196 protein-coding genes, 4 tRNA genes and 6 pseudogenes (2 of these 206 running past the window's edge) are annotated in these 230,686 nt (G+C 45.7%); 126 read left to right on the top strand and 80 right to left on the bottom strand.

Going from position 1 to position 230,686, the window contains the following annotated elements:
- From RCO84_RS06085 to rsmG, 12 genes and pseudogenes are all read right to left on the bottom strand, one after another.
- Positions 1 to 639 carry the beginning of a KUP/HAK/KT family potassium transporter gene (locus RCO84_RS06085; RefSeq protein WP_144150791.1) on the bottom strand. Its footprint begins 1,344 nt before the window's first position, so the window shows 639 of its 1,983 coding nt (coding positions 1-639); its start codon is at positions 637 to 639; its stop codon lies off the left edge, out of view.
- A 165-nt stretch (positions 640 to 804) separates the two neighbouring features.
- On the bottom strand, positions 805 to 1,320 hold the full coding sequence (locus RCO84_RS06080; protein WP_317584349.1) for a pyridoxamine 5'-phosphate oxidase family protein: 516 nt from the start codon (positions 1,318 to 1,320) through the stop codon (positions 805 to 807).
- Positions 1,321 to 1,340: 20 nt separating this feature from the next.
- Complete coding sequence (locus RCO84_RS17010; protein ID WP_445081697.1) at positions 1,341 to 1,493, bottom strand: AlkZ-related protein; 153 nt, start codon at positions 1,491 to 1,493, stop codon at positions 1,341 to 1,343.
- A gap of 176 nt (positions 1,494 to 1,669) precedes the next feature.
- The gene (locus tag RCO84_RS06070; RefSeq protein WP_317585502.1) at positions 1,670 to 1,903 is read right to left on the bottom strand and encodes a hypothetical protein; all 234 of its coding nucleotides are present in this window, start codon (positions 1,901 to 1,903) and stop codon (positions 1,670 to 1,672) included.
- 40 nt (positions 1,904 to 1,943) lie between these two features.
- Positions 1,944 to 2,084: pseudogene (locus RCO84_RS06065) on the bottom strand (YqiA/YcfP family alpha/beta fold hydrolase); the annotation flags it as partial.
- A 408-nt stretch (positions 2,085 to 2,492) separates the two neighbouring features.
- Entirely contained in the window at positions 2,493 to 2,588 is a 96-nt protein-coding gene (locus RCO84_RS06060) for a smalltalk protein (RefSeq protein ID WP_153072405.1), read from the bottom strand.
- A 97-nt stretch (positions 2,589 to 2,685) separates the two neighbouring features.
- Complete coding sequence (locus RCO84_RS06055; RefSeq protein ID WP_373690119.1) at positions 2,686 to 3,360, bottom strand: HU family DNA-binding protein; 675 nt, start codon at positions 3,358 to 3,360, stop codon at positions 2,686 to 2,688.
- A 979-nt stretch (positions 3,361 to 4,339) separates the two neighbouring features.
- Complete coding sequence (locus RCO84_RS06050) at positions 4,340 to 4,849, bottom strand: hypothetical protein (RefSeq protein ID WP_144154294.1); 510 nt, start codon at positions 4,847 to 4,849, stop codon at positions 4,340 to 4,342.
- Positions 4,850 to 4,879: 30 nt separating this feature from the next.
- Positions 4,880 to 6,370, bottom strand: a complete 1,491-nt coding sequence (locus RCO84_RS06045) for an ATP-binding cassette domain-containing protein (RefSeq protein WP_317576691.1) — start codon at positions 6,368 to 6,370, stop codon at positions 4,880 to 4,882.
- Between the two features lie 5 nt (positions 6,371 to 6,375).
- Entirely contained in the window at positions 6,376 to 6,951 is a 576-nt protein-coding gene (gene ruvC, locus RCO84_RS06040; RefSeq protein ID WP_006846693.1) for a crossover junction endodeoxyribonuclease RuvC, read from the bottom strand.
- A 35-nt stretch (positions 6,952 to 6,986) separates the two neighbouring features.
- Positions 6,987 to 7,631: an MBL fold metallo-hydrolase gene (locus tag RCO84_RS06035; RefSeq protein WP_040552607.1), complete on the bottom strand. Its 645-nt coding sequence runs from the start codon at positions 7,629 to 7,631 to the stop codon at positions 6,987 to 6,989.
- Between the two features lie 37 nt (positions 7,632 to 7,668).
- Positions 7,669 to 8,295, bottom strand: coding sequence for a 16S rRNA (guanine(527)-N(7))-methyltransferase RsmG (gene rsmG / locus RCO84_RS06030; protein ID WP_317584346.1), 627 nt, complete (start codon positions 8,293 to 8,295; stop codon positions 7,669 to 7,671).
- Between the two features lie 185 nt (positions 8,296 to 8,480).
- On the opposite strand from rsmG, the gene RCO84_RS06025 reads away from it, so the two are divergent.
- The 14 genes from RCO84_RS06025 (at position 8,481) to RCO84_RS05960 (ending at position 26,489) form a co-directional block, all read left to right on the top strand.
- Positions 8,481 to 9,164, top strand: a complete 684-nt coding sequence (locus RCO84_RS06025; RefSeq protein ID WP_317584344.1) for an HAD family hydrolase — start codon at positions 8,481 to 8,483, stop codon at positions 9,162 to 9,164.
- A gap of 36 nt (positions 9,165 to 9,200) precedes the next feature.
- Complete coding sequence (panB, locus tag RCO84_RS06020; protein ID WP_006846689.1) at positions 9,201 to 10,019, top strand: 3-methyl-2-oxobutanoate hydroxymethyltransferase; 819 nt, start codon at positions 9,201 to 9,203, stop codon at positions 10,017 to 10,019.
- A 69-nt stretch (positions 10,020 to 10,088) separates the two neighbouring features.
- Entirely contained in the window at positions 10,089 to 11,309 is a 1,221-nt protein-coding gene (locus tag RCO84_RS06015; RefSeq protein ID WP_317584342.1) for an MFS transporter, read from the top strand.
- A gap of 188 nt (positions 11,310 to 11,497) precedes the next feature.
- The gene (locus RCO84_RS06010) at positions 11,498 to 12,493 is read left to right on the top strand and encodes an AAA family ATPase (RefSeq protein ID WP_317584340.1); all 996 of its coding nucleotides are present in this window, start codon (positions 11,498 to 11,500) and stop codon (positions 12,491 to 12,493) included.
- 97 nt (positions 12,494 to 12,590) lie between these two features.
- Positions 12,591 to 13,460, top strand: a complete 870-nt coding sequence (locus tag RCO84_RS06005) for a DUF58 domain-containing protein (protein ID WP_317576696.1) — start codon at positions 12,591 to 12,593, stop codon at positions 13,458 to 13,460.
- Positions 13,461 to 13,534: 74 nt separating this feature from the next.
- Positions 13,535 to 14,611 carry a hypothetical protein gene (locus RCO84_RS06000; RefSeq protein WP_317584339.1) on the top strand — a complete coding sequence of 359 codons (1,077 nt, stop codon included), beginning with the start codon at positions 13,535 to 13,537 and terminating at the stop codon, positions 14,609 to 14,611.
- Between the two features lie 86 nt (positions 14,612 to 14,697).
- Entirely contained in the window at positions 14,698 to 15,696 is a 999-nt protein-coding gene (locus tag RCO84_RS05995; protein WP_006846684.1) for a vWA domain-containing protein, read from the top strand.
- Positions 15,697 to 15,885: 189 nt separating this feature from the next.
- The gene (locus tag RCO84_RS05990; RefSeq protein WP_317584338.1) at positions 15,886 to 16,923 is read left to right on the top strand and encodes a vWA domain-containing protein; all 1,038 of its coding nucleotides are present in this window, start codon (positions 15,886 to 15,888) and stop codon (positions 16,921 to 16,923) included.
- 30 nt (positions 16,924 to 16,953) lie between these two features.
- Complete coding sequence (locus RCO84_RS05985; RefSeq protein WP_287870403.1) at positions 16,954 to 17,691, top strand: tetratricopeptide repeat protein; 738 nt, start codon at positions 16,954 to 16,956, stop codon at positions 17,689 to 17,691.
- A gap of 38 nt (positions 17,692 to 17,729) precedes the next feature.
- A complete protein-coding gene (locus RCO84_RS05980) occupies positions 17,730 to 20,330 on the top strand; it encodes a BatD family protein (protein ID WP_317584336.1) in 2,601 nt (866 codons plus the stop codon).
- Between the two features lie 30 nt (positions 20,331 to 20,360).
- The gene (locus RCO84_RS05975) at positions 20,361 to 21,065 is read left to right on the top strand and encodes a phosphatase PAP2 family protein (RefSeq protein WP_144154277.1); all 705 of its coding nucleotides are present in this window, start codon (positions 20,361 to 20,363) and stop codon (positions 21,063 to 21,065) included.
- Between the two features lie 47 nt (positions 21,066 to 21,112).
- Entirely contained in the window at positions 21,113 to 22,387 is a 1,275-nt protein-coding gene (locus RCO84_RS05970; RefSeq protein ID WP_317584335.1) for an S-adenosylmethionine:tRNA ribosyltransferase-isomerase, read from the top strand.
- A 53-nt stretch (positions 22,388 to 22,440) separates the two neighbouring features.
- Complete coding sequence (locus RCO84_RS05965) at positions 22,441 to 24,423, top strand: ABC-F family ATP-binding cassette domain-containing protein (protein WP_317584333.1); 1,983 nt, start codon at positions 22,441 to 22,443, stop codon at positions 24,421 to 24,423.
- A gap of 32 nt (positions 24,424 to 24,455) precedes the next feature.
- Entirely contained in the window at positions 24,456 to 26,489 is a 2,034-nt protein-coding gene (locus tag RCO84_RS05960) for a M13 family metallopeptidase (RefSeq protein WP_287860302.1), read from the top strand.
- A gap of 156 nt (positions 26,490 to 26,645) precedes the next feature.
- Here the strand turns inward: RCO84_RS05960 and RCO84_RS16930 are convergent.
- The 4 genes and pseudogenes from RCO84_RS16930 to RCO84_RS05945 form a co-directional block, all read right to left on the bottom strand.
- Positions 26,646 to 26,888, bottom strand: a pseudogene (locus RCO84_RS16930) (ABC transporter ATP-binding protein); the annotation flags it as partial.
- Positions 26,875 to 26,973 carry an ATP-binding cassette domain-containing protein gene (locus RCO84_RS17005; RefSeq protein WP_445081696.1) on the bottom strand — a complete coding sequence of 33 codons (99 nt, stop codon included), beginning with the start codon at positions 26,971 to 26,973 and terminating at the stop codon, positions 26,875 to 26,877. The gene RCO84_RS17005 and the pseudogene RCO84_RS16930, both read right to left, overlap by 14 nt.
- A gap of 1,325 nt (positions 26,974 to 28,298) precedes the next feature.
- Positions 28,299 to 31,877 (bottom strand): pyruvate:ferredoxin (flavodoxin) oxidoreductase, encoded by a 3,579-nt coding sequence (nifJ, locus tag RCO84_RS05950; protein ID WP_317584330.1) that lies wholly within the window; start codon positions 31,875 to 31,877, stop codon positions 28,299 to 28,301.
- A 282-nt stretch (positions 31,878 to 32,159) separates the two neighbouring features.
- Positions 32,160 to 33,350: an ATP-binding protein gene (locus RCO84_RS05945; RefSeq protein WP_144154268.1), complete on the bottom strand. Its 1,191-nt coding sequence runs from the start codon at positions 33,348 to 33,350 to the stop codon at positions 32,160 to 32,162.
- Positions 33,351 to 33,518: 168 nt separating this feature from the next.
- Between RCO84_RS05945 and RCO84_RS05940 the strand changes: the two genes are divergently transcribed.
- Positions 33,519 to 34,679, top strand: coding sequence for a hypothetical protein (locus tag RCO84_RS05940; RefSeq protein ID WP_317584329.1), 1,161 nt, complete (start codon positions 33,519 to 33,521; stop codon positions 34,677 to 34,679).
- Between the two features lie 201 nt (positions 34,680 to 34,880).
- Positions 34,881 to 36,173: a serpin family protein gene (locus RCO84_RS05935; RefSeq protein ID WP_317584327.1), complete on the top strand. Its 1,293-nt coding sequence runs from the start codon at positions 34,881 to 34,883 to the stop codon at positions 36,171 to 36,173.
- Positions 36,174 to 36,271: 98 nt separating this feature from the next.
- On the opposite strand, the gene ligA is transcribed toward RCO84_RS05935, so the two are convergent.
- The 3 genes from ligA to RCO84_RS05920 form a co-directional block, all read right to left on the bottom strand.
- Complete coding sequence (gene ligA / locus RCO84_RS05930) at positions 36,272 to 38,242, bottom strand: NAD-dependent DNA ligase LigA (protein WP_317584324.1); 1,971 nt, start codon at positions 38,240 to 38,242, stop codon at positions 36,272 to 36,274.
- Between the two features lie 52 nt (positions 38,243 to 38,294).
- Entirely contained in the window at positions 38,295 to 38,825 is a 531-nt protein-coding gene (locus RCO84_RS05925) for a GNAT family N-acetyltransferase (protein WP_006846667.1), read from the bottom strand.
- A gap of 173 nt (positions 38,826 to 38,998) precedes the next feature.
- Positions 38,999 to 40,279: a CobW family GTP-binding protein gene (locus RCO84_RS05920; protein WP_317585500.1), complete on the bottom strand. Its 1,281-nt coding sequence runs from the start codon at positions 40,277 to 40,279 to the stop codon at positions 38,999 to 39,001.
- Positions 40,280 to 40,592: 313 nt separating this feature from the next.
- Here RCO84_RS05920 and RCO84_RS05915 point away from each other — a divergent pair, with 313 nt between their 5' ends.
- The 4 genes from RCO84_RS05915 (at position 40,593) to RCO84_RS05900 (ending at position 44,245) form a co-directional block, all read left to right on the top strand.
- Positions 40,593 to 41,489: a M48 family metallopeptidase gene (locus RCO84_RS05915; protein WP_317584321.1), complete on the top strand. Its 897-nt coding sequence runs from the start codon at positions 40,593 to 40,595 to the stop codon at positions 41,487 to 41,489.
- Between the two features lie 92 nt (positions 41,490 to 41,581).
- Entirely contained in the window at positions 41,582 to 42,031 is a 450-nt protein-coding gene (locus tag RCO84_RS05910) for an NfeD family protein (protein ID WP_317584319.1), read from the top strand.
- A gap of 47 nt (positions 42,032 to 42,078) precedes the next feature.
- A complete protein-coding gene (locus tag RCO84_RS05905) occupies positions 42,079 to 43,029 on the top strand; it encodes an SPFH domain-containing protein (protein WP_218435070.1) in 951 nt (316 codons plus the stop codon).
- 106 nt (positions 43,030 to 43,135) lie between these two features.
- Positions 43,136 to 44,245, top strand: a complete 1,110-nt coding sequence (locus RCO84_RS05900) for a UDP-N-acetyl glucosamine 2-epimerase (RefSeq protein WP_317585499.1) — start codon at positions 43,136 to 43,138, stop codon at positions 44,243 to 44,245.
- Positions 44,246 to 44,365: 120 nt separating this feature from the next.
- Here the strand turns inward: RCO84_RS05900 and RCO84_RS05895 are convergent, their stop codons facing one another.
- Positions 44,366 to 45,274, bottom strand: a complete 909-nt coding sequence (locus RCO84_RS05895; RefSeq protein WP_287839298.1) for a hypothetical protein — start codon at positions 45,272 to 45,274, stop codon at positions 44,366 to 44,368.
- A 148-nt stretch (positions 45,275 to 45,422) separates the two neighbouring features.
- On the opposite strand from RCO84_RS05895, the gene RCO84_RS05890 reads away from it, so the two are divergent.
- The 4 genes from RCO84_RS05890 to RCO84_RS05875 all read left to right on the top strand — a co-directional run bounded on the left by RCO84_RS05890 (position 45,423) and on the right by RCO84_RS05875 (position 50,430).
- The gene (locus RCO84_RS05890) at positions 45,423 to 46,199 is read left to right on the top strand and encodes a peptidylprolyl isomerase (RefSeq protein WP_317584317.1); all 777 of its coding nucleotides are present in this window, start codon (positions 45,423 to 45,425) and stop codon (positions 46,197 to 46,199) included.
- A gap of 86 nt (positions 46,200 to 46,285) precedes the next feature.
- Positions 46,286 to 47,500, top strand: a complete 1,215-nt coding sequence (locus RCO84_RS05885) for an L-serine ammonia-lyase (RefSeq protein WP_144154411.1) — start codon at positions 46,286 to 46,288, stop codon at positions 47,498 to 47,500.
- Positions 47,501 to 47,642: 142 nt separating this feature from the next.
- A complete protein-coding gene (gene htpG, locus RCO84_RS05880; protein ID WP_119227169.1) occupies positions 47,643 to 49,700 on the top strand; it encodes a molecular chaperone HtpG in 2,058 nt (685 codons plus the stop codon).
- A 184-nt stretch (positions 49,701 to 49,884) separates the two neighbouring features.
- Positions 49,885 to 50,430 (top strand): RNA polymerase sigma factor, encoded by a 546-nt coding sequence (locus RCO84_RS05875; protein ID WP_228112593.1) that lies wholly within the window; start codon positions 49,885 to 49,887, stop codon positions 50,428 to 50,430.
- A gap of 65 nt (positions 50,431 to 50,495) precedes the next feature.
- Here the strand turns inward: RCO84_RS05875 and RCO84_RS05870 are convergent, their stop codons facing one another.
- Entirely contained in the window at positions 50,496 to 50,882 is a 387-nt protein-coding gene (locus tag RCO84_RS05870; RefSeq protein ID WP_317584315.1) for a hypothetical protein, read from the bottom strand.
- A gap of 67 nt (positions 50,883 to 50,949) precedes the next feature.
- Positions 50,950 to 52,410, bottom strand: coding sequence for an aminoacyl-histidine dipeptidase (locus tag RCO84_RS05865; RefSeq protein ID WP_317584314.1), 1,461 nt, complete (start codon positions 52,408 to 52,410; stop codon positions 50,950 to 50,952).
- A 120-nt stretch (positions 52,411 to 52,530) separates the two neighbouring features.
- Here RCO84_RS05865 and RCO84_RS05860 point away from each other — a divergent pair, with 120 nt between their 5' ends.
- The 3 genes from RCO84_RS05860 to nth are packed head-to-tail and all read left to right on the top strand — an operon-like array spanning position 52,531 to position 54,021.
- Positions 52,531 to 52,725 (top strand): hypothetical protein, encoded by a 195-nt coding sequence (locus RCO84_RS05860; RefSeq protein ID WP_006846653.1) that lies wholly within the window; start codon positions 52,531 to 52,533, stop codon positions 52,723 to 52,725.
- 31 nt (positions 52,726 to 52,756) lie between these two features.
- A complete protein-coding gene (locus RCO84_RS05855) occupies positions 52,757 to 53,368 on the top strand; it encodes an OmpH family outer membrane protein (RefSeq protein WP_144154402.1) in 612 nt (203 codons plus the stop codon).
- A gap of 5 nt (positions 53,369 to 53,373) precedes the next feature.
- On the top strand, positions 53,374 to 54,021 hold the full coding sequence (nth, locus tag RCO84_RS05850) for an endonuclease III (protein WP_317584313.1): 648 nt from the start codon (positions 53,374 to 53,376) through the stop codon (positions 54,019 to 54,021).
- 82 nt (positions 54,022 to 54,103) lie between these two features.
- On the opposite strand, the gene aroC is transcribed toward nth, so the two are convergent.
- From aroC to RCO84_RS05835, 3 genes are read right to left on the bottom strand one after another with little or no spacing between them, the layout of a single operon-like run.
- A complete protein-coding gene (gene aroC / locus RCO84_RS05845; protein ID WP_217744462.1) occupies positions 54,104 to 55,228 on the bottom strand; it encodes a chorismate synthase in 1,125 nt (374 codons plus the stop codon).
- 26 nt (positions 55,229 to 55,254) lie between these two features.
- Positions 55,255 to 55,857 carry an FKBP-type peptidyl-prolyl cis-trans isomerase gene (locus RCO84_RS05840; protein WP_218482749.1) on the bottom strand — a complete coding sequence of 201 codons (603 nt, stop codon included), beginning with the start codon at positions 55,855 to 55,857 and terminating at the stop codon, positions 55,255 to 55,257.
- Positions 55,858 to 55,865: 8 nt separating this feature from the next.
- Positions 55,866 to 56,150, bottom strand: a complete 285-nt coding sequence (locus RCO84_RS05835; RefSeq protein ID WP_317584312.1) for a hypothetical protein — start codon at positions 56,148 to 56,150, stop codon at positions 55,866 to 55,868.
- A 328-nt stretch (positions 56,151 to 56,478) separates the two neighbouring features.
- On the opposite strand from RCO84_RS05835, the gene RCO84_RS05830 reads away from it, so the two are divergent.
- On the top strand, positions 56,479 to 56,832 hold the full coding sequence (locus RCO84_RS05830) for a hypothetical protein (RefSeq protein ID WP_144154394.1): 354 nt from the start codon (positions 56,479 to 56,481) through the stop codon (positions 56,830 to 56,832).
- A gap of 198 nt (positions 56,833 to 57,030) precedes the next feature.
- Here RCO84_RS05830 and RCO84_RS05825 read toward each other — a convergent pair whose 3' ends face one another.
- Positions 57,031 to 57,420 (bottom strand): rhodanese-like domain-containing protein, encoded by a 390-nt coding sequence (locus RCO84_RS05825; RefSeq protein ID WP_317576709.1) that lies wholly within the window; start codon positions 57,418 to 57,420, stop codon positions 57,031 to 57,033.
- Between the two features lie 388 nt (positions 57,421 to 57,808).
- On the opposite strand from RCO84_RS05825, the gene RCO84_RS05820 reads away from it, so the two are divergent.
- From RCO84_RS05820 to RCO84_RS05810, 3 genes are read left to right on the top strand one after another with little or no spacing between them, the layout of a single operon-like run.
- Positions 57,809 to 58,780, top strand: coding sequence for a hypothetical protein (locus RCO84_RS05820; protein WP_287875180.1), 972 nt, complete (start codon positions 57,809 to 57,811; stop codon positions 58,778 to 58,780).
- Positions 58,774 to 59,550: a hypothetical protein gene (locus RCO84_RS05815; RefSeq protein WP_287875179.1), complete on the top strand. Its 777-nt coding sequence runs from the start codon at positions 58,774 to 58,776 to the stop codon at positions 59,548 to 59,550. The genes RCO84_RS05820 and RCO84_RS05815 overlap by 7 nt, the downstream gene beginning before the upstream one ends.
- 2 nt (positions 59,551 to 59,552) lie before the next feature.
- The gene (locus RCO84_RS05810; RefSeq protein WP_287875178.1) at positions 59,553 to 60,326 is read left to right on the top strand and encodes a metallophosphoesterase; all 774 of its coding nucleotides are present in this window, start codon (positions 59,553 to 59,555) and stop codon (positions 60,324 to 60,326) included.
- 334 nt (positions 60,327 to 60,660) lie between these two features.
- On the opposite strand, the gene RCO84_RS05805 is transcribed toward RCO84_RS05810, so the two are convergent.
- Positions 60,661 to 60,756, bottom strand: coding sequence for a smalltalk protein (locus tag RCO84_RS05805; RefSeq protein ID WP_153072405.1), 96 nt, complete (start codon positions 60,754 to 60,756; stop codon positions 60,661 to 60,663).
- 95 nt (positions 60,757 to 60,851) lie between these two features.
- A complete protein-coding gene (locus tag RCO84_RS05800) occupies positions 60,852 to 61,526 on the bottom strand; it encodes an HU family DNA-binding protein (RefSeq protein ID WP_373690118.1) in 675 nt (224 codons plus the stop codon).
- A 1,139-nt stretch (positions 61,527 to 62,665) separates the two neighbouring features.
- On the opposite strand from RCO84_RS05800, the gene RCO84_RS05795 reads away from it, so the two are divergent.
- Positions 62,666 to 62,806: an N-acetylmuramoyl-L-alanine amidase gene (locus RCO84_RS05795; protein ID WP_117695817.1), complete on the top strand. Its 141-nt coding sequence runs from the start codon at positions 62,666 to 62,668 to the stop codon at positions 62,804 to 62,806.
- Between the two features lie 272 nt (positions 62,807 to 63,078).
- Positions 63,079 to 63,879 (top strand): KilA-N domain-containing protein, encoded by an 801-nt coding sequence (locus RCO84_RS05790; RefSeq protein WP_006846641.1) that lies wholly within the window; start codon positions 63,079 to 63,081, stop codon positions 63,877 to 63,879.
- 197 nt (positions 63,880 to 64,076) lie between these two features.
- On the opposite strand, the gene RCO84_RS05785 is transcribed toward RCO84_RS05790, so the two are convergent.
- Positions 64,077 to 65,369, bottom strand: coding sequence for a transglycosylase SLT domain-containing protein (locus RCO84_RS05785; protein WP_317584309.1), 1,293 nt, complete (start codon positions 65,367 to 65,369; stop codon positions 64,077 to 64,079).
- Positions 65,370 to 65,442: 73 nt separating this feature from the next.
- On the opposite strand from RCO84_RS05785, the gene hisG reads away from it, so the two are divergent.
- From hisG to hisC, 3 genes are all read left to right on the top strand, one after another.
- Positions 65,443 to 66,294, top strand: a complete 852-nt coding sequence (hisG, locus tag RCO84_RS05780; RefSeq protein WP_144153142.1) for an ATP phosphoribosyltransferase — start codon at positions 65,443 to 65,445, stop codon at positions 66,292 to 66,294.
- Between the two features lie 94 nt (positions 66,295 to 66,388).
- A complete protein-coding gene (hisD, locus tag RCO84_RS05775; protein ID WP_317584308.1) occupies positions 66,389 to 67,675 on the top strand; it encodes a histidinol dehydrogenase in 1,287 nt (428 codons plus the stop codon).
- A 50-nt stretch (positions 67,676 to 67,725) separates the two neighbouring features.
- The gene (hisC, locus tag RCO84_RS05770; protein ID WP_317584305.1) at positions 67,726 to 68,760 is read left to right on the top strand and encodes a histidinol-phosphate transaminase; all 1,035 of its coding nucleotides are present in this window, start codon (positions 67,726 to 67,728) and stop codon (positions 68,758 to 68,760) included.
- A 492-nt stretch (positions 68,761 to 69,252) separates the two neighbouring features.
- Here the strand turns inward: hisC and RCO84_RS05765 are convergent.
- The 5 genes and pseudogenes from RCO84_RS05765 to RCO84_RS05745 form a co-directional block, all read right to left on the bottom strand.
- Positions 69,253 to 71,139 (bottom strand): annotated as a pseudogene (locus tag RCO84_RS05765) (YgiQ family radical SAM protein); the annotation flags it as partial.
- A 10-nt stretch (positions 71,140 to 71,149) separates the two neighbouring features.
- A complete protein-coding gene (locus tag RCO84_RS05760) occupies positions 71,150 to 71,491 on the bottom strand; it encodes a hypothetical protein (RefSeq protein WP_287839480.1) in 342 nt (113 codons plus the stop codon).
- Positions 71,492 to 71,525: 34 nt separating this feature from the next.
- Positions 71,526 to 74,174 carry a golvesin C-terminal-like domain-containing protein gene (locus RCO84_RS05755; RefSeq protein ID WP_317584301.1) on the bottom strand — a complete coding sequence of 883 codons (2,649 nt, stop codon included), beginning with the start codon at positions 74,172 to 74,174 and terminating at the stop codon, positions 71,526 to 71,528.
- Between the two features lie 90 nt (positions 74,175 to 74,264).
- On the bottom strand, positions 74,265 to 74,822 hold the full coding sequence (locus RCO84_RS05750) for a 1-acyl-sn-glycerol-3-phosphate acyltransferase (RefSeq protein ID WP_022121200.1): 558 nt from the start codon (positions 74,820 to 74,822) through the stop codon (positions 74,265 to 74,267).
- Between the two features lie 42 nt (positions 74,823 to 74,864).
- Positions 74,865 to 75,137, bottom strand: a complete 273-nt coding sequence (locus RCO84_RS05745; protein WP_117586172.1) for a hypothetical protein — start codon at positions 75,135 to 75,137, stop codon at positions 74,865 to 74,867.
- A gap of 194 nt (positions 75,138 to 75,331) precedes the next feature.
- Between RCO84_RS05745 and RCO84_RS05740 the strand changes: the two genes are divergently transcribed.
- Positions 75,332 to 76,981 (top strand): diphosphate--fructose-6-phosphate 1-phosphotransferase, encoded by a 1,650-nt coding sequence (locus RCO84_RS05740; protein WP_117586173.1) that lies wholly within the window; start codon positions 75,332 to 75,334, stop codon positions 76,979 to 76,981.
- Between the two features lie 66 nt (positions 76,982 to 77,047).
- On the top strand, positions 77,048 to 77,899 hold the full coding sequence (locus RCO84_RS05735; RefSeq protein WP_144153356.1) for a glycoside hydrolase family 25 protein: 852 nt from the start codon (positions 77,048 to 77,050) through the stop codon (positions 77,897 to 77,899).
- A 111-nt stretch (positions 77,900 to 78,010) separates the two neighbouring features.
- Here the strand turns inward: RCO84_RS05735 and prmA are convergent, their stop codons facing one another.
- The gene (gene prmA, locus RCO84_RS05730; protein ID WP_144153156.1) at positions 78,011 to 78,883 is read right to left on the bottom strand and encodes a 50S ribosomal protein L11 methyltransferase; all 873 of its coding nucleotides are present in this window, start codon (positions 78,881 to 78,883) and stop codon (positions 78,011 to 78,013) included.
- Between the two features lie 40 nt (positions 78,884 to 78,923).
- Here prmA and RCO84_RS05725 point away from each other — a divergent pair, with 40 nt between their 5' ends.
- The 3 genes from RCO84_RS05725 to RCO84_RS05715 all read left to right on the top strand — a co-directional run bounded on the left by RCO84_RS05725 (position 78,924) and on the right by RCO84_RS05715 (position 81,890).
- A complete protein-coding gene (locus tag RCO84_RS05725) occupies positions 78,924 to 79,142 on the top strand; it encodes a hypothetical protein (protein ID WP_317584299.1) in 219 nt (72 codons plus the stop codon).
- 11 nt (positions 79,143 to 79,153) lie between these two features.
- Positions 79,154 to 80,146 carry a hypothetical protein gene (locus RCO84_RS05720; RefSeq protein ID WP_317584296.1) on the top strand — a complete coding sequence of 331 codons (993 nt, stop codon included), beginning with the start codon at positions 79,154 to 79,156 and terminating at the stop codon, positions 80,144 to 80,146.
- Positions 80,147 to 80,294: 148 nt separating this feature from the next.
- Positions 80,295 to 81,890 (top strand): OmpP1/FadL family transporter, encoded by a 1,596-nt coding sequence (locus tag RCO84_RS05715; RefSeq protein WP_317584295.1) that lies wholly within the window; start codon positions 80,295 to 80,297, stop codon positions 81,888 to 81,890.
- Positions 81,891 to 82,337: 447 nt separating this feature from the next.
- Here RCO84_RS05715 and RCO84_RS05710 read toward each other — a convergent pair whose 3' ends face one another.
- Positions 82,338 to 84,431, bottom strand: a complete 2,094-nt coding sequence (locus tag RCO84_RS05710; RefSeq protein WP_317584293.1) for a protein-disulfide reductase DsbD family protein — start codon at positions 84,429 to 84,431, stop codon at positions 82,338 to 82,340.
- Positions 84,432 to 84,626: 195 nt separating this feature from the next.
- Here RCO84_RS05710 and RCO84_RS05705 point away from each other — a divergent pair, with 195 nt between their 5' ends.
- The 13 genes from RCO84_RS05705 (at position 84,627) to RCO84_RS05645 (ending at position 98,232) form a co-directional block, all read left to right on the top strand.
- A complete protein-coding gene (locus RCO84_RS05705) occupies positions 84,627 to 85,031 on the top strand; it encodes a hypothetical protein (protein WP_317584292.1) in 405 nt (134 codons plus the stop codon).
- Positions 85,032 to 85,164: 133 nt separating this feature from the next.
- Positions 85,165 to 86,385: an efflux RND transporter periplasmic adaptor subunit gene (locus RCO84_RS05700; protein ID WP_264899763.1), complete on the top strand. Its 1,221-nt coding sequence runs from the start codon at positions 85,165 to 85,167 to the stop codon at positions 86,383 to 86,385.
- 55 nt (positions 86,386 to 86,440) lie between these two features.
- A complete protein-coding gene (locus RCO84_RS05695) occupies positions 86,441 to 89,599 on the top strand; it encodes an efflux RND transporter permease subunit (protein WP_317584290.1) in 3,159 nt (1,052 codons plus the stop codon).
- A gap of 20 nt (positions 89,600 to 89,619) precedes the next feature.
- On the top strand, positions 89,620 to 90,900 hold the full coding sequence (locus RCO84_RS05690; protein WP_317584289.1) for a TolC family protein: 1,281 nt from the start codon (positions 89,620 to 89,622) through the stop codon (positions 90,898 to 90,900).
- A 333-nt stretch (positions 90,901 to 91,233) separates the two neighbouring features.
- The gene (locus RCO84_RS05685) at positions 91,234 to 91,389 is read left to right on the top strand and encodes a hypothetical protein (RefSeq protein WP_317584288.1); all 156 of its coding nucleotides are present in this window, start codon (positions 91,234 to 91,236) and stop codon (positions 91,387 to 91,389) included.
- Between the two features lie 126 nt (positions 91,390 to 91,515).
- The gene (locus RCO84_RS05680) at positions 91,516 to 92,907 is read left to right on the top strand and encodes a hypothetical protein (protein WP_317584286.1); all 1,392 of its coding nucleotides are present in this window, start codon (positions 91,516 to 91,518) and stop codon (positions 92,905 to 92,907) included.
- 41 nt (positions 92,908 to 92,948) lie between these two features.
- The gene (locus RCO84_RS05675; protein ID WP_287838036.1) at positions 92,949 to 93,413 is read left to right on the top strand and encodes a hypothetical protein; all 465 of its coding nucleotides are present in this window, start codon (positions 92,949 to 92,951) and stop codon (positions 93,411 to 93,413) included.
- A gap of 371 nt (positions 93,414 to 93,784) precedes the next feature.
- On the top strand, positions 93,785 to 94,180 hold the full coding sequence (locus tag RCO84_RS05670) for a hypothetical protein (RefSeq protein WP_317584282.1): 396 nt from the start codon (positions 93,785 to 93,787) through the stop codon (positions 94,178 to 94,180).
- A 292-nt stretch (positions 94,181 to 94,472) separates the two neighbouring features.
- Entirely contained in the window at positions 94,473 to 95,804 is a 1,332-nt protein-coding gene (locus tag RCO84_RS05665; protein WP_317584280.1) for a hypothetical protein, read from the top strand.
- Positions 95,801 to 96,943 carry a CHC2 zinc finger domain-containing protein gene (locus RCO84_RS05660; RefSeq protein ID WP_317572164.1) on the top strand — a complete coding sequence of 381 codons (1,143 nt, stop codon included), beginning with the start codon at positions 95,801 to 95,803 and terminating at the stop codon, positions 96,941 to 96,943. Before RCO84_RS05665 ends, RCO84_RS05660 begins: the two co-directional genes overlap by 4 nt.
- A gap of 16 nt (positions 96,944 to 96,959) precedes the next feature.
- A complete protein-coding gene (locus RCO84_RS05655; RefSeq protein WP_317572163.1) occupies positions 96,960 to 97,181 on the top strand; it encodes a DUF4248 domain-containing protein in 222 nt (73 codons plus the stop codon).
- A 258-nt stretch (positions 97,182 to 97,439) separates the two neighbouring features.
- Positions 97,440 to 97,628, top strand: coding sequence for a hypothetical protein (locus RCO84_RS05650; protein WP_040552569.1), 189 nt, complete (start codon positions 97,440 to 97,442; stop codon positions 97,626 to 97,628).
- A 49-nt stretch (positions 97,629 to 97,677) separates the two neighbouring features.
- On the top strand, positions 97,678 to 98,232 hold the full coding sequence (locus tag RCO84_RS05645) for an HU family DNA-binding protein (RefSeq protein ID WP_144153184.1): 555 nt from the start codon (positions 97,678 to 97,680) through the stop codon (positions 98,230 to 98,232).
- A 96-nt stretch (positions 98,233 to 98,328) separates the two neighbouring features.
- Here RCO84_RS05645 and RCO84_RS05640 read toward each other — a convergent pair whose 3' ends face one another.
- The 5 genes from RCO84_RS05640 to RCO84_RS05620 all read right to left on the bottom strand — a co-directional run bounded on the left by RCO84_RS05640 (position 98,329) and on the right by RCO84_RS05620 (position 104,886).
- Positions 98,329 to 98,916, bottom strand: coding sequence for an AbgT family transporter (locus RCO84_RS05640; RefSeq protein ID WP_317584278.1), 588 nt, complete (start codon positions 98,914 to 98,916; stop codon positions 98,329 to 98,331).
- Between the two features lie 27 nt (positions 98,917 to 98,943).
- Complete coding sequence (locus tag RCO84_RS05635; RefSeq protein WP_317584276.1) at positions 98,944 to 99,669, bottom strand: DUF5932 domain-containing protein; 726 nt, start codon at positions 99,667 to 99,669, stop codon at positions 98,944 to 98,946.
- 20 nt (positions 99,670 to 99,689) lie between these two features.
- Positions 99,690 to 103,037 carry a sensor histidine kinase gene (locus RCO84_RS05630; RefSeq protein WP_317584275.1) on the bottom strand — a complete coding sequence of 1,116 codons (3,348 nt, stop codon included), beginning with the start codon at positions 103,035 to 103,037 and terminating at the stop codon, positions 99,690 to 99,692.
- 48 nt (positions 103,038 to 103,085) lie between these two features.
- Entirely contained in the window at positions 103,086 to 103,757 is a 672-nt protein-coding gene (locus RCO84_RS05625; RefSeq protein ID WP_006846600.1) for a bifunctional 4-hydroxy-2-oxoglutarate aldolase/2-dehydro-3-deoxy-phosphogluconate aldolase, read from the bottom strand.
- 106 nt (positions 103,758 to 103,863) lie between these two features.
- Positions 103,864 to 104,886 (bottom strand): sugar kinase, encoded by a 1,023-nt coding sequence (locus RCO84_RS05620; protein WP_022121227.1) that lies wholly within the window; start codon positions 104,884 to 104,886, stop codon positions 103,864 to 103,866.
- 395 nt (positions 104,887 to 105,281) lie between these two features.
- Between RCO84_RS05620 and RCO84_RS05615 the strand changes: the two genes are divergently transcribed.
- The 6 genes from RCO84_RS05615 (at position 105,282) to RCO84_RS05590 (ending at position 112,291) form a co-directional block, all read left to right on the top strand.
- Entirely contained in the window at positions 105,282 to 106,346 is a 1,065-nt protein-coding gene (locus RCO84_RS05615; protein ID WP_264899736.1) for a LacI family DNA-binding transcriptional regulator, read from the top strand.
- Positions 106,347 to 106,436: 90 nt separating this feature from the next.
- Positions 106,437 to 107,933, top strand: coding sequence for a UxaA family hydrolase (locus RCO84_RS05610; RefSeq protein WP_317584273.1), 1,497 nt, complete (start codon positions 106,437 to 106,439; stop codon positions 107,931 to 107,933).
- Positions 107,934 to 107,952: 19 nt separating this feature from the next.
- A complete protein-coding gene (locus RCO84_RS05605) occupies positions 107,953 to 109,263 on the top strand; it encodes a Na+/H+ antiporter NhaC family protein (protein WP_144153197.1) in 1,311 nt (436 codons plus the stop codon).
- 99 nt (positions 109,264 to 109,362) lie between these two features.
- Positions 109,363 to 110,058, top strand: a complete 696-nt coding sequence (locus RCO84_RS05600; protein ID WP_118190628.1) for a hypothetical protein — start codon at positions 109,363 to 109,365, stop codon at positions 110,056 to 110,058.
- A gap of 116 nt (positions 110,059 to 110,174) precedes the next feature.
- Complete coding sequence (locus RCO84_RS05595) at positions 110,175 to 110,861, top strand: glycoside hydrolase family 25 protein (protein WP_144153199.1); 687 nt, start codon at positions 110,175 to 110,177, stop codon at positions 110,859 to 110,861.
- Between the two features lie 116 nt (positions 110,862 to 110,977).
- The gene (locus RCO84_RS05590) at positions 110,978 to 112,291 is read left to right on the top strand and encodes a double zinc ribbon domain-containing protein (protein ID WP_317584270.1); all 1,314 of its coding nucleotides are present in this window, start codon (positions 110,978 to 110,980) and stop codon (positions 112,289 to 112,291) included.
- Positions 112,292 to 112,447: 156 nt separating this feature from the next.
- Here RCO84_RS05590 and RCO84_RS05585 read toward each other — a convergent pair whose 3' ends face one another.
- Positions 112,448 to 113,263, bottom strand: a complete 816-nt coding sequence (locus tag RCO84_RS05585; protein ID WP_117694184.1) for a J domain-containing protein — start codon at positions 113,261 to 113,263, stop codon at positions 112,448 to 112,450.
- A gap of 148 nt (positions 113,264 to 113,411) precedes the next feature.
- On the opposite strand from RCO84_RS05585, the gene RCO84_RS05580 reads away from it, so the two are divergent.
- From RCO84_RS05580 to RCO84_RS05570, 3 genes are all read left to right on the top strand, one after another.
- Positions 113,412 to 115,175 (top strand): bifunctional metallophosphatase/5'-nucleotidase, encoded by a 1,764-nt coding sequence (locus tag RCO84_RS05580; protein WP_317572153.1) that lies wholly within the window; start codon positions 113,412 to 113,414, stop codon positions 115,173 to 115,175.
- A gap of 72 nt (positions 115,176 to 115,247) precedes the next feature.
- Complete coding sequence (gene nudC, locus RCO84_RS05575; RefSeq protein WP_264899724.1) at positions 115,248 to 116,021, top strand: NAD(+) diphosphatase; 774 nt, start codon at positions 115,248 to 115,250, stop codon at positions 116,019 to 116,021.
- A gap of 63 nt (positions 116,022 to 116,084) precedes the next feature.
- Positions 116,085 to 117,260 carry an MFS transporter gene (locus RCO84_RS05570; RefSeq protein WP_317584269.1) on the top strand — a complete coding sequence of 392 codons (1,176 nt, stop codon included), beginning with the start codon at positions 116,085 to 116,087 and terminating at the stop codon, positions 117,258 to 117,260.
- Positions 117,261 to 117,372: 112 nt separating this feature from the next.
- On the opposite strand, the gene RCO84_RS05565 is transcribed toward RCO84_RS05570, so the two are convergent.
- Positions 117,373 to 117,819, bottom strand: coding sequence for a DUF3127 domain-containing protein (locus RCO84_RS05565; protein WP_317584267.1), 447 nt, complete (start codon positions 117,817 to 117,819; stop codon positions 117,373 to 117,375).
- Positions 117,820 to 118,029: 210 nt separating this feature from the next.
- On the opposite strand from RCO84_RS05565, the gene dnaN reads away from it, so the two are divergent.
- From dnaN to RCO84_RS05535, 6 genes are all read left to right on the top strand, one after another.
- Positions 118,030 to 119,157, top strand: coding sequence for a DNA polymerase III subunit beta (gene dnaN, locus RCO84_RS05560; RefSeq protein WP_203068587.1), 1,128 nt, complete (start codon positions 118,030 to 118,032; stop codon positions 119,155 to 119,157).
- A gap of 51 nt (positions 119,158 to 119,208) precedes the next feature.
- Positions 119,209 to 120,072, top strand: coding sequence for a 3'-5' exonuclease (locus tag RCO84_RS05555; protein ID WP_022120655.1), 864 nt, complete (start codon positions 119,209 to 119,211; stop codon positions 120,070 to 120,072).
- Positions 120,073 to 120,151: 79 nt separating this feature from the next.
- A complete protein-coding gene (locus RCO84_RS05550) occupies positions 120,152 to 121,408 on the top strand; it encodes a bifunctional phosphopantothenoylcysteine decarboxylase/phosphopantothenate synthase (protein ID WP_317584265.1) in 1,257 nt (418 codons plus the stop codon).
- Positions 121,344 to 122,273: a type IX secretion system protein PorD gene (gene porD / locus RCO84_RS05545; protein WP_228113213.1), complete on the top strand. Its 930-nt coding sequence runs from the start codon at positions 121,344 to 121,346 to the stop codon at positions 122,271 to 122,273. Before RCO84_RS05550 ends, porD begins: the two co-directional genes overlap by 65 nt.
- Before the next feature lie 98 nt (positions 122,274 to 122,371).
- Positions 122,372 to 124,045, top strand: a complete 1,674-nt coding sequence (recN, locus tag RCO84_RS05540; protein WP_317584263.1) for a DNA repair protein RecN — start codon at positions 122,372 to 122,374, stop codon at positions 124,043 to 124,045.
- A 4-nt stretch (positions 124,046 to 124,049) separates the two neighbouring features.
- On the top strand, positions 124,050 to 125,696 hold the full coding sequence (locus RCO84_RS05535; protein ID WP_317584262.1) for a tetratricopeptide repeat protein: 1,647 nt from the start codon (positions 124,050 to 124,052) through the stop codon (positions 125,694 to 125,696).
- A gap of 62 nt (positions 125,697 to 125,758) precedes the next feature.
- Here the strand turns inward: RCO84_RS05535 and RCO84_RS05530 are convergent, their stop codons facing one another.
- The 6 genes from RCO84_RS05530 to RCO84_RS05505 all read right to left on the bottom strand — a co-directional run bounded on the left by RCO84_RS05530 (position 125,759) and on the right by RCO84_RS05505 (position 131,960).
- Positions 125,759 to 126,295: a hypothetical protein gene (locus tag RCO84_RS05530; protein WP_022120659.1), complete on the bottom strand. Its 537-nt coding sequence runs from the start codon at positions 126,293 to 126,295 to the stop codon at positions 125,759 to 125,761.
- A gap of 25 nt (positions 126,296 to 126,320) precedes the next feature.
- On the bottom strand, positions 126,321 to 127,181 hold the full coding sequence (locus RCO84_RS05525; protein ID WP_317584260.1) for an N-acetylmuramoyl-L-alanine amidase-like domain-containing protein: 861 nt from the start codon (positions 127,179 to 127,181) through the stop codon (positions 126,321 to 126,323).
- Positions 127,182 to 127,199: 18 nt separating this feature from the next.
- Positions 127,200 to 128,273, bottom strand: coding sequence for a DUF4421 domain-containing protein (locus RCO84_RS05520; RefSeq protein WP_144153360.1), 1,074 nt, complete (start codon positions 128,271 to 128,273; stop codon positions 127,200 to 127,202).
- Between the two features lie 155 nt (positions 128,274 to 128,428).
- Positions 128,429 to 129,412: a Gfo/Idh/MocA family protein gene (locus RCO84_RS05515; RefSeq protein WP_144153223.1), complete on the bottom strand. Its 984-nt coding sequence runs from the start codon at positions 129,410 to 129,412 to the stop codon at positions 128,429 to 128,431.
- 29 nt (positions 129,413 to 129,441) lie between these two features.
- Positions 129,442 to 130,047 (bottom strand): ribosome biogenesis GTP-binding protein YihA/YsxC, encoded by a 606-nt coding sequence (gene yihA / locus RCO84_RS05510; RefSeq protein ID WP_022120663.1) that lies wholly within the window; start codon positions 130,045 to 130,047, stop codon positions 129,442 to 129,444.
- Between the two features lie 89 nt (positions 130,048 to 130,136).
- Positions 130,137 to 131,960 carry an ABC-F family ATP-binding cassette domain-containing protein gene (locus tag RCO84_RS05505; RefSeq protein WP_218482685.1) on the bottom strand — a complete coding sequence of 608 codons (1,824 nt, stop codon included), beginning with the start codon at positions 131,958 to 131,960 and terminating at the stop codon, positions 130,137 to 130,139.
- 151 nt (positions 131,961 to 132,111) lie between these two features.
- On the opposite strand from RCO84_RS05505, the gene rho reads away from it, so the two are divergent.
- The 4 genes from rho to RCO84_RS05485 all read left to right on the top strand — a co-directional run bounded on the left by rho (position 132,112) and on the right by RCO84_RS05485 (position 137,530).
- Positions 132,112 to 134,331: a transcription termination factor Rho gene (rho, locus tag RCO84_RS05500; protein ID WP_317584258.1), complete on the top strand. Its 2,220-nt coding sequence runs from the start codon at positions 132,112 to 132,114 to the stop codon at positions 134,329 to 134,331.
- A gap of 260 nt (positions 134,332 to 134,591) precedes the next feature.
- Positions 134,592 to 135,464, top strand: a complete 873-nt coding sequence (locus RCO84_RS05495) for a nucleoside phosphorylase (RefSeq protein ID WP_287611418.1) — start codon at positions 134,592 to 134,594, stop codon at positions 135,462 to 135,464.
- Positions 135,465 to 135,474: 10 nt separating this feature from the next.
- Complete coding sequence (gene mnmE, locus RCO84_RS05490; RefSeq protein ID WP_317584256.1) at positions 135,475 to 136,890, top strand: tRNA uridine-5-carboxymethylaminomethyl(34) synthesis GTPase MnmE; 1,416 nt, start codon at positions 135,475 to 135,477, stop codon at positions 136,888 to 136,890.
- Between the two features lie 328 nt (positions 136,891 to 137,218).
- Positions 137,219 to 137,530, top strand: a complete 312-nt coding sequence (locus RCO84_RS05485) for a hypothetical protein (protein ID WP_144154324.1) — start codon at positions 137,219 to 137,221, stop codon at positions 137,528 to 137,530.
- Positions 137,531 to 137,711: 181 nt separating this feature from the next.
- Here the strand turns inward: RCO84_RS05485 and RCO84_RS05480 are convergent, their stop codons facing one another.
- The 13 genes and pseudogenes from RCO84_RS05480 to RCO84_RS05420 all read right to left on the bottom strand — a co-directional run bounded on the left by RCO84_RS05480 (position 137,712) and on the right by RCO84_RS05420 (position 149,206).
- Positions 137,712 to 139,898, bottom strand: coding sequence for a TonB-dependent receptor (locus RCO84_RS05480; RefSeq protein ID WP_317584253.1), 2,187 nt, complete (start codon positions 139,896 to 139,898; stop codon positions 137,712 to 137,714).
- A gap of 12 nt (positions 139,899 to 139,910) precedes the next feature.
- On the bottom strand, positions 139,911 to 140,033 hold the full coding sequence (locus RCO84_RS05475) for a hypothetical protein (protein WP_264957755.1): 123 nt from the start codon (positions 140,031 to 140,033) through the stop codon (positions 139,911 to 139,913).
- A gap of 206 nt (positions 140,034 to 140,239) precedes the next feature.
- Complete coding sequence (locus tag RCO84_RS05470) at positions 140,240 to 140,569, bottom strand: ArsR/SmtB family transcription factor (RefSeq protein WP_004364815.1); 330 nt, start codon at positions 140,567 to 140,569, stop codon at positions 140,240 to 140,242.
- A gap of 571 nt (positions 140,570 to 141,140) precedes the next feature.
- A pseudogene (locus tag RCO84_RS05465) lies at positions 141,141 to 141,778 on the bottom strand (recombinase family protein).
- A 93-nt stretch (positions 141,779 to 141,871) separates the two neighbouring features.
- On the bottom strand, positions 141,872 to 142,261 hold the full coding sequence (locus RCO84_RS05460) for a site-specific integrase (RefSeq protein ID WP_317584250.1): 390 nt from the start codon (positions 142,259 to 142,261) through the stop codon (positions 141,872 to 141,874).
- Positions 142,262 to 142,317: 56 nt separating this feature from the next.
- The gene (locus tag RCO84_RS05455; protein ID WP_317573921.1) at positions 142,318 to 142,719 is read right to left on the bottom strand and encodes an N-acetylmuramoyl-L-alanine amidase; all 402 of its coding nucleotides are present in this window, start codon (positions 142,717 to 142,719) and stop codon (positions 142,318 to 142,320) included.
- Positions 142,707 to 143,201, bottom strand: coding sequence for a hypothetical protein (locus tag RCO84_RS05450; RefSeq protein ID WP_144154312.1), 495 nt, complete (start codon positions 143,199 to 143,201; stop codon positions 142,707 to 142,709). The genes RCO84_RS05455 and RCO84_RS05450 overlap by 13 nt, the downstream gene beginning before the upstream one ends.
- 132 nt (positions 143,202 to 143,333) lie before the next feature.
- On the bottom strand, positions 143,334 to 145,868 hold the full coding sequence (locus tag RCO84_RS05445) for a DUF3987 domain-containing protein (RefSeq protein WP_317584247.1): 2,535 nt from the start codon (positions 145,866 to 145,868) through the stop codon (positions 143,334 to 143,336).
- A 12-nt stretch (positions 145,869 to 145,880) separates the two neighbouring features.
- Entirely contained in the window at positions 145,881 to 146,279 is a 399-nt protein-coding gene (locus tag RCO84_RS05440) for a hypothetical protein (RefSeq protein ID WP_317584246.1), read from the bottom strand.
- A 141-nt stretch (positions 146,280 to 146,420) separates the two neighbouring features.
- Positions 146,421 to 146,702: a DUF3127 domain-containing protein gene (locus RCO84_RS05435; RefSeq protein WP_264948447.1), complete on the bottom strand. Its 282-nt coding sequence runs from the start codon at positions 146,700 to 146,702 to the stop codon at positions 146,421 to 146,423.
- 143 nt (positions 146,703 to 146,845) lie between these two features.
- Positions 146,846 to 147,136: a hypothetical protein gene (locus tag RCO84_RS05430; RefSeq protein WP_118066981.1), complete on the bottom strand. Its 291-nt coding sequence runs from the start codon at positions 147,134 to 147,136 to the stop codon at positions 146,846 to 146,848.
- A gap of 224 nt (positions 147,137 to 147,360) precedes the next feature.
- A complete protein-coding gene (locus RCO84_RS05425; protein ID WP_317584244.1) occupies positions 147,361 to 148,254 on the bottom strand; it encodes a hypothetical protein in 894 nt (297 codons plus the stop codon).
- Positions 148,193 to 149,206, bottom strand: a complete 1,014-nt coding sequence (locus tag RCO84_RS05420; protein WP_317584243.1) for a hypothetical protein — start codon at positions 149,204 to 149,206, stop codon at positions 148,193 to 148,195. The genes RCO84_RS05425 and RCO84_RS05420 overlap by 62 nt, the downstream gene beginning before the upstream one ends.
- Positions 149,207 to 149,922: 716 nt before the next feature.
- On the opposite strand from RCO84_RS05420, the gene RCO84_RS05415 reads away from it, so the two are divergent.
- The 8 genes from RCO84_RS05415 (at position 149,923) to RCO84_RS05380 (ending at position 154,860) form a co-directional block, all read left to right on the top strand.
- On the top strand, positions 149,923 to 150,597 hold the full coding sequence (locus RCO84_RS05415) for an HU family DNA-binding protein (protein ID WP_317584241.1): 675 nt from the start codon (positions 149,923 to 149,925) through the stop codon (positions 150,595 to 150,597).
- Positions 150,598 to 150,687: 90 nt separating this feature from the next.
- A complete protein-coding gene (locus tag RCO84_RS05410; protein WP_153072405.1) occupies positions 150,688 to 150,783 on the top strand; it encodes a smalltalk protein in 96 nt (31 codons plus the stop codon).
- A gap of 389 nt (positions 150,784 to 151,172) precedes the next feature.
- The gene (locus RCO84_RS05405; protein WP_317584239.1) at positions 151,173 to 151,973 is read left to right on the top strand and encodes a YqiA/YcfP family alpha/beta fold hydrolase; all 801 of its coding nucleotides are present in this window, start codon (positions 151,173 to 151,175) and stop codon (positions 151,971 to 151,973) included.
- A 2-nt stretch (positions 151,974 to 151,975) separates the two neighbouring features.
- The gene (trxA, locus tag RCO84_RS05400; RefSeq protein WP_022121765.1) at positions 151,976 to 152,275 is read left to right on the top strand and encodes a thioredoxin; all 300 of its coding nucleotides are present in this window, start codon (positions 151,976 to 151,978) and stop codon (positions 152,273 to 152,275) included.
- A gap of 20 nt (positions 152,276 to 152,295) precedes the next feature.
- A complete protein-coding gene (locus RCO84_RS05395) occupies positions 152,296 to 152,673 on the top strand; it encodes a YccF domain-containing protein (RefSeq protein WP_287854487.1) in 378 nt (125 codons plus the stop codon).
- A gap of 64 nt (positions 152,674 to 152,737) precedes the next feature.
- A complete protein-coding gene (locus tag RCO84_RS05390) occupies positions 152,738 to 153,301 on the top strand; it encodes a flavin reductase family protein (protein ID WP_317584236.1) in 564 nt (187 codons plus the stop codon).
- A 207-nt stretch (positions 153,302 to 153,508) separates the two neighbouring features.
- Positions 153,509 to 154,177: an AlkZ-related protein gene (locus RCO84_RS05385; protein ID WP_317584235.1), complete on the top strand. Its 669-nt coding sequence runs from the start codon at positions 153,509 to 153,511 to the stop codon at positions 154,175 to 154,177.
- Between the two features lie 2 nt (positions 154,178 to 154,179).
- The gene (locus RCO84_RS05380; protein ID WP_317584234.1) at positions 154,180 to 154,860 is read left to right on the top strand and encodes a DNA alkylation repair protein; all 681 of its coding nucleotides are present in this window, start codon (positions 154,180 to 154,182) and stop codon (positions 154,858 to 154,860) included.
- A gap of 211 nt (positions 154,861 to 155,071) precedes the next feature.
- Here the strand turns inward: RCO84_RS05380 and RCO84_RS05375 are convergent, their stop codons facing one another.
- Entirely contained in the window at positions 155,072 to 156,172 is a 1,101-nt protein-coding gene (locus RCO84_RS05375) for an AAA family ATPase (protein WP_006846703.1), read from the bottom strand.
- A gap of 226 nt (positions 156,173 to 156,398) precedes the next feature.
- Between RCO84_RS05375 and trxB the strand changes: the two genes are divergently transcribed.
- From trxB to RCO84_RS05320, 11 genes are all read left to right on the top strand, one after another.
- Positions 156,399 to 157,331 carry a thioredoxin-disulfide reductase gene (gene trxB, locus RCO84_RS05370; RefSeq protein ID WP_264899802.1) on the top strand — a complete coding sequence of 311 codons (933 nt, stop codon included), beginning with the start codon at positions 156,399 to 156,401 and terminating at the stop codon, positions 157,329 to 157,331.
- Between the two features lie 109 nt (positions 157,332 to 157,440).
- Positions 157,441 to 157,529: transfer RNA gene (locus RCO84_RS05365), tRNA-Ser, on the top strand.
- A 54-nt stretch (positions 157,530 to 157,583) separates the two neighbouring features.
- The gene (locus RCO84_RS05360) at positions 157,584 to 158,477 is read left to right on the top strand and encodes a DUF4468 domain-containing protein (protein ID WP_317584232.1); all 894 of its coding nucleotides are present in this window, start codon (positions 157,584 to 157,586) and stop codon (positions 158,475 to 158,477) included.
- A gap of 11 nt (positions 158,478 to 158,488) precedes the next feature.
- Positions 158,489 to 158,839, top strand: coding sequence for a mechanosensitive ion channel protein MscS (locus RCO84_RS05355; protein WP_317584230.1), 351 nt, complete (start codon positions 158,489 to 158,491; stop codon positions 158,837 to 158,839).
- Positions 158,839 to 161,190, top strand: a complete 2,352-nt coding sequence (locus RCO84_RS05350; RefSeq protein ID WP_317584228.1) for a putative porin — start codon at positions 158,839 to 158,841, stop codon at positions 161,188 to 161,190. Before RCO84_RS05355 ends, RCO84_RS05350 begins: the two co-directional genes overlap by 1 nt.
- A gap of 55 nt (positions 161,191 to 161,245) precedes the next feature.
- Complete coding sequence (menA, locus tag RCO84_RS05345; RefSeq protein ID WP_317584226.1) at positions 161,246 to 162,163, top strand: 1,4-dihydroxy-2-naphthoate octaprenyltransferase; 918 nt, start codon at positions 161,246 to 161,248, stop codon at positions 162,161 to 162,163.
- A 65-nt stretch (positions 162,164 to 162,228) separates the two neighbouring features.
- Positions 162,229 to 162,858 carry an HD domain-containing protein gene (locus tag RCO84_RS05340; RefSeq protein WP_144153128.1) on the top strand — a complete coding sequence of 210 codons (630 nt, stop codon included), beginning with the start codon at positions 162,229 to 162,231 and terminating at the stop codon, positions 162,856 to 162,858.
- A gap of 524 nt (positions 162,859 to 163,382) precedes the next feature.
- A tRNA-Ser gene (locus RCO84_RS05335) sits at positions 163,383 to 163,469 on the top strand.
- Between the two features lie 28 nt (positions 163,470 to 163,497).
- Positions 163,498 to 163,569 (top strand) — tRNA-Glu (locus tag RCO84_RS05330).
- Positions 163,570 to 163,638: 69 nt separating this feature from the next.
- Positions 163,639 to 163,710: transfer RNA gene (locus tag RCO84_RS05325), tRNA-Glu, on the top strand.
- Between the two features lie 104 nt (positions 163,711 to 163,814).
- Positions 163,815 to 165,059: a type IX secretion system plug protein gene (locus tag RCO84_RS05320; RefSeq protein ID WP_317573904.1), complete on the top strand. Its 1,245-nt coding sequence runs from the start codon at positions 163,815 to 163,817 to the stop codon at positions 165,057 to 165,059.
- 77 nt (positions 165,060 to 165,136) lie between these two features.
- Here the strand turns inward: RCO84_RS05320 and RCO84_RS05315 are convergent, their stop codons facing one another.
- The 4 genes from RCO84_RS05315 to metA are packed head-to-tail and all read right to left on the bottom strand — an operon-like array spanning position 165,137 to position 171,507.
- On the bottom strand, positions 165,137 to 167,518 hold the full coding sequence (locus tag RCO84_RS05315) for a TonB-dependent receptor (RefSeq protein WP_317584223.1): 2,382 nt from the start codon (positions 167,516 to 167,518) through the stop codon (positions 165,137 to 165,139).
- 42 nt (positions 167,519 to 167,560) lie between these two features.
- Complete coding sequence (locus tag RCO84_RS05310; RefSeq protein ID WP_144153122.1) at positions 167,561 to 168,487, bottom strand: zinc ribbon domain-containing protein; 927 nt, start codon at positions 168,485 to 168,487, stop codon at positions 167,561 to 167,563.
- A complete protein-coding gene (locus RCO84_RS05305) occupies positions 168,488 to 170,551 on the bottom strand; it encodes a peptidase U32 family protein (protein WP_317584222.1) in 2,064 nt (687 codons plus the stop codon).
- A gap of 38 nt (positions 170,552 to 170,589) precedes the next feature.
- Positions 170,590 to 171,507 carry a homoserine O-acetyltransferase MetA gene (gene metA / locus RCO84_RS05300; protein ID WP_317584220.1) on the bottom strand — a complete coding sequence of 306 codons (918 nt, stop codon included), beginning with the start codon at positions 171,505 to 171,507 and terminating at the stop codon, positions 170,590 to 170,592.
- Between the two features lie 350 nt (positions 171,508 to 171,857).
- Between metA and RCO84_RS05295 the strand changes: the two genes are divergently transcribed.
- From RCO84_RS05295 to RCO84_RS05240, 12 genes are all read left to right on the top strand, one after another.
- Entirely contained in the window at positions 171,858 to 173,192 is a 1,335-nt protein-coding gene (locus RCO84_RS05295; RefSeq protein ID WP_317584218.1) for a TolC family protein, read from the top strand.
- Between the two features lie 63 nt (positions 173,193 to 173,255).
- Positions 173,256 to 174,437, top strand: coding sequence for an efflux RND transporter periplasmic adaptor subunit (locus RCO84_RS05290; protein WP_317584214.1), 1,182 nt, complete (start codon positions 173,256 to 173,258; stop codon positions 174,435 to 174,437).
- An 11-nt stretch (positions 174,438 to 174,448) separates the two neighbouring features.
- On the top strand, positions 174,449 to 175,225 hold the full coding sequence (locus RCO84_RS05285; RefSeq protein ID WP_117586656.1) for an ABC transporter ATP-binding protein: 777 nt from the start codon (positions 174,449 to 174,451) through the stop codon (positions 175,223 to 175,225).
- A gap of 111 nt (positions 175,226 to 175,336) precedes the next feature.
- A complete protein-coding gene (locus RCO84_RS05280) occupies positions 175,337 to 176,575 on the top strand; it encodes an ABC transporter permease (protein WP_317584213.1) in 1,239 nt (412 codons plus the stop codon).
- 174 nt (positions 176,576 to 176,749) lie between these two features.
- A complete protein-coding gene (kdsB, locus tag RCO84_RS05275) occupies positions 176,750 to 177,493 on the top strand; it encodes a 3-deoxy-manno-octulosonate cytidylyltransferase (RefSeq protein ID WP_317584211.1) in 744 nt (247 codons plus the stop codon).
- Positions 177,494 to 177,527: 34 nt separating this feature from the next.
- On the top strand, positions 177,528 to 178,877 hold the full coding sequence (gene tilS, locus RCO84_RS05270) for a tRNA lysidine(34) synthetase TilS (protein ID WP_317584209.1): 1,350 nt from the start codon (positions 177,528 to 177,530) through the stop codon (positions 178,875 to 178,877).
- Positions 178,874 to 180,544 (top strand): GH25 family lysozyme, encoded by a 1,671-nt coding sequence (locus tag RCO84_RS05265; protein ID WP_317584207.1) that lies wholly within the window; start codon positions 178,874 to 178,876, stop codon positions 180,542 to 180,544. The genes tilS and RCO84_RS05265 overlap by 4 nt, the downstream gene beginning before the upstream one ends.
- Before the next feature lie 117 nt (positions 180,545 to 180,661).
- Positions 180,662 to 181,534, top strand: coding sequence for a sigma-70 family RNA polymerase sigma factor (locus RCO84_RS05260; protein ID WP_006846722.1), 873 nt, complete (start codon positions 180,662 to 180,664; stop codon positions 181,532 to 181,534).
- Positions 181,535 to 181,598: 64 nt separating this feature from the next.
- The gene (locus RCO84_RS05255) at positions 181,599 to 183,725 is read left to right on the top strand and encodes a DUF5686 family protein (RefSeq protein ID WP_144153106.1); all 2,127 of its coding nucleotides are present in this window, start codon (positions 181,599 to 181,601) and stop codon (positions 183,723 to 183,725) included.
- 71 nt (positions 183,726 to 183,796) lie between these two features.
- On the top strand, positions 183,797 to 187,009 hold the full coding sequence (locus tag RCO84_RS05250; RefSeq protein ID WP_317584205.1) for a UvrD-helicase domain-containing protein: 3,213 nt from the start codon (positions 183,797 to 183,799) through the stop codon (positions 187,007 to 187,009).
- A gap of 76 nt (positions 187,010 to 187,085) precedes the next feature.
- On the top strand, positions 187,086 to 190,073 hold the full coding sequence (locus tag RCO84_RS05245) for a PD-(D/E)XK nuclease family protein (protein WP_317584204.1): 2,988 nt from the start codon (positions 187,086 to 187,088) through the stop codon (positions 190,071 to 190,073).
- Positions 190,074 to 190,175: 102 nt separating this feature from the next.
- The gene (locus tag RCO84_RS05240) at positions 190,176 to 190,793 is read left to right on the top strand and encodes a sigma-70 family RNA polymerase sigma factor (protein WP_006846726.1); all 618 of its coding nucleotides are present in this window, start codon (positions 190,176 to 190,178) and stop codon (positions 190,791 to 190,793) included.
- A 95-nt stretch (positions 190,794 to 190,888) separates the two neighbouring features.
- Here the strand turns inward: RCO84_RS05240 and RCO84_RS05235 are convergent, their stop codons facing one another.
- The gene (locus RCO84_RS05235) at positions 190,889 to 191,257 is read right to left on the bottom strand and encodes a helix-turn-helix domain-containing protein (RefSeq protein WP_228023599.1); all 369 of its coding nucleotides are present in this window, start codon (positions 191,255 to 191,257) and stop codon (positions 190,889 to 190,891) included.
- Between the two features lie 237 nt (positions 191,258 to 191,494).
- Here RCO84_RS05235 and RCO84_RS05230 point away from each other — a divergent pair, with 237 nt between their 5' ends.
- The 5 genes from RCO84_RS05230 to RCO84_RS05210 all read left to right on the top strand — a co-directional run bounded on the left by RCO84_RS05230 (position 191,495) and on the right by RCO84_RS05210 (position 197,350).
- Positions 191,495 to 193,405: an LTA synthase family protein gene (locus RCO84_RS05230; RefSeq protein WP_317584203.1), complete on the top strand. Its 1,911-nt coding sequence runs from the start codon at positions 191,495 to 191,497 to the stop codon at positions 193,403 to 193,405.
- Positions 193,406 to 193,476: 71 nt separating this feature from the next.
- The gene (locus tag RCO84_RS05225) at positions 193,477 to 194,175 is read left to right on the top strand and encodes a phosphatase PAP2 family protein (protein WP_118153391.1); all 699 of its coding nucleotides are present in this window, start codon (positions 193,477 to 193,479) and stop codon (positions 194,173 to 194,175) included.
- Between the two features lie 76 nt (positions 194,176 to 194,251).
- Positions 194,252 to 194,632, top strand: coding sequence for a hypothetical protein (locus RCO84_RS05220; protein WP_144153095.1), 381 nt, complete (start codon positions 194,252 to 194,254; stop codon positions 194,630 to 194,632).
- A 299-nt stretch (positions 194,633 to 194,931) separates the two neighbouring features.
- Positions 194,932 to 196,647, top strand: coding sequence for a glutamine--tRNA ligase/YqeY domain fusion protein (locus tag RCO84_RS05215; protein WP_317584201.1), 1,716 nt, complete (start codon positions 194,932 to 194,934; stop codon positions 196,645 to 196,647).
- Positions 196,648 to 196,708: 61 nt separating this feature from the next.
- Positions 196,709 to 197,350 carry a DedA family protein gene (locus tag RCO84_RS05210; RefSeq protein WP_317584199.1) on the top strand — a complete coding sequence of 214 codons (642 nt, stop codon included), beginning with the start codon at positions 196,709 to 196,711 and terminating at the stop codon, positions 197,348 to 197,350.
- Positions 197,351 to 197,483: 133 nt separating this feature from the next.
- Here RCO84_RS05210 and RCO84_RS05205 read toward each other — a convergent pair whose 3' ends face one another.
- From RCO84_RS05205 to RCO84_RS05195, 3 genes are all read right to left on the bottom strand, one after another.
- Positions 197,484 to 199,058 carry an ATP-binding protein gene (locus RCO84_RS05205; protein ID WP_317584198.1) on the bottom strand — a complete coding sequence of 525 codons (1,575 nt, stop codon included), beginning with the start codon at positions 199,056 to 199,058 and terminating at the stop codon, positions 197,484 to 197,486.
- A 402-nt stretch (positions 199,059 to 199,460) separates the two neighbouring features.
- Complete coding sequence (locus tag RCO84_RS05200; protein ID WP_117726893.1) at positions 199,461 to 200,012, bottom strand: GNAT family N-acetyltransferase; 552 nt, start codon at positions 200,010 to 200,012, stop codon at positions 199,461 to 199,463.
- Between the two features lie 2 nt (positions 200,013 to 200,014).
- Entirely contained in the window at positions 200,015 to 200,167 is a 153-nt protein-coding gene (locus RCO84_RS05195) for a hypothetical protein (RefSeq protein WP_181975234.1), read from the bottom strand.
- Between the two features lie 295 nt (positions 200,168 to 200,462).
- Here RCO84_RS05195 and RCO84_RS05190 point away from each other — a divergent pair, with 295 nt between their 5' ends.
- Complete coding sequence (locus RCO84_RS05190) at positions 200,463 to 202,019, top strand: IS1182 family transposase (RefSeq protein ID WP_317584196.1); 1,557 nt, start codon at positions 200,463 to 200,465, stop codon at positions 202,017 to 202,019.
- A gap of 447 nt (positions 202,020 to 202,466) precedes the next feature.
- Here the strand turns inward: RCO84_RS05190 and RCO84_RS05185 are convergent, their stop codons facing one another.
- Together RCO84_RS05185 and RCO84_RS05180 are read right to left on the bottom strand one after the other, a co-directional pair.
- A complete protein-coding gene (locus RCO84_RS05185; protein ID WP_118200648.1) occupies positions 202,467 to 202,832 on the bottom strand; it encodes a hypothetical protein in 366 nt (121 codons plus the stop codon).
- Positions 202,833 to 202,989: 157 nt separating this feature from the next.
- Complete coding sequence (locus RCO84_RS05180) at positions 202,990 to 203,745, bottom strand: hypothetical protein (RefSeq protein WP_144153087.1); 756 nt, start codon at positions 203,743 to 203,745, stop codon at positions 202,990 to 202,992.
- 228 nt (positions 203,746 to 203,973) lie between these two features.
- Between RCO84_RS05180 and RCO84_RS05175 the strand changes: the two are divergent.
- From RCO84_RS05175 to RCO84_RS05160, 4 genes and pseudogenes are all read left to right on the top strand, one after another.
- Positions 203,974 to 204,858, top strand: a pseudogene (locus tag RCO84_RS05175) (DNA-methyltransferase).
- Positions 204,859 to 205,741: 883 nt separating this feature from the next.
- On the top strand, positions 205,742 to 206,200 hold the full coding sequence (locus RCO84_RS05170; RefSeq protein WP_287854578.1) for a hypothetical protein: 459 nt from the start codon (positions 205,742 to 205,744) through the stop codon (positions 206,198 to 206,200).
- 13 nt (positions 206,201 to 206,213) lie between these two features.
- Positions 206,214 to 208,529, top strand: coding sequence for a BT4734/BF3469 family protein (locus RCO84_RS05165; RefSeq protein ID WP_317584193.1), 2,316 nt, complete (start codon positions 206,214 to 206,216; stop codon positions 208,527 to 208,529).
- Positions 208,530 to 208,673: 144 nt separating this feature from the next.
- Positions 208,674 to 208,886, top strand: a complete 213-nt coding sequence (locus RCO84_RS05160) for a DUF4248 domain-containing protein (RefSeq protein WP_006846744.1) — start codon at positions 208,674 to 208,676, stop codon at positions 208,884 to 208,886.
- A gap of 85 nt (positions 208,887 to 208,971) precedes the next feature.
- Here RCO84_RS05160 and RCO84_RS05155 read toward each other — a convergent pair whose 3' ends face one another.
- Positions 208,972 to 210,573, bottom strand: coding sequence for an ATP-binding protein (locus RCO84_RS05155; RefSeq protein WP_317584192.1), 1,602 nt, complete (start codon positions 210,571 to 210,573; stop codon positions 208,972 to 208,974).
- Positions 210,574 to 210,900: 327 nt separating this feature from the next.
- Between RCO84_RS05155 and RCO84_RS05150 the strand changes: the two genes are divergently transcribed.
- The 11 genes and pseudogenes from RCO84_RS05150 (at position 210,901) to RCO84_RS05100 (ending at position 224,474) form a co-directional block, all read left to right on the top strand.
- Positions 210,901 to 211,437 carry an HU family DNA-binding protein gene (locus RCO84_RS05150; protein WP_317584191.1) on the top strand — a complete coding sequence of 179 codons (537 nt, stop codon included), beginning with the start codon at positions 210,901 to 210,903 and terminating at the stop codon, positions 211,435 to 211,437.
- 288 nt (positions 211,438 to 211,725) lie between these two features.
- Positions 211,726 to 211,815 (top strand): smalltalk protein, encoded by a 90-nt coding sequence (locus tag RCO84_RS05145; RefSeq protein ID WP_317584189.1) that lies wholly within the window; start codon positions 211,726 to 211,728, stop codon positions 211,813 to 211,815.
- Between the two features lie 15 nt (positions 211,816 to 211,830).
- Positions 211,831 to 212,268 (top strand): N-acetylmuramoyl-L-alanine amidase, encoded by a 438-nt coding sequence (locus RCO84_RS05140; protein ID WP_006846748.1) that lies wholly within the window; start codon positions 211,831 to 211,833, stop codon positions 212,266 to 212,268.
- Positions 212,269 to 212,692: 424 nt separating this feature from the next.
- Positions 212,693 to 215,704, top strand: coding sequence for a SusC/RagA family TonB-linked outer membrane protein (locus RCO84_RS05135; RefSeq protein ID WP_317584188.1), 3,012 nt, complete (start codon positions 212,693 to 212,695; stop codon positions 215,702 to 215,704).
- A gap of 10 nt (positions 215,705 to 215,714) precedes the next feature.
- Entirely contained in the window at positions 215,715 to 217,163 is a 1,449-nt protein-coding gene (locus tag RCO84_RS05130; protein WP_287819498.1) for a RagB/SusD family nutrient uptake outer membrane protein, read from the top strand.
- 41 nt (positions 217,164 to 217,204) lie between these two features.
- Positions 217,205 to 217,969: a DUF4843 domain-containing protein gene (locus RCO84_RS05125; RefSeq protein WP_317584186.1), complete on the top strand. Its 765-nt coding sequence runs from the start codon at positions 217,205 to 217,207 to the stop codon at positions 217,967 to 217,969.
- 17 nt (positions 217,970 to 217,986) lie between these two features.
- Complete coding sequence (locus RCO84_RS05120) at positions 217,987 to 219,543, top strand: PKD-like family lipoprotein (protein ID WP_317584185.1); 1,557 nt, start codon at positions 217,987 to 217,989, stop codon at positions 219,541 to 219,543.
- 27 nt (positions 219,544 to 219,570) lie between these two features.
- Positions 219,571 to 220,920: a TlpA family protein disulfide reductase gene (locus RCO84_RS05115; protein WP_317584184.1), complete on the top strand. Its 1,350-nt coding sequence runs from the start codon at positions 219,571 to 219,573 to the stop codon at positions 220,918 to 220,920.
- Between the two features lie 46 nt (positions 220,921 to 220,966).
- Positions 220,967 to 222,292 carry an IPT/TIG domain-containing protein gene (locus RCO84_RS05110; protein ID WP_317584183.1) on the top strand — a complete coding sequence of 442 codons (1,326 nt, stop codon included), beginning with the start codon at positions 220,967 to 220,969 and terminating at the stop codon, positions 222,290 to 222,292.
- Between the two features lie 182 nt (positions 222,293 to 222,474).
- Positions 222,475 to 223,177: pseudogene (locus RCO84_RS05105) on the top strand (Rpn family recombination-promoting nuclease/putative transposase); the annotation flags it as partial.
- Positions 223,178 to 223,613: 436 nt separating this feature from the next.
- On the top strand, positions 223,614 to 224,474 hold the full coding sequence (locus tag RCO84_RS05100; RefSeq protein ID WP_264904473.1) for a tRNA threonylcarbamoyladenosine dehydratase: 861 nt from the start codon (positions 223,614 to 223,616) through the stop codon (positions 224,472 to 224,474).
- A gap of 190 nt (positions 224,475 to 224,664) precedes the next feature.
- On the opposite strand, the gene RCO84_RS05095 is transcribed toward RCO84_RS05100, so the two are convergent.
- Positions 224,665 to 226,146, bottom strand: a complete 1,482-nt coding sequence (locus tag RCO84_RS05095) for a tagaturonate reductase (protein WP_317584182.1) — start codon at positions 226,144 to 226,146, stop codon at positions 224,665 to 224,667.
- A 316-nt stretch (positions 226,147 to 226,462) separates the two neighbouring features.
- On the opposite strand from RCO84_RS05095, the gene RCO84_RS05090 reads away from it, so the two are divergent.
- Complete coding sequence (locus RCO84_RS05090) at positions 226,463 to 227,410, top strand: hypothetical protein (protein WP_317584179.1); 948 nt, start codon at positions 226,463 to 226,465, stop codon at positions 227,408 to 227,410.
- Positions 227,411 to 227,606: 196 nt separating this feature from the next.
- Here the strand turns inward: RCO84_RS05090 and rsxA are convergent, their stop codons facing one another.
- The 5 genes in view from rsxA to rsxC are tightly spaced (at most 50 nt apart) and all read right to left on the bottom strand, a layout consistent with a single transcriptional unit that may run on beyond the window.
- Complete coding sequence (gene rsxA, locus RCO84_RS05085) at positions 227,607 to 228,209, bottom strand: electron transport complex subunit RsxA (protein ID WP_006848658.1); 603 nt, start codon at positions 228,207 to 228,209, stop codon at positions 227,607 to 227,609.
- A 41-nt stretch (positions 228,210 to 228,250) separates the two neighbouring features.
- Entirely contained in the window at positions 228,251 to 228,835 is a 585-nt protein-coding gene (gene rsxE, locus RCO84_RS05080; RefSeq protein ID WP_022121864.1) for an electron transport complex subunit RsxE, read from the bottom strand.
- 6 nt (positions 228,836 to 228,841) lie between these two features.
- Positions 228,842 to 229,516: an RnfABCDGE type electron transport complex subunit G gene (locus RCO84_RS05075; protein ID WP_317584177.1), complete on the bottom strand. Its 675-nt coding sequence runs from the start codon at positions 229,514 to 229,516 to the stop codon at positions 228,842 to 228,844.
- A gap of 13 nt (positions 229,517 to 229,529) precedes the next feature.
- A complete protein-coding gene (locus RCO84_RS05070; protein ID WP_317584174.1) occupies positions 229,530 to 230,531 on the bottom strand; it encodes an RnfABCDGE type electron transport complex subunit D in 1,002 nt (333 codons plus the stop codon).
- Between the two features lie 50 nt (positions 230,532 to 230,581).
- Positions 230,582 to 230,686, bottom strand: the 3' end of a protein-coding gene (gene rsxC, locus RCO84_RS05065) for an electron transport complex subunit RsxC (RefSeq protein ID WP_317584172.1). The gene runs 1,248 nt beyond the window's last position; only the last 105 of its 1,353 coding nucleotides appear in the window; its start codon lies beyond the right edge, outside the window — the gene reads right to left on this strand; it ends in the stop codon at positions 230,582 to 230,584.

Genomic DNA, 230,686 nt, shown 5'->3' with positions numbered 1-230,686 from the left:
GAACCATTCTGGTGATTTTGCCAAAAGGATGATGGCATAATAAGGATTGAAAGCCTTCAGTATCAGCGGAGAAGAAGCGATATTGAAAGCTCCCACCACACCCAGCAGCAGGAACCAAAGCAGCATGAAAACTCCAAACGACTTGCCTATGCTTTCTGTGCCAAACTGCTGCACGAAGAAGATGACGCTGATGATGGCAAGTGTGATGGGAATGACAGGCAGATGCGGACTGATGGTTTCGAGTCCTTCGATGGCTGTGGTAACCGTGATTGCAGGGGTGATGATTCCGTCTGCCAGCAGCGTACTGGCACCAATGATGGCCAGAATGTAAATCCATCTTCTCTTATGCTTGCGCAACAGAGCGTAGAGGGCGAGTATGCCTCCTTCGCCATTGTTGTCAGCACGTAGCGCCACACATACATATTTAAAGGTGGTTTGAAGGGTGAGTGTCCAGATGATGCAGGACAGTGCGCCCAGAATAGTACTTTCGTTGATAGCTTCTCCTGTGTGGAGAATTGCCTTCATCACATAGAGTGGTGAAGTACCGATGTCCCCGAACACGATGCCCAAAGTGATGAGCAATCCCCAAAAGCCTACTTGATGTGTGCAGATTGCTGCACTTTTTATATTTTCTCTCATATTTTATGAGTTATCCTTATTAAAAATTGCGTGCAAAGGTATAAACATACGAGTTAATAGCCGATTTTTTTAACAAGATTTACTGGATTTAACATACATTGCGACTACTCAGCCCCCCTATAGAAAACTTCTCGTTAATGCAACATAGAAGGAGCAATTGCCTCTTTATTCCATTCTTCCATATTTCATTTCCACGCCTTCTTTATCATACTGCTTGCGCTTGCCGGTTGGTGGCTCAGTAAGTGTGATGTGAACTACAGCCGTGCGTGAAAGGGAACGGGCGATGCTCTGGTCGAAAGCATCCATGTGTTGAGGAAGGAAACGTTCACAGATTAGTCGGAGACCATGAATCTTCTCTGCATCTTCGGTCACGATTTCTGCCTTGCCGAATGCAATGGCTGATTTGAATTGCAGGGTGAAACTGCCGTCCTTCGGACCAACTGTAGGCGCACAACGGGTTACGGCTGAAAGGCAGACCTCGGGATGAGCCTTGATTGCCTCCAACTTTTTGCCTTCCAAGGCACCATGAAAATACCAGTTCACATCATCATCTGATGCGAGTGACAGGGGTAAACCATAAGGCTTGCCTTCTTCGTCAATAAAACTGACCGTTATATACGGAGCCTTGTGCATTACTTCCAATGCCCACTCACTATCCATTGCTCTTGATTTCTTTCTCATTTTTATTCTAATTAATTTGATTATTTTTCTCCTATTAATTTAATGATTTGTTTATCCGAGGCATCAGGCAGGATTTCTTTCAGATGCTCGAAATTCCTCTGATAAGACTCTTCGGGAGTTCGGTTGCATTGGCAAGTCTCCCTGCCATAGAGCTCTTCGGGAGTATTGACCAGCGGCCAGTCCCAACCGCCTTCAGGGAAAGTTGCATATCGGCATCCTCTGCCACGATGTCTTCGGCAGAGAATCCTTCAATGCCACTATCAAGAAGAGGGAGAAAGCCGATTTTCAGAATTAGCTCCATCATGCCTGTTGCTGAATATATTTCAGGAAAATTCATACGCTTTGTTCTTTATGTTTTTATCAATTCATTCAGTTTATCCTCTCTGATAATCTTCGGCTGAGCCTTGTCAGCGAGAATGAGAATCTTCTTGCCATTACGATAAATATGAAGCTGTCGGGAGCGAACCACGGCAGTCAACTCCTCATCATTCTGCATGGCTTGCCAAATAGGATAATATACTCCCTCAGGTTCAAACAGCTTCTTTTGAAGATGCGAACAGAGGTTTGTTGTATCAATTGTCATTGCCATAATTTTCTTCAAACTATTTGTTTCCAAAGATTCTCTCCTTCAGTGCCTCCTTTGGGTACAAAGGGAGGTCGGGAGTCAGCCCCACCGCCGTCCCCTCAAACGCCTCTTTCAAGGCTCTCGCCATCGGACAGCTGCCCGTGGCGAAGAATCCGTGTAGGAATAATATCTTCTTCATGCTAATCATTTGATAATTATGCGCCTGTAATCTAGGAGGATAAGCCATGCTCAACTCCCATATTAGCGCAATATATCTGCAAAAATACAAAAAATATTCAGAAAGTTGATTATATGGATGGATTTTGTTTGCAGGGCGAACACGATTTAACCTTATTTTATAAGATAGAGGGATGTTGAGGGATATTTTTAAACCCGAAATCCTTAATGACCTTAATGACCGTGACCTTAATGACCGGAATCTTTGGGATTTGAAAATGAAAATGACCCTTAATGACTTTGACCCTTCATGACCGGATTTTGGGTAGAAACAAAAAAGACCGCTCTCCTCATGAATCTTTTCTGAGGTGAGCGGTCGATTTATTTATGGATGAGTCTGCTTATTATAATAAGGTGGACTCCATGTTCTTTATCCCATGCAACTCGTTACTCCGAGCGTAGTAGCGATAGCGGTCAAAATGCTGATGGCTATCTGAAGAATTGTTTTCCAGGTGTTCGCTTTCATTTTTTTGAATGTTGAATGTTGAGTGTTGAATGTTGAATTTTTTGTGGGGCGGATAGGCTGGGCTAGGGGCTAGCACCCTAGCCAGTCTATCCTTGGGCTATTCAAGGCCGTCGCCAGTATCGTCCTTGCCGGTAGTACCGCCGCCTGATTCAGAGCCTTGGCCTTCGCTGCCGGTCTGACCGGTGCTTGAACCGCCTGGGGTAGAACCGCCTGGCGTATTATCCGGAGTAGTTGGCGCGTTGAGGTCAACGCTGGTCTTACCCTCCTTAATCGCCTTGATAACGGCTGCCTGAGCACTGCGGCTGGCTACGAGGTTGAACTCGGCGTCATCGCGAAGGTTCTTAAACTCCTGACCAGGCTCCCACTGAACCTTCACGCCGGTAATGTTCTGCGAGGTGAACTTGTCTGCATCCTCAGCACCCTTCGAGGTGAGAAGGAGAGAGAAATCACCAAGATCACCCAGACGAATCTTCTTGCCCTCAAGCAACATCTCACGCATGCAGTCTACGGCGATGTAGAGGATGGCGCTGATGTCGGCTCTTGAATAGACACTGCCATGTGAAGTGATGTGCTTGGCAAACTTCTCGATGGTCATGATGTCGGTGTACTGTGAGATGGCGAAGGCATTCTGCTTCTCAGTCTTCACGAGTTCCAGGTCCTTCTGGTCAGGATTCTTACCCTCCTTCTTTGCCTGGTTGATGCGTGACTTAGCCTGGTTGATTTCCAGAAGATTTGCGTTCACGCTACGCATTACGATGCTGTAATTAATCATAGTCGTTTGTAGTATGTTTAGAGTCCTTTGTTTTGCAACTCCCCAGAACGCCCCGTTCCTGCCGTTTTCGGGGTCTTCATTGATGACCGGCGCCTGCCATCATTTATGACCCGTGTTGGTCTTAATAGAAGACCCGAGCAAGGCACAAAAGGCTGTTCTTTCGATTGCCGGTGCAAAGATACAACATTTTCGGGCAGAATGCAAGCTTTTACCCTGACTTTCTTTTCCGGAAATGGTGTAAGTAGCTGATAGATAATACTTTCTATCGTTTTCTATCAGAACTTTATTTCAGAAACATAGCAAAAAGGAAAATACGCATTGAAGGTAGCCGAAGAAACGTGAAAAGCGGTCATTAAGGTCAAGGTCATTAAGGTCATTAAGCACTTTTCGCTCGCTCTCTTTTCTTATAATATAATATTAAATAATTTAATATTATATTATATATATATATTCCGTTCCCCCGAAACCCTTAATGACCTTAATGACCATGACCTTAATGACCGGGGAACACCAGTTTTTGAATGTTTGTTTGTGGTATAAATACTTTACATTTGCAAAATGAGTATTGGGAGGATGCTTATAGACGTTGAGTTGATAATATGTCATTTTTGGTCATTAAGGTCAAGGTCATTAAGGTCATTAAGCTTTTTGCATGAAGTCTAGAATCCGCTTTTTTAAAAAACGTCCTGTGTTTGTATACGTTTATAACTGTCTGAATGATAGTGTAAAAGCTTTGTTAATAGCCTGGAATTCTAAAGTTTCTGCCCTTTACCTTTGCTTTACCCTTCGGCCAGCGATTTTCAATTCCCTTCGGCCGGTGACCGTTGGTTCAGGACGAGTGGAGCCTACATGCGAACTTCAGTAAATCATGTGTTTTTAAAAGAAAACCTCTCCCTCAGCAAATCAACAGCTAAGGAAGAGGTTTGTACAGTTGGTCTTTTTGAAGACCGATTATAACTTAAAAAATATTTGAATTTTTTTAAAGCTTTGACCAGTCGATGCTGCGGATGAAAGCCAAGGTTGAAACCCAATCGCAGTCGAGGCAGAATGGGATTGGAGCATCCGGAGTGTTGTAATAACTCAGGGTAAACTCTGTATCTGCATCCTTAAATGCCTTGTGGTCGATGGTTGCCTGCTTGAAAAACTGGGTTACGAGCGGCTTGTTCTTGTTTGAAGCCTCCTTCAGTCGCTTCTGGTAGAGCGTAATATAAACGCTCATGGCGTAGGCCTGCTCGTTGAGATAGCGAACCTTTACGTTCAAGGTGTCCTTGCTCAGATTCTTGTCGAGCATTACATACGGTGGCAGAATCTTGCTGCGCATGTAGGTCATTGCGTCAAACTTGAAGAGGGCTGTACGGCGCTCGTCCATGCTCTTCGTGGTATCGTTGATGATTGCATCAGAAGTGCGGAGCACCTCGTTTAATACATCCTGGGCGCTTGCCTTAGCTATGCTGAGGGTGAGCGCAAATAATAATATTATATATCTCATCTTTCTGAAATTATTGATTATCAATTCTTTTTAATCGTTGGTGTGGCGCAAGAGGAAGATGCTGTGGTCGATGCACGTTGGCAATTCTTCCTTATAATGCGTTACCATGATCATGGTTTTGTTCTGGCGGCGACAGAAGGCTTCGATGACGTCTTTTACAAGACGGCGGTTGCGGTTGTCGAGTCCGTGGAGCGGCTCATCGAGAATCAGCAGTTCCGGATCCTTGACAAAGGCTCGTGCCAGGAGAACGAGGCGCTGTTCGCCGCTGGAGAGCTTCAGAAAACCACGCTCTTCAAGACCTTCCAGTCCGAAGACTTTCATCCAGAATCGGCACTTGTCCATGTCTTCTTCCTTCGGCTTTACATAGAGACCTACGGAATCCATCAGGCCGCTTGCTACGATGCGGATGGCTGGCAGGTCGCGCTGGTAAGAGCGGTGAAGCTCTGGCGATACGTAGCCGATGTGTTTCTTGATGTCCCAGATGCTTTCGCCGCTGCCTCGAGGATTGTCGAAGAGGGTAATGTCGCAGGCGTAGCTCTGCGGATTGTCGGCACAGACCAGACTGAGAAGCGTACTCTTTCCGGCTCCGTTCTGTCCGCTCAAAGCCCATCGCTCACCGTTCATCACGGTCCAGTCGAGGTCATTGAGGATGATTCGCTCGCCATACTGTATGCGCACCTTGTTCATCTTCACCACTTCCTGGGTGTGATATTCGCGGTCGCTGTAAGGCTGGTCTACGATGGCCTGTTCCATCTCCGGGCTCAGCACATGGGCAGGCACGGATTCTCTGCCGGCAAGATATTCGGCGAGGGTTACCTTAGGCAGAACCTTCATATCTTTCACTTCTACCACGTGGGTAATGAAGTCAGGAATATCATCGCTCTTGCTCAGTACGAGGATAATCTGCAGGGCTCGCTCAGAAGAGAGGGTCTTGAGCAGTTCCTTGAGCTGGTCGCGGGTTTCAGCATCGAGTCCGATAAACGGATTGTCCATGATGAGCACGCGAGGCTCAGAGAAGAGGGTAGAGGCAAGTTTGAACTTGCGGAGCTCGCCACTTGAGAGCAGGATGGTGTATTTGTCCATCAGGTGCTGCATGTGGAAGAGTTCGTAGATGTGCTGCTGCAGGGCTCTGCGCTCCGGAGTATCTTCACCGGCCATCTGGTAGGCTTCTTCCAGCTTGTCCTTTACGACAGGCGTGTTCTCGTCTATTTCGAGCTGGTTCCATCGCTGCTGCAGGAAATAAGTGCGGTCGTTATCGCCTCCGTAGGTGTCGCGGAAGGTAATATACTTGATGTTGTCGCTCACCATTGTTTTCTGACTAGGTGAGAAATCGTAATCAGGGTCGTGCATCAGGAGTGGGTGGCGACCTACAATGATGTCGACAAACATTGATTTTCCTCCACCGTTCGGACCTACGATAGCGATGTGTTCACCATCGCACGCCTCGAAGTTTACGGGTTCTGCCATACGCCATTCAGGCATGCGGGTAACACCATTTTTAATGCTAATAATCTTTTGCATCTCTCTTATTTTTTTATTCTACTCTGATTCTTTGTTGCAAAGTCTTTCCAGCTGCTGTAGTGCTTGGCGTCGGTCTCCGGGCGGTTCATCTGCAGAAAGTGGCAGTAGGCTGCCCCCAGCGCATCGGTAGCATCCATGAACTTCGGCATTTCGTCTTGTTGAATATGGAGCAGTCTCTGCAGCATTCCCGCCACCTGTTCCTTCGATGCCTGTCCCTGTCCTGTAATGGCCATCTTGATTTTGAGCGGCGCATATTCGTGGATAGGAACGCTGTGATGAATGGCGGCTGCGATGGCTACTCCCTGCGCTCTGCCCAGCTTGAGCATCGACTGCACGTTCTTGCCGAAGAAGGGTGCTTCGATGGCCATCTCATCGGGCAGATAGCTGTCGATGATGCCGGTTACGCGGTCGAAGATCTTGCCCAGCCGGAGATAGGGATCGCTCTCTTTGCGCATGTCGATGACGCCCATCACCACCAGTTCGGCCTTGTTGCCGATGATGCGGATTACGCCATAGCCCATCACGTTGGTTCCGGGGTCAATGCCGAGAATGATCTTCTCTGTATTCGATTTCTTGATCATCGCTGATAAATCTCCTGACTTTTAAAAATGCTGTTTTAACGGTCCATATATGGATTGTGAGCAAGCTCTTCGCCTATGCTGGTGTATTCGCCATGACCCGGGAGAACCTGGGTTTCGTCAGGCAACTGACCGAGATGGCGCAGACTGTTGATAATGCGGAACATGCTGCCTCCAGGGAAATCGGTTCTGCCGATAGAGTTGTGGAAGAGGGTGTCACCGGTGAAGGCTACGTGCTCTGCTTCGCAATAGAAGGTGACGGAACCGCTGCTGTGGCCCGGAGTGGCGATGACCTGGAACTCGTGGTTGCCGAACTTGATGACCTCTTCATCTTCGAAGAATCTGCCAATCGGCGGAAACTGGTAATCGAGTTGCATCTGATAGAAGGTTTCTGCCTGCTTGGCGAGTCCCTTCATCAGGTTTTCATCAGCTGCCGATACTTCCGGTTTCAGTCCGAACTCCTGGTAGATGGTGTTGTTGCCGAAGTTATGGTCAAGATGGCCATGGGTTACGAGCAGGTGAACGGGCTTGAGCTGGTTCTCCTTAATATATTGTGTAATGGCCGTGCGCTCTTCCGGATAGAAGGCGCCGCAATCGATGATGACACATTCCTTGGTCTCATCGCTCACCACGTAGCAGTTTTCCTGCAACATGTTTACTTGAAATCTTTCTATATGTAACATTTCTTACTTTGAACTTTATGATTACTTTTCACTTCTACTACGCCGAAACGTAAACCAGTTGCTTGTCCTGACTGAACCATTCTTCATCGAAGAAAGTGCTGAGCGGAGTGATTTCTGAAATCTTGAAGTATTGCTTCAGTTCTTCTTTCAGATTGCCGCCCTTCAGACACAGAAGTCCGTTAGGCAGAGCGTTTTGCCCCTTCTGCTTAAAGTTTTTCTTGATAATCTTCATCAGGTCAGGAAGCTGCATTACCGCACGGCTTACCACGAAATCGTACTTGCCTTTTTCGTCCTCTCCGCGCAGGTGTTCAGCCTTGAGATTCTGCAGATTGATGGCTGTAGCCACCTCGTTGCAGACTCTGATTTTCTTGCCCGTTCCATCTATCAGCTTGAACTTGCATTCAGGGAAGAGGATGGCGAGCGGAATGCCCGGGAAACCTCCGCCGCAGCCGAAATCGAGAATCTCCGTGCCCGGACGGAAATGGATTGCCTTGGCTATTGCCAGAGAATGGAGTACGTGGTGCTCGTACAGATTATCGATGTCCTTGCGGCTGATGACATTGATTTTGCTGTTCCAGTCGCGGTATAATGCATCGAGTGCCTCGAACTGCTTTTTCTGCTCTTCCGTGAGGTTCGGAAAGTATTTCTCTATTATTTCTATCATATAATTATATGTATTCTTCTTTATTTCTACTGATTTTTCTGCAAAGGTAGTGTAAAAAATCGGAAAACACGTAATAAAAACATCAAAATCTGTAAGATTATGCTCGTATATTAAGTTTTTTGCGTAACTTTGCACCCGTTTTCAATATAATTTAAGCAAAAATTGATAAAAACAGACAAGGAAATATGATAAAAGCAGCACTCTTCGATCTGGATGGTGTGGTATTCGACACAGAATCGCAGTACTCCATCTTCTGGGGAATGATAGGCAGGGAGTATCATCCGGAAATGCCCGATTTCGAATATCGCATCAAAGGACAGACTCTGGTTCAGATTTACGACAAGTATTTCACCGATGAAGCCGTCTTCGCCCACATCGAAGGTTTTACAGGCGCAAAGGAGGAACAGGCTAAGATTACAGCCCGACTGGATGAGTTTGAAAAGAGCATGCAGTATGAATATATTGCAGGGTTCGAAGACTTCATCAGCGACTTGAAGCAGCATGGCGTAAAATGCGCTGTGGTAACGAGCAGCAACATTCAGAAGATGCTGAATGTCTACGACCGTCACCCGGAATTCAAGGCTTATTTCGACCGCGTGCTGACAAGCGAGGATTTCGCCGAGAGCAAGCCTCATCCAGACTGCTATCTGAAAGGTGCAGCCTATTTCGGTGTGGAACCGGAGGACTGTGTAGGACTGGAAGACAGCTTTAACGGACTGAAGGCGGTGAGAGCCTCAGGAGCCTTCACCTTAGGTCTTGCCACAACGAACAGCAGAGAAGCCATTCTGCCGCTATCCGACTATGTGATAGATGATTACAGAGGTTTCAGCTTTGCTGACTTGCAGCGCATCGTGGAGAATGCGAAATAGATTCAACGCAGAACAATAAATAAATCAAAATAAAAAATGGGATATTTATCTACTGACAAGAAGAAAATTACCACCAAGACCTTCGCAGAAATGAAGAAGGCTGGCGAGAAAGTAACCATGCTGACAGCATACGACTTTACAACAGCCGGAATTATAGATGCTGCAGGAATTGACTCTATATTAATAGGTGATTCGGCCAGCAATGTGATGGCAGGAAATGCAGACACATTGCCGATTACCGTAGACCAGATGATTTATCACGCCCGCAGCGTGGCCCGTGCCTGCCAGCATGCTTTCGTGGTTTGCGACATGCCTTTCGGCAGCTATCAGATCAGCAAGGAAGAGGCGCTTCGCAATGCTTGCCGCATGATGAAGGAGACGGGTGTAGACGCTCTGAAACTGGAAGGCGGCGTAGAAATCTGCGAAACTGTTAAGGCGCTGGTTAATGCCGGAATCCCGGTTCATGGTCATCTCGGACTTACCCCGCAGAGCGTTAATAAGTTTGGCGGTTATGGCATTCGTGCCAAGGAAGAGGCTGAGGCACAGAAACTTATCAGCGACGCCATTGCGCTGGACGAAGCAGGCTGCTTTGCCATCGTGCTGGAGAAGGTTCCTGCTAAGCTCGCTGCTGAAGTAAGCAAGAAGGTGAAGGCTGTAACAATCGGAATCGGTGCTGGTAACGGCTGCGACGGACAGGTTCTGGTTTATGCTGATGCACTCGGAATGACACAGGGTTTCAAGCCTAAGTTCCTGCGCCACTTTGCTCAGGTAGGCGAGGAAATGACCAAGGGTGTGAAGGCTTATATTGATGCGGTGAAGACCGTAGATTATCCTAGCGCTGAAGAGAGTTACTAACATTAACTCTCTTTTTAGCGAATTCTAAGAGAGTATAAATACGATAGATACATAAAAGAATTTAGAATAATGGATACACAAAATACTCCAGTACATATCAAACTGTGGCACAAGGACTTCTGGCGATTATGCTTTGCCAACCTCTTGCTGATGTCGAGTGTGTACATGCTCGTTTTTGCCATTCCTTATTTCCTGATTCAGGAGAAGTATCAGATGTGGCAGATAGGTTGTGTACTTCTTGCATACGGCTTTGGACTGTTTCTGTTTGGTGGCTTCTGCTCTTATCTGGTGCAGCGCTACCGCAGGAATATGGTCTGTCAGCTTTCCATTTTAGGTGTGGTTGTTTGCCTTTCGGTTCTTTACTATCTGGATACATTCTGGAACGTCAGGTTTTCTTTTGAGATTCTTCTGGCGGTTCGTTTCCTGTTGGGAGCATTTCTGGGGCTGGCTCAGATGTCGCTAGCCAGTACGCTGGTTATTGATTCCAGCGAGTCGTTCCAGCGCACCGAGGCTAATTACATTACCTCCTGGTTTGCCCGCTTTTCGATAGCCGTAGGACCCTTGGTGGCATGTTTTGTTTACAACTATTTCGGCATGGGCTATGTTTTCCCTACGGCTTCGTTGCTGGCTTTGGGAGCCTTCGTGCTGGTTTCTCGCGCCAAGTTTCCTTTTAAGGCACCTGCCGAAGGAATCAAGGTTTTCAGCCTCGACCGTTTCTATCTGCCACAGGGAACTCCACTGTTTGTCAACATCATCCTGATTACTTTTTCTGCGGGATTATACTTTTCTTTGCCTCATTCCTCTGGTATTTTTCTGATGATTTTCGGAGGATTGATCTTGGCGTTCCTGGCAGAAAAGTTTGTCTTTGCTGATGCAGATCTGAAGAGTCAGATAATAGTAGGTCTGGTACTGCTGGGAGCAGCTCAGCTGATTTCGTTCGCAAGTCAGGAATTTGCCGTAGAAATCGTGGTTCCAGCCTTGCTGGGTTTCAGCTTGGGAATCATCGGAAGCCGTTTCTTGCTCTTCTATATCAAGCTTGCGAAACATTGCCAGCGCGGCACGAGCGTGAATTCGTTCTTCCTGGCTTGGGAATTGGGATTGAGCTTGGGACTCGGTCTCGGATTCATGTTCCATAATCTTCCTGCGAGAGCGCATTTTGACGTAGATCATCCTGTATTTAATATGATTGAATCAGGGATGTTGCACTATGCGCTTTTTACAACAATCGTATCGTTGCTGGTGTACAATTTCTTGGTTCATCCTTGGTACATGAAGCATAAAAACAGATAAAATATTTGAAATCTCGTTTGTTTCATAAAAGCTATTCTTTAAAAGAACCTAAAAATAGCTTTTATGAAACATTTTTAATATTATTTAGATAGGTTTTTTCGCTTTTGTGGCTTAATTTGAGTACTTTTGCGTTTAGTTTTGGAAATATATTGTTTGAATTAAGAAATTAAACGTAAAAATATAGAATTATGGCAGAAGCTATTGATATCCGCGAATTGAATATCCGGATAGAACAACAAAGTCAGTTTGTTACCAGTCTGGTAATGGGCATGAATAAGGTAATTGTGGGTCAGAAACACCTCGTAGATTGCCTTCTTATCGGTCTTCTCTCTGATGGTCATATCCTGCTTGAGGGTGTACCTGGACTGGCGAAGACACTTGCAATCAAGACATTGTCACAGCTTATCAGCTCCGACTATAGCCGCATTCAGTTTACTCCTGATCTGTTGCCTGCCGATGTGGTGGGTACTCAGATTTATTCACAGAAAGATGAGGCTTTCCATGTAAAGCGCGGTCCTGTCTTCGCCAATTTCGTTTTGGCAGATGAGATTAACCGTGCCCCAGCCAAGGTGCAGAGTGCGCTGCTCGAAGCAATGCAGGAACATCAGGTTACCATTGGTGATGAAACCTTCAAACTGCCTAGTCCGTTCCTGGTAATGGCTACACAGAACCCTATCGAGCAGGAAGGAACCTATCAGTTGCCTGAAGCACAGGTAGACCGTTTCCTGCTGAAGGTAATCATCGATTATCCTACACTGGAAGAGGAGAAACTCATCATCCGTGAGAATATCCAGGGCGGACTTCCTGAGGTTACTCCTGTAACATCAGCCGAGGAGATTCTGAAGGCCCGCAAGATTGTAAACGAGGTTTATCTTGATGAGAAGATTGAGCAGTATATTGCCGATATCGTCTTTGCTTCACGTTATCCTGAACGCTACGGACTGGGCGAGCTGAAAGACATGATTACCTTCGGCGGCAGTCCTCGTGCCAGCATCTCTCTTGCCAAGGCTGCCAGAGCCTATGCGTTTATCAAGCATCGCGGCTATGTGATTCCTGAGGATGTAAGAGCTGTGGCTCATGACGTAATGCGCCATCGTATCGGCCTTTCTTACGAGGCTGAGGCAAGCAAAGTAACAAGCGAGGAAATCGTAAGCCGCATTATCAATAAGGTGGAAGTGCCTTGATTCGGTAAGTGAAGAGTGAAGAACGAAGAGTGAAAAATTCGCTTGCTTCACTAATCATAAAGTTCAATGTTCAAAATTCAAAGTTCAAAGTAATAAGTTGGATACACAAGATATCTTAAAAAAGGTTCGGAAGATAGAAATCAAGACTCGCGGACTGAGTCAGAACATCTTCGCAGGTCAGTATCATTCTGCCTTCAAGGGCAGGGGAATGGCCTTTGCTGAGGTGCGCGAATATCAGTATGGCGATGATGTGAGAGACATCGACTGGAACGTGACCGCCCGCTTTCATAAGCCTTATGTCAAGGTGTTTGAAGAGGAAAGGGAACTGACGGTGATGCTGCTCGTAGACGTCAGCGGGTCGCTCGATTTCGGTACGATGAAGCAGATGAAGCGCGATCTGGCTACTGAGATTGCTGCCACACTCGCCTTCAGTGCCATTCAGAACAATGACAAGATAGGTGTCATCTTCTTCTCTGACCGTATCGAGAAATACATTCCGCCTAAGAAAGGAAGAAAACATATTCTCTATATCATCAGAGAAATGCTCAACTTCCAGCCGCAGAGCCAGCGTACCGACATCGGCTGCGCCCTGGAATATTTCACCCGCGTGATGAAACGCCACTGCACAGCTTTCGTAATCAGCGACTTCTACGATCATAAGGATTTCCAGCATCAGCTGCAGATTGCCAACCAGAAACATGATGTAGTAGCCATCCAGGTTTACGACCCGCGTGCCAAGGTGCTGCCTGATGTAGGACTGCTCAAGGTGATGGACGCAGAAACCGGACATGAAATGTATATTGATACAAGTTCGAAGAAACTGCGAATGGCTCATACCCAGCAATGGCTGATGCAGCAGGAGAATCTGAAAACCGACTTTGCCAAAAGCAAGGTCGACTGGACTTCGATTGCCACTAACGAGGACTTCTCGAAGGCGCTCCTGATGCTTTTCAAGCAGAGGGCCTGATGATGCTCAGTTATCTGAAACACATTGCTCTATGGCTTGGAAAACGAAAGTTCAAAGCTCAAAGTAAAGAAACTATGTTTAAAGTAAAGAATATCATATTGTCGCTCGCTCTCCTGGGGTGCTCAGGCTTAGCTCAAGCCCAGCAGGTAGAGCAACGCATCGACTCACTGCAGATACTGATAGGACAGCAGACCGTGCTGCATCTGAAGGCTTCGGTCAAGCAGGGCGATAAGGTGCAACTGCCATCTTTCAAGCCGCAGCAGCAAATTACGCCGGGAGTGGAAGTGGTAGAGCAGAGTAAGGGCGACACTTCGCACATAGGCGACGACCGCATGGTGGTGAGCCGCGACTATACGCTGACATCGTTTGATGAAAAGGTGTACGTGATTCCTGCGCTCAATGTGAAGGTAAACGGCAAGAACTTTCATGGCAACCAGCTTGCGCTGAAGGTGCTCACCGTGCCTGTAGATACGGTTCATCCCAACCAGTTCTATCCGCCTAAGGATGTTCAGGATAATCCTTTCTCCTGGAGCGAATGGAGCGCACAGTTCTGGTTGAGCCTATTGCTGTTAATTCTCTGTGGCACATGGCTTTATCTGCGCAACAGACTGAAGAACAACAAGCCAATCATCACCCATATCCGCATCGTAAAACGTGTTCCGGCTCATGAAAAGGCACTGAATCAAATCAACGTCATCAAGCAGCAGCACGTAGAGAATCAGGAAACACAGAAGGCTTACTACACCCAGCTTACCAATACGCTGAGAGAATACATCGTGAGCCGTTTCGGATTCAATGCCATGGAGATGACCAGTATGGAAATCATCGAACGTTTGCGCGAAACAGGCGACCAGAAGATGATAGATGAACTGAAGGAACTCTTCCAGACTGCCGATCTCGTGAAGTTTGCCAAATATGAAACCCTGGTGAATGAGAATGATGCAAACCTGGTGAATGCTATCAACTTCATCGACCAGACCAAGACAGATGAGAAACCTACAGAAGAAAAGGTTGTTCCGCAGCTGACCAACGAAGAGCAGAAGACGCAATCTCAGCGCCGCCTCATCAAGTCGCTCCTCTGGATTGGAGCCATCGTAGGTCTGGCTCTGTTGGGTTACATCATTTATCAGTCAGCCATGCTGCTGATGTAAAGCAGGGTGTTCTTATGAAACGTTTCGCCGGGCAAAGCGGTTTATTCCGAAACTCTTTGCCTGGCTATAAATAGAAAAATAAAGAAATGGAATTTGCAAGTAAAGGCTATTTTCTGTTGCTCCTGTTGCTGATACCCTATATATTATGGTATTTCCTCTACAGGAAGAAGAATGCGCCAACCATGCGCATGAGCGACACGAAAAAGTATCAATATGCTCCGAAGAGCCTGCGTGTGCGTCTCATCCATCTGCCAATGGTGCTGAGATGCATCTGTTTCGTGCTCATCGTCTGTGCGATGGCTCGTCCGCAGACGCATACGGCTTGGGACAACAAGACGGTAGAAGGCATTGACATTATGTTGGCAATGGACGTTTCCACCTCTATGCTTGCCGAAGATTTGAGACCGAACCGTATGGAAGCGGCTAAGGATGTAGCTACAGAATTCATCTCGGGAAGACCGAACGACAACATCGGTCTGACTATCTTTGCCGGTGAAGCTTTCACCCAGTGCCCGATGACAACCGATCATGCCAGTCTGTTGCGCCTCTTGCAGGCAACCCGTACGGATATTGCCGCCCGGGGACTGATTGACGATGGAACTGCAGTGGGAATGGGACTCGCCAATGCCGTGAGCCGCCTGAAGGATTCTAAGTCAAAATCGAAGGTTGTGATTCTTCTTACCGATGGCAGTAACAACATGGGTGAAATCTCGCCAATGACCGCAGCAGAGATTGCCAAGAGCTACGGAATCCGTGTTTACACCATCGGTGTAGGAACCAACAAGGTGGCTCCTTATCCAATGCCTGTGGCAGGAGGAGTACAGTACGTCAACATTCCGGTAGAGATAGATACGAAGACGCTGAGCGACATTGCGCAGACAACTGATGGTAATTTCTATCGCGCAACGAACAATAATGAGCTGAAGAAGATTTACAGGGACATTGATAAATTGGAGAAAACCAAGTTTAATGTCAAGCATTTCGCTAAGCGATATGAAGCTTATCAGCCATTCGCCTTGGCAGCTCTCCTGGTATTGCTGGTAGAAATCCTGCTCCGCATCACCTGGTTCAGAAGAATTCCGTAATCCGGATACTGAGCCATTACTGATTATCGGAGATATTTCGCTATCTTTCGGAGATATTCCGCTATCTTTCGGAGATATTCCGCTATCTTTCGGAGATATTTCGCTATCTTTCGGAGATATTTTACTAGTTATCGGAGATATTTTACTGATTATCGGATAATCGAATAGAAGATATAATTAGAATAGAAAATGTTAAGATTTGAAGATCCTATATTTCTCTGGCTGTTGTGGATACTACCAGTACTGATTCTGATCAGACTGATAGGATGGAGAAGAAGAAAGGCTAAACTGAAGAAGCTCGGCAATCCGGAACTTCTGAAACAGCTCATGCCCAACATCTCCAAATATCGCCCAACAGTTAAGTTTGTGCTGATGCTTGCAGCCTTGGCGCTTCTCATCGTGATGGTAGCTCGCCCGCAGATGGGCAGCAAGATTTCTCACGATAAGCGACATGGTATTGAAACCATCATCTGCCTCGATATTTCAAATTCCATGCTCTGTCAGGACGTGGTTCCATCCCGTTTGGACAAGAGTAAGATGCTTATCGAAAATCTGGTCGACAACTTTAACAACGACAAAATTGGACTCATCGTCTTTGCAGGCGATGCGTTCGTGCAGTTGCCAATCACCACCGATTATGTTTCGGCAAAGATGTTTCTCCAGAACATAACCCCTGGTCTTATCCAGACCCAGGGAACCAATATCGGAGCAGCCATCGATTTGGCTTCCAAGAGTTTCACTCAGCAGGAGAATGTGGGCAGAGCCATCATCGTTATTACCGATGGCGAAAACCATGAGCCTGGCGCACAGGAGGCAGCGGCTGCTGCCAACAAGAAAGGAATCAATGTCTTTATCCTGGGCATAGGAAACACCAAGGGAGCGCCAATCCCTATGGGCGACGGCTCTTATCTGAAGGACAATGCGGGCAACACCGTAATGACTGCCCTGAATGAGCAGATGTGTAAGGAACTTGCCCAGGCAGGCAAGGGTCAGTACATTCATGTAGATAATACCAGCGATGCGGAAAGAGCATTGAATGATGATATTGCCAAATTGCAGAAAGGTGATGTAACGAGTGTGGTTTACAGCGCCTATGATGAACAGTTCCAGGCTGTAGGTATTCTTGTCATCCTGTTGCTTATCATCGAAATCTGTCTGCTTGAGGTAAAGAATCCTCTGCTCAGAAACATCAAGTTCTTTAAGAAAGACATCAGGAAGCCTTTCTGATAAACGTTTATACATTATTATATAATAAGAATGAGATATTTAAGATATATATTGGTTTTTGCCCTGATGGTGCTGGGCTTGGCGAAGGTGGGAGCGCAGAACGACCGCAACTTCATCCGCCAGGGAAACTGCGCCTATCATAAACAGAAGTGGGCTGCAGCCGAAACGCAATATCGCAAGGCTATCTCCAAGAACCAGAAGAATGCGCAGGCTGTCTATAATCTGGGTTGCGCCCTGATGATGCAGCAGAAGGATTCGATGGCGATGATACAGTTTGAGAATGCTTCGAAACTGGAAACGAACAAGATGCGACGCGCCAGAAGTTACCACAACATGGGTGTGGTCATGCAGCAGCATCAGCAATATGCGCAGGCCATAGGATGCTATGAGAACGCCCTGCGCTGCAATCCGCAGGACAATGCAACCCGATATAATCTTGCCCTCTGCAAGAAACTGCTTAAAAACCAGAAGCAGAATAAGCAGAACGATAAGAACAAGAACAACAAGAATAAAAACAAGGACAAGAACAAAGACAAGCAGAATAAGGATCAGAACAAAGATCAGAATAAAGACAAGAACAAGAACGACAAAAACAAGAACAACCAGAATAAGAACAATCAGCAGAATCAGAACAATCAGGACAAGATGAGCAAAGATAATGCTGAACAACTTTTGAACGCTGCCATCCAGCAGGAGAAGGATACGAAGCGCAAGATGCAGAAAGCGATGAGTCAGCCTCGCAGAAAGCAATATGAGAAAAACTGGTAAAAAGTAAAATAATACAACGAGCATAATATATTAAGAACATGAAACATATAGGTTGGTTTATTATTATATGGGCAATGCTTCTGGGCTTCAGTTTGCAGCTGAAAGCCCAGCATATCAGTGTGTCGGCACCAACACACGTGGCGGCGGGAGAAAACTTCCGTGTGGCCTATACCATCAATACACGTGATGTTGAGGAATTCCGCCTGGGCGCAGTAGGAGAAGGACTTGAGGTAATCGCAGGTCCTTACACCTCATCGCAGTCCAGTTATCAGATGATCAATGGCCATACTTCCTCTTCATCGTCGGTAACCATTACCTATACGCTCTACGCAGCTAAGAACGGAACCTTTGGCATTGGTGCCTCTCATGCCATCGTAAATGGTAAGAAACTCTCTTCCCATCCGGTTAAGATTACGGTTTCTGGCCATGCTGCACGCAACAACGGTGCACCTTCCATGCACGGACAGGATGATTATGCTGAACCACGTATGCGAACTGCCGGATCAAGAATATCAGGCAGCGACCTCTTCATAAAGGTTACAGCCAACAAGCGACGTGTTCACGAACAGGAACCGGTGCTCCTTACTTATAAGGTTTATACGCTGGTAGACCTTACCCAGCTGGAAGGCAAGATGCCTGACCTGATGGGATTCCACAACCAGGAAGTTCCGCTGCCTCAGCAGAAGACTTTCCATACTGAAATCGTAAACGGCCGACCTTACCGATGCGTTACATGGAGCCAGTATGTCATGTATCCGCAGATGACGGGAAGCCTCACCATTCCAGCCATTACCTTCAAGGGAATCGTAGTTCAGCAGAACAGAAACGTTGACCCGATGGAAGCTTTCTTCAATGGTGGCTCCGGCTATGTTGAAGTAAAGAAAGATATTATTGCTCCTAGTGTGAAAATTCAGGTTGATCCATTGCCTCAGCGCCCTGCCAACTTCTCGGGCGGTGTAGGTAAATTCAACATTACTGCTTCCATCGACAAGAAGGAAGTGAAGGCTGGCGAACCTATCACCATCCGTGTCGTGGTAGGAGGAATCGGAAACCTGAAGCTGCTCAAGCAGCCTGTCATTACCTTCCCTAAGGATTTTGACAAGTACGATGCGAAGGTGACAGACAAGACCCGTCTCACAGCCAATGGAGTAGAAGGCAATATGATTTATGACTTTCTGGCTGTGCCTCGTAATCAGGGAAATTATACCATTCCTGCGGTAGAATTCACCTATTATGATACTTCGGCTAACAAGTACAAAACAATTAAGACCCAGCCGTTTACGTTGAACGTAGGGAAGGGCGATGGAACATCAGACAATGAAACCTCAGATTTCAGCAACGAGGATAAGGACATTCATGCGTTGAAACTGGGCAAGTCTAAGCTCCATGATATTGACGATATGTTCTACGGAAGCTTCGGCTACTGGACCAGTCTGCTGGTTCCATTGGCAGCCTTCTTTGCCCTGCTCATTGTTTTCCGCCGCCGTGCCCTCGAGAATGCCGACCTTGTAAAGGTCCGTTCCAACAAGGCAAACAAGATAGCAACCAAGCGCCTGAAGAAGGCTCATCTGCTGATGCTCGGTGGCAAGCAGGAAGAGTTCTACGATGAAGTGCTCCGTGCTTTGTGGGGCTATGTAAGCTACAAGCTCAACATGCCTGCCGAAAAGCTCTCACGTGAAAACATTCAGGCTATGCTCGAAAAACATTGTGTAGAGGAGAAAACTATCGAGAAGTTTACAACTGCGCTCGATGAATGTGAGTTTGAACGCTATGCGCCTGGCGACCCTGCCGGCAATATGAACCGTACATTCGACTCAGCTATGACTGCTATTATGGATATAGAAAATGCTATCAATGCAACGCGTAAGCAGCGCAAGAAGAGTGTAACCGGATATTCGTTCGTCATGATGATCATGGTGATGTTGGGCTGCTCTGTTTCTGCAGGCGCTGTAACCAAGAACAATGCTGATACGGAATATCAGAAAGGTAACTATCAGCAAGCCATACGCGACTATGAGGAAATATTGAACAACTATGGTGTTTCTGCCGAAGTTTACTATAACTTGGGCAATGCTTATTACCGTACAGACAATATTACCAAGGCTGTGCTCAATTATGAGCGTGCCCATCTGCTCTCGCCAGGCGATGAAGACATCAGCTTCAACCTGCAGTTTGCACGTAGCAAGACCATCGATAAGATTACTCCGGAAAGCGAGATGTTCTTCGTAACCTGGTGGAAGGCGCTGGTCAACTTTACGAGTGTTGACTGTTGGGCTAAGACAGGCATCATAGCCATCATCATGGCACTGGTTCTGGTATTGGTTTATCTCTTCGGACCGCATATCGTGTTGCGCAAGATTGGTTTCTTCGGTGGAATCTTCTTCGTGGCAGTCTTCCTGCTGAGCAATCTCTTTGCTTACCAGCAGCGGCAGATGCTCATTAACCGTACGGGAGCCATCATCATCGCTCCTTCTGTCAATGTGAAGAAGACTCCAGCCAAGACGAGTGCTGACCTCTTCCTGCTGCATGAAGGAACCCGGGTTGATATTACCGATAAGGCGATGAAAGGCTGGTGTGGAATCAAGGTTGGAGACGGCAGAGAAGGCTGGATTGAAACCAAGGCAATTGAGGAAATCTGATTAAGATAAAATCTGATTAAAATAAAGAGAATGGATTTTAGTAGGATACAAGATTTTGACATGCAGCTGTTGCATGTGTTTAACGGCAGCGAGAATGTCTGGCTCGATCAGATGGCGATGGCGCTTACGTCGGGCTGGACATGGATTCCGCTTTATATCGTCCTCTTCGTTGTTGTGATAAGAAACAACGAGATGATGGGGCAGATTGCGCTCGTGGTTGGAGGAGCAGTGCTCTGTATCTTTCTGGCTGATGGACTGGTGGATGGAATCATCAAACCGCTGGCTGAAAGATGCAGACCTTCCAACGACCCGATGTTCAAGTATACGGTCCAGGTGGTTGACAATATGCGCCTCATGAGTTTCAGCTTCTGTTCGGCTCATGCGGCTAATACGCTTTCTATAGCCATCTTCTTCTCGTTGCTTATCCGTAGCAGACTGGTTACGTGGACCCTGTTATTATGGTCGCTCGTAAACTGTTGGACCCGTCTTTATCTGGGTGTCCATTATCCGGTCGACATTCTTTGCGGTCTGGCTATCGGAGCTGTGGTGGGAGTTGTCGTTTATCTTATCTACATCAGGATGTATTACCGCATCTCCCCAAAGATTAAGTATATTTCCAACCAGTATACGAGTACGGGTTATGACTATGATGATGTAGATAAAATCATGACCGTAGTGATATTTACCCTTATCATGGTTGTGCTTTATGCCACCTGCCAAATGGCAAATCTTTAGTACAAGCATAAAAGTTCAAAATAGAAAGTTCAAAGTAAAAATAAATAATGGATACAAAACACATTAAGATTAGTGATTATAATTATGATTTACCGGATGAGCGCATCGCAAAATTCCCTATTGCCCAGCGCGACCACAGCAAACTGCTGGTTTATAAGCACGGCGAGGTAAGCGATGATGTTTTCTATCATCTTCCCACATATCTCCCTCAAGGAGCCTTGATGATATTCAACAATACCAAGGTGATACAAGCGCGTCTGCACTTCCGCAAGGAAACAGGTGCGCTTATTGAGGTTTTCTTGATGGAGCCTGCAGAACCTACTGATTATGAACTCATGTTCCAGACCACCGGACATTGTTCATGGCTCTGCATGATCGGTAATCTGAAGAAATGGAAAGAGGGAAGCCTGAAGCGTGATTTCGAAATCAAGGGCAATAAGCTTACGCTCAGCGCTACCATGCGACGCGGAGATGCTCTCGGTTCTGAAGCGCAGAAAATGGTTGCCAAAGGCGGAGGAACCAACTACTGGGTTGATTTCGATTGGGACAACGACAAGGTGTCTTTCGCTGAGATTCTCGAAGCAGTAGGCGAGTTGCCTATTCCACCATATCTCAACCGCAAGACAGAGGAGAGTGACAAGACCACCTATCAGACGGTTTATTCTAAAATCAAGGGAAGTGTGGCTGCTCCAACTGCCGGACTTCACTTTACCGATGCGGTTCTCAAGGATCTTGATGCGCATGGAATCGACCGCGAAGAAGTAACCCTGCATGTAGGAGCCGGCACATTCAAACCGGTGAAGAGTCTTGAAATCGAAGGTCATCAGATGCATACGGAATACATTGTTGTTCATCGCCGCAGTCTTGAAAAACTCATCAAGCACGAGTGCCGGGTCATTGCCGTAGGAACCACCAGCGTCCGTACCATCGAGAGCCTCTATTACATGGGCGTTCATCTGCTGAAGCATCCTGAGGCAAATGAAGAAGATCTGCACGTAAAACAGTGGGATCCTTACGAGCTTTCTGAAGATGGCAATCTGGTAGATGGAATCACTCCGATGCAGGCTATCCAGACAATCATCGATTATCTGGACCGCAACGGCTTGGAGGCTCTCCATTCCAGCACGCAGATTATCATTGCTCCTGGCTATCAGTATAAGATTGTGAAGATGCTGGTCACCAATTTCCATCAGCCTCAGAGTACGCTCCTGCTCCTGGTGAGTGCTTTCCTCAAGGGCGACTGGAAGAAGGTTTACGATTATGCTCTTTCGCATGATTTCCGTTTCCTGAGCTATGGAGATTCATCCCTGCTCATTCCGTAAAAGGAGTTAGGAAAACTATAAATTATTAATTGTAAATTATAAATTAAAAATAGATGATTTCAGTAGAAGGACTGAAAGTAGAGTTTGGCGTCAAGCCTCTCTTTCATGATGTAAGTTTCGTCATCAATGACCGCGACCGCATTGCCCTGGTGGGTAAGAATGGTGCCGGAAAATCTACGATGCTCAAGATTCTCTGCGGTTTACAGAAACCTACTGCTGGCGTTGTGGCTATTCCTAACGAAACCACTATCGGCTATCTGCCACAGGTGATGAAACTGCAGGACGATACGACCGTGAAAGAGGAAACCCGCAAGGCTTTCGCCCATAATACCGAGATGAAGGCGCGTCTGGACAAGATGCAGCAGGAAATGGCCGACCGCACCGACTATGAGAGCGAAAGCTATGCTCAGCTTGTAGAGAAGTTTACCCAGGAACATGAACGCTACATGATGATGGGTGGCGAAAACTATGAAGCAGAGATAGAGCGTACCTTGAGCGGTCTTGGCTTTACGCGCGATGATTTCGAGCGCCCAACCAAGGAGTTTTCCGGTGGTTGGCGAATGCGTATCGAACTTGCCAAGATTCTGTTGCAGAAGCCTGATGTCCTGCTCCTCGATGAGCCTACGAACCACCTTGATATTGAAAGTATCCAGTGGTTGGAGCAGTTCCTGGCGCAGAGTGCAAAGGCTGTGGTTCTGGTGAGCCACGACCGTGCTTTTATCAACAATGTAACTAACCGTACCCTCGAAATTACTTGCGGAAGGGTAGAAGACTATAAGGTGAAATACGATGAGTATGTTGTATTGCGTGCCGAACGCCGCGAGCAGCAGCTCCGTGCTTACGAAAACCAGCAGAAGGAGATTGCCGACATCAAGGATTTCATCGAGCGGTTCCGCTACAAGCCTACCAAGGCGGTTCAGGTGCAGAGCAGAATCAAGCAGCTCGAGAAAATCGTGCCTATCGAGGTAGATGAGGTTGACAACAAGCAGATGCACCTCAAATTCCCTCCTTGTCTCAGAAGTGGCGATTATCCTATCATCTGCGATGAGGTGCGCAAGGATTACGGCGCACACACCGTCTTCGACCATGTTACTTTTACCATCAAGCGTGGCGAGAAGGTGGCCTTCGTGGGTAAGAACGGCGAGGGTAAGTCTACCCTGGTAAAATGTATCATGGGTGAGATTCCTTTCACCGGAACGCTCAAGATTGGTCATAATGTGCAGATTGGTTATTTCGCCCAGAATCAGGCGCAGCTCTTGGATGAGAATCTTACCATCTTCCAGACTATTGACAATGTGGCAACAGGCGAAATGCGTCTGAAGGTGAACGATCTCCTGGGCGCCTTCATGTTTGGCGGCGAGACTTCAGAGAAGTTTGTCAAGGTTCTGAGTGGAGGCGAACGCAGCCGACTGGCTATGATCAAGCTCCTGCTCGAACCGGTGAATCTCCTCATTCTCGATGAGCCTACCAATCACCTCGACATGCAGTCGAAGGATGTGCTGAAAGAAGCCATCAAGGCTTTCGATGGAACAGCCATCATCGTGAGCCACGACCGTGAATTCCTCGATGGTCTGGTTGATAAGGTCTATGAGTTTGGCGGCGGCAAGGTTCGTGAGCATCTCGGTGGCATTTACGATTATCTCCGTGCCCATAATGCCGAGAACATCAATCAGGCTCTTGCCAACCAGAGCATGGCTTCTGCCGGTTCGCCTTCTGCCAATACTTCCGGCTCTTCTGTCGCATCAGGTTCTACAGCCGACAGTCTTGCCTCTGCCACATCCGGCAAGCAGAGCTACGCTGAACATAAGGAACAGCAGAAGAAGATCCGCAAGGCTGAGAAAGCCGTGAAGGAATGTGAGGCGAAGATTGAGAAACTGGAAGCTAGAAAGAAGGAGATTGATGAACTTCTGATGAAACCGGAAAATGCAACCAACATGGAACTCGTTACTGAATACACCGAACTCATGAAGGGTCTCGATGAGGAGAACGAGCGCTGGATGCTCCTTGCGGAAGAACTGGAAGAAGTTTCGAAATAATAGTAATATTAACATATAATAAAGAGAAGAAAATGAAAATGAAAATGATCTTACCGATGATGCTGATTGCAGCTCTGCCATTAGGCGCTGATGCTCAGAATAAATCGGGTCTTGTCATGAGTAATCTCGACAAGACAGTGAAGCCAGCAGACAGTTTCTATCAGTTTGCTACAGGCGGATGGCAGAAGAACAATCCTCTTCCTGCCGCTTACAGCCGTTATGGCAGTTTTGACCAGCTGGCTGAGAACAACAACAAGCGCATCAACACCATTCTTTCTGAACTCCAGAAGAAGACTTACAAGGCAGGAACCATCGAGCAGAAATTGTCTGATTTCTATAAACTCTCTATGGATGTTGACAGTCGCAATAAGGCTGGAATCGCTCCAGTAAAGCCTCTGATGGATGAGATAGAAGCTGCCAAGACCAAGGACGAGCTTCAGAAGCTTCAGGTTAAATATGCATGGATGGGTCTCGGTTTGGGTTATGGTGCAGGTTTCGCTGCCGATGAGAAGAACGTAACCATGAACATCTACAACCTGATGCAGGGCGGTCTTACTCTCGGTGCCAAGGATTATTACCTCAATAACGATGCTGCAACCGTAGCTATCCGTGAGGCTTATAAGACTTACCTCAGCAAGATGTTCCAGCTCTACGGTTTCTCTGCTGATGAAGCTGCCAAGAAGGCTGCTGCCGTATTCCTTCATGAAACAACGCTCGCTACTTTCTCAAAGAGCCGTACCGAACTTCGTGATCCTCAGGCCAACTACAACAAGATGACCTTGGCAGAATTCAAGGAGAATTATCCTAACATTCCTCTCGAGGCACTTGCCAACGCTGAGGGAATCAAGAGCGAATATCTCAAGGAGATGATCGTAGGTCAGCCTGCTTTCTTCGCCGGTTATGACAAGGTGGCAGCTGCAGAATGTGCAGGCACATTGAAGGCTTTGATGGAGTGGGACGTCATCAGTAGTTCTGCTTCTTACCTCAGCGATGAGATTCGCGAAGCCCGTTTCGAATTCTTTGGCAAGACTATGAGTGGCCGTAAGGAGGATTATCCTCTTTGGAAGCGCGCTACTACTCAGGTAGAGGCTCAGTTGGGCGAGGCGCTCGGTCGCATCTACTGCAAGCGCTATTTCCCAGAAAGCTCTAAGAAGATGATGGAGGCACTCGTGAAGAATCTTCAGATCAGCCTCGGTCAGCGTATCGATGCTCAGACCTGGATGAGTGATGCTACAAAGAAAGCTGCTCACGACAAGCTCGACAAGTTCTATGTAAAGATTGGTTATCCTAACAAGTGGACTGATTTCAGCAAGCTCAGAATCGACCCATCTAAGAGCTATTATGAGAACGTAATGGCTTGCCGCAAGTTTGCCAACGATAAGGAGATTGCAGAGAAGGCAGGAAAGCCAGTGGATAAGGATGAGTGGTTCATGACTCCTCAGACCGTGAATGCTTACTATAATCCTACTACCAATGAGATCTGCTTCCCAGCCGGTATTCTCCAGTATCCTTTCTTCGATCCTAAGGCTGATGCTGCATTCAACTATGGTGCTATCGGCGTAGTAATCGGCCATGAGATGACTCACGGATTCGATGATCAGGGTCGTCAGTATGATGCTAGCGGTAATCTGAAGGACTGGTGGACAGCTGCTGATGCAGAAGGTTTCAACAAGCGTGCTGATATGTATGCTGATTTCTTCAGCAACATCAAGGTATTGCCTGACCTGAATGCCAACGGCCGTTTCACCCTCGGCGAGAACCTTGCCGACCATGGTGGTTTGATGGTTTCATACAATGCCTTCAAGAATGCTACAGCCAAGAAGCCATTGAAGAACAAGGATGGTTTCACTCCTGACCAGCGTTTCTTCCTCGCCTATGCAGGTGTTTGGGGACAGAACATTACTGATAAGGAAATCCGCAACCGCGTAAAGGATGATCCTCATTCTCTCGGCAAGTGGCGTGTTGATGGTGCGCTTCCTCATATCGATGCATGGTATGAGGCATTTGGTGTAAAGCAGGGTGACAAGCTGTTCATTCCTAAGAACCAGCGCCTGGAGCTTTGGTAATTCCCAGAAGGAAATTTTTCCGAATAGAATTTTTCGGGAATGGTTTTCCGAATAGATAGAAAAAAATAAAGTCCTGATGTTTCGTATGCTTAAAACATCAGGACTTTTTGTTTTATGCTTGAAATATTTTTTGATAAGAAAACAACAGAATCGGGGTTATTGCTTCTTCTCCAGTTCCTGAAGATTTTCCATCTTCTTCGATTCCAGAAATTCGTAAATTCCGCAGAGATGTTCGCGGACGCGACCATGACCGAACTCATAAACTTTGCTGACAAGACCATCGAGGAAATCACGGTCGTGACTAACCACGATGAGCGTTCCGTCGAAATCAAGTAAGGCCTGTTTCAGTACATCCTTGGTCTTCAGGTCGAGGAGGTTGGCCAGCTCATCGAGAAGCAGTACGTCTGGCGATTTCAAGAGCAGCATTTCTCACACCGGCGATGATCTTAAGCAATGTGCTCTTTCCTGCGCCATTCTTTCCCATCAGGGCTATACGGTCCTTCTCGTTGATCTGGAAGGAAATGTCTTTGAATAGGGTGGTACCGCCAAATTCTACGGTCAATCTATCAACTGTAATCATATTATTTTCTTCTTGTTCTAATTTTTGTTTCTTTAAGCAACTCCCCAGAATGCCCCGTTCCTGCCGTTTTCGGGGTCTTCATTGATGACCAGCGCCTGCCATCATTTATGACCCGTGCTGGTCTTAATAGAAGACCTGAGCAAGGTGCAAAAGGCTGTTCTTTCGATTGCGGTGCAAAGATACAACATTTTTGGGCAGAATGCAAGCTTTTACCCTGACTTTCTTTCGGAGAAGTAGTGTAAGTGATTGATTGATACTGATTTCTATTGGCTTTCTAGCTGAACTTTGTTACAGAAACAATGAAAAGCAAGAAATAGACTCGGAAGTAGCTGAAGAAATGAAAAAGGGTCATTTGGTGTCAATGTCATTTAGGGTCATTTGAAAAAGTAAATGTCACTTTGCTGCTATAGTATATATAAATAATATTTATATATATCTATAGTGACTTTTTTACTCTCGGAAAACATAATGACCCTAAATGACTTTGACCTAATGACCCACTAAGTGTAATGCTTGAATTGGTTGTTTGTTAGAGTATTTGATAGTCCTAAATTGCTTGTTTATGAGGTAATTACGAAAGTTTATGTAAGTTGTGCTTTATTTGTATGTGTATAATAATAATCTACATATTCTGGTGTGGAATACTGCACGCTGTACCGCTCAGGTACTCATTTCCTATATCCCAATTCATTGTATTTGTCAAAAATACCTACCTTTGAAGCATGATTTCGAGTCAGAGGAGGTGCATTTTTCACTCTTAGTAGAGGGGGTAAAACATTATCCTACCCCTCATATTTTGCTTTTTTTCTTCGAAAGATCACTAAAAAGCACTGATTTTTGCCTATTTTGGTTTCTGTTTTGGGTAGGTAAGGATAATTTACATTACTCAGACTGATTGCGCTTCTTGCTCCGTTTCATTTAGCGGATTAAAAATCCATAATAGTTTGCTGTACAGCGGTGAATTGCAAATCTGCCTGAACTTAATGAGAATAATTTCCGGAACAGATGGAATAGGTAAACTGCCAAAACAGAGATTTTATCTTTACAAAACAATTCTGAATTGCCCCTAAAGAACTCAATCTTAAAATCACGATTTTTCCCTATGTTTCATCTCTTATTTCCAATTTTTACATGAATATGGAGCATTTTTAAACAAAAAAGACCTTGATTGCAGAACGCAACCAAGGTCTTCGGAGATTATATATTTAACCTATTGAAATCTCGCTAGATTAAATCTGCTCGCTCCAGTCCTCCTGGCTCTTACGAACGTAAGTCTGGTAACGGAGCTTAGCCATCTTCTCTGCCTGAGAGAAGAGCTCATCAGCCTCCTTAGGGAATGCCTTCTGTACAGAGAGGTAACGAACCTCACCGAGCAAGAAGTCGCGGAAGTTCTCCCACTTAGGAGCCTTAGAGTCGAGTGTGAATGGGTTCTTACCCTCGTCAGCCAACAGTGGGTTGTAACGCCACAAGTGCCAGTAACCGCACTCAACAGCCAACTCTTCCTCGTGCTGTGAACGACCCATACCGCCCTTACGCTTCAAACCATGGTTGATACATGGTGCGTAAGCGATGATGAGTGATGGACCTGGATAAGCCTCAGCCTCGCGGATAGCCTTCAATGTCTGAGCATTGTCAGCACCCATAGCTACCTGAGCTACGTAGATGTAACCGTATGTAGTCTGCATCAAACCGAGATCCTTCTTGCGGATACGCTTACCCTGAGCAGCGAACTGTGCGATAGCACCGAGTGGAGTAGACTTAGAAGACTGACCACCAGTGTTAGAGTAAACCTCAGTATCGAGTACCAGGATGTTAACATCCTCACCAGAAGCCAATACGTGGTCGAGACCACCGTAACCGATATCATAAGAAGCACCGTCACCACCGATGATCCACTGTGAACGCTTAACCAGGTAGTGATCCAAAGTCTTGAGCTCCTTGCAGATAGGGCAACCCTTTTCAGCGCCGGCAGCGATGAGAGGCTTCAACTCTGCAGCAGCCTCCTTAGAACCCTCAGAATCGTTCATGTTAGCAATCCACTTGTCAGCAGCTGCTACGAACTCAGCAGGAACATGCTCCTGAGCCTTAGCCTCCTCGAGCAAGTGAGCGATACGCTCCTTCATCTTCTTGTTACCCATTACCATACCGAGACCGAACTCGCAGAAGTCCTCGAACAATGAGTTGTCGAATGCAGGACCCTGACCCTTAGCGTTCTTTGTATATGGAGTAGATGGGATAGAAGCTGAGTAGATAGAAGAACAACCAGTAGCGTTAGCAATCATCTGACGATCACCGAAGAGCTGAGAAATCAACTTAACGTATGGAGTCTCACCACAACCAGAGCAAGCACCAGAGAACTCGAACAATGGCTGAGCGAACTGAGAGTTCTTAGGGCTCTGCTTGATGTCAACGAGATCCTGCTTAGAAGCAACGTTGTGTACGAGATACTCCCAGTTAGCTGCCTCCTTGACCATATCCTCTGCGTCAACGTTGAATGGAACCATTGTCAACGCCTTCTCACCCTTCTTACCTGGGCAGACGTCAGCACAGTTACCACAACCCAGACAGTCGAGTACTGAAATCTCAACGCGGAAGTGCATTCCAGCCAAAGCCTTAGGTGCCTTAACATCCTGAGTCGCGAGACCCTCGATGCCTGCGAGCTCCTCGTCGGTCAATACGAATGGACGGATAGCTGCGTGAGGACAAACGAATGAACACTTGTTACACTGGATACAGTTCTCAACGTTCCATACTGGTACGAATGCCTCAACACCACGCTTCTCGAATGCTGAAGTACCATTCTGCCAAGTACCGTCAACTGTGTCGTGCTTAACGAAGTCAGAAACCTTCAAGAGGTCACCTGCCTGGCCGTTGATAGGACGAACGAGCTCCTTAACGAATGCTGGAGCGTCATCCTCCTTAGCCTCATCGTCAGCGAGGTTAGCCCAAGCTGGATCTACTGTCAACTGCTTGTACTCACCACCACGGTCAACAGCGCCGAAGTTCTTGTCAACAACGTCCTGACCCTTCTTAGAGTAAGACTTAACGATGAATGCCTTCATCTGCTCTACAGCGAGATCCAAAGGAATAACCTCTGTGATACGGAAGAATGCAGACTGGAGGATGGTGTTGGTACGGTTACCGAGACCAATCTCCTGAGCAATCTTAGTTGCGTTGATATAGTAAACAGTGATGTTGTTCTGAGCGAAGTAACGCTTTACCTTGTTAGGGATGAAGTTAACCAACTCCTCGCCATCGAAGATAGTGTTCAACAGGAAGAAACCGTTCTTACGCAAACCACGTGTTACATCGTACATGTGGAGATAAGCCTGTACGTGACAAGCTACGAAGTTAGGAGTATTTACCTGATAAGCGCTGTGGATAGGGCTGTCGCCGAAACGCAAGTGAGAGCAGGTGAAACCACCAGACTTCTTAGAGTCGTAAGAGAAGTATGCCTGGCAATACTTGTTGGTATTGTTACCGATGATCTGAACTGAGTTCTTGTTAGCACCAACAGTACCGTCAGCACCCAAACCGTAGAACTTAGCCTCGAACAAGTCGTCGCCACCCATTGGGATTTCCTCCTCTTCTGGGAGAGAAGTGAATGTAACGTCATCAACGATACCTACAGTGAAGTGGTTCTTTGGCTGTGGCAACTCGAGGTTCTTGAATACAGCAACAATCTTGGCTGGAGTTGTATCAGAAGAACCGAGACCGTAGCGACCGCCAACGATCAATGGCTTGCGCTCGTCATCGTAGAGAGCTGACTTAACGTCGAGGTACAATGGCTCACCCTCTGCACCTGGCTCCTTAGTACGGTCGAGAACAGCGATACGCTTAACAGTAGCTGGGATAGTCTTCTTCAAGAAGTCAACAGAGAATGGACGGAACAGGTGAACTGCAACCATACCAACCTTCTTGCCCTGCTTGTTCAAGTAGTCGATAGCCTCGCGAGCTGGCTCTGTAGCAGAACCCATCAGGATGATGATGTTCTCAGCATCCTCAGCACCATAGTAGTTGAAGAGGTGGTACTCACGACCAGTAATCTTAGTCATCTCCTGGCAGTACTTCTCTACAACCTCAGGGATTGCATCGTAGTAAGTGTTGCAAGCCTCACGGTGAGTAAAGAATGTCTCTGGGTTCTCAGCGGTACCGCGAGTAACAGGACGCTCAGGGGTCAAAGCACGGTTACGGAAGTCCTCGATGAACTCTTCCTTAACCAATGGACGGATGTCTTCCATATCCATCTCCTCGATCTTGTGGTACTCGTGAGAAGTACGGAAACCATCGAAGAAGTTAATGAAAGGAACCTTTGTCTCCAATGTAGCCAAGTGAGGAACTGCAGAGAGGTCCATAACCTCCTGAACAGAACCTGAGCAGAACATAGCGAAACCTGTCTGGCGGCAAGCCATTACGTCCTGATGGTCACCGAAGATACAAAGTGAGTGAGAAGCCAATGTACGAGCTGATACGTTGAACACGCAAGGGAGCAACTCACCAGCAATCTTGTACATGTTAGGAATCATCAGCAACAAACCCTGAGAAGCAGTGTAAGTTGAAGTCAAGGCACCAGCCTGGAGAGAACCGTGAACTGCACCGGCAGCACCAGCCTCAGATTCCATTTCCTGGATAGAAACTCGCTGACCGAAAAGGTTCTTACGACCTTTGGCAGCCCATTCATCTACATGCTCCGCCATTGGTGATGATGGAGTAATAGGGTAGATAGCAGCAACCTCAGTAAACATGTAGCTTACGTGTGCGGCAGCTGTGTTACCATCACAAGTGATAAATTTTTTCTCTTTAGCCATTTTACTTTTAGATAAAATATTAAAAATGTTTTGTATTTAATTCATTCTTATTCTAACTTATTCTAACTTATTCTAATGTTGAGTGTTGAATGTTGAGTGTTGAGTTAGGCTTGCGCCCTTATGTGTCTTCATGCTGATGCCGTTAGGCAATTCAACATTCAACACTCCACATTCAACATTCCTTAATAAATGTTGAGTGTTAAGTTAGGCTTGCGCCCTTATGTGTCTTCATGCTGATGCCGTTAGGCAATTCAACATTCAACACTCCACATTCAACATTCCCTAATATAGGAACCCCAGAAGCCATAACGGAATCCTGTTGTCCTTGCCTACCTCGGTATTGTATCGGGCGTAGATGATGTCGGGATTGTTGCGCACCTTGTTTGGAGATTGCGCATCGCAGATTCTGAACTTCTTCTCACCATCTACAATGAAGTAGTGGTCCTTGCCGGTCTGGCTTACCTTGTGGTCTTTCCAGAGCGAGTTGACGAAGAATGTTTCCATCACCTCCTGCTTGTCTATCTTGATAGGATAGATGGCGTACATCAGGTTGGAGTTGTGCATCATCACCTTGGATGGTTTCTTAGGGAACTCCTGCCCGGTAGGGTAAATCATGTTGATGAGTCGCGCATCAGCAAGATATTTGATGTAGTTCATTACCGTAGCTCTGCTGGTGTTGATCTCTTCGGCAAGCTGGCTCACGTTGGGAGCCTTGGCACCTTTTACAGCTAGCTGATAGAAGAGCCGCTTGATTTTGGTGAGATATTTCAGTTCGATTTGCTTGATGAGGAGGATGTCTACCTCGGTCATCATGTTCATTGTCTTTAGTAGATTCTCTGTGAAGTTGCGGTTCTCCAGGAAGAATGGATAGAATCCATGATGCAAGTAGTCCTGAAAGTATTTCATCGGGCTCACCTTGGGCAGTATCTGCTTGATGATGTGCTCGTGATTGCGCAAGATTTCATCGAGTGTATATGGCTGGAAACTGTTGCCAGTCTGCAGGTTGATAAACTCTCTGAAAGAGAAGCCTCGCAAGTTATAGCTTTTCACGATTCCATTGAGCTCAGGATTCTCTTCCTTCAGTCTCATCACGCTGGAACCTGTGAACACGATTCTTAACTCTGGATAGAGGTCGTAACATTTGCGCAACTCCTTGCTCCAGTCCGACTGCTTGAAGACCTGGTCGATGAGAAGGGTTCTGCCGCCGTGGCGAACAAAGTCGCCTGCAAAATCTGCGATTCCTCTGCTTTGAAAATAGAAATTGTTCATATTCACAAACAGACACTTGCGGTCAGTAGGGCCAAAGTGTTCCTTGGCATATTGAAGGAGGAATGTAGACTTTCCTACACCGCGTGTTCCCTTAATGCCAATCAGACGATCGCTCCAGTCGATTTCGTCCATCAGAGTACGTCTTACTGGTGCGTTCGTATGCTCTACGAGGTATGTATGTGTTCTGAAGAATGCTTCTTCCATGAGTTTATATCGTTTCTAATTGTTTTTACGATGCAAAGGTAATTAAATATTTCTAATTTGCAAACTCTAGATAGCAAAAAGTAACTTTTTTTTCATTATTTAGCACTTGTCTAAGTAAAAATGGGGATTTTCTGCCCTTTTTTGCACTTTTCTTTATATCTTTGCACCATGAAATTACATATTTTCAATCCAGAACATGATTTGGCTTTGGCTGCAAATCTGAAACAGTTCACCGCGCCTCATGCGGGTAGACAACTTAGAAGTGATCTTGCTTTCATTCCGGCTCTTTGGGCGGAAGAGGGCGACCTCGTACTTGTGGATGATATTGATTTTGCGAAGAACAGGGTGCGCCATTTTGGGGCTGAACTGAACAGCAAGGTTGAGTTCATCACCAAGCCTCAGCTGAAGCATCTGCTCAAGACAGAATTTCTGGACAGTGTTCATCCCTGGGGATGGAACCTGTCGCTGAAAGGTGAGTTGGAGCGTTTGGGAATGCCGGAGATTATGTTGCCGCCTGATGCTGTATTAAATAAGGTACGCGAGGTGAGCAGCAGGCAATGGGCTGCTCTTCATCTGCAGCGAGGCGTGGAATATGTTGCTGAGACGACTCGCGTCAAAGAACTCATTCTCCAGCACGGCAAAGCTGTTGTCAAGGCTCCCTGGAGCAGCAGCGGGAGGGGTGTGAAATATGTGAGTGCTGAGGACTTCAGAACAGCCGGAGATTATCCTTCCTTCGAAAGATGGGTGGCAAACATGATTTATCATCAGGGCGGCGTAACTGTAGAACCCTTATATAATAAGGTGAGAGATTTCGCCATGGAGTTTGAAATGAAAGATGGCAAGGTGCTCTATCGCGGTCTTTCGCTCTTCGATACTATCAAGAACGCCTATTCGGGCAATGTGCTCTGCTCTGAAGATGATAAGGTGGAAATGATGAAACCGCTCATTAGCGAGGCTCAGCTTGCCGGAATCAGACAGCGCATCATCGAGGTAATGGAGCCGGCGCTGAAGGATATTTACAGTGGTCCGTTCGGCGTTGACATGATGATCTGCACGAAAGGGGAGAAGGATGAATTCTGCGAGGCTGTGCTGAATCAGGAAGGTGAGGACGTAAACAGAACCGGACTGGGCGTGGTGCCTTGCATCGAAATCAATCTGCGCAGAACGATGGGTCATGTGGCAATAGATCTATACGAACATCTTGTGGCTAATTCGAGCGATGAGATGAAGACCAATAGGACGAACATCATGCGCGTGGAATATGATGGAAACAGATATCATCTCAGAATAAAGCCTGGCAGACCTTCTGAAGAGGCACCGCTGCATTGATTTTTTTTGTTAAGAACAAAGATATTTTCTGTTAAGAAATAGTAAAATCGGCTTTTCCCGTGCAAGGATTAGCCGATTTTTCATTTTATCTTCAGAACTCACGATTCAGATTCCGATTCGGGAATAGCCTGTTAAAGAGGAACAGTCCCTTTGGCCTCAGGAGCGTTGAGTCATTAAAATGAACAAAAAAATTAGAGAAATATGAATAAGACAGTATTTAGTGCAGCTATTTTAGCTTCAGCCGCAATGGCAATGACTTCTTGCAGCTCAAGCAAGAATGCACAGAATGAGAACGCAACAAAGGCTGAGAAGATAACGGAGGCAGAGGCTGCCCGTCCGTCAGCAGATGAGAAAATGGACGAGAGTTATCTTATCCTCTCAGAGGCTCAGCAGAACATCGTGAAGAAGAATAATGATTTCGCTTTCAAGCTCTATCAACAGATCAGCGGCATGGATTCTGAGGTGGTTTCGCCGATGAGCATCGCCTATCTGATGGGAATGCTTGCCAATGGTGCCGACGGCCAGACTCAGCAGGAGATTCTGAAGGCAATCGGTTGCGAGAGCGTGAGCGTGAAGGAACTCAACGACTGTTATAAGGCGCTGATGCTTTCGGCTGGCAAGCTCGACAAGCAGACAACCGTAAACATTGCCAACTTTATCGCTATCAACAAGAATTTCACATTGAACAGCGATTTCGCTCACACCGTAGCCGATTCTTATCAGGCTGGCGTGGAGAGCATGGACTTTACCTCTCCTAAATCTGCCACTCGCATTAATGACTGGTGCAAGAAGCAGACTAAAGGAATGATTCCTAGCATCATCGACCAGGTAGACCCTGCAGCCGTTTCTTACCTTCTGAATGCTATTTATTTTAATGGAATTTGGCAGGAGAAGTTTGATGCGAAGAACACTAGACTCGAGAACTTCAGCGGTTACACCCGCGATATTAAGAAGGTGAACATGATGCACCAGAACAAGAAGTTTGCCTATACTGAAAATGATATGTTGCAGGCTGTAGAGCTGCCATACGGAAATGGAAGTTATCAGATGACCGTTCTTCTTCCTAAGGCTGGCAAGAGCATCAGCGAGGTGATGAAGGAGATGGATGCTGATAAACTTCAGAAGTTGAGTAATGACATGGAACGTTGCCAGGTAGATTTAAAATTCCCTAAGTTTACCACAGAGATGGATTTGTCGCTCAACCAGATTATCAGTAAATTGGGAGCTCCAAGCATCTTCCAGCCAGGCACGGCAGATTTCAGCCGTTTTGCCAATGGCAGTTTCTACGTATCGAAGATGTTGCAGAAGGCTAAGATTGAGGTAAGCGAGCGTGGAACAAAGGCTGCTGCCGTAACAGCTGCTGTGATGCTGACCTCGCTGGGTCCTCACGAGATGAAGCATGTAGAATTTCATGCCAACCGCCCATTCGTTTATTTCATTACCGAACGTAACAGTGGAGCCATTCTCTTCATGGGTCAGTTCCTGGGAGAATAATAACAGAGAATTTGCAGGTTCTTAAAACTAGAAAAGCGAAAGCCAAGTCCGTAATCCGGAATCTGGCTTTCGCTTTTTATTTCGCTTAATTCACTTGTTTACTCCTGAAACCTTTCAATGAACTCATCCTCAGTAATGATTGGAATATTGAGTTCATGGGCTTTCTTGTTCTTCGAACTCTGCGAAGCTGCATCGTTGTTAATCAGGAAGTTAGTACTCTTGCTCACGCTTCCCGTAACCTTGCCTCCCTGGCTTTCAATATAAGCCTTCAGCTCGTTGCGGTTCTTGTAATGATGTACATCTCCGGTTACGACGAAAGTCAGCCCTTGGCATTTATTTCCCATTTCTACAGGCTCCTGCTCCTCGATAATCAGCTCAGACAGCAGATGCTGCACATGCTGGAAATGAACATCATCCTTGAACCAGGCGATAAACTTGGCACTCTTTTCAGGTCCAATACCATCGATGCTTGCAAACTCATCATCAAACATGCTCAGGCGCGCCGTTTCTATCAGTTCCTTCACCTTGTAACGGCTGAGCAGTTTTTTAGCCACATCGCCGCCGCAGAGCGGAATATTCAAGGCGTAGAGCAGATGACGGCCGTCAGTATGGCGGCTTTTCTCTACACTCTCCAGAAGATTGCTTACGCTCTTCTTGCCAAATCCTTCAAAACAGGAAATCTCGAACGCATAATTCTTCAGTTTGTAGAAATCTGCATATTCCCTGATAAAACCATGATTGATGAATTTCCAGACTGTCTGTTCTGAGATTCCGTCAATATTGATTCCTTCCTTGCTGACGAAGCGGGCAAATTTCTTAAGTTGTTTGGCTGGGCAGGCTGCATTGGTGCAATGGAGAGTCTTGGTGCCGCTCTCACTCTCGCGCACTACGGCTGGCGCATGGCAGACCGGACATTCGTTGGGAATGACAAAACTCCCCACAACCTCTGTAATATTGATTACCTTCGGGATAATCTTATTGGCCTTGATGACCTGTAGTCTGGTTCCCTTGTCGCCAATGCCCAGACGCTCGCATTCGCTTACATTGCAGAGCGAGGCACGCTGCACGGTGGTTCCTTCAAGTTCTACCGGTTTGAACACTGCTACAGGCGTAATGGTGCTGGCTGCGCACGACCATTCGATGTGGTCGAGTACGGTGTCAGCATGTTCATCTTGCCATTTAAAGGCAAATCCTGCCCTCGTTGCGTGATGCCCTGTAACCGAACCGGTAGCTGCATAAACCGTATCATCGTAGCAAATCACCAGTCCGTCTACCGGGAAAGGATTCTTCTTGCTTGTCACCTTCTCCGTAAACTTGTCTATTTCCAGCTGGATATTTTCTGTGGTAGGGTGGTCAATACGTTCACGTTCTACAGGATTCATCCCCAGGTCTTTCAGCATCTGCATGCGTTCGCCCCATGAGGTAAGTTCCCGCTCAGTATAAACCAGGGTGAACGGAATCCATTGGATGTGGCGCTGCTTCACCTCTTCAATATCTTTCAGTGTGAGTGAACCTGAAGCGAGGTTGCGTGGATTGGCGTAATCGCCTTCGCTTTCGATGATGAACTGTTCGAAATCAGTATACGAAATGACGGCTTCTCCTCTTACTACAAGATGTCCTTTCTCTGAAATGGTAGCAGGAATGCCTGAAATGGCTGGAGCCAAGTGGGTAATGTTGGTGCCGATGTGTCCGTTCCCGCGGGTAACGATTTTGGTGAGTTTTCCGCCGTCATAGGTTACTACGAGGGTCAGTCCGTCCAGTTTCCATGAAATCCAGATAGGGCGGTCTTCTGCCCATTTTACAAGATCACTTACCTGTTTGGTCTTTGCCAGAGAGAGGGCGGCAAATTCATGCTCCTCTTTCTTTCCTACGATAGAATCTTCTGACACGCGATTAGTAGGGGAGTCAGGCAGAATTTCGCCTGTTTCCTCTTCCAATCTCTTGAGCTGGTCGAAAAGGGCGTCCCACTCATAGTCGGTCATGAGTTCGCCTTTTCCGTTATAATAACTATCCGAAGCTTGGTTGAGTCTTTCAACCAAGCTCTTCATCTGCAATAGTTTCTCTTCCATAATGAATGCTTGAGGATGTTAATTAAATGTTGTGTTTTTCGATGGCAAAAAATTATTCTGCAGGTTCCATGGCTATGGAGAGTTTTTCAAAGGCGAAACGCTGACCTCTGTTTCCTCCATAGTTTACACGTCCGCAGATGCAGAAACCCATCGAAGACAGAAGGTTAATCATCGGCGTATTGTCAAAGTTGGTGTCAACCTTGATGCTAGGTATTTTTTCTACCTCGCACATGCTGTTCACCTTACTGATGAAAATACGCGCTAAACCTTCACGCTGGAAACTAGGCAACGTGGCAAAGCGATGTATTACATAATAATCGCCATCAGTAATCCAGTTGCCTACTAATTTCTTATATTTGGGTTCACCATTCAATATGACTGCTCCATAGACAACTACCTCTTCATTTACTGTCAGAACGAATGCATTGCCATTTTCTATGTCTTTTCTGATGTCTTTTTCTGATGGATATTCCTCAGTCCATTGGTGACGTCCCGATTCTATCATACTTTGGCGAGCCTGGTCGATGACTTTCCAGCAAGCAGCAAAGTCCTTTATGTACGCCGGTCTGAAGTTTGTCTTCATATTAATTACGCTTTTATTATTCGGGTGCAAAATTAACAAAAAAAAACGAATTAAACTAAAAAACGGAGGAAAAACTTCACTTTTTTTGTTCGTTTTCCTCCGTTTTTCTTGTTTTCTGCTCATTTTGAGCTATTTTCCCTTAGCTTTTGCTAGGAAGCCGGGTGAATAAGATTCTACGCCAAACACTTGTCGAGCTCAGCAATGATAGCATCTTTCTGTTCCTTGATATGCTGACCGATGAATACGATTTTTATCATGCGGTCGCCCAATTCCTGATCCCATTCCTTCTGCAGCTGTGGGTTATTCATCAAGACTTGGGCGAGTTCGTCTTTCGGCATGGTAGCCAACCATTGGCCAGCCTGCTTCACTGTTTTCTGCTTGCCAGCCTGTTCGAACACGTAGCACATGTCGCGCTCATCATCGAAATAGCAGATTCCCTTGGCGCGAACCACGTCTCTAGGCCATTTCCTTGCTACGAAATCATCGAAGAGACCCAGGTCGAAAGGTTTGCGACGATAGTAAACGAAGGTGCCGATTCCGTATTCCTCAACTTCTCCGCCTTCATGATCATGGTCATGGTCGTGATGATGGTGATGATGATGATGTTCATGCTCGTCATGATCGTGGTCATGGTCATCGTGGTCATGATGATGCTCATGTTCGTCTTCCTCGTCATGGTCATGATGGTCATGTGCTTCTTCTTCATGCTCTTCGTTTCTTTCTGATTCAATCTCCTGAATCCAACCGGCTGAAGTGGATACGGTTTCCCAATCAAACTTCTTGGTGTTGACGATCAGATTCAAGTCAACGTCACCATAGTTACATTCAAAGATTTCTGCCTTAGGCTGGATGGCACGGATAATCTGCTTCAGGTGCTCCAGTTCCTTAGGTTCAACCTCTGCAGCCTTGTTCAGAAGAATGATGTTGCAGAACTCAATCTGCTGGATGACGAGAGAAGCCAAATCTTCCTCATCCATATTCTTCTTCATCAGGTCGCTGCCGTTGGAGAATTCATCCTTCATGCGCAAAGCATCTACTACGGTAACAATGCTGTCAAGGCGCAGAATGCCATTCTCTATGTACTGAGGACCGAGGGATGGGATAGAGCAGATGGTCTGTGCAATAGGAGCAGGCTCGCAGATTCCGGAAGCCTCGATGACAATGTAATCGAAACGCTTCATGTCTACGATTTCCTTGAGCTGTTCTACCAGGTCCATCTTCAATGTGCAGCAGATGCAACCATTCTGGAGAGAAACGAGCGAATCATCTTTCTGACCTACTACGCCACCTTTTTCTATCAGGGCTGCATCAATATTGACTTCACCAATATCGTTGACGATGACGGCAAACTTAATACCTTTTTCGTTAGCTAAAATCTTGTTGAGAAGGGTTGTCTTTCCACTACCCAGGTAGCCTGTCAAGAGCAATACAGGCACTTCCTTCTTTGCGTTCATATTAAAATATTTTAATGTTACACTTCTTAAACTCAGTCTGCTGATAATGCTGCTTTCTCGGGCAGCTGTCATCTGGCAGTCTGACGATTTTGCGAAACTGCAAAGATTGTGCCACACCTTATTTTTTGCCATCTTTTTTTTCGTACACCCCTTTTTGTCAGTTATCTTGTGTTATTTTTAGGTTATATTTCATGTTTTTCTCATTTTTCTTTGGTAGTTTCAACTAGAAATAGTATATTTGCAGAGAAAATGTGTTTCAAACAGCACATAAACTTAATGAATAAACATATTTAATATACATAAGTAAGTTAAGATGAAAAAGTTTAAGGTTTTAGTTCTGACGGTTGTGACAGTCCTTGCGTTGTCATCTTGCGGCACAACTCAGACGGTGCCTCTGACCGGTCGCACTCATCGCATCTCTGTATCCGATGAGCAGGTTCTCAGGCTGTCTAATCAGGAATACACAAAGTACATGGCTTCTGCCAAAAAGTCGACCAATGCAGCCAATACGGCGATGGTTCAGCGGGTAGGAAAAAGACTTGCCAATGCTGTTGAACTCTATTTGAAGCAGAATGGATTTGAAGCCGACGTGAAGAATTATTCTTGGGAATTCAATCTGGTACAAGATAAGTCTGCCAATGCATTCTGTATGCCTGGCGGTAAAATCGTGGTTTATGAAGGACTTTTGCCATACACTCAGAATGAAACCGGTTTGGCAATCGTTTTGGGTCACGAAATAGCTCATGCTGTGGCTAAACATAGTGCTGAGCAGCTCACCAAACAGCAGAATCAGCAAACCGGTACAAGTATCCTGGGAACAGTGTTAAACCAGACAGTAGGTAATGGTGTAGGTAATGTGGCAAGTGCAGTTGCCGGACAGTATTTCTCATTCCGCAATCTGAAGTATTCCCGTGATAATGAAATCGAGGCAGATTACATGGGGCTTATCTTCGCTGCCATGGCTGGTTACGATCCTCAGCAGGCCATTCCTTTCTGGAAGAGAATGTCACAGGGCTCAAGCAGCAATCAGAGCGATATTTTCAGTGATCACCCTTCAGACGCCAAGCGTATTGCTGCCTTGCAGAAGGAAATGCCTACTGCGCTGAAGTATTATAAACCTCAGACAACTTATAAGGTAGGTTTTACGAGCAAGACTTCTACAACCAAGAAGACCAGTAGCAAAAAGAAGACTACAACCCGCAGAAAATAAGGAATTTTCCGAATCTTTCGAATCTGAAGAAATGAATTCATCTTCTCTTTCGAATCTCTCGAATCTGAAGAATCAAATTATAATAGTTAAGTATGGAGTATTTATCTCATAACCTTTGGCTGGTATGGACATCGGTGATGTTCATCTGCCTCATCTTAGAATTGTCTTCCGGCGATTTCTATGTTACTTGTTTTGCCATTGGTTCGCTCATCAGTATTCCTGTGGCATTAGTAGGAGCATCTTTCTGGGTGCAGGTAGTGGTTTGGGCTATCTGCTCTATGCTTAGTATCTGGTTGGTTCGTCCGCATCTGCTGAAATCGCTACACAAGGGTGGGGAAGACCGCCGCAGTAACGCCGATGCGCTGGCAGGACAGATAGGGGAAGTGACCGAGATGATTCCTGCCGGAGGATATGGCAGGGTAAAGCTGGATGGAGATGATTGGAAAGCGGAAGCTCCGCATCTTGCCGAACCACTTGCTGTAGGCGATAAGGTTCGAATCTTAGGTCACGAATCTATCATCCTCAAGGTAGAAAAAGTTTAGGTAGGAAAAGTTTAGAGGAACATTATTCACTTAATCGTATAAACATCATGAACATAGGAATTTATGTGCTGGTGGCTCTAGTAGCACTTGCACTCGTAGTGGTTAAGAAAACCATCGTTATCATCCCTCAGAGTGAGACGAAAATCATAGAGCGTCTCGGACGATATTTTGCCACGCTCAAGCCGGGTATTAATGTCATCATTCCTTTCATTGACCATGCCAAGGATATTGTGGCGATGAGAAACGGAAGATACCTTTATACAAACAGCATCGACCTTCGTGAACAGGTCTACGATTTCGACCGTCAGAACGTAATCACTAAGGATAATATCCAGATGCAGATAAATGCGTTGCTCTATTTCCAGATTGTGGACCCATTCAAGAGTGTGTATGAAATCAACAATCTGCCAAACGCCATAGAGAAACTGACCCAAACTACCTTGCGTAATATAATAGGTGAGATGGAACTTGACCAGACTCTTACCTCCCGCGATACGATTAACACCAAACTCCGTGCAGTTTTGGATGATGCAACCAATAAGTGGGGAATCAAGGTAAACCGAGTTGAGTTGCAGGATATTACACCTCCTGAGAGTGTGCTCCAGGCGATGGAAAAGCAGATGCAGGCTGAACGCAACAAGCGAGCTACCATCCTAACTTCTGAAGGTGAGAAGGAAAAGCAGCGTCTGCTCTCAGAAGGTGAGAAGGCTGCCATCGTGAACAAGGCTGAGGCTGCCAAACAGCAGGCTATCCTGAATGCAGAAGGTGAGGCTACTGCCCGCATCCGTAAGGCTGAGGCCGAGGCTATTGCCATTCAGAAGATTACGGAAGCTGTAGGACAGAGTACGAATCCAGCCAACTATCTCCTGGCCCAGAAATACATCAGCATGATGCAGGAAGTAGCACAGGGTAAGGATAATAAGGTGGTTTATCTGCCATACGAGGCAACCAATCTCTTGGGCTCTATCGGAGGAATCAAAGACCTTTTCAAGGGATAAAGACCTCTGAGTCAATGGATAATGTGCCCTTTGGCTCAAAAAATAAAGCACTATGAATATCAGTAAACTGCAAGTTCAGTAAGTAAAAATATTAAACAGGATGAAAATGAAGAAAATCTGTATCGTTGCAGGCGCAAGACCTAACTTTATCAAGGTTGCGCCCGTAATTAGAGCAATTCGTAATGCTCAGGAAGCTGGTAACGAAATCAGCTATCAGTTGGTTTACACAGGAAAAGAGGATGACCCGACACTGGAATCTTCTCTTTTCGATGACTTAGGCATTCAGAAACCGGATGCTTATCTCGGTGTAGACTGTCCAAATATGAACGAACTTACCGGACAGGTGATGGGTCAGTTTGAGCGCTATCTGCAGCAGAATGCTACAGATATTGTCATTGTGGTTGATGATCTGGCTTCAACCATGGCCGTGGCTATTGTTACCAAAAAGCAGGGGGTGCAGCTTGCTCATATTGCAGCAGGAACCCGCAGTTTTGACATTACCATGCCAAAGGAAATCAACCGTCTGGTGATTGATGGCTTGTCAGATATTCTCTTTACCGCTGGCATTTCTAACAACAGCATCGCTAACAAGGAAGGTGCAGAATTGTCTAAGGTTTACATGGTAGGAAATGTGCTTATCGACAACATCCGCTTCCTTCAGTCTAAAATGCAGCGTCCGGAAGTCATGGACGAGTTTCATCTGAAAGAAGGTGAATATATGGTTTTGACCTTGAACCGCAAGGCCATCGTCAATAATATTGATGAGATGAAATCGCTCATTTCTGTCATAGATGACGAGGCGCGCCAGGCTGGAGTGAAGGTGATTGCTCCGCTTCGAGGCAAAGCCTTGGGCTTCGTGCTCGCATTCAAGGCTTATCAGGAAGAGAGTAATCATCAGAGTGGAATCCAGGTGGTTCAGCCGCTCGATTATCTGTCGTTTGCTTATCTTACAGCTCACGCTAAAGGTGTGATTACCGATTCGGGTAATGTGGCTGAAGAAGCTACCTTCAATGGGGTCCCTTGCATTACGCTCAACAGCTATACTGAGCATATTGAAACTGTAAAGGTGGGTACTAACGAACTGGTTGCTGAAGATCCGGAGTTACTGAAGCAAACTATGCAGAAACTTCTGAAGGGTGAATGGAAGAAAGCGGGCATTCCTGACAGATGGGATGGCCGCTCAGCAGAAAGAATAGTCCAGATTCTCGCTGAATAGAATCTAAACTCATAGGTATAATCTCATGGAGAGAGATGATGCTATGTAAACTGATTCTTTTCAGAATAAACTTAGAGGTTCACTTCAATATGATTATATTGAAAAGTGAACCTCTTTTCTTTAATCTTTTTCAGGCGCCTTTGGCACAGGATAGTCGTATTGCTTGAAATAGGACGGCGTCTTATTATCATACCATACTCCTTCTACGTTTAAGCCGATAGAGAAAGTCTTTTTGGAATTAGTGTATCTTACACCGGCTCCTAGAACGTTGGCGCCAGGTACTCCCATTCCGTAGCCACCCGGCATGATTCCTCTTCCCATTCCCCAAGGATACATTCCGTAGCCCCAAGGCGAATAGCCGTATGGGCCATAGCCATAACCGCCATAACGGCCGTAGAGAGAATTGTAATTGTTGGCTACACTAAGCTGACCGTAAACGTAAGCCTCCCAATGCTCATTAAACTGGTAACCCAGAATGCCGTAGACTCCACCGTCATGATAACTGTCTCCACCATAGTTTACGTTATTGATATATGTGCCCAGAGCCAACCAAAGTTTGTTGTCTTTGGTGAGTGGCGTTAGGTAGGTTGCATCAATGGTCTGAGTGAAACCGCCTCTGTGAGGCACATTCTTGCCGAATGTGGCAAAGGCAGAAAGATCTACCGAGAGATTCAATCCCTTGTGCAGCCCCCAGCCATAGCCCAACGGATAACTCAAGCTGTTGGTAAGGTTGGAGATGGGATTATTATAATAGGTGCTGTCTAGCGAAGCTTCCCCCAATAACCCGTTCTTGCCGAGAGTTTCTTTCTTATCTGATAGTCGGGCAGGAGTCATATATGCATTCTTCACCGGTTTTCCCTGATAAATCATAGGTTTTCCTGCCTGGTAAACCGTATCGCCAGGCAGCAACCATTCTTCGCGCGGACTGTCCGGACTGTGCAATGGTCCGAAGCTTACCTGTTGCTGAGCACTTGCTTCAGTAGTGAGGAAAGTGCAAAAAGCGATGATAATATATATTTTTTTCTTCATAATTGATTGCATTTTCTGTCTTCTGCTGCAAAGATATGAAGAATGTATGAAACAAAGGAACTTTTCCCGCATAAAAAATCAATTTTTTAGAATAAAATCATTATCTTTGCATCCGATAACATAAATAGATGTAAAATTATACAAAAATATGAAGAAGATCATCAGATTATTGACACTCGCTCTTCTTACGGTGCCTACTACGACATTCGCTCAGAGTGAAGGCAATCAGAACACATCAGAACCAGCCGGAAAAGTTGTGGTGTCTAAGCCCGATTCTCTGCTCGACTGGGAAACACCGCACGATCCAACCTGCCCTCAGGTGTTGCTGGAAACTACGATGGGCAACATTCTCGTGGCTCTTTACAACGATACTCCCAAACATCGGGATAATTTCCTGAAACTTGTCAATTCGGGCTATTATGACGGTTGCATCTTTCAGCGTGTCATCAAGAATTTCATGATTCAGGGTGGCGATTATTCATGCAGAAAGGTGAACCTGGAAAAGCCGCAGAAGTTTGATGTAAACTATACGGTTCCGGCAGAAATCATCTATCCTAAATATTATCATAAGCGCGGACAGCTCTGTGCTGCTCGCGAAGGTGATGATGAAAATCCGACGAAAGCTTCGGCGTCTACTGATTTCTACATCACCTGGGGCAGAAATTTTTCTCCACGGCAGATGGAATATTATGTAGAAAAACTGAAGCGGGAAGGCAAGTATTACGCCATTCCTTCAGAACAGTTGCAGAAGGGCTACATCAAGCATGGTGGTGTTCCTCACCTTGACAACGGCTACACTGTATTCGGAGAGGTGCTTGAAGGCATGGATGTGGTTGATAAGATTCAGAATGTGGCTACCGATAAGGCGAACAACGACAGACCTCTCACGGATGTCATTATCCTGAAAGCCAAGCAGATGAAGTAACTTTCGGATGGTAAACTGAAGAAATAAGTAACTGAGCCCATTAAAAGGGAAAAATCGATAAGTAAAAAATTTTAAATACGGGAAAAATGAAGTCATTAAAGGAATTATATAGAGTAGGTAAGGGACCATCGAGCAGTCATACGATGGGGCCTCAGCGTGCAGCCAAACTTTTTCTGGAGCGTTGCCCTAACGCTTCTTATTATGAAGTAACCCTCTATGGAAGTCTGGCTGCTACAGGTAAGGGGCACATGACTGATGTGGCAATAGAAGAAGTGCTCAGACCTCATAAAACTGTGAACATCATCTGGCAGCCACAGACTTTTCTACCTTATCATCCCAACGGAATGAAATTTGTGGGCAAGGATCTGAACGGCGATATTATTGATGAATGGACCGTTTACAGTATTGGTGGTGGAGCCATATCAGATGGTACTGCCGGCAACGAAGAGCTGGGCGCCAAGGATGTTTATGATCTGAACAAGCTCGCCGACATCAAGCAATGGTGCTATGATAACGGACGCTCATTCTGGGAATATGTTGAGAAATGCGAATCGGATGATATCTGGGATTATCTCGATATGGTTTGGCAAACGATGAAGCAGAGCATCAGGAATGGTTTGGACCATGAAGGTGTTTTGCCTGGTCCGCTGAAGCTACAGCGTAAGGCTGCCACCTATTTTATAAAGGCGAAGGGTTACCGTGCTTCCCTGCAGAGCCGCGGCTTGGTTTATGCTTATGCGCTGGCTGTGAGCGAAGAGAATGCTTCGGGTGGCACCATCGTTACAGCTCCTACCTGTGGAGCCTGTGGTGTATTGCCAGCTGTACTATACCACATGTTTACTTCTCATGATATGAGTGAACAGCGCATCTTGAGAGCCTTGGCTACAGCCGGATTGGTGGGCAACATCGTAAAGCAGAATGCTTCTATCAGTGGTGCTGATGTAGGTTGCCAGGGCGAGGTAGGTGTTGCCTGCGCCATGGCTTCGGCTGCAGCCTGTCAGCTTTTCGGAGGCAGTCCAGCTCAGGTAGAATATGCTGCCGAAATGGGATTGGAGCATCATCTCGGAATGACCTGCGACCCGGTTTGCGGACTGGTTCAGATTCCTTGCATCGAGCGAAATGCCTTTGCTGCCGCCCGGGCTTTGGATGCAGACCTCTACGCTTCCTTCTCAGATGGCCATCATACCGTATCTTTCGACCGTGTTGTTGAAGTAATGCGACAGACGGGTCATGATTTACCTTCGCTTTACAAGGAAACAAGCGAAGGCGGTTTGGCAAAGGGATTTCCAAGAGACATTTAGTCATAAAATGCTTTGCTGAATTATAAAATGTTTATCAGCTATTTTATTCTGTTTGGTAAGAGGGCTTTTATTTTGGCACGCTATTTGTAAGCCCCCTTGCCAAACAATAATAAAGTAAATACGAATAAAAACATTTTATATTATGGCACAGAAAGGTAATATTGGTGTAACGACAGAGAACATTTTCCCTGTCATCAAGAAATTCTTATATTCAGATCACGACATCTTCCTCCGTGAGATGGTTTCAAACGCCGTAGATGCTACACAGAAGTTGAAGACTCTTGCAGCTCAGGGCGATTTCAAGGGCGAGATAGGCGACACAACCGTTCGTATCTCTCTCGATGAGAAGGCTGGAACCTTGACTATCAGCGACCATGGTATAGGTATGACTGAGGAGGAAATCGATAAATATATCAACCAGATTGCATTCTCAGGCGTTACTGACTTCCTCGACAAGTATAAGGAGAATGCCAACGCCATCATCGGCCACTTCGGTCTCGGCTTCTATTCTTCTTTCATGGTAGCCAGCAAGGTAGAAATCATTACCAAGAGCTACAAAGAGGGAAGCAAGGCTGTAAAGTGGAGCTGCGATGGTTCACCTGCTTTCGAAATCGAAGATGCCGACAAGGCTGAGCGTGGTTCAGACATCATCCTCCATATTGCTGATGATTGCAAGGAATTCCTGCAGAAGAGCAAGATTGAGGAACTTCTGAACAAGTATTGCAAGTTTATGGCCGTGCCTGTTGCTTTCGGCAAGAAGACCGAGTGGAAGGACGGCAAGAATGTGGAGACTGATGAGGATAACATTATTAATAATGTGGAGCCTCTCTGGACCAAGACTCCTAGCACCTTGAAGGATGAGGACTACAAGAAGTTCTATCACACCCTTTATCCGATGCAGGACGACCCGTTGTTCTGGATTCATCTGAATGTAGACTTCCCATTCAATCTCACGGGTATTCTCTACTTCCCACGCATCAAGAGCAGCATCGACATGCAACGCAACAAGATTCAGCTCTATTGCAACCAGGTGTTCGTAACCGATCAGGTAGAAGGCATTGTACCAGAATTCCTCACATTGCTTCATGGTGTAATCGATTCACCTGACATTCCGCTGAACGTAAGCCGCAGCTACCTGCAGAGCGACAGTAACGTGAAGAAGATTTCTACCTACATCACCAAGAAGGTAGCCGATCGTTTGAACTCTATCTTCAAGGAGAACCGCAAGGAGTTTGAAGAGAAATGGGATGATCTCAAGATCTTCATCAACTACGGAATGCTCTCTCAGGAAGATTTCTACGAGCGCGCAAAGGACTTTGCACTTCTGAAAGATGTTGAGGGCAAGTACTTTACTTTCGAGGAGTACAAGACGCTGATTAAGGACAACCAGACCGATAAGGACGGCAACCTGGTTTATCTCTATGCCAACAATAAGGAAGAGCAGTATTCTTACATCGAAGCTGCCAAGCAGAAGGGCTATTCTGTACTCCTGATGGAAGGTCAGCTCGATACGCCGATGGTAAACATGCTGGAGCAGAAGTTGGAGAAGAGCCGCTTTACACGTGTTGACGCCGACATCATCGACCGCCTCATCGTAAAGGAAGATGCTAAGAAGACCGATTTGAGCAAAGAGCAGTCTGACAACTTGACAGAAGTATTCCGCTCTCAGATGCCTCAACTTGACAAGACAGAATTCTTTGTTGAGATTCAGGCTTTGGGCGAACAGAACCAGCCAGTGCTCATCACCCAGAACGAGTACATGCGCCGTATGAAGGCGATGAGCCAGTTCCAGGCAGGCATGAACTTCTACGGTCAGATGCCAGACAGCTACAACATCGTACTGAACTCAGACCATGCTCTGGTAAAGAAGGTATTGGAAGATGCTGAGGCCAACACTGCTGAAACATTGAAGCCAATCCTTGCAGAAATCAAGGGTCAGGAAGCTCGCCTTGCCGTACTCCATCAGGAGCAGAACAAGAAGAAGCCTGAAGAGATTACCCAGCAGGAGAAGGATGATGTTCACAATACAGAGAAGGCCATCAGCGATGAGAAGGCTAAGCGCAACGAAATCATCTCGGGCTATGCTAAGAACAACAACATTGTTCACCAGCTCATCGACCTCGCCCTGCTTCAGAATGGTATGTTGAAGGGTGCTTCGCTCGACGCATTCCTCAAGAGAAGTGTTGACATGATTAAGTAATCCCACCTGTAAAAAGGTTTGAATTAAGAAATAAAACTTTGCGATGCGTAACATTTCATGTTACAAATTGTTTCTATCATATGTGCTAAATGTTTCAAAACGAACATTTAGCACATTTTTTTTCGCTTTCCTTTGGTGGCTTTCCTTTTTTTTATTACCTTTGCAATATCGATAAACGAAAAACATGATTAAAAAAATCGCCATCATGGAACAAACAAATTCAAATTACAGCATTATTGCTGATTATTACTCTGAACATTACAACGAGCTGAAGTTGTATGTCATGTCCCGTTCGCTTCCGGCAGACGAGGCTGAAGACATCGTGCAGAATACTTTTGTGCGATTACTTCGAGGCGATAAGATGATTACGCCTGTTACTTTACCTTGTTTTGTATACACCATTGCCAAGAATCTGATTATCGATTATTACCGTCGCAAACATAAGATTGAGGAGTATGAACACTTCCTGGGAGCTAGCGACTGGATGGGAAGATATGATGTTGATGGCGAATCTGTTTTCTCTGCCCAGCAGACCAACGAGATTCTGGAGCGTGGCATTGCCCGGCTCACGGAGAAGAGAAGCAAGGTTTACCGCCTGAATCTCTTCGAAGGAATGCAGGTGAGCGAGATTGCCCAAAGTCTGAACCTCGGATATAAAGCGGCTGAGAATCGTCTGACTCTGGCTAGAAAAGAAATAAGAGATTATATGAAAAAAGAGTTGGCTAGTTAAAATGCTAGTCAACTCTTTCTGTTTATTCGTACTGCCTTGCTGAAAGGCAATTCTTAACTGTTTTTTTAGTTTTCCTTAAACCCGATTACTCTTGTCAAACCTTTATCAAGATAAAAGGTTTGGGTTACTTCCTGCTTCTCGCCCTGATGGTTGGTCAGCTTGTATGTAGCCGTTAAATATAATAAGGTGTCGGGATAAGCTGCATCATTATAATCAATATTCTTCTTGACGTAAGGCAGCTTGCTGACATTTTGTCGCATCACCTTCATCTGGTCGAAACTGATCATGGCGGTAGGAGTGAGGCGGGAGAACCGCTCATAGCTGCAGTCCTGATCAACGAGGTTTTCATCAAGAAAATCCTTGACCAGAGATTGAGCCTTGTGCTGATTGCCACACGAGGTGAACATCAGCACAAGTCCTGAAACCATGACAAACATCATTTTCTTTATCATAGACATCTTCTTTTTTATTAAGCCGCGCTGCTTTTATGAAGCTCGTTGTTTTATTTAGCACGCTTGCTTATTTAGCCACGCTGCGGAGAATCTCCAGCAAGTGATCCCAAACCATCTCTACTGTAGGAATGAGAAGAGCCTCGTCTGGGGTGTGAACATTGCGAAGGGTAGGACCGAAACTTACCATATCGAGCTCAGGATAACGCTCTGAGAAAAGACCACACTCCAAACCGGCATGAATACCCTTAACCAATGGCTTTTTGCCGAAGAGCTTTTCGTAAGCCTTCACAGCCAGGTCGGTAAGTTCGCTATTGGCGCGCATCTTCCAGGCAGGATACTTGTCGCCTACAGTTACCTCGGCGCCAGCCAGAAGGAAGGCTGCCTTTACGGTGTTGGTCATGTTCTCCAGATTGCTCATCACGTTACTTCGCTGAGAAGCTACGATGCTGATGCTGTTTTCATCGGTCATCACGCTTGCCACATTGCTTGAGGTTTCTACCATCCAGGCAATCGCCTCATCCTGACAGGTAGTAAGCGGACCGTTGTCTACAGCCTGGAGAGCCATTACGAACTTGTCAGCAACAGCTTTCTCGATGACAGGTGCAGCATCACTGCTGCTCATATTGAACTGCATAGTCTGTTCGGTTACGTGGAATTCATCTTCTACTTCTGATGCAAAGATGTTCCAGTCGGCACGAACCTGTTCCTTATCAGCATTCTTGACGGCGAAAACAATCTTTCCGTCGCGAGGAATCGCATTGTGCATTTTGCCGCTGTTGAAGCTTACGAGGCGCAGACTTCCATCCAGTTTCTCATTTTCGAGGAAGAGGAAGCGGGCAAGAATCTTGATGGCATTGGCGCGCTTCTTGTTGATGTCATCGCCCGAGTGACCACCGTTGAGACCCTTCAGCGAAGCTTCCATGAAGAAATAACCCGCAGGAGCCTCTTCGCGTGAGAAGTGGAAAGTGGCATGGGCTGTCTGACCACCGGCGCAGGATACGAAGATTTCGCCCTCATCCTCTGAGTCAAGATTGATGAGCATCTTTCCGGTCATAAAGCCCGCCTTCATGCCGTGAGCACCGGTCAGTCCGGTTTCCTCATCACGTGTAAAGACGCACTCGATAGGACCATGCTCAATATCGTTGCTTGCCAGGATAGCCAGCTCGATGGCGCAGCCTATACCGTCGTCAGCACCGAGGGTAGTACCTTTTGCCTTAAGCCATTCTCCGTCTACGTAAGTCTGGATGGCGTCTTTGTGGAAATCGAAATCAACATCTACCAGTTTATCGCAAACCATGTCCATGTGGCTCTGCAAGATGATGGTTTCAGCATGCTCGTAGCCTGGAGTGGCAGCTTTACGGATGAGCACATTACCGGTTTCATCTACCAGCGTTTCGAGCTGATGAGCCTCACCGAAAGATTTCAAAAACTCAATCATGTTCTCCTCGTGCTTGGAAGGACGAGGTATTTCGTTGATTTTTGCGAACTGCTCGAACACGAGAGCAGGCTTCAATTCACTTTTATTCATTTTTTTTCTATTATTTTGTTTTGATAAAACATTTATTTCTGCTATTTTGTTTTGGTTATTCCCAAAAAAATAGTACCTTTGCACCCAAAAGTGCACTAAGGCACTGCAAAGGTAATAAAAATGATAAAATTAATGTTATTAAGCGTGTTAATAATTGCTATTTGCATGGCATTATTTTGCGTAAAGTTGATTTTTAAGAAGAACGGCAAGTTCTCTTCCCAGCATGTGCACGACAATCCGGGCTTGCGCAAGCAGGGCATTCATTGTGTGGTGGATCAGGACCGCGAGGCAAGGGAAGCCAACAAGGCTTATTAGAAAATAGTAATAATATAATATGATAGAAAAAATGAGAAAGAACATTTTGAGTTCAGTGGCAATTGCAGCTGTTGCTGCCCTGTCATTGGCATCATGCAACAAATCTCAGCCTCAGGTAGAGGCTAAGTCAGAGAGCAAGGCTCCTGCTGAATTGAAGATTGCTTATGTAGAGGTAGACTCTATCATGACTCAGTATACCTTTGCTAAGGAGTATTCTTCTATCTTGGAGAAGAAGGGTCAGAACATTCAGGCTACTATTGCGCAGAAGGGTCAGCAGCTTCAGGCTGCAGCAGCCAACTTCCAGCAGAAGGTTCAGCAGAATGCTTACACTCGCGAGCAGGCTGAGGCTATCCAGGCTGGACTGCAGAAGCAGAACAACGACCTGCAGGGCTTGCAGCAGCGCTTGAGCAACGAGTTTGCTGCTGAGCAGGAGAAGTACAACAAGGCGCTCCACGACAGCATTGCCAACTATCTTGCCCGCTACAACAAGGACAAGAAGTACAGTATCATCTTCTCTAAGAGCGGCGATAACCTGCTCTATGCTGACAAGGCTTACGATATTACAAAAGAGGTGATTTCCGGCTTGAACAAGGCTTACAAGGGAAAGCTGAAGAAAGAGGAGGCTGCTCCTGCTAAAAAGTAAGTGAAATGCTTCGTAAGGAAAGATACGATTTTATATTGAATCATTTCAGAATTGCGCTGCCGAATGTAACTACCGAGTTGCAGTTCGGTAGCGCATTTCAGCTTCTGGTGGCAACCTTGCTTTCTGCGCAATGCACCGACAAACGCATAAACATGGTTACGCCTGCTCTCTTTGCCTGTTATCCTGATGCGCAGCACATGGCACAGGCGAGCGAGGAAGATATTTATGAGTTGATCAGTTCGGTGAGTTATCCGAATGCCAAGGCGAAGCATCTTGCTGAAATGTCTCGCCAGTTGGTTGAGATGTTCGGAGGTGAGGTGCCTGAGGCTGCGGATGATTTGGAGAAGTTGGCAGGAGTGGGGCGCAAGACGGCGAATGTGATTCGTGCCGTATGGTTCGGTCATGCTACGATGGCAGTGGATACGCATGTTTACCGTGTGAGTCATCGCATGGGTTTGGTGCCGAAAACGGCAGATACACCCCGAAAAGTAGAAGATTATCTGATGAAACACATTCCGGCAGAGGATATTCCGAATGCGCATCATTGGATTCTGCTGCATGGCAGATATATTTGCAAGAGTACGAAACCGCTCTGCGATAAATGCTTTTTTAATGAATATTGCCCAAAACTATTAAAGGACAGCAAGCTTTAGGTAGTGATTAGTTATTAGTGATTAATGATTAGTTAGTAGTGATTAGTTTGTTAATCACTAATCACTACTAATTAATAACTAATTAAAGTTTTATTGTTTTATTCAAGAGATAATTATCCAGAATCACCATGGCAGCCATGGCTTCAACCACTGGCACGGCTCTTGGCAAAACGCAAGGATCATGACGGCCACGGGCAGTCAGCGTGGTGGCATTTCCTTCCAAATCTACCGTATTCTGCTCCATCAGCAGAGTAGCTACCGGCTTGAAGGCAACACGGAAATAGATGTCCTGACCATTGCTCAAACCGCCCTGTATTCCTCCGCTATGATTACTCTTTGTTGTAATACGGGCAGCAACATCCTGATTCACGGCAGCATCTTCTGGCGTCTCTGCTGCATCAGCCTTCGGGATAAAGACATCATTCTGCTCACTTCCGCGGGCAGTAACTCCGGCAAATCCCTCGCCATATTCAAAACCCTTCACGGCGTTAATGCCAAGCATGGCAGCACCCAGTTGGGCATGAAGCTTGTCAAACTCAGGCTCGCCCAATCCTACCGGGCAACCCTTGATGACACAAGTGATGATTCCACCAATCGTATCGCCGTCAGCCTTAACCTGGGCGATGAGATCTTCCATTTCCTTCGCCTTCTGCTGGTCAGGACAGCGCACCGGATTATCTTCTATGGTGTTAAGGTCATACAGATGATAATCTTTCTCCAGTGCGATGCTGCCCACCTGTGATGTATAAGCCGTGATGCTGATGCCCAACTGTCGCAAGGCAAGTTTAGCCAAGGCTCCACCTACGCATCGGGCAATGGTGATGCGGGCTGAAGAACGGCCGCCGCCACGATGATCGCGTACGCCATACTTCTCGTGATAGGTGAAATCTGCGTGAGAAGGACGGAAGAGACAGCGCATATTCTCATAGTCCTGAGAATGCTGGTTCTGGTTACGCACCTCAAAACCGATAGGGGTTCCTGTTGATTTGCCTTCGAACACACCACTCAGAAATTCTACCTTGTCAGCTTCCTTTCTGGCCGTAGTGATGTGGCTCTGTCCTGGGCGTCGGCGGTTCAGCTCGCTCTGGATAAAGTCCATGTCGATTTCTATGCCTGCAGGAAATCCGTCAATAACGCCTCCTACAGCTATTCCATGACTCTCTCCAAACGTAGTGAGAGTGAAAAGATTGCCAAATGTATTCCTCATTACCTTATATATTATAAAGGTGTTTATTACTTGTTGCAGCCGCCTTCGCAACCACCTTCACAGTTGCCATCCTTGCAGTCGCCGCCGCAGTTGTCGCAGCCACCTGAGCAGCCGCCACCTTCGCCGCTGATCATCTGAGCCATCTTGGCAATCTCCTCAGCAGTAGCCTCGCGGCTCTCGAGAATCTGACCGCAGAAGTTGAGCTTCAAGCCAGCCAATGGGTGGTTCAGGTCGCAGGTTACCTTTGTATCGCTGATGTTCTTCACTACTGCGTTGAAGTGGTTGCCATCCTCGTTCTGCAATGGGATGATAGCGCCTACCTGTACGTGCTGTGCATCAAACTGGCCGTTGACGGTAAAAATCTGCTTGTCGAGCTCCAGTACGCGCTCATCGTAGTGCTGTCCGTAAGCCTGCTCCGGGTCCAGCTGGAAGTCGAACTCTTCACCTTTAGCCAGGTCTACCACCTTCTCTTCGAAAGCTGGCAGGGTAACACCCATACCGCTGATGAAGATGAACGGACGCTCGTCGGTTGTGCGTTCAATGAGCATCTCCTCGCCGTTGTCACCATTAGTTACATCATACAGTGCGTATGAAACTACAATAAACTTGTTTTTGTTGTTTGTTTCCATTTCTATATTTATTTTTTATTATTTCTTTTTCTTTTCTGAATGCTTACGCTCTTTACCATCTCCATGCGCTCCAGATAGATAGGGCGCCATTTGTCGATGATGTCCTGCAGACTTTTGCTCTTCTGCGAGAGTTCAGTATATTCCTCGCCGTCGGTCAGATTCTCTTTCTTGAGATCCAGCATTCGGGCGATGAGCTGTTTCTGGTGTTCCTCAGCCGCCTTGAGCTGGTTGCCCAGTTTCTCGAGACTTTCCATAAAGGCGAGAGCCTTGTCTATATGATTTTCCTGTACCATTTTGCTTGTTTTATAGGTTGAATCTTTTGCAAAGGTACAAATAATAATTGGTATAAACGAAGAAAAAGGGCTTTTTTTTCGATGATATTACAAAATGATAGAGAAAATGTAATATCTCTAACGTTCTGACGCCTATTTCGGTGTATGGTTGTTGATTTAAGTCAAGAAATAGGCAGAAAACTGAAAATATCCCAAGAAATGTTTGCGCACACAGATAAAAGTTCGTATCTTTGCAGCGTCTTAAAGAAAAAGACTATAGGATAATGTTTAACAGAGCCGGCGTCTACGGATGTGCAGGACTCACAAAGTAAAGAAAGGTAAAAAGATTATGAAGAAGATTATGGTATTAGCAGTAGCTATGTTTGCAATGGCAACAACTACTTTCGCAGCAGAAGAGGAGACAAATGCAACAGCAGCTTACAACATGAATGTAAAGATGTCTAGCTTGGCAGATGCTTTGAGCTTGAACATCGACCAGGTAGAGGCTGTAGCTGATGTACACAAGAACTTCACCGCAGACATGATGAATGCTGCAACAGCAAAGGGTGAGGATCGTTCTGCAATGATTGACAAGGCAGTTTTGAAGGATCTCAAGTACATGCACGTTATCTTGAACGACAGTCAGTATCGTAAGTACGTGATGCTTCTCAACACAACCCTTATCAACCGTGGTTTGAAGTAATCATCTTTTTATAGATGAGAAAAATAAGAGAGAGAGAGATTTTAAATAAGAATCCCAGTCAAGGTTTTATCCTGACTGGGATTTTTTTTGCCTTTAAGGTTTGTGCACCCTGCTGTCTGATACTCCGGGCTATCATCTTACATTCTGAAAGCATATATTCCTCATTGATCTGTTATCCGAAGTATCAGACAGAATTTATTACTTTACGATTTCTTTTCCTGCTGCCTGCCAGCCAATAAAGCCGGAATCGAGTTCTATTACCTGATAGCCATTCTTTGTCAATATAGCTGCGGCATTTTTGCTTCGCTTTCCGCTTCGGCAGTTCACGGCGATAGTCTTGCTTTTGGGAAGAGTGGCGATGGCCTTCTGTTCGAAGTCTGATTTCAGTACGTCAATGTTGATTGCGCCACGAATATGCCCATTGGCAAACTCCTCTGCGGTTCGTACGTCGAGACGGATTACTGCGGTGTCAGCGATGGCTTTCTCATAGTCATCTGCCGACAGACTCTTATAGCCCTTATTTTGCGCCTGACAAGAAGACAGGCTTGATAGCATGGTTATAATGCTCATGATAAATAGTTTCTTCATTCTCTTATCTTTTAATAATTATGCGCCTATAATCTAGGAGGATAAGACATGCTCAAACCCCTACATTCTTGCAATATATCTGCAAAAATACAAAAAAATATTCAGAAAAGTGATTATATGGATGGATTTTGTTTGCAGGGCGAACTTGATTTAACCTTATTTTATAAGATAGAGGGATATTTTGATAATCTGAAATCCTTAATGACCTTAATGACCGTGACCTTAATGACCGGATTTATGAATACATGTACACATATACATCATGGGGGAGTTTGCTCGTGATGAGTAAACTCCCCTAATTATCTTAAAAAATCTTATTTGTTCAATAGAAAGTTCTGATATTCAGAATATAATCACTATATTTGCACGTAATATTAGTGGTGATATTATGTGCAATATTAAATATTATATAGATGAAACAGCTGCATATTTCGGCAATATGTTGGGCGAAAAAGTAGCTTTGGAACCAGCAGATAAAGATTTGTTGGAAGGAATCCCTATGAATGTTTCTTCCAGGTTCTCTTTTTATAAAGGATGTATTTTGGGGCAGCACATTTTGATGGCTTACCTAAAGGATGGTGACTCTGTACCACCTGCCCAGTTGAAGAAGCAATTGGATATTATACATCGACAGACACAGCTCTTCGTCGTATTAATCACTCCATGCATTTCATCTTATAATAAGGTAAGATTGGTGGCACAAAAAGTTAACTTTGTTATCCCCAACAGGCAAATGTTCCTGCCATCTCTTTTGCTTGACATCAAACCAGACAGAAAGGTTGGCTTGGATTTGAAAGAAACCATTCCTCCCTTTGCCCAATGTTTGTTGCTTTATCATTTGCAGATTGAATCCATTGTTGGGGCAACAGGTTATGGACTGAGCGATAAGTTTGACGTTTCTTATGCGACCGCAAACAAATCATTGCGCTGGCTTGTCTCCAAAGATCTGATTAAGTTGGAAGGAGTAAAGACAAAGACGGTGCAAATTGATATAAGCAATAGGGAACTTTGGAATAAAGTATTGCCAATGTTGGTTTCTCCGATAGAGCGGCTTTGCTATACGGATGCTATACTTGAAGAACAACAGATAAGTGGGGTGAATGCGCTGGCTTCCTACACGATGCTTAATGAAGAATCAAGGCAGTGTTGGGCTGTTACAAAGAAAGAACTGAGAACTTTGGCCGTCGCAACCGACAAGCAGTTCGGAGAAAATGAAATTCAAGTTTGGAAGTATAACCCCAAAATGTTAAGTACAGAAGGAGTGGTTGATAAGCTCTCGCTTTATCTGTCATTGAAAGACAATGATGACGAGCGCATACAAATTGAGTTAGAACGATTGATTAATGAAATGTCATGGTAAGAGGAATAGATACATTCAAGGAGTTCTTCAAAGGTTTTGAGGGCAATTATGTTATAATAGGTGGTACGGCATGCGAAATCCATGAGGATTTGTATGCTCAGGTGCCTCGTGCTACTAAGGATATTGACATTATCTTAGTGGTTGAAGCGTTGTCAGCAGAGTTTGTTGCCAAATTCTGGGAGTTTGTAAAGAAGGGCAATTATGAGCAGCGAAACAAGGGTGTTAATGAGAATGTAGAGCCCAAACATGAATATTTCCGCTTCATGAAGCCTGCTAATTCTGCTTTTCCATATCAGGTTGAACTCTTCTCACGTAGTCTTGGATTGATGAATTTCCCAGAGGAGGCTCGTATCACACCGATTCCAGTGGATGAAGACCTTTCAAGTTTATCGGCAATACTCATGGATGAAGACTATTATCGTTTCACGATAGAACATAGCTTGCAGGAAGATGGCGTGCATATTGCCAATATCGAGAGTCTTATCTGTTTGAAAAGCAAGGCTTTCTTGGATTTAAGTCAAAGAAAAGCTAAAGGTGAAAGTGTTGATCGCAAGCATATTGCAAAGCATAAGAAAGATGTCTTTCGTCTTGCAGCAATGCTTACTCCAGCAAGTAGATATGAACTGCCCGACATATTAAAAACAGATGTTAGTGACTTTTGTGATGCTATCATGCAGGATTTGCCTAATGCCGATTTCATCAAGTCAGCAGGTCTTGGCAATGTGACAAGCCTGCAGATTATAGAACAACTTAAGAAATCAATGTTGTAGTTATGGTTAAAATACAATATGCTTCAGATTTGCATTTGGAATTCATGGAGAATACCCTGTATTTGGAGGCTCATCCTCTTCAGCCAGTTGCTGACATCCTGGTGTTAGCTGGAGATACTGGCTATTTAGATGATGAAGGCTTTGTCAAGCATCCATTCTGGGATTGGGCTTCAGAGAATTTCAAGGAAGTAATAGTAATACCAGGTAATCATGAGTTTTATTTGGGTTATGACTTGGAGCAACTCTATGATGGATGGTGCATGGAAATTCGGCACAATATCAGATGCTATTATAATGCTGTAAAACATCTTTCGGATGATACAGACCTCATCGTTTCTACACTATGGGGATATATAGAGCCGCAGGATGCTTTTTCAACCGAGCGCAGAGTAAATGATTTCCATCGTATTAAGGATTGTGGCGTTGTGATAAACAGCGAACGGTTTAATCAAGAGCATGCTAAGTGCCGCGCTTTCATAGAAAAGGCTGTTAGTGAAAGCCAGGCAAAGCATATTGTTGTGGCAACGCATCATGTTCCATCATTTCAACTGGTGTCTCCGGATTTCAAGGAAAGTCCGATAAACGGTGCTTTCACAGCAGAGCTGGGGAACTTCATTGCTTATAGCCGAATAGATTATTGGATTTATGGTCATTCTCATCGTAACATAGACAGGATAATAGGAAATACTCAATGTGTTTCGAATCAGCTTGGGTATGTGAATCATGGAGAATCTGAGTCTTTTGATTCAAAGAAATGTATTAATTTAATGCTTTAGTTGAGGCTCTACATTATATAGAGAGCCAATAGCGTCCGTACTGTGGACGCTATTGGCTTAAGCTCATAAAAAGACACAGCCCCTTCATGACACCCTTGGAAATTCGTAATTCGACACTTAAGTTATACGTGTCGAATGGCATTCTGTTAGTTACCAGTGTATTCGCATTTTGCCCCCCAAAAAATCCTTAATGACCGAAAATGACCATGACCGGAATCTTTGGGGTTTGAAAATGATAATGACCCTTAATGACTTTGACCCTTCATGACCGGAATTCTCGGTAGACCGAAAACGACCGCTCTCCTCATATAGAGGTGAGCGGTCGATTTTGTTTTTATCCCATGCAGCTCGTTACTCCGAGCGTAGTAGCGATAGCGGTCAGTATGCTGATGGCTATCTGAAGAATTGTTTTCCAAGTGTTCGCTTTCATCTTTCTTAGTGTTTAATGTTTAGTGTTTTATGTTTACTTTTTGGGGGCGGATAGGCTGGGCTAGGGGCTAGCACCCTAGCCAGTCTATCCTTGGGCTATTCAAGGCCGTTGCCAGTATCGTCCTTGCCGGTAGTGCCGCCGGTTGATTCAGAGCCTTGGCCTTCGCTGCCGGTCTGACCGGTGTTTGAACCACCTGGGGTAGAACCGCCAGGCGTATTATCCGGAGTAGTTGGGGCGTTGAGGTCAACGTTGGTCTTACCCTCCTTAATCGCCTTGATAACGGCTGCCTGAGCACTGCGGCTGGCTACGAGGTTGAACTCGGCGTCATCGCGAAGGTTCTTAAACTCCTGACCTGGCTCCCACTGAACCTTCACACCGGTGATGTTCTGAGCGGTGAACTTGTCTGCATCCTCAGCACCCTTCGAGGTGAGAAGGAGAGAGAAATCACCGAGGTCGCCCAGACGGATTTTCTTGCCCTCAAGCAACATCTCACGCATGCAGTCTACGGCAATGTAGAGGATGGCGCTGATGTCGGCTCTTGAATAGACACTGCCATGTGAAGTGATGTGCTTGGCAAACTTCTCGATGGTCATGATGTCGGTGTACTGTGAGATGGCGAAAGCATTCTGCTTCTCAGTCTTCACGAGTTCCAGGTCCTTTGGGTCAGGGGTCTTACCCTCCTTCTTCGCCTGGTTGATGCGTGACTTCGCCTGGTTGATTTCCAGAAGATTTGCGTTCACGCTACGCATTACGATGCTGTAATTAATCATAGTCGTTTGTAGTATGTTTAGAGTCCTTTGTTTTGCAACTCCCCAGAACGCCCCGTTCCTGCCGTTTTCGGGGTCTTCATTGATGACCGGCGCCTGCCATCATTTATGACCCGTGTTGGTCTTAATAGAAGACCCGAGCAAGGCACAAAAGGCTGTTCTTTCGATTGCCGGTGCAAAGATACAACATTTTCGGGCAGAATACAAGCTTTCACCCTAATTTTCTATGCAAGAAAAGCTATAAGTAGCTGTAATACAATAAGTTCTGTTGATTTTTTATCTGAACTTTATTGCAGAAAAAATGAAAAAGCAAGAAAAGACTCGGAAGTAGCTGAAGAAATGAAAAGGGGTCATTTGGTGTCAATGTCATTTAGGGTCATTTGGAAAAGTAAATGTCACTTTCGTTGCTATAGTATATATAAATATTTATTTATATATATCTATAGTGACTTTTTAACTCTCGGAAAACATAATGACCCTAAATGACTTTGACCTGATGACCCACTAAATGTAATGCTTGAATGGATTGTTTGTTAGAGTGTGTGATAGTTCTAAATCACTTGTGTATGAGATGGTTATGAAAGTTTATATCAGTTGTGCTTTATTTATGTGTGTATAATGATAATCTACATTCTCTGGTGAGAAATACTGCATATTGCACCGCTCTAGTGCTCATTTCCTCCATCCCAATTCTTTGTATTTGTCAAAAATACCTACCTTTGGAGTATGGTTTCACGTCCGAGGAGGGGCATTTTTTACCCTTAGAAGAGGGGGTAAAACATCTTCCTAACCCCCATATTTTGCATTTTTCCGTTAAATAACATGATAAAATTCTTGGGTTTGCCAACTTTTTATTATCTTTGCTAGCAATTGATAAATTATTGACGTAGTAATAGTCAGAAAAGCTAGAAACTACATAATAACAATACTACGATGTAAATGGGTAATCTATTGTTATATAGCTATTTAGTATGTATATTTCGTGTGTGAAGTAAAGTCTGTATGTTGGGTTATAAATGGAATATATATTTACTTTTTGAATCATAGCATTCGCTTTTTATGCATTCTCCCAATACCTGTTTTCTGCGATGAAAAACGGAAAAAATAGAGTTTTCTGATTACATAAACCCGTTTTTTAGCCCATGAATAGCCGATTTTGCCCTTTAATTCATGCCCTCATTGAGCAGCTGAAGGAGGAATATCCATTAGCCACGATTCATGGGCACAATGAATTTGCCAACAAAGCTTGCCCCTGCTTTAATGTGAAGAAGGAGTGGGGCTAACAGATAGGGAACGCACTGCGTTCCCTATTTTCGTTATCTATTATTTCCAGATGCAACATGTGGATGTTGCTGATAGTATAGCTCTCTCTTGGATTTTTGGCTAAATGATATGCTAAATAATAATAAAATTGCTGCAAAGTAAGTCTGTTTTCAAAATTTTCAATTATCTTTGCTGATAGCAATTAAAATAGATAAAAGATATTAATCGAATAAAAGTCGTGTTGGTTATCAATATGTAACCACCGATTTGTATTATCTAAAAACTAAGGATTATGGCAAAGATAAAAGTTGAAAATACAGAAATATCTGTTGTTAATGTTCAAAATGAGGATTATATCTCTCTGACAGATATGGCACATAGCCAAATGCAAGAGCATATTATTTTCAGATGGATGAGCCTCAAAAGTACAATAGAATACCTCGGTGAATGGGAAAAGCTATATAATCCGAATTTTAATTGTACCGAATTCGATACAATTAAAAATGCAGCAGGAAGCAACAACTTCGTGCTTTCTGTAAAGGCATGGATTCAAAGAACAGGTGCAATAGGCATCATGGCAAAAGCTGGCCGATATGGTGGAACTTATGCTCATCGAGACATTGCGTACCACTTTGGAATGTGGATTAGTCCTCGTTTCCAACTTTTGTTGGTAAAAGAGTATCAACGTCTTAAAGCTGATGAGCAGAAACAATTGTCATGGTCTGCCAAGCGGGAACTATCAAAGATAAACTATCGCATTCACACGGATGCTATCAAAGTAAATCTCATTCCTGCGGAAGTGACTCGTGAGCAAGCTGCCATGAAATATGCTGATGAAGCGGATGTACTCAACATAGCCATGTTCGGCATGACTGCGAAACAATGGCGTGAGCAGAATCCCGACAAGAAAGGCAACATTCGTGACTATGCCAGTATTAATGAACTTATCTGTCTCTCAAATATGGAGAATCTCAACGCTGTATTTATCAATGATGGTATGGCGCAGTCTGAGCGACTTATCAAGCTCAATCAGATTGCCATTCAGCAGATGAAAATTCTTGAAGATACAGGCGGAAGAAACTTATTAAAATAAAGTTAATTTGGCAATAAAGGATAAGGATGGAAATACGGTGGGATGCATTTTTTATCAGATGCATCCCCCTATGTAAATCCATATATTTCTTGTAGCGGCTTTAAACTTTGTCTTCTATCTTTGTGAATAGGCATTTCCCTTTTCTATAATCGTTGGGAGAAATTCAAGTTCCTCATCATTTTCAGTACCTATTTATATTATATATGGTACTTATTCTGGTAGTGGCGCTTAGATTTAACAGGGGCTCCATGGAAGGAACCGCTGCCCATACCGCTGCCACGAAGACTCTCATGGAAGCCTGAACTACCGCTATATTCACCCCAGCGAGCTCTGATTCTATCTACATAATTAACCGTCTCCGTGCCTCGCATGTAACCATGTTTCACTACCGGATCTGTGTAATAAGCCGGTTGAGAAAGGCGCAGAATATAATCGCGGATCACGCCCCAGTTGTGCGGATTCTGACCATGTTTGCGAGCCAGCGCCATCGCATCTCTGATGTGGAAATGGCCACCATTATAAGAAGCAAGGGCGAAAAGCATGCGCTGGAAAGGGTCGCCCACATCAGAGAAATGCCCCTGCAGTTCCGCCATATATCTGGCTGCCGCAGCCACATTCGCCTCAGGTTCATGAATCATGCTCATCGGCAAACCCAGATGGGCAGCCGTGCCTGGCATAATCTGCATCAGTCCGCAAGCTCCAGCCCATGACTTCGCATTCGGGTCGAAACAGCTCTCCTGATAACATTGGGCAGCCATCAGACGCCAGTCCATGCGAGCCGTTCCGCTATAGCGCTGGAAGAGGTGGTCGTAGCGGGAAATAACACCCTTAGAACGGTTCAGGAATGGTGAATAAACGTGGCGGCGCACGCTGGCAGAAGAAAGCAGCCACGATTCTTCCTGCCTGACCTGAGCAATCAGCTTAGGCTTAAACCAGCCGTTCAGGGTGTCGGCAAGACTCTTGTTACCATTCAGCACAGCCCATTGGGTTCGGGTGCTGTCGGGCGTAACTCCACAGAACAGCAGGTTGCCTCTGGTCTGTTTTCGGGGTAGGGGCACGGCAATCACATCACCTTCTCCCTTCTCCAGTTTGCGCACCATTTCAGCCGTATCCTTACATTCTTCTACGCGTAACGACACGCCGATCTGCTGGGCAAACTTCTCGCAGAGCAGATATTGCAGTCCCATTCCATGGCTGTGGTAATCATAATAGGTAGTAGGGCCGTTAACGGTAAGCATAATGAGCTCACCATTGGCCTGAATATCTTCGAGCGAAAGCCCCTTGCTGGTTGAAGTAGATTTCTTTTCATCGCCATCAGCCCCATCAGAGTTGTCAGCATACTCCATTTCGCCTACGGGAGTTCCCCATGGCGTAAGCTCCTGCTGCGGTTTCTTGTCGGCACAAGCAGCGAGCAAAAATAGTGCATATAATGCGTATAAATATCCTTTATTCTTCATTTCAGCTGCAAAAGTACGAAATATTTTGCACATAAGTGAGAAATTATTTGTTTATTCTAATAAAAATATGTACTTTTGCAATGTTTTTCAAACAAAATATAGAAATATGTTACGAATAGCAGTACAAAGTAAGGGTCGTCTTTTCGACGACACCATGAATCTCTTAGCAGAGGCTGACATTAAAGTAAGCGCCTCTAAACGCACCCTCCTGGTGCAGTCAAGCAACTTTCCTCTCGAGGTTCTCTACCTTCGTGATGATGATATTCCTCAGAGCGTAGCCTCTGGTGTGGCAGATATCGGAATCGTGGGCGAGAACGAGTTTGTTGAGCGTGGAGAGAATGCGCAGATTATTGACCGTCTGGATTTCAGCAAGTGCCGCCTGAGCCTCGCCATTCCTAAGAAGATTGATTATCCGGGATTGCAATGGTTCAACGGCAAGAAGATTGCCACTTCTTACCCTAACATCCTGCGCAAGTTTATGAAGAAGAACAACATCAATGCCGACATCCATGTCATTACGGGTTCTGTAGAAATCAGTCCGGGCATCGGTTTGGCTGACGGTATTTTCGATATTGTAAGTTCAGGTTCTACTCTGGTCAGCAACAATCTTGCTGAGGTTGAGGTGGTGATGAAGAGCGAGGCTCTGCTCATCGGCAACTGGAACATGGACGAGGAGAAGCATGAGATTCTGAACGAGATGCTGTTCCGCTTCGAGGCTGTACGTTCTGCACAGGACAAGAAGTACGTGATGATGAATGCTCCTAAGGCAAAGGTTCAGGAGATTACAGAAGTATTGCCAGGCATCAAGAGTCCTACGATTATCCCATTGGCTGATGAGGAATGGTGCTCTATCCACACCGTGCTCGATGAGAAGCGTTTCTGGGAAATCATAGGCAAGTTGAAGGAACTCGGTGCACAGGGCATCCTGGTAACACCAATCGAAAAGATGATATTATAATAATGTGTAGTGTTTAATGTGTAATGTTTATTGAGAGACATTATGCGTTAAAAACTAAACATTAAACATTAATAATTAAACATTAATAATAGGAATGAAGGTAATAAAGTATCCTGCAAAGGAGGAATGGAGCGAGATTGTAAAACGCCCACACCTGGATGTTTCGCAGCTGAATGCGACCGTACAAGGTGTACTCGACGATGTGAAAAACCATGGCGACGAAGCCGTGAAGCGTTACGAGGAGAAGTTTGATCATGCCCATCTCGATTCTTTGGCTGTGACTGACGCTGAAATCGAAGAGGCAGAGAATATGGTTTCTCAAGAACTGAAAGACGCTTTGCACCTCGCCCATCATAACATTGCCGCATTCCATCATAGCCAGAAGTTTGATGGTGTAAAGGTTGAAACTTGCCCGGGTGTAACCTGCTGGCAGAAGAGTGTGGCTATAGAGAAGGTGGGATTGTATATCCCGGGAGGTACTGCTCCTCTCTTTAGCACCGTTCTGATGCTGGCTACTCCTGCCAAGATTGCGGGATGTAAAGAAATAGTACTATGTACTCCTCCTAATAAAGAGGGCAAGGTGAACCCGGCTATCCTCATGGCGGCAAAAATTGCGGGCGTGAACAGAATCTTTAAGGCGGGTGGCGTTCAGGCTATCGGAGCCATGGCTTACGGTACGGAGAGCGTGCCTAAGGTTTATAAGATTTTTGGTCCGGGCAACCAGTTTGTCATGGCTGCCAAGCAGCAGGTTTCCCTGCACGATGTGGCTATAGACATGCCTGCCGGTCCGTCTGAAGTTTGTCTTATTGCCGACGAAACAGCCAACCCTGTGTTTGCTGCTGCCGACCTGTTGTCGCAGGCTGAACATGGTTTTGATTCTCAGGTTTTCTTCATTACTACATCTGAAAAGGTGTTAGATGATGTAAAGAATGAAGTTGAAGTACAACTTGAGCGCTTGCCACGTAAGGAGATGGCACAGACATCGTTAGACAACTCTAAGTTTATCCTCGTGAAGACCGAAGAGGAAGCAATCGACCTCTGCAACACTTATGCGCCGGAGCATCTGATTATCGCCACAGCCGATTACGAGCAGCTGGCAGAAAAGGTAGTGAATGCAGGTAGTGTATTCCTCGGAAACTATGCGTGCGAAAGTGCAGGCGACTATGCAAGCGGTACGAACCATACCTTGCCAACCCATGGTTATGCTTTGGCTTACAACGGAGTGAACCTGGACAGTTATAATCGCAAAATCACCTTCCAGCATCTTACAGAAGAAGGTATTCGTAACATTGGAAATGCTGTAGTGACCATGGCGGAAAATGAGCAATTGGAAGCTCATGCCAATGCGATGAGACTGAGAGTGAACAGTTTGAAACAATAGGGTGAAACGGGGAGTTGTAAAGATACTTCTTAATAGTTTTTGAAAGAAAAATGAAAGAATTGAAAGATTTGTGCCGAGAGAACATCTGGAATCTGGCACCTTACAGTTGCGCACGTACGGAGTTTGCAGGCAGAAATGCCCGCGTCTTCCTCGACGCCAATGAAAATCCATATAATGACCCTTACAATCGTTATCCTGATCCGCTGCAGGTTGAACTGAAGAAGCAGATCTGCAAGATTAAGGGTGTGGCTGAAGAGAAAATCTTCCTGGGCAACGGTTCCGACGAGGCCATCGATTTGGTTTACCGTGTATTCTGCCGCCCGGGCAAGGATAATGTAGTAGCGATTGCACCTACTTACGGAATGTATGAAGTTTGTGCAGACATCAACGATGTGGAGTATCGTTCTGTATTGCTTGATGAAAATTATCAGATTTCTGCCGGAAAACTCCTGGCAGCCTGCGATGAACAGACAAAGGTTATCTGGTTCTGCAGTCCGAACAATCCTACGGGCAATCACATCAACCGCGAGGCAATCGTAGAGGTGTTGCAGAAATTCCAGGGTATTGTCGTCATCGACGAAGCCTACAGCGATTTCTCTTCGGAGCGCACATTCCGCAGCGTGCTCGACAGATTTCCCAATATGATTGTGCTCAACACCATGAGTAAGGCATGGGGCTGTGCAGCCCTCCGTTTGGGAATGGCTTTTGCGAGCAAGGAGATTGTTGACCTATTTAATAAGGTGAAATATCCTTATAACATCAATCTGCTTACTCAGGAGCATGCGCTGGAAGTGATGAAGAATCCGCTGAAGGTTGACGAATGGGTAAAGAACATCCTGCAGGAGCGTTCTAAGGTAATGGTTGCATTCCTGGATCTGCCTATCTGCGAGAAGGTTTATCCTACTGATGCAAACTTCTTCCTGGCTAAAATGACCGACGCCAACGCCATCTATAATTATCTGGTGGCACAAGGCATTATCGTTAGAAACCGCAACAAGGTTCAGTTGTGCGGCAACTGTCTGAGAATTACGATAGGAAACAAGAGCGAGAATGCTGAATTACTCGGTGCTTTGAGACAGTACTAAATTATTTTGGGAAAATTCAGTATATAATATGAAAGAGGGTGAGTAATATATGATTCACCCTCTTTTTAGTATTTATCTTCTTCTGCCTCTACCTTCATTTCTTCCTTGATTTCCACGACCGCCGCGTTCGTTCTTATCCCCGCTGTTGTAGCGGTTCTTGCGGTTATGGTTGTCGTTGTCGAAATTAGGGTTGAAACTCTTTTTCTTCTTGTCCTTGAAGAAGCCGGCCCCCTGGTCTTTCTGATTTCTCAGCTCGGCTCTCGCCGCTGCTACGGCATCACGGATGTTGGCATTCGAAGGCTTACCTGATTTTAGAGATTTTCCGTTATTCAGGTATTTCTCCTCATCATAGCAACCGACATTGCCATATCCCTTTGGGGCAAAGCGGTCAGAAGCATTTCTGCCACGGCTTTTTCCTGCATTCGGTTCAGGAGCATTTCTGCCAGCTCCACGCTTGCCTTTAGCACCTTTTCCTACACCTGGATTATCGTATGTAGAACCTATCGCCTTATCGTCATAATGCGTCTTCTTACCCTTGAAACTGCCACCCATGCTCTTCCTGTCGTAGAGTTTGTCGATGAGGTCGGCTCTGCCTATCCGGCGAAGTTCACTCTCGATGGCGCGGCGCTCTTCAGGCTTATACCAGAAGAAGAACATGCGCTGGGCAAGCTTCTCTTTCTGAGTCTTGGCGCTGAAGACCGGCTCCAGGGTGTAAGGATCGTACCCCGTGTACCAGGTCTCGGTAGAAATGGTCATAGGAGTAGGGGTGAAATCCTGCACCTGCTCCAGATGGAAATCCAGTCCCTTCGTAATGACGGCAAGTTCGGCCATGTCTTCTTCATGACAGCCCGGATGCGAACTGATGAAGTAAGGAATGATCTGCTGGTTCAGACCTTCTTCCTTGTTGATCTTATCGAAGATGCGCTTGAACTCGTAGAAGAGGTCGAACGATGGCTTGCGCATGAACTTCAAGACCTCCGGACTCGTATGTTCGGGCGCCACCTTCAGTCTACCGCTCACGTGCTTGGTAATCAGTTCGCGCGTGTATTCTCTAGCCGCCTGATTCACCTTTTCGTCCTTACTCTTATGCAGCAGAAGGTCGTAACGCACACCACTACCAATGAAGCTCTTCTTGATTCCCGGCAAAGCATCTACAGCATGATAAATCTCCAGAAGCTTGCTGTGGTCGGTATTGAGGTTCGGACAAATCTGAGGGTTTATACACGACGGGCGCTTGCAAACTTCGCAGGCTTTCTGATTCTTGCCGTGCATTCCGTACATGTTGGCAGAAGGACCGCCCAAATCGCTCAGATAGCCCTTGAAATCAGGCATCTCGATGATTTTCTTCACCTCCTTCAGAATGCTCTCCTTGCTGCGGCAAACCACGAATTTTCCCTGATGGGCAGAAATGGTGCAGAAAGAACAGCCGCCGAAACAGCCACGATGAAGGTTCACGGAGAACTTGATCATCTCGTAGGCAGGAATGGTCTTGCCCTTGTATTTAGGATGAGGCAAACGCGTATAAGGCAGGTCGAAAGCCGCATCCAGTTCCGCGGTAGTCATCAGCGGGAAAGGCGGATTTACCACTACATATTTGCCGTCAACTTCCTGAATCATGCGCTGAGCATGCATCTTGTTGGCTTCTTCCTCCAGATGGCGCACGTTCTCAGCCTGTCCCTTCTTGTTGTGGAGACATTCTTCGTGGCTGTGGAGGATGATGTCGTCGTCCTTGAAACCGCCCGGAATCTCACTTTCCTTGCAGTAGAAAGCCACCTGCGGCATTTCGTGGATCTGGCTAAGCGTCTTGCCTTCTGCAAAGGCATTGGCTAGTTCTACGATAGAACGTTCGCCCATTCCGTAGAGAATGAGGTCGGCGCCCGAATCGCAGAGAATGCACTTGCGGAGCTCGTCTTTCCAATAGTCGTAGTGGCTGATGCGGCGCAACGAAGCCTCAATACCGCCTAGTGCTACAGGTACGTCGGGAAAGAGTTTCTTCAGTATCTGCGTATAGACGATAGATGGATAGTCGGGGCGCATGTCATGGCGGGAGTCGGGACTGAAAGCGTCCTCGCTACGCATGCGGCGGTTGGCCGTGTAGCGGTTCACCATCGAGTCCATGGCGCCCGGAGAAACACCAAAGAAGAGGCGAGGGCGACCGAGTTTCTTGAAGTCTCGGAAATCGCCGTGCCAGTCGGGCTGGGGAACGATGGCTACCCGATAGCCGTTGGCTTCCAGTATTCGTCCGAGGATGGCAGGGCCGAAGGATGGGTGGTCAACGTAAGCATCTCCTGAAAAGAGGATGACGTCAAGTTCGTCCCATCCGCGCAACTCGCATTCTTTCTTGGTGGTAGGTAAGAAATCTGTTAACTTATAATCCATTCAATATTTTTTAATCATTTACTGCGTCTGGTTCTGCATCTGCTGCAGCCTCAGCCTGCTTCTTGTCTTTCCAGTCTACGTAGAGCAGAACGAGGTTGTGAAGACCGAGCGCCTTCATGTTCTGATTGTAGATGACGTCGAGACAGAGATCGAGCAACTCCTTATCCTTGATGTTGCTGCTCTCGAGGAGTGAACGCACATTAAGTTTCAGTTTATCGAGCACTTCCTCGTCGATAATGCCGTTGCTGTCTACGAGGTTGCGGAGTAACTGATACTTTTCGATGGTCTCTAAATGCTGGTCGCTCACTTCGATAGAGCGGGTGCCAGACTGGTTGGCTTGAATCTTATACATAAGCTTAAAATTTTTTATCTGTTTTACTTTGAATTTAATCTGTCAGAAATTTGAGAATGCCGAGCAACACGCTGGTGCGGGTTCTGTCGTCGATGATGCATTCCAGCGGGAATCCCATGACGAAGCTGCGGTAAGTAGTGCTCTTGTAGGCAACCGCCGCACTCGTTCCCGTATCGTATTGCATCGCCGTGAAGGCGTAATTGCCAACCGGGTTCAATATCTCGGGATGGGTTGCCGCATAATGCTGGGCATTCAGCTCGTTATAATAGCTGAACTGCAGACCTAAACCCTTGACGTTAGGCGAAGTGTAGACAGTACTGTCTCGTTCTGTTACGGTTGAATCTTCGGGATTGATGTCCCTGGTGATGACCGTAGAACCTGTAGGCTCATAGCTGAGTTTCAGAATATCGCTCAGGAACGCCTGTTCCTCTTCAGTCTGCATGTCGCTTCCGGTGTAAGAACCGCTTATCAGGATTCTGCCGCCTTGGCTGGCGTATTGCCTGATGCTGTTCTGCAGGGCAGGCGTGAACGACTTGAAGAAGGCGTGAGTATAGCCGTCATGGCGCTCCAGTCCGTTGATGAGGTCAACTGCCTGATAGTTCTTCATCTGAACCCTGCCGCTGGCGATGACTTCGCTCGAACAGCTGGAAATATTATATTTGCCCGAAGCTGCAATACTTGTAGCATGCGCCTGAACGTAGTTGAAGTCGTTGCCTGCCACAAACTTGCCAATCATTTCGTTGCCGCTGAAACCGAGTCCGAAACTGGTTTCGTTGCCCATTCTGCTTCTGTCGAACACCTGTTGCTTGCCGCTCCATCCCGCCGTCAGTCCGTAGCTTACGCCAGGATCCTGATTGAGGTCAAATCCCTGCTTTTCCTCATTATCCACGACCTGCGGAGAGGCAAGGCGATGGAAATTGTTTACGATGAGCACAGACTTGCTGGCAGCAGGATTATAGAGCACAGAGAGGGTTTCGGTGGTGAAACTTTCTCCTCCTGCATTAACCGCAGCCACCTTAAAATGGTAAAGCTTGCCCGGTTCCAGCTGCATCTGGCAGCGGGTGGTGTTCACGATGGTTCCGTTGTCAAAACCGCCTTGTCCCTCAGCCTTATAAATAATGTAAGAAGTAGGGCGGGCAGATGGTTCCGTCTTGTCCAGCTGGGCTGTCCATGAGAGTAGGGCAACACCTTGGTTCTGCGTAACGCTGAAGTTCTGCGGAGCCAGCGGCTGGACCACGTATCGGGTTCCATGATTGCTGTTTACGAAGCGCAGGATAGTTTTGTAGATGGAGCGTGCGATATAGAACTTTCCGAGCGGATCCTGAGCAATTCTCATGTCAGGGAAATTCTGATGCGAAAGCATTTCGAGAATAGCCGACGGAACTTCCGGCAGACGGGTTTCAGAATAGTTTCTGTCCCATAGATAGCGTTTGCCGAATTCTCCGAACTGAGCCGTCAGATCCGTAACGAGATTATCGCGCAAAGCCCTGGCGAAATCCTTGGATGTGAATCTTGAGATTCCGCTGTTCAGCATTCCGTCATTATAATCTGTGGTGCAGATAGCAAGGGCTCCAAAGGTAGATTTTCCGTCCTTATTGTAACCCGCATCACTATGAAGTGCCAGCGAGAGTTCTATAGGCACGTGCTTGCCATTTTTGGCAGGCATGTAAACCGAACCGCCGCCCAGCCAATTGGTCATCAGCGAACGGGTGTTGATGTCGTCGGCGTAATCATTTTCTCCCTTTCTGCCTCCATAAACCTTATAAGGAGCACCAGCCCATTGGGCGTAGTATCTGGCTCCTTCCAGGCAACGGGGCAATCCACTGGTATAACCGCCACGCTCTATGTTTCCCATGCCGCCGCCAAAGCGGACAGCATCTGTAGTTACTACTCCACGGCGTGAAGCCTTGTTGGTGCAGACCACGCGGTTGAACTCGTTGCAGCCCTTGTCGAAATCGAAGGTGCCTAGGTAAACCCAGGTGCCTCCGCCCATGCGCTGGTTAACGGAAAACTCCGTGGCTTCGCCCTTGTGATAAACGATGTATTTTGCATCGCTCACGCTCTTGGGTAGTGACTGGTAGCTTACGTAGACTGCGTATTTGCCGGCTTCCTTGAAACGGGGCTGGTAGCTTACCTGGCTGGTTTTCTTGCGCTTGGTAGCCTTCGCCTGTCTCACGGTTCCCATGCGGAACGGATTTTCCCCATCTTTCAGTCGGGAGCGGTTGGCAAAACCGAGCGAATCGCAGTTTTTCCATCGCTTGCTCGCCTCCTTTTCGAAATAATAAACCGACTTGACAGCATCATCATTATCGATGACGATTTCGTTCGTCTGCCAGTCTCTTTCGCGGGGTGTGAAGACGATGGCTCCAGCATTCTGGAGCATCGGGATGAGGTAGGGCACGACGATGGTTTGGGTAAAGAGATCTTCGTTTGTGCAAAACAGGTTAGGGCGTTGCCATTTCCATACATCTCTGTCGGCATAATAATACCGTCCGTGCGAGGCCCATAGCGAAAGGTGCCTGTTCTGTAGTCCTGCCGTAACGAAATAAGGGCGGGAAACATTAAACACCCATGGGTCACCATCATAATTTATGCCTTGCCATGCGCCGCTGTTAGCCTCGTCGTAGATAGGAAAAAACGATTTGCCGTTAGCCTGAAGCGAAGCTCCAGCGGCTAACAGCAAACTGCTTATCAAACAATATGTTATGTTTTGGTGTTTCACTTTACGAATACTCCTTCTTTAATAGCTGACTAAACCGTTATCTTCTAACGTTTAATCAATATTTCCGATTGTGAACTTCTCCGGTTTCTTTCCTTTGAAATCCTTGAAGTACAACTTGATTTCACGCATGTCTTTGTCAACATCTCCTGACGGGATAATCTGCCTGGTGCATTGGATGACCTTCTTCTCATAGTCAAGCCCATAGAGATGGATAGGCAGATGCGCCTTGAGGGCTATGAAATAGAATCCCTTTTTCCATTCCGGGTTGAGCGAGCGAGTACCTTCGGGCGTAATGCACAGTCCGAAAGCCTTCCGCTTATCCGCTTCTGCAGCCAGATTATCCGTCATGCTAGTATGTTTGCTTCTCCACACAGGAATACCTCCCATCTTTCTGAAGATAGGACCTAGCGGCCAGAAGAACCATTCCTTTTTCATGAGGAAATTACATTTGATTCCCTCAGCATGGGCAAAGAGCTGGCCCAGTATCAGATCCCAGTTGCTGGTGTGCGGAGCCATGCAGATAATATACTTTTCAGGAAGCTCCTGGGTGATGATTTTCTTATAGCCCAAGCGCTTATACAATATCCATTGACAAATTCCTTTTACCATATATATAAATAGGTGTATTTCCTGATTCTGATGATGAAAGGATTATGCCAGGTTTGAAATCTGGTCGATGATTTCGCTCACCTGCTTGTTGAAGTCGACTGTGAGTTTCTTATAATATTCACCCTTCGTGATTCCCGGTTCCGGGTGAGACACGCGGCTGATGTAATCGCCGTTAATCATGACGATAGCTGAAAGAATGCCATCCACATCTTCCTGTGTAGGCTTACCATTATACAAAGATGCAGCTACTGTTTCGGCGAAAAGTTCGCTTGTAATGTAGTTGATCGTGCGCTTTAAATCTCTTTTATTAGCCATAATTCTTTTCTCCTAATTAATGATTAATTAAAAATATCGCTCAAAGATAATCATTTTCTTTGAAATAACATCATTTTTTCGGAAAAAATGTATCTATTAACGCATTTTTAGCATTTTTCTTTCCGTATCTCGCAGAAAAGAGTTATTTTTGCAGATGTTTTTGAAGTTTCAACTAATTAAAATAAAAACGAATTATGGAAAAAAGTGCATTGCAGATTGCAAGAGCTGCTTATCAGCCAAAATTGCCTAAGGCTCTCCAGGGCCCAGTAAAGGCAGTTGAAGGTGCAGCAACACAGTCAGTAGGTAATCAGGATGAAATCAAGGCGTTGTTCCCTAACACTTATGGAATGCCTGTTATTACATTCGAGGCAGGTGAGGCTAAGGAACTTCCTGCTTTCAACGTAGGTGTTATCCTCTCAGGTGGTCAGGCTCCTGGCGGTCACAACGTGATTTCTGGTCTCTTCGACGGTGTGAAGTCTCTCAACCCAGCTAACAAGCTCTATGGTTTCATCCTCGGTCCTGGTGGTCTCGTTGACCATAAGTACATGGAGATTACTTCTGAAATCATGGACGAATACCGCAATACTGGTGGTTTCGATATCATCGGTTCCGGCCGTACCAAGCTTGAGAAGGAAGACCAGTTTGAGAAGGGTATTGAGATTCTTCGTGAACTCGGCATCAAGGCACTTGTCATCATCGGTGGTGACGACTCAAATACCAATGCTTGCGTTCTCGCAGAATACTATGCTGCCAAGAAGTATGGCGTACAGGTAATCGGTTGCCCTAAGACTATCGACGGCGACTTGAAGAACGAGCAGATTGAAACTTCTTTCGGTTTCGATACAGCCTGCAAGACATATTCTGAGCTCATCGGTAACATCGAGCGCGACTGTAACTCAGCACGTAAGTACTGGCACTTCATCAAGCTGATGGGTCGTTCAGCATCTCACATCGCTCTTGAGTGCGCTCTCCAGACTCAGCCAAACATCTGCTTGATTTCTGAGGAGGTAGAGGCTAAGGAAATGTCACTCGATGATGTGGTTACTTATATTGCAACTGCAGTAGCTAACCGTGCTGCTGAGGGCAACAACTTCGGTACTGTTCTCATCCCAGAGGGCCTGATCGAGTTCATCCCAGCTATCAAGAAGCTCATCGCAGAATTGAACGAGGTTCTTACAGACCCTGCAACAGGCGAGAGCCGTGAGTTTGCAAGTGCTGAGGAGCAGATTGCATTCGTTAAGGGTGCCATCGCTAAGGACAACCTCGCAGTATTGGAGTCTTTGCCAGCTGACGTAGCTCGCCAGCTTTGCCTCGACCGCGACCCTCACGGAAACGTACAGGTTTCTCTCATCGAGACAGAGAAGTTGCTTTCTCGCATGGTAGCTGAGAAGTTGGCTGCATGGAAGAAGGAAGGCAAGTTTGTTGGTAAGTTCTCTGCACAGCACCACTTCTTCGGTTACGAGGGACGTTGCGCAGCTCCTTCTAACTACGATGCAGACTACTGCTACTCACTCGGTTTCAACGCTTCACGCCTCATCGCTAACGGCAAGACCGGTTACATGTCAATCATCAAGAACACAACAGCTCCTGCAGCAGAGTGGATTGCAGGTGGTGTGCCAATCACTATGATGATGAACATCGAGCGTCGTAATGGTGCTAACAAGCCAGTTATCCGCAAGGCTCTCGTTGAGCTGGATGGCGCTCCATTCAAGTTCTTCGCTTCTAAGCGCGATGAGTGGGCTAAGGAAACAGCTTACGTTTATCCAGGTCCTATCCAGTACTGGGGTCCTTCTGAGGTTTGCGACCAGACCACAAAGACTCTCCAGTTGGAGCAGGCTAAGTAAAAAATAGAATAAATATTTTTTTATATGTCAACAAGACGAACGGCTTCTTCACAGAAAAAGAGTGCCATGGCGAGAAAGAAAACTCCTCGGCGTGGCGGCTCCCGTGGTAGAAGGCGTTCGTCTTCTTTTTTGCAACGCTATCCCCGTTGGGCGTGGTGGATAGGCGGAACGGCGGTTATCGTACTCTATGTCTTTCTGTTCTATCATTTCTTTGTAGGTCCAACTGGTTTCCGATGGCGTGCGCTTTATGGCGATGCTGAATATCCTGAAGGTTACGAGATTCATGGAATCGACATTTCGCATTATCAGGGCAAGATAGACTGGGAACAGCTCAAGAATGCGATGATTAAGGGTTGCCCTGTGCGCTTCGTCATCATCAAGAGTACGGAAGGTTCTTCACAGCTCGATGAGAATTTCCGCGAGAACTTTAATCAGGTTCGCGATTTCGGTTTCATCCGGGGGGTTTATCATTTCTGGAGCAATAAGTCGACAGCCCGAGAACAGGCTTATTATTTCCTAGACCAGGTTCATCTTACGGATGGAGATTTGCCTCCGGTACTGGATATTGAACATAAGCCGGCAGATAAGAGTGTGGAGGATTTCCAGCGTGATGTGCTTACCTGGCTGCATATTGTAGAGGATAAGTATCATGCTAAACCTATCATCTACACCTATTATAAATTCAAGGAGCAATATCTGAGTGCGCCTGTCTTCGATGATTATCCTTACTGGATAGCCCACTATTATGTTGACAAGGTTCAGTATAAGGGCAAATGGAAGTTCTGGCAGCATACGGATGTGGGCAAGTTGCCGGGCATTAAAGGCTACGTAGATTTCAATATTTACAACGGCAGTTATTATGAGCTCAAGCAGCTCTGCATAGGAAGCAATAATAATGAGAAGAAATTCATGGAATAAAGGTTGGACTTTTGGCAATATGCGAAAATCCAACCTTTATTCGTATGTTTTAATCTGATATTTCTGATTTCAGATTTTTCGTTCTGAATGTTTAGAATCAGAAAAGAAGCTTTATGAACCTAAAACAAGGCAGGCCCAATTGTTGTCAATCTGTCTGTTTATTTCATGCATTCCCAGTTCTTCTGCTTTCTCCAGGAGTACAGGAATATCTTCTTCGTAGAAGCCGCTCAGAACCAGGGTTCCACCGATGTTCATCACGCTACGGAAAGCGCGCATGTCGTCGAGCAGAATGTTGCGGTTGATGTTGGCTAGAACCAGGTCGAAAACGCCGCTGATGTGGTTGATTACCTGACTGTTGCCAAAGAGTACTTCCATGTTAGTTACGCCGTTGAGCACGGCATTATGCTTGGCATTTTCTACGCTCCACTCGTCAATATCGTAGCCTACCACGTCTTTCGCTCCGAGTTTTGAGCAGGTGAGGGCAAGGATTCCCGTACCCGTTCCGCAATCCAGTATGCGCTTGGTTCTGATAGGCATGTGGAGCAGCTGCGAAATGATCATGCGTGTGGTTTCGTGGTTTCCTGTTCCGAACGCCAGTTTCGCCTCAATACCTATTTCTATCATGTCGGGTCTGTTGCTCGTATCGGGATAGAGTTCGGGATGTTTCGCATCGTAAATCACCACCTGGTTGTCCACATAAATTGGTTCGAATCCCTGTTCTTCCCATTCCTGGTTCCAATCCTTGTCTTCTGCATCTTTCACCTCGTAGGTAATTTTCGTATCCCCGATAGGGAAATCAGCAATATAAGCATCCAGCATCTCCTTGTCGAAGAGTTCTTTCTGCACATACGCTTCCAGTCCGGTTTCTGTTTCTTCAAAAGATTCAAATCCGGCTTCGGCTGCACCATCGGCAAGCAGATCCTGAGAGGCCTGCATCAAGTCGGCAGTCGTTTCAATAGTGAATGTTGCTACTAAATATTTCATATTTAATTTGTATTAATTTCTTGTCTAAAAACGCCTTCGAATGTTCAAAAAAGCTAGATTTGTTTTAAATCTTCTGCAAAATTATAAAAAAATAGGGGAAAACCTACAATTATTTAGGGAAATTCTGTATTTTTGCATAAAGATAAGCAATATTTTTGCATCCAGATTATTATATAATCAGGAAATGGCTCTTTCTGGAGTATTTTTCCTGATGGTTTATGATGGATCTGGAAAGAGAAAAATGAAAAAAAATAAATAGGAGAACAGAATATGAAAAGAAAGTATCTTCTTGCAGTCCTTATCGCAGCTGCGATGCCACTCACTTCGATGGCACAGGACGATGACCTCTACTTCAATCCGAAGAAGGAGGCCAAAGAAAAGGCTGAAAGACGGGCTCTGCTCCAGCGCCAGTATGCTGAACAGCGGGCACGTAGAGATAGTGTTTATCGGCTGTTTTGGAGCGGAAGCGACCGTTCGGTAGATGAATACAATCGAGGCGGCAGAATCTTCAGCCATTATGAGAATGTAGGGAAAGATTCCCTGGGCAACGACATTATCCAGTTCCATGTGGGCAAGGGTGTGGCGCCCGACAGCATTTATGATGACGCTTACTTCGCCCAGAAGTATGCTGACAGGGATGAGGATTTCGTACGCACACGCGAGATGAGCCGATGGGACGGATTCTATGATCCGTGGTTCTACGATTATTATGGTTACGGTCCTTACTACTGGCGCAGCCGCATGTGGGGCTGGCACAATCCTTGGCGCTACGGCTATTATGCCGGCTGGTATGATCCTTGGTTCGACCCTTGGTACGATCCATGGTATTATGGTTACTGCGGCTGGTATGGTGGCTGGTACGACCCTTGGTATTATGGCTGGGGCGGCTACTACAATCCTTGGTATTGGGGCGGTCCGGTAATCGGGCATGTTAGCTATGGTGGACGCAATTCGGGCGGTTATGCAGGAAGCAGAACATACCGCTATAATGGCGATAAAGGCTATGCTGGCAACAGTACTTACCGAAGCAACAGAAACCGCAATTTCGGCGGTCGCATCAACGATAATGGCCGTTACAATAGCGTTCCCTACAATAATAATACCAACAACTTCGACCGCAGCAACTTTGGCGGATTCGGAAACCGTAGTGGAGCCAGTTTCGGAGGCGGATCGCATTCCGGTGGCGGAAGCTTTGGCGGAGGAGGCGGTAGCTTCGGAGGCGGTAGTCGCTCAGGTGGCGGCGGCTTTGGCGGAAGAAGATAGTCGCTTTTCTGTTTATAGTTTATAGTTAATAGCTTGGGCTTTGTTCTGAGGATGAAGACAATTTTCGAAAATGAAGATGTTCTTCAGGGAATGAAGATTTTCATCTGGGAATGAAGACCTTAAGAATTAAGTGAAGAATTAAGAGATTATGAAGAATTTAAAATATTTATTCCTGGCTTCATTGGGACTCATGTCAGCCCCAATGTTGGCTCAGGAAACTTATCAGGATACTAAGTTTGCAGAAAATTCCCTTACGGGTACTGCACGCTATGTAGGTATGGGTGGAGCTATGGAAGCCTTGGGCGCAGATATTTCTACCATTTCCAGCAACCCTGCCGGTTTGGGTCTGTTCAGAAAGAGCATGGCAAGTCTCTCTGCTGGCGTTGTGGCTCAGCCTGGAGCAGATACGGAACTCAAGTTCGATAATACTCCATTTGGCTTCGACGGAAAGAAATCGGTTCCTAGTTTCGACCAGATTGGTTTCGTTTGGGCTGCTACAAATGGCGATTCGAATGTAAAGCTCAACTTCGGTTTCAACTATCACAAGAGCACAAATTTCTCTCAGATTCTTTCTGCAGCCAATTATCTCAACGGAGCATCTCAAACCAAATGGGCTTCTGCCAAGACGGCTTACGCTAACAAATTGGATGAGCAGCACAAAGGAGATGGCGATCAGATTTGGAATGCTGTAGATGCTAACTATAAGGCGTTGATGGGTAAAGACGAGGAAGGAAACCAGAAGACCTACGATGGCCGTTCGTTCCTCTTTGGCCAGTATCAGAAGGGCTACATAGGCGAATATGATTTCAACATTAGCGTAGGTTTCAACGACCGCGTATGGTTGGGCTTCACCTTGGGCATTCATGATGTTCATTACCGCAGCAATTCTGTTTATACCGAGAATTATGTGGCCGATAAGGAGGCATACGGAACAGCTTGGGAAAGCCAGCGTATCACGGGTACGGGTTATGATGCAAAACTGGGTATTATCTTCCGTCCGGTAGAAGATTCTCCTTTCCGTATTGGTGCTTATGTCAATTCGCCAGTATTTTATGATTTGTCGATGGATGGAACAGCTGACCTGGAACTCGTTGACAAGAACATAACGGACGATAAGGGCAATCATGCTGAGGCTGGCAATACGAACAGTTCCAGCCTCGATTATCGTCTGAACACGGCTTGGAAGACGGGTATCAGCTTGGGGCACACCATCGGCGGCAATCTTGCCCTGGGTGCTACTTACGAGTATGCATGGTACAATCACATGGATAATCGTGTGAAGGATGGCGGTTATTATGATGGTTATTGGGGCGAATATTATGAAACCAGTTCAGGCGATGACCTCATGAATGATCATACCAAGCAGTCGTTGCAGGGCGTGAGCACGCTGAAGTTAGGTCTGGAATATAAGCCTGTTAGTATGTTGGCGCTCCGTCTGGGTTATAATTACGTTTCTCCGATGTTCAAGGAGAGCGCAGACCGCGACCAGACAATTCCTTCTCAGGGAACAATCTACGCCACCTCTACAGATTATACCAACTGGAAGGCGACTAACCGATTTACAGCTGGCGTAGGTTTCAACTACGAGAAGCTGTCTATTGATGTGGCTTACCAGTACAGTTGTCAGAATGGTGACTTCTATCCATTTGCAGCCTGGGAGGAGCTTGGTGCGAATGCAGCTCCTGCAACCAAGGTTGACAACAAGCGCCACCAGTTGCTGATGACCGTTGGCTATAGGTTCTAAAATGTGAAGGTAGGGGACTTATTGATTAAATAATGTGAAATCCCTATGAAAAAGCCCACTTCTTAGAAAAAAGTTGGGAAAAAGTTTGGCGGTTTCATATAAAAGCCCTACCTTTGCAATCAAGAAATCGGGATGATTTCGTGTCATAGATTAGGTTTTTAGATTAAAGGTGTTATTCACCTTATTTTCTAGGATTAAAAAATATTAGTTTTTTTAGTGGTTAATTTAGTTTTAGTAAGTATGTTTAGGGTCTGTTGTGAAACAGGCCCTATTTTTTTGTGCCTTTACAAAAAAATCCCCCAGCAGGATGGCTTGGAAACCATACCTGTCGGGGAAAGTAACAATCCTAAATAAATCTACCTTGAATAAACTAATCTATTGAAATTTATCCTTCATAAATCTACTTAAATGAACCAATATCGGCCTTATTAACTATAAAATCTTATATTATTTGTTTCTGTAATTATCCAGACCCTTGTTCAGGAAGTCGAGATAAGCACTAACATCTTCTTTGAAACTGAAGGCTGCTGCAAGAGGATTGCCATCGTTGTCAATAGCCACATAGAATGGCTGGGCATTAGCTCCAAACTTGCTTGCCTGCAGATAACTCCACTTGTCGCCAACTGTTCGTAGGGTGCGCTTCTCGCCATTAAACGTTACCTCCATAGGCTTAGGAAGAGGAGTCTTGTCATCTACATAAAGTGAGATGAGAACATAATCCTTTGTCAGCTTATCGGCAACCGATGGATCTGTCCAGACAGAAGCCTCCATCTTGCGGCAGTTTACACAACCATAACCCGTGAAATCAAGCAATACCGGTTTTCCGGAAGCCTTGGCAGCAGCCATTCCCAACTCATAATCCTTGTAAGCAGGCTCTACGGTCTTGGTGTTGAGGTTGAAGTCCTGTGTATTAATAGGTGGAGCAAATGCGCTCACAGCCTTGCAAGGAGCACCCCAGAGACCTGGAATCATGTAAACCGAAAATGCCAAAGAACAGAGACCCAACATGATGCAGGCTACAGGCATAGGCTTGTTGATATCGCCCCCGATTGCATCAACCTGGAACTTCAGCTTGCCGATGAGATAGAGACCCAACAGACCGAAGATGACAATCCAGAGAGAGAGGAATACCTCGCGGTCCATGATGTGCCAGCCGTAAGCCAGATCGGCTACAGAGAGGAACTTCAGAGAGAAGGCAAGCTCGACGAAGCCGAGCACAATCTTGATGGTCTCCATCCACGAACCCGACTTAGGAGCCGACTTCAACCATGATGGGAAGAGGGCGAAGAGGGTGAATGGGAGCGCCAGAGCAAGCGCGAAACCGAACATTCCCACGGTAGGAGCGAGCCAGTCGCCGGATGTAACGGTCTGAACCAGCAGCAAACCGATGATAGGAGCTGTACATGAGAAGCTGACCAATACCAGGGTGAAAGCCATCAGGAAGATAGAAATCATACCCGTGGTGCTGGAAGCCTTGTTGTCTACAGCATTTCCCCAACTGTCAGGCAATTTGATTTCGAACCAACCGAAGAACGAGAAGGCGAAAACGGCAAGCAGGAGGAAGAGAATGATGTTGAAAACGGCACTTGTGCTGAGCGCATTCAGGGTGCTAGGACCTGCGATGGCTGTTACGGCAAGACCCAAAACCAGATAGATGACTACGATGCTCAAACCATAAGTAATCGCATCGCGGATACCTTTCTTCTTATCGTTCTTAGCACGCTTCAGGAAGAAACTTACGGTCATCGGGATGATAGGCCAGATGCACGGCATGACGAGCGCAAGCAGACCGCCCACAAAACCGATGAAGAAGATGTAGAAGAGCGAATGGTTGGCGATGTCGTTAGCTCCGCCAAATGCCTGAAGTTCTTTAATAACCGGTTTCCATAAATCCTTGACGTTCAGATTTTCCATAGCAGATGACAAAGCTGCGGAATCTACGGGCTGAGTAGCACTATCGGTCTGAGTCAGGGCTGCGGCCTTGGCAAGAGAATCTGCCTTCATCTTGGCTGCAAGGGCAGGATCAATCGCCTTCGCATCATTTGCATTCAGAGCATCTTTTGCCCCAGCTGCAGGAGCATCAACGGCTGGTGATTTGCCGCTCTGCTTAAAACCAGCCTCGCTTGGTGGCAGACAGTTCTGGTCGTTGCAGGCGCCATACTCCAGATAGGCATCAATATGATAATTTGGTCGGGTAAACTTCACCTTCTGTACAAAGGTAACGCTACCTTCAAAATAACGGAGTTTCATCTCGAAGAGAGGGTCGAACTTTGCAATCTCTCTGCCGCGTGGCTGAAGTTTTCCTACGAGTTCAACACCTTCAAGCTTGTTTACGTTGAACGAAGCGGAAATCGGACCATCGCCACCCAAACCGGTAGAATAGACGTGCCATCCCGGTTGGATTTTTCCGCTAAACACGATTTCGGCCACAGCACTTCCGTCTGTTTTCAGCGAGCTGGTGAACTTCACAGGGTTCATCATCTGCGCCTGAGCCAGCATTACTACAAGGAGTAATTGAAAGATTAAAAATACTTTTTTCATTTCTATTTTTTAATTTTATGTTGCAAAGTTACTAAAAACTTATCATATTACGTATTCAAAGAGCGTTAAGGGTACTCGGTTTTAATTTTTTTAAGAAAAAATGCTAATTTTCTCAGTTTTATTTGGCTATTTCGTACTTTTAATGTAATTTTGCCGACAGAATAAAGCAATCCTAAAATTTGGAAACAGAATAAAATGGCAAAGAAGAAACTATACTTGTTCAGCCTCTTTGTGGCCACGATGAGTGTGCTGCTCTCTATGGTGGTGATGCATCATCATCACATGGGGCGTATATGTATGGTTGTAGAACGTTGTCAGCAGGATGGTAATTTCAACGATGAGCATACTGAGCATCATGAGAAAGAAGCCGATGGTTGCCGCGTGCATCAGCTGCACCATTTCGTAACCAACGGCAAGATCATGAAGGGCATTCAGAAACAGCTTTTCGATGGTAGCCATCTGCTTTCCATGCTTTCTTCTGAGTATTTGTTTATCCCAACCTCGTCGCTCGTTAGCGTGCGTTGGCAGCAGTTTGCAGCCAATCTCCCTTGCGCAGATGAAACGGCCATCAGTAGGCGAGGACCTCCTTCTTTTTGTTGATTTTCTGTAGTTAAAGCAACCAGGATGCAGCTTTTGCAACCGGATTGCAGGGTAAAGTGCGTACTTTTGCACCCGAAGTTTCTCGGGGGCGTACTTTTGCCTATCCGTAATTATGAATCAATAAAAAGAAAAAATGAAAAGAATTTTGGTGGTTGCCGTTGCGGCAATCTTAGCCTGGTGTGGTTTTACCCTTTTCTCAAACCACGCCGGTGCAGAGGCTCATGCAGCCGGACATGGTCATGAGCATGAACATGAAGAGGTGGATTTCGATAATATTCCGCTCTCTCAGAAACAGGTAGATGCAGTTGATCTGAAGATGGGCGAGGCGGTTGACCGCGTGATGGATGCTACGATTGCAGCCAACGGTCAGCTCGTTTTGCGCGCCCAGAACAAGGGCGATGTGGCTTCGCTCATGGGGGGCGTGGTGAAGGCTATCTATGTAAAAGAAGGACAGAATGTGAAGCGCGGACAGATTGTGGCTTTGGTTGAAAATACCGATGTGGTCAGTCTGCAACGAGAATATTATTCTGCCAGCAAGGAGTGCGAACTGGCTCTTGCCGACCTGGAGCGACAGAAACTGCTGAACAGGACCGGAGCTGGCGTCAAGAAGAATGCGCAGCAGGCTGCCAAGGAGTATCATGTGGCCCACGCCAACCTCATCGGCATCGGCAAACAGCTTGCCCAGATGGGCATTTCTACCGCCGCCGTTGCCAGGGGTAAGTTTACCACAGCCTTCCCTTTGTATGCTCCGATAGCGGGTACGGTTTCGCAGATTACAGCCAGTCTGGGCAGCTTTGCCGATATGCAGACGCCGCTCATGAAGATTCAGAACAACCAGGCTGTAGAGTGCGATCTGAATATTTATGAGAAAGATCTGCAGAAGGTTAAGCCGGGCGATAAGGTTTATCTCTCGCTTACCAATCAGCCGGGCGTGAAACTCGCAGGTCATGTTTACGGCTTAAACCAATACTTTAACGATAATTCAAAATCAGTTGCTGTTCATGTAAAAATAGATGCACAGTCTCTTAAAACGAGTGGCGTTCACGGCTCAGCCCGTCTCTTCGACGGAATGTACGTAAGCGGCAAGATAGCTACGGGCAGCCAGTCGTGCATCGCCCTTCCTTCCAAGGCAATCGTCACTACCGACGGCAAGCAGTTTGTCTTCGCTCTGAACGGCAAACCCAAGAAGGGCGAGTACAGTTTCTCCCGCCATGAGGTCATTACGGGCGTTTCGGATGGAGCTTATACCGAGGTAAAACTCTGCAAGCACCTGAAGCAGGAAGGAAAGAAGATTGTGACAGAAAACGCATATTATCTGGCTTCGCTCACGGGCGAGCATGCGGATGAGCATTAATATAATATAAGGTAAGCTTTTTCATCTATAAAAAGCTTGAATAAAACGACAGATTATGTTTCAGAAACTGATTACTTACTCCATTCGCCACAAGCTGGTGGTGGGAGTTTTCACGATAGCCCTTATCATCTGGGGCATCGTTTCGCTCATCCATCTTCCTTTCGATTCCACACCAGATATTACCGACAATCAGGTTCAGGTCATCACCCAGGCGCCTTCGCTCGGAGCGCAGGAGGTGGAGCAATATGTTACCACTCCGGTGGAAATGGCGCTTGCCAACATCCCCGAACTCAAGGAGCGCAGAAGCATCTCGCGAAGCGGACTCTCGGTCATCACCCTCGTTTTTGATGATGATGCCGACATCTACTGGGCTCGTTCGCAGGTAAGCCAGATGCTGACCCAGGTGGAGAAAGATTTGCCCAAGAATACGGAAACTGAGATGGGACCGATTGCTACCGGACTGGGCGAAATTTACCATTATACCGTGCGCGCCGAGAAGGGTTACGAGCACAAATATTCGCTTACCCAGCTGCGAACCATCCAGGACTGGATTGTGAGAAAGCAGCTCTCGGGAACTCCGGGCGTAGCGGAAGTGAGCGGCTGGGGAGGCTACGTGAAGCAATATGAGGTGGCCATCAACACAGATAAGCTCAACGCCTGCAATCTTACCGTGAGCGAGGTGTTTGATGCGCTCGAAAAGAATAATGCCAACACGGGCGGAAGTTACATAGAGGAAAACTCCAACCAGTATTTCATCCGCGGCATAGGCGTGGTGAAGAGTCTGGAAGATGTGGCGAATATCGCCGTCAAGACCGTGAACGGCACTCCTGTCAAAATAGGTGATGTGGCGAAAGTTCAGCTGGGTCACGCCACCCGTTTCGGAGCCGTTACCCGAAATGGCGAGGGCGAAGTGGTTGCCGGAATAGCCATCATGCTGAAGGGTGAAAACTTTCAGGAGGTTATCAGGAATGTGAAGCTGCGCATAGAGCAGATTCAGAAATCCCTGCCCGAGGGCGTGGTTATCGAACCCTTTATCGACCGAACCAACCTGGTTGACCGTGTGGAGGGAACCATCGCCCGAAACCTGATAGAAGGCGGACTCATCGTTATCTTCGTGCTGGTTATCTTCCTGGGCAACTGGCGGGCCGGACTGGTTGTGGCGAGCGTCATTCCGCTCAGCATGCTCTTTGCTTTCGGCATGATGAAGACCTTCGGAATCGACGGCAATCTGATGTCGCTGGGAGCCATCGATTTCGGTATGATAGTCGATTCTGCCGTCATTATCGTAGAGGCTGTTGTGGCCCATCTGGGCGTGAAGAGTATTGAGCGGAGGGCAAGAAATTCTTCCGATACTCCCATCCGTTTTTCCCAGGCAGAGATGGATGAGGAGGTTCATGATTCCGCTTCGCGCATCCGCAAGAGTGCGGCATTCGGCGAAATCATCATCATGATAGTTTACATTCCGCTGATGACGCTTGTGGGCATCGAGGGCAAGATGTTCCGTCCGATGGCGCTTACCGTTTTCTTCGCCATTCTGGGTGCCTTCATCCTCTCGCTCACCTATGTTCCGATGGCAAGTGCGCTCTTCCTGAGTAAGAAGGGACATGTGCGTAAAACTTTCAGCGATAGGATGATAGAGAAACTGCAGGGCTGGTACCGACCGGTTCTGGAATGGGTCTTGGCGCGATATAAGGATGTGATTACCGGCGCCGTTTCGCTCTTATGCATGAGTGCCGTAGCCTTCCATTTCCTGGGTGGCGAATTTATCCCGAGCCTGGAAGAGGGCGATTTTGCGGTAGAAATGACCATGTCGCAGGGCACGTCACTCTCGCAGATGGTAGAGAGCTGCTCCAAGGCGGAGAAACTTCTGAAGGCTGAATATCCTGAAATCAGGCAGGTGGTGAGCCGCATAGGTAGCGCCGAGATTCCTACCGACCCGATGCCTATGGAAAGGGCCGACATCATGGTGGCACTCAAGCCGAAAGCCGAGTGGACTTCGGCAGAAACTACCGCCGAACTGATGGAGAAGATGGAAGAAACCCTGAAGACGATTCCGGGCTTGGAGGCTGAGATTTCGCAGCCAATCCAGATGCGCAACAACGAGTTGCTTACGGGCATCAAGCAGGATGTGGCGATTAAGATTTTTGGCGACAATCTCGATGTGCTTACCCAGCAAGCTGATAAGGTTTCCAGAATGATCAGGAATGTGCCGGGCGTGAGCGGAATCTTCGTTGAAGAGGTATCCGGATTGCCTCAGATTCAGGTAAAATACAACCATGAACGCATGGCGGCTTATGGGGTAACTGTTGACGAAATCAACCGCATTCTCGAAACTACCTTTGCGGGCGCTACGACTGGAGCTGTTTACGAAGGCGACAAAAAATTTGACATCGTTCTGCGTCTTGATCCTAAGGAGCGCAACTTACAGTCGCTTCAGTCGCTCCGTATTCCGCTGGCTGGTGGCGAGAGCATTCCGCTTTCCCAGTTGGCTGATGTGGTTTACGAACCGGCTCCTGCTCAGGTTTCTCATGAGAATGGCGCCCGCCGCATCTACGTAGGTTTCAACGTGAAGGGTAGGGACGTGCAGAGTACCGTAAAGGATATTCAGACCATCCTCGACGAGAAACTGAAGCTGCCTGAGGGCTACTATTATAATTATGGTGGCGAGTTTGAGAATCTTCAGAGTGCCACCCAGCGTTTGCTCATCGTGGTTCCGATAGCGCTCATCATCATTCTGTTGCTGCTCTATGCCACGGTCAAGAATCTGCGGGAGTCGCTCTTCGTGTTCTCCGCCATTCCACTTGCCGCCATAGGTGGCGTCTGGGCGCTCTGGTTGCGCGGAATGCCTTTCAGTATTTCGGCGGGCGTAGGTTTCATCGCCCTCTTTGGTGTGGCGGTTCTCAACGGTATCGTGCTGATAGGTCAGATGCACCAGATGCAGAAGCAGGCGGCTGTGGTTCCTGAGGAGAATGGCGCAAGTTTGGCGGCTGTTATTCAGAGAAGAATTATTGACAGTTGCATGATTCGTCTCCGTCCGGTTCTGATGACGGCCCTGGTAGCCTCTATGGGTTTCCTCCCGATGGCATTATCCCATGGCGATGGAGCAGAAGTCCAGCGTCCTCTTGCCACGGTTGTGATTGGTGGTCTCATTACCAGCACGCTCCTCACGCTCCTGGTTCTGCCAGCCATCTACAAGATGTTTACGAAAAAGTAAGATTTCAAGATATGAAAATAATGAACAGAAAAAAGATAACAGAAAATAGGGTGGTGGCTTGTTTTGCCGCCATCCTTCTCCTGCTGCCATCCCCAGCAGGAGCCCAGCATTTTGATACTCATATTGCGGGCAGGAAAGTAACCCTGCAGGAATGTTTCGATTTGGCTGCCCGACAGAACCTTCAGATGCAGGCAGGAAAGAAGTCAATAGAACGTGCTCAGGTAATGCAAGGAACGGCTTGGGAGCTGGATAAAACCGAGGTTGCCTTTTCGCAAAACCCAGCCACGGGAGGCGAATCAGACAACGGCTTTACCTTTACCCAAAGCCTCGATTTTCCTACCGTCTACGCCTCGCGCCGCAACCAGCTCAAGGCTGAAACCCAGGCTGAAAAGAGCCGCTTGAATGTGGTAAGCCAGCGTCTAAAGGCTGAAATCGCCAACACCTATTATCAGATGCTTTATCAGGCTCACAGACTTCAGATATTGCAGCGAATCGACTCAGTATTAGAGCGTTACAGCAAGATAGCTGAAATGCGTTACAAGGCAGGAGAGAGCCGCCAGCTGGAATATCTCTCTGCCGACCGCAAATGCAACGAAAACCGCCTGGAAATGGCTGATGTGAAGAGCGAAATCGAGCGTCTGCAAATCGACCTCATGTCGCAGCTCAACACGCAGGAGCCCGTAAAACCGGCAGAAGAGAATCTCTCGGCCATCGCAGCCCAGAATCTCAGTTCCTATCATTATCAGCAGTCAGCCGACGGCCTTTACCAGCAGGATAAGCTCATCGCTATCGACAAGGAAATCAAGGCAGCCAAGGCGAGTTTTGCTCCGAGTTTATCCTTCTCTTTGCGCACCCAATGTGTCATTTCCAGTTGGAATCCATACAACATAGACCGTTCGAGATTTGCCGAGGGCAATTTCTTCGGTTTCGAGATTGGCGTAGGCATTCCTTTGTTTTATGGTTCTACGAAGGCAAAGGTCAAGGCAGCTCAGAAAGACCGTGAATTGGCTGAAATCGAAATGCGTCAGGAGCAGACTGAGAAAGAGCGCGATTACCGTCTCTGTACGAAGCGCCTGCAGGCAGCATCCAACCGTCTGAAATATTACGAGCAGAACAACCAGGCTCATTCTGCGCAGATTTCGAAGTTGAGTGCGATAGAATATGAAAATGGCGAAATTTCGTATATTGAATACGTGAATGCCATTGAGGAAACCATCGATGTTCTGATGAAGCATGCCGATGCGATTAATGAATACAACCAGGCAGTCATCGCTATCCAGCGTCTTACGGGCATGATGTAAGATTCGTTCTGAGATTTTTCTTTTTGATTGAAATGAGAATTAATCTCAGTACAGGCAGAAAGGAAGAAATGATCAGAAAGGGGTGAACCGGTTCCATTTTCAGGTTCCAAATTTCACCTCTTTCTTTTTCTCATAACACCTATTTACCATAATACCTGTTAGAATTAAAAAAGAGGAAAGCAAAAAAGGGGGAATTTTTCCGTTGTCAGCCACTCATGATTTCATTCCGATATTTTCATTTTCTTCATTTCAAAATTCTCCCTTTTCATGATATTCAGGTTCCTTCAGTTTTCCTGCGCTAAATAACACATTTTTGATAAACCACCAAGAAAAATGCTCAAACAAGTGATGGAATCGCTTGGAACGGAGGCGAGAGAGGAGAGATTGGAGGCGAGAGAGGAAAGATTGGAGGCGAAAGAAAGAGTGGAATATAGGAAGGAGAAAAGGAGAATCTTTATTAAAAGCTGCACAAAAAAGGGCGAAATCTAGATTTTTTGTTACGAATAATGTTAAAAATGTTACATTTTAATGCTAATAGGAATTTATTTTGTAACTTTGTACTCCGGACGGCCGTAATAACTAAATTCAGCTTTCCAAAAATCTAAATACCAAACAATGGGAGATTTAATAAAAATAGTTGGGGTACAATATGCAGTAAATTCTAACCACGTAAAAGGTGAGGATATGACTGCACAAGAACAACAAAAAACAATAGAATTTCTGACCATGCTGGACAGAAAGCACCCCTATGTTTCGGTAAAACCCGAACCTACTAACGAAACTGATGAAGAAGCTTTTGTTGCGCGCTTTGCGAGTCGGAAGGCAGGCTATGTACGTAATAGAGAAGAATATAAATCATTGGCTCAGGCTGCATTGACAACCAGCGGACGGGGTTATTTCCGCGCTCGGGTTAAGGAGGTTATAATTTCTGCAGAGGGCTATTTTTTTGTTGAAGCAGAAACTGATTCTACTCCAATTGTGCCCATCTTGCATAAAGACCATTGGAAAGAATGGGAGCCGCTCCTGCCTTTATTTCCTATGACAGAGGAGTTTTTATGCGTAGAAGATGCTACGATGATGATGATAGATATTCTGAGACATGAGACGTTAACTTCTGATGAAGAAGAGGAGCTTCAGGAATACACAGAGACTTTAATAGCAATGGGAAAATACGCTCTATGGTACGAAGCGAAGGAGGAAATAGAGAATGTCATAAAAGCTATGGAAGCAAAAAAGGGCGACAAGATGCGCTATATGGCGAATGAACTAGAACACTTATTGAGCGGTTTATGCAATGAGGGTCGCCAGAAGAAGCTCCGCAAAAGCTGGCTCCCCCATCTACTATCCACCCATGAAGCAGAAAGGGCATGGCATGACTGGTTGCACTTAAAAGGTGCCGACTGTCATAAACCAGATAATTTGAAAATGATGTCATGGTTGGAAGATATAGAGACAGAACTTTCCAATATTCCGGCATTGGCTCCTTATTCCAATGATGATAAGATAGCCATGCTCATACGCGCTCACTACACACGCATTCCATTAGATAAGTATCGCCAATTGCTTACCGCTTTCGTGATTAGAGACCGTCTGCGCATGCGTTTGGGGCTGCCAACAAACAGCTTTGCTCCTACCCCATCTCTAACAAGCCAGAAGGAAGACTACCTTATTGATAAAATCATCAAGTACAGCCAAACTCTAGTCAGACGAGAAGATGTTGAGGTTTTGCAGAGATTCATCTACCACGAGATTTCATATTTACCCCCAGAGTATAAACTTCGGGTTGACAATATGACTGAGCGTTTCCTTTCTGAAGAGGCAAGAGAAGGTATACAGATTAATGCCATCAAGGAACAGACGAAGGCTTTAAAAGAGGTGGCAAAGAAGCCTACGATTCAGGCAGAGCACTATCATGCAGGAGATTCTACATTTGATGTTCATAGTAAGCATCTGCATCTTGACCACCAGGAAGAAGGGAATTCTGCTCTGCTGCCATCAGAATTATAGACATACAAAAATATTACAAGAATATAAAAAAAGGAAGAAATATGAGTAATAATTATTATGCAGGCAATGTTATTTACAACAACCAGCACAAAGAACTGACGATCCAGGGCAATCTGTCTGCACAGCAGATGATGAAGATTGCAAAGGATTTTTTTGCTGAAGAAACAAAAGTGACGGAGGAGAATTACGAGGCAGAGGTGACAGAAAAAGCTAGTGAAACCAATGAAGCTGCAGGAGAAGGTTTTCAGAAGGAACTCTTCCATTTTGTGCATCCTGCACTCGATGAAGACGAAGGATGGAAAGTGCATAAAGAGGTGGAGAGACTGGTAAAACAATTTGACGTACAGGAAATCTGTAAGAGACTGAACATACTGAAAAAGGAGGGCAAGGTGCTGCTGCCACAAAACACAAAAAATGCCCATGAAGAATTGATACGAATGGGTATGCCGATTGAGAAAGGAGGGTTCGGATACAAGACTTTCTGTAAATATTATAATAAGGACTAGAAGACGATAGCGACTGGTGCTTTCCTGATAGAGATTTATATCTTCTGATAGCGACCGATACTTGATTTTTGTTCAGGTATCGGTCGCTTTTTTGTACCCCTAAGTCAAAAATGCGAATATACGTAGAGAGGATATCAGAGAAAAACAGAGAAAATCGGAGAAATTCAGAGAACTTTAGAGACGGCACTTTGGAAAAGCATCTGTGCCAGGCTTTTTCTTCTTACTTTTGCACCCGTCATCTGACAACAGGATGACTACCCATCAGGCGAGTTGCAAATCACGAAATGGGGAATGATGGTACTAAAAAAGATGACAGGGAAACCTCTTCGAACGTCATCGTACCAGAGAGGCTTATTTAATACTCAAAAAAAATGAATAAAGTATTAAATAACAATATGAACGAAAGTTCAGGTAAGGCAGGAAAGAGATTCTACCCAAACACAGAATTGGGTATCGACCTCAAGTTGATGACTAAGGAGCCAGGGCGCATGGCCGTTGGCGAGTATCTGGATGGAGCCATTACGCACGACGGCGAAGACCACTTCACCTTTGTGCAGAATGACCAGGAGAAGAAACTGCAGAAGGTGGTGCAGAGAAATCCGCACGTGTATGAAGGAACGTACATCAACGTGAACCGGAAAAAAGACGGTACGCTCTACCCTACCTTCAACCGCCCGCAGTTCTCAGAGCGCTTCACCTTCCAGGACTTCTGCCAGGGTGCCGCCGACGAGCTGCGCATCATTAGCGGCAAGAGTGATGACAGATAAACGGAGTTGAGGCTTTCTAGAGGAAATGGGGACTTCGGGGAGGCTGGTAACAGGAACATCCCTACCCTCATTTCCTCTTCAAAGCAGTCTCAAATCTCAGTCTCAGTTAGGATAAATGTCACAATCCAACTTCAAACCCGCTTCTTAAGCCTTTATAACTTATTGATTATTAATTAGTTATATATAATATATATAGGAAGCGAGACCATAAAAAAAACAACTGAGACTCTGAGACTGAGACTGCAAGCAAGAAAAAATGAACATGAAATTTGATTTAACTCTCTAAAAAGCAATGGATTATAATATTTTTAGCAACATCGCTCCGGCGATGCCAAAACCCAGCAAGGGTACTGAATTTGTAAAATTTGCCATCTCTCAGGCATCTAAAGACATGCAGGAAGTGCTCATTCCGATGGCAATTCCGGCATTAGCAGCTCATCTCACAGACGTAAGATTCATGTATTCCGACAACAAATATTACGAAATGTGCGGGCAAATGGGCCATCTGATAGGTCCATCGGGTATCGGAAAGGCACAGTTGGGGCATCTTGTAGAGGCCATCATGAGACCTTTTAGAAAGCATGATGAGACTGAGTTCAAGAAACTGGTTGACTGGCAGCGACAGATGAAAACCAAGGGCGCCAACAAGGAAAAACCGGAGCGTCCGGACGTGAGTTTCTGGTTTCCACCTTCTGATGTCACCAATCCTGCATTCATCCAGAACGCTATGGCTTGCGAACAGTTGGGCGGAAGAACCCAGTACATCAATCTGCCTGAGGTGGAGATGGCCGACAGAATGTGCGGTGGGCATAAGCAGGTGAGCCAGATGGTAAGAAATATCTTCGACTGTCAGAGGGCTGGAGCCTTGCGAGCCACAGCTGATGGCGTAACGGGTAACCCTCTGCTCCGTGTGAACCTCACCTTTACCTCTACTCCTGAGGCGGCCCGACTCTTCTACAAGAAAGACCTGACCAATGGTTTCTTCGGGCGCATACCTTTCGCCTACAAAGCCCGTGGCGAGGGAAGCGGAAAGATTCCGCGACAGGGAACGTACAACAAAGATTTCCTTGAAAAGCTCGATGGCTATCTGCTGAGGCTGGACAACTGCAAGGGCAGTTTTGTGGTGAAGCAGCTCAACAAGATAGCCGATAAGCTGGCAGAGGAAATGGCACGCCTTGCCGACCTTGCTGATGATGATACGCTCTGGGAACTCTCCCACCGCAGCATCTTCTCAGCATGGAAGAAGGGAGCCGTGCTGTGGATTCTGAACGACCAGAACTGGTCGAAATCCATCGGCGACTTCGTTGAATGGTTCTGCTACTACGATTTGTGGTCGAAGGTAAAGGTGTTCGGCGACATGTTTAAAGCGGGCGATGGGCAGGAAGAGGCTCAGAGAAGCGGACCGAAAAACATGCTCGACCAGCTGGAGAATTCCTTCAACGAGCTGCAGTTGGAAACCCTGCGCCTGAGTCTGGGCAAGAATCAGGAAGGTACCAAGCATCAGCTCAACGTATGGAAGAACCGCCAGTTTATTACTTATAACAGCCAGACGAAACTCTATACCAAGACTGCAGAATATCTGACGGGTATACCGGCTAAGAAAAAGAAAGGGAAACAGAAATGATGGCGAAATATGAGATTCAAAAGCTGCGCGAACTTCCGATAGAGAAGGTTGCGAAAGAGATGGGGATGAAGGTGGAGCACCATAAGGCGCTCTGCCCCTTCCATGACGACCACCACGCCAGCCTCACATTCAACAAGACCAAGAACAGCTGCAGATGCTATGTCTGCATGAGGAGTTCCATCGGCACCATCGACCTGGCGATGAGATACCTGGGGAAGGATTTCCCGGCGGCTTGCCGATGGCTCGCTGGGGAACATCAAATTCAGCTGGAGGATTCTTCGGGGAAAAACTTTTCCTTTGGGGGGTCTTCGGGCAGAGGGGCTTCTTCGGGCTCTTCATCCGATGGTTCTTCTTCGGGTGATAATTCGGGGAAATCTTCCTTCGATGCAAGCAGGTATGCTAGGTTCTTCGAACATCCCTGGCTCAACCAGGCGGCTAGAAGATTTCTCTTCGAGGAGAGGAAGATTGACTGGAGAGTGGTGAACTGGTGTAGACTGACTTCATGGACGGATAAGAAGGGCATCAACTGGTTGCAGATTCCTTACTTCGATACCGATGGGCGGCTTATCGGAATCCAGAACAGGAACCTGGATTACAAGAAGAAAAAATCTTCATCGGGAGGTTGTTCTTCTGAGGAGAAGGCTTCTTCGGCTGGAAATCTTTCTTCATCGGGAGGTGGTTCTTCTGAGGGGAATGTTTCTTCTGAAGAAAAAAGTCCGGGCGAAGAAAAGGAGCAGGATGCTCCTCGCTTCCGGTTCCCTTACGGCGCAAGATGCAGCATCTATAACCTGCCGGTTGTGAAGAGACTGAAACCGGGCGAGAGGCTGTTTATTACGGAGGGATGTAGCGACTGCTGGGCTATGCTTTCTGCCGGACATAAGGCGATAGCCATCCCTTCTGCCACGCTCCTCAAACCCGAGGATAAGCAGCTGCTGACGGATATCGGAAGATTGTATCAGGTGGAATTCCACATGTTTCCCGATCAGGATGTGCCGGGTGAAAGCCTCTTCATGCAACTCAGGGAGATGCTCCCCCAGCTGGTTCACCACCAGTTGCCACCGGGCTGCAAGGATTTCAGCGAATTCTATCTTTTAGGGGCTGCTGCAACTTCCGGGAGCAAGGAGCCGAAGAACAAATGATTAAAAAATTAAGATTATGGAAGACTTTATAAACCGCACGTATACGAAGAAGGAACTGGGACTGATGTACTTTCCCGAGAGTATGCCACGCACGGCCGTGAATCATCTCATGAGTTGGATTCGGCGTTGCCAGCCGCTCTGGGATGAATTGCAGCAGATGGGATATGAAAAGACTTGCAAGTCGTTCACGCCCAAGCAGGTGAAGGCTATTTTCGACAACCTCGGGGAACCAGGATAAAATGTTCCGCTATCGCATGGTATCGCACGCTATCGCACACCTGATAAATCAGGATTTCGTATCTTTGCATCGTGATTCAGAAAGCGCGCAAAATCACTTGCCCAGTTGGAGAAAAATATCTCCCTAATTGGGAAAATAAAAAAGTAATGAAAACAAGACTCCAAGCCTCGAAACGAGTCGTTTCGCAAAGTACTTCTTCTAAGAGAAATCTGAGGAAAGAGGAAAAAGCGAAACTTAGCAGGGGGCAGAAAAAAGATCATGAACCAGAACATGAAGGCATTCATCCGGTATCTCATCGTGGCGATTTGCTCAGCCATCGTCACCTTCCTATCCAGTTCCTGCACGGCAGGACTCGTAATTGGAAAGAACCAGCGGCAACATCAGGAGAACAACATCTCCACCAAAGTAGATTCTACCTACTACGTGCCAACCATTACCATCAGGTAGTTTAGAGTTAACAGTTGATAGTTTATAACAATTTAAAAATCAAAAGATTATGGCAATTAATTTGAAAGCAAAGGAGACCCTTATCCAAGTAGGCGAAATGAAGGGTCAGTACAGATTCATCCTCGGTACCGAACTTTACAACAAGCTCTCAGAGAGCAAGGTTATCAAGGAGGCTGCTATCAGAAGCGGCGTTAGCGTGGGCGTGATGCAGGTTTGCTGGGATGCAGCAGGCGAGGTTATCAAGGCGTGGTGTACCGAAGGCCATTCCGTAGCCGTTCCGGGATTGGGAACCATGCGATTCGGCGTAAGAGCCAAGAGTGTACCTACCGTAGGCGAAGTGGCTACCAGTCTGATTACCAACCGCCGTGTAATCTTCACCCCAAGCGTTGACATCAAGCGCGAGCTGCAGGAAACCTCCATCCAGATTACCTGTTACGACCGCAACGGCAAGGTGGTGAAAAACGTTACTTCCGACGATAAGGGCGATGTGGAAGACCCAGACAATAACCCAGGTGGCGGCGGTTCGGATAACACCCCGGGCGGCGGAAATACCGAAGGCGGCGGAACCACCGGCGGAAATACTGAAGGCGGCGGTTTGGAGTAAGCGAACTCCCCGAAAAAACCGAACAGAAATCCCTGATTTTACCACAATAAGAAAAGAACCCCTGATGCAAGGAAACGAGCATCGGGGGCTTTTATATTACTCCATTACATAGAGGATGGATGTATAGAGCTGCATCACGAGAATGTAGAAAAAAAAGCAGGGCGACAGGAGGCGGATGCCTTGATTCATCGCATCATAAACCTGACTGATGCCCTTGATGCTCTCGCTCATGATGCCGTAACTCATGCTCATCACCATGACCGAGAAACAGATGTACGGAATGAGACTATGCGTGAACGGACCCGGAAAGAGGGTTCCTACGGCATTCAGCAGAATGGCATGGGGCAAGAGTGTGAGCGCCAGCATGATACCTGCAGAGATGCACAACTCGATGAGCATCAGGCGCAAGGCCGTGCGCTGGCGATACTGGGTAGGGTCGAAATGGAGCACCCTACTCTGCTTTACCACCCCGATGGTGATGCTGATGAGTACCAGCCATACGAGCCATACAGAGGTGAGATGGTCTACAAAATGGCCCATAAACCAGCGGATGCCCTCGGGGCTGGTAAGCGAATGGGTGAACGACTCGGGCATCGCAGCTGTAAGCAGCCACGAAACCAGAATCACCACTACTTCGGCTATTCCCAACGATAATGCCAGATAGGCCAATACTTTCTTATACATTCTTTAAAAAGCGCTTATTGAAACGGGTTATTCTTCATCTGCCTGCAGATGGTCAATATCGAGGATGCGGAGCTCGCAGGCTTTTACCACCAGGCGGGTGGCGTTGATGCCCATGCCGTGGTTGCCGTCAGGGAAGAGTTTCTGAACAAGTTCTGCCTGTCGCTTCTCCAAACTTTTTACGCCGAAAGGCATTCCGCGCAGGTTGGTTATCTGCTCCTTGGTGTAACCCAGCGCAAGATGGCGCAGAAAACGCTCGTCATACTCATCAATCTCATAATTCACCAGAGCCTCCTGACGCATCAGCTGGCTGTTTACGCTCCGCTTGAAACGGTCTACTATCTTCAGAAGAATAGGCTGGTTGAACACCAGTTTCTTACCTCCCATGCAGCTCGCCACATCGCCACGCGTAAGGAGTTCGCCACTCTTCAGAATGATGCCGTCGCAGCCCGCATCGAGCACATCTACCCAGAGTTTTTCGTTCAGAATTTCTCCTGTAAAAATGAGCACCTTCACGTCAGGATACTGCTCCTTGGTCTGGCGGCAGATTTCTACGCCTACCGTGGTGGAACCGCCCAGTCCGAGGTCGAGCAGAACCAGATCAGGCAACTGCTGCTTGATGAGTTTCCAATAGGCTATTTCGCTCTCGGCAGTACCGATGATTTCAGCCTCTGGAATATCATTCTTGAAGATACCCTCTGTGCCCTTCAGTTCCAGGGGCACGTCTTCTACTATGATGACTTTAAAATTTTCCATTTTCTTATATTTTTATTTTCTTATGATTTTAAACTTTTCCATTTGATGCGTGCCGGCAGCACGGCCTCTATCCTGAGGCAATCCTTATCGCCCTGGCAAGCCTTGATGCCGCAGCCGCGCAGATTGGTAATCTCGCCCAGTTCCCTCACAATCTGCCGGCACAGGAGATAGCGCAAATCGCCAGTCAGAGGGGTGAAGAGCTGGGCATGGAGCGCAGCATCATAGGCCACATCCTGCTGGTCAATCCAATATCTCACGTAGGCAGCCCCCGGAATCTCAGCTACTCCGGTATGGTAATCCTTGGAATTGCCGCGCATCAGAGAAACAAGATAGCGGTTCAGAAAATCATCTGCCTTGATGTTGCCTTCTACCTGCTCCATCGCCTGGGCGCTGAGCAGAGAATAGAGCGATTTATAATAATCTACCAGTTCCTTGAGCGAATCTACATCATCGGGCTGCGAATCGATAAGCTGGCGGATGCGCGACGGATAATACATCGTTTCGTGCTTGAGCGTAGACAGACAGTTGTCGAGCACGGAATTGGAGATATGAAGCTTATCGTTCTCATATTCAGCCCTATGCAGCTCATCGGTCATCAGCTCCAGTTTCAGGGATTCCTGCTCAGCCTCGTCGGTTCGCTTAGCCTTGGTCTGTTCAATCATGGCAAACCGGTAGCTCAGCACGTGGCGGTAATAGAGCAGATAATAAGCCAGCGGCAACTGCAGCAGCAACAGGATGAGCAGCACCACGGCCACGGTCTTCGAATTCTCGCTCTGCTGCATCGTGTGCACGTAATTATCGAGCGTATTATCGGCACTAATCTCGCGGAACAGCTGGGTATAAACCTTGTTGTTGCTCTGGTAGAGCGACCATTGGTGCAACGCCAGGGCAGCCACGGCACACTCGTTTCTCAGGTCCAGGATGACGTGATAATTGGTTGGCAGTCCGGAGCGTATCCAGAAGAGTTCTGCCGCCATTCCCACCTCCGGATGAGCCACCATGAGATACTTGCCGTCGGGATATTTCGATAGATAGAACGCGTTGAGATAATGGCGCGAAGAATCGGCAAAGGCCAGGGTGCGCTGGTAGGTACGGTTGATATTGCTGAAATAGGCGCTATCTGCAAAATCGTCGGCACGCTGGAGATTGGCATCTACGTTCGTCTTGAGATGATTGTGGCGCTGGCGGATGCCGCTGGCCTTCTTAGCCTCGCAAGGCTGGACCGAAGCCGACAACAGCACGAAGAGCATGATGAAGATGCCCAGCAGCTGATGGGTTCGGCGGGCGATGCCCTTAGGCAGACGGAAACTGAAGCGGCTTCCCTCGCCCAACTTGCTTTCTGCCTTAATCTCGCAGCCGGCAAAGAGCGAACTCACCTTCTTATATTTCTCTATGATGCCCTTGCAGTTGAGCAGTCCGAAGCCGTGACCGCCCGTATAGGTCCGGTCGAAGACATGCGCCAGCTGCTCCTCGTTCATACCCTTTCCGGTATCTGAGATGCTGATTTCCACGAAGTCAGAAACCTTGGCGCTAATGGTTACCTTTCCGCCTTCGGGTGTAAACTTGCGGGCATTATCGGCTATGGTATTGATCATGAAGAGCGTAAGGATGCGGTCGGCCTTGACCACGGCATCTGTAGGTTCTACATCGAGTTTCACGCCCTGCATCTGGAAGCTCATCTTGCCCTTGCTTACAATATCGAAAAGCTGCTGGAGCGGGAAACTTTCGATACGCAGGTTGAGTGAGCCATGGCGCATCTGAATCCACTCCGTAAGCACGTTGTTATATTGGTTAATCTTATCTGTGAGTTCGGCGATATACTGGCAACGTTCCTGCCGCACATCATCGCTTTCGCCCCCTTCGGAGAGTCGGTTTACCTCGTGAATCATGCGGTCGATGAAAGGCGTAATGCTGTTTACGAGCGAAATCTTAGCCCTTTGTTCCAGATTGCGTTTCTTGTTTTCTTCGATGTGCAGTCGGGTTACGTTCAGTTCATCCTGAACCTCCTCCTGCTTATCTTTTAATTCGTTGATTTTCTTAGTATTATTCTCGCTCCACTCACGCAAAGGTGCAAGCAGTTCATCCATCGACTGGTTCTTCATCTTCTTGCGCTTCATGTGGTCGAAAACGTAGAGCAGAACCACCACGAGCACAATCATCGCCACCACGGCAGCAATCATCAGGTTGAGCTGCTGGGCGTTCTCGTCGAGTGCCGCGGCACGTGCCTCCAGCTGGCGGTCCTGTCGCGAACGGTCCTGCAAATCCAGATAGATATTGCGGTTGTAATCGCTCTGCTGCTTATCATCTATAGCCGAATAAACCAGGCAGAGTCTTTCACGTATCGACGCTACGAGATCGGGTGCCTGCTCTATCGCCTTGTTGTCGTTCAGGGCATGATTCAGGCAGTCGAGCGCCGAAGAATAATCATGGATATCCCAGAAACATTCAGCCAGCGTACGGTTGGCTCCGGCAGTCTGATAAACATCTCCGTAGCTCGAAAAGAGGTTGAGGGCACGCTGGGCAAAGTTGCCTGCCAGCAGATTGTTTGGCATCTGCTCGATGTTGAGATACTGGAAGGCAGGCAGGTTGTTGCGTATGAGGAATTCGCTCACCTCTCCTTTTCTGAGGTGCTCGCTAATAGACTGCAGGGCGTTAGCCTGCCAGTAAGGATAAGGATGGGCAGGGTCGCTAGCCAACATGTAGCAGCTGATCAGCCGGTCGAATTCCGCCTGATTGATTTCGTTTTCGGTTCCCTTGACGATAGCTCCGCCCGAACCTATATTATAAAGATAGTTGAGATATTGTGCCGAATCCTGTTCCAACTCATCTGGGTCCAGGCGGTTAAGCTCCTGAAACATCGGCTCGTCTAAGCCCACATAAAAAAAATAGGTGGCGGCCACAATATAGAATTCAGATTTCGCATAAATCACGCGTTTGCTTTCCCTCGGGGGCATGGAATTCACCTCTTCGCGAATTCTGCGCAAACGCCTCATCGCCTTTTCGCGATAAGCATAAAAATCTTTGTTGTGCGATTCTCTCTGGCAGAGTCGCATGTTCTGAACATCGGCAATAGCGAGTTCTATCTGATTATCGCTCTCCTCTTCAATCTTCTTCAGCCATTCCTTGGCACCCTTGTAATCCATCTTGGCTATACAGACGAAGGCAAGGTTGTTATAGGCTTCGGCACGGCCTGAGGGATAATTTTCTGAAAGCTTCAAAGCTCTCTCAGCCAGCACTTTAGTAGAATCGAGATTGCGATAATGATAAGCATAGGATTGCTCGTTCAGCTCATCTACCCTTGCCTTATTCGCAGGAGAACAAGCTGAAAGAAAAAGAGTCGCCACCACCAGAACTGATGATAGCGACATGGAAAAAAAGGATGCTGAAATTTGCATCTCGAATGAAAATTCTCTAAATTAAGCGCGAGCCTTCGCGATGTAACCGAGAGCCTCCTGACACTTGGCTGTGATGGCAGCCCAGTCGCCAGCAGCAACTGTCTCCTTAGGGAAGAGCTTAGAGCCCATACCTACGCAGAGAACGCCAGCCTTGATCCAAGGAGTAAGATTCTCCTCTGTTGGTTCTACGGCACCTGTTACCATGATGTTGCTCCAACGCAAAGGTGCCATTACGTTCTTAACGAATGAAGGACCGCCTACGTTACCTGCCGGGAATACCTTGGTTACGTCGCAACCGGCAGCCTGAGCATTATTGATTTCTGTTACAGAACCGCAACCTGGTGAATAAGGAACCAGACGACGGTTGCAAACTGGAGCAATATCTGGGTTGAAGTTAGGGCCTACGATGAAGTTAGCACCTAGCTGGAGATACAGAGAAGCTGTACCGGCATCAACAACTGTACCTGCACCCAAGATCATCTCAGGACAAGCCTTGTCGGCCCACTTTACCAACTCTCCGAAAATCTCGTGAGCGAAGTCACCACGGTTAGTAAACTCGAAAACACGTACGCCACCCTCGTAACAAGCCTTGATGACGTTCTTGCAGATTTCAACATCCTTGTTGAAGAAAACAGGTACCATACCAGTCTCTTTCATGGCTGCCATAACCTGCATTTTGCTAAACTTTGCCATTACCTTATATTAATTAACAATGAATAGTTTATAGTTTATAGGAGCTACGCCGTAAGCAAGACTGCCTATAAACTATCAACTATCAGCTATAAACTTTAAACTATAATTATCTCTGAACTCGACCATTAGCGTTACCGCCAGCCAGGCTCTCTACCTCGTCAGCAGATACCAGGTTGAAGTCGCCAGGGATAGTATGCTTCAAAGCAGAAGCAGCTACCGCAAACTCAAGAGCCTCGCCCTGAGTCTCCTTAGTAAGAAGACCGTGGATCAGACCACCAGAGAAAGAGTCGCCACCACCAACGCGGTCGATGATAGGGTTGATGTCGTAGTGCTTGCTCTGATAGAATTCCTTACCATCATAGATAAGAGCCTTCCAGCCGTTGTGTGTAGCAGAGAGAGATTCGCGGAGAGTAGAAACAACATACTTGAATCCGAATTCCTTCATCATGCCCTTGAAGATTCCGTAGTAACCCTCAGCATCAGTCTTACCGCCCTCTACGTCAGCATCTGGCTTGAAGCCCAGGCAGAGCTGAGCATCTTCCTCATTACCGATACAAACATCAACATACTTCATCAGAGGACGCATAACGGAGATAGCCTTCTCAGAAGTCCAGAGCTTCTTGCGGAAGTTGAGGTCAACAGAAACAGTTACGCCGTGACGCTTAGCAGCCTCACAAGCCAACTTGGTAAGCTCAGCAGCCTTGTCGCTAATAGCTGGAGTAATACCGCTCCAATGGAACCACTGGGCACCCTCCATAATCTTGTCGAAATCGAAATCAGATGGGTCTGCCTCAGCAATTGCGCTGTGTGCACGGTCGTAGATTACCTTGGATGGGCGCATAGAAGCACCTGTCTCGGCATAGTAGAGACCTACGCGGTCGCCACCACGAGCGATGAACTCTGTGTTAACGCCGTAACGACGGAGACCGTTGACAGCAATCTGACCGATCTCGTGCTTAGGGAGTTTAGATACGAAGTAAGCATCATGACCATAGTTAGCCAAGCTTACAGCTACGTTAGCCTCACCACCACCAGGGATGATGCGAAGTGATTCACTCTGAATGAAACGATCATTGCCTTCTGGTGATAAACGAAGCATGATCTCGCCCAATGTTACAATTTTTGCCATGTTTGATAGTTTTAATTTTTTTGTTTTTATTTTGTTTGTTATGAGTAACAAATTAAATTCCACTTTTCAGTAGAGAAATGAAGTTCAATTATCAGTTGTCGTTCAATTTCGAGGGCAAAAATAACCATAATTTCTCGAATAACGAAATAAAATCGCAATTTTTTTTGTTTTTCGTGCAAAAAAGTTGCTGTGTCTTCGCACAATTCAAAAAATTGTTGTATATTTGCGGCAAAATTCGTACTTGTGGTCGCACACAACAGAATTGCTTAATACTAATTGTGGTCTGTGCACAGCTAGGAAGTACCTGCGACGTTTTATCTATCGTAGCCCCCAGGAGAGGCTCCTTATATAATTAAGTACACGCGAGGCAACCAGACCCGTAATGCTAAAAAACAATGGCCGAAAAAATCAGAATCAAGGATATTGCCGAGAGAGCTGGCGTATCCGTTGGAACCGTAGACCGAGTTCTGCACGACCGCCCAAACGTGTCGAAACCTGCTCGCGACAAGGTCGAGAAAGCCCTCAAGGAAATGAATTATCAGCCTAATGTGTACGCCAGCGCTCTGGCTTACAACAAATCCTATACCTTCTACCTACTGATTCCGAAACATGAATCGGAGGCTTACTGGGAGGAAATAGAGGAAGGCGCAAAAAAATGTGAAGATACTCGACGTGACTTCCATATCGAAGTAGAGATTCGTTTCTATGAGCGTTCCAGCGAGGAATCGTTCCGCGAAGAAGGCAACAAGATTCTTGAGGCCAGTCCGGAAGGAGTCATCGTGGTGCCTTCATCGCTCGATGTAACCCGCGAGTTTACCGAGGCGTTGCATCACAAAAGCATCCCATTCATCCTGCTAGACTCCTATATGCCCGATCTCCGTCCGCTCTCTTTCTTCGGCCAGGATTCGTTCTGTTCCGGTTTCTTCGCAGCCAAGATGCTGATGATGCTTGCAGCAAAGGAAGATGAAATCCTGCTCATGAGGCAGACCAAAGACGGAAGAGTGGTCAGCAAGCAGCAGGATAACCGAGAGGTAGGATTCCGCCATTACATGCACGACCACTTCCCTAACGTGAAGATTACCATGCTCGACCTGCCGTTGAACGGCACACGTGCTGAATTCGTCAAAATGCTGGAGAAGTTCTTTGACGGGCATCCGGAAATCCACCATTGCATCACCATGACTTCAAAGGCGCACATCGTGGGCGACTTCCTGCTGAAGACCAACCGCCGCGCCGTTCAGATCATGGGCTATGATATGGTAGAGAAAAACGCTCGCTGTCTGCGCGAAGGAAGCATCTCTTTCCTCATCGCCCAGCACGCCTACATGCAGGGTTACTCCTGCGTAGACACGCTCTTCCAGGCCATTGTGCTGAAGAAGAAAGTTACGCCGGTAAACTATATGCCTATCGAGCTGCTGATGAAGGAAAACGTAGATTTCTATCGCAGAACCCAGCTCTAAGGCTATCGAGCAGAACAGGGCTTCCGCATGGAAGAATATTCTTACAGGAACATTATAAATTATAAACAATAAATATAAAACAGACTACGTATGGAACAATCAAGTTTTATCAAGATTAACCCTGCCGACTCGGTAGTGGTTTGCTTACGCCCTATGAAGAAGGGTGAAACGATTGAAGTAGATGGCAAGACCATCACATTATTGCAGGATACTCCTGCAGGACACAAGGTGCTCATCAACGATGCTACCGAGGGTACAGATATTCTGAAGTATGGCTACCCTATTGGTCATGCAAAGACCGATCTCAAGGCGGGCGAATGGGTAAACGAGAACAACCTCAAGACCAATCTTGCCGGTACGCTCGAATATACCTACAACCCGGTTAACGAGCAGCTGAACATCGCTAAGGAAAACCGCACCTTCATGGGCTACGTTCGCAAGAATGGCGAAGTTGGCGTAAGAAACGAAGTATGGGTAGTTCCTACCGTGGGCTGCGTTAACGGCGTGGCTGAGAAACTGGTAGAACTCCTCAAGAAAGAAACAGGCTGCGAAGGCATCGACGCCATCCACGCATGGCACCACAACTTCGGCTGCTCACAGCTTTCGGGCGACCATGAGAATACCCGCAAGGTGCTTCGCGATATTTGTCTGCATCCAAACGCAGGTGCCGTGCTCGTTCTCTCGCTCGGCTGCGAGAACAACCAGCCAGATGATTTCATGAAGATGCTCGGCGACTATGATCACGACCGCATCAAACTTCTTGTAACACAGAAGGTTGAAGGCGATGAGCTCGAGGAAGGCATGAAGATTCTGCGCAACCTCTATGCCCAGGCTAAGGAAGACAAGCGCGAGGAAGTTCCGGTAAACAAACTGCGCGTAGGTTTGAAGTGTGGCGGTTCTGACGGCTTCAGCGGAATTACAGCCAACCCATTGGTAGGTGAATTTAGCGACTGGCTCGTAGCTCAGGGCGGTACAAGCATCCTGACAGAGGTACCGGAAATGTTTGGCGCAGAAACCATTCTGATGAACCGTTGCGAAAATAAGGAACTCTTCGACAAGACCGTTCACCTGATTAACGACTTCAAGGAGTACTTCCTGAGCCATGGTGAACCAGTTGGCGAGAACCCTTCTCCAGGTAACAAGGCAGGTGGTATCTCAACCCTCGAAGATAAGGCTTTGGGTTGCACCCAGAAGTGCGGACGTGCTCCGGTAAGCGGCGTGCTCCAGTATGGCGACCGTCTGGAGACAACCGGTTTGAACCTGCTTTCAGCTCCGGGTAACGACCTTGTAGCAGCCACAGCTCTGGCTTCAGCAGGTTGCCAGCTCATTCTCTTCACCACAGGTCGCGGAACCCCATTCGGAACCTTCGTGCCAACGATGAAGATTTCTACCAACAGCAATTTGGCAAAGAACAAGCCAAACTGGATTGACTTCAACGCCGGCGCTCTGATAGAAGGTGTAGAAATGAAAGACTTGGTAAGCAAGTTTATTGATAAGATTATAGCCGTAGCAAGTGGCGAGGAGGCTCGCAACGAGTATAATGGCTATCGTGAAATCTCCATCTTCAAGAATGGAGTAACTCTTTAATTAAGAAGAAAAAAGAAGTATGAGTAATAAAAAAGGTTTGCTGGCGTTGTCGCCATTATTTTTGCTGATTGTCCTCATCGTGGCTTTTACCGTATATTCGGTAGACAGCAGCCATCAGGACACCAGCCTCTCGCTCACAGTAGCGTTCATGATTTCGAGCATTTATGCCGTGGCTATTTCCGGCGGAATGCCTGTCAGGAAACGAGTGGACACATACAGCAAGGGTGCCGGCGCCAACAACCTGATGCTCATGCTCTGGATTTACGTGCTGGCTGGCTCGTTTGCCGCATCAGCCAAGGCGATGGGAGCCGTTGATGCAACCGTCAACCTGGCGCTCAGCATCCTGCCAGCCAGCATGATTCTGCCAGGACTTTTCCTGGCTGCCTGCTTTATCTCCGTATCTATCGGAACAAGTGTGGGAACCGTCGTGGCTCTGGTTCCGATAGCCGCCGGACTGGCCCACTCGATGGATGCTAACGTAGGCATGATGACCGCCATCATCGTAGGTGGCGCTTATTTCGGCGACAACCTCTCGTTCATCTCCGATACGACGGTTGTTGCTACGCAGACGCAGAACTGCAAGATGAGCGATAAATTCAAGGTCAACTCCATGATTGTGGTTCCGGCCGCCGTACTCGTGCTCATCGCCTATTCTGTCATGGGAGTCGGTCTTCAGGCCCCAACCCACATCAACGAGGTAGAATACATGAAAGTATTGCCTTACCTCACCGTCCTCGTTACCGCTATTGCCGGCATGAATGTAATGGCTGTTCTCACTCTGGGCACCCTACTCTGTGGCGCCATCGGCATAGGTAGTCATCTTCTGGGTGCCTCCGGAAGCTACGACCTCTTTGGCTGGTTCTCAGCCATGGGCAACGGCATTATCGGCATGGGCGAACTCATTATCATCGCCATGATGGCAGGTGGTATGCTCGAAATCATCCGCGAAAACGGCGGAATCGATTTCATCATCAACAAGATTACAGCCCACGTAAACAGCAAGCGTGGAGCCGAACTTTCTATCGCCGCCCTCGTTTCGATGGTAAACATCTGTACGGCAAATAATACGGTAGCGATTCTGACAGTAGGAAATATTTCGAAAAAGATAGGCGACCGTTTTGGCGTAGACAACCGCAAGGCAGCCAGCATTCTCGACACCTTCTCATGCATGGTTCAGGGATTGATTCCTTATGGCGTGCAGATGCTCCTGGCAGCCGGTCTGGCCAATCTCAGTCCGATGGATATTCTTCCTTATCTCTATTATCCGCTGGCGATTGGTGTGGCAGCCCTGCTGGCCATCCTCTTCCGCTATCCTAGGAGATACAGTTAGGAAGACTTCTCAAATCAGAGGAGGGTCTCCTTCAGCGTTAGAGATTTCTTGACAGGAAGAACAAAACTTTATTATTGACTATTAATAAGAACAAGGCTTATGAATTTTCTTCAGCGCAACCTTTTTACTAAGCTCCGTGCCGACAACTTCGGCATCAAGGAAGAAATGGAACCGATGACTACCTTTAAGAAGAAAAAGATAGCTCAGATGCTCAAGAACGTGAATGATGTTCCTGCCGGAGAGGTGAAGATGAACAACAGTTTTCTGAACCGACGGCTCAGCAAGATTCAGGAAGATGAACGCCACGCCATTGATACCTCTATCGAGACCATTTATCTGCTGCGCATCATCGTGGCAAACGTAAATGGAATGTTGGCTAACGGAATCAATCTCAGAGGAATCATCCAGTTGGGAGACTACCTGAGAACCCGAGGCGACAAGGTAGATTTCGTGAAACTGGAGAAGTGGCTTGCCAAGCTCCGCATCCAGCGCATCGCCCAGTTGGAAGGAAGCGTACTCATCACCTTCTTCGATTTTGAACAGGACGAAATCCCATTCGTTCATCACATAGAAAGAGGTGCCTACAAGCTGACGCTCCGTTCGCTCTACTATAATATCATGGACCAGCAGGCCATTCAGTTTGAGCAGACCAGCAGCGGCTTTGTACGCACCACGGGGGGAACCATGCGCAAAAATCTGCGCCGCAGCATGCGCTATCTGCAATACGCTCCGATAGAAACCATGAGCAATTTCATGAACAATTTCTTCCGTTCATTATCTGAGATTGAAGAGTAAATTTCAGTAAGGATTGAAGGGGTTAATCTGGGATTCATCAGGACGAAGAGTAAAATATCTATAAAATTAATCTCTTAGTAGTACGATTTTCATCTGATTTTCGTATCTTTGCATCTATGAAAAAGTTATTTATCTCTATTATAGCATCCATTATTGCCTTGGGAGCCCATGCCCAGGTGCAATGCGAAGACACTTGTCGGCACGTTCACGGCATCGACTTGAGTCATTATCAGGGCAACGTGTTCTGGGAAACGGTGGGCGACAACTCTAAGATGGCTTACGTTTATCTGAAAGCTACTGAAGGCGGAACCAACATTGACAGCAAATACAAGCAGAATATCGACCTGGCTCATCGCTACGGAATGAAAGTAGGTTCTTATCATTTCTACAGAGCCCGCATCCCACAGCAGACGCAGCTGGAAAATTTCATGGCCCAATGTCGTCCGGGAGATCAGGACCTCTTGCCTATGATTGATGTGGAGACGAAAAGCGGCATGGATACAGAAGAATTCTGCGATTCGCTCTTTAAGTTTCTGCATCTCGTAGAGAAAGCATATAAGCAGAAACCCCTCATCTATACGGGAGCCAATTTCTATGACAACTATCTTCTGGGCAAGCTAGACAGCTACAAGCTGATGATTGCCCAGTATACGAAGCGCATCCCTGTATTGCGCGATGGTAGAGATTTCGAAATGTGGCAATATACGGGTAAGGGCAGACTCAACGGAATAAACGGCTATGTTGACAAAAGCCGTTTCATGGGGCGCCACAAGCTCAGAGAAATCAGATTCAGACATCGATAGTACTTGAAACCTTGAACTTGGAACTTTATGATTAGCTTCAAGGTAAAGAGTAGATAAGGTCTGGAAGTAGAGAAGCATGAACTATATAAGTACATTAATAAACACAAAATAGAATTATGGCAATTATAAAATGTCCGGAATGCGGACGTCAAATTAGCGATAAAGCACCTACCTGCCCTAGTTGCGGAGTAGAAATAGCAGGCAAAATTACCAAATGCCCAAATTGTGGCGAGATTTATTTCAGCAATCTGGAAATGTGTCCTAACTGCCATGAGCTGAATCCTTCGCTCACAAGAATGACGCCTCCGACAGGAATGAGCCAGCAGACTCCTATGACTCAGCAGCAAGAAGCTGGAAACGCAGCCAGACAGAATGCAATCAGACAAGAAGAAATCCGCCATCAGGAGGCTCTCAGACAGGACGCTCTCAGGCAGCAGGCTCGTCCTCAGACACCTGTCAGAACAGCAACACCTCCTACTCCACCCGTTCCTCCGGTTCGCCCACAGCAATCTAATTCTCAGAACGGCGGAAACGGCGAGGGAACCCAGAAAAAGAAAAAAAGCAACCGTGGCGTCATCATCATCTCTCTGATTTTCGCCTTCCTCGTTTGTGGCATTTTCTACTATTTCTATGATAGTGCCAATAAGAATAAGGAACTGGAAGCTTACGAGTATGCGATGCAGAGTAGCGACCCGATGGTTCTGCAGAGTTACCTAGATACTTACAAAGATGCTGACGAGGCGCATCGTGATTCTATCATGGCTCACCTCGAACTTCTGAAACAGACCGATCAGGACTGGACCAACACCGTAGTAAGCGGTTCGAAAGAGGCCCTGCAGGCTTATCTCGACAAATACCCAAACAGTCCACACAAGCAGGAGGTTTTGAACAAGATAGATTCCATCGACTGGAATGTGGCCAAGAATGCTGATAATGTAGAAGCTTACCAGGCTTATCTCGCCGCTCATGCTGACGGTTCGCATATCGAAGAGGCTGAGAATGCGATGAAGAAAGCCAAGAGTAGAGATTTGCAGCCAGAAGAGAAAGATATGGTAAGCAGTCTGTTCCGCCATTTCTTCCAAAGCATCAATACCCGCGATGCTGATGGTTTGCAGGCTTCATGCGAGGACATTCTCTCTTCGCTTCTGGGCAAGAATTCTGCTACCAAGGCAGATGTTGTTACCTTTATGAATAAGCTTTATAAGGAAGATGTGACCAACCTGAACTGGTTCCTCGCCAACGATTATCAGATCAAGAAGCGCGAGGTGGGTGACGAAGATTATGAATATCAGGTTCAGTTCTCAGCACGTGAGGAAGTTCAGCTTACCGACGGTACTAAGAAAACCAACCATTTCAAAATCAACGCAACCGTTTCGCCAGACGGCAAGGTTTCTGCGTTCAACATGTCGAAGATTAATGCTGCAGAATAGAATAAAAAACGCGCTGTAAGATCAAATAGAATAAAAAACGCCCTGCAAGATTAGGAACTTCATTTCTGAATGTTCCCTTCTTGCAGGGCGTCTCTTTTTTCCTTCATGTTTCGGGAAAGTTCTCATGTCCGAGAACCCGTTCCCTTCTTTTAGAAACTACTTTGCATCCTTCATCTGACGGAGCAAATCTTTCTGCTTATCATTCAATCCGGTTGGCAACTTCACGTTATAAGTAATCATCAGGTCGCCAAAGGTTCCGTCACCCCGATCGTATCCTTTTCCGCGAACACGAACCTTCGTGCCATTCTGCGTTTCCGGCTTAATCTTGAGTTTAATTTTAGAACCATTACTCAATTTAATGATTCCTTCGCCGCCCAGCAGAGCCGTATAAAGGTCGATATTCACATTCATGTTCATTTCGCCGTTATTGGCACGACCATTCTGGCCGCAACCGCCGCCACAACCACCAGTACCGAAATCAGCACCAGCTCCGTAGCCTGCCCCATTAAAGCCGCTACCATAACCGGCAGAACCATTAAATCCGCCAAAATTGCCGGAACCGAATCCTTCAGCCGACTGCTGGCTTCTGCCACGACCTCCGAAGAGATTTTCGAAGAAGCTGGAGAAACCTCCACCTCCGCCAAACTGGCTGAAGTCGAAACCCTCGAATGGATTTCCACCTGCTCCACCATAGCTTCCGGAACCGCCTGCACCACCAGCTCCGCCGAAACCGCCGAATGCATCAGCATTCTTCCATTGTTCGCCATACTGGTCGTATTTAGCACGCTTATCTGGGTCAGAAATCACCTCATACGCCTCGTTCAGCGCCTGGAACTTAGCCTTCGCCTTCGGGTCGTTAGGGTGCAAATCTGGGTGAAACTGTTTTGCACGTTTACGATACGCAGCTCTCACATCCTTCTGCGGAATGTTCTTGTCTACGCCGAGAATCTTGTAATAATCAACAAATGCCATATTATAAAACCTCCTATTTTTTAGTTTTTAAAAAATATCCAACAAAAAGTATGCCTATTTAAGTTCTTTTTTGTACTTTTGCAGAGAAAATAAGAAACAGAGCTCAACTGATGGGCTTTCATTACTCAAAAGAAATACATTAATTAATATGAAACAATTATTTGCTGCGCTTCTTCTGGCGCTAACTTTCAATTCACAAGCGATGGGACAACAACGTACCGTAAAACTGAGAGTGATAGAGACAAGCGATGTGCACGGCTCTTTCTTCCCTTACGATTTCATCAACCGTAAGCCAAAAGCAGGAACCTTGGCGCGCGTTTCTTCCTACGTCAATAATTTGCGAAAAGACTACAAGGATAACCTCATCCTCTTGGAGAATGGCGATATTCTGCAGGGACAGCCTACCTGCTATTATTATAATTATGTAAAAACAGAGGCTAGAAACGTGGCTGCCGATGTGGTAAACTACATGAAGTATGATGCGCAAGTATTTGGCAATCATGATGTTGAAACGGGTCATCCGGTTTACGACAAATGGATAAAAGAACTCAATTGCCCAGTTCTTGGTTCCAACATCATCAGCACTTCTACAGGCCAGCCATACGTTAAGCCTTATCTCATCCTGAACCGCGAGGGCGTGAAGGTGGCTGTCTTGGGAATGATTACTCCTGCCATTCCAAACTGGCTCACGGAGAATCTCTGGAGCGGACTGAAATTTGAAAATATGGTAACAAACGCCCGCAAATGGGTGAAGTATCTCCAGGAGAATGAAAAACCGGATGTTATCATCGGCCTCTTCCACAGTGGAAAAGACGGAGGCATTCAGACTGCCGAATATGATGAAGACGCCTCTATCAAGGTGGCAAAAGAAGTGCCGGGCTTCGACCTCGTTCTCTTCGGCCACGACCATACACGCGACAACGAAACCGTAACCAATACTGATGGAAAGCAGGTGGTTTGCCTGGATCCTGCCAACAACGCCATTAGCGTGGCTGATGCTGAAATAACCCTCACCCTCAACAAGAAAAAGGTGAACGGAAAGAAACAGCTGGTGGTAACTGACAAAAAGGTGACAGGCAAGATTGTGGATGTGACAGATTGTCCTATCGACGAGGATTTCATGAAGACTTTCGAACCTCAGATTGCGGAAGTAAAGAAATATGTGGGCAAGCAGATTGGCAACTTCAAGACTACCATCTACAGTCGCGACCAGTTCTTCGGCAGTTCTGCTTTCAACGATTTCATCCTCAACCTCCAGTTGCAGATTACAAATGCCGACATTTCGTTCAACGCTCCTCTTCAGTTCAACGCGGTTCTGAAAGCCGGCCCAATCTACGTGAGCGACATGTTCAATCTCTATAAATATGAGAACCAGCTCTACGTAATGCGTATGACGGGCGAAGAAATCAGAAAGCATCTGGAAATGAGTTACGACCTCTGGGTGAACACAATGAAGAGCCCGGACGACCATCTTCTGCTGCTCGATGAGAAGACCGCTGGCGACCAGCAACGTCTCGGTTTCAAGAATCTCTCGTTCAACTTTGATAGTGCTGCGGGAATCGATTACGAAGTTGACGTAACCAAGCCAGATGGCGAGAAGGTGAAGATTCTGCGCATGAGCAACGGCGAACCTTTCGATGAGAAGAAATGGTACAAGGTAGCCGTTAACAGCTATCGTGGAAATGGCGGCGGCGAACTCCTTACCAAGGGGGCCGGAATCCCGAAAGACAGTCTTGAAAGCCGAATCATCTATCGCAGCAAGCGCGACCAGCGCTACTATCTGATGGAAGAAATTGAAAAGATGGGAACGGTTGATGCAAAACCAAACAACAACTGGAAGTTTGTGCCGGAAGCATGGACCAAGCCAGCTGCCCAGCGCGATTTCGAATTGCTGTTCGGTAAGAAGGAATAGCTCCTCGAAACGCTTCTGGAAAAGCATATTATAAAGCTCAAAGTAAAAAAGCAAATAAGTTCAAAATAAAGAATGAAGTATTGGTTTATATTTTGCAAGACTGATCTCTTGCTCGAAAAGAAAGAAGACGGAACCTATACGATTCCTTGTTCAGAAGAGAGTCCAATCCCAACAAAGCCTTGGACTCACATTCTCAACATTACCACGATGGAAGACGGAACAGAGGTAAAGACCTTCACCATTCCTGAGCCCGTTACCGGCAATCCGAAGTACGAAATGTGCGGCTTGCGCCCTAGTTTCTACAAACTCTCTCCTGCCCTTTACCAGAAAGCAGGAAAGTGTCAGGAACTCAACTATTGGGACATGAATACCCAATTCTGCGGCGTTTGCGGAGCTCCGATGAAAATGGCAACCGACATCAGTAAGAAATGTACAGAATGCGGCAAACAGGTCTGGCCTTCGCTTGCCACAGCCATCATCGTTCTGATTAAGAAAGATGATCAGGTCTTGCTGGTACACGCTCGCAATTTCAAGGGAAATTTCGACAGTCTCGTGGCTGGTTTCGTAGAGACTGGCGAGAATCTGGAAGAGGCGGTTCATCGTGAAGTAATGGAAGAAACCGGTCTGGCTATCAAGAACTTGAAATATTTCGGTTCCCAGCCTTGGCCTTATCCGAGCGGTCTGATGATTGGCTTCTCGGCAGAATATGTAGATGGAGAAATTCATCTTCAGAAAGAAGAACTCTCTCGTGGTAAATGGTTCACGAAAGAGAATCTCCCTATTCTCCCAGAGAAACTTTCCATCGCCCGAAAACTCATCGACGCCTGGCTGGCGGACAAACTCTAATAATGAGGACAAACTCTAATAATGAGGACAAACTCTAAAAGTGAGGATAAACTCTAAAAAATGATGAAAGAGAAACTTTGGAATGCAAACTACATCAAGGTGATGACTACCAACTTTCTGTTGTATTTCGCCTTCTATCTGCTCACACCTTTGCTCCCTCTCTATCTGAGCGAAAATTTTGGAGCCACGAAAGATGTGATTGGAATTGTGCTGAGCGGCTATACGGTTGCCGCCCTCATCATTCGTCCGTTCAGCGGATATGTGGTTGACAGCTTTTCGCGCAAGAAGGTTCTGATGGTCTGTCTCACGGCCTTCGCCATCTTCTTTGCCGGCTATATTGCAGCCAGCACCATCCTGATGTTTGCCATCTGCAGAACCCTGCACGGAGGTCCGTTCGGAGCCGTAACGGTTGCCAACAGCACCTGCGCCATCGACGTTCTTCCGGCAAGTAGGAGAAATGAAGGAATCGGACTCTACGGACTGAGCAACAATTTTGCCATGGCGATTGCTCCATCCATCGGAATCTATCTGCATAATGCGGTAGACAGTTACATGATTCTCTTCTGGATAGCTTTCATCGTGGCGATTGCCTCAGTTGTGATTGCAGGAACCATCCGCCTCCCCGAAAAGGAAATCGTTAAGAACAAGGAGAAGCTTTCTCTCGACCGCTTCTTCCTGACGCGTGCCTGGCTCCTTGCCATCAACATCGCCATGTTCGGTTTCTGCTGGGGTGTTCTGAGCAATTATCTCGCAATCTACAGCAAGGAGGAACTCGGAATTACAGGCGGAACGGGCACTTATTTTGCCCTTCTTTCCATGGGTCTGTTCCTGTCAAGACTGCAGGGAAGAAAAGCCTTGAGTCAGGGCAAACTTACCCAGAATGCGGCCGAAGGAATGCTGCTTTCGCTTGTTGGTTTCATCATCTTTGTTACCGTCAAGCACCCGGTAGCCTATTATCTTTCGGCTTTTCTTATCGGCCTGGGCAACGGTCATCTTTACCCAGCCTTCCTCAACATGTTCATTAATGTGGCTCGTCACGACCAGCGTGGAACGGCAAACAGCAGCATTCTTACCGGTTGGGATTTGGGCTTCGGAATCGGCTGTCTGCTAGGCGGAGTTGTGGCAGAACATTTCGGTTACAACGGAACATTCTGGATGGTTACTATAGAAAATGCAGCTTCCGTTCTCCTCTTCTTTGCCGCTTCGAAACAATTCTTTGAGAAGAGACGCAGAGAATAGAAAACAGTTGATAAAGAGAAATATAAGATTATGAATAAAAAAAGAGCACTTCATCCGAGACAGAAGAAAGTCTCAGGCGAAGTGCTCTTATTTTTATCTTACTTTTCTGTTTTTAGAAAGGAAGATCATCTGCGCTACCACTCTCTGCTGCAGGAGCTGCAGGCTGAACTGGAGGGAATGCTGCAGTTGCGCCATTAGCAGGAGCTGCTGGCTGAGCAGGAGCTACAGGAGCACCTACTGGAGGAAACGCACCTGGCTGCATTCCGCCCATAGCACCAGCTACGGCGTTAGGGTCAACACGCTGGATGTTCCAGGCACGGATGCTGTTGAACCAACGGCCCTGATACTCATGAGCATCAATATCGAAAGAAACCAGGAGTTCCTCACCACTCTGAATGTTGAACTGAGCCAGACGGTCTGCTCCGAAAACATCAAAGCACAATTTCTTTGGATACTGCTCGTGGGTTTCAATTACGAACGACTGAGCTTTCCACTCTCCTCTCTGAGAGACGCCGCTTCTTTCAGGCAAAACGGCAATAACCTTTCCTTGTAATTCCATATGATAATATTTAAAGTTTTTCCTTTGTTTAAAGGGTGTTTTTTTCTTTCTGACTGCGAAATTACTAAAAATAGTTCAAAAACTAGAACTTTTCTCCAATTATTTTTGCTTATCAGCGATATTTTTTGTATTTTTGTGCTCAATTAGGTGATATTGCCTAATTTAATTAAGGTGAAACAGAAAACAAAATAAAATTTAAATAAAATACTCATGAGATTTACAGTATCAAGTTCTGCATTGAGCAGCAAGCTCAACATGCTCGCAAAAGTGATTGGAAGCAAGAATTCGTTGCCAATCCTCGATTGTTTCCTTTTCCAAGTTGCTAACGGTGAAATGAGCATCACGGCTAGCGATAGTGATAATGTCATCAAGAGTACACTCGCTCTTACCGACCACGATGGAGAAGGTGAGTTTTGTGTGCCTAACCGCGTAATCCTCGATGCGTTGAAGGAACTGCCTGAGCAGCCTCTTCACTTCGATGTGGATGCTGCCGGAGAAGCCGTTGCCATCAAGATTGTTTACCAGAACGGTCTTTACAACTTCACAGGTCAGAGCGCAGAGGAATATCCTCGCACACAGAGCATGAACGATGCTTGCACAACCATTTCTTTGCCTACAGAAATGCTGATCAACAACATTTCACGCTCGCTCTTCGCTACAGCCAACGATGAGTTGCGCCCTGTCATGAACGGTATTTATTTCGACCTGACAGCAGATGCTCTCGCTATCGTAGCAAGCGATGGTCACAAGCTGGTTCGCAGCAAGAACTTCACTATCAAGAGCGAATCTCCTTCAGCATTCAACTTGCCTAAGAAGCCAGCTTCTCTGCTGAAGAACATTCTGAGCAAGGACGGCGACGACGCAATCATCAAGTTTGATGACCGAAGCGCAGAAATCCAGTTTACTGACGGCGTTATGAGATGCAGACTGATTGATGGCCGCTACCCTAACTACAACTCTGTTATTCCAAACAACCCTAACGAGGTTACAGTAGACCGCAGAGGCTTGCAGAGTGCTTTGCGCCGCGTATTGCCATTTGCAAGCGAGAGCAGCCAGCTCATCCGTTTCCACATCGAGTCAGGCCGTTTCGAGGTTTCTTCTGAGGATATTGACTTCTCAACATCTGCAAAGGAACAGTTGTCTTGCGAATACAACGGCTCTCCTATCAGCATCGGCTTCAAGGGAAGCAGTCTGATGGAAATCCTGAGCAATCTCACCAGCGACAACATCATCATCCAGCTGGCAGACCCTAGCCGTGCCGGAATCATCGTACCAGCAGAACAGCCTGAGAACGAAGATATTCTGATGCTCATCATGCCTATGCTCCTTAACGACTAAAGGAGCACGGGCTTTCTCTGAAACAACAAAAAGAAAAGTATTTCTACAAAAATGAAACTCAATTTGACAAAGCCTCTGATCGTGTTCGACCTGGAGACAACGGGTCTTGACATGATCAAGGATCGTATTATACAGATTTCTTACATCAAGGTAATGCCTGATGGAACTGAAGACCGCAAGAACCTCTACGTAAATCCTTGCAAGGAGATTCCTGCCGAAGTAGTTGCCCTTACAGGCATCAGCAACGAAGATGTAAAAGATGCGCCAACCTTCAAGCAGCTGGCTGCCACATTAGAGAAGGAATTTACAGGTTGCGATTTCGCAGGCTACAATTCCAACCACTTCGATGTACCGATGCTCGCAGAAGAATTTCTGCGTGCTGGAATCGACTTCGATTTTAACAAGTGCCGTCTCATCGATGCGCAGACCATCTTCATGAAGATGGAACGCCGTAACCTGGCTGCTGCCTACAAGTTCTATTGCGGCAGAAAGATGGAGGAAGATTTCGAAGCTCATCGTGCAGATCAGGATACAGAGGCTACTTACCGCGTGCTCATGGGCGAGCTCGACAAGTATGCTCCAGGCGTGCAGGATGAACCTGAGCGCGTGCTCAACAACAACATGGATGAACTTGCCGATTTCTCTAAGCAGAAGGATAATGTAGATTTCGCCGGACGCATCGTTTGGGAAGAGGTAAAAGACGCCCAGGGCAACGTTGTAAACGATGAGAACGGAAATCCTTTGAAGCACGAAGTATTCAACTTCGGCAAATACAAAGGATGGGATGTGGCTGAGATTCTGACCAAAGATCCGGGTTATTTTACATGGGTCTTGGGAAGCGATTTCACCAACAATACCAAGCAGGTGCTTACCCGCATCCGCCTTCGTGAATTCAACAAGAGAATGGGAAAATAATTGTTACCGGACTTTCGCAAGTAGTTGAAGAACAAACCTTGCGAAATTCGGATTTATTTCTTAACTGTTAGAAAAATTCATGTTAAAAGGAAAGAAAATCGTATTGGGCATTACGGGCTCTATTGCAGCCTACAAGTCTTGCCTCATCATACGAGGTCTCATCAAGCGCGAAGCCGAAGTGCAGGTGGTCATTACGCCTGCAGGAAAGGAGTTTATCACTCCCATCACCCTTTCGGCTCTTACGCATAAGCCTGTGGTAAGCGAATTCTTCTCGCAGCGCGATGGAACCTGGAATTCGCACGTAGACTTAGGTCTGTGGGCCGACGCCATGCTCATCGCTCCTTGCACAGCCTCTACCATGGGAAAGATGGCTCACGGAATTGCTGACAACATGCTCATCACAACCTATCTGTCGATGAAAGCGCCTGTTTTCATCGCTCCAGCCATGGACCTCGACATGTATAAGCATCCTTCTACCCAAGCCAACATGAAAACACTTCTGGGCTATGGAAATCACATCATAGAACCTGAAGTGGGATTCCTGGCAAGCGGACTGGAAGGAAAGGGACGCATGGAAGAACCTGATATTATCGTAGAATGCCTTGACAGATTCTTCGATGAACAGGCTCAGCAGAATGCAGAGACCGATGAAGCTGCATCAGAAAACTGCAAGGAAAAAAAAAGCGATAAGCTCGATTTGAAAGGCAAGAAGATCATGATTACAGCCGGACCAACTTACGAAAAGATTGACCCGGTACGTTTCATCGGTAATTATTCTTCCGGCAAAATGGGCTTTGCCCTTGCTGAAGAGTGCTGCCGCCGTGGTGCTGAGGTTACGCTGGTTGCAGGTCCGGTTTCGCTCAGCTGTTCTGAAGCCATTCATCGCATCGATGTAGAAAGTTGCGAGGAAATGTACCAGGCTGCCACACAAGCCTTCGCCTCAACCGATGCTGCCATTCTCTGTGCTGCTGTTGCTGATTTCAAACCAACCGAGATTGCAGACAGGAAAATCAAGCGCGAGAAAGATGATTTGGAACTCCGCCTCGTCCCTACTCACGATATTGCTGCAGCCCTTGGCAAAATGAAACAAAAACATCAGCGAATTGTGGCTTTCGCCCTGGAAACCAACGATGAAGAAGCTAATGCACAGAAAAAACGCAAAAAGAAAAATGCCGATTTCATCGTGCTTAACTCTACTCGCAATCCGGGAACCACATTCCGTACGGATGACAACCAGATAACGATTATTTCTGAAGAGGATAAGAAAGAATATGAGAAGAAACCGAAAACTGAAGTGGCTCGCGACATTATCAACGAGCTGGCTCATCTCTTGTAGTCCCATCACATCAGCCGCTCAGGAGTTGCAGGCTAAGATTACCATCAACCATGCACAGATTCAGGGCACGGAAAAACGGGTATTCGATAATCTGCAGCAAACTCTTGAGCAGTTTGTGAACGACAGGCAATGGACGAATCTTCAATTCAGGAAGAACGAGCGCATCGTGTGCAACTTCAATATCACGGTAAGCAAGTATGATAAAGACCAGAATATCTTTACCTGCAAGGCGCTCATCCAGGCCAACCGTCCCGTCTACAATTCAGCCTATACGTCCACCTTATATAATAATGTGGATGAAAACTTCACGTTCAAGTTTGCCGAGTTCGATCAGCTGGAGTTTACCGAAGAGCGGATTGACAACCAGCTAACGGCTCTGCTCGCCTACTATGCTTACCTCATCATCGGTTTAGATCTTGACAGTTTTGCGCCTAAAGGTGGTGAAGACATTCTGCAACGTTGCATGAACCTCACCAACAACGCCCAGAATCTTGATTTTCCGGGCTGGAAAGCGTTTAGTGACAACAGAAACCGGTTCGCCATCATTTCCGATTATCTCGACGGAGCCATGGAACCTTTCAGAATGCTGCAATACAACTATTACAGAAAAGGGCTCGATGAAATGGCGAATAATGTGGAACGAGGCAGAACTGAAATCACCAACACCCTGCTCCAGGATCTGAAGAAGGCACGTACGGACAGACCGCTCAGTCTGCTGCCACAAATCTGGACCGACTATAAGAAGGACGAGCTTGCTAACATCTATCAGAAACATGGCACTCAGAAAGAGAAAGAAAGCATTTATGAGCTGCTCTTCTCCATCAATCCTTCTCAAAATTCATATTGGGACAAAATCAAGGAATAAGGCTACATGCAGAATGATTCGAGGCAACTTCTCGGATGATAAAGCAAAGATTCTTCCTAGGTAGGTTAAGTTCCTTTAAAATAATAAGATAAGAAATTATGCTCAAGCAATTATACATCAAGAATTTCACGTTGATTGACGAGTTGGACATACCTCTTTATCCAGGATTCTCAGTCATCACGGGCGAGACGGGTGCCGGAAAGAGCATCATTCTCGGAGCCATCGGACTGCTCCTAGGCAACCGTGCTGACAGCAAGGCCATTAAGGCAGGAAGAGACCGATGCGTGATTGAAGCCCACTTCGACCTGTCAAAATACGGAATGCAGGATTTCTTCGATGCTAACGATATTGATTATGATGCAGAAGACACCATCATCCGCCGCGAACTGACAGCTGCCGGAAAGAGCCGTGCCTTCATCAACGACACGCCCGTCCCCCTGAGCAAGATGAGAGAACTGGGCGAACAGCTCGTCGATATTCATTCGCAGCATCAGAACCTCCTACTGCAGAAGGAAGACTTCCAGCTCAGCGTGGTCGACATTATTGCCCACGATGAAAAGCAGAAGAAGGCTTATCTTGCCGAATACAAGAACTATAAAAAGGCTAAGCAGCAGCTGGAAGACCTGAAAGCGGAAATCGCAAAGAACAAGGAGAACGAGGAATTCATGCGCTTCCAGTTTAAGGAACTGGATGATGCAAACCTACAGGAAGGCGAACTTGAGCAACTGGAACAGGAAGCAGGAACCCTGAGCCATTCTGAAGACATCAAGACTGCGCTCTATGAGGCAGATAATGCACTCTCGGGCGAAGACGGCAGCATTCTCGACAAGCTGAAGAATGCAGCCCAGCAGATTGACAACATCAAGGAGGTTTATCCGGATGTGAAAGAGGTAGCTGAGCGAATGCAGAGCAGCTATATAGAACTCAAGGATATTGCCCAGGAAATAAGCGGAAGCGTTGACAATGTTGAGTTTGACCCGAACCGGCTTGAAACCATCAATTCCCGGCTTGACCAGCTCTACTCGCTCCAGCAGAAATTCCATGTGGAAAATGTAGAAGAACTCATCGCCACTCGCGAGCGAATCAACGAACAGCTACAGCACATAGATAATGGAGATGAAGACATAGAAGAGCTGGAAAAGCAAGTTGCCCTTCTGCTTGCCAAGGCTGAAAAGCTGGCTGGTGATCTGACTGCCATCCGAACGAAATCGGCTAGAAAGATAGAAGAAGAAATGAAGAAACGTCTCATTCCTCTGGGAATTCCAAACGTCCGCTTCGAAATTTCATTCTCCGCCAAGCCGCTCAGTTCTGATGGTGTTGACAAGGTCAATTTCCTGTTCAGCGCCAACAAGAGCACGCTTCTTCAGCCGGTGAGTCAGGTTGCTTCCGGTGGAGAAATCGCCCGCGTCATGCTTTCTCTGAAGGCCATGATCAGCGGCGCCGTAAAACTGCCAACCATCATCTTCGATGAAATCGACACGGGAGTAAGCGGTAAGATTGCTGAAAAGATGGCGGAAATCATGACAGAGATGGGCAACCTGAACCGCCAGGTTATTTCCATCACCCACCTGCCGCAGATTGCTTCCATGGGAACCCATCATTACAAGGTTCTGAAAGAAGAAACCGAAGAGGGAACTCTTTCTCACATGAAGGAACTCAACGAGCAGCAGCGTATAGAAGAAATCGCCCAGATGCTCAGCGGAAGCGACATTACGCCTGCTGCCCTGGCAAATGCTAAGGAGTTGCTCAATAAGCACAAGCAACACAAATAAGATTATGAAAAAAATAAATATGATCATGATGGGACTGATGCTCGGAGCATCGTCCCTCTATGCCCAGCCGGGTTCGGTTCAGAAACTGGCTAAGAGCGTTTTCACCTTGACTACTTTCAATCAGAAAGGCGACATTATCGCCTCTACCCAAGGTGTTTTTATCGACAACAAGGGAACGGCTATCAGCACCTTCAAACCATTTGTCGGAGCTGTAAAGGCAAGCGTTGTTGACGCTTCCGGCAAATCGATTCCTGTTGAGGCCATCATGGGAGCTGATGAACTCTATGATGTGGCTAAATTCCGCATCAACGCCTCTACCGTTGCAGCCCCTATCGCAACCAAGGAATCGGCTGCTGGCGACAAGGTCTGGCTGGTTCCATATTCTATCAAGAAGCCGGCTTACCAGCAGGAGGACATCAGCAGCGTAGAGAAGTTCAAGACTACGTACAACTATTACATCTTCTCAAATAGTGCTCCCGAAAATGCAGTAGGTTGTCCGTTTGCCAACAAGAACGGCCAGGTCATCGGTCTGATGCACAGCAATGGTCAGGTAACGGCCATCGACGCCAACTACGCCAAGCAGCTGAAAGTAACCGGTCTTTCGAGTCTTGATGCAGCCCTTCGCCAAACCACCATCCGTACAGCTCTTCCTGATACAGAGAACGAAGCGATGACGATGATGACTCTGAAGAAGGGCCAGACTACAGCTGATGAGTATGCGAAATATAGCGATGAGTTTATCAGCAAATTCCCTACTTCAGCCTTCGGTTACAAGGAGAAAGCCGCTTATCTGACGGATAAGGCAGAATATGATGCAGCTGCCAAACTGATGGAAGAAGGCATTAAGAAATCGGCTGCCAAGGATGAGGCTCATTCCAACTATGCCGACCTGATTTATCAGAAGATTATTTACAAGGGCGATTCTGTTTATAAGGACTGGACGCTTGATAAGGCCATAGCTGAGGCTCAGAAGGCATACGAAATCAAGGCTCAGCCTATTTACCGCCATCAGGAAGCGCAGATTAATTTTGTAAAGGGTGAGTATCAGAAAGCTTACGATACTTTTATGGATTTGACCAATACTTCACTTCTCAGCGGCGAACTCTATTTTGAGGCTGCCCAGGCTAAGAAGAATCTCAAGGCTCCAGCCAAGGAGATTGAGGTTTTGCTCGATAGTGCGGTAAGCGTTGGAAACAAGACCGGAATGGTTGCGAATTATTATCTGGCACGTGGAGAATTTCTGAAGGAGCAGGGTGAATTCCACCGCGCTATTCAGGATTATAATATGTACGATTCCATTGCCCGTCCTGTTTCGCCAGCCTTCTTCTACACCCGTTACCAATGCGAAACCAAGTTACGCATGTGGCAGCCAGCCCTGCTTGATATTGCCCGCACCTGTTACCTGGCTCCTAAAGAGCCTACATATTTTGCAGAATGGGCAAGTCTCGACTTGCGTGTAAAGCGTTATGATGAAGGAATCAGCGCAGCCACCCATTGCATAGAGTTGGCTCCTGAATATGCTGACGGCTACCTTCTCTTAGGTCTGCTCCAGAAGGAGAAAGGAAATAAGGAAGAGGCCATCAAGAACCTGAAGAAAGCTCAGGAACTCGGCGATTCCCGCGCTGGAGAATATCTCAAGAAAATGAAGTAATAATTTTAGTAATAAGTAAGAAAGTCCGTAGACATTTTAACAGAACGCTTACGGACTTTCTTTTACATTTTAGTCATGTGGTAACCCAGCATTTTTAGCTCTACGGCTATTCCCATGAGGAACATCTGGTGAAGGGCGGCAACGAAACCCCGGAAGGCTTCCTCGCTTCCAGGCTGCAGATTCAGATGAATCAACTTGCTGTAAGAGCGCGAAGCACATTCTGCCACTACATTCGTAACAGCCTTATGCGCTTCCTCATTCAGCAGCAGAACCTTTTCGCAGATGTAATCATCCATGTGGTCGAAATCTATTCTGTCACGAAGATATTCATAATGATTCTCTACCTTGCTGTAGAGTTCCCAATCCTCATCCCAATACTTGGCAAGCGCCATTCCTACATACATGATCCAACCCAATGAAACCGTAGGATATTTGGCAAACTCGCGAATCGCATCAGGCAGATAACTCTCGCCTACTTTCTGCCACAGCTCTTCCAAATCCGGAGCTTCCGGCAAATGAGCATCTACCTTATCAATACTCAGCAGATATTGATAAAGATCTTCCTTGAAAATCGCTTCAAAATTCTTTTTCTCTTCCATTTATCTTTTCTTTTCTAATATTTTTTTACTGAACTCTGCAAACCCTGATTCCTATTTGCACCGGATGTTTGTGCATGTAAGTATAAAGTGTCATCGGTTCATCAATCACCTTCTTGTGAATGCTGCTGGCGTTGAGCAGATGCAATCCGTCTTTGTGCCAGGAAGCAATACCGATGTGGGTCGTGTCGAGACCCTTCTTGTTGGTAATGATGGCGATAATGTCACCATCGTGAATAGCGTTGCGGAAAACTGCCGTGTTGGCAATCTTGCCCTTCGGAACATAACGGTAACGCTTGCCGTTCACACTCTGTTCCAGTTTTCTGATTCCCGATTTCCATTCCGGATGAGCCTTAAGCATCTTATAGCTCGAAACATGCGTACTCATCCAGTTGATGTTCACGGTCTGAACGGCCGAGAAAGGAGGATTGGGCGCAATATTCTTTACGATTCCCTCGCGCTCGCTTGCATCCATCCAAATCGTGAAATAATGCTGGCGCTTCACATAGGAAACCTCTCCGCCCACATAACGCACATTTCGGAGATGTTCACAGAAAGCCGAAAATGAAGTCTCGTTCTTCTTGGCGCACAGGGTGAGCGCCGTAACCATCTCTACGTATGTGGTGCAGTCCAGCTCACGGGTGTTCACGATGAGCACCTCTTCCTTCGTCCGGTCCAGCGTGCCGCCCACATAAGGAATGCCCGCCATCTGCTTGCCGAACCAGAGCATCCAACTGGCTGGTTTCTTCTTCATCGCCCTTGCCTGCTGCAGCAGTCCTACAATCCGCAGACTGTCCTGCCGCTGGTAAACCACATTCACCCTGGCTTCTCCCGGAACAGCCAGCACGCAAGCCAGCACGACAGCTGCCATTTTCGTAAATATTTTCATCTCTTCTCTTTTTATATGTTAATGATGACGTTTCCTGCCGAAGTTCACACCCACATAAATATTGAGTGAGCCAAACGAATTGTTGGTAGAAAACTGTTTTTTCTTATAGTTGTAGGAATGGATGATGGTGCTGGCGCCCGCGTACCAATGCGTGTTGTTCCACACAATACCGAAGCGGCCTATTCCATCCAGGTTCACATTCTTGAAACTGAAGTTGGTAATGTCCAGATGTTCCCTTTCATTATCCGATTTCGAGCTGTTGTAAGCCACACCTACCGAGAGCGAAGCGTTGAAGAGCCAGTTCTTGGCGAAAACCCAGTTGTAAGCATAGCCGCAGGTTACGTTCACATCGCTGTATTTCACCTTGCTGAACATCAGCGAACTGTCTATTTTGGCTTCCGGAGTTCCCCCGTTTGTCAGATTTTTGTTCAGCCGTTCATCTACAAGATTGGTCAGTTTATCCCAGTCCACCTCCAGTTCATGCTCCGTGTAACCGATTCCCAAAAGCATGGAACCGGCACTTCTCCGCTGCACCGTACTCTGCGAATAGGCGGCAGGATAAGAGAAGCGGCGATGGTTGAAGATGTAATAAAGATTGAATCCCTTGATGCTCGATTTGAAACCGTCGAAAGGAGCCTTGCGGATAGGGGCACAATCGATGTGTTCACCTAGATTCATCCGCTGAACATGATAATCATTTCCCGTCTGTCGCCAGAACAGGTCTATTCCCAGCAGACTGCTGTAGAGGCTCAGGTCAAACTCCTTTTTATTAGTGTGGTTATTCCTGAAATTAATGTGCTTCAGGTCGAACGTATAACCCAGAAACACCCATCGCCAGCCCAGATAAGGCCCCAGGCGGTAAGAAGGATCAGGCGAGAAGGAAATGCTCTGTCCTTCGCTGTTTCTGAGCGTATATTCCTCGTAGGTATTGGTGTTCTGCAGCATCACCGTATAATTGTAATGCTGGTCTTCGATATAAGCCGAATCCGTACTATTGAATTCTCTGAAGAACCGGGTGAACACATCTCCCACCTGATGGAAGAAGGTTTTGCGATGGCGCTCTTTCACGAGGCTGTCCTGGGAATTGGACATGAACATCGTCTTGTTGAAGAGCGTTCCCAGCATGGTAGAATCCACGGGCTCCCCCGCCCTTGCCGAAGTGCAGGCAAGGGAACAGATAAATCCTACTATACAGAAACATCTCTTCATAACTTACGTTTTAATCCTGATGATGATTTTGTAAAAAATCAGTTCTTCCACAATACTCGGTCCAGCACCCAGTTGACAGCCGTAGCCGAAACGCTGGTGCAGTCGCATTTTCCTATTCCCTGCAGATGCTGAATCACACTCTTGATGAGCGGCAGCTGCACATAAGGCGGATTCGGAACCGTAATCAAGTTCTTTCCTTCGCTCGTAATCACTTCTATCGGCTGGTAAGTGAACACCGAGAATGAGAGCGAACCTTTCTCGCCAATCACCTCGATGCAGTCTTCCTTCGCACTCTCATGTCCCACGAAGCACCAGCTTCCGCTGCCCGGAATTCCGCTCTCAAAGAAGAAGCACGCTGAGAGCGTATCTTCAGCCTGATAAAGATGCGCTCTGTTGGCAGGATAGCCGTGCGCACGGGTAATCACACCAAACAGATTCTGGAGCAAATCTATCTGATGAGGAGCCAGGTCGTAGAAATAGCCGCCGCCCGCAATATCCGGCTGCAGTCGCCAAGGCATTTCCTTGCCGCTCTGAAAGTCGAGATCGCGCGGAGGAACCGAGAAGCGCACCTGAACATTCACCACGTTACCGATGGTTCCGCTCTCGATAATCTCCTTTACCTTCTGGAAGTAAGGAAGATAACGGCGATAGTAAGCTACGAAGCAGGGAACACCCGTTTGCTCGCTGATGCGGTTGATGCGGATGCAGTCGTTGTAGCTCGCTGCCAGCGGTTTCTCTATATAGCAGGGTTTGCCCGCATGCATCGCCATGATGGCGAAGGTGGCGTGAGAAGAAGGTGGCGTGGCGATGTAAACAGCATTCACATCGGGGTCTTCTATCAATTCCGATGCATCCGTGTACCATTTGCGCACATGATGGCGCTCAGCATAGCTGCGTGCCTTGTTCTCGCTTCGGCTCATCACAGCCACCACCTGCGAACCCTCCACTTCGTTGAAAGCCGGTCCGCTTTTCTTTTCGGTTACTTCTCCGCAGCCGATAAATCCCCAATTAATCTGTTTCATTCTCTGTTGGTTTATTCTCTCCCGAAAGATTATTCTCCGGCGAGCGATTTGTTGATTTCGTCAATATAGTCGAGCACCTCGTCGCGTCCCATCTTCTTTTCACTACTGGTAATGAAATAAGGTGGAAGTGCTTCCCAGCGGTCTTCCAGCGCATGCATCCATTTCTCCGCATTCATACGAGCCTTGACCGGACCCAACTTGTCGGCCTTGGTAAAGACGATGCAGAAAGGAACGCCGCTCTCGCCCAGCCAGTCTACAAACTCGCGGTCTATCTTCTGCTGGTCGTGGCGCACGTCGATGAGCACAAAAACATTAGCCAACTGCTGGCGCTGCAGAATATAACTGCTTATCATTTGTTCCAGCTGCTTCTGTACGGTTTTCGAACGCTTGGCAAAACCATAGCCAGGAAGGTCAACCAGATACCATTCGTTGTTGATGATGAAGTGGTTGATAAGCAGCGTCTTACCCGGTGTGGCCGAAGTTTTAGCCAAACCCTTGTGGTTGCAGAGCATATTGATGAGGCTCGATTTTCCCACATTACTTCTGCCGATGAAAGCATATTCAGCCTTCGTATCTTTCGGACACATGCTCACTCGTGGAGCCGATATTGTAAATTCTGATTTCTTAATTTCCATTCTTTCTATTTTCTTTTATAAATGTTTATTATTAACGGCCGCACATCACTAATCATAAAGTTCAATGTTCAACACTCAAAGTTCAAAGTCTAGAGCATTTCAGCCAGTTCCAGCCATCTCATTTCCTTCTCATCAAGTTCATCCTTGATTTCAGGCAGGCGCTTGCTTTTCTCCGTCAGTTCCTCAACCGATAAATTTCCGCTGCAGAGTTCCTCTTCCAGCTTCTTCTGTTCCTCGGTCAGCGCATCAATTTCCTGGGTCAGCTGCTCATATTCGCGCTTCTCCTTGTAGCTCATCTTGCGCTTGTTCTCAAAATTGGCATCGCGCTTGGCCGTGCCAGCTCCGTCGCTTTCTGCCGTTGCATTTCCGCTCTTTGCCGGTTTCGCCTGTTCCGCCTCGTCCTTCGCCTGCATCCGGATCCATTCCCTGTACTGCGTATAGTTGCCTGGGAAATCCTGTATTTCGCCTTCGCCCTTGAAAACCAGCAGATGGTCTACTACCTTGTCCATGAAATAGCGGTCGTGGCTCACCACGATGACGCAACCCGCAAAATCCTGAAGATATTCTTCCAACACCTGCAGCGTCTGGATGTCGAGGTCGTTGGTCGGCTCGTCCAGCACCAGGAAGTTCGGATTCCTCATCAGTACCGTGCAGAGGTAAAGCTTGCGTTTCTCGCCGCCGCTCAGCTTGTAAACGTAGTTGTGCTGCTCCTCGGGCGTAAAGAGGAAGAACTGCAGAAACTGCGAAGCCGTCATGTGCTTGCCGCCGCCCAGATCTATGTAATCAGCAATCTCCGTAATCACGTCAATCACCTTCTGGTCTTCACGAAATTTCAGTCCCTCCTGCGAGAAATAGCCGAAGCGAACCGTCTCACCGATGTCAAACTTGCCGCTGTCGGGCTGAACCTCGCCCAGCAGCATCTTGATGAAGGTCGATTTTCCCGTTCCGTTATTACCCACAATACCCATCTTCTCGAAGCGGGCAAAGTTGTAGTAGAAGTTGTCGAGAATCACCTTCTTTTGTCCCCTGTCGTCGAAAGCCTTGCTCACATACTGGCATTCAAAAATCTTCGAACCTATATAAACGGTGGAAGCCTTCAGCCTTACCTGCCGGTCTTCGATGCGCTGCTTCGCCACCTTCTCCAGCTCGTAGAAAGCATCCTCGCGGTATTTCGCCTTGTGTCCGCGAGCCTGAGGCTGGCGGCGCATCCAGTCGAGTTCCCTTCGGTAGAGATTCTTCGAGTGCTGAATTTCGGCTCTCAGATTGTCCATTCTCTCCTGCCTCTTCTCCAGATAATAAGCATAATTGCCGCGGTAGGTGTAGATAGTGCGGTCGTCGAGTTCCAGAATCGTATTGCACACCTTGTCCAGGAAGAATCGGTCGTGCGTAACCATGAAGATGGTCTTGTTGCCGCGGTTCAGATAACCTTCCAGCCACTCTATCATCTCCAGGTCCAGATGGTTGGTCGGCTCATCCAGCATCAGGAAGTCGGGTTCCGTAATCAGCACATTCGCCAGCGCCACTCGCTTCTGCTGTCCGCCGCTGAGCTGTCCCATCGGCTGTTCCAGGTTGGTAATGTGCAGCTGTGTGAGAATCTGTTTCGCCTTCAGCACCTTCTCCGGATCATCCTCATGATTGAAGCACGCCTGCAGCACACTTTCCTCCGGATCAAACTGCGGCGACTGCTCCAGATAGCCCACCTTCAAGTCGCGTCGGTAGATGATGTCTCCGCTCTCGTGTCCCTCTTTATCCATCAGCACCGACATGAGCGTAGACTTTCCCGTGCCGTTTCTCGCAACGAGTCCCACTTTCTGTCCTTCAGCGATAGAGAAGGAAATATTATCAAAAAGAACCTGTGCACCAAAGCGTTTGGTGAGGTTTTGAACGTCTAAATAGGGTATTTGACTAGCCATTTTTATTTTTTTTGTGCAAAGATAGGCAAAATATTTGGCAGAAACAAATTTTTTAATTATCTTTGCACACGAATTTATCAATCAATACCGTGTTTCCATTCAGAAACGCGACATTTCAGAAAGAAAATCATTAATATACAATATATAATATATGTATAGCAAAGAAGAATTACAAGCAAAGAGTGTCGTTCAGTTGAAGGACATTGCCAAGGAACTTGGAGCCAAGGTAAAAAAGAGCGATAACAAGGGAACTATCGTCTACGCCATTCTCGACGCCCAGGCAGAACAGCCAGCTCCTGAAGCAGCCCCTAAGCGCAAGCGCACCCGCATTGCAACCAAGAAAGAAGACCGTGTTTATTCCGTACACGGTAATGAAGGAGAGAATTTCGACGTGCAGAAGAACCAGGTATTGGGTCCTAACGGCGGCGAGACTGCTCCTCAGGCTATGAACGAAACTGCACCAGCCCCAGCGGTTGAGGAAGAAATCCAGTTCAGTCCGGCAGAGCAGAGTTTACAATCAGCTGCCCAGAAGCAGACTCTAAACCAATCAGGCGAAGACATCGAGGCTCAGGTACTTGCCAACTTCCCGAAACACCGCGGCAGAAGAAGCAAGGCTGAACTCGAAGCCATTGCAGAAGCCAGAGCAGCTGCCATCAGAAAGCATCAGGCGGTAAAAGCCGAGATAGAAGCGCAGATGGCGAAAGATGCACAGGAGACGGCTAACCAGCAGGCTGCTACTGAGGCAGAACAGCCGGAAGAGGCAACAGCCGATAACCAGCAGACTGCTCCTGAGCAGGCAGCACCTGAGCAAACTGCCGTTCCTGAAGAGCAGTTCTCTGCCGGAAACGCTGAGAGCGCTAACATCAGCGGCGATTTGCAGGCGATGCTCCAGGCTAAGATGAATGCACAGAACGCAGCAGCAGCTCCAGCTCCGGCAGCAGCTCCGGCTCCAGCTGAGGAGGCAAAGGAAGAAGCTACTGAAAAAACTGCAACCGATAAGAAACCGGAGTCAGCTCCTATCCACTATACTGAAGGTATGAAGGTAGAACTCGATGCAGACGGAACCTGGAAGGGTGATCCGGGCGATGGAACCGATTTCATCCCGGTAGTCGACATTCCTATCGAAGACCAGGCTGCCATTCCTACTGTCGACATCTTCGACCGTCCTACCACTCCGCAGACTTCTCACCAGCACACACCTGCTGCTGCCCCTGCAGCCAAGAACAAGCAGGAAGCACCAGCCTACGATTTCAGCAATCTCGTGAAATCCAACGGTGTGCTCGAAGTGATTTCAGAGGGCTACGGATTCCTGCGCAGCAGCGATTACAATTACCTTTCTTCACCGGACGATGTTTATGTAGCATCCAGCTTCGTCAAGAAGTTCGGTCTGAAGACTGGCGATGTCATCGAGTGCAAGGTGCGTCCGCCTCACGAAGGCGAGAAATACTTCCCGCTCACCAGCATCATCAAGATCAATGGCCGTGACCCGTCAGAGGTTCGTGACCGTGTTCCTTTCGAGCACCTCACCCCACTCTTCCCTGATGAGAAGTTCAATCTCTGTGGCGACCGCCGCACCACCAATCTCAGCACCCGCATCGTAGACCTCTTCTCGCCAATCGGTAAGGGTCAGCGTGCGCTCATCGTGGCTCAGCCTAAGACCGGTAAGACCATCCTCATGAAGGATATTGCCAACGCCATCGCAGCCAACCATCCTGAGGCTTACCTCATGATGCTGCTCATCGACGAGCGTCCTGAGGAGGTTACCGACATGGCACGCACCGTGAATGCAGAGGTTATCGCCTCTACCTTCGACGAGCCAGCAGAGCGCCATGTCAAGATTGCCGGAATCGTGCTCGAGAAGGCTAAGAGAATGGTAGAATGCGGACACGATGTTGTCATCTTCCTCGATTCCATCACCCGTCTCGCCCGTGCCTACAACACCACAGCTCCTGCATCTGGTAAGGTGCTCACCGGTGGTGTAGATGCAAACGCCCTCCAGAAGCCTAAGCGTTTCTTCGGTGCTGCGCGTAACATCGAAGGCGGCGGTTCGCTCACCATCATCGCTACTGCCCTCATCGATACAGGTAGTAAGATGGATGAAGTCATCTTCGAGGAGTTCAAGGGAACAGGTAACATGGAGTTGCAGCTCGACCGCTCACTCAGCAACAAGCGTATCTTCCCTGCTGTCAACCTCATTTCTTCGTCTACCCGTCGCGACGATCTGCTGCAGGACAAGACAACGCTCGACCGCATGTGGATTCTGCGCAAGTATCTGTCCGACATGAATTCTATCGAGGCGATGAGCACCATCCACAAGAATATGCAGCATACTCGCAACAACGACGAGTTCCTGCTCTCTATGAATTCATAACCCCTCATCCGGGTTTAACCATATCTGAATATCCGGCAAAAGGCTCCGTTCATCGGCAGTCTTTACTAGATATAAAAGAAGAGAGATTTGAAAGAGAAGGGCAAGTTCCATTTTCGGGATTTGCCCTTCGTGTTTTTTACTGTTTAAAATCATTAAAAAAATATCGCATTTCATTTTTTATTCGTATCTTTGCTAATCTTAAACTCAGAGGGTCGCAAAGCCCTAATATAAATAATGTATAACTTAAAATCAAAAGAACCATGAGCAAATATTTTGCAGAATCAGAATTGATTATCAATGAAGACGGAAGCTGCTTCCACCTTCATCTTCGCCCGGAACAAGTGGCTGATAAAGTAATCCTCGTTGGCGATCCAGGTCGCGTAGCCCTCGTAGCCTCCCATTTCGATGAGAAGGAATGCGAAGTTTCAAGTCGGGAATTCCACGCTATCACCGGCACATATAAAGGCAAGCGAATCACCGTGCAGAGCACCGGAATAGGATGCGATAACATCGATATCGTAGTCAACGAGCTCGATGCGCTGAAGAACATCGATTTCAAAACCCGCACCGAGAAACCTGAGCACACCACGCTCACCCTCGTGCGCATCGGAACCTGCGGCGGCCTGCAGCTCAACTGCCCAGCCGGAACCTTCGTAGCCTCGCAGAAGAGCATCGGTTTCGACGGACTCATCAACTTCTATGCTCGCCGCAACGAAATCTGCGACCTCGAAACAGAGGCAGAATTCAAGCGCCAGGTAAAATGGAACGACCAGATTGGCAATCCATACTGCGTAGACAACGACCCAGAACTGCTGGAGAAGATTGCCGGCGATGATATGGTGCGCGGAATCACTATAGCCTGTGGCGGTTTCTACGGTCCTCAGGGCCGCGAACTCCGCGCCCCTCTTGCCGACCCGGAACTTAATCAGAAGATTGAAGCATTCGAGTATAACGGTCTGCGCGTCAACAACTTCGAGATGGAAAGTTCAGCCCTTGCCGGTCTTTCCCTTCTCCTCGGTCATAAGGCATTAACCTGCTGCATGGTCATCGCCAACCGCCGTGCCCTCAGCGCCAACACAGGCTACAAGAGCACCATCGACAATCTCATCAAGGTTGTATTAGATAGAATTTAAACAATAAAAAATGAATCAAGAAGAATGTATCTGCGCCCTGGCAACCCCAGCCGGCGGTGCTATCGGAATTATCCGACTCAGTGGCTCTAACGCCATTACCATCACCGACAAAATCTTCCAGTCAGCCAACGGCAAATCCCTGGAAGAAGCCAAGCCCTACACTCTGCATTATGGCGAAATCAAGGATAAGGATGGCAACACCATCGATGATGTACTGGTGAGCGTGTTCCGTGCACCCCACAGTTATACAGGCGAGAACTCCACCGAGATTTCCTGTCATGGCAGCCGATACATTCTTCAGCAGGTTCTCCATCGCTTTACAGAGGTAGGATGTCGCCAGGCAGAACCGGGCGAATACACCCGTCGTGCCTATCTCAACGGCAAGATGGACCTCTCCCAGGCAGAAGCCGTAGCTGATCTCATCGCCTCTACCAACAAGGCAACCCACAAGATGGCGCTCAGCCAACTGAAGGGTCATTTCAGCAACGAACTCTCCCTCCTTCGCGAAAAATTATTAAAGATGACTTCGCTTCTGGAGTTGGAGCTCGACTTCAGCGACCACGAAGAACTGGAGTTTGCCGACCGCAGCGAACTCCAGGCACTAGCCGAAGAAATCAATCACAAGATTACCACCCTCGCCCACTCCTTCGAAACCGGCAATGCCCTAAAGCAGGGAGTAGCCGTAGCCATCGTAGGCAAGACGAATGTGGGCAAGAGCACCCTGCTCAACCGTCTGCTCCACGAGGAGAAGGCAATCGTGAGCGACATTCACGGAACCACCCGAGATGTCATCGAAGACACCACCCTCATCGACGGAATCACCTTCCGCTTTATTGACACAGCCGGAATCCGCAAGACGGATGATGTGGTAGAGAACATCGGAATAGAGCGCACTTTCCAGAAGATGGAAGAGGCGAAGATAGTAATCTGGCTATTGGATGAGCAGCCGTCAGCCTCAGAAATCGGGGAGATGAAGCAGAAGAACCAGGGCAAGAAGCTGCTGGTGGTATTTAATAAGATGGATAAACTTGAGAATGACAAACTTGCGTTCGATAAGTTCACCCATTCCTGCGGCTCAGATTCCAGTGAATCAGAAGCCAGCGAAGGAGAATCCCCACTCTTCATCAGTGCCCGCACAGGCGAGAACGTTTCATCCCTGGAGCAGGCATTAGTAAAAGCCGCTGATATTCCTGAGATTACCGAGAACGACGTCATCATAACGAGTGCCCGCCATTACGAGGCCCTTCTCCGTGCCCACAATTCCCTCTCCCGAGTATTGGAGTCGATGGAAATGGGCATGAGCGGCGACATCATCGCCGAAGACCTGAAAATGGTATTGGAAGAATTGGGTGAAATCACTGGCGGACAGATCAGTAGCCAGGAAACGCTAAACAATATCTTCAAGCACTTTTGCATCGGAAAGTAACCCCCTGGACAGCTCTAAAACGAACATTTTTATAACTGATTGCAAGCCACCTACTTAGGTGGCTTTTTTCGTTTTAACACATTCCATTTGTAATTTGCTGAAACCAATATTTTGGTGTATTTTTGGCTCAAATTTCATTCGTGGCCCTCAATTCTGTGAGAAAATGGAAAGGAAAAAATCTATGTTTTGGTACCTTCTGAGACAAAATGAGACAGTTTCAATCCTTCGACCATTTCTCATGTTTGGCACCTCGTGAGAAATACTGAGAATATGTGAGACAGTCTGAGACAAAATCGACGACCTCATTAACCAAAAAGAGCATGTAAAAATGAGAATAATTAAGGTGTGTGGAGTCTGTGGAAAGGAGTTTGTTGCCAGCAAAATGACCAGTAAATACTGTTCAAGACGCTGTGAACGTGTCGCTTTCCGGAAAAGAGAATCCGAAAAGAAGAAAAATGAGAAAGAAAGTGCCGAAGCTTTGCGTGAGGAAGAGAAGATAAAATCCTTGCGAGAAAAGGCATTCCTTACCCCGAAAGACGTTGGCGTTCTATTCGGTGTAAGCCGTGCTACCGTAGTAGGGCTTATAATATTCTGCATCGTAATTTCTGGTGCGTTAAGGATTCTGAAACTTTCAAAATAGATTACAGTATACAAAACTTAAAAAGAGGTATTCCATACACCTTCAATTGCGGTCTTGCCAGTCTGCCGTAATGACGAAGAGAATACTGTATATAAACACGAGACAGCGATATGCCATGTTCTTTAGGCATATCGCTGTCTTGTCCTAACGATATGATGTGTCCACGTTATCACATCACTAATCAAATTTTGATAATCACACCAAAATTAGCCACGAATCCGTCGAGAGGTGCATAAATATCACGGAAAACGGGATTTGTGACGCTGCCGGTATAGATGGTGTCAAATCTTGTCTGGCGGCGGTCGGTGAAGTTTTCAAAGTTTGCATACACTGAGAATTTCTCCCAAATTTTCTGTACCATAAGGCCCATTGTCACATATCCTTTGCCATACATTCCATCGGTGAGTCGCTGACGGCTGGTATAGTAAAGTTCGTAGCCTATACGCCATGAATCCTCAACCTCATACATAAGCACTGAATTGAGACGGTGTTTAGGCGTCAGCGTCTTATCGTAGGTGTGACCGTCCTCTCTTACACGGGCATGGTTGAATGTATACCCGAGAAACAGGCTGAAGTCTGAATACTTGACTTTCAGATTTGTCTCTGCGCCAAGGCTGCGCATGTTTCCATTGATATTGAAGAACTGGTAAAGCCCGTTGTGCAGGGGTCTCAGTTCAAGCGGGTGCCTCAGATAAGTGAAGAAGAAGAGCTGGTTAGCTGTGAAAATGACTCTGCCGTCCGCGATGCTTGTGCGGTAATTCACATCGGCCTGAGCCCCATAGCTTCGCTCTATGCTATTGACATCTTTGTCCACAGGGAGAATGTTTGCGAATTGAAGACGTTCGCTTTCCTCAGAGAATATTGTGGGTGGCTTATAGCCGAATCCTCCACCAATACGGGTCGAGAATTTGTCTGACAGTTTGAAAAGTGCCGATATGCGTGGAAGGACTATAAATCCATAGTCTTTGACATAATCGCCACGGAGTCCGGCTTCAAGAATCACCCGGTCAGATACGTTTGTGGTGTTGTTCACAAATATGCCATAGGTGTCGAGTGAATAGTCTCGGTCAAGATTGTTTGTGATTCTCTTTTCGTTGAACCGTTCGGTCCATACATTACCACCGACAATCCATTCAGAGATTTCTCCCGAATTAACGTATGAGATTTCACTGAATGTTGACCACTGGTCTCCATTAAAATTATATGTAGGAATGGTGATGTCTCGTTTGTAGAGTGTCGCGCTGTTCTTTACGTTAAGGCTGCTCTGATCATCAAATCTGTGCTTGAATGAGATTCGCGAGGAATAACGCTGTGATTTGTTCCGCTCAAAATATGGATGTTCCTCTGAATATCCGTGGCGTATGTATTCCATATTGCCTCCAAGACGGTTCTCGACCATTGACTCCAGTCCTATATTAAGGTTGGTGCTCTCTGTAAAGTACAGGAAAAGAGTGGGATTTACAGTAAACCTATCAAATTGAGGTATGGCAGTGAATCCCACATGCGAGGGATCATAAGCCCAGTTCCGATTGTAGGATGCGAAGACTGTGGTGCCGACTTTGCCAAAACGCTGTCCGAAGAAAGTGTTGACATCCAGCCCTTTTGCGGTTGTCCCGTTAAGCTGTATCTGAAAATCACGCTTTTCTGTGGGGGTCTTGGTTACAAGATTGACAAGACCTGCGATGGCGCCACCGCCATAGAGGGTACTTGAGGATCCTTTTATAATCTCGACCTGTCTCAGGTCAAGGGGCGGAGTCTGTAACATTCCGAGACCGGCAGCAGCTCCGAAAAAAACGGGAAAACCGTCACGGAGAATTTGGGTGTATTTACCGTCAAGACCCTGTATTTTTATCATGGCGTTGCCGGAGATGGCCGAAGTCTGCTGTGTCTGTATGCCAGTGCTTTCGCTGAGCAGCATTCTTATATCACCGGGCTTCATGACATTTTTCTCTTCAAGTTCCTCTGAACCGATAAATTCCACACGCGTCGGAATATCCCTGAAAGTGCGGGTGCCTCGGGTTGCAGAGATAACAACCTTTTCCAGCTCGTTGTCTTCGCCCTCTTCAAGTGTAATTGTTACATAGGGTTCGCCATCAGACAAAGGAAACACATAACTCTTTTCCTCTGTCTCATATCCAAGATAGCTGAACCTGATGGTTTGTGGACCATCGGGGATACCTGTGATTTCCACGAAACCGTCCTTGTCGGCTACATTTCCCAGTTGTGTCCCCTCCACAGTTGCGGACGCTCCTATTAGCGGTTCGCCGCTGTCTCCGTCTATGATTTTTGCCTTAAATGTGTTAAGCGCGGCTGCTGTCTGTGACAGAGATATTATCCATAAGAATATTAGTATTATAAAATGTCTCATTAAATTGTGTCCTTAATTATTGATGATGATTGAATAATAGATGCCGACGCCGATGAAGAGAATGGCCACGATGCGGTTGAACTGTTCTTCACTACAGCCATGACAAGCGAAGCAAACTTCTGGTTGCAAGCGCATGCGCTTACCAACACTTTGATCTGTTTCATAATTTTTGTGCCTCCTCTTAACTCTCCCCGAGGGATGAGAACCGTAACAAGGCTTGGGTTGTATTATTAATAATGTTTACAATTCGCAAAACAACGAACGTATAGGTTTTAAAAAAAACTCGAAACTAATGACGAGGGTACAATTGGATCAAAGAGTGTGTTTGAGGATAAAGTGATTTACTTGCAGCAATCCTCCTTCTTCTCGCACAATTCCATGTTAAAGAACTCAGAGAAGAGCTGCTGAGCATACGCCCAGTTCTCACGGTTCATGCAATACTTCACTTTAGGCGTTTCAATCTCACCCTGTATTAATCCTGCATCCTTCAATGCTGACAAATGCTGACTTACAGTAGCCTTAGCAATAGGCAACTCCTCATGAATGTCGCCAAAGTAGCAAGTGTTTTGCTTTGCTAGAAACTTCATGATAGCAATGCGAGCCGGATGTCCGAGAGCCTTGGCAAATCCTGCCAGTGTTTCCGTCTTTATACAGTATTTCTTTTCTGCCATAATAAGCGTTTGTTTAATTTTTCTGGTCGCAAAATTACGAACAATATTTCAAACCGCCAAATTTACTTTCGTATTTTTGCGAATATTTAACATTCCGTATCTTTTATCACGGCAAATAAAAACAATTGACAATTTATTCTGATTATTGCCAATCTTATTAATTGTCATGTTTTTTGACTAACAGTTGTGAATTTGCAAGAAGGAGAACAAACACTCATCAAATATCAAATATAATCAGACCGCATTCATCAACATATCAAATTACACATACTGTCCTTTTAAAATGTTACTTATATGTTACTATAAAATATAATAAACAAGTGTAAGCAGCATATAATCATTATGTTAATATAATGCCATAGGGTAATAGCCTAGTTTGGAAACCTCATTGTTACTTCACCAATCAGGTTAAGAAACTAAATTAGCGTTTCACGAATCTGGTTAAACCACAGGGGTAAAACGCCACCCTGGTTTATTACAAAAGGGTATAGCAAATCACTATACACTTAACTCATTTTCATGAGGCGGTGTTTCGCAGGTCCATACAAAAGTGTTGTATTGGTACCAAACTTTAAGCCACAAATTCCTTCTTAACTCTCTGGACAGTGCTTATACCTTTTCCCGTGAGTTTTGCAACATCACGGATGGCATACCCCTTGTTCAGAAGGTTGATGACCTCTCTATATTCTTCCCTCTTTTTATCCTGGGACTTGGTGGAACCTGTAGGTCTGCCGAGTTTTCCACCTTTCTCGACATACTGCTTTCTACCAGAGTTCAGCCGGAATGAGATATTATCACGTTCCAACTGAGCACAGGTGGAAAGGGTCGCTATCATGACAGGAGCAAACAAAGATGGTTTGCTTCCTTGTCAAGAAGCATGAACTGCTCCTTTTGGATATAAAGGTTGATGCCACAGTCAAGCAAATCCTTGACAGAGGCAAGAACCTCAAACGCATTCCTGCCCAATCTCGACAATTCGCTGACGAAAAGGACATCAATACGATTTTCCTTGCAATACTTAATCGCCTCACACAATACAGGTCGCTCATCATTCTTTTTCGCACCAGAAATGTGTTCCTCGAATACCTTGCGGACTTCCATCTTTTGATATACAGCATAGTCCGTCAAGTCCTTGACCTGACGATCTGTGCTCTGTCTGTCACCGATACTGCTGACGCGAGCGTATATGACTACCGTTTTAGTTCTCATTTTAATCAAAGACTTGATTGAACACCGATTTACCAGTGTTCAGTTATCTGTTCAAGACTTTTTTGAACACAAACTTAATTTGAACACAAACCATCAACCAAAGAAACCACTAACAAGGTTGACTGCATCGACCTTTGTGTTCATCACCACATCTGCATAGATCTCAGTTGTGTGAACGTTGGTGTGACCAAGCAACTTACTTGTAGTAAAGAGGTCTGCACCAAGGGTGAGCATCATTGTGGCAAATGTATGTCGGCTACAGTGGTACGAAATCTTCTTGTCTATCTTTGCAGCCTTCATCCATTTCTTGATGTGGTAGTTGATGGTTGCGTCACTTGTAGGGAGTTTGAAGAGTTTTGCATCTGGATCTTCCTTCTTCTCCATGTATCGAAGAGCCTCATTAGATAGTGGTACATTGATAGGTTTCTGAGTCTTCTCCATCCATACATGGACGTACTGAGTCTTTCCATCGGGAGTGTTCATCACTTTTGCCCATGGAGAATAAGTATAAATAGGGAACGCAGCGCGTTCCCTATCTGTTAGCCCCACTCCTTCTTCACATCAAAGCAGGGACAAGCCTTGTTGGCAAACTCATTATGACCATGAATCGTAGCTAACGGATATTCCTCCTTCAGCTGCTCGATGAGCGAGCGCATTGCCGCTTTCTGGTCTCGGGTTCTTGTATCCTTCGGCTTGCCTTTCTTTGATAAACCACCGATGTAGCAAATGCCTATACTGATGGAATTATGGCCCTTGCAATGGGCGCCGACCTCCTCTATCGCACGACCTACATGAATGCTGCCGTCACGATAAATCACGAAATGATAACCTATGCAGCGCAATCCGCGCTCACGGTGCCAGCGGTCAATATCCGCTACGGTGAAGTTGCGACCTTCCTTGGTCGCACTGCAATGAATGATGATTTCTTTTATCTTACGCATGATAATGATTTTACGGATGATTTGAAAGGTGATAAATACTTAAGCGGAATCGCATCAAAGCCCCAGTCTCTGATAACGAGCGTGATGTGCTCCCTGTTCCTGATTGCTTCATCCACCTTCTCGCAAAACTCCGAGAAGTATTCCTCAGAATGAATCACAAGGCCCGAAATGTAGGATCTGCCCAGAATGATGCTGCCATACATTAATTTATAAGGACCATTACCCGGAACCAAGAACGGCTTGCGCAAGATTGTCTTCGGTACTCTGCCGTTTTCCTTCAGAATAACAGGCATGATTCTGCTCTTCTCATCATCCCTCAGAAACTTCGGGTTGGAAACCGGTACAAGTGCCAGTCTGTAAGCATCAGCTTTCAGATAACCCTTAGGACGCTCCAGTGTTCCGCAGAAAAACTTACCGTTGATAACCATTGTGCCATCTACTCCCCATGGAGTGAAACGGCGGCGAAATATACAAATGTGCATGATAATTTACAATTAATAATTAATAATTTATAATTGAATCCAAGGTTTAAGGGTGGTCATTAAGGATTAGGGTAAACCGAAAATCTTAATGACCTTAATGACCTTGACCTTAATGACCGGAAATGACCGGATTTAAACCGTAGATGCTACTTTCTGATAACGCGAATCGGGCAGAATATTGATGAGTCCCTGTCGCTTCCAGTTCTTCAGCATTTGTCTTACAGCCTCGTGCGTAACGTTAGCGCCCTTGATGGCAACACTCTGCTGCTGAGCCTGTTCGAAAGTGAAGGTTACGTCTAAGCGCTCAAAGATAGTATCGTTTCTTCCACGACGAATGCGGTCAGCAGGTGCCTGTCCGCAATAATCCTTGGATGAGAAAGCAGCTTCGATACGACTGCGAAAGAAATAGAGCGCATTCTCCAGCTGATAGTTAGCCAGAACATCAAAGGCTGAAAGCATGCTCGGTGTCTGCATTTTCACAATCATTTCCTTCCACAAGAGAGGATTCTCCTTCAATCTTGTTTCTGCCTCTTCCGCTCCAAGTTTCTGTATCAGCGATTCTGCCACCTTGCAGAGCATGATGCACGCCATCATTCTCATCGTGGTAGGACAGATACGAAAACGCTGGCGAGCTTTCACTTTGTCATCATCTTTCATCGTCTCCAGTCTTATCTGCTCCAGCCATTCCCTGCCCTTGGCTTCCAGCTTAGGCAGTTCTACTTCGCCTGCCATCATGGGTAACAGATGTGCTATCTGCAGAATATTGCTTTGCTGGCGAGGTGTAAGCACGAAGAGGTTATCTGTGAGCGGGGTGAACGTGTTGTCCGGCGTTCGCGCTACGACAATACGGCTCTGGAAACCATCCGTATAATTGTTCACTACTCGATAAAGTGCATCGGGAGTGCCGCACATCACTACGTTCCATAACAGTCTGTCTATATGGACATTCACCGCATCTGCACTTCTTGCCTCACGCTCATAGCTTGTTCCGTCGTAAGCCTGTCTTAACATGACGGAAAAGTCGCTCATCGCTGATTTCCACTTCTGCGCTACGGTGTCAGCTTCTGGTGTAAATGAGAAGGCGTGTTTGCCTTCAGTATTCGCCAGTCTTTCAGCAAGATTCGCCACCGTATTGTTCAGTGTCAAGCATCTTACCGGCAGTTTCGGCTCTTCCGGCTGCTCCTTCTTGTTCTTAGCCGCACGCTTCTTGGCTCTCCATTCATCCTCCTTCTGCTGGTACATTTTGTCCATTGCTTTTACTTCCGAAGTCCAGACATTAATTACCGGGTCAATGCTTCCCTTGCCTGATGCAAAATCACCGGCAATGTAAGAGATGAGGTTGAGCGAATTCATCTTGCCGTGAATGGAGATTTTCACGCCAGTAGCCAGCATTCCGATGACAGGACAGATAGCGGTAATCACGGGTAAAGCAAGTGTCGGCCCTACAGCATTAACCGAGTCGCGTACTCCCTGCGGCAATTTGGGCAAGGCTTTGAAATAGAACAGTTCGTCCTGGGCATTTGCCTCGTCCAGTGCATTGATCAGTTCCTCGTTCTCCTTAAGCGTTACGCCTTTCAGAGTAGCTTGCTTCAACTTTTCCTGTCTCAGCGCAGCCAGTACATCTTTCAGTCGCTTAGGCATTTGCGTAAGTTTTTCTCCGAGTGCCGACTTGATGCAAGCCATCTTCTCCTGCTCAGAAAAACCATCATAGCAGGGAATAATCTGAGCCATCAGATTGCCATCGAAGCCGCAGATGTGGCGCAGGTTCACTGCCAGCTCAAAGGTCAGCGTATTGCGGTTGGAGCGCATCGGCTCCTGCCCGTCATTATACATCTGCCACCACTTCTTAATGATTTCGCCATAAGGAATCCCGAGGTAATTGTCCTGAGAGACAGAGGGAGTCGAAGCTGATGAAGCAGCAGAGGAGGACGCAGAAGAAGATGAAGGAGCAGAAGATGACGCAGCAGAAGAAGAAATTCTCGAATTCTTAAATTCCTGACTCTTTAAAGCCCCCTGAGAATCCTTCTTGAATTCTTCCTTCCAAGGCTCATAATGCTTGTTTGCCTTGTGCGCTCCTTCCGGCAGTTTCTCCTGTCCGTATCTTTCACGCTCTTCTAGAACCTTCCCTTCAGCAGCCACAGCAGCCTCATCGTAAGTATCCTTGAAGAGCCGTGGCGAAAGGAATAGCAAATCTTCGTCATCCGATGTGGTAGTGAAGTAAACACGATTGATGTCGTGAGCCGAAGTATCCATTTCGCACTTGAGCATCGTAGCAATCCTCACCTGATTCTCCAGAACCGTCTTGCCCTTTTCACGTTCAAACACCGCATGTCCACCCTGTCTTGCACTGCGTTCCAGCATCAGCAGTCCGTACTTGTCCGGTTCCTTCAGCAGCAGCTTGGCAGCCTTGGCAAAAGCCTCCGGCTCATCCATATCAAATCCGAAAGCACCGCTTGGCAGTTTCATTCCCTTCACCACGCCTTGCGGATAATGGCCGGAGTAATTAAACTGCACCAGTCTCCGTTTCGCAGCATCGTTTCCGGCACGAGCCAGGCGAAGATTCGCCTTCTGCTCATTGCTTCCACGCAACTGCTTATACTCCTCTTCCGAAGTGATGGAGCGGGCAACCTTGTGCCCATTCTCCACCTTTATTAAATAACAACTCATCTATCTTATTACTTATCGTTTTAATTGATAATCCACTAAAGCATCAGCCCCTTCTGCTGACTCAACAGCTAGCGTTTGGGCGATGTTGAGTCCCTCATTGCAGAACACCTTCAGCGTGAGCTGAATAGCCCCATCCTTGGTCTTGCTCAACCGACCATGCGCCAGTTTCTTAATCAGTTCCGACTGGCTTTTCGGCTTAGAAACTGCTACGAAATCAAATGTTCCGTCTTGCATTTGCTGAGCCACGCCATGACGGCGAAAAGCTTCTACAACACCCTGATTTACAGAATCAGGACTGAAAAGGAAATACTGCTTATCATCATAGTAAGCCACACCACCGAGCTGTACATGCTGGCAGCCGTTATTATTCACCTGCTGGTTATTCACCTGCTTTTTGTTTGCTTTTTTCATAATCTGAATTGAATTTTAGGAGAAGAAACATCCGGATTGTTGCGCGCTTTACCATGGAAAATCCTCCTCTGTTTCAACTCAGTTTTACTTTTTACCCTTTATGGTAACGTGGTTGCAAAGGGTTAAGGTTCTTTTTACTTTTTACCCTTTTACCTTTTCAATGTCCGTAACCAGAATATCCTGATAAACCTGACCATTGTGCTCATGGGTAGTAAAGCGGAGCGTAACAGCCACCAGCTCGCCCGGAGCATACTTACACTGGGCCATATTGCCCAGCATTGCCGCAGCATACTGGTTCTCATACTTGCCGCCCATCTCCTGGAGAACGATGTTGCATTTCATCATCTGTCCGTTCTCACTTTTCTGACTCTGTACAGCGAACGCCTCGCCCTGCTGCACCACTCTCATAAACATTCCGTTCATAATCTATAAACCGCAAGGTCTAACCTTCCTTTAAGGTTTTCTTTAATCCGCCCAACCTTGCTAAAGCTGGTGCAAAGATAGCAACACTTTCGATGCGGCGGAATAGTTGGTGAAAGAATGTCCCCTCATCTTTTCACCACTTTTTATTTCAGCTCTGCTTCAAGGATGTTTTTCATCACGATAAGCAGGCTGACGGCTCCGTCGCCCCCACAGGCCATTCGCCGTTCATATTCCTTATTAATAAGGTCGAAGAAAAGTTTCAGATAGAACCGCTCCGTAGCTTTCTTCATCTCCTTCCCGTCTCTGATATTCCTCAGCGTAGGATAGTTGATGCTGCTGTCGAGCCTTGCCAGTTTGCTGTGCGTATAGCCCAGCTTGATGACGGCTTCATAGGCAATGCCCAGAGCCGTAAGCTGATGTTTTTTTTCTGCCATGATTCCTGATCGGTTTGCGAGAGAAGCCGTGGATTCCCGATGGCCATCTTCAATCACGTTGTGAGGTTCCCCGCCTCCGCTCAGGTTAAACAAAATGGGCTGAACATATAAAAATGAAAAAGCCCCCGAAACCAGCTTGCAACTGATTTCGGGGGCAAATTTACTTGTTTTCTTCTTAACGCTTGCTTTACTAAAGTAAGGCAAATGCTTTACTAAATAAAAAATTATTGATGATTTTCCATCAATTCCTGGGTCAAATCATGGATAAACAGCTCAATTTCCTTTCCATCGAGTAGCTTTTCCATGAGCGGTTTGAATTTATATTTTACTGTACCGTTAGAAGGATTCAGGGTTTGACTGATGGCAGTATCCTTATCTGTACCGAAAGCATTTCTCAGAATATCATTCAATGCCTCATCACGATTCTTCAAAGGGCTGCCATCAACATTCGTAAACCATCCAGCTTTATACATGGCATTGAGGACAGTCAGCACAGAGGTTTTCTTTCTTGGAGCAATACGGATTGAGCTTGGTGCGACAGAAGGATTTTCCATGTCAGCATCTCCGTCCATTGAATCAAGCAGAGAATCAATTTCTTCGGAGATAAGGCGCTCACCCTGCAGATAATCGTACACAAGCCCAGCAAATTCTTCCTCATCAACACAGCAAAAACCGCGCCTGAACTCCTCATCCAGTCGCCGTGAGAATTCTTCACTAATATGATAGGCAATCTGCAATTTCAGATTAGAAACTATCCCCAGCCTGCTCATGTCGCGACTTCGCAGCAACCATTCTGCACATGTCTGAATAATCAGAGCAAGTGCAGAATGTCTCTCGTGATCCGAATCTCCGCCATAGATATCCCGCAGAACTTCATCATATTCATACCATGCCTCGTCCTTAGAATAGAATTCTGCTTGGCTGGTACTCTGACCTTTCATGCTATCGATAACGCAGAAAGCAAGATAGTATAGTTCTGTGGGATGCAACTTGATTTCTTTAGCATCGTTCATTACTCTCAGGCATGTACCGCGAATGGAGCGGAACATGCTATCGTCAGCAAGCTTTTCTTCTAGGGCCCTTCTTACGTCCTTTTTGAAGTATTCCAGTATTGGCATAATCTTTCAGTATTTCGTTCATTTTATCCATCCATTGTATCAGCGCAAAGGTCGGACTATTGCCATCAAAACAACTTAACAGTTCAACACCAAAGGAGCTGATAGCCTCTTCTTCGATGCCGAATTGCGCCATGATATCAGCACCATAGCGATAGCAGCCAAAATGGGCAAAGTGGACGGTAAGGTCAAAAATGCCTTCATTAAGACAGATTGCAGCAATATTGGTCAGATCATCATGCAGTTCTTGTAAATTAATTTCTGGAGAACCGGGCTTGCGTGACAATTCTAAAAGAGCTGCACAGTCTCCCTTTCTGGCAAGTTGGGTAATCAATGCCATCAGACCATCGGCACTCTTATTCTCTCCTTCTCCACAAAAGTCGAGTTTTATAAAGCGTACACGGTCATTGAACTTTTTGCGGATGTCCCATACCACTGGCCAGAAATCTGTAGTTTTCTTATGTAGAGGCTGAATGACAATCTCCCTGCCATATACAGAAAGTTTCTGATTAAAGCCTTTCTGCAAAACTAAGGCAGCCTTGTCTGTATCTCCCGAAAAAGCTGCGTTTTTCTCGATGGCTATAATCTGATAACCCTCTCTGTTGTCGATTATTACACGACAGTATGGATGATTGGGATGTTTGATTCTCTTCTTGTTTTCAATCGTTGTCTTCGTACCATTACTCTCCAGTTCCAGCAATATTACATCTAGGCATGCAGAAACAACAACATCGCAGTTGTATAATTCATGATTATATGCTCCAGCACTACCATGTGATTTCATGATAGATAGCTGATGGCGTTGCTTGGAAGTAAAGAAACTTCCAAAACATTCTCTGGGAGATTGGTATTTCCCCTGATTAAATCTAGCCTCTGCTGCCTCTTCTGCAGCAAAAAAGCTAGGTCCATTATCTACTTGCTTATTTTCAAAGCGGTAAAAATTAAAAATAGGCATAAGCTTGTTAATTTTTGTAAAATAATCTTATTGTTTAACTCTCATTTATTTTTACTGATGCCAAGATTTATCTTGCAATAGTATTCAGGAATGTTGCCTATTCTTCAATAACTACAGGATAACAGATGGTACAGACTAGACTTCAAAGGTACAAAATATTTATGAAAGAAATGCATAAATTTCAGATTTTAACACTAAATAATATTTCTCTCTTCCGGTCATTAAGGTCATGGTCATTAAGGTCATTAAGGGTTTCGGGGGAACGGAATATATATATAATATAATATTAAAAATTTAATATTATATTATAAGAAAAGAGAGCGAGCGAAAAGTGCTTAATGACCTTAATGACCTTGACCTTAATGACCGCTTTTTCACGTTTCTTCGGCTACCTTCAATGCGTATTTCCCTTTTTGCTATGTTTCTGCAATAAAGTTCTGATAGAAAACGATAGAAAGTATTATTTATCAGCTACTTACGTCATTTCCTGCAAAGAAAGTCAGGGGGAAAGCTTGCATTCTGCCCGAAAATGTTGTATCTTTGCACCGGCAATCGAAAGAACAGCCTTTTGTGCCTTGATCGGGTCTTCTATTAAGACCTAGACGGGTCATAAATGATGGCAGGCGCCGGTCATCAATGAAGACCCCGAAAACGGCAGGAACGGGGCGTTCTGGGGAGTTGCAAAACAAAGGACTCTAAACATACTACAAACGACTATGATTAATTACAGCATCGTAATGCGTAGCGTGAACGCAAATCTTCTGGAAATCAACCAGGCTAAGTCACGCATCAACCAGGCGAAGAAGGAGGGTAAGACCCCTGACCCAAAGGACCTGGAACTCGTGAAGACCGAGAAGCAGAATGCTTTTGCTATCTCACAGTACACCGACATCATGACTATCGAGAAGTTTGCCAAGCACATCACCTCTCATGGCAGTGTTTATTCAAGAGCCGACATCAGCGCCATCCTCTACATTGCCGTAGACTGCATGCGTGAGATGTTGCTTGAGGGCAAGAAAATCCGTCTGGGCGATCTCGGTGATTTCTCTCTCCTTCTCACCTCGAAGGGTGCTGAGGATGCTGACAAGTTCACCGCTCAGAACATCACCGGTGTGAAGGTTCAGTGGGAGCCAGATCAGGAGTTCAAGAACCTTCGCGATGACGCCGAGTTCAACCTCGTAGCCAGCCGCAGTGCTCAGGCAGCCGTTATCAAGGCTATTAAGGAGGGTAAGACCAACGTTGACCTCAACGCGCCAATGACTCCGGATAATACGTCAGGCGGTTCTACCCCAGGTGGTTCAAGCACCGGTCAGACCGGCAGCGAAGGCCAAGGCTCTGAATCAGGCGGCGGTACTACCGGCAAGGACGATACTGGCGACGGCCTTGAATAGCCCAAGGATAGACTGGCTAGGATGCTAGCCCCTAGCCCAGCCTATCCGTCCCACAAAAAATTCAACATTCAACACTCAACATTCAAAAAAATGAAAGCGAACACTTGGAAAACAATTCTTCAGATAGCCATCAGCATTCTGACCGCTATCGCTACTACGCTCGGAGTAACGAGCTGCATGGGATAAAGAACATGGAGTCCACCTTATTATAATAAGCAGACTCATCCATAAATAAATCGACCGCTCACCTCAATATGGGGAGAGCGGTCTTTTTCGTTCTACCGAGAATTCCGGTCATGAAGGGTCAAAGTCATTAAGGGTCATTATCATTTTCAAACCCCAAAGATTCCGGTCATTAAGGTCATTAAGGATTTCCGGTTTCAAAAATATCCCTCAACATCCCTCTATCTTATAAAATAAGGTTAAATCAAGTTCGCCCTGCCAACAAAATCCATCCATATAATCAACTTTCTGAATATTTTTTTGTATTTTTGCAGATATATTGCGCTAATATGGGAGTTGAGCATGGCTTATCCTCCTAGATTACAGGCGCATAATTATCAAATGATTAGAGCATGAAGAAGCTATTATTCCTACACGGATTCTTCGCCACGGGCAGCTGTCCGATGGCGAGAGCCTTGAAAGAGGCGTTTGAGGGAACGGCGGTGGTGCTGACTCCCGACTTGCCATTGCACCCAAAGGAGGCACTGAAGGAGATTCGCTCCATCATCGACCGGGAGCAGCCCGACTTGCTTCTGGGCAACAGCTGCGGCTCTTTCCTCGCCCAGATGCTGGCTCCGGTGGTGGGCATTCCTGCCCTGCTCGGCAATCCGTATTTCATGATGACGGAGTTTCTGAAGGAGCGAATCGGCGAGCATGAATACAAGGCACCGAGAAGGGACGGAAATCAGCGGCTGGTGATTGACGAGGCGCTGATTGAGGAGTTTGCGGAACTGGAAGCCGTGCAGTTCGACCATTGCAACCCCTATTATAAGAATCGTGTGTGGGGACTTTTTGGTGAGCAGGACACCCTGGCTCACTTCTCCCCTCTTTTCCTGCAGCATTACAACCAAGCCTTCCATTTCCCTGGCGGTCATACGCCTACAGAGCAGGAGGTGAAGACCTGGTACGCTCCCCTTGCCCAGAAAATGCTGATGGAGTTTTCAGCAAAGGAAGAAAGATATTTCCAGCACTTTAAGGGCGGCAAATATAAGTTCATCCATTCTGCCTTCGACTCCGAGACTCAGGAGCGCATGGTGGTTTATCAGGCTCTCTATGGAGACCAAGCCTATTGGGTAAGACCGGAAGATATGTTCTTCGGGAAAGTTACGAGGGACGGCAGAACTTTTAATCGTTTCACGGAAATAGACAGATAATTATGGAGACATTTAATAATGTAATAAACAGTGGCCAGCTTGTTCTGGTCGATTTCTTTGCTACCTGGTGCCAACCTTGCAAGGCGATGCACCCCATTCTGGAGCAGGTGAAGAGTGTATTGGGCGACCGCATCCGAATCATCAAGGTGGATGTAGATAAGTACGGCGTAACAGCAAGCCAATACCGCATCCAATCCGTGCCTACGCTGATGCTCTTCCGAAACGGAGAAGTATTATGGCGCACAAGCGGTGTGGTAGATAAAGCCGAACTTCTGGCTACGCTTGATCCATTCTTGATATAAAAGATGAAAAGAATAATCTTATGCGCATAATAGGAAACTTACTTTGGTGGCTCTTCGGAGGTCTCGAAGCTGCCATCGGTTATTTCACCGGAAGTCTGGCTCTTGCATGTACTATCATCGGCATTCCGTTTGCAATACAGACATTCAAGATTGGTCTGCTCTGCCTATGGCCTTTTGGCTCTACGGTAAGAGAATCGAATAGTCCTACAGGTTGCATTCGCATCCCGTTGAATTTACTCTGGCTGATTTTCGGAGGATTGTGGGCTTGCCTCATGCATCTGTTCTTCGGCTTTCTCTTATGTATAACCATTGTCGGCATTCCTTGGGGAAAACAGCATTTCAAGATGGCCGCGCTTTCGCTCGCACCATTCGGTAAGGATGTGGAGTTGGGATTTTAAAGTGATACAAATTGCGCTGATGGCGTATTTACACATAAAGATAACAATATAAAGAACGAAGTATATGAAAAGTTTTGCACCAAAGCCGTGGTTTGCACCACAACCTGTGCTGATTATCGGCACATATAATAAGGAAGGAGTTGCCAACGCCATGAATGCTGCCTGGGCAGGACAGTGGGACATGAAGGAAATTATGATCTCGATGGGAAATCACGTCACCACAGACAACCTGAAGCTTGGCGGTGAGTTTACCGTTTCCTTCGCTACCAAGAAAACCATGGTGGCTTCTGATTTCGTGGGCATTGTTTCAGCCAAGAACGACCCGAAGAAAATGGAGAAGACGGGATGGAATATCGAGAAGGCGACAATGGTTAACGCTCCTGTGTTCACCGATTTCCCGATGACCCTGGAGTGCCGCATCAAGGAGAAATACGACGAAAGCGAAACCGGTTATTATCTCGTTGCCGAAATCGTCAATATTCTTGTGGATGAGAAGTATCTGGCAGAAGACGGAAATCCAAACATGGAGAAAATGGAGCTGATTGTCTTCGACCCTATTCATCATAGCTATATCCAGTTGGGCGAGAAAGTCGGTAACGCATTCTCTGACGGCAAGGCTTTGAAATAATAGCCAAAAATAGAACAGAAAAGCAAATAAAAGTTCGTTTTCTATTCCAAATCTTACTATTTTTGCACCATGATAATGGATTTAGAACATATAGGTAACAAATGCGGTTTCTCTGACACCGGAATGCTGAACAGATGCAGCCAGCTTGTGGGTGGCGACAAGGATATGGTTAAAGTGTTTAATTACAAAAGATAAAAATAAATAAACATGAATTTTCCAGAAATATATTCAGCAACAGGCATGATGGAGCTGATTCAGAAGATCGGCTTCCTCCCTCTCCTCGATAGTGGCATTGAAGGATTCTCTGCCGAAGACATCGTGGCGGAGGATTGCGGTTACGTAAGACTTCCTGAAGGCGGTTGGGACTGGCCGCTTTGGAAATGGAAGGGCGAGATTGTGCAGGAAATGCCGTGTATGTACGGAAAGTTCTTTAACAAGAAAGCAGGATTCATCAGCCAGGAATGGTGGCCGGACTTCTGCAACTACAGAAGAAGCAAATACCCCCGTCCGGATGAAGAATCGATAGAAGGAGCCATTCTCTGCACGCTTCAATCTACTGGCAGTCTCATCACGAGAGAACTTCGGGCAGCCTGCGGTTTCACGGGCAAGGGAATGAGAAGCAAGTTTGACGGTTATCTCACCCGACTGGAAATGGCAACTTACATCGTGACCGAGGATTTCATCTACCCTCGCGACAAACACAATCATGAATATGGTTGGGGTTGGTCGCTGCTCAATACTCCCGAAGATCTCTATGGCAGGGAGGCTTGCCAATGCAACCGAACTCCCCTAGAATCTTATCAGAGGATTTTCGAACATCTGAAAGAAATCCTGCCTGATGCTTCAGATAAACAGATCATTAAATTAATAGGATAAAAATGACTTCACTTCAAGAAAGACTGTTCGCCATGCAGGATAAGCAGTATGCTGCTTTCCAGGCTAAACTGACACCGGGAGTGCCTGTGGAGAGTTTCATAGGCATTCGTGTGCCTGTGCTCCGCAAGTTCGCAAAAGAGTTTACAAAGGAGGCAGAAAGCGAGGAATTCCTGCATCAGCTTCCTCATAAATACTACGATGAGAACATGCTTCACGGTCTCCTCATTTCCGAGGTAAAGGACTACGGGGAATGCATTCGTCTTACAGACACCTTCCTGCCTTTCGTGGACAACTGGGCAGTTTGCGACATCATGTCTCCGAAGGTGTTTGCCAAACACAAGAAGGAACTGTTGGCAAAGATCAAGACTTGGAGCAAATCGTCACACGTTTATACCTGTCGCTTTGGAATAGAGATACTTATGTCTCATTATCTGGACAAAGACTTCAAGGCTGAATATCTTGAAATTCCTGCATCAGTAAGGAGCGAAGAGTATTACGTAAAGATGATGGTAGCCTGGTTCTTCGCCACCGCTCTTGCCAAGCAATGGAACCAGGCGATTCCCTACATCGAACAAAACCGCCTTGCTTCCTGGACGCACAACAAGACCATCCAGAAGGCCATCGAGAGCTACAGAATCACGCCCGAGCAGAAGGAATATCTGCGGACATTGAAGATAAAATAATTATGACACAAGATACTTCTACATATTACGTTTGGATAGGTGGTTCATGTGATTATGGACTGGGAGAAAGAGATATGAGAGATTCTGTATTATGGCACAAACAAAGCCGAATAATAATGATGAAACTCAATAACACCAAAAGTGAGTGGTTTATGTAAAAAGTTACGGAGAATATGAATTATCTCCGTAACTTTTTACATTTTCGGCTGATTTACCGCTTCAGCGCTATGTTATAATTATAATATTTGCTGTTGCCCGTAATATCCTCCAGCACCTGAATGAAAGGAGGAAACTTCACGCTCTCGTTGGCTGAAATGCCGCGGGTTTCAAGAATCATCAGGTCGGAAACCGGCTCAAGAAACTCGTCGAGCTCGAAATACTGGCCCTTCCAGATAAAACTCTTGCGATGCTTATGAATGCGCTGGCGGTAAGGGTCAGCCTGCTGAAGCATACTCTCGTAAAGATTGGCATTGATCTGTCGCTCAGTCTCAATCTGCTCATTGTCTGAAATACGCTTCTTGGTGGTGTGAACATACACATACTTGCCTCCCTCGAAACCGCGACGGCGAAGACGAATCTCGCTGCCCGGCTCACCCGTAAGATAAGTCTGAACAATATCGCTGTCTATCGCATTAGGAACCTCGCCCGTCAGCTTCACGATATATTTTCGCTCCTCCTCTATCGGCTGCGGAATGGCAAGCACATTGCTTATCTCCTTGAGCACACGGTTCAGCTTGTTGTTGAAATCTTCGTGGTTATTGATTACCCTGAGATGAGGATGCCCCTTCCATGCAGAAACAATCTTCTTGTCCAACTCTCGCGCAATCTTCAGTCCTTCTTCATCGGCCTTCTCCAGGCGCTGCGCATTGTTGGCTGTAGTATAAAACTGCTCGGCACCATCAGCAGCACTCACCAGATGCAGCACAGCATCATAGCGGTCGCGAAGCTGGGCATCTGTATAGCCCTCTTCAGAGATGATGCGGTGCCAGAAATCGGGAGTGAGATAGGTAGAAATATCCATCGTACCACGATCGCAGACGATGATGACCGGCTGCTGCAATGTTTCAGCCATGCGCAGGAAACTGTCTTCCAGGTTGATCTGAGTCTGAAAAGTAGCCTTCTCGCCCTCGAAGAAAAAATCCTTGTTGGAGGTGAGATAATTCATGCCCGCCTGGGTGAACATGGTTGGAACCTCGGGAATGGTAAAGACCTTATAGCCGAGACTGGAGAAATGTTCAATCACCTTAACCATAGCGGTAGTCTTGCCCGCACAAGGTCCACCCGTCAGTACAATCTTCTTAATCTGATTCATATATCAAGTAAATATTTTTCGTTTCTTCTAATTGATGTTCTTTCCGGAGCATCTTATTATCGGGTGCAAAGATAACAATAATTCTTCAAACGAAAGCAATAATTTATGCAAGAAAAGAAAAATAATGTATTTTTATTTTGATTTCTCATTGTTTTGATGTACCTTTGCAGAGAAAAATGGCTCATTTCGAGCTATCGGAAACAAAAATATAACTATAAGATAAAAAATGGAAAAGATAAAGACATTAATTATAGGTAGCGGTCCTGCGGGATATACTGCTGCCATTTATGCCGGCAGAGCCAACCTGCAGCCAGTACTCTATTCAGGTATGCAGCCGGGCGGACAGCTCACCATCACCACAGAGGTAGAAAACTTTCCGGGCTATCCTAACGGCGTAGACGGAACGCAGATGATGATGGACATGAAGGAACAGGCAGCCCGATTCGGAGCTGAAATGAGAGACGGAAGCATCGTGAAGGCAGATTTCAGCTCACGCCCATTTCATCTTACCGATGAGCGCGACAACGAGATTGAGGCAGAAACCGTGATCATTGCCACAGGAGCATCTGCCAAATATCTGGGTCTTGCCGATGAAGAGAAATATCGCGGACAGGGCGTTTCAGCCTGCGCTACCTGTGACGGATTCTTCTACCGCAAGCGCACCGTAGCCGTAGTGGGCGGTGGCGATACTGCCTGCGAAGAGGCCATGTATCTATCCGGACTTGCCAAGAAGGTTTACATGATTGTACGCAAGCCTTATCTCCGTGCTTCAGAAATCATGCAGCAACGTGTAAAGAACAAGGAGAACATCGAGATTCTGTTCGAAACCAATACGCTGGGGCTCTTCGGCAAGAACGGTGTAGAAGGTGCTCATCTCGTGCGCCACAAGGGCGAAGCCAATGAAGAGAAGTTTGACATCAGCATCGACGGATTCTTCCTGGCTATCGGACATAAGCCTAACACCGACCTCTTCAAGGGGCAGATAGATCTCGACGAGCAGGGCTTCATCAAAGTAGTGCCAGGTACTGCCACCACCAACATTCCGGGTGTTTTCGCAGCAGGCGATGTGGCCGACCCAATCTACCGCCAGGGTGTTGTTGCCGCAGGCTCGGGAGCCAAGGCAGCCATCGAAGCCGACAGATTCCTGCAGCAACAGTAAAAACTATAGTATAAAATTCTATAAAGCGGGGTTAATATAGTTAAAAAATAACCGCAATATTTTGTCAGATGCAAAAAATGTATTACTTTTGCATCTGATAAAATAAAAAGGAAGATTGGCAGAGTGACCGAATGCGCTGGACTCGAAATCCGGTATACCCTCTTCCGGGTATCGGGGGTTTGAATCCCTCATCTTCCGCTAAGTTCCGCAATCAGGAACCGTCATTTTATAGTTTCATAAAAACAACTCGACATGAAAAAAATCATCATCCCCATATTTATGCTCCTCCCGCTGATGACTGCACAGGCCCAAACCGTGCTGACTGAAGAGCAGCAGCTGGAACAGGCACAGAAACAGCTGGAAGCTGCCAAGAAGGCACTGGAAGTGGCTAAGATAAAAGCACAGGCTGCCAAACTGAAGGCTCAGGCCGACAGCATCAACGCTGCAAGCGCCAAGGCTGAAGCTGAAGCAAAAACGGCTGAAGCAAAGAAGGGCAATGCTACTGAGCCAGAACCAGTTGTTGTAAAGGAGCCAACCACATCAACCACGGGATGGGCGATTCCTGTTGCCGTAGCCGCTAAGCCAAAGGAGGCTGCCAAGCCTGCCAACAAGCTGGCAAATGGCACAATAGCCAAAGTGGACATGAAATATCTGGCAGGCGCTATCACATATAATGATGAAAACAAGATAGAATTCACACTCGATACGGATGCTAACGGAAAAACTGCCAAGCAGATTTACGACATCGTATTAAAATACATGAGTGAACTGACACAGAACGAGCAGAACATAGCAAGCCGGGTAGCACTGGTAAACGATGCTGAACACGTCATCGCCAACACGATGGACGAATGGCTCGTTTTCAGCCAGTCATTCATCTCGCTCGACCGCACGGAATTCAAATACCAGCTGGTAGCCAGGATTTCAGACAATCATCTGAATCTCTCGCTCGGCCGCATCATCTACAACTACGAGGAAGGAAGAAGCACCGGTTTCAAGGAACCTGCAGAAGAGGTAATCAGTGACAAGATTGCGCTCAACAAGAAGCAGAACGACCTGGCTAAGATCTTCGGAAAGTTCCGTAGATGCACCATCGACCGCAAGGACCAGATATTCGCAGAGTTAGCTGCATTAGTAAAACAATAAGTTGAAGAAAAATGAATAATCAGAATACAGACAATAAGATACAACAGAACGAGGCACAGCAGCCTGCAAACGCTACAGTCCAGCCTACAGCTGAGCAGGGCGCAGAACAGACTGAGCAGAAGCAGCCTACCAGCTACGCCGTAAGACCTCAGCACCACCGGCTTCGCCCATTGGCCTACAGCGACCAGAACAACATGCTGAAGGTGCGCAACTATCTCAACATCGCCTTCATGCTGCTCGCCATCGTAGGGGTAATACTCTGGACCCAGCTGGAAGAAAGCCGCAATGTCGCCTACATCGTACTCATCGTGGGTGTAGTGCTCAAGATTGCCGAAGTATGTATCCGACTATTTAAGAAATAATGAAGAAGAAGAAAATTATATTCTCATCACTCCTATTTTGTGCTGCAACCATCCCGGTTGCGGCACAAAATGATTTTAACTATAACGAAGATTCGCAGTTCCGTCCTCAAACCAACCGCAAGGTGAACACCGATTCACTAGGCTCAGACAAGGAGATTCCGAAAGGCATCAGAGTATGGACCGTAGACGAACGCTTCGGCGACACAAAGGCTGCGGTAGTAGACACCTTGCAGCACATGTATATGAACACAACCTTCACGGAAGGACTGAGAGGCGAATACAATACTCTCGGAAACATGGGTACTGCCCGACTGAACCGAATCTTCATCGACCGCCGCAACACGCAGGGCAACTTCATCTTTACAGAGCCCTACGATTATATCGTAAATCCGGTAAGCGACTTCCACTTCACTAACACCTACTCACCCATCACGAACATAACGCTGAACAGCTGTGGCGACAAGGTGACGGGAGAAGACGACTTCAAGGCCATGTTTGCCGTGAATGCAAACAAAAGGCTAGGCGCCGGTTTCAGATTCGACTACAAGTATGGCAGAGGATATTATAATGCCCAGAGTACCAGCCACTTTAAATACACCATGTGGGCATCTTACCTGGGCGACCGCTATCAGGCACACTTCCTCTTCAGTACCAATCATGAGAAGATGACCGAGAACGGCGGTATTACCAACGATGATTACATCAAACATCCGGAAATCTATACCGAATCGTTTGCCACCAATGAAATTCCTACCGTTCTGGAACAGAACTGGAACCGACTGGACAACCAGCACATCTTCTTTACCCACCGCTACAACGTAGGTTTCAGCCGAAAGGTAAAGATGACCGAAGAAGAAATCAAGGCAAAGAAATTTGCCATGGCTTCGAAAAAGGAAAATACTGAAGAGGAAGCGAAGGAAGAAGCCAGAAAGAAAGCCAAGGAACAAGGCAAGAAATTTGATGAGAAAGCCTACGACAAACAGCAGGGAGCTAAATTCAGCGGCCGTCCTGACGGAGCCAAGATTGCAGGCGATGAACCGGCTAAAGACTCAGCCACAAAGGACATCAGGAACGACAGTACCCGAATCGCAGTAAACGGAAAAGCTGCTGCCGACAGTCTGCTTGCCGTCCAGAAGAAAAATGCCGAAGACTCGCTTTTCTACAAGAGCGAATATGTTCCGGTAACGAGTTTCATCCATACGGTAAAGTTTGACAACTATCGCCGTATTTACGAAGCTTATCAGACCCCAGCCGACTATTATCTGAATGAATATTACGATGCAGGCAGGCTGACCGGCGACTCCATCTACGACCAGACCAAGCACTGGCACATGAAGAATACCTTCGCCATCGCCATGCTTGAAGGTTTCAACAAATGGGCAAAGGCAGGACTGAAGGCTTTCGCCAGCTACGACCTCCGACACTACGAACTGCCAACCAGGGAAGGCGGTTTAGAAAAATACAACGAGCATGTGCTGAGCGTAGGCGGACAGCTGAGCAAGCAGGAAGGCAAGACCCTCCACTACAATGCCGTAGCAGAAATAGGACTGACGGGTGTTGACGCCGGAACCCTTGCCATAGATGGTAATGTAGACGTGAACATCCCATTCCTGGGCGACACGCTTCAGGTAAGAGGCGATGCTTTCTTCCATAGAGAAACCCCATCGTTCTATTACCGCAACTATCACGCCCGCCATCTGTGGTGGGAGAATGATCTCGACAAGACCATCCATACCCGCATCATGGGTACGCTCTCCTTCCCTAAGACACGCACCAAGCTGAGAGTGGCTGTAGATGAAATCAAGAACTACACCTACTTCTCGCAGAGCTATGACATTACAGAAAAAGGGTTGCGAACAGGAGTCATGGTTACACCAATGCAGGAAAGCGGAGGAATCAACCTGCTGACAGCACAATTGGAACAGAACTTCAGACTAGGCATTCTGAACTGGGAAAACCAGTTTACCTATCAGCACTCAAGCAAGGAGAGTGTACTGCCAGTACCAGCCTTCAATGCCTACACCAACCTCTACATCAAGTTCAAGATAGTAAAGGTGCTGAACGTAGATCTGGGTGCTGACATGCGCTACTTTACAAGCTATGAAGCTCCCGACTATTCACCTTATATGGGACAGTATACGGTACAGGGCAATGGCGAGAACAACGTAAAGATAGGCAACTATCCTATCGTCAATGTTTACGCCAACGTTCACATCAAGCACACCCGTTTCTTCGTAATGATGAGCCACATCAATGCAGGACAGGGCGACAAGAACTACTTCTTCGCTCCTCATTATCCTATGAACGAGCGAGTGTTCCGTATTGGAGTAAGTTGGAACTTCTTCAATTAATCTTCCTGATTTTCCTTAAGAATTTCAGAAGATTCAATTTTAATCTTTTTAGAATATGATAGAAACAAATTCTATAAAAGCATGGTATCTAGCCGCTCGCCCGAAGACTCTGACGGCGGCGGCTGTTCCTGTTTTATTGGGTATTGCGCTGGCTTATAAAGACACTCAGCAGATACAGACATTGCCAGCCCTACTCTGCCTGCTCTTTGCATGGGTGATGCAGATAGACAGCAATCTGGTGAATGATTATTTCGACTTCAAACATGGTAATGACGATGAAACCCGGCTGGGACCGAAACGTGCCTGCGCTGAAGGCTGGATAACTTTGGGAGCCATGAAATGGGGAATCATCCTCACTACTCTTCTGGGCTGCGCCATAGGGCTTCCGCTGGTTCTTTTCGGAGGTTGGGAAATGGTTATCGTAGGCATCTGTTGCATAGTCTTCTGTTTTCTCTATACTACCTGTCTCAGCTATCTGGGCATGGGCGATCTTCTGGTACTGCTCTTCTTCGGCATTGTACCCGTATGCTGCACTTATTATCTCGTAATGCCCAAAACCATGCAGGGAGTAAGCATGGAAGCGGTTCTCGTATCTGTAGCCTGCGGACTGGTAGTTGATACGCTGCTCATTCTGAACAATTACCGCGATCATGACAACGACCTGAGAGCCGGCAAGAAGACCCTTGTGGTTCACATAGGAAAGAAGAATGCCGAGCGGTTATACTGCGCATTGGGCAATTTGGGAATCATTACCATAATAGGTGTAACCACCTACGAAGTATTTCAGCATGAAGCCAGCAGCATCTTCCTGCCGTTCGCAGCACTCTATATCGTTCTGCACAACAGAACCTATGTGGAGATGAAAAAGATAGGCGAAGGCAGAGAACTGAACAGAATTCTAGGCAAAACAGCTCTGAACATCTTCTGTTTCGGCATTGTATCATCCCTGATCATCATCGGAATGGCGAATTGAACAATAATAAACTAATAATAATGTACGCGCGTACCTTATTATATAAATAAAGTGGAGGAATATCTATGAAGCAACAGGTAAATCTCGAAATCATGGACTTTGTGGAGAAACAGATTCTCCCCAAATATAATGCTTTTGGCGAAAGTCATGGACTCAGACATGTTACCCGAGTCATCAGAAACTCTCTGAAACTGGTTCCGGTAACCGGAGCCGACATCGATATGGTGTATGTTATAGCCGCTTACCACGACCTGGGGATGAGCGGTCCGCGTGCCATTCACCATATTACCAGCGGTAAGATTCTGCAGGCAGATTCAAGACTGAAGCGCTGGTTCAATAAAGAACAGATCAAAATCATGAAAGAAGCTGTTGAGGACCATCGGGCTTCATCCAGCCGTCAGCCTCGCAGCATCTATGGCAAGATTGTGGCAGAAGCCGATCGCGATATTGATGTTCACGAAATTTTTCTGCGCGCCATACAGTATGGTAAAGAAAATAATCCAGATGATGACAAGGAGCAGCAATGGGAGCGGTTCAGCCAGCACATGGACGAAAAATATTCACGAAACGGATACATCAGGTTATGGATTCCCAACTCACCTAATGAGAAAGCGCTCAACGAACTTCGCAATATTATAGAGGACAAAACGGAACTGAGAAAATATTTCGAAAAAATATTCGAAGAAAACAGCTAAAACATTTGGTAGTTTCAAAATATTGCATTATCTTTGCATTATCAAATAATGACTAAGATGTTTGCACCGTTGCATCGTGATGATGCATGGGTGCCAGAAGGAATAAGGGTCGTTTCGGTTCGATCGGGATACTCATCAAATTACACTATTGAAACCGAGAGGACATTCTCTTGCTCATGGCGGGCCACATAAACTGCAGCAGGCAGGTAAGCTGAAAAGCCGGTGGATTACAAAGGCGGAGGACTCTCAAATGTTTATACATTCGGAGTTTCATCACATCATCGAGCGACCCTTTCTTTTACAAGAGGCGGATTTCTGAGAAAGAAATCCGCCTCTGCTCGTTTTAGGAATTAAAGCACTCATCATACTGAAAGAAAACAACCCCTGATAATGTGGGAGTTACAAAGAAAATGCATTTTTATCGAAAAAAAGTTGCAAAAAGATTTGGTAGAATCAGAAAAAAGTAGTACCTTTGCACTCGCATTTAAGAACGATGCTTGGTTGATTCGGTTAAGAATCCGACTGGAAGGTTGGGTGAGTGGCTGAAACCAGCAGTTTGCTAAACTGCCGTGCGGGTTACCGTACCGGGGGTTCGAATCCCCCACCTTCCGCAAGCTATCGTCTGAAAAATGTACCGTTGGTCGATTCATCTAATGGTTAGGATACAAGATTCTCAATCTTGGCATAGGGGTTCGATTCCCCTATCGACTACATGTGTTTTTCATGGTATTAGATTTATAAGTCTCTATAAGTCGGGAGACCAATAGAGATTTTTTGAATGGTCGATTCATCTAATGGTTAGGATACAAGATTCTCAATCTTGGCATAGGGGTTCGATTCCCCTATCGACTACAAAAGTGTTTTCATGTATTAATTTAGATTGTTTAAGCTTGCATTTAGTTCTTTGTCAAAAAGGCTACTGCAAGTTATTTTTTTATATATACGTACGAAGCCATATGAAACAATTATACACTGTTATCTCCCTTCTCTTTCTGTTTACCTATCCTGCCTGGGCGCAGCAGCACGAGATATTCAACCAGCGCATCAGAACCCTACAGGTTGTAGGCGGAACCAACTGGTTATCGCTCCCAGTATCGTCACTGGGTGGAGAACCTATCCATATCGATTTTGACGACATGACGCACAATTATCATCGGTACAGCTACAAGATTGAACATTGTGATGCAAACTGGAACGTATCTTCTTCGCTCTTTGAAAGCGACTATATGAGAGGCTTCAACGGCAATCAGATTATTGAAGATGTAGAGCAATCCATCAACACCAATCATCCTTACACTCATTATCATCTGACAATTCCCAATGCCGACTGCCAACTTACCATGAGCGGCAACTACAGACTGACGGTTTATGACGACAATGCGGAAAACGAGGAAGAAGGCAAAATGTTTACAGCCTGCTTGATGATTACGGAGCCTCAGCCATTGGTTAAACTCAAGTTAGAAGCTACTTCTACAACAGATATAGATATCCAGAAGGACCATCAGCAACTGAAAATGGAACTGGATCACAGCCAGCTAAGAATCACTCATCCCAACCAGCTGAACATCGTAGTGCTTCAGAACGGAAGATGGGACAATGCAGTCATTAATCCTAAACCCGACTACCTGAGTGCGGGCAAAATGAGTTGGCAGCATGTAAGAGCTCTGATTTTCGATGCAGGCAATGAATACAGAAAGTTTGAGTTTCTGGACACCGACCATCCAACCATGGGAATAGACGCTATAGATTGGGATGGAAGCGACTATCAGGTAAAGGTAATGACTGACAGCCCTCGCCCCAATTACGTTTACGATGAAGCTGCCAAAGGTTCGTTTTATATCCGCAACAGCGACAACGTAGAAAACAACAACACCTGCGAATATGCACAGATTCACTTTACCCTGAAAACTCCAAAACTGCCAGGCGATGTTTATCTGAACGCAGATTGGACCTACGACCGTTTCCTCCCAGAATACCGGATGGAATATGATGAAATGACGAAAACCTATCACGCACGTCTCTTCATGAAGCAAGGTTATTACAGTTATCAGTATCTCATGAAGATGGAGGACGGAAGCATCAGGCTGCTCCCATCAGAAGGAAATTTCTACCAGACCCAGAACAAATACAATGTACTGGTTTACTATCGGGCTCAGAGCGACCGCACCGACCGGCTGGTAGGATATGGAGAATTAAAATAAAGGAAGAAAATAAATGAGATTAAAAAGAAAAGGAGTTCTAGCATTTCAGAATGCCGGAACTCCTTTTCTATTTAATCCTAAAAGTGGAATTTCAGATCAACACCACATTGGAAAGGATTGCCACGCTGGGCAAAATACAGTTTCTTTCCTGTTGCTGCATTATCAACAGCAAAGGTATTGTAATTAGTATCTGTGAGATTCTTACCCCAGATACTGATGCTCATTTTGCTGAAATCAATATCACAATGCGCACCCATCACGAAATACATCTTCTGGCTGTAGGTATTGGCATTATCCCAGTAAGTCTTGCCCTGCGCATTCATGTTCAATCCGAAGGTAAACTGTCCTAAATGATAGTCAGCCATGGCTGCTATCGTATGCTGAGGAACATAAGGAACCTTCTTGTCCTTATAATTCACAGCCTTATCACCCTCGCCATCAGTATATTCATCAAATACGGCGCGTGTAAAACCATAGTTTACACCCCAATCAAAAGCACCGTCGAAAGCCTGACCCTTGAGCGCGGCTTCAATACCACAACTGTGACTCTTACCTGCATTAACCATCATTCGGCCAAAGCCATAGGTTCCTGCCATCACAGAGAGTTGCTGATTACGAACCTGCATATAGAAGGCACTCAAATCGAAATGAAGACGATGATCAAAAAGATTAAGATGCGTTCCAACCTCATAATTCCATGAGGTTTCCGGCTTAAAGGCAATAGTCTGGTTCACTCTATCATAATCTTTATCGGTATGAGGAACGTCATAATCGCCTCGCATCGCATCCTGACGGTGAGCATTCAGTTCGGTCTGCAAGATGTCACTGAACATCTGGATATTATAACCGCCTGCACGATAGCCCTTGCTCACCGTGGCATAAACATTGCTACCCTGCTCATCAAGCTGGTAACTTAAGCCAAATTTTGGCAAGAGCTGGTTGTAATCATCACCCGTTTTGCGGTTGAGCATTGAACGCAAAGTATAAGTAGCCTTCCTGCCCATTACCTTAGCTGTCATCGCCATATAAGCATAAGTATCGTAATGAATACTTGTATGCATGAAATCATAACGCAAACCAAGCGTTGCTTTCAGACGGGAAGAAACATCAAACGTACTCTCGTGATAGAGACCCAAATTGCTCTGAGGAGTATGGAACAAACCCGGAGCTCCCATATCTACATTGACAGAAACTCCGCTAGCCATTGCCGGAGGCATTGCCTGCTGCATCTGACTCTGGATAACGTTACTGATAGGCTTCGTCAATGCTGAACCGAATTTTACAGGACCATTTGTCTTCAACCACACATGGGAGAAGAATGCACCCTGTGTAAGATGCCAGAAACCGAAGAAAGGCTGACGGCTCTTAAATGTAAACTCCTGAGTGATAGAATTCTGCAACTGGTCTTGCTGCAAGCTCAAATAATCTTCAGGAAGATAATCCTGATCCATCTTCATATTATCATCCAGGAACTGATAGCTGGTAGCAGAAGCAAAATCCCATTTCGCTCCTTCATGACGAAGATTGACACCCGAAAGCAGCATGTTGCGGCGATAAAGCCCAGGGAATGTAGTATTTGGCAATGCAGCCTTGCCACTGTTTAAATCCAACAGACCATAAGGAAATGCATGCTGATAGACAAATTGGTAATTGGCTAGCAAATCCATGCTCCATCCTCTATCAAAACGGAACTTTAGATTAAACTTACCGCCAGCCTCATCATAATTGTCGGCATAATCGCTGGTTCCTGCACGATGGAAGAATCCCTTCTGTCCATCATAAAAAGCAGCTACCCCTAATGCGATACGAGGTGAAAGCTTCATATAATGAGCCGCTTCTACATTACGGTAGAAATGAGAGCCCAATCCCAGATTAACGTAGGTGCCCTTGCTATCATAAGCATCGCGTGAATAGATGCGCACCAGACCACCTTCAGAATTCTGACCATAGAGTGTTCCCTGTGGGCCACGGAGAATATCTATACGGCTGGTCTGATAATGGTGAAGATTGAAAGCAGCCTTGCTCAACAGCGGAATTCCGTCAAGATAAATTCCTACAGCCGGACTGTTGATACGACTTCCAATACCGCGCACATACATGGCGTTGGTAAAACGCGAGCCATAGTTGGGCATTACGAAGTTAGGAACATAGCAGGAAAGCTCACGCAAATCGCGAGAACCCAATCGCTGCATCTGACAAGAACCAAAGGAAGTGCTGCTGAGAGGCTGTTGACGAAGACGGAAATTCTCCTTAGGCTGCGAAACAACCACAACTTCATCAATGTCATAAACTCGGCTGCTATCAGCCAGCAAGCCGTTAGCAGCCGTAAGCTTTTCACTCGTACCCAGTGACAGGTCAGAGCAAGTAGCCCTTTCATTATCCACTGCATTAGCCTGCAACGCTACTGCTGCCAAACCAATGCATACGCACTTTTTACTATAAAATACTATTCTTTTCATAACAGGTGCAAAGGTACATATTTTTTCCTGCACCCCCTATCCTTATTTATGAGGAAACAGATAAGCCCGTATGGCAAACCATATATAGGCTACGAGCAACAAATAACCTATATAATATAAGGTAGTAACACTGAAAATGATGTAATCAATGGCGCAAACACCCACTAAACCACCCAGATACAGAACTGCATCACCTGCCGGCAAACGGTGTTTCACCTCATCAACACAAGCCAATCCTACTATCAGTATCGCCCAGACTGTAGCCAGAAAAAAGCCCAATATAGGCGGTACGGCAAAAGGATTGAGCGTAGGATGAAAATAGAAATGACGCCATACTTCTGGCAAAAACAACTGAATGGTTGCATAGAAGGTTGCTGATATCGAAACAATAAGCACCAAGGCTGTAGGATATGGTGAATCAATATCATTAAAATGAACCAGTTTACCATTACTATGGAAAATCTTACGAACTGTATAGGCTACGGCTATGAGAATAATGATAACCATGAAGATGAGCAAGTGAGTATTGCTGAAGGTCATAATGAACTCTGAAATAGGATCATCGGGCACAACCTTCGGCAACAGACGGGACTCACGGGTCCAACCAAACTGATTATCTTCTGTTGCCAACTGCACCCAAACTGAATCTATGGAATCCTGAGGAACCATACGGATATCCGTAACCACCAGCAGGCAGTTCTTTTGGACGGCGAAGGAGTCGATAGGCAAATTACTCAAAAATTCTTCAGGCTGTTGCGCTATCAATTCCAGTGAATCCTTGAATACCAGAAAATTGAATTTGTTGGTATAATGATGGGTAGTAGAAAACGAAATGGAATCGAGTTGTTTATTGCTGTACTCTACCATAGCTGCATGCATCTGGTGATGAGCACGGCGATGATAACAACTGCTGAACATCAAGAGGATGCCCAGCATACAAAGAATCTGTATCGTCCATTTCTTTTTCATTTATTTCTCACTATATAAGTTCATCTGACATTCGTTGCACGCAAACTCCAGACGGAAGCGGCGACCGTCGCCCAACTGCAGGAAGAGAGGCTCTCTCCAGGATGGTTTCTTGCCTCCACGCTTCACACAGTAGCCCAACGAATAGCGGATACAATGGCGGCACTGCATCAGGAGCGACTCTCCCTTTTCGTTGGTATACTTAGGTTGCATACTTCGGTTTGCCTTGTCTTTTTCTATATTCTCATCATATTCTTCCTGGGTCTTAGCATCCCATGCAGAAGGAATATTCTTACCCAACTCAAATGCCGGAACTACTGGCGACAGACCATGAATCTGATAAAAATCTCTTGCATCATAGTTGGCTATATTATAGAGATATCCCCATTTCCCGTATTCCGGCTGCCAAGTAAATTCCTCTTTCGTAAGTCGGTGCTCACCAGGCTGACTGAATCTCAAACCATTGTTGAACAGGGTTCTATCCCATCCACCCCACAACGACTTATCAAGCTGTTTCTGATTTGCCTTGGTAAGTTCATCTATCAATTCACGCCGGATAGCAGTGAGAATACTGTTCGGAACGAAGTATGTCTCCATTCCCTTCAGAAGTTCTACCTGGTAAGCTTCGTAAATCGTATCGCCCAGTTTGCTCATCTGAGCCTTTATATTTTCGCCCTGCGGGCGTTTCGCCTTTTCGAGTTTCAACTCTTTAAACACCTCAGCCACCTGATAAATCAAGCCACCATCAGCCTCTTTCGTCTTCATGATGTTGACAACAGCCTTTACCCCCTGTGGCTCTTCCCTGAACTCATTACCCATCACAGGCTCCATTTCTATGACAATATAGATTTTACGTTCAGCAGACTTACGAGCCAGCAAAGCCTCAAAAGCACGATCGTTATTACGATAAAGAGCCATGCCCGGACGCAGATTTTCAGGCATTCCAAACGGATAGAGGCGATTACCCTCTACTCTGTTCACACGAAAGCCTTCCAACTCACGGTCATCATTGATAAAACACAGTCCATCGCCATTTTTAAAGCTGGCTACTGTGGCTACGTTGAAAGAAATGTTGCCACGTATTTCCTTAACCTTGCCCACAAACTCGCCGATAGCTTTCGGCGTATCGAAAGAAGCAATATCCGGCTGTCGCCCATTCAGAAAATAATGGGTAAAGCCACGATTGAAAGTCTTCTTCAGATTAGGTGTAAAATTATATTGAACATGTCCCACCGATGCACGGCGATACTTACGCGGTTCAGCTTTTACGATTGCATCGAGTTGACTGCTATAGGCAGCCACCACATTCTTGACGTAGTTGATATCTTTTAATCTTCCTTCTATCTTGAACGAAGTAGCTCCAGCATCAGCAAGATCCTTAAGATGATCAAGCTGACAAAGATCCTTGAGAGACAGCAGATAACGCTGATGTTCTATCTCCTGACCATTGGAATCAAGCAGATCAAACTTCATACGACAGAACTGTGCACATTCTCCACGATTGGCAGAGCGCCCGAAACACTTCTCAGAAGCATAACATACACCCGAATAGCTTACGCAGAGCGCTCCATGTACAAAGACCTCTATTTCTCTATCAGGAATCGCCTGATGGATCGCCTTGATTTCATCGAGCGAAAGCTCACGAGCCAGAACAACACGTTTGAAACCTAACGTGGTAAGCCAATACGCCTTTTCTGGAGTTCTTACATCACACTGGGTACTGGAATGCAATTCTCTACTCCACAAATTCTGCGCCCTCACCTCAGTAAGCACACCCATATCCTGCAGCAAAAGTGCATCAACACCAATCTCATCAAGTTGCTGGATCATATTAAGCGTATCCAACATCTCATCCTGATAGATGATAGTATTCACTGTAACATGAACCTTTGCTCCAAACTGATGAGCATAATCACACAACTGTCTGATATCTTCCAGCGAATTGCCTGCTGCTGCTCGTGCACCAAAACGAGGTGCACCAATATATACGGCATCTGCACCATGATCAATGGCAGCAATACCACATTCCAAGTTCTTGGCAGGCGCCAATAATTCTAATGTTTGCATAAGAAATCAATCTCGAAATCATCCAACCCCTTCACAAATTAACTGATTTCGTTAATATTGTAAGGAGTCTCCTGATAAACATAATAGTTGATCCAATTACTATAGAAGAGGTTGGCATGAGCACGCCATGTCACCAGAGGTTCTTCGTTCGGATCGTTATGATAATAATAATTTTTTGGCAGTTCGACATCATCACGCTTGCCCATATCACGCTTATATTCCTTATCCAGCGTGTTTGGCGCATACTCAAGATGACCCGTCACAAAGAATTCGCGGCCGTTTCTGGCCATCACAATGCTGACACCGCTTTCAGGCGATTCGGCAATGATGTCAAGTCCTGGCACTTTTTCAATATCCTCTCGTCTTACCTCCGTATGGCGACTATGAGGCATATTAAAGATATCATCGAAACCGCGGAAAATTGGCTGAGACAAATCGAGAGGCTTCTGCTTAAAAATACCAAACATCTTCTTCTCTAAAGGATACTTAGGAACACCATAGAAATGATAAAGACCAGCCTGGGCACCCCAGCAGATATAGAGTGTTGAAGTAACATGGGTACGGGCCCAATCAAAAATCTCTTTGATTTCAGGCCAATATTCTACCTCCTCATAAGCCATCGTTTCGATAGGAGCACCGGTAACTATCATTCCATCAAACTTCTGTTTGGAAAGTTCCTGAAAATCCTTGTAGAACATCATCATGTGCTCTATTGGTGTATTCTTTGGTGTGTGACTTTTCAACTTCATAAAATAAACCTCTAACTGAAGAGGAGTATTCGACAGAAGACGAACGAGATCTGTCTCTGTCGTAATCTTGAGGGGCATCAAATTGAGCACACAGATTTTCAACGGACGAATCTCCTGTTTATGCGCACGACTTTCGTCCATCACGAATATATTCTCATGCTTCAACAGTTCGATAGCTGGAAGCTTATCTGGTAATCTTAACGGCATTTATTTTATTCCTTTCTTAAAATTTTTCTGCAAAGTTACACAATTTCAGCGAAGATAACGAAAGAAGAAACATTTTTTTGAGAAATATAAATAAATTAATGTGGAAAAGCAAAAGAAATCTTTCACTTTGAAAAGGATTGTTAAAGATAAATGCGAATATTAAACCTATCATCCTGTTTTTAATCAAAAAAGCATATAAGTTGCAACTTTATAGGAAACGCTTACGTCAAAGCAAAAAATGATGTATCCTATTAAGATTTGCAATTATGGAAAGTAAGAACATTAATCCACATTTAAACAGAACTGATGAAAAGAGTTCTGTAAAGATGAAAACAAAAAGTAAAAAGAGTATGAACGCAAGTTTAAAAAACATGGCGGTAGCGCTGTTCATCATGTCGGCCCCTATCGCAGTACAAGCTAAGCAATGGTCACTGCAGGATTGTATCAGTTACGCACTGGCTAACAACATTCAGCTGCAGAAGACTCAACTCACAAAAGCTTCAGCTCAGGAGGACTATCTGCAATCAAAGTCTGCGCTTCTGCCATCGCTCTCTGCCAGCACCAATCAAAGTGTAAGCTATACGCCTTGGGTTTCTAATGGAATCAGCGGAGAAGGTTTCAGCAAAGCTTCCATCGACAAGGTATATTACAATGGCAGCTATAGCGTGATGGGCAATTACACAATTTGGAACGGAAACAAAAACAGAAATCAGGTGAAACTGAACAAGCTGGCAAAGGAAGCGGCACAACTCGATTCGACAGCACAAGCCCTCAACCTGCAAGAACAGATAGCTCAACTTTACGTACAGATACTCTACTATACAGAGGCTATCAACGTAAACAAAGAAAGTTATCAGTCGAGTGTTCAAAACGAAGAGCGTGGTAAGGAAATGGTAAAAATTGGCAAGATGAGCCAAGCAGACTTAGCACAACTTACAGCACAAAGAGCACAAGATGAGTTTAACATCGTGCAGGCTGAAAGTAACGTTAAAAACTATAAACGACAGTTGAAGGAACTCCTGCAGATTACCAGTGAAGAAGCTTTCGACATCGCTATTCCAAGCACAACTGACCAGATGGCTCTGGCCTCTATCCCAGGAATGAACAGTGTCTATACAGCTGCGCTTCAGAATCGCCCTGAGTTTTTGAGCTATCAAAACAAACTCGACCAGAACGATCTGAACATCAAGATTGCAAAGGCAGGAAAGTTGCCAACCATCAGCGTAAATGCAGGAGCTACGACCAGCACCACATCCATGAACAAAAACGGTTGGGGCAGTCAGATGAAAACCAACTTCAGCCTGGGTGGTGGAATCGGTGTCAGTATTCCTCTCTTTGATAACCGACAGTCCAAGACTTCTGTCAATAAAGCACTCATTCAGCGTGAAAGCATCTTGCTCGATATAAAGAATGAGCAAACTAAGCTCTACTCTACTATCGAAAACTATTGGCTGCAGGCTAATACAAACCAAAGCCAGTTTAAGGCTGCCAAGGCGAGCAGCGAAAGTGCACAAACTAGCTACGATCTTTTAAGTGAACAGTTTAAACTGGGATTAAAGAACATCGTAGAATTGAGAACCGGCAAAGATAATCTTCTGAAGGCTAAACAGAACGAACTTCAGGCAAAGTATCTTACCATTCTGAATATCAACATGTTGAAATTCTACCAAAACGGCAGAATCTAAAGAAAAGATAGGTGATAACATCCGAAAACATATTGCAAATCATTAATAGGTACATACATTTTTATGAAAAAACTTAGAATCAGCAAAATCTGGATTGCCCTGATTGTGGTAATCATCGTAGCTGTGGCAGCATGGCTGTTCTCAGGAAGTAAAAACGAAGAACAAATAGACTTCAAGCAGGAAACTGTAACCACACAAACATTGCAGAATAGTGTAACTGCAACCGGTACTATTGAAGCGGTAACTTCTGTAACGGTTGGTACACAGGTGAGTGGTATTGTAAACAAACTTTATGTTGATTACAATTCGCAGGTAAAAAAAGGTGAAGTCATAGCTGAGCTCGACAAAACCAACCTGATGAGCGAGTTGAATACTGCCAAAGCTAACCTGGCAAGTGCGCAAAGCAGTTTGAACTATCAGAGTGCAAACATGAGCCGCTACCAGACCCTCTATAAGAAAGGTTTGGTAAGTGCTGACGATTATGAAAATGCGCTTCTCACCTATCGCCAGGCGAAAGAGCAAGTAGCTTCGGCCAAGGAAAATGTACAAAAAGCCCAAACCAACCTGAGCTATGCTACAATTACATCGCCAATAGATGGAACTGTCATATCAAAAAGCGTAGAGGAAGGACAGACCGTAGCAGCAAGTTTCAACACACCAGAGCTCTTTACTATCGCTAAAGATCTGACCAACATGCAGGTGATTGCAAATGTTGACGAGGCAGATATAGGCGGTGTAAAAGAAGGCGACCGCGTTAATTTCACAGTAGATGCTTATCCTGACGATGTATTCCAGGGAACAGTAAAACAGGTTCGTCTGGAAGCTACTACAACAAACAATGTAGTCACTTACGAGGTTGTCATCTCTGCACCCAACGCAGATCTCAAGTTAAAACCAGGACTGACTGCAAATGTTACCATCTTTACACAAGAACGTGCTGGTATTCTTGCCGTTGCCAACAAAGCACTCCGCTTTACTCCAACCAAGGAAACTGTGGGAAAGAATATCAAGATTGTTGACTGCAAAGGGAAAAACAAAGTTTGGACTTTTGCTAACAATACCCTTACAGCTCATTCTGTAACCATCGGTCAGAGCGACGGTATACATACTGAAATTATCAAGGGTTTGAAGAAGGGACAGAAGATTGTAACTGAAATCATAGTTAATACCCCTGAAGAGAATGAGGAGCCTCAACAAAGTCAAGGTTTGATTAGCGGTCCTGGACCTAGAGGAAAGAAAAAATAAAAAATAAGAGTATGGCAAACGACAATATTCAAGCAAACAGCGAAAAGAAAGTTGTGATAGAACTCGACAATGTTCGTCGCGACTTTCTTGTGGGTGAGGAAACTGTCCACGCCCTAAAAGGTGTAAGCTTTAAAATATACGAAGGTGAGTTTGTTACCATCATGGGTAAATCAGGTTCAGGTAAATCTACCCTACTGAACCAGCTAGGTTGTCTCGACACCCCATCCAGTGGCGAATACTATCTGGATGGAGTAAGCGTACGAAAGATGTCACGTAATGATCGCGCCATTCTTAGAAACCGAAAGATTGGATTCATCTTCCAGAACTACAATCTTCTACCGAAGACCACAAGTGTAGAAAATGTAGAACTTCCACTGATGTACAACCCGAACGTAAGCGCAGAAGAACGAAAGCAACGTGCTATCGAATCGCTGAAAGCTGTTGGTTTAGGAGAACGTCTCTATCATAAGAGTAATCAGATGTCTGGAGGACAGATGCAGCGTGTAGCCATAGCTCGTGCGTTGGTCAACAACCCCGCTGTGATACTTGCTGATGAAGCAACGGGTAATCTCGACACCAGAACCAGTTTCGAGATTCTGGTACTCTTCCAGAAACTTTATGCTGAAGGAAGAACCATCATCTTCGTTACCCACAACCCAGACATTGCAAATTATTCGAGTCGTAATATCGAACTGCGTGATGGTCACATCATCAGCGACACCTATAACGAACATATTCTCTCGGCAGCCGAAGGTCTGGCAGCCTTGCCTGCCAACACGGACGAATAAGTTTTCAATGTTAAGTGTTAAGTGTTGAATGTTAAATTACTTAGCATCCAATAGCAAACGAAGTTTTCACTTAACACTTAACATTTAACATTTAACATTACAACAAGTAAAATGAATTATCAGAATCTTTTCAAAATAGCCATCCGTGCCATTGCTGCCAACAAAATGCGCTCTTTCCTTACCGCACTTGGCATCATCATCGGTATTGCTGCGGTTATTACCATGCTTGCCATCGGACAAGGAAGTAAAGCCAGCATCAAGGCAAACATCGCAGAGATGGGATCAAACATGATTATGATTTCACCAGGTGCAGACATGCGTGGCGGTGTGAGACAGGATGCTTCGTCAATGGAGACGCTGAAGCAAGCCGACTATCAGAGCATCAAAGACGAATGTAATTATATCTCAGCTATTTCTCCTACTGTAAACAGTTCCGGACAGTGGATCTACGGAAACAACAACACCCAAAGTTCCATTTATGGTGTAAACCAAGACTATCTTTCCATCCGACAACTGAAAGTGGCAGATGGAGAAATGTTTACTGATACAGACATTAAGGCTGCATCTAAAGTTTGTATTTTGGGACAGACAGTAGTTGACTATCTTTTCCCTGATGGCAGTGATCCTATCGGTAAGGTTGTGCGATTTAACAGCATTCCATTCAGAGTAATCGGTGTCTTGAAGAAGAAAGGTTACAATAGTATGGGTATGGACCAGGATGATTTGGTACTTGCCCCCTATACAACAGTAATGAAGCGAATTATGGCACAAAGCTATTTAGGAGGCATCGTCTGCTCAGCTATCACCGAAGAGGCTTCTCAACCTGCCCAAGATCAGATTACAGAAATATTGCGACGCAACCACAAATTGAAAGACGCAACAGATACTACTGAAGCAGATGAAGATGACTTCAATATCCGCTCACAAGAGGAAATTTCAAGCATGATGAATTCTACCATGTCTACAATCACCATCCTGCTCGGATCCGTGGCAGGAATCTCGCTGCTGGTAGGCGGCATCGGAATCATGAACATCATGTATGTATCTGTAACAGAGCGCACTCGCGAAATAGGTCTTCGAATGAGTGTGGGCGCACGAGGTATTGATATTTTGAACCAGTTTCTGATAGAAGCTATCTTACTTTCTGTAACTGGCGGTATTATAGGAGTGATATTGGGAGTTAGTTTATCGCTCAGTCTGAACTCTTTCTTCCATATAGCCACCCAAATAGAGCCTTGGAGCATTATTATGAGTTTTGCAGTCTGTACATTTACTGGCGTTTTCTTTGGATGGTATCCTGCAAAGAAGGCAGCAAGGCTCGACCCTATCGAGGCTATCAGATACGAATAAAAAAAAATGGGAGAACATTAAATATTCTCTGAGGTTTTTCAAAAAAAACAAAAAGTTTTTTGGTGAATACAAAATAAAGTTGTACTTTTGCGTCTGCGGAAGTGCAACTTTTTTTATTTGAAGTTAAACGAATCGCATGAATTGAATAGTAAACAGGTTTAAATATAGAAGAATATGAAATTTATAGGAATTATTCCAGCAAGATACGCATCAACACGTTTCCCGGGAAAGCCACTTGCCATGTTAGATGGCAAACCAGTGATACAGCATGTTTATGAGAAAGTAGCAAGTTGTCTAGAAGCAGCCTATGTTGCAACAGACGATGAGCGAATTATCAATGCTGTAGAAGCATTTGGCGGTAAAGCTGTTATGACGCGCAAGGATCATAAGAGCGGTACTGACCGCATAGAAGAAGCTATCGAAAAAATTGGTGGAGACTGGGATGTCATTGTCAATGTTCAAGGAGATGAACCTTTTGTTGACAAGAGTCAACTGGAAACCATCTGCCAGTGTTTTGATGATCCAACAACCCAAATTGCCACTTTAGGAAAAGCTTTTACCAGTATGGAAGCTGTAAAAAATCCTAATAGTCCAAAGATTGTTGTAGACAATCAAGGCTTTGCTATGTATTTCTCTCGCAGCATCATTCCATACGTAAGAGGAAAGGAAGAGGAAGAATGGCTCAAGAGTTTTCCTTATCTGAAACATTTGGGCATCTATGCTTACCGCAAAGAAGTTTTAAAAGAGGTAACCAAACTGCCACAAAGCTCACTAGAAATAGCAGAGAGCCTGGAACAACTTCGATGGTTGCAGAATGGCTACAAGATAAAAGTTGGTACTACAGATGTAGAAACTGTAGGCATCGACACGCCAGAAGATTTGCAGCGGGCAGAAGACTTTTTGAAAAACAGAAAGTAATAAGAAACATCATATACTTTTAAAGTATCGCAGAATGAACAAAATTGAAAATATCGTCAAAAAATATATTATTCACCATGCTATGTTCAAGTGGCAAACACCATATATCGTTGCCTTGTCCGGAGGTGCCGATAGCGTTGCCCTATTGCTTATCTTGAAAAATATAGGACTGAATATTTCTGCTGCGCACTGTAACTTTCACCTTCGCGGCGAAGAGAGTGACAGAGACGAGCAATTTTGTGTAAATCTGTGCCAACAACAGGGAATCAGTTTGTCTCGAATCCATTTTGATACTTATGCTTATGCCCATTTGCACAAGGTTAGTATCGAAATGGCTGCACGCAACTTACGCTACAGCTATTTTGCCCAATTAGTAAAAGACTTGCATGCAGGAGGCATTTGTGTGGCCCATCATCGCGATGACAATGTAGAAACTTTACTTCTGAATCTGTTAAGAGGATCTGGAGTAGACGGATTAGCAGGCATCGCCCCCAAAAACGGAAATATTCTGCGCCCTCTTCTCTGCATCAGCCGACAGGATATATTGCAATACCTAAAAGAAAAAAAGCAAGATTTTGTCACAGATTCAACAAATTTGGAAGACGATGCTTTAAGAAATAAAATTCGCCATCATGTAGTACCTCTTTTAGAAAGTATCAACCCGGCAGCAAGTGAAAATATCGCTCTCACTGCCAAATACATACGCCAAGCGAAAAGTATACTTGAGAGCATGGAAAGCATCAGTACAACCGACTCTTATAGGAAAGTTATATATATACCTAAAGTATCTGTCATGAATGCTCCAAGTCCGGAATTCATACTCCATAAAGAATTAGGCAGATATGGTTTTCATGGCAATGTCATTGATGACATCTGTGAAAGCCTCTTCAGTCAGGATCGTGGTGTCGGTAAAATTTGGAAAAACGAAGACTATATGATAGTCATCGACAGAGAACAGCTGTTGATCTCTAACATAAAAGACTTGAATAACATTCAGGAGCCAAGAGCGTTCCGACTGCCAGAAGAAGGCATTTACAACATGGACGAAGGAACCCAAATCAAGATAAGAATCTTCTCGCATATGGGTGACTTCATGCCAAGCAAAGAATCGCAATGTATCACTTTGGATGCTGAAAAAGTCAGTTTTCCCCTCACCTACCGACTGGTAAAAGAAGGCGACAGATTTCAACCTTTCGGCATGAAGGGTAGCAAACTGTTGAGTGACTATATGACCGATAGGAAATTTGACTATATACAAAAGAAGACACAGCATGTATTAACTGATAGTAAAGGTGAAATCATCTGGCTTATCGGCGAACGTACGTCTGAAAAAACAAAGATTACCGAAACCACCAAGAAAATATTGGAGGTCATCATCAAATGAAAAAGAAAATATTATATATCACAAGTTTAGTTCTCATTCTGCTGGCTGCCGCCAGCACATGGAGCTATTATTGTCTGAACCCATCAAGTGATAGAGTGAACAAGGCAAAAGCAAACATAAAAGTATACAGTCACTATGAATTAATTCAAAATGGAAAAACAATACTCCGGTTCGACGAAGACACTACGACACTGGCTGCCAACTTTATGAATCGTTGGGCGTTGATTCCTTCATGTGAAGGAAGACTTGCCGCCTGCTACAACAACAGCATCAGCCGGAATCACTATCTTGGCAAAGATGCGGATAGCATCTTTAAAGAGAAAGTTGATTCTTTAGACAGTTTGTATAGAGACTCCAAATGGAAAGTTGGAGAACTGAACTATTATATTCACTCTCATTCTGTCCTGGATGTAGGCTACAACTCTATTTGCGCTTATACCCAACACGAACTGGAACTACGCGATTCTGCCAAAAAACTGATTGATTCCCTGAAACATGTACAGAAAAAGGGACATTTCAAGTTGAAACGCTCCATTTCATATCAAGCCTATTATAGAGACGAGAACGGAAAATGGAAGAGTCAGGCATGCAAACTCATCAAAGCAATGAATGGAGAAACTGCACAAGGAAGCCACACATTCCAACTTTCCTCAGAAACAACTCCTGAAGGAGTTAAAGCTATTTCACCTCAACTTGCAGTATCTTTAGCAACAGCTCATGGAGTCACACTTCGACGCTCTATTGATTATACCCTCTTACCTGATTCTCTAGGATATTATCGGGGTACAACCGACAGTATCTATCGACCAAACGGTCATGGATGCTGGCAAGGATACGATGGAACCTATTATGAGGGTTACTGGAAAAACGGGAAACGGGAAGGATTCGGATTCAGCATTGCTCCCAAGAAGCCATTACGAATAGGCGAATGGAAAAATGACCGCTATAAAGGCGAAAGACTCGTATATACATCGGAACGTATTTATGGCATTGATCTGAGCAAATACCAACATGGAAAAGGCAGAAAAAAATATGCTATCAACTGGAACCGTTTACGCATTACACATCTTGGACGTCTCAGCAAAAAGACAGTGTCAGGAACAGTAAACTTCCCTATTCGCTTCATCTATATCAAGAGTACAGAAGGTAAATCGATGTTAAATCCATATTATAGAAAAGATTATCGTGATGCAAAAGCACATGGTTACAAGGTTGGAACCTATCACTTCTTTACCACCATAACACCTGCTGCCGAACAGGCACGACACTTTCTGAAACACAGTATCATTAGGAAAGGCGATTTTCCTCCAGTTCTTGATATTGAACCGCTTCCTAGTCAAATCAAGAAAATGGGAGGGGCTAGAGTATTGTTTGCACGCATTAGAACTTGGCTTAGAATTGTAGAAAGAGCAACTGGTGTTAAGCCTATTCTTTACATCAACCAAACTTTCGTAAATCGCTATCTGCCACAGGCTCCCAATCTGAAACATAACTACCAGGTTTGGATTGCACGATATGGAGAGTATAAACCAGACATCCGATTGGTATATTGGCAACTCTGCCCCGACGGAAGAGTAGCAGGAATACATGGAGAGGTAGACATCAACGTGTTTAACGGATATGATGACGCTTTTCAAAGTTTTGTTAAGAACAAGACGGTAAAATAACCTTTAAATGAATAAGTTAGGTTAATTACGTTAAAGTAAGTTACAAATCTAGTTGCGTATCAATATTTTTATTATCTTTGCGTCAATTGTGCAATGTGTAACTAAGAGGAAAAGATAATGAGACAGCTTAAGATACAAAAGAGTATAACCAATCGTAACAGCGAGGCTCTCGACAAATATCTTGTAGAGATAGGTAGAGCCCCTATGGTTTCTATTGATGAAGAAATAGAATTGGCTCAAGCTATCCGCAAGGGAGGTAGAGCTGGCGAAAGAGCAAAAAATAAGTTGATTGAAGCCAACTTACGTTTTGTGGTGTCGGTAGCAAAACAATATCAGCACCAGGGACTCACCTTGACAGACTTGATTGACGAAGGAAACATCGGACTCATCAAAGCTGCAGAACGCTTCGATGAAACACGAGGGTTCAAATTTATCTCATACGCCGTCTGGTGGATTCGTCAGAGTATTTTACAGGCAATAGCAGAGCAAAGTCGAATCGTTCGGCTTCCCCTAAACCAGGTAGGATCACTCAATAAGGTAAACCAGGAAATTAATAAGTTTGAGCAGGAAAACCAACGCCGTCCAAGCGTTGAAGAACTTGCTGCCAGAACGGGTGTTGACGAGGACAAGATTTCTCAGAGCATGGCTGCCAGTGGTCATCATGTAAGCATCGATGCTCCATTCAGTGATGACGATGACAACTCTATGGCAGATGTAATGGCAAGCGGAGACGATGCCAGAACAGACAAGCAGGTTGACCATGAAAGTATGGCACAAGACCTAAGACAGGTTTTAAAAGTTTGCCTCAAGGATCGCGAACTGAAAATTATCTGCGCATGCTACGGAATCGGGGAAACCGAAAAGGGGCTCGAGGAAATTGGTGATAAAATGGGGCTGACCCGTGAGCGAGTTCGCCAAATAAGAGAAAAAAGCATCACCAAACTGAGAGAATCCGGGAAGATAGGAATCCTTATGAAATATCTTGGTTAGGAAAGCTGCTGTCCAAAATATTTAGCACAGTTCTTCTGCCAAGTAACATCTTAACTCATAATAAATGAAGAAATATCAAACACACATCATTTTGACGATTATCTTCTGCATGATGGCTTTTGCAGCACATGCAAGAAGAATGTCACCGAGAGACGCCTTTAGTGACTCGGTGATGTGTTTGGTATTTAAATATTCACAATCTGTTGACACAACAGGTAGAGCTGAGCACAAGAGTTATGCCTACACTAAATTTCAAATCAAAACAAACAAACGTAATGCAACACTCATGCTAGTACCGACAATGTATGCAGTGGCTCATGGCGGTGGCAGAAGATTCATCAGCGAATATTATAACCAAATGACGCTAGACGCAAATGGCAGACCAGTTGCCAAGCGTTTGCTGAACATAAGCACCATTCCGCATAGAAGCAACACATTGTCATCAGTTTTGAAATACATGACTCCAACGGTATATGGAGAAACACTTTTCGAAACTAATATTCTTTCTCCTTTCCACTATAAGAATCGCAGATATTATAAATATGCCGTCACCCAATTACCATTCGGCAAAGCACAAATCTACGTATATCCACGTCTCAAAAACACCCAAGTTATTGAAGCACGTGCCATTGTTGATTCCCAAAGCGGAAAGATAAGCATGGTAGACTTTGAGGGCGAATATGATATGACCCGTTTCTATATCTCGATCATTATGGGTAAAGACGGATTTGGTTCACTTTCTCCTGCAAGGTGCAGCATGAGAGCCAACTTCAGTTTTATGGGTAACAAGATAACGGGCATGTATACAACTGTATACGGACTGCCGAAAATATTAAGTGATTCACTCAATAATGTTGCCGACACAGCATTAATGGCAAAAGTGCGCCCAATTGAGTTAAACCAAGATGAGGCTGACATATACAAAAAATTCTACGAAAAAAGGAAACAAATAACAGATTCCTTGAATAACACCATACCAAAGAAAAACTTTGCAAAAGACATACTTTGGGATGTTATCGGTGACAATGTATTAAACAGAATTTCCCAAGGCTTCGGAAAGCAAAACCAAGGCTACTTCCGTATCAGTCCTATTCTCAACCCACTCTATATGGGATATTCCGAGCGAAAAGGGATTGTATACAAATTTGACCTGAAGGGAGGCTATAGATTTACAGAAAATCTGCAATTGGGCCTTCGCTTTAAAGGAGGTTACAGTATGAAACAACACAGATTTTATTTCAATATACCATTGACATTCAACTATAACCAGAAGCACAATGGATATCTGAAGTTAGAAATCGGTAACGGTAATAGAATATCGAATAATCGTGTTGCAAGAAAGATGTTAGGCATCAGCAAACCTGAAGATAACAATTTTCTATATCCACTATTCTCAGAATATCCAGGATTGTCATTACCGGAAATCTCAACAGATATTGATGCTAATAACAGGAAACTGACAGAGTTTAAAGATGATTATCTTCGTCTTATCAACCACTGGAGTTTCAACGACTATGTAGGTTTTGAGATTGGCTTGGTTTCACATACCCGAAAAGCTGTGATTGAAAGTTTCTATAAACTGTTTAATTACCCAAGCAAATATGTGTCAGTAGCACCAGCAGTAGCTTTAGAACTGTTACCATGGGGTAAGAAAGGCTCTATCTTTAAAATAGACTATGAAAAGGGATGGAAAAACCTACTAGGTTCAAACATAGACTACGAACGAGTAGAAGTAGATGCACAAACTATTTTTCAAGCATCACGCCGTCAATCATATTCTGTTAGATTAGGAGCAGGGTTTTATACCCGTAAAGGTGACCATTGGGATTTCGTTGACTATACCAATTTCCATGACAACAATATTCCTGGAGGCTGGAATGATAGCTGGAGTGGAGAATTCGAATTACTGCCATCCCAATGGTATAATGCCAGTGATTATTACGTTCGCGGAAATTTCACTTATGAAGCTCCCATGATTGTAACTGCATGGCTCCCCCTGATTGGGAAATATATAGAAGCAGAGCGTCTGTATGTAAGCAGTCTTGTTGTAAACCATTTACACCCATATACAGAATGGGGATATGGAGTAACAACAAGAGCTATTACATTAGGATTCTTTGCAGCCTTCAAAAACACGAAGTTTAATGGCATAGGCTGTCGCTTCGGTTTTGAACTATTTAGAGATTGGTAATATTCATAAAAGCATGGATAAAACATGATTTCTAGGGCACAATATCAATAACATCATAAAAAAATCAAAATATGAGTTCACAACTAACTGTTTATAAAGCAAGTGCAGGATCAGGTAAAACATTTACTTTGGCTCGCGAGTATATGACACTCGTGATAGCTAATCCTGCTTCCTACAGAACCATTCTTGCAGTAACCTTCACCAACAAAGCTACTGAAGAAATGAAAATGCGTATCTTAGGAAAATTATACGAAATTGCACACGGACTACCAGAAGCAAACGATTATGTAAATCAAATACAGCAGGCTTTACCATATCTTTCATCCAAACAAATTCAGAAAAATGCAGAATCTGCCCTGCATTTGCTCATACACAATTATAACTATTTCCGGGTTATGACCATCGATACGTTCTTTCAGAGTGTATTGAGAAATCTAGCACGTGAACTTGATCTGACTGCCAATTTACGGATAGAACTCAATGACTATCAAATAGAACAGCATGCCGTTGATGAACTTATAGAAAGTCTTGAAGATACCGATCGTCTACTTTTCTGGATTATGGATTATATCAAAGAAAATATTGATGATGATAAGAGTTGGAATGTCATAGGACAGATCAAGAAATTCGGTGAGAACATATTCAAGGATTATTACAAAGCTCATTCCGACAAGTTGACAGAATTGATGGAACAAGAAGATTTCTTCAAGGATTTTACCGACCGAATGAAGAAAAAGCGCGATAAGGCCAAAGAGCAGCTTAAAGAAATTGCTGCTAATTTTTTCGATTCCCTTGAAGAAGAAGGCTTTACGGCAGACGACTTAGCTGGAAAAACGAGAGGTATTTGGAGCTATTTCAACAAGCTGAAAAATGGCAAATACAGTGATGATGATCTACATAATGATACTTTCTGTAAATGTCGGGAAAGTCCGGAAGCATGGGTCAAAAAATCTGATGTAAAAAATTGTACTGATATCTTCAATTATGTGGAATCGGTGCTCTACCCTATTTTGCTGTTTGCTGAAGATAATCGTCCAAGACTCACCCGAATCTTCAAAAGTACCGATCTGACCATAAAGCATCTTAATCAGCTCCGCCTTTTGGGAAGCATAGATAAAAAAGTCAGGGAGATGAACAGAGAGGCAAACCGATTCCTTTTGAGCGATACTCAGACCTTGCTCAACTCACTGATAAAGGATAGCGATTCGCCATTCATCTTTGAAAAGATTGGCACTCAACTCGACCATATAATGATTGACGAGTTTCAAGATACTAGCACCATCCAATGGAAGAACTTTAAAGTGCTGCTCGAAGAAACCATGAGTAGAGAAGATGCAGGTAACCTCATTGTTGGTGACGTAAAACAAAGTATTTACAGATGGCGATCCGGCGATTGGAGACTGCTCAATAATATCGATAAAGAATTTAATAAAAGCGCGAAAAAAGTAAGCATAGAAACTTTGGGTACCAACTACCGCTCTGATAGAAACATCATTGAGTTCAACAATGCTTTTTTCACAGAAGCAGTAAAATTGGAGATTGAAGACCTGAAAGATAAATGTCCTGAGGAATGTAAACAGCTGGAAAGCGCATATAGCGATGTCTGCCAGCAAGTACCAGTCCACCATTCTAATCCTAATGGTTCTATAAGTATTCAGCTCCTGGGCGGTGAAAATATTGAAGACAGAATGATGCAAACCACACTGGACACTGTAGACAAGTTGGTTGAAAGAGGTGTTCCTTGCAACAAAATAGCAATCCTGGTAAGAAGCAACCGTAACATACAGGACATTGCTGAGTATTTTATGAACCATTCCGACTATCCGTTGGTTTCAGATGAGGCATTCAGGCTGGATGCCTCCCAAGCAGTATGCACATTGGTTAACGCTCTCTACATACTGGTACACCCAAATGACAATATTGCATTAGCAACTCTCAACAAGTTTTGTGACACGTATTCTGTAGCTGGAAATATGCCGGAACAACTTTTGACCAATCGTTCTGAGTATCTGGAAATGCCACTGTTCGATCTCACAGAACGCCTTTTTGCAGAACTTAAACTTGGCGAAATAAAAGACATGATCAAGCAAACTGCCTACATCTGCACTTTTTATGATTGCTTAAGTAAATATCTCACAGATAACAGTAGTGATATCACTGGATTTCTGAAAGAGTGGGATAACCGTATTCACGAAAAAAGCATTCATAGCGATGGCGATGGAGGTATCAGATTCCTTACTATACATAAGAGTAAGGGACTGGAATACGATCATGTTATCATGCCTTACTGTGACTGGCAACTAGAAAAAGCCACCACAATCTGGTGCACACCGCAAGAAGCTCCATACAACGAGCTTCCACTGGTACCTATAGATTTCAGTGCTAAACTGATGAAGCAAAGTATATATGAAGCAGATTATAATCATGAACATCTGCAAAACATAGTCGACAATTTGAATCTGCTTTATGTAGCCTTCACACGTGCCAGTCACAACCTGATTGTAATTGGCAAACGAGCTAATAGTGCATATCGTTCTGCCATTATCGAATCTGTACTCGACAAGGTAGCCAGTCGACTTGAAGCTAATGATGTAAAGATGGAGTTAACAGGAATAGGTTCTGATGCCAAAACAGATGACATATCTTTCTGCTATAATGAAATATATGTACCTGATTCTTCCAAGAAATCAAACGAGAAGAAGGATACAAATGTGCTCTCAGCCTATTCTCAACCTTTAGAAATTAAAATAAATGTTACGCCTGAAATGCCAGAATTCAGACAAAGTAACCAGAGCCGTGACTTTATAAAGCGTGATGAAACAGAAGAACAACAGAAGTTTTATATCAAAATGGGTACAATTTTGCACAACCTCTTTTCTACAATCCGCACGGTTGATGATATTGATGGAGCCCTGAAACAGTTGGAGTTAGACGGACTTTTATACGATCAAGACCTCACACCAGAGAAAATAAAGGAGATGATCAGGAAAAGACTTGAATCACCAAAGGTCGCAAAATGGTTTGATAAGGAACTGACCATACTAAATGAATGTTCTATCCTGACAGTTGAAAATGGAAAAATGGCAGAATACCGTCCAGACCGCGTGATGCAAAACTCAAGAAAAGAAACCATCGTGGTAGACTTCAAATTCGGTAAACAGAAAGTAGAACACCATGAACAGGTTAGAAAATACACCGGCTTGTTAAAAAGTATGGGACATCACCGAGTAAAAGGTTATCTATGGTATGTATACCCTAACAAAATAGTTGAAGTAATAAAATAATACGGTTCTATTGCCCCTTTCCAAAAAGTAGGGCAACATAAAGAACAGTTGCAAACATTGAAAAGTCCATTAAGATATGAAAACATTTTTAAAATATGTAGCAAGAGATATACTCGAGAAATACGGAAACAATCTCAGCGACATTGCCGTCGTGTTTCCAAATAAACGCGCCGCTCTTTTCCTCAACGAGAGTCTGGCACGTTTGACTGATCACCCTATCTGGTCGCCATCTTACATAACTATCAGCGACCTGTTTCGCAAACATAGCACATTGAAAGTTGGAGACCCAATCAAACTTGTTTGCGATTTACATAAAACATTCGTAGCCTGCACTGGTATTGATGAGACCCTAGACCATTTTTATGGATGGGGACAACTTCTTATCACAGATTTTGACGATATTGATAAAAACATGGCAGAAGCAGAAAAACTCTTTGCCAATCTTAGCAATATACATGAACTTGATGACATCTCATATCTTACAGAAGAACAGAAAACGCTGATTAAGAAATTTTTCAGCAATTTCAACGATGATCACAACTCAGAACTCAAAAAGAGATTTCTACAATTATGGAGCCATTTTCTTGATATCTATAAGCAGTTCAACATGCGTCTTGAAGAACAAGGATTGGCTTATGAGGGGGCTCTATACAGGAAAGTTGTAAATGATGAAAATATCAAATTCCAACACAAGAAATATCTCTTTGTCGGTTTTAATATGATGCAAGTAGTAGAACGGAAACTCTGCGACCGCTTGATAAAAGAGGGTAAAGCACATTTCTATTGGGACTACGATGACTATTATATGCAAAACAACCATGAGGCAGGTCACTACATTCGTGAATATCTCAAATATTATCCTAACGAATTGAATGATATGCCTCCTCATGATCTTCGTGAAATTTATCATAACTTTGATAACAATAAAGACATTACATACATATCGGCATCTACAGAAAACATTCAGGCCCGCTATGTAAACCAATGGCTTAAAGAAAAGAAACGCTATAAATATGGAAAAAAAGTAGCAATCGTATTAGCCGATGAAGGATTGTTGCAAAGTGTTATACATAGTCTTCCTACAAACGAAGACATCAAGTCGTTGCCAGATTATTCTGAGAACGACCAGTTATCATATAACATAACATTGGGGTATCCGCTTCAACAGACACCATTCTACAGTTTGCTGCAACAGCTCATCAAGTTGCAGGGCGTAGGTCACCCCAAGCATAGTAACAACTATCGCTTACACAATGTGCTCATGGCACTTCGTCATCCATACACACGCTATATTTCTCAAAATTATAGCAAACTCTTGAGCGCTCTTGACGAGCAGAAGCAGTTCTATCCTACCCGCCAATTCCTAAGCATGGATGGTGATGAAGGCTTATCTCTGCTTTTCAAAGATTTGGGTGAGACTGCAACAGAAAATGAATACAACTTGAGACTCATCCAGTATCTGCTGGATATTTTGAAGACAATAGGTGTGAATAGCAAAGAACAGGACGATCCCCTATTCCAGGAATCGCTCTTCAGAACCTATACATTATTGAACCGTCTGCAAGAACTCATCCAGACAGGAGACTTAGCAGTAGACTGCATCACTCTGGAACGACTCATCCAACAGCTCATCCAGTCAACAAGTATTCCTTTCCATGGTGAACCTGCAGAAGGAATACAGGTAATGGGTGTATTGGAAACTCGAAATCTGGATTTCGAGCATATCTTAGTACTCTCATGCAACGAAGGGAAACTACCGAAAGGAGTGAACGATGCTTCATTTATTCCCTATTCATTGAGAAAGGCATACGGCTTGACTACGGTAGATAACAAAGTAGCTATATACGCCTATTATTTTCACAGTCTGCTCCAACGCTCACACGACATCACTTTGTGTTACAATAACGCAACAGAAGATGGCCAATCGGGTGAGATGAGCCGTTTTATGCTACAACTCCTGGTAGAAAGCCATCATGACATCGAGCGCTTTTCTTTGGTTGCAGGACAAAACACACTGCGTCCTACTTATGAACCAATAGAGAAAAAACTGCATACGCTCAGCCAGCTCAAGAATTTGAAAATGCTTACGCCAACATTTCTGAATACATATTTGAGATGTGAAAAGCAATTCTACTATAAATATGTAGAAGGATTGATTGAGCCAGATGAAATGGATGAGGACGAAGTAGACAACAAAGTATTTGGAAATATATTCCATCGTGCAGCAGAACTGTTCTATCTGGGATTAGCAAGCAGCGATGCTCTGACAACCGACGGTAAAGGAGAACTCAAACTGACTCGTCCTATCGTTGTATCAAAAGAGCAATTAGAGCAAGCCTTAAAAGACGAATCTCTGATTTATCGCCTGGTTGATCAGGCGTTCAGAGAAGAACTCTTTAAAGTTAGCGCTGCAGGGTATCGTCCAAAATATAATGGCCTGCAACTGATCAATAAAGAAGTAATAGCAAGATATATCCGGCAACTTGTCACGATAGATATGCGCCAGGCTCCATTCACCATACTCGGATTAGAGCTGGTTGTAAAAACTGACGTCGAAGTAGAAACAAGTATCGGCAATTTATCTCTGTCAATAGGAGGTTTTATCGACCGACTGGACGCTGTTGCAGCTAACGGTAATGCAAATGGCAATAATCTTGCAGAACGAATCCGCGTAATAGACTATAAAACAGGACGTATTTCAACAACACGTCCAAGAGAACTGAGCGAAGTGTTTGATCCATCCATGCTCAACAAGCATACAGATTATTATTTACAATCTATGCTCTACTCAATTATTGTAAGCCACAACAGAAATCTGAATCCGGCTCAAGAGCCCGTATCTCCAGGCTTGCTGTTTATACAAAATGCAGGAGCAGAAGATTATGATCCGACATTAAAAATGGGCAAGGAACTCATCAGTAGCATAGATGTATACGAAGAAGAGTTTATGAAACAACTGAAAGTTCTCATCGCCAACATCTTTGACAAGGACCAGCCATTCCGACCTACAGATGATAAGCATCGTTGCGAATACTGTCCATACGCAGCTTTATGCAAATCATAGGAACATATATAATATGTGGAAACCAAAATGATTGGTTAAAATGCGCAAAATACTTGCTTTTTTGAATTATTCTATGTATATTTGCAAAAAGAATTATTGAATATGACAGAAAAAGAAATAAACAAGATAGTTAGTGAGAACTTAAACTATGTAAAATCAGTAGCCAACCAGTATAAAGGTAAAGGCGTTGAGTTTGATGACTTGGTTAGCGAAGGAACTCTGGCAATGCTTATGGCAGCCAGAAAGTTCCAAGCCGACCGGGGCACCGATTTTGTGGCTTATGCCGGTCCATTCGTTCACAAGGCTATATCTCAGGCCATCGATAAACAATCAGGACTTTATCGTTTACCGAAAGACCAGAAGAAATTTGCCCCAAGAAACGCAGACAAGGCTGTATCTGTAGATGCGCCACTAAGCGCAAACAATCCGTATACCCTATTAGACATATTAAACGATCCGGATGTAAAGATTGCAGATGATACCCTGAATATAGAAATGATGAAGAAAAAGATGGCAGAAAGCATTGCAGATTTATTGCCACGAGAGAAAGAAATCATCACCAAATTCTATGGTATAGGTGTTCCTAAAGAAACGATGGCTGAAATTGCTGAAGATATGGGGCTCAAACGCGAGCGAGTTCGCCAGATACGAAATCTGACCATACGCAGATTGAACAGGAGTATCCGCCACCAGGCATTGAGAAACTACTTCAAGAGGTAACTCGCAATAGTTTGTAAAAACAAAAAGGAGGGTGAATCATTAACTTATGATACCCCCTCCTTTTTGTTTCATGTTCTAGTTATTAACAATTAAACTTACTCCAATCCCTTAAAATGATTAGCACGATATTGACGAGGAGTAACGCCTATTCGCTTGAAGAAATTAGCATAGAAACTCTGACGAGTATTGAAACCAGCCATTTCGCTGATACCTTCTACACTCATTCTTGCATAACGCTTATCGGTAAGTAAAGACATAGCATCGTTTACTCGATAATCATTCACCAACTCGGCATAATTCTTATGAAATCGAGTTGCGCATACAGCAGAAATATAGCGAGAGTTAGTATTCAAATCCTCTGCAAGTTTCTTGGAACTGTAGTCAGGGTCCTTGTACTTTCTTTCAGTAACAAGAACACGGATTATCTCGTCGCGAAGGCGGTCCTTAGTTTCTTCACTCAGCATAGATTGATATCTTGCTATTTTTTCCTTTTTAGGTTGAATATTGTACTTAGCCATAGTTATGTTATAAAATTTATTACAACAAAGGTACTACTTTTATTTAGAACGACCAAATTTTTTCTCACTTTTTTGAAAAATAAACACAAAAAAGTCGTTTATATGAAATAAAATGGTTATTTTTGCATTAATTTTCAAGCTCAAAGCCGAGTATATCATAATTATTAGTCAAGAAGCATAGATATGAAGCAAATATTGTGGTTTATAAAAACGTATTTTACGTTTGTCATTTTGTTCAGTATTCAGAAACCATTTTTCATGATATTGGAAAAGGCTTCTGCTACACAACCTATCGATAATATCTGGAGCGAAATGCCTACAGTGATGTGGTATGGTTTATCACTCGACCTCTCTATGGCTGGTTACCTCGCCGCACTACCGGGTTTGTTGCTCATCGCAATGATGTGGTTTCGTAAGGAGATTATACGTCCCATTCTGAATGCTTATTTTATATTGGCATCTTTCCTGGTTTCCATTACATTCGTACTGAATGCAGGATTATATCCATATTGGAACTTCCCGCTAGATAGCACTCCATTATATTATTTCTTTACTTCGCCAAAGGATGCACTTGCAAGTGTTGGAGGGCTTTACATCTTTTTTGCTCTTCTCATCACAGTGCTGCTTACCATAGCCGTCTGGTTCGCACTCCGCATGCCTCATACCCAGAAGCGCTATTCCAGCAGATACAGCAACTATGGTTTTGGAGATTTCGGCAGTGGTCGTAGAACACGCTACTCTGACATAGAGCATCATCGTATGCGCCATTCTCTTATTCTGTTGCTGCTTACTGCCCTTCTCTTCATCCCTATCAGAGGAGGATTTACTGTATCTACAACAAATACAGGAAAGGCATATTTCAGCCAAAATGCATTTTTGAATCATGCTGCCGTCAATCCGATGTTCAGCCTGTTTGAATCACTGACCCATCAGGAAGATTTTGCATCGCAATACCGATACATGTCAGAAGAAGAAGCTAACAAGCTCTTTGCTCAAATGGTAAGTTCAAGCGACCAGAATACCTACCCACTCCTGAATGAAGAAGCTCGGAAAAACGGAAAGCCGGATATACTTATTATTATTATGGAAAGCTTTGCCAATGACATCATGCCTTCCGTCGGAACACATAAAGACGTAGCTGTCTGCTTGGACTCAATAGCCAAAAAGGGAATTTTTTTCCCAAGATTCTATTCCAACACTTTCCGCACGGATCGTGGTCTGGTTGCTGTTTTGAGCGGTTATCCTGCACAACCTACAACCAGCATCATGCGCTACCCGGCAAAATCTGCACAATTACCATCATTGGCACGTTCTTTGGCTAAAGCAAAGCATTACGGCAATGCATATTATTATGGTGGTGATGTTGATTTTGCCAACCAACGCTCTTGGCTGATTTCCCAGGGCTATGAGAGAATCATTTCAGATAGTGATTTCCCGATAGAAGACAAATTGAGCAAATGGGGAGTACACGATCATATCGTAGCCAACCGGCTGCTTGCAGACCTCAGGAAAGAACAGAATGCCAAACAGCCTATGCTGAGAGTATTCCAGACTTCAAGCAGTCATGAGCCATTCGATGTACCATATAGCAGACTGAAAGACAAACGTTTAAATGCATTTGCTTACACTGATAGTGTCATAGGTCATCTTCTGCGTGAATACAGCAAATTGCCTAGATGGAAAAATACTTTGGTATTACTCGTTGCCGATCATGTTGGTGCATACAAAGAACATCTTGACAACTTTGACCGCAGCCGCTATCAGATTCCACTTATCATGACCGGTGGAGCAATAGCTCGCCCAATGAATGTTAAGCTTATAGGAAGTCAGCAAGATATAGCAGCTACACTGCTCGGACAATTAGGCATTCCTCACAAAGACTTCTTGTTCAGCAAGAACATGTTGAGTGATGCTACGCCTAAATTTGCATTCTTTGATGTACCCGATGCTTTCGGCATGGTATCAGAGGAGAACTCTATCATCTACGACAACAAATCCCAAAAGGTCGTTTATGATAAAGGCAAAAAAGGTTATAACTTGAAACGAGGCATGGCTTATCTTCAGAAGTTGTACGATGACTTGAGTGCAAAATAGCCCTAACGACAGGGCAACAGATTATCAGAAACAAGAAAGTGAACATTACAGAATTTCATAAAGGAAAGACTATGATAGAATTACTTCATCAAATAGAACAGATTGATACGCAGATTTTTCTGTTTTTCAATGGTTTTCACAACGAGTATTGGGATTACTTCATGATGATTTTCTCAGACCGTTTTGTATGGGTTCCGTTCTATGCCAGTTTTATCTTTGTACTGCTAAAGAATTTTCCTGTCAAGGTTGTGATGAGCACCATAGTTGTTATCACTCTGATTATCTTGTTTTCAGACCAGACTGCATCAGGAATTCTGAAGCCATTAGTAGCAAGAATGCGTCCCAGTAATCCTGATAATCCTATCAGTCCGATGGTACATGTTGTTCAAGGATATCGGGGTGGCAGATATGGTTTTCCATCTTCTCATGCAGCCAATGCATGGAGCATGGCCTTCTTTGCACAATATCTGGTTCGCCGGAGCAAACTCACGATATTCTTATGCCTATGGGCATTGATAACCAGTTATTCCCGCATGTATCTCGGTGTACACTATTTTGGCGACATCCTGATTGGTACCCTCATTGGTTTTTTCTATGCCACCTTATATTATTATATATTTCAGTATTTTTTAAGAAAGCATACCGAACGTTTTAAGCCCAACCACGACATCAGATTTGCAAGCGTCCCTATCATTACGGGGCTCGTTTCTATATGGGTAATCATTTGTACCAGTGGAATACTATCTTTCTATAGCATACCACTGAGATAAACAAATGTATAAAAAGAGTTAGCTTATAAAAATGGTTTAGATTAACATTATTATTAACATATAAAATTTAAAGATTATGAAGAAATTATCAATTCTTGCATTTGCTATGGGTCTGATAGCTTTCACAGCATGTTCTGAGAAAAAAGCACCAGCACCTGCACCAGCTCAGGCAGAACAGACTGTTGTAACCGATTCTGCATTTCAGGCTGCCGCAGCCGGTGAATATAAGAGCGCAGATGGAGAGCGTAGTGTAACTTTGAACAGTGATTTCTCTGTTAAAGTAAAAGGCCTTGATAAGGAATTTTACAAGTGGGAATTGCCAGCTAAGCCAGAAGGTAAAGCAGCTGTGATTATCCTGAGCCGCAAGGGTCTTGATGCCGACGTTCAGGAACAGGCAACACTCGATACAGAAGAAGGTTCAATCATTATTAAGAACGAAACATTCCGCAAAAAGTAATAGAATATGAACCTGGTACAAAAGCAAAACGCCCTCGCTTCACAGCGAAGGCGTTCATTTTTGGTATTAGTTTCATTTAAGGTAAAAAGATTGTATTCAGGATAACGATGCAAAGATAGACATATTTTTCGAAACGAACGAATCTTTTTATATGTTTAAAAACATATTTTGTGAATTATTGCTTTCAAAAGCAAATTATCGCTCCCAAAACAAAATTATCTGCCAGATAATTTCGGTACTTACAATTAAATTTGTATCTTTGCACCATAAAATTTAAAAATTATTCTTTTTATTGAATTATGGCAATTAATGAAGAAAACAATTTGGAAGAGAAGAAAAGTATCTCTTTCGTAGAACAGTTAGTTGAGGAAGACCTCAAAGAAGGCAAAAACGGAGGACGAATCCAGACTCGTTTTCCGCCAGAGCCTAATGGTTATCTGCATATCGGCCATGCCAAAGCTATCTGCATGGACTTTGGTGTTGCAGAGAAATATAATGGTGTTTGCAATCTTCGTTTTGATGACACTAACCCTAGCAAGGAAAACAATGAATATGTAGAGAATATTCTTCAAGACATCCAGTGGCTCGGATTCAAGTGGGGCAATATCTACTATGCTTCAGACTACTTTGAGAAGCTTTGGGATTTTGCTGTCTGGATGATCAAGAAGGGCAATGCATATATAGATGAACAAACTGCTGAAGAAATTGCACAGCAGAAGGGTACTCCTACCTCACCGGGTACTGCTAGTCCATATCGTGATCGCCCAATCGAAGAAAGCCTTGCTTTGTTTGAGAAGATGAATACTCCTGAGGCCGTAGAAGGCAGCATGGTTCTTCGCGCAAAACTCGATATGGCGAATCCAAATATGCATTTCCGCGATCCTATCATGTATCGTATCATCCATACTCCTCATCACCGTACAGGAACAAAATGGCATGCATATCCTATGTATGATTTCGCTCACGGACAGAGTGACTACTTTGAAGGGGTAACCCATTCTATCTGTACATTGGAATTTGTACCTCACCGTCCGCTTTACGATAAGTTCATCGACTTCTTGAAGGAGAAGGACGGAACTGCAGATGTATTAAACGACAATCGTCCACGTCAGATTGAATTCAACCGATTGAACCTCACTTATACAGTAATGAGCAAGCGTAAGCTTCACCAGCTGGTAGATGAGAAACTGGTTATCGGATGGGACGACCCACGTATGCCTACTCTTTGCGGAATGCGCCGTCGCGGTTACTCTCCTGATAGTATTCGTATGTTTATCGACAGTATCGGTTATACTAAGTTCGATGCTCTCAACGATATGGCCTTACTCGAAGCATCTGTTAGAGAAGACTTGAACAAGAAAGCATGCCGTGTGAGTGCAGTACTTGATCCTGTAAAACTCGTAATTACCAACTATCCGGAAGGTGAAACAGAGGAAATGGAAGCAATCAATAATCCAGAAAATGAAGCTGATGGCACACACACCATCACATTCTCTAAGAATCTCTGGATAGAGCGTGCTGACTTTATGGAAGATGCTCCTAAAAAATTCTTCCGAATGACTCCGGGTAAAGAAGTTCGTCTGAAGAATGCTTACATCGTTAAGTGCACTGGATGCACAAAGGACGAAAATGGCGTTATCACTGAGATTCAGGCAGAATACGATCCTATCAGTAAGAGCGGCATGGAAGGTGCCAACCGTAAGGTTAAGGGTACATTGCATTGGGTATCAGCAGATCACTGCGTAAAGGCAGAGGTGCGCGAATACGACCGTCTCTTTATGGTAGAAAATCCATCTGCTGATGAACGTGACTTCCACGAGTTGCTCAACCCGGATAGCTTCCACGACTATCCTAACTGCTATGTTGAGGAATATGCAGCCAACAAGAAGCCAGGTGAATATCTCCAGTTCCAGCGTATCGGTTATTTCATGGCCGATCTTGATTCTACTGCAGAAAAACCAGTATTCAACAAAACCGTTGGCTTGAAAGATACATGGGCAAAACAGAATAAATAAATCACCTATATCTGTCTCAGTTTCAACAGCTGAGACAGATATTTTAGATTCAAGATAACAAATGAATACAGCAGAGCTTTTTCTTTGGATACTCGACAATTTAAATTACTGGGTAGTAACCCTTTTCATGGCTATCGAGAGTTCATTCGTCCCATTCCCATCAGAGGTGGTTGTTCCACCTGCAGCATGGAAAGCCATGGATCCTGATAGCGGAATGTCGTTTATCCTGGTCATCGTATTTGCCACCATTGGTGCCAATATCGGTGCACTTATCAACTATTATTTAGCTAAATGGGTAGGCCGCCCTATCATCTACCGTTTTGCCGACAGCCGCATAGGACATATGTGCCTGATAGACCGCCAAAAGGTAGAAGTTGCAGAAGAGTATTTCCGCAAGCATGGAGCCGCATCCACTATTTTTGGGCGTCTGGTACCAGCTGTCCGCCAATTAATCAGCATTCCAGCCGGTTTAGCAGGTATGCATGTAGGCAAATTCTTGCTCTATACCACAATCGGTGCTGGCATCTGGAATGCTGTTTTAGCAACCATCGGTTGGGGTATTTACCAATATACAGACTATAAAACAACTCAAGATGTATATCAGCAGGCATTAAAGTATAGTCATGAGCTCGGTTACATCATCTTGGCTCTTGCCGTTGTTATTGTAGCATTCCTTGCATACAAGGGGCTCAAGAAGAAATAAGAAACTATCCCCCATCCTGCTTCCTCAAGCGGGATGGGGGATTTTTCTTCAGTATAATTCCCCGCATTCACGGGAAACGACAAGGGTCTATATGCCACGATGAAAAGGTGGCGTATAGACCCTTTTTGCAATATTATACTTCCTTCCAATCAACCAGTCCCTTTCCCATATCATCCAGTTCTATGGCAAGGGCAATCACCTTGCGCTTATCAGCCTTGAAAGGTTCGGCATACTGCTTGGCTTTCATCTGCTCCGTGGCAGCATCAACACCACCGTTGTTGCTCAGTTTCAGCTCCAGCACATAGATAAAGTTAGTGTTTTCTACCACCATATCAATCCTGCCCGTAGCAATCATCTTTTCTACTTCCACACGGCAGCCGATGGCATTGAATATGGTGCTCATTATCAGTCGGTAGCGCTCCTCCATATCCATGCTGGCAAGTTTCTTGTTGCTGTAAGGCACGTCAGCAATAAGCGCCTTCAGGCATTTCATGGCTTCGGGAAGATTGCCAAGGCTGAGGTGAACATTCAGAAATGCCTGGGTAGATTGAAGGTCATTATTCTTGCGCATGGCAAGCGTTGGCAACACGATTTCATTCAAGGCTTGCCGAACCTCGAAGTTAGGAATGCCAAGAAGATAAGTTCCGTTTATGTAACCCTTAATCGTGAGATAGCCCGACTGATAGAGAAACAGCTCTGCTCCACCGCCTGTTACGTCAGAAGTTTCTATGATTGTGTCCAACAGGGCACTATGATCGAAATCCTTCAAACGAATCTCCATGTCATCCACAAACTTAGGAAGCAGCGAGGTTGCACCCGATGAAGCCCAGTAGTTCCTCAGTTTAGAATCAGCGAGTGCATTGATAAGACTGAATGGATTGAAGACATCAACCATATTTTCATGGCTGAAATGATAGCCATCATAATAAGCTGTCAATTGCACTACGGCTTCATCGAAAGTCCATCCCTTACTTGCTGCCAACTTGTTGATTTCCGGTTTGAAATCACGTAAGACTTCTTCCTTCGTGATACCGCAGAGAGCCGCATACTCAGAATCAAAGCTGACGTTGCTCAGATTGTTGAGCACAGAGAAGAGGGAGATTTGTGTAAACTTGGTAATGCCGGTGATGAAGACAAACTTTTCGTATTTATCATCTGCCTTGAGAATGGCAAAAACCTCTCTATAGATAGCGGTACATGCTTCGTGATAAGGAGTCTTCCAGGAATGCTGCAATGGAGAATCGTATTCATCGATGAGGATGGCAACCTGCTGTCCGGTTTGCTCATACGCCCCCACGATTATTGCATCAAAGCGGTCAGCAAGTTTGGCAGTTGGCTTAGGTGTAATGCCATATTCCTTCTCTAATCTGTCGAAAGTGATGTCGAGATAAGAGCGCAATGTTTCCGGTTCTGCGCCCGCACGACTCATATCGAGTCTGATGACAGGTCGCTTCACCCATTCCGTCTCCATCTGCATAATCTTCAACCCCTCAAAGAGTTCCTTCTTACCCAGAAAGTAGGCTTCGAGCGTATCTACCAGCACAGATTTACCAAAGCGTCGTGGGCGGCTCAGGTAGTTGTACGTTTTATTTCTGTTGGCAAGTTGCCAGATGATATCTGTCTTGTCAACATAAAGGTATCCATCCTTTCTGATTTTCTCAAAAGACTGGATGCCTACAGGTAATTTTCTATCATTTATCTCTACCATAATTCCTAATCTTTGTTTTCCAATTGCAAATTTACGACTTTATTTCCAAACCCGCAAGAGATTCCTGTGAAAAGTTTCTGTAAAAGTTAGAGATTGTTGAATGTTGAGTGGTCTATATGCCACGAAGAAAAGGTGGCGTATAGACCCTTGATTATATGGTGATATTCGTAATCTACATCTCCGCTTTCTGGTTCATACCTTTTTCCATACTGTTTCATAGGCCATCCATTTAATTCTATATCTAGTTTCGCTGCAAAATGACGCTTTTTTCCTGAAACGACCAAATAAAAAGCGGGAAAACTGGCTGATAGACATTCATAAATCTCTCTATCACATAAAGCAAATCCCCCAGCCCGCAGTTTGCAGGATGGGGGATTTCTGTAAATACAAACTATATATTATCTACAAAGACATCATTTTAAGATCATAATATAATAATCTTGTATGTGTCGCATCTTCATCATTTTTAGTAAGCTCTAAGAAGCTATTCTTTAAATAGAAAGGTATCGCCTCTATGTATGCATCAACAGTTATAAATCTACAACCCGTTTTATTGTCTTTGGCAAAATATCCTTTGATAAAATTCAGAAGTTTTGTCCCAAGATGCAGCTTTCGTGCATTTTCATCAACAGCTAATCTACATATTTTTACTGCAGGATAGCTTTTGAGACGTTTTGAGTTTTTAAAGCGTCTTTTAAACCTGTTGAACTCAGTGTTGTTCTCAAACTCTGTTAAGGAGATTTTATCATTTGCTAAACTGAAGTATGCAAGGATTACACCATTATTGTCTTCAATAACGTAAGTCACAGCTAGCATCTCTCCACGATACAACTGTGACTCATTTAGAATGAAGTCATTTAAGTCTTCATCCCCACAGTTAAAATTAGATATTCTGTCATTAATATCTAATCGTCGAATCTTTAACGGTTCGCAAATGTCTTTATTATCGTTCATAATCAATTTGCGAATAAACTCATGATATAATTATAGTCACGATTGATTTCTTCTATCTTCTCGTGGCTCTCCTTTGGAGGATTCTTCATCCTTGCCTCAAATACTCTGGCATCTTCACCATAGAGTATAGGCGTTTCTTTTATAGGTCTTGCCATATTTAATTATTTTAAAGTTCAACATCTAATTTCGCTGCAAAATTACGCTTTTTTCCTGAAACGACCAAATAAAAAGCGGGAAAACTGGCTGATAGACATTCATAAATCTCTCTATCACATAAAGCAAATGAGGGTGTGTCATAAGTCTGTGACGCACCCCTTTTTATTTTTTGCCTTTTCACAGATACGAAATCTTTAAAAAACATTTTTATTTACAACAAAGCCCAAACTTTCACAAGCTCGGGCTTTGCCTTTCCGCAAAAGATTTGTATCTTTGCAGAAAACTTCTTTAAGTATGGCAAAGATACAAATAAAATCTGAAACTCGGCACGAATTGAGCTTTTTTCCTAACTCTTTCGATGATTATGTGCCAAAAGACAGCAAAGTTCGTATGGTGGATCGTATTGTTCGCAGTATGGACATCAACCCTCTCATGGATACCTATGATGGGATTGGTGCTCCTCCTTACAGTCCGAAGATGCTTCTAAGTTTAGTTGTTTTTGCCTATATCAATGGCATTTATTCCTGTCGTGGCATAGCGGACGCACTTAAATATGATGTTCGCTATATGTGGATTTGTGGAGGTAAGCAATTATCTTTCGCAACAATCAACCGCTTTAGATCCCATCATATGATTAAATGCATCGACTTCTATTTTGATGCGGTCGTCTCCATATTGGTTGAAAAGGGCGTGATTAGTCTGGAGGAACAATATGTTGATGGCACTAAGATAGAGTCGAAAGCAAACAAGTACACGTTTGTATGGAAGAAGACTGTGGAAAAGAACAGGGCTAAGCTCTTGGAAAAGACCTCTGCTGCATTGGCTCAGATAAAAGAACAAATTCGCCTGAATGGCGGGAGTGACATTAGGGAAGAAGACAGCGAGCCAGCCACTTCCGCCAGGGATGTAGAGAGAAGTGCACGTTTGTGTGAGAGGCAAGCTAAGAACCTTCCTAAGGCAAAACTTACAGGAAGAGAGAAGCAAAAGCTAAATACTCAGATAGATCACTTGTTCAAAGCCTCGGACAAACTGCGCGAGTATGAAAAATCACTGGATATACTGGGTGAGAGAAACAGTTACTCCAAGACTGATCCCGATGCGACCTTCATGCGCCTCAAGGAAGATGCCATGAACAATGGGCAGACAAAGCCTGCCTATAACCTTCAAATTGCGACAGAGAATCAATATTGGACGAATTTCGCCCTTTATCCCAATCCAACAGACACCCTGACCTTCAAGCCTTTTTTGGATAAGTACAAGAAAAGATATGGAAAGCAATCCAAGAGCGTCACCGCAGACTCAGGGTATGGCTCGGAGGAGAACTACGAGTACCTAGAGATGGAAGAGATGATGGGTTATGTAAAGTACAACTGGTTTCACAAGGAACAGCATAAGCCTTTCAAGGAGGATGCCTTCAACCAAGCGAACTTCTACTACAACAGGGATGATGACTATTATGTCTGCCCCATGGGACAACACATGGAACCTTGTGGACAACGGCAAACGAAAAGTGACTCCGGCTATGTGTCTGTCATTACATTATATAGAGCACAACGATGTGATGGATGTCCGCTTGGAAGTCTCTGCAAGAAATCCAAAGGCAACAGAACCATATATGTCAACCATAAACTGAATGCATATAAAAAGGAAGCCTTCCTGCTACTAACGTCTCAAGAGGGCTTGAAACACAGAAGCCAGCGACCGATAGAGCCGGAAGCTGTATTTGGGCAGATGAAGGCAGATATGCATTATAAGCGATTCAGGCATTTCGGAAAGGACAAAGTTTACATGGACATAGGGTTGTTCGGTATAGGATTCAATTTGAAGAAATATTTGGGGATAAAACGATAAAACTCAATTTTGTTTTTTTTATCGTCAGGGATAACTATGCCCTTTTGTGAGCTTTGGGGCTGTTTTGTTATCGATAAAACAAGAAAAGTAAAGTTTCTATACAATATAATAAGATTCCCTTTGTGAAGAAAGACTACGATTCAACTAGAATATATAGAAACACACACAAAAAAGGGTGCGTCACAGACTTATGACACACCCTCATTTCTGTTTATCTGTTATCATCTCTTAGATAATATCTTATTTCAATTTTTCTATTTGTTCCTGGGTAAGACCGGAATACTTCATGATCAGATTGATGTCAACGCCATCAGCAAGCATGTTCCTGGCCCTAGCCCAGGGCATCGCCCGGAGTAATTACGGACACAAACTTGTCGCCCTGTTAAGTAGTTCAAAAAGGGTGTGACATAAATCCATGACACACCCCCTTTTTCATTTTTGCATAGATTACTCTTCATTACAAGCATATTTTGTCCCTTCAGAGAACACGCCAGGCAATAAGGTGGCAACATATCGAAGTTTTACATCATCCGAGATGAAGGTCTTCTTTTCACAGAGGTTGTCAATAATCTCAGCCCCTTTCAGCATAAACTCCTTCTCTTTCTCGCTGAAGGCATAAATATCATTTCCTGAAACAGGCAAGTCTGAATTGAATGTGTACATCTTGCCGCAAATGTCACACTCTTTCTCATTGAACTGTTGATATTCTACACTCGAAAACTCTCTAAAGTCCTCTTCTTTAGGGATAAACCCTAGCTGAAAGATACTCTGTATGGCTTCACCGCCACCGAACAACAAATCAAAAAAATCCATATTTTCTAATTCTTAAAATGAATAATATGACGGATTTCAGGCATTCGTAAAAACCTGACACTTCTGTATATACTAATTTAAAAGTGTACCACTTTCTAATTAGTATATACAAATACCTCTTCTATTTATAGATAATATAGACAAGCCAATCCTATCATCAGAGAATAAGCGAACTCTTTCTCTGCGTCATCAGCCCCTCATAATATCTATCAAGCTTGTCATAACTTACAAATTTCACCCTATCCGAGATAGGCTTGAAATAATCATGGCTCAACTTGGCTATAAATTCATCATGGCGCCTGGCATCAGCCACGATAAACATCTGGGCATTGAAACACTGGAGGTCGGCAAACTTACAGAGAGAATTCTGAATATCCGTAGAATGCTCTACCTCAAAGAAACTATCGGGCATCATCACCTCGCTGCCCAAAGAATTAGGCTGAAACCACATAACGTCTATCGTGCTACTCCTATTCATGAATTCCTGATAGGAGAATGGCGGAACTTTCGTCAATGTGGAGATTTCGCCCAGCTTCACATTGATACATCTCCTGTTCTTATCCTGTGCAGGAACATAGGTTTCAAGTTTCTTCATGTTACCGATATACAGCAGAAGTCCCTGATAATAGGAATGATTGAATTCCTGCACCTGCTCAGAATCCGAATTCGTCACATCTTGTGCCACAATCCCCCTATCCGCCAAGAGACTTCTATATTCCTCCAAAGCCCATAATCCCGGACGAATGCGAAAGATTTCCTTGCGGTCTTGCACAATACGACGTATGGATGCAAATGGAGTCTTGGTATTCCATGTGCAATCCTCAATCTTGAACACCTCCTGATTCAGCTGACCGAATGTAGCACATCCACCCAACCTCTTCAAGGTCTCTATTACAGCTTCGTATTGTTTCATATCTCGCTAAGTTTTATTTCGTTTAAAGCCTGTATAAAAAAATCACTCTGCAAATTTACATCAATATTCAGAAAGAACAAAAAAATATATGAAAAACTTTCTGTTTTTATTCATTTTAACCATTTTTTCTTTTCTTTCTGCCGAATTGATCTTTTTTGATCACGAAAGTTAAAGTATGATCTAATCATTTACAAATCAAATATTTACATTACCTTTGCACCCGAAATGATGAATAAAAAGGCGATATATCATAGGGCTGATGACTTCACTCTCCTTCACGGAGACTGCATCCGGCTGATGGGCGAATTTGATTTCAAGTTCGACATGATCTTCGCCGATCCTCCTTACTTCCTATCCAATGGAGGTATCAGCGTACAGAGCGGGAAGGTGGTGTGCGTGGATAAAGGGGAATGGGATAAGGGCGGCTCGCCCTAACATATCGACCTGTTCAACGAGGAATGGATTGCGGAATGCAGGGAACACCTGGCGGAGAACGGAACTATCTGGATTTCGGGAACCTATCACAACATTTTCTCTGTTGCAAACAAACTGACGCAACTCGGATTCAAAATCCTCAATGTCATCACATGGGCGAAGACAAATCCACCGCCCAATATCTCGTGCCGGTACTTTACCTACAGCACCGAGTTCATCATCTGGGCAAGAAAGTGCCCGAAGAAGCCGCACTACTTCAACTATGACCTGATGAAACTGCTGAACGAGAACAAACAGATGACGGATGTATGGAGGCTGCCAGCCATCGCAAGATGGGAGAAATCGCAGGGCAAGCATCCTACGCAGAAACCGCTCGCCCTGCTGGTACGCATCATCCTGGCTTCAACCCGACACGGAGCATGGATCCTCGACCCGTTCTCGGGAAGCGGAACTACCGGCATCGCTGCCTCGCTGACCGGCAGGCGCTATCTGGGCATAGAAAGGGAAAAGGAATATCTGGACCTGAGCATCAGGAGAAGGGTGGAACTGGAGAACGGGAGTATCGTAAGGAGCTACCGCAAGAAGATAAGGGATATCGTGATTGCGGATGGAGAACCGGAAGAGGCTGATATCTTAGGGGTAACGGATGAGAACAGAATTCAAGATTTGCCTTTCTGATTTTTCGCCGACAAGAGCATCGCATTACCTTTGCTTTACTGAACTTTCGCATGTGGGGAAGTTAGAAGGAAGTTAAGGGACAAATGTCCTGCATTTTAAGCTAGAAGACTATTGTCTCTTAACTTCCCGAACGACCGTAGGGAGTGATAACTTCTTTAACTTCAATAAATTCCCACACTGGCGAAACTTGAATAACTCCTTAAAATTCGTTAACTTCTGAACTTGCGAAACCAGAATCTAATATGCGAAACTTCAAGTTTTCTGCGTTAATATTTGTTTAAAAAACAGTCCTTTTTCGGTATCGTTAACTTCTTTTATCTGATAATTGTTTAACACAACATAAGACGGGATTCCCTACCCCACTCGATTATTCAAAGATTTCAGCGGTAAGAAAAGGGGAAAAAAGGGACCCTAAAAAAAGCACCCATTTCGGAACCAAAAATAAACGCTTAAAATATGTAAAAACGGGCTAAATTCTTAAAATATGTTTATAAAAAGCGAAAAACACCCTTCACCACCCTTCACCCGTAACTATTTGACACACAAAACCTTAAATAAAAAGGTGAAGGGTGAAGGTTTGAAAACTCTTTTTTATATATACGCGCGGCAAGGGAAAAAATCCGTTTTTTCATTTTTCTGATTATCTGGTTTTTCCAAAAATCCTAAAAAAAAGAATATAATATAAGATTTAAAATATACCCTTCACCCTTCACCTCGTCACTTTTCCGATGTTTCGTTTCTTCACTACTTCTTCTTCAAAATACCCCAACAAAAATGGGCGCAAAGCCACCGTGTTAAAAAGTTTAACCTAGGTTATTCTTTGTGAAAAGCGAGTCCTATAGGACTCGCCGCCTAAGTAAAACATTTTGTATAACTTCGCAACATGGAACAGAAGAAAAAGATAAGAAAAAAAGATTTGCTGAAATTTATGGCAGAACTTGAAGATGAAGCCAGATTTAAGCTGGCTATCGCAGAAACATGTGGCGTATCACCAACTATGATTCGCAAAGAAGCTGGGGGACAGGACACTATCGATAAGAAGGCAGATAAGATGACGCTCATACCAGAGTACATATTCGCTATTGATAGAGCCATCAAAACCATTCTCATGGAAAAAGATGATGATGATGCCTTCGAAGGTAAAACCTGGGTTCATGAAGAAAATGTCCATCATAAAACAAGATTCCAGTATTATTGCGATGAAGTGTACATATGGGAACAGAACAAAGGTTCGGCATACTGGAGGGAACATAACAGAGCATGGAGCTACTGGAGATATAGCCTTCCCTACTGGTATATTACTCATAAACTTAAAGAATTATTAGAAGATACAGATTCATAAAACCCAAAAAGAAATGAAAGAGATTAAACCCACAAACGAGACCGGAAAGAACCCGGAAACAGAACAGGAGAAAGAGGTCTTGCCCTCTTTTTTCCAGACTCTGAAGACCTCTACCAGCAAGCCTCTCCCCAACAGAGAGATGCTGGAGTACAACATCATGCATTCGGCACCGGTGAAAACCAATACCGAAGGCTACAGGTCGATGACGAAGGTGGACAAGAGAACGGCAGAGGACATCAAGCACCGGCTGCCCTGCATCACACCCAGCGTGCAGCTCAAGGGAAGTTCCAAGAAGCTGACAGACTTCAGGAAGGAAACCTATTGGCTGATGCTCGATTATGACGACGTGCCCCCCAAAAACATCGCGGCACTCAGGCAGGCCGCCCGGAAAATCCCCTTTACCATGGTCTTCTACATCACCGTCTCGGGTAAGGGATTCCGCATCCTGCTCAGATATATGCGGCCTGAAGGATGCAATCTCACTGCCACCGAACTCCACCTGCTCGCCATCAGGAAAGCCATGAGCATGTACGACAAACTGCTGGGTATCAGCAGCGACAAAAAATGCCAGGACATGGTGAGAAGCTGCGGACTGGCTTACGACCCCGAGGCTTACTTCAACTGGAATGCCGAAGTTCTCCCCATCACCCACGAGGAGGTGGAGAACTTCGAAAAAGCCACAAAGCAACAGGAGGAACAGAACAGGAAAAGACAGACGGAGGCTGAAAAACCCAGAAAGAAAAGCCCTCGCAAACAGGAAGAAGAGACGCCACCCAAAACGCTCACCACCGAAGAGATTCTGCAGTATGTAGACAAACTGGCGGAGAGCTGGGAAGAGCGGTTTGAGGAGCATCATCACAACAGCTACGTAGTGAGATACGCCACATTCTGCCTCTGTTTCGGAGCCGAAAAGGAGGAGGCTGTGAAACACATGGCAGATAAGTTTGGCGGCGAATATGCCGATACCGAGCGGGTGGCACGAGAGATTTACAAGCATACCGAGCGGCTGGGAACCTGGAAGATAAGACAGCAGGGAGATGATGAGCAGAAACGCTATACCAGCATGAGAGCACTGCTGGGATGGCTGGGAGCCCGATATGAAATGCACCACAACACGCTGAGCAACCAGTATGAAGTGCGCGCCATCAACACCGGAGAGAAACTCTATCTCGACTGGACCGAAGTGGATACCCGGGTGAGCAATTCCCTATTCGTGAAAATGGAACTGGATAACATCTGCACCACCCAGAAAAAGCTGGATACGGTAATCAGAAGTAACTTCAGCCCCGAATTCAACCCCATGGAGGAATATCTGAAGAGTCTGCCGAAATGGGACCGAAAGACTGACTATATCGCAGAATTAGCCCATCGGGTAACCGTGATGCAGACAGGCGGTTACCGCCATACGGAGGAGGATTTTGCCTATGCCTTCAGGAAATGGCTGGTCAACATGGTGGTTTGCTGGGTGCGGCCCGATGTCACCAACCAGTCTATCATGGTTTTCGTAGGCAAGGGCGGCATCTTCAAGACCACGTTTTTCGACCATCTCCTGCCGCCCCATCTGCGCAAGTATTTCGCCAACGATTCTACGGGCGACTACAAGAACAAGGATTTCCTGCAGATGTGTGCCAGCAAGGCGATAGTGTGTCTCGATGAGTTCAGTTGTCTGCGTGGCAAGAACCTGGATTCCTTCAAGAGCAACATTACGAAGCGCAACATCAGCATGCGAATCCCTTATGCCGAGTGGGACTGCATTCTGCAGAACAATGCGGGGTTCTGTGCCACGAGCAATGAGGTTCATATCATCGATGATGACGAGAACCGCCGTTTCCTCATCTGGCGCATCGAGAAGATCAAGAGTCCCATCGACTTCCCCTTCAATTACGAGGGCATCTACTCCCAGGCTGTGGCACTGGCTCAGGAGGTGATAGAGAAGCGCCGGAGGGGTGAGCCCTGCGACTGGGTTTACTGGTTTACGAAGGAGGAGAATGAGGAGATTCAGCGCCACAATCTTTATTTCCGTGTGAACAACTATATAGCCGAGCGCATCAACAAGTTCTACCGTGTTCCTGATGCCGATACGCCGTCCGAGTTCTGCAAGTTTGTTACGGCGAGTGATGTGATGGAGCGCATCTGCACGAACCCCGCCTTCCGCCAGTCGATGTCGAACAAGGATATTTCGATGTTCATGGAGGCGCTGGGATTCAAGAAGATTCACCGCAAGACGGGCAACGGCTGGAAGGTGATAGAAATGCGTCCTGACGAGATAGAGAACAACCAGAAGATGGATGGCAGCGAGAATATTCCGCCCGGGGATCTCCCATTTTAGGAAATTCTGCTTCGGAGATATTTTTTTATCTTTCGGAGATATTTCCGTATCTTTCGGAGGGATTTTCTTATGATTCGGAGAGATTTTATTCTACCAGGCAGAAGAAAGAAGCAACTGACAAAAACAGACTAAAAAGAACAAATTATGATAGAAGACAGAAGTTACGGGAAGGCAGAGCTTGCCATGCTCTACTTTCCCACCGCTACCCCCAGGGTAGCGCTCAACCGGCTGGTGAGATGGATCAACCGGTGCCCCGAGCTCAAGCAGAGCCTCTGTTCGGGCTACGCCGGCAAGTTTTCCCACTTCTACACCCGGCAACAAGTAGCAGAAATCATCGAATTTCTGGATGAACCATAAAAAATCACCCTGGAAGGGAATGCATACAACACACTATGCATATCCCTTCCAGGGTGAGTTTATTATAGGAAAAAATACCCGTTTTTTAAACGCTTTTGCCCTTAGACTTCCAGTCGTCAATCGTCCCCGTCTTAGACGAGAAATTGCAGCCTATCAGGTAAATCGTTCTGTTGTCTGTAGCATACTCACGGGCATATCCTTTTTCCTCGATTTGTTTCAAGGCTTCAGTCGCTGACCCATCACGCTTAAATTCGAAGATATATACAAACATTGGGGTCTCAATAATGCAATCAACCCGTCCTTCACTTTGCTCCTTTTCTATTAGAACGGTAAAACTGCTTATCATGCGAATCACCAGATAGAAGGTATATTGAAAGTATCGCTCTTTTTCCCGCTCGTCATCTTTACGACGTTGGCTATAGGGTATACTGGCGAAGAAGGAAGTGAGTAGTTTCTCCAATTTGTCACAATCTCCCATCTTCATCGTATTAACAACTTCTACGACCCAAGCGTCAGGCGATTCCTTGGGCTTCAGATAGTTGGCAGCCACCATGGTTACGAAACCAGCTTTTACTTCATCGTTTGGAAAATCCAAGAGATAAGAATCGGTATCCATGTTCCAATCCTTAATGGTGAGATAACCACTCTGGTAAATCATTGGCAATGGAGCCTCTGTATCCGCCTTGTAATCTATAAAACTGCTGGTAGGATAAAATTTCCCTGTCAGTTCATTGAGGTTTTCGTCGAAGTGAGCTAATAAGCGGACCAGATAAGTAGGCGAACCTGTACGGAACCAGAAATCACTCAGGATTTTCTTACTCAGTGAGTTCAAGATACTGAAAGGATTGTAGATGTCGAGCATGCTTGGGCTGAAATGGTAACCGTCATATTTGCGCTTGAGCCGATATTTCATCTCATCCCCAGACACTTTATATCTTGCAGCCATTGCCTTGATTTGCTCATCAAAGACAGAATACAGTTCCTCTTCCGTGATGCCGCAAAGAGCCTCGTAGCGGTCGTCCATGCTGATGTCATCTGGTTGGTTGAAACCACTGAATACGCTTACTTGCGAGAACTTGGTAACACCAGTCAACAGCACGAATTTCAAATCTTTGTCAGCAGCCTTGAAGACACTATAGAAACCTTTCATGATTTCACGATGTCGGTCTTCCAGCAAACGTTCGTTGCCTTCAGAATCGAAGGTCTTTAACCCTGTGTCTAAAACATCCAGTAAAGGTTTGTCATATTCATCTATCAGGACAACGGCGCCAAGTCCTGTCTTTTCGTGGGCAGCTTTCAAAACAGCCATAAATCTGTCTCCCAAAGTGTTGGCCAATGGGTTTCTGCCATAATTCAGTTCTTGGGTTTCAACAAAAGTCTGCAAGGTTTTTTCCAATTCGCCTGCCTGTGTGAAGTCCTTGCCGTTGAAATCAATATGAAAAACAGAATATTGCTTCCATTCTTTTTCTAATTGTTCGATGGCAAGTCCTTTAAACAGTTCTTTCTTTCCTTGGAAGTAGCATTCCAGGGTAGAAATCAACAACGACTTTCCGAATCGTCTTGGACGACTCAGAAAATATATATTCCCATTGTGTACTAAATCATAAATCAAGTCTGTCTTGTCAAGATAGACATAACCATCATTTCTAATTTTTCCAAAGTCTTGTATTCCTATAGGATATTTCATATTGTTGCTTTTTATTGAATTTTTGGCAAAGTTACGAAAAAAGTTGGTATCTGCAAAATAATGCGGAATAAAATGTCTTTATTTTCAGATAAAAGCAATTCTTATGCTATATATCCCTGCGCTCCGCTCTACATCGTTGAAAGTTCAGTAACATAAAAAAATACCACTTTTTCAACTTTTTTTCCCGAATCCCTGCAAATCGCACAAATCGCATAGTTGGGGGTTCGGGAATGTTGTATCTTTGTATCGTCAATCAGAGAGGTTGATGCAGCAACGGTCTCGGCGGAGACACTGACTGCTTTTTACTAAAACTAAATTTTTAAAAGTATGATTCTCATCAAGTTAGCGAAGAACAAGAACAAGACAATCAAGGAAGCGTATGGCAAGTATTATGCGCGACCAGTAGTAACAGAAACCATCGGTATCGATGAACTCGCCGAACACATGGCGAGCCACAACACCCCGTTCTCGAAGGGTGCCATCAAGGGCCTTCTCACCGATATGGTGAGCTGTGTGAAGGAGCTCGTACTCCAGAACAAGGCAGTGAAGATAGACGACCTCGCCATCTTCTCCATAGGCATCATCAACAAGATGGGAGCCGCCAGCATCAAGGAGTGGAGCCTCGCCAAGTTTGTAGAAGGCTACCGCCTCAGAGCACGTGCTACCGGCAAGCTCAGCAACACCCAGCTCTCTCTCGATGCCAACGCCAAGAACGCCATGGATCTCCTCAACTCTAGCGAGAGCGCTGCAGGCGATACCACCACTGGCGATACCACACAGGGCGGCGGAACCACTGAGGGCGGCGGTACATCACAAGGCGGCAGCACCGACGGAACAGGCGACAACGGAAACGGTCTGGAGTAGTGATCCGTCTCTCAAATATGCGAAACGACAGAAGAAGGAAGGAGTGAACTGACCGGCGACAGGGATATTCCGAAGGCACAAAGCGGCTAGTTTTCATCCTGACGATTACGGATAAACAGCAAATCATAATGACCCAAGAACCTGCCTTTTACGGGTATCCGGGCCTGGCAGTTCCTCCCCCCGCCCTTCTTCTTCCAGAAACGCTTACTGAAACTAAATTTCAACCACTAAAACAAGCATGTGACTATCATTATCCACTTAGTATTAATCATTAAAAAACAAAGCAAAATGAAAAAAGTAAATTGGAAAGCCATCATCAACTTCCTCATCACGGTATTAACAGCTATAGCCAGCTCATTCTGTGTACAGAACTGCTAAAAAAGGGAGGTTGCCATGACACAGAAACATCGTAGCATTTCACTCATCGTGATTCACTGTTCTGCCACGAGAGTGACACAGGATTTCACATTCGAGCAGTTGGAGGCCTGCCATCTTGCCCGCGGTTTCAAGAGTATCGGATATCATTATTACATCACGAAGGATGGTGTGGTATATCCGGGTCGCCCGGAATCGGAAGTAGGAGCCCATGCCCGTCATTACAATGCGCACAGCATCGGCATCTGTTATGAGGGAGGTCTCGACAAGAACGGCAAGCCTGCCGATACGCGCACTCCAGCCCAGAATCAGGCTCTGTATTCGCTTCTGGAGAGCCTCTGCCTCTCCTATCCTGATGCAGAGATACTGGGCCACCGCGATTTGCCGAACGTTCACAAAGACTGTCCGTCGTTTGATGTCAAGCGATGGCTGAAGTTGGTAGATTTCCACATCTAGCCGATTTTCGGAAAGGATTTCATTGTATTTATTTTTTTAAGTTGATTCAAGCCCCACAGGTAGTATTCCTGCGGGGCTTTTTCTGTTTCATCGGCGTTATATGGACTATTTATCAGAAAAATCATATACGAAAATGAAAAAAATAGCATCAATTTGTAAGAATGTGAAAAAAAAAGTGCAGAATTAACATTTAAAAGAGGTTATTTTTCAAAAAATATGTTATCTTTGCAAAAGATTTGGCAAGAACTTGAAGAAACATGCACAATAAAAAGCAAGAGCTTGCAGAAAAACTAGAAAAAGAATACGAGAAACAAAAAATAAACTTTATGCAAAAGAATCAGTTTACCCCTAGCGCTTGCCGCTGGATTTTGCTAGGTTGTTGCCTCACCCCCCCCCATCCCTTGCCTCGATACAGGCACAGAATGTGAATGGGAACGCAGCAGCCCAAACAGAAATTGCTGTTAAGCAAGGAGTGATAGAGGGAAAAGTTTTCGATAGCAGTGACCATGAACCCATGATTGGTGTAACCGTAGCTATCGAAGGTACAACCAACGCCGTAACGACAGACATCGATGGACACTTCGAACTGCCCGTTAGGAAGGAGTGCAACATCGTACTCTCCTTCATCGGCTACAAAAAGACAATAATCCGATTTACAGGCAGCAACCATGCCGACTTTGCCCGCATCATGATGAAATCTGAAGCCCAGAGTATCAAGGATGTGGTGGTTACAGGTGTATACCGACGCAAGAAGGAAAGCTTTACCGGTTCTTCGGCTACCTTCAAGGGCGATGAACTCAAGAGCGTGGGTGCACAGAACGTACTCCAGAGTCTGAAAACCCTGGACCCATCTTTCAAGATTATGGACAACGCACTCTCAGGATCTAACCCTAACAAGATGCCTGACGTGGAAATCCGAGGTAAGTCGAGCGTTGCCGGACTGAAGGAGGAATATGGTTCCGACCCTAACCAGCCACTCTTTATCCTGGATGGTTTCGAAACAACCCTGGAAACCGTGATGAACCTCAACATGAACCGCGTAGCATCGGTTACGCTGCTCAAAGATGCGGCATCTACAGCCATCTACGGTTCAAAAGCTGCCAATGGTGTGGTTGTCATCGAGACCAAGGCTCCGGTAAAGGGTAAGCTGCAGATTTCATATAAGGGCGACTACAGTCTGGATTTCGCTGACCTTTCAGACTACAATCTGATGAACTCCCGCGAAAAGCTGGAGTTCGAAAAACTGGCAGGCGTATACAAGGACAAGACCAACGATCCGTTCAACCAGATCAAGTTGGATAATCTCTACAATTCCCGTCTGCGCGATATCGAGCAGGGCGTAGATACCTACTGGCTCAGTGTGCCTCTGCGCACCGGATTCACCCATAAGCACAACGTATATGCCGAAGGTGGAGAAGGCAACGTGAGATACGGACTGGGGCTGAACTTCGGACAGGTGAACGGCGTAATGAAGGGCTCAGACCGCCAGACTCTGGGCGGAAACCTCGACCTGATTTACCGCACCGGCAAATTCCAGTTCAGTAACAAACTCTCCATCGACTATCTGGAGACCAACAACCCGACCGTTAGTTTCTCGGAATATGCCTATGCCAACCCATATTACAGAAAGTATGGTGCCGACGGCAAGATCAACAAGTATCTTTACTATCCGGAAGAGGGGCTGAATGACAACCCTGTATCAAACCCACTCTGGAATGCGCATCTCAACAACTACGACAAGGGACAGCGTTTCGGCTTTACCAACAACTTCATCGCCGAATGGTTTGCTACAGCTGATCTCCGTGTGCGTGGCAAATTCGGTATCACCAAGTATGATGATACCCAGGACAAGCGCCTTTCGCCAGAGCATACCGACTTTGATGACCAGGAAGCAACCCAGAAGGGACTATTCCAACACAGCCTGCAGAAATATCTCTACTACGAAGGCGACCTTTCTGCCACCTACGGAAAGCTGATAGCAGAGAAGCATCAGATAAACGCCGTATTGGGTTTCAACTTCAGCAATACCACCAGCAAGACCAATGGCTATTCAGCCACCGGTTTTACCGACGACCAGTTTGATGCCCCATCCTTTGCCAACAACTACCCTACAGGCGGCAAACCAAGCTACAGCGAAAGCATCAAGCATGCCTCCAGTTTCTATCTGAACGGTGGCTATGCCTACGACAACCGCTATCTGCTGGACTTCAACCTGCGCAACGATGGTGCCTCAATGTTTGGCACCGACAACCGGTTCCGTACCACCTGGTCAGTAGGTCTGGGTTGGAATATCCACAACGAAGAGTGGATGCAGGAGAACGGCATTTTCCAGATGCTCAAACTGCGTGCCTCTGTGGGTAATCCGGGCAACCAGAACTTCTCTGCCTACCAGGCCTATACCACCTATATGTTCAACAGTCTGATGACCAACGTATTCGGTACCGGTGTCATCATCAACAGCTTGGGCAACAACGATCTGGCATGGCAGGAGACCATCAACTACAACGTGGGAGCCGATATCACCACGCTGGGCAACCGTCTGAATCTGACGCTTGATTACTACATCAAGAACACCGACCCATTGCTCGCCATCATCACCACCCCAGGTTCTATGGGTGTAACGAGCGAGGCTCTGAATGCCGGTAAGCAGAAGACCAACGGATGGGAAGCCACCATCAAGTTCTCTCCTATTTATATGCCTCATGAGCGCATCAACTGGAATATCTCGCTGAGTGCCACCCACTCCAAGTCGAAATATGCCAACATCGGCAATGCCTTCAGCGCACTGAACGAGAGCGGAAAGACAGGACTCCACAACACCACCCGCTATTACGACGGCGGAAGTCCTACAGCCATCTGGGCAGTACGTTCAGCAGGCATCGATCCAGCTACCGGCAAGGAGCTGTTCATCAAGCGCGACGGCACCTATTCGTTTACCTATGATGCCAGCGACGAGGTAGTATGCGGCGATACCGAACCGGATGTAGAGGGACTGCTGGGAACCACCTTCTATTACAAGGGATTCTCATTCAGCTGTTTCTTCCGCTACCAGTATGGCGGCCAGCTCTTCAACAGTTCGCTCTTCGACAAGGTAGAGAACATCGGAACAGCCGACATCTACAACAACCAGGACCGCCGTGCCCTCTACGACCGCTGGAGCATCAACAACCGCAATGCCCAGTTCAAGGGCATCTCGATGGTACAGAAAACCGACAAGTCATCCCGCTTCGTAATGGATGAGAATACACTTACATGCGAGTCAATCAATCTGGGTTACGAATTCCCGCTCAACATCGCCAAGAAGTTTGGCATGCAAGCTCTTTCCGTTCAGGCCAACATGAACGACATCTTCCGTTGGTCAACTGTAAAGGCTGAGCGAGGCATCGACTATCCGTTTGCCCGTACCGTGTCATTCTCAATAGGTGCAACATTCTAAAAAGCAAGAAATGAAAAAGATATTATATACAATGATTTTAGCCTGCAGCACGCTGATGGTTTCGTGCGACAGCTGGTTGGAAGTGAAACCATACGACAAGATATCGGAGGGTGAACTTCAGAAATCAGAAGAAGGCTACCAGAAAATGCTCAACGGTATCTACATCGACCTCAACAGCGATGCACTCTACGGTCAGTCGCTGTCGGTAGAGATGATTGAGGTGATGGGTGGTGCATACGCCATCGGTACCGACAACAGTGTATGGGGCAACTACAAAGACCTCTCCAACTACCAGTATGGCACAGAATACTGGCGCAACCGCCTGGACCAGACCTGGAACAAGGCTTATGCGCTGATTCTGAACTGCAACAAGATTCTGGAAAGTATCGACCAGAACCAAGGTCTCTTTACAGGCGGCAACTATTATGCCGTAAAGGGAGAAGCACTGGCGCTGAGAGCGATGCTGCACTTCGACATGCTACGCCTCTTCGGTCCGGTTTATGCCAAGGACAGCGATAAGAAGGCGATACCTTATTATAATAAGCAGACCAACAGCCCGGAGCCTATCCTCACAGCCAAGGAGGTGGCGGAGAAGGTGGTTGCCGACCTGGAGGAAGCCCGCATCCTGCTTGCCAACGATCCGGTGAAAACAGAAGGAACCCTGATGAGCGGTTCGCAAGACGGTACGAGCAACTTCATGCGCTACCGTGCTCTCCGACTCAACTACTATGCCGTAGAGGCCCTTCTGGCTCGTGTGAATCTCTATATGGGCAATAAGACCGAGGCGTTCAAGTATGCCACCGATGTCATCAAGACAGCCGACCAGGGCATCTTCCCATTCGTAGACAAGAGTCTGGTTATAGGTTCGCCAGCCGACCCTGACCGCATCTTCTCTTCAGAGGTACTGTTTGCACTGACCAACACCAGCCGCAGCAAGATTCACAAGAATTTCTACGATCCGTCACGATTGCCAAACTATGTGTTCCGCATGGACGATAACCTGATGAGCAACATCGTGTATGGCGGTGCAGCAACAACCGGCGGCTATCAGGACGACTACCGTTACCGTGCCAACTGGATAGCAACAGGCAGCAACCGTTATTTCTACAAGTATAGCGATATGGTGGCTAACGGAAGCATCCAGAACACGATGATTCCGATGATACGTCTGGGTGAGATGTTCCTCATAGCAGCCGAGAGCCAGAGCGACGATCTGGCAAAGGGAGTACAGTATGTCAACGCCCTGCGCAGAAACCGTGGTGTAGCAAACCTTCAGACCCTGACTCCTGATTTACTGAAGTATGAGTACATCCGCGAGTTGTATGGCGAAGGCCAGCTGTTCTATCTCTACAAGCGATTGAACAGCGACATCATCACCTCTTCTAACGCGAACAAGAATCCAAAGGCAAGCGACCTCATCTTCGTGGTTCCACTGCCTGACTCTGAGACAGAGAACTAGTTAAGAGTTTATAGTTAAGACTAATTATATACGATTTTTATATGAAATATCAGATAAAGACTCTATTGATTGGAGCGATGGCAGCCCTATCTCTAGGCTCATGTAGCGAACAGGAACCGGATGTTTTTCAGAACATTAACGGCGTTTACCTGAACAATCGCTCCAACACCAATATCCTGCAGGCAAACACCAATGTGACCTTTGTCTATCAGAAAGGCGATGAGATGCAGGTGCCTGTCAAGATACAGCTGGTAGGCCGTCCTACAGACCACCCTCGCGAGATAGCCCTCACGGTTAGCTCGGAGGATGCACAGAAAGGCACAGACTACATCCTGCCTGAAAAGGCTGAGATGCCAGCGGGCGAAACCGTACTGGAATATATGATTACGCTGAAACGTACTGCCATCCTGAAAACTCAGGAGAAGCATATACAAGTAAGTCTGCAGCCTAACGAGAACTTCACTCTTCCTGTTACCGAAGAGACGACAGCCAACGGCGATGTGGTTTCTACCCTTTCTTATCAGATTATCTTCTCTGACAAGTTTACCACGGCACCAAAGGCATGGAAGACCGATCTGCTCGGCGATTTCACCCAGCAGAAGTTCGAACTGGCTTGCAAGGTACTCGATCTGGACCCAGCCGATTTCAACGACGATTCTAAGATGACGCTTGCCATGCAGAGCTATGTAAGTTCTGAGATGCGGAGCTATGTGAGAGAGCAGCAGAAACTTCGCAACAACGGCGAGGCATACGATACCGATGCATTCGATGCAAAGGGCAATGCGCTGGCTTTCTATGGAGAATAAAAAAAAACTGGAAGATTATGAGAAATTATAAAATAATGGCAGCGGCTCTGATGATGGCTACGATGATGGCAGGATGCTCGCAAGATGAGGGCAACTACGATTATCACAGTCTGAACGAGCCTACTATCACCGGCGTACCTGAGACCATCTCGGTACTCACCCATGCCAACATCGACCTCGACCCGAATTTGGGCGACAACATTACCGACCTCGATGCCTACAACTACGAGTGGAAGGTCATCAATAAGTCGAGCGACAACAAGGTGACCGTGCTTGGCAACGAAAAACATCTCGTGCAGGAAATGACGCTTCCTGCAGGAGAATATACCCTCTACTTCACCGCAACAGAGAAGAAGACCGGACTCTTCTGGCAGCAGAGCTATACACTCACCGTGAGCGATACCTCTTCAGAAGGCTGGATGGTGCTCTGTGATGTGAACGGCAAGACCCGTCTCGACATGATATCGAAGATTACAGGAAAGACCTATCTCGACATCCTCAAGAGCAGCGGAATGCCTGAGTTGAATCATCCATACAGCATCCAGTATGCGCCAAACAGCGGACATTCCGACTCTCCTTTCTATCTCTTTACTGCCGACGGAGCCACCCGTCTGTCAAAGAACAGTTTTGTATGGCAGAAGGATTACGACTTCAAGTACGAGGTAGCCAAGCAGACCAACCTGAAGCCACAGAGCATGGTATGCGACCAGAGCGGCATGATGAGAATGATTGTGAGCGACGGCTATGCATATTCGGCATCCAACATGGGTATTCAGGGACTCTTCGCTGCCGTCAACAAGCAGCCTGTTCTTGCACCAGCTGTAGGAGCCAACATCGGAGCATCCTCTTACGCATCCATCTATCTGCTTTATGATAATGTGAACAAGTGCTTCATGTCCTGCTGTCCATTCCTGCCGGGTCTTTCACTCTCTGATGTTTCCTATCACAGCATGAAGGATATGGAAGAGATAGCTACCGGATACAAGGGATCGGATATGGTTACAGGAAAAGCCTTCAGCGAATACCCTACAGGCATGGACTTTGTATATATGGAGAATACCAAGTACGACCCGGGAAATGCCAAGATGGGCATCACCTATACCATCCTGCGCAGCGGAAAGAAGTTTGAACTGTATGGCATTCAGCTGGGTGATATGCTCTGCTATGCCGACTGCACCTTTGCACTGGGTAAGGCTTACTACGGCGACTTGAGTGACTGCAAAGACATCGCCAATGCCTTTTGCTTCGCCTTCAGTTCGCAGAAGAACTACATGTATTATGCTGTAGGCGGTACCGTTTATCGCGTGAACCTCTCGGAGAAACCATTGAAGGCAGAGCGCCAGTTCAGTTTCAACGGCGAAACCATCACGATGATGAAGTTTAATTTCTATCAGAATTCAGCTTCAGCCCATGATTACGATCTCATCGTAGGTTCAGAGAACAGCAATGGTTCGGGTACACTCCGCATCTACGACGGCATGAGCGCAGAGGGCGATTTCTCTAAGGTTACACCTACCAGCTATTCAGGCTTCGGCAAGATAGTAGATGCTACTTACCGTGAGCGTACCAACTAATCATCAACTTTAAAAAAGAAAGTAAAAATGAAGAATAGAATATTATCATTGTTTCTGTTCCTGCTTGCTGCAGTGAACATGCACGCCGCTGAGGGCATCACCGTTAGATTTGACGTCAAGAATCCGGTGCTCTCCAATGTTGTACTCGTTTACCACATGAGCGTCAACGAATTTCCACTGACCGACGGAAAGGCTACCGTGCAGCTCGACGGCATGGATGCTCTCTATGCCAATGTTTATTATGGCGAGAAGACCAAGAACGTATATCTGCAGAAGGGCGACGATGTAACCATCTCGTTCGATGCCAACGATTTCGACAACACCTTCGCCGTGAAGGGCGGCAACGAGAAGGCTATCGATTACTTGAACAAGATTCAGTTAACCGGCTTGCCTAATGAGGCTTACATCCAGCCTTGGAGCGAGTTTAAGGCTACCGTTGACAAGAAGATAGCTTCGATGAAACGCCTGCTGAAGGCACGCAAGTTTGCTGCCGACGACAAATTCCTGAAGATGGAAGAAGGCAGAATCACCTACTTCTATGCCAATGCCTTCCTGATGTATCCGGTAAGTCATACTTATCTCACTCAGGATACCACTCTGGTATTGGGTAAGGACTATTACGATACCCTGCGCCAATATGTGAAGGAGGATGATGATCTCGCCGACAACGATGAGTATCGCAACTATATGATTGAGACAGCCCACGTATTTGATGAAGCGGGAAAGAACATCCGCCAACTCTATCCTAAGGTGCTTGCAGAGATGAGCTATATCGGCGAGAATACGAAGAGCGACAAGGTGCGCGAATCGCTGATTCATTTCCTGGCTTTCACCTATGTTGAAGGTAATGGCGTGGAGAACATCACCGATCTGCAGAATCTGTACTATACCTATGTTACATCGCCTCGCCTGAATGACATCTTCAAGAAGGCATGTGCCAAATGGGACAAAGCGGCTGTGGGGCGTCCATCACCTATGTTCAAGGGTGTGGATGTAAACGGCAAGGAGATGACGCTCCGTGATTTCCGTGGCAAGTACATATATATAGATATGTGGGCTACCTGGTGCGGACCATGCCAGAAAGAGTTGCCATTCCTCAAGAAACTGGAAGAGAAGTTCAAGGGCAGAAACATCGTTTTCGTAGGTCTTTCTATCGACCAGGACAAGGCGAAGTGGGCTGCCAGGGTGAAGAGCGGTGCACTGAGCGGTACACAACTTTATATCGGTAAGGGCAGCAAGTTCCAGAGCGATTACCGCATCAGCGGCATTCCTCGCTTCATCCTCCTCGATCCTAACGGCAGAATCGTGAATCCAGACATGACCCGTCCTTCAAGCGAGGACACAGAGAAGATTCTGAACAGTCAGCCTGGGTTGTAAGAATAGAGTTTAAAAACAATATATTTATTAATTTAAACACAGCAGTATGAAAAAATTGATTTCAATGATGTTGATGCTTTGTGCATTCATCACTTTCTCAGCGTGTTCGTCAGACGACGATGGTCCTACTAACCCAGTAAGCAATGCAGTGGTTCCAACTTCTGCAAAGATTGGTGCCGAAGTAACAGTACAGGGTAGCGGTTTCGCTGCTGGTCAGACTCTTTATCTCCAGCCAGAGCAGGGAACTGAGGTTAACACCAATGCCAAGATGACTTCTAACGGTGCAACCTTCACCATTCCTTACACCATGACTAAAGGTAAGGTAAACGTAGTATTGAAGACAGGTAATGATAGCTGGACATTGGGCAGCCTGACTCTTCTTGCAGCTGACAACCCAATCTCTACCTTGTCATTGCCAGGCGAGATGGGTATTGGCGAGGAAGTAACCCTTACCGGTATCGGTTTTGCCCAGGGCGACAAGATTGTAGTTGGTGACAAGAGATTAGAGACAACAGTTACAACTGATGGCATAAAGATTACTATTCCTGCTGATTTGGCAGAGGGCGAATATGCCGTATCTCTGGTTCGCGGCAATGCTTCTTGGGAGTTAGGTAAGGTATATGCCTTCCAGAAACGCCAGGTTGAGAGCATTACTGTATCAGATAATGCGGCACTCAACATGTATGCCCCTAACTTGGGCCTTACAGAAGGCGTTTTAACTCTCAACATGTCTTACAATGAAGATGGAACTCTCAAGGAAATTACTTCTAATGGTAGTCTTGGTTGGGTTTTCAATTACAACGGAAAAACTGTTTCTGTAGAGAATAATCCTTATACTTATACTCTTGATGATCAGGGTCGCGTTATCAGCAGTACAGTTATAGATATGATGACAGGCGAAAAGGCAACTTATACTTGGAGCTACGATGCAAACGGTTACCTCACAAGCGTTAAGCAGGTAGGTGCAGCAGATGACGCTGATGTAAATTTCCTGAGCACTTATACTGATGGCAACTTGTCTGCATATACTCTAAGCTTAACTAACGAGTTCACAACAAATAAGAGTATCCGTACATGCCCAAACACCGTAGAGCCTTATTATTTGCTGAACACCTTTAGCTGGTTAATGAGCCGTGATGACTTATTCCTTGGTTTCCTTCTCAACCGCAACGTAAAGGTATCTACCTATGTTCCAAATCAGGTAGTTGCTGATGATCTGGATATGGAGACAGGAGAAATGATCAAAGCCACAACAGGTATTGAGAGTTCATTTGAGAACAACGCTTTGACCATACAGAGCACAGGTGCTGCCATTTCACAGGCACAAGGCATTTATGCCAACAAGGTAGTTGTCAAGTACAAGAACAAGTAATCGGTTAAGCCTTTACAAATCGCTTAAACGATACATAATAATCAAAGCCCGACAGGAAGCAGCAACGCTCTCCTATCGGGCTTTAATTATTGTGTAAAGAAGAGACATTCAAAAAAAAATATGGAAAAGGCTTGCAAGTTTCGGAATATTGGCGTATATTTGCAGAAAAAAAAGAAAGGCTTATGAAATATTTGGATCCTAAGGCCGATTTGACCTTCAAAAAAGTGTTTGGCGAACATCCCGAGTTGGTAAAAAGTTTGCTTAACGCCCTTCTTCCTTTTAAGAGTGAGGAAGAGGAAATCACTTCTGTGACATATCTTACGCCTGAAATGGTTCCCCAGACACCCACGCGAAAATATAGCATAGTGGATGTGAGATGCGAGGATGCCCAGGGACGTCAGTTTATTGTAGAAATGCAGATGGTTTGGTCTGCAGAGTTTAAGCAGCGAGTTCTCTTCAATGCTTCCAAGGCATATGTAAAGCAGCTAAACAGGGGAGAAGATTATTCTCTTCTGAAGCCAGTTTATTCTCTCAACTTGGTTAATGAAGTATTTGAGCCTGAACTGGATGATTATTACCACTATTACCATCTTGTACATGAGGAACATACCGAAAAAGTAATTGATGGTTTGCATCTGGTATTTGTAGAGTTGCCGAAATTTACGCCTCATACGTTTACAGAGAAGAAAATGCAGGTTTTATGGCTTAGGTATCTGACAGAAATTGATGAGAAAACGAAGGAAGTTCCGGCAGAACTGCTGGCAAATCCGGAGATAGCCAAAGCCGTATCAGAGATTGAAGAATCAGCCTATACCGAGGAGGAACTTCTGGGTTATGATGAATTCTGGGATATGGTGAGCGTAGAGAAGACGCTTGCCGGCAGGTTGGAGCGTTTGACGAAAGCTAATGATGATACTGAGGAGAAACTTAAGGCAACCTCTAGTCAGTTGGAGGCAACGTCTAGTCAGCTGGAGGCAACGTCTAGTCAGCTGGAGGCAACATCTAGTCAGCTGGAGGCAACATCTAGTCAGCTGGAGGCAACATCTAGTCAGTTAAAAGAAGCTGAGGAGCAGAGAAAAGAAGCTGAGGAGCAGAGAAAGGAAGCTGAGGAGCAGAGAAAAGAAGCTGAGGAGCAGAGAAAGGAAGCTGAGGAGCAATTAAAAAGAGCTAATGAGGAAAAATTGCAATCAGCCAAAAAACTTCTACAGGCTGGAGTATCAGCTGATATTGTGGCAAGTACTCTTAACTTAAGTATGGATGAAATAAAAATTCACTAACTTTGCATCAGATATATACATTAGAATTCTTTACAAACAATAAAATGGAGAATAAAATAACGACAATGGAGCGGGGAATGCAGCGACGCACCGAACTGCTCCTGGGAAAGGATAATCTTGAGAAAATTCAGAAGGCAAGAGTGCTCATCTTCGGTATCGGAGGAGTAGGATCATGGTGCGCAGAAGGACTCCTGAGAAGCGGCGTGAGAAACATCACAATCGTAGACAGCGACAGGGTATGCGTAACCAACTGCAACCGCCAGCTGATGGCTACAAGCCGAACCATAGGCGAAGTGAAGGTAGAGGCGCTGCGCAACCGACTGCTCGAAATCAACCCCGATGCCAACATCACAGCCTATCAGAAAATATATCAGGCAGAAACTGCCGATGAATTCCACATGGAGCAATACGACATCATCATCGATGCCATCGACTCGCTGAAGGATAAGGCTGACCTCATTCTGCGTGCCACTGCCCTGCCTAAGGAAATCACCTTTATATCTTCTATGGGAGCTGCCCTGCGCACCGACCCCTTCAAGGTAAGAAAATCTGAATTCTGGAAGGTGGATGGAGACCCGCTGGCAAGAGCACTGCGAAAGAAATTCAAGAAGAACAAAACCTTCCCACGACGAAAATTCCAGTGCGTATACAGTGAAGAAAAGCCGATGCAGAACCAGGGGGTGAACAAAGCCTGCGGCACGGGCGGATGCCTATGCCCGAAAGCCAAACTCATTAGCGGAGAGAGGGGTACTGATACTGCCGTATATGATGCTCCGGGCGACCAGCGACTGGTAGAACACGAATGGTGCTCTACTAAGGCACAGATCAACGGTTCGCTCTGTCACATCACCGCAACCTTCGGAATGGCTATCGCAGGAATGGTCATCAACCACATCATTGAATAACTATTTTCTTTACAACAGTCACTTGAAAAGAAACTTACAAAACATACCGCAAAAGGCGAGGCGCTTTCACAAGCTCCCCGCCTTTAACCTATTAGCTAGAAGATTATAGCTAACAACTAACACAAAACCTTATAACTATTTTTCTAATCTTAATCGTTATTTGAACCTATGAACGAACATTTTTTTTAAATTAGAGGATAGTCTTAACTGCCTCCAGCATGCCCTTCTCCTGAATAAGGTCAAGATCTTTCTTAACCAACTCGGTAAGGCCAGGAACTGTCTTGTTCAAATCCTCGTGCCAGATATAGTCGAAGCCCAATACGCCCTCAGCTACCTTCTGGGTATCGCCAGTAGCCCAAAGCTCGGTGAGCTTGTCCATAATCTTCTGGTCATCGTTTGGCTGGATAGGAGCACCATCCTCGCGAACACCACCCTTATAGTAAGTGATGATAGCTGCGAGACCGAATACCAAACCCTGTGGCAACTCGCCCTTACGCTCAAGATAAATCTTGACACCAGGCAGGTCGCGAGTCTCAAACTTAGGGAATGAGTTGAGCATGATGCTGGTTACCTGATGATCTACGAATGGATTCTCGAAACGCTCCAATACGTCAGAAGCGAACTTCTGCAGCTCATCCATAGGGAGGTTCAGAGTCTGCATCAACTCCTCAAACTGTACCTTGTGGATGTACTTGCCCAATACTGGGTGCTCGCAGGCATCGCGAACAATGTTTACACCGCTGAGGTATGTAACAGGGCTCAATACGGTGTGAGGACCATTCAGCAGGGTAACCTTACGCTCGTGGTATGGCTTCTCATTATCTGTGATAAGCACGTGGAGACCTGCCTTATGAGCTGGGAACTCCTCCTGCATCTGCTCTACTGTCATATTTTCTGCCTTCTCGATAACCCAGAGGTGGAAGCTTTCTGCCTTAACCACGAGGTTGTCCTTGTAGCAAACCTTCTGCTGAATCTCCTTGATGGTATCGCGTGGGAAACCAGGAACGATGCGGTCTACCAATGTAGCGCAAACGTAGCAGTGGTTGGTGAACCACTCCTTGAAGCCTTCGTAATCAGCACCCATATCGCCCTTCCAGAGCTCGATATACTGATAGATGCACTCCTTGAGGTGGTGACCGTTCAGGAAGATCAGCTCACAAGGCATCAGGATCATACCCTTGGTTGGGTCGCCCTCGAAGAACTTGTAGCGGTGGAACAAGAGCTGAACCAACTTGCCTGGATAAGAAGCAGCAGGAGCATCTGTAAACTTGCAAGAGTCATCGAATGCGATACCAGCCTCTGTAGTGTTAGAGATGATGAAACGCACCTCTGGCTGCTCAGCCAAAGCCATGAATGCCTGGTTCTGAGAATATGGATTCAGTGCACGGCTGATAACGTCGATACGCTCCAATGTGTTGATAGCCTGGCCGTTCTCCTTACCCTGAAGGTTTACGTGATAGAGGCAGTCCTGACCGTTCAGCCAGTCAACCATACCACCAGCCAATGGCTGAACTACAACGACAGAACCGTTGAAGTCGGTCTTCTTATTCATATTCCATACAATCCAATCTACGAATGCACGGAGGAAGTTACCTTCACCAAACTGAATGATTTTCTCTGGAGCGACGCTCTTAGGAGCAGTGCGCTTGTTTAATGCTTTTAGCTCTTTCATGATTTGTTTATTTTGTCTTTATTATTTTACTTTTCGTTTTAAATTCCAATCTATTCATCAGATTGTTTTTTCTGAGTGCAAAGGTAGTAAATATTTCGTTTGATTGTTCCAAAAACAGCGAAAAACTTTACGCAAACCTTTACGCTCCACTCTGGTTCTATACCTTATTATATATAGACTGCGCAGGCACAAAATAAAGAAGTAGGGATTTTCCCCCACCCCTTTAGGGGAAATCCCGACCGTGGAAGCAAAAAACATCGTATCTTTGCACCAGAAAAAAGAAACATGAAGTATAACAATTTAAAGATATACGATTATGAAACGAATGATAATAACTCTGGTAGCCATGTTCATGATGACATTCACTACTGCTTCTGCAATGAGTTATGAGCAGGCAAGACAGCAGGCTCTCTTCCTGACAGACAAGATGGCTTACGAGCTCAATCTTACGGAAGACCAGTATGAGGCAGCTTACGAGGTGAACCTCGACTACCTGATGAGTGTAGATACATACGATGACCTGTATGGTGCTTACTGGCGCCAGCGCAATATGGATTTGAGCTATATCCTGCTCGACTGGCAGTATAGAACATATCTCAATGCCACCTATTTCTACCGTCCGCTCTACTGGAATGCGGGCTACTGGCACTTCGGCATCTACGCCCGCTATCCTCGCCGCGACTATTTCTACTTCGGTCGCCCTCACTTCTACGTATCTTACCGTGGAGCTCATAGCTGGCGAGTAAACGGAAACAGAAGCTGGTATTACGGAAGAAGTTTCGGCGGCCCTCACCCTGGTGGACATCCTAGAGTAGGTATGAGAGACGGATTCAACCGTGGTGATTACGGCAGAGGAAGATCTTTCGGAAATCTGAACCGCGAGAACAGACCTCAGATGAACCCAAACTGTGGTTTCGGTAATGCAAGCCGCCCTAACAACAACGCTGGCTTCGGAAACAGCAACCGCCCTCAGAACGGAGGCTTCGGAAATAACAACGGAGGTTTCGGCAATAGCAATAGCCGCCCTAACCGCGGGTTCGGCAGCAGCAACAGCAGCACTAGCAACAACCGTGGTTTCGGAAACAGCAGCCGTCAGAGCAACAGCAGCTTCGGAAGCGGAAGAAGTAATATCTTCGGAGGCAACCGCAGCAGCATGAGCCGTTCATTCAGCAGCGGGTCTGGCAACCGTGGCGGCGGATTCACCCCTCGCTCTTCTACACCAAGCAAGAGCAATGGCGGTGGAAGCTTCGGACACAGAAGATAAGAAAAGAGAAAGAGTTAAAATTTCAAGTTTATAAAGACAGAGAGTTAAGAAAAATCAAGACCTCAAGTAAGAGAGTAAGAAAATCAAGACCTCAAGCAAGAGAGTAAGAAAAATCAAGTACAAAAAATGGGAATTTGCATCGGTTTATACCATTCGCAAATTCCCATTATTATTTTATCAACTTTCAGTAAAAGTTTTACTCCAATCCGAAGAGCGATTTCAAACCGCCATCTACGCCCGAGAATCCCATGAAGGCGAGGCTGAGGAGCGCTGCAGTTACCATGACGATAGCTACGCCCTGCATGCCCTTAGGAATACGGACCAAAGCCTGCTGCTCGCGAATGCCGGCAAAGACAATGAGAGCCAGGGCAAAGCCGAGAGCGGTAGAGAAGGCGTAAACCACGCTCTCTAGCAGATTGTAATCCTTCTGGATAACCAGGATGGCTACACCCAGCACGGCACAGTTGGTAGTAATCAAAGGCAGGAAGATACCGAGTGCCTGATAAAGTGCAGGCGAAACCTTCTTCAGGATAATCTCTACCATCTGAACCAAGGCTGCAATCACGAGGATGAATGCCAGGGTCTGGAGATATTGCAATCCGAACGGATCGAGTACATACTTCTGAACACACCAGGTAATGATGGTTGCCAGGGTCAAGACAAAAGCGATGGCACCACCCATACCGATGGCTGTATCAACTTTCTTCGATACGCCCAGGAATGGACAGATACCGAGAAACTGCGACAAGACGATGTTGTTGACGAATATCGCAGAGATAAATATCAATAAATATTCCATAATTTCTATTTTATTTCATTGATTTGAAGCGATGCCTACGCTTACTTCTTTACCTTATTAAATATAGCAATGATGTAACCCAAGGTGAGGAAAGCTCCAGGAGGCAGGATGAACATCAGAATGTTGGTAGTCTCCGGCAACAGAGTGATACCGAATACACTACCTGCGCCGAGAATCTCGCGGGCACTACCCAGTATGGTCAAACCGAGGGTGAAACCCAAACCGCAACCAATGCCATCGAAGAGGCTGGCAATAGGCGAATTCTTGGCAGCAAAGCTCTCTGCTCTACCCAGGATGATACAGTTTACTACAATCAGCGGAATATAAATACCCAGCGCCTGATTGATGCTGTCGGGAGCATAAGCGCTCATCAACATCTGAAGGATGGTTACGAAGGCTGCAATCACTACGATGAAAACAGGGATGCGAACCATATCCGGGGTAATCTTCTTGATACAGGAAATAACAAAGTTGGTACAAATCAGCACCGCCATGGTAGCCAATCCCATAGAGAGACCGTTGATGGCGCTGGTTGTTGTAGCCAAAGTAGGACACATACCGAGAAGCAACACGAAGGTTGGATTCTCCTTGATGAGTCCGTTCATCAAAATCTTAACATTACTCATATCGGTTTATCCTTTCTTTTCGTTATGTTCAACTTTAGATGTACCACTCTCTGCATCTGCTTTCTGAGATGCACCGCTCTCGCCGTCAACATTCTTCTTGGCATAAACGGCATAAGCCTGATTGATAGCCTTGAGGAAGGCGCGGCTGGTAATGGTAGAAGCGGTGATGGCATCTACTGCATTGCCACTCTTATCGTCCTTGCTTACGTGGAGATCGCCATCCTTTGGAGTCTTGCCGATGATGCTACCCTTTCCGTCCTTCTGGAACCAGGTAGCAGCCTTGGCACCCAGACCAGGAGTCTCTGAAGCCTGAAGCACGGTATAACCCATAATCTTTCCCTCAGTATCGAAGCCTACGAGCACCTTCAGATCGCCACCGAAACCACCGGTAGTACTCTCTACGGCAGCACCCAGCTGCTTGCCGCTCTTGTCTGAGCACTTGTGGATGGTGAAAGAGAATTCCTTACCACCAAACTCCTGCTTCACCTCTTCAGGTTCAGCCACCTGGAGTTCTTCAGTACCCATCACACTCTTGATACCGGCAGCCAGACTCTGTGCAGCCTTCTCGGCGATAGGACCAGATGTAAGATGATTGATATATGCAAGAACAGCACCTACGATGAGCGCTACGCCCACCAGCACAAGCACCATGTTCTTTAATGATGATTCTAATTTCTGCATGTCTCTGTCCTCCTTATTTCTTAGCAGCCTTCTCACCGAAGCGCTTTGGTTTAACGTATGTGTTAATAAGAGGTGTGAACGCATTCATGATAAGAATGGCGAACGACATACCTTCAGGATAGCTACCCCAGTTACGGATGATGATGGTCAGCAGACCGATGCATACACCATAGATAAGCATGCCCTTGTGAGTCATTGGAGAGGTTACATAATCAGTAGCCATGAAGATGGCACCGAGCATCAGACCACCACTGAAGATGACAGCCAGAGGATTGGCATAAACAGGATTAGCCAAATGCATCAAACCGCTGAATACGAATACTGTAGCGATGATACTGACAGGAATATGCCAGGTGATGATTTTCTTCCAGAGCATGTAAGCCAAACCGAGCAAGAGCGCAACAGCACAAACCTCACCGGTAGTTCCGGCACCGAAAGTATCGCCTGTAGCACCGAAGAGCAGGCTCAGCGCATCAGGCAACTGGTTGAGAACTGAAGCATCGCCCGTCTTGATGGCTGTCTTCATGATAGCCAGCGGAGTAGCACCCGTTGTTGCATCTGTATAGCTGAGCATCTGTCCGGCAACAGGCCATGAAGTCATCTGAGCAGGGAAGCTGACGAGCAGGAAGCAACGTCCAACCAGCGCAGGATTGAAAGGATTGTTACCCAGACCGCCGAAGCTCATCTTACCTACACCGATGGCAAACAGGGCACCGATGATGATGAGCCAGAGAGGAAGGTTACTAGGCAAGTTCATGCCGAGCAAGAGACCGGTAATGATGGCAGAACCATCGAGCAAGCTGGTCTCCTCCTTCAGGAGATATTTTGTAATTGCCCACTCAAAGAAGACGCAGGCTGCCACAGAGGTGAGCAGTACGACTGCTGAACCCAAGCCGAAGAAATAGAAAGATGCGAGGATGGCAGGCACGAGAGCGATAATCACTCCGTACATGTTCTTCTCTACGCTCTCATTTCCATGAGCATGTGGCGATAATGAAACGATTAATTTTCCCATTTTATCTTTTAAATTCTTTCTTAAATGAAATTCATTCTTGACGTGAACGCTTACTTCTTAGCGTTGCGAGCTCTGATAATGCCCATTACCGCACCCTTACCATTGATGATGTTATCGAGGATAGGACGATGTGAAGGACAGGTGAACTGGCATGA

It is taken from the genome of Segatella copri (assembly GCF_949820605.1).
Classification (GTDB): domain Bacteria; phylum Bacteroidota; class Bacteroidia; order Bacteroidales; family Bacteroidaceae; genus Prevotella.
Note: the sequence above shows the minus strand (reverse complement) of the source record. Positions and strands in the feature narration are given on the sequence as shown.

What these genes read in the sequence shown, in the direction of transcription:
- RCO84_RS05285 (WP_117586656.1), top strand. Translation starts at nt 174,449, where the DNA reads ATGGCAAACGACAATATTCAAGCAAACAGCGAAAAGAAAGTTGTGATA.
- RCO84_RS05800 (WP_373690118.1), bottom strand. Translation starts at nt 61,526, where the DNA reads ATGATTAATTACAGCATCGTAATGCGTAGCGTGAACGCAAATCTTCTG.
- RCO84_RS05170 (WP_287854578.1), top strand. Translation starts at nt 205,742, where the DNA reads ATGGAACAGAAGAAAAAGATAAGAAAAAAAGATTTGCTGAAATTTATG.
- RCO84_RS05985 (WP_287870403.1), top strand. Translation starts at nt 16,954, where the DNA reads ATGAGATATTTAAGATATATATTGGTTTTTGCCCTGATGGTGCTGGGC.
- RCO84_RS05485 (WP_144154324.1), top strand. Translation starts at nt 137,219, where the DNA reads ATGAGAATAATTAAGGTGTGTGGAGTCTGTGGAAAGGAGTTTGTTGCC.
- RCO84_RS05725 (WP_317584299.1), top strand. Translation starts at nt 78,924, where the DNA reads ATGTTCAAAAAAGCTAGATTTGTTTTAAATCTTCTGCAAAATTATAAA.
- RCO84_RS05890 (WP_317584317.1), top strand. Translation starts at nt 45,423, where the DNA reads ATGAAGAAGATCATCAGATTATTGACACTCGCTCTTCTTACGGTGCCT.
- RCO84_RS05405 (WP_317584239.1), top strand. Translation starts at nt 151,173, where the DNA reads ATGAAGAAGCTATTATTCCTACACGGATTCTTCGCCACGGGCAGCTGT.
- RCO84_RS05430 (WP_118066981.1), bottom strand. Translation starts at nt 147,136, where the DNA reads ATGGCAGAAAAAAAACATCAGCTTACGGCTCTGGGCATTGCCTATGAA.
- RCO84_RS05155 (WP_317584192.1), bottom strand. Translation starts at nt 210,573, where the DNA reads ATGAAATATCCTATAGGAATACAAGACTTTGGAAAAATTAGAAATGAT.
- RCO84_RS05785 (WP_317584309.1), bottom strand. Translation starts at nt 65,369, where the DNA reads ATGTGCAAAATATTTCGTACTTTTGCAGCTGAAATGAAGAATAAAGGA.
- RCO84_RS05820 (WP_287875180.1), top strand. Translation starts at nt 57,809, where the DNA reads ATGTGCAATATTAAATATTATATAGATGAAACAGCTGCATATTTCGGC.
- RCO84_RS05700 (WP_264899763.1), top strand. Translation starts at nt 85,165, where the DNA reads ATGAAAAGAATTTTGGTGGTTGCCGTTGCGGCAATCTTAGCCTGGTGT.
- RCO84_RS05750 (WP_022121200.1), bottom strand. Translation starts at nt 74,822, where the DNA reads ATGGTAAAAGGAATTTGTCAATGGATATTGTATAAGCGCTTGGGCTAT.
- RCO84_RS05925 (WP_006846667.1), bottom strand. Translation starts at nt 38,825, where the DNA reads ATGAAGACAAACTTCAGACCGGCGTACATAAAGGACTTTGCTGCTTGC.
- RCO84_RS05940 (WP_317584329.1), top strand. Translation starts at nt 33,519, where the DNA reads ATGAAATTACATATTTTCAATCCAGAACATGATTTGGCTTTGGCTGCA.
- RCO84_RS05810 (WP_287875178.1), top strand. Translation starts at nt 59,553, where the DNA reads ATGGTTAAAATACAATATGCTTCAGATTTGCATTTGGAATTCATGGAG.
- trxB (WP_264899802.1), top strand. Translation starts at nt 156,399, where the DNA reads ATGGAAAAGATAAAGACATTAATTATAGGTAGCGGTCCTGCGGGATAT.
- RCO84_RS05915 (WP_317584321.1), top strand. Translation starts at nt 40,593, where the DNA reads ATGAAAAAGTTTAAGGTTTTAGTTCTGACGGTTGTGACAGTCCTTGCG.
- RCO84_RS05970 (WP_317584335.1), top strand. Translation starts at nt 21,113, where the DNA reads ATGGATACAAAACACATTAAGATTAGTGATTATAATTATGATTTACCG.
- RCO84_RS05740 (WP_117586173.1), top strand. Translation starts at nt 75,332, where the DNA reads ATGGAAAAAAGTGCATTGCAGATTGCAAGAGCTGCTTATCAGCCAAAA.
- RCO84_RS05550 (WP_317584265.1), top strand. Translation starts at nt 120,152, where the DNA reads ATGTTAAAAGGAAAGAAAATCGTATTGGGCATTACGGGCTCTATTGCA.
- RCO84_RS05210 (WP_317584199.1), top strand. Translation starts at nt 196,709, where the DNA reads ATGAATACAGCAGAGCTTTTTCTTTGGATACTCGACAATTTAAATTAC.
- RCO84_RS06050 (WP_144154294.1), bottom strand. Translation starts at nt 4,849, where the DNA reads ATGAGATATATAATATTATTATTTGCGCTCACCCTCAGCATAGCTAAG.
- RCO84_RS05710 (WP_317584293.1), bottom strand. Translation starts at nt 84,431, where the DNA reads ATGAAAAAAGTATTTTTAATCTTTCAATTACTCCTTGTAGTAATGCTG.
- RCO84_RS05690 (WP_317584289.1), top strand. Translation starts at nt 89,620, where the DNA reads ATGAACAGAAAAAAGATAACAGAAAATAGGGTGGTGGCTTGTTTTGCC.
- RCO84_RS05830 (WP_144154394.1), top strand. Translation starts at nt 56,479, where the DNA reads ATGAAGAAGATTATGGTATTAGCAGTAGCTATGTTTGCAATGGCAACA.
- porD (WP_228113213.1), top strand. Translation starts at nt 121,344, where the DNA reads ATGAGAAGAAACCGAAAACTGAAGTGGCTCGCGACATTATCAACGAGC.
- hisD (WP_317584308.1), top strand. Translation starts at nt 66,389, where the DNA reads ATGAAGGTAATAAAGTATCCTGCAAAGGAGGAATGGAGCGAGATTGTA.
- RCO84_RS06070 (WP_317585502.1), bottom strand. Translation starts at nt 1,903, where the DNA reads ATGACAATTGATACAACAAACCTCTGTTCGCATCTTCAAAAGAAGCTG.
- RCO84_RS05355 (WP_317584230.1), top strand. Translation starts at nt 158,489, where the DNA reads ATGAATAATCAGAATACAGACAATAAGATACAACAGAACGAGGCACAG.
- RCO84_RS05735 (WP_144153356.1), top strand. Translation starts at nt 77,048, where the DNA reads ATGGCGAGAAAGAAAACTCCTCGGCGTGGCGGCTCCCGTGGTAGAAGG.
- RCO84_RS05115 (WP_317584184.1), top strand. Translation starts at nt 219,571, where the DNA reads ATGAAGAATAGAATATTATCATTGTTTCTGTTCCTGCTTGCTGCAGTG.
- RCO84_RS05640 (WP_317584278.1), bottom strand. Translation starts at nt 98,916, where the DNA reads ATGTATAAGAAAGTATTGGCCTATCTGGCATTATCGTTGGGAATAGCC.
- RCO84_RS05435 (WP_264948447.1), bottom strand. Translation starts at nt 146,702, where the DNA reads ATGAACGGAATGTTTATGAGAGTGGTGCAGCAGGGCGAGGCGTTCGCT.
- RCO84_RS05630 (WP_317584275.1), bottom strand. Translation starts at nt 103,037, where the DNA reads ATGTCGCTATCATCAGTTCTGGTGGTGGCGACTCTTTTTCTTTCAGCT.
- RCO84_RS05235 (WP_228023599.1), bottom strand. Translation starts at nt 191,257, where the DNA reads ATGCTGAGTGAAGAAACTAAGGACCGCCTTCGCGACGAGATAATCCGT.
- htpG (WP_119227169.1), top strand. Translation starts at nt 47,643, where the DNA reads ATGGCACAGAAAGGTAATATTGGTGTAACGACAGAGAACATTTTCCCT.
- RCO84_RS05350 (WP_317584228.1), top strand. Translation starts at nt 158,839, where the DNA reads ATGAAGAAGAAGAAAATTATATTCTCATCACTCCTATTTTGTGCTGCA.
- kdsB (WP_317584211.1), top strand. Translation starts at nt 176,750, where the DNA reads ATGAAATTTATAGGAATTATTCCAGCAAGATACGCATCAACACGTTTC.
- RCO84_RS17005 (WP_445081696.1), bottom strand. Translation starts at nt 26,973, where the DNA reads ATGGGAAAGAATGGCGCAGGAAAGAGCACATTGCTTAAGATCATCGCC.
- yihA (WP_022120663.1), bottom strand. Translation starts at nt 130,047, where the DNA reads ATGGAAATTAAGAAATCAGAATTTACAATATCGGCTCCACGAGTGAGC.
- RCO84_RS05960 (WP_287860302.1), top strand. Translation starts at nt 24,456, where the DNA reads ATGAAAATGAAAATGATCTTACCGATGATGCTGATTGCAGCTCTGCCA.
- dnaN (WP_203068587.1), top strand. Translation starts at nt 118,030, where the DNA reads ATGAGATTTACAGTATCAAGTTCTGCATTGAGCAGCAAGCTCAACATG.
- RCO84_RS05125 (WP_317584186.1), top strand. Translation starts at nt 217,205, where the DNA reads ATGAAATATCAGATAAAGACTCTATTGATTGGAGCGATGGCAGCCCTA.
- RCO84_RS06010 (WP_317584340.1), top strand. Translation starts at nt 11,498, where the DNA reads ATGGCAGAAGCTATTGATATCCGCGAATTGAATATCCGGATAGAACAA.
- RCO84_RS05195 (WP_181975234.1), bottom strand. Translation starts at nt 200,167, where the DNA reads ATGGCAAGACCTATAAAAGAAACGCCTATACTCTATGGTGAAGATGCC.
- RCO84_RS05295 (WP_317584218.1), top strand. Translation starts at nt 171,858, where the DNA reads ATGAACGCAAGTTTAAAAAACATGGCGGTAGCGCTGTTCATCATGTCG.
- RCO84_RS06000 (WP_317584339.1), top strand. Translation starts at nt 13,535, where the DNA reads ATGTTTAAAGTAAAGAATATCATATTGTCGCTCGCTCTCCTGGGGTGC.
- RCO84_RS05305 (WP_317584222.1), bottom strand. Translation starts at nt 170,551, where the DNA reads ATGCAAACATTAGAATTATTGGCGCCTGCCAAGAACTTGGAATGTGGT.
- RCO84_RS05760 (WP_287839480.1), bottom strand. Translation starts at nt 71,491, where the DNA reads ATGTATAAGATTCAAGCCAACCAGTCTGGCACCCGCTCTATCGAAGTG.
- RCO84_RS06015 (WP_317584342.1), top strand. Translation starts at nt 10,089, where the DNA reads ATGGATACACAAAATACTCCAGTACATATCAAACTGTGGCACAAGGAC.
- RCO84_RS05190 (WP_317584196.1), top strand. Translation starts at nt 200,463, where the DNA reads ATGGCAAAGATACAAATAAAATCTGAAACTCGGCACGAATTGAGCTTT.
- RCO84_RS05110 (WP_317584183.1), top strand. Translation starts at nt 220,967, where the DNA reads ATGAAAAAATTGATTTCAATGATGTTGATGCTTTGTGCATTCATCACT.
- aroC (WP_217744462.1), bottom strand. Translation starts at nt 55,228, where the DNA reads ATGAGGAATACATTTGGCAATCTTTTCACTCTCACTACGTTTGGAGAG.
- RCO84_RS05600 (WP_118190628.1), top strand. Translation starts at nt 109,363, where the DNA reads ATGAATTTTCTTCAGCGCAACCTTTTTACTAAGCTCCGTGCCGACAAC.
- RCO84_RS05390 (WP_317584236.1), top strand. Translation starts at nt 152,738, where the DNA reads ATGAAAAGTTTTGCACCAAAGCCGTGGTTTGCACCACAACCTGTGCTG.
- nudC (WP_264899724.1), top strand. Translation starts at nt 115,248, where the DNA reads ATGAAGTATTGGTTTATATTTTGCAAGACTGATCTCTTGCTCGAAAAG.
- hisG (WP_144153142.1), top strand. Translation starts at nt 65,443, where the DNA reads ATGTTACGAATAGCAGTACAAAGTAAGGGTCGTCTTTTCGACGACACC.
- RCO84_RS05615 (WP_264899736.1), top strand. Translation starts at nt 105,282, where the DNA reads ATGGCCGAAAAAATCAGAATCAAGGATATTGCCGAGAGAGCTGGCGTA.
- rsxE (WP_022121864.1), bottom strand. Translation starts at nt 228,835, where the DNA reads ATGAGTAATGTTAAGATTTTGATGAACGGACTCATCAAGGAGAATCCA.
- rho (WP_317584258.1), top strand. Translation starts at nt 132,112, where the DNA reads ATGTATAGCAAAGAAGAATTACAAGCAAAGAGTGTCGTTCAGTTGAAG.
- RCO84_RS05150 (WP_317584191.1), top strand. Translation starts at nt 210,901, where the DNA reads ATGATTCTCATCAAGTTAGCGAAGAACAAGAACAAGACAATCAAGGAA.
- RCO84_RS05705 (WP_317584292.1), top strand. Translation starts at nt 84,627, where the DNA reads ATGGCAAAGAAGAAACTATACTTGTTCAGCCTCTTTGTGGCCACGATG.
- RCO84_RS05795 (WP_117695817.1), top strand. Translation starts at nt 62,666, where the DNA reads ATGAATAGCCGATTTTGCCCTTTAATTCATGCCCTCATTGAGCAGCTG.
- RCO84_RS05865 (WP_317584314.1), bottom strand. Translation starts at nt 52,410, where the DNA reads ATGAATAAAAGTGAATTGAAGCCTGCTCTCGTGTTCGAGCAGTTCGCA.
- RCO84_RS05875 (WP_228112593.1), top strand. Translation starts at nt 49,885, where the DNA reads ATGATTAAAAAAATCGCCATCATGGAACAAACAAATTCAAATTACAGC.
- RCO84_RS05570 (WP_317584269.1), top strand. Translation starts at nt 116,085, where the DNA reads ATGAAAGAGAAACTTTGGAATGCAAACTACATCAAGGTGATGACTACC.
- RCO84_RS05265 (WP_317584207.1), top strand. Translation starts at nt 178,874, where the DNA reads ATGAAAAAGAAAATATTATATATCACAAGTTTAGTTCTCATTCTGCTG.
- panB (WP_006846689.1), top strand. Translation starts at nt 9,201, where the DNA reads ATGGGATATTTATCTACTGACAAGAAGAAAATTACCACCAAGACCTTC.
- RCO84_RS05185 (WP_118200648.1), bottom strand. Translation starts at nt 202,832, where the DNA reads ATGGATTTTTTTGATTTGTTGTTCGGTGGCGGTGAAGCCATACAGAGT.
- RCO84_RS05395 (WP_287854487.1), top strand. Translation starts at nt 152,296, where the DNA reads ATGCGCATAATAGGAAACTTACTTTGGTGGCTCTTCGGAGGTCTCGAA.
- RCO84_RS05075 (WP_317584177.1), bottom strand. Translation starts at nt 229,516, where the DNA reads ATGCAGAAATTAGAATCATCATTAAAGAACATGGTGCTTGTGCTGGTG.
- RCO84_RS05895 (WP_287839298.1), bottom strand. Translation starts at nt 45,274, where the DNA reads ATGAAGAAAAAAATATATATTATCATCGCTTTTTGCACTTTCCTCACT.
- RCO84_RS05525 (WP_317584260.1), bottom strand. Translation starts at nt 127,181, where the DNA reads ATGAAAATATTTACGAAAATGGCAGCTGTCGTGCTGGCTTGCGTGCTG.
- RCO84_RS05625 (WP_006846600.1), bottom strand. Translation starts at nt 103,757, where the DNA reads ATGGCAAAGTTTAGCAAAATGCAGGTTATGGCAGCCATGAAAGAGACT.
- RCO84_RS05180 (WP_144153087.1), bottom strand. Translation starts at nt 203,745, where the DNA reads ATGAAACAATACGAAGCTGTAATAGAGACCTTGAAGAGGTTGGGTGGA.
- RCO84_RS05445 (WP_317584247.1), bottom strand. Translation starts at nt 145,868, where the DNA reads ATGAGTTGTTATTTAATAAAGGTGGAGAATGGGCACAAGGTTGCCCGC.
- RCO84_RS05120 (WP_317584185.1), top strand. Translation starts at nt 217,987, where the DNA reads ATGAGAAATTATAAAATAATGGCAGCGGCTCTGATGATGGCTACGATG.
- ligA (WP_317584324.1), bottom strand. Translation starts at nt 38,242, where the DNA reads ATGGAAGAGAAACTATTGCAGATGAAGAGCTTGGTTGAAAGACTCAAC.
- RCO84_RS06080 (WP_317584349.1), bottom strand. Translation starts at nt 1,320, where the DNA reads ATGAGAAAGAAATCAAGAGCAATGGATAGTGAGTGGGCATTGGAAGTA.
- RCO84_RS05675 (WP_287838036.1), top strand. Translation starts at nt 92,949, where the DNA reads ATGAGTAATAATTATTATGCAGGCAATGTTATTTACAACAACCAGCAC.
- RCO84_RS05230 (WP_317584203.1), top strand. Translation starts at nt 191,495, where the DNA reads ATGAAGCAAATATTGTGGTTTATAAAAACGTATTTTACGTTTGTCATT.
- RCO84_RS05635 (WP_317584276.1), bottom strand. Translation starts at nt 99,669, where the DNA reads ATGGAAAATTTTAAAGTCATCATAGTAGAAGACGTGCCCCTGGAACTG.
- RCO84_RS05505 (WP_218482685.1), bottom strand. Translation starts at nt 131,960, where the DNA reads ATGGCTAGTCAAATACCCTATTTAGACGTTCAAAACCTCACCAAACGC.
- RCO84_RS05450 (WP_144154312.1), bottom strand. Translation starts at nt 143,201, where the DNA reads ATGCACATTTGTATATTTCGCCGCCGTTTCACTCCATGGGGAGTAGAT.
- RCO84_RS05420 (WP_317584243.1), bottom strand. Translation starts at nt 149,206, where the DNA reads ATGCCTATTTTTAATTTTTACCGCTTTGAAAATAAGCAAGTAGATAAT.
- RCO84_RS05565 (WP_317584267.1), bottom strand. Translation starts at nt 117,819, where the DNA reads ATGGAATTACAAGGAAAGGTTATTGCCGTTTTGCCTGAAAGAAGCGGC.
- ruvC (WP_006846693.1), bottom strand. Translation starts at nt 6,951, where the DNA reads ATGATCAAGAAATCGAATACAGAGAAGATCATTCTCGGCATTGACCCC.
- RCO84_RS05660 (WP_317572164.1), top strand. Translation starts at nt 95,801, where the DNA reads ATGATGGCGAAATATGAGATTCAAAAGCTGCGCGAACTTCCGATAGAG.
- RCO84_RS05945 (WP_144154268.1), bottom strand. Translation starts at nt 33,350, where the DNA reads ATGGAAGAAGCATTCTTCAGAACACATACATACCTCGTAGAGCATACG.
- mnmE (WP_317584256.1), top strand. Translation starts at nt 135,475, where the DNA reads ATGAATCAAGAAGAATGTATCTGCGCCCTGGCAACCCCAGCCGGCGGT.
- RCO84_RS05620 (WP_022121227.1), bottom strand. Translation starts at nt 104,886, where the DNA reads ATGGCAAAAATTGTAACATTGGGCGAGATCATGCTTCGTTTATCACCA.
- RCO84_RS05425 (WP_317584244.1), bottom strand. Translation starts at nt 148,254, where the DNA reads ATGCCAATACTGGAATACTTCAAAAAGGACGTAAGAAGGGCCCTAGAA.
- nth (WP_317584313.1), top strand. Translation starts at nt 53,374, where the DNA reads ATGCTTCGTAAGGAAAGATACGATTTTATATTGAATCATTTCAGAATT.
- RCO84_RS05145 (WP_317584189.1), top strand. Translation starts at nt 211,726, where the DNA reads ATGAAAAAAGTAAATTGGAAAGCCATCATCAACTTCCTCATCACGGTA.
- RCO84_RS05535 (WP_317584262.1), top strand. Translation starts at nt 124,050, where the DNA reads ATGAAAAAAATAAATATGATCATGATGGGACTGATGCTCGGAGCATCG.
- tilS (WP_317584209.1), top strand. Translation starts at nt 177,528, where the DNA reads ATGAACAAAATTGAAAATATCGTCAAAAAATATATTATTCACCATGCT.
- RCO84_RS05650 (WP_040552569.1), top strand. Translation starts at nt 97,440, where the DNA reads ATGAACCAGAACATGAAGGCATTCATCCGGTATCTCATCGTGGCGATT.
- nifJ (WP_317584330.1), bottom strand. Translation starts at nt 31,877, where the DNA reads ATGGCTAAAGAGAAAAAATTTATCACTTGTGATGGTAACACAGCTGCC.
- RCO84_RS05375 (WP_006846703.1), bottom strand. Translation starts at nt 156,172, where the DNA reads ATGAATCAGATTAAGAAGATTGTACTGACGGGTGGACCTTGTGCGGGC.
- RCO84_RS05260 (WP_006846722.1), top strand. Translation starts at nt 180,662, where the DNA reads ATGAGACAGCTTAAGATACAAAAGAGTATAACCAATCGTAACAGCGAG.
- RCO84_RS05825 (WP_317576709.1), bottom strand. Translation starts at nt 57,420, where the DNA reads ATGAAGAAACTATTTATCATGAGCATTATAACCATGCTATCAAGCCTG.
- RCO84_RS05655 (WP_317572163.1), top strand. Translation starts at nt 96,960, where the DNA reads ATGGAAGACTTTATAAACCGCACGTATACGAAGAAGGAACTGGGACTG.
- recN (WP_317584263.1), top strand. Translation starts at nt 122,372, where the DNA reads ATGCTCAAGCAATTATACATCAAGAATTTCACGTTGATTGACGAGTTG.
- RCO84_RS05855 (WP_144154402.1), top strand. Translation starts at nt 52,757, where the DNA reads ATGAGAAAGAACATTTTGAGTTCAGTGGCAATTGCAGCTGTTGCTGCC.
- RCO84_RS05745 (WP_117586172.1), bottom strand. Translation starts at nt 75,137, where the DNA reads ATGGCTAATAAAAGAGATTTAAAGCGCACGATCAACTACATTACAAGC.
- RCO84_RS05595 (WP_144153199.1), top strand. Translation starts at nt 110,175, where the DNA reads ATGAAAAAGTTATTTATCTCTATTATAGCATCCATTATTGCCTTGGGA.
- RCO84_RS05585 (WP_117694184.1), bottom strand. Translation starts at nt 113,263, where the DNA reads ATGGCATTTGTTGATTATTACAAGATTCTCGGCGTAGACAAGAACATT.
- RCO84_RS06060 (WP_153072405.1), bottom strand. Translation starts at nt 2,588, where the DNA reads ATGAAAGCGAACACCTGGAAAACAATTCTTCAGATAGCCATCAGCATT.
- RCO84_RS05805 (WP_153072405.1), bottom strand. Translation starts at nt 60,756, where the DNA reads ATGAAAGCGAACACTTGGAAAACAATTCTTCAGATAGCCATCAGCATA.
- RCO84_RS05280 (WP_317584213.1), top strand. Translation starts at nt 175,337, where the DNA reads ATGAATTATCAGAATCTTTTCAAAATAGCCATCCGTGCCATTGCTGCC.
- RCO84_RS05695 (WP_317584290.1), top strand. Translation starts at nt 86,441, where the DNA reads ATGTTTCAGAAACTGATTACTTACTCCATTCGCCACAAGCTGGTGGTG.
- RCO84_RS05840 (WP_218482749.1), bottom strand. Translation starts at nt 55,857, where the DNA reads ATGGAAACAAACAACAAAAACAAGTTTATTGTAGTTTCATACGCACTG.
- RCO84_RS05200 (WP_117726893.1), bottom strand. Translation starts at nt 200,012, where the DNA reads ATGAACGATAATAAAGACATTTGCGAACCGTTAAAGATTCGACGATTA.
- RCO84_RS05555 (WP_022120655.1), top strand. Translation starts at nt 119,209, where the DNA reads ATGAAACTCAATTTGACAAAGCCTCTGATCGTGTTCGACCTGGAGACA.
- RCO84_RS05870 (WP_317584315.1), bottom strand. Translation starts at nt 50,882, where the DNA reads ATGATAAAGAAAATGATGTTTGTCATGGTTTCAGGACTTGTGCTGATG.
- RCO84_RS05130 (WP_287819498.1), top strand. Translation starts at nt 215,715, where the DNA reads ATGAAAAAGATATTATATACAATGATTTTAGCCTGCAGCACGCTGATG.
- metA (WP_317584220.1), bottom strand. Translation starts at nt 171,507, where the DNA reads ATGCCGTTAAGATTACCAGATAAGCTTCCAGCTATCGAACTGTTGAAG.
- RCO84_RS05385 (WP_317584235.1), top strand. Translation starts at nt 153,509, where the DNA reads ATGAATTTTCCAGAAATATATTCAGCAACAGGCATGATGGAGCTGATT.
- RCO84_RS05685 (WP_317584288.1), top strand. Translation starts at nt 91,234, where the DNA reads ATGCTCAAACAAGTGATGGAATCGCTTGGAACGGAGGCGAGAGAGGAG.
- RCO84_RS06025 (WP_317584344.1), top strand. Translation starts at nt 8,481, where the DNA reads ATGATAAAAGCAGCACTCTTCGATCTGGATGGTGTGGTATTCGACACA.
- RCO84_RS05605 (WP_144153197.1), top strand. Translation starts at nt 107,953, where the DNA reads ATGAGTAATAAAAAAGGTTTGCTGGCGTTGTCGCCATTATTTTTGCTG.
- RCO84_RS05860 (WP_006846653.1), top strand. Translation starts at nt 52,531, where the DNA reads ATGATAAAATTAATGTTATTAAGCGTGTTAATAATTGCTATTTGCATG.
- RCO84_RS05215 (WP_317584201.1), top strand. Translation starts at nt 194,932, where the DNA reads ATGGCAATTAATGAAGAAAACAATTTGGAAGAGAAGAAAAGTATCTCT.
- RCO84_RS05980 (WP_317584336.1), top strand. Translation starts at nt 17,730, where the DNA reads ATGAAACATATAGGTTGGTTTATTATTATATGGGCAATGCTTCTGGGC.
- RCO84_RS05935 (WP_317584327.1), top strand. Translation starts at nt 34,881, where the DNA reads ATGAATAAGACAGTATTTAGTGCAGCTATTTTAGCTTCAGCCGCAATG.
- RCO84_RS05470 (WP_004364815.1), bottom strand. Translation starts at nt 140,569, where the DNA reads ATGGCAGAAAAGAAATACTGTATAAAGACGGAAACACTGGCAGGATTT.
- RCO84_RS05665 (WP_317584280.1), top strand. Translation starts at nt 94,473, where the DNA reads ATGGATTATAATATTTTTAGCAACATCGCTCCGGCGATGCCAAAACCC.
- RCO84_RS05515 (WP_144153223.1), bottom strand. Translation starts at nt 129,412, where the DNA reads ATGAAACAGATTAATTGGGGATTTATCGGCTGCGGAGAAGTAACCGAA.
- RCO84_RS05580 (WP_317572153.1), top strand. Translation starts at nt 113,412, where the DNA reads ATGAAACAATTATTTGCTGCGCTTCTTCTGGCGCTAACTTTCAATTCA.
- RCO84_RS05990 (WP_317584338.1), top strand. Translation starts at nt 15,886, where the DNA reads ATGTTAAGATTTGAAGATCCTATATTTCTCTGGCTGTTGTGGATACTA.
- RCO84_RS05315 (WP_317584223.1), bottom strand. Translation starts at nt 167,518, where the DNA reads ATGAAAAGAATAGTATTTTATAGTAAAAAGTGCGTATGCATTGGTTTG.
- RCO84_RS05310 (WP_144153122.1), bottom strand. Translation starts at nt 168,487, where the DNA reads ATGAAAAAGAAATGGACGATACAGATTCTTTGTATGCTGGGCATCCTC.
- RCO84_RS05900 (WP_317585499.1), top strand. Translation starts at nt 43,136, where the DNA reads ATGAAGAAAATCTGTATCGTTGCAGGCGCAAGACCTAACTTTATCAAG.
- RCO84_RS05995 (WP_006846684.1), top strand. Translation starts at nt 14,698, where the DNA reads ATGGAATTTGCAAGTAAAGGCTATTTTCTGTTGCTCCTGTTGCTGATA.
- RCO84_RS05910 (WP_317584319.1), top strand. Translation starts at nt 41,582, where the DNA reads ATGGAGTATTTATCTCATAACCTTTGGCTGGTATGGACATCGGTGATG.
- RCO84_RS06055 (WP_373690119.1), bottom strand. Translation starts at nt 3,360, where the DNA reads ATGATTAATTACAGCATCGTAATGCGTAGCGTGAACGCAAATCTTCTG.
- RCO84_RS05975 (WP_144154277.1), top strand. Translation starts at nt 20,361, where the DNA reads ATGGATTTTAGTAGGATACAAGATTTTGACATGCAGCTGTTGCATGTG.
- RCO84_RS05815 (WP_287875179.1), top strand. Translation starts at nt 58,774, where the DNA reads ATGGTAAGAGGAATAGATACATTCAAGGAGTTCTTCAAAGGTTTTGAG.
- RCO84_RS05165 (WP_317584193.1), top strand. Translation starts at nt 206,214, where the DNA reads ATGAAAGAGATTAAACCCACAAACGAGACCGGAAAGAACCCGGAAACA.
- RCO84_RS05220 (WP_144153095.1), top strand. Translation starts at nt 194,252, where the DNA reads ATGAAGAAATTATCAATTCTTGCATTTGCTATGGGTCTGATAGCTTTC.
- RCO84_RS05100 (WP_264904473.1), top strand. Translation starts at nt 223,614, where the DNA reads ATGGAGAATAAAATAACGACAATGGAGCGGGGAATGCAGCGACGCACC.
- RCO84_RS05670 (WP_317584282.1), top strand. Translation starts at nt 93,785, where the DNA reads ATGAATAAAGTATTAAATAACAATATGAACGAAAGTTCAGGTAAGGCA.
- RCO84_RS05610 (WP_317584273.1), top strand. Translation starts at nt 106,437, where the DNA reads ATGGAACAATCAAGTTTTATCAAGATTAACCCTGCCGACTCGGTAGTG.
- RCO84_RS05520 (WP_144153360.1), bottom strand. Translation starts at nt 128,273, where the DNA reads ATGTCCAATTCCCAGGACAGCCTCGTGAAAGAGCGCCATCGCAAAACC.
- RCO84_RS05440 (WP_317584246.1), bottom strand. Translation starts at nt 146,279, where the DNA reads ATGAAAAAAGCAAACAAAAAGCAGGTGAATAACCAGCAGGTGAATAAT.
- RCO84_RS05475 (WP_264957755.1), bottom strand. Translation starts at nt 140,033, where the DNA reads ATGCGCTTGCAACCAGAAGTTTGCTTCGCTTGTCATGGCTGTAGTGAA.
- RCO84_RS05090 (WP_317584179.1), top strand. Translation starts at nt 226,463, where the DNA reads ATGAAACGAATGATAATAACTCTGGTAGCCATGTTCATGATGACATTC.
- RCO84_RS05715 (WP_317584295.1), top strand. Translation starts at nt 80,295, where the DNA reads ATGAAGAATTTAAAATATTTATTCCTGGCTTCATTGGGACTCATGTCA.
- menA (WP_317584226.1), top strand. Translation starts at nt 161,246, where the DNA reads ATGATAGAAACAAATTCTATAAAAGCATGGTATCTAGCCGCTCGCCCG.
- RCO84_RS05920 (WP_317585500.1), bottom strand. Translation starts at nt 40,279, where the DNA reads ATGAACGCAAAGAAGGAAGTGCCTGTATTGCTCTTGACAGGCTACCTG.
- hisC (WP_317584305.1), top strand. Translation starts at nt 67,726, where the DNA reads ATGAAAGAATTGAAAGATTTGTGCCGAGAGAACATCTGGAATCTGGCA.
- RCO84_RS05455 (WP_317573921.1), bottom strand. Translation starts at nt 142,719, where the DNA reads ATGCGTAAGATAAAAGAAATCATCATTCATTGCAGTGCGACCAAGGAA.
- rsmG (WP_317584346.1), bottom strand. Translation starts at nt 8,295, where the DNA reads ATGATAGAAATAATAGAGAAATACTTTCCGAACCTCACGGAAGAGCAG.
- RCO84_RS05480 (WP_317584253.1), bottom strand. Translation starts at nt 139,898, where the DNA reads ATGAGACATTTTATAATACTAATATTCTTATGGATAATATCTCTGTCA.
- RCO84_RS05530 (WP_022120659.1), bottom strand. Translation starts at nt 126,295, where the DNA reads ATGGAAGAGAAAAAGAATTTTGAAGCGATTTTCAAGGAAGATCTTTAT.
- RCO84_RS05160 (WP_006846744.1), top strand. Translation starts at nt 208,674, where the DNA reads ATGATAGAAGACAGAAGTTACGGGAAGGCAGAGCTTGCCATGCTCTAC.
- RCO84_RS05415 (WP_317584241.1), top strand. Translation starts at nt 149,923, where the DNA reads ATGATTAATTACAGCATCGTAATGCGTAGCGTGAACGCAAATCTTCTG.
- RCO84_RS05320 (WP_317573904.1), top strand. Translation starts at nt 163,815, where the DNA reads ATGAAACAATTATACACTGTTATCTCCCTTCTCTTTCTGTTTACCTAT.
- RCO84_RS05680 (WP_317584286.1), top strand. Translation starts at nt 91,516, where the DNA reads ATGGGAGATTTAATAAAAATAGTTGGGGTACAATATGCAGTAAATTCT.
- prmA (WP_144153156.1), bottom strand. Translation starts at nt 78,883, where the DNA reads ATGAAATATTTAGTAGCAACATTCACTATTGAAACGACTGCCGACTTG.
- RCO84_RS05240 (WP_006846726.1), top strand. Translation starts at nt 190,176, where the DNA reads ATGACAGAAAAAGAAATAAACAAGATAGTTAGTGAGAACTTAAACTAT.
- RCO84_RS05250 (WP_317584205.1), top strand. Translation starts at nt 183,797, where the DNA reads ATGAGTTCACAACTAACTGTTTATAAAGCAAGTGCAGGATCAGGTAAA.
- RCO84_RS05885 (WP_144154411.1), top strand. Translation starts at nt 46,286, where the DNA reads ATGAAGTCATTAAAGGAATTATATAGAGTAGGTAAGGGACCATCGAGC.
- RCO84_RS05255 (WP_144153106.1), top strand. Translation starts at nt 181,599, where the DNA reads ATGAAGAAATATCAAACACACATCATTTTGACGATTATCTTCTGCATG.
- RCO84_RS05790 (WP_006846641.1), top strand. Translation starts at nt 63,079, where the DNA reads ATGGCAAAGATAAAAGTTGAAAATACAGAAATATCTGTTGTTAATGTT.
- RCO84_RS05835 (WP_317584312.1), bottom strand. Translation starts at nt 56,150, where the DNA reads ATGGTACAGGAAAATCATATAGACAAGGCTCTCGCCTTTATGGAAAGT.
- RCO84_RS05590 (WP_317584270.1), top strand. Translation starts at nt 110,978, where the DNA reads ATGGCAATTATAAAATGTCCGGAATGCGGACGTCAAATTAGCGATAAA.
- trxA (WP_022121765.1), top strand. Translation starts at nt 151,976, where the DNA reads ATGGAGACATTTAATAATGTAATAAACAGTGGCCAGCTTGTTCTGGTC.
- rsxA (WP_006848658.1), bottom strand. Translation starts at nt 228,209, where the DNA reads ATGGAATATTTATTGATATTTATCTCTGCGATATTCGTCAACAACATC.
- RCO84_RS05070 (WP_317584174.1), bottom strand. Translation starts at nt 230,531, where the DNA reads ATGGGAAAATTAATCGTTTCATTATCGCCACATGCTCATGGAAATGAG.
- RCO84_RS05965 (WP_317584333.1), top strand. Translation starts at nt 22,441, where the DNA reads ATGATTTCAGTAGAAGGACTGAAAGTAGAGTTTGGCGTCAAGCCTCTC.
- RCO84_RS05460 (WP_317584250.1), bottom strand. Translation starts at nt 142,261, where the DNA reads ATGAACACTCCCGATGGAAAGACTCAGTACGTCCATGTATGGATGGAG.
- RCO84_RS06045 (WP_317576691.1), bottom strand. Translation starts at nt 6,370, where the DNA reads ATGCAAAAGATTATTAGCATTAAAAATGGTGTTACCCGCATGCCTGAA.
- RCO84_RS05095 (WP_317584182.1), bottom strand. Translation starts at nt 226,146, where the DNA reads ATGAAAGAGCTAAAAGCATTAAACAAGCGCACTGCTCCTAAGAGCGTC.
- RCO84_RS05720 (WP_317584296.1), top strand. Translation starts at nt 79,154, where the DNA reads ATGAAAAGAAAGTATCTTCTTGCAGTCCTTATCGCAGCTGCGATGCCA.
- RCO84_RS05645 (WP_144153184.1), top strand. Translation starts at nt 97,678, where the DNA reads ATGGCAATTAATTTGAAAGCAAAGGAGACCCTTATCCAAGTAGGCGAA.
- RCO84_RS06035 (WP_040552607.1), bottom strand. Translation starts at nt 7,631, where the DNA reads ATGTTACATATAGAAAGATTTCAAGTAAACATGTTGCAGGAAAACTGC.
- RCO84_RS05140 (WP_006846748.1), top strand. Translation starts at nt 211,831, where the DNA reads ATGACACAGAAACATCGTAGCATTTCACTCATCGTGATTCACTGTTCT.
- RCO84_RS05340 (WP_144153128.1), top strand. Translation starts at nt 162,229, where the DNA reads ATGAAGCAACAGGTAAATCTCGAAATCATGGACTTTGTGGAGAAACAG.
- RCO84_RS05205 (WP_317584198.1), bottom strand. Translation starts at nt 199,058, where the DNA reads ATGGTAGAGATAAATGATAGAAAATTACCTGTAGGCATCCAGTCTTTT.
- RCO84_RS05410 (WP_153072405.1), top strand. Translation starts at nt 150,688, where the DNA reads ATGAAAGCGAACACTTGGAAAACAATTCTTCAGATAGCCATCAGCATT.
- RCO84_RS05905 (WP_218435070.1), top strand. Translation starts at nt 42,079, where the DNA reads ATGAACATAGGAATTTATGTGCTGGTGGCTCTAGTAGCACTTGCACTC.
- RCO84_RS05245 (WP_317584204.1), top strand. Translation starts at nt 187,086, where the DNA reads ATGAAAACATTTTTAAAATATGTAGCAAGAGATATACTCGAGAAATAC.
- RCO84_RS05290 (WP_317584214.1), top strand. Translation starts at nt 173,256, where the DNA reads ATGAAAAAACTTAGAATCAGCAAAATCTGGATTGCCCTGATTGTGGTA.
- RCO84_RS05225 (WP_118153391.1), top strand. Translation starts at nt 193,477, where the DNA reads ATGATAGAATTACTTCATCAAATAGAACAGATTGATACGCAGATTTTT.
- RCO84_RS05360 (WP_317584232.1), top strand. Translation starts at nt 157,584, where the DNA reads ATGAAAAAAATCATCATCCCCATATTTATGCTCCTCCCGCTGATGACT.
- RCO84_RS05495 (WP_287611418.1), top strand. Translation starts at nt 134,592, where the DNA reads ATGAGCAAATATTTTGCAGAATCAGAATTGATTATCAATGAAGACGGA.
- RCO84_RS05380 (WP_317584234.1), top strand. Translation starts at nt 154,180, where the DNA reads ATGACTTCACTTCAAGAAAGACTGTTCGCCATGCAGGATAAGCAGTAT.